Below are 202,654 nucleotides of genomic sequence, written 5' to 3'. Positions count from 1 at the left end.
CCGATGTCGGCGAACGAGGGCTTCAGCCGGGCGAGCGAGTCGGCGGTGGTACCGGGGCGCGGGTGCTCGTCGTGGTCGAGGACCGTCAGCCCGCTCCGGTCCCGCACGGGGACGAGCGAGCGGTCGAAGCGGCCCTCCTTGACGGCGGTGGCCGCCCGCTCCTGGGAGAGGGCGGCGTACTCGTCGACGTCCCTGCGGGAGAAGCCCTCCAGGGTGGCGATCAGGTCGGCGCCGATGCCCTGCGGCACAAAGTTGACGGCCAGGTTGGTCATCGGGTCGTTGAACCAGGCGCCGCCGTCGGAGGCCATCGGCACCCGCGACATCGACTCCACGCCGCCCGCCAGGACGAGGTCCTCCCAGCCCGAACGGACCTTCATGGCGGCCAGGTTGACGGCCTCGAGACCGGAGGCGCAGAAGCGGTTCTCCTGCACGCCCGCCACGGTGTCGGGCAGTCCGGCGGCGATGGCGGCGATCCGCGCGATGTCGGAGCCCTGGTCGCCGACCGGCCCGACGACGCCCAGCACGATGTCGTCGATCGCGGCCGGGTCGAGGTCCGGGAAGCGCCCGCGCAGCTCGTGGATGAGCCCGACGACGAGGTCGATGGGCTTCGTGCCGTGCAGGGCGCCGCCTGCCTTGCCGCGCCCGCGCGGGGTGCGGATCGCGTCGTACACGTACGCTTCGGTGCTCACGGGGAGGCCTTTCGCTGAGGGTCGGGGTGCTGGGTGTCCGGGGGTGCGGCGAGCCGGGGCACGCCCCAGTCGCGGGCCACCGCCGCGGTGTCGGCCCCGGGCGGCGCGGGTCCGCCGCGCACGGCCGTCGGGGTGACGGAGAAGCGCGGCGCGGGGACGGGCTGGGTGAGGCCGTCGTGGTCGGTGAAGGTGCCGCGGGCGGCCAGGTGCGGGTGGTGCGGGGCCTCGCGCAGCGACAGCACGGGCGCCACGCACGCGTCGGTGCCCTCGAAGCGGACCGTCCACTGCGCGCGGGTGCGGGAGGCGAAGCGGGCCGCGACGGCCTCGCGCAGCTCGCCCCAGCGGGTCCAGTCCGTGCGGGCGTCGGCGAAGCCCTCGAGGCCGAGGACGCGGACGAACTCGTCGTAGAACCGCGGCTCCAGCGCGCCGACGGCCATGTGGCCGCCGTCGGCGGTCTCGTAGGTGCCGTAGTAGGGGCAGCCGCCGTCGAGGAGGTTGGCGGCGCGGCGGTCCTGCCAGCTGCCGGCGGAGAGCATGCCGTGGATCATGGCGGAGAGGTGGGCGGTGCCGTCGACGATGGCGGCGTCGACGACCTGCCCGGTGCCGGTGGCGCGCGCGTGGTGCAGCGCGGCGAGGACGCCGACGACGAGGTAGAGGGCGCCGCCCGCGTAGTCGCCGAGGAGGTTGGCGGGGACGGGCGGGGGCGTGCCGGGGGTGCCGATCATGCCGAGGGTGCCGGTGAGGGCGATGTAGGCGATGTCGTGGCCCGCGCGCGGGGCGAGGGGACCGTCCTGGCCCCAGCCGGTCATCCGGCCGTAGACGAGCCGGGGGTTGCGGGCGTGGCAGGCCTCGGGACCGACGCCGAGACGCTCGGCGACGCCGGGGCGGTTGCCTTCGAGGAGGACGTCGGCGCGGGCGGCGAGGTCGAGCACGCGCGCGGGGCCGTCCGGTGCCTTGAGGTCCACGAGCACCGAGCGCTTGTTGCGGTTGGTGACGTCGTGGGCCGGGTCGATGCCGAGGGAGGGGCCGCCGGGGCGGTCCACGCGGACGACGTCGGCGCCGAGGTCGGCCAGCAGCATGGCCGCGAAGGGGCCGGGCCCGATGCCGGCCAGCTCGACCACGCGCACCCCGGTGAGCGGACCGTGCCCCGCTGTGTCTGGCGTCGTCGTCATCCGGCTCCCTAGATGTGACACAACCGATGTAACACCAGTGATGCTAAGAACGTGTTCCGGCGGACACAAGACGTGGCGAGCAAGCGCTTGGCCAGTTTGCGGGAGCCGGGGCGCGCCCCCGGCACCTCGGTCGGCGGGCTCCGCCGTCCTCACGCTAGCCTCAGCCGGCGACAGCGGCACGGGCTGCGGGACCAAGGAGTGTCATGAGCAGGCTGAAAACGGCGGACCGCCCCTACGACATCGTGCTCTTCGGGGCCACCGGCTTCGTCGGGACGCTCACCGCGGAGTACCTGGCCGCCCACGCGCCCCGGGACCTGCGGTGGGCGATCGCCGGCCGCGACGAGGAGAGGCTGCGACGGCTGCGCGACCGGCTGCCGGGCGGCGCGGAGCCCGGTGTGCTGCGGGCGGACGTGTCCGATCCGGCCTCGCTGCGCGCGCTCGCCGGGCACGCGCGCGTGGTCGCCACGACCGTCGGCCCCTACGTGACGTACGGCGAGGAGCTGGTGGCCGCCTGCGCGGACGCCGGCGCCGACTACCTCGACCTCACCGGCGAGCCGGAGTTCGTGGACCTGACGTACGTGCGGCACGACGCCCGCGCGCGGGAGACGGGCGCCCGGCTGGTGCACGCGTGCGGGTTCGACTCGGTCCCCCACGACCTGGGCGCGTACTTCACCGTCCGGCAGCTGCCGGAGGGCGTGCCCCTGACGGTGGACGGCTACGTCACCGTCGACGCCGCCTTCTCGGGCGGGACGTTCGCCTCCGCGCTCGGGCAGTTCGCCCGCGGCCGGCAGCTGGCGGCCGCGGCCCGCGAACGGCACCGGCACGAGCCGCGGCTGATGGGCCGCCGGGCCGCGGCACCGCTGGGGGCGCCCCGGTTCGCGCCGGAGGTCGGCGCCTGGGCGCTGCCCCTGCCGACGATCGACCCGCAGATCGTGCGCCGTTCGGCGCGGGCCCTGGAGCGCTACGGCCCCGACTTCCGCTACCGCCACTACGCGGCCGTACGGCGACTGCCCGTCGCGGTGGGCGGGACCGCGGCCGTCGGCGCGCTGCTGGCCGCCGCCCAGGTGCCGCCCGCCCGGCGGTGGCTGTCGGACCGGCTGAGGCCCGGGAGGGGGCCGAGCGCCGAGAAGCGGGCGCGCAGCTGGTTCTCCGTCCGGTTCGTGGGCGAGGGCGGCGGCCGGCGGGTGTACACGGAGGTCTCCGGCGGGGATCCCGGCTACGACGAGACGGCGAAGATGTTCGCCGAGGCCGCGCTGGCCCTGGCCCTGGACGACCTGCCGGAGACGGCCGGGCAGGTCACGACGGCGGTGGCGATGGGCGACGCGCTGACCGGACGGCTGCGCGCGGCGGGCATCGGCTTCCGGGTGGCGGCGAGCCGCTGACCGCGGGCCGGTGCCGGTGCTCCCTGTCGGTCAGCGCCTCGCGGCTTCCGGTCCGGGGCCGGGGCTTCCGGTCCGGGGCCGGGCCGGGCCGATCGTCGTCCGGCGGGTCCTCAGACCGGCCACTCCACCAGCGTGTAGATCATGCCGACGATCCAGCCGAGCCCGGCCAGGACGGCGAGGACCAGTGCGGCGTTCACGGCGCGCTCGACGGGCCGGTCGGGGGCGGCGAGGGGCTTGGGAGCTCGGTGCGTCGTCATATGGTCAGACTGCCCGGCATGCGCCGGACCTCACATCCGTACGGATACTCAGTTCGGCGCGCTCGGGCCCCGGCAGGCGTCGACGGCCCGCTCGCCGCCTCCCGGAGCCGGGCGGCGGGCCGCCGAAGTGCGTCGCGCGGCCGGTCGGTGACGGACGGTCGGTGACGGACGGTCAGTGGTGGACGGTCAGTGGTGGACGGCCGCCTCCGCGAGTGCCCTGCGGCACAGCGCGTCCGCCCGCCGGGTCGACTCCGGCAGGCGGAACCGCGGTGTCAGGGCCAGGGTGTGGGCGCAGGCGTTGTCCAGGCTCACCCGGTGGCCGACCGAGACGAAGACCGGTTTGACGCCCGCGCGCGTGCGCAGGGCCCGGCCCACCTCCTCGTCCCCGGCCAGCAGCGGCGCGGCGGATCCGCGCGCGGCGGCCGGGTCGGCGTACGCGAAGGCGAACGGGTTCTTGGCGACGCCGATCGTGGGCAGGCCGGTGAGGACGCCGAGATGACTGGCGAGGCCGAAACGGCGCGGGTGGGCCAGGCCGTAGCCGTCGCAGACGACCAGGCCGGGGTCGCGGGGCAGCGCGTCCAGGGCGGCGAGCACGGTGGGGATCTCGCGGAAGGCGAGCAGGCCGGGGACGTACGGGAAGGGGACCCGGCCCACGGCGGTGGCCTCGGCGACCACGTCGAGGCTCACCGCGTCCAGCACGACGGCCGCCGCGGCCACCAGGTCCCGTTCGTCGTCGTAGGCCACGTCGACTCCGGTCACCCGCCCGGTGCCGGGCGGCGGCCCCGCCTCGCCGAGCACCACGCGCACCCGCAGCTCGTCCTGGACGGCGCGGGCCTCCTCCTCGGTCGTGGGCCAGCCCACCGGAATGTCCACTGCCGGAATGTTCACTGTCGTCATGGTGGGGACGAGCCTACGGGCCGCCCCGGACGGCGTAGGCTCGCGATCATGTTCGTACTGGAACTGACCTATACGGCGCCCCTGGACGCGGTGGACGCCGTCCTGCCGGACCACGTGGCCTGGCTCGACGAACAGTACGCGCGCGAGGTGTTCCTGGCGTCCGGGCGCAAGAACCCCCGCGACGGCGGGGTGATCCTCGCCGTCGCGGAGGACCGCGCCACGATCGAGGCGGTCGCCGCCGGCGACCCCTTCGTCCTGGCCGGTGTGTGCGCGTACCGCGTCACGGAGTTCGAGGCCACGAAGACGGCGCCCGCGCTGGAGCGGTACCGGAGCGGACCCGGCTGACCGGGTCCGGCCGCGCCGGGCCGTCGTTCCCCGCCCGCCGTCAGTCCTTGCCCAGCGCGCGCTGCAACTGGCTCTTGTTCATGTCCGAACGGCCGTGGACGCCACGGCGCTTGGCCTCCTCGTAGAGCTGGTCGTAGGTGGGTCCCCCGGAGCCCCCGCCGGACCGCTGTCCGCCCCGCTCGCCGGACGACTTGTCCTGCGTGGAGGTGCGGCTCGCGGTCTTCGACTCTCCGGACCGGGCGCGTTCCTTGTTCACCGTGCGGGCGGCGATCTCCTTCGCCCGGCCGGGGCTCTCCCCCCGCTCCCGCGCGCTCTCCTCGATGTGCTCGTACTGGCGTTCCCGCTTGGGGCTGGAACCGCGTGGCATGTGCGCTCACTCCTCTCGTGTCCGCACCTCCCGGGTACCCCGCGACGGCTCATTTCTCCAGGCGTGCCACCCGTCCCTGTTCGCCGGCGGCCCAGCAGCCGTGGTCCGGGGCGCAGTCGACGGTGTCGTACGAGCCGGTGTCGAGGGTGCGCCAGGTGCGGCCGGCGTCGGTGGTCAGGTCGGTGCCGGTGGGGCCGACCGCGAGGGCGACGGTGCGGCTGTGCGGCAGCCAGGCGACGCCGGAGCGGTAGGCGGGCGGGGGCGTGCCGGCGGGCCGCCAGGTGCGGCCCGCGTCACCGGTGACGGCGGCGGCCGACGGGGAGGGCTCGCCGGCGCGATAGTCACCGCCGACCGCGAGGCCGTGCGCGCGGTCGCGGAAGGCGAGCGCGAACACCCCGCGCGCGGGATCGCCCGCCGGGACCGGGGCGTCGGTGGCCGTCCAGGTCCGCCCCCGGTCCGCGGAGTGCAGCACGCGCGCGCGTGCCGCGCCGCCGGTGGCCAGCCACACGTCCCGGGGGCCGGCGGGGACCAGGCACTGGCCGCTCGCCGCGAAGCCGGCCTCGCCCGGCAGGGCGGGCGGCATGCCCGCGTCCGGCAGCGCCGTCCAGGAGCGGCCGCCGTCACCGGTCGACAGGATGCGGAACCTGCCGTCCACCGGGTCGCTCATCGCGAGGCCGTGGCGGCGGTCGAAGAAGGCCAGGCAGTCGTAGAAGGCCCGTGCGTCGGTGTTGCGGAAGGACTCCGTCCAGGTCGCACCGCCGTCGGCGGTGCGGTAGATCCGGGAGGCCTCGCCCTCGCCGATGGCCAGCACCACGGCGTGCCGCGCGTCGAAGGCCTCCACGTCGCGGAACTGGAGGTCGGCGGCGCCGGGCGGGGAGACGTTCCGCCAGCTCGCGCCGCCGTCGGTGGTGCGCAGGACGGTGCCCCGCGTACCCGCGACCCAGGCGGTGTCCCGGTCGACCGCGGCCAGCCCGCGGAAGCGGACGGCGGGGGTCCCGGTGTCCTTGAGCGCCCACGCGGGCGCGTGGCCGGCCGGCCCGCCCCCGTGCGCCCTGGCCTGCGCCTGGGCGGGTGCGGGTACGGCCGTCAGCACGGCCAGCACCGCCGCGCAGGCCGCCCCCACCGCCGCCGTCCGCCCCGCGCGCCTCGCCGGAGCCGTCCGCCCCGCGCGCCCCGTGTGCCTCGTCGGAGCCGTGCGTGCCGCACTGATCGTGTGTCGCGTCTTCCCCAAGGGCCTCATGGCGGGCGAAGCTAGTCCACCGCCCCGGTGGCGTCCAGATGCCCTCGATCGCCCCACCGGTCCGCGCGGGCACGGCAGGAGAGGTGAGTCACTCGTATGCATGAAAGGCGGTGACCGAGGTCACCCGGACCGTGTGTGCACGCATCGGCCGGTTCCGGCGTCTCTTCCAGTGTCCGGCCCCACCCACCCGGTAGTCCGTCCCGCCGTCACAAGGGAGCAAGGCGTTGTCCATCGTCATCGAGCAGCCCGTCGAGGCGCGCCTGGTCGCCGCCGCGCCGCGGATGCAGAGCATCCCCGCCACGCTGCACTACGACCGGCGTGACCCCTTCGCCGTCCGTATGACCTTCCCGGCCCCGGCCACCCTGGAGGGCGTGGACGTCTGCTGGACCTTCGCCCGCGATCTGCTCACCGCGGGCCTGCACGACGCCGAGGGCCACGGGGACGTGCGCGTGCGGCCGTACGGGTACGACCGGACGGTGCTGGAGTTCCACGCGCCGGAGGGCACGGCGATCGTGCACGTGCACTCGGCGGAGATCCGGCGCTTCCTGGAGGCGACCGGCGAACTGGTGCCGGCCGGCCTGGAGCACCTGCAGCTCGACCTGGACCGCGACCTGGAGGAGCTGATGGGGGACGCTCTTTAATTCCGTTGACAGCCCCTCCCGGCCCCTCCTACGGTCTGTCACGCATCTGTTGCCGCCGACAGGAGAAGGACGTTGCTCGTCTGAGGTCCTGAGACACCACGCCGCACCCCCCATTTTTTTCCGGGGTGCGGGCGTCGCGTGCGACCTCGGCGTTCCGGCCGTCCTCACGGAGCGGGTTCCCGCTCCGCGTTCCCCTGGCCCCGCGCTCCCCGTTCCCGAGGTGGTCGCCGCTCCCGGTGTCTCGACACGTGTCGTCCTGACCGCACACGCGACCGCGAGGCCCCCTTGTCACATTCGATCACCTGCACGTCCCTCTCCTTCACCTGGCCCGACGGCACCCCCGTCCTCGACGGGCTCGACGTCGCCTTCGGCCCCGGCCGGACCGGACTCGTCGGCGTCAACGGCTCCGGCAAGTCGACCCTGCTGAAGCTGATCGCCGGCCGGCTCACCCCTTCCGACGGCACCGTCCGCACGGCCGGCGAGATCGGTCACCTCCCGCAGAACGTCACGCTCGACACCGCCCTCCGCGTCGACGAGGTCCTCGGCATCGCCGCCCGCCGCGCCGCGCTGCACGCCATCGAGGGCGGCGACGCGTCCGAGGCACACTTCGAGACCCTCGGCGACGACTGGGACGTCGAGGAACGCGCCCTGGCCACCCTCGGCGAACTCGGGCTCGGCCGCATCGGCCTGGACCGCACCGTCGGCGAGGTGTCCGGCGGCGAGTCCGTGCTGCTGCGGCTGGCCGCGCTGCTGCTGCGCCGGCCGGACGTCCTGCTCCTCGACGAACCGACCAACAACCTCGACCTGTACGCCCGGCGGCGCCTGTACGCGGCCGTCGCGGGCTGGCCGGGCGTGCTGGTCGTCGTCAGCCACGACCGGGAGCTGCTCGAGCTCGTCGACCAGATCGCCGACCTGCGCGACGGGGAGGTGACCTGGTACGGCGGCAACTTCTCGGCCTACGAGCAGGCGCTCGCCACCGAGCAGGAGGCCGCCGAACGCATGGTGCGCGTCGCCGAGTCCGACCTGCGCAAGCAGAAACGCGAACTGTCCGAGGCCCACATGAAACTGGCCCGGCGCAAGCGGTACGGCCAGAAGATGTGGGACCAGAAACGCGAGCCGAAGATCGTGATGGGGGCGCGCAAGCGGGCGGCGCAGGAGTCCGCCGGCAAGCACCGCATCCTGCACGAGGAGAAGCTCGCCGAGGCCAGGGAGCGGCTCGACGAGGCCGTCGAGGCGGTGCGCGACGACGCGGAGATCCGCGTCGAGCTGCCGTACACGGCCGTGCCGCCCGGCCGTGAGGTGCTCACCCTGCTGGACCTGCGGCTCGCGCACGGCGCGCGCGTGGAGGGCGGTCTCGACCTGCGCGGGCCCGAGCGGGTGGCGCTGGTGGGGCGCAACGGCGCGGGCAAGACCACGCTGCTGCGCACGATCGCCGGGGAGCTGGCCCCGGTGGCGGGCGAGGCGCGCGCGCACGTGCCGCTCCGTTTCCTGCCGCAGCGGCTGGACGTCCTCGACGACGGGCTGACGGTCGCCGAGAACGTGGCCCGCTTCGCACCGGACGCCACCGACAACCGGATCCGGGCCCGGCTGGCCCGCTTCCTGTTCCGGGGTGCCCGCGCCGACCGGAAGGCGGCGACGCTGTCGGGCGGCGAACGGTTCCGGGCGACGCTGGCGGCGCTGATGCTGGCCGAGCCCGCGCCGCAGCTGCTGATGCTGGACGAACCGACCAACAACCTCGACATGGCGAGCGTGCGGCAGCTCACGACCGCCCTGGAGTCCTACGAGGGCGCCCTGATCGTGGCCAGTCACGACCTGCCGTTCCTGGAGTCGATCGGGATCACCCGCTGGCTGCTGCTGGACGGGGAACTGCGGGAGAGCTCGGCGCGGGAACTGGCGGACCCCGCGTAGCGCGCCGGGTCCCGGGAGGGCCACGGCACGGCGGCGGGGGTTTCGCCGTGGCGGACCGGCCCGGCATGATGGCTGACCGGCGCCCCTCGCCCGGCGCCGGTCAGCCACCGCCGATTCGGAGATCCGGACGTGCCCAGCAAGAAGGCCCTCATCCGCCGCCCCGGCCCGCGCCTCGCCGAAGGCCTGGTGACGCACGTCGAGCGCGTGGCGGTCGACGTGGACCTCGCCCTGGAGCAGTGGGAGGCCTACGCCGAGGCCCTGCGGTCGACGGGCTGGGAGACCGTCGAGGTGGAGCCCGACGACGACTGCCCGGACGCCGTGTTCGTCGAGGACACGGTGGTGATGTACCGCAACGTCGCCCTGATCGCGCGGTCCGGCGCCGAGTCCCGGCGCGCGGAGACCGCCGGCGTCGAGGAGGCCGTGGCCCGGCTGGGCTGCTCGGTCAACTGGATCTGGGAGCCGGGCACGCTGGACGGCGGCGACGTGCTCAAGTGCGGTGACACGCTCTACGTGGGCCGCAGCGGCCGCACCGACGCGGCCGGCGTCCAGCAGGTGCGGGAGACCTTCGAGCCGCTCGGGGCGCGGGTCGTGGCCGTCCCCGTGAGCAAGGTGCTGCACCTGAAGTCGGCGGTCACCGCGCTGCCCGACGGGACGGTGATCGGCCACATCCCGAAGGTGGACCGGCCGGCGCTGTTCCCGCGGTTCCTGTCGGTGCCCGAGGAGTCGGGCGCCCACGTGGTGCTGCTCGGTGGCCCGAAACTGCTCATCGCCGCGAGCGCGCCGAGGACCGCGGACCTGCTCTCCGACCTCGGGTACGAGCCCGTCGTGGTCGACATCGGCGAGTTCGAGAAGCTCGAGGGATGTGTGACGTGTCTCTCGGTGCGACTGCGGGGCCTGTACGCCTGACCGGGTGATCGCACCACCCGCCCGGCCCCGCGACCTGCGCGTCCCGGGACCCTCCGGCATGTCCGGAAACCTCTCGGGGCGCCTGCCGGAAAGGGCGCTGATCAGCGATCTTTACAGTGAACTTAATCTACGGCTACGTAACCTACGGGTTCGTAGCCTACGATCCCGTAAGTTCTGGCGCCGCCCGCCGGACGCAGTCCGCTGTACCCCACGTCCCCTGGAGCACCCCCGTGACGATCACCTCCTCGAACCTCGGCAGCCCCTCCGCCGTCTGGACCGACGCCCGGCTGCTGTACGCCCTGGAGGAAGTGGTCGAGACCGAGCTGAACCGGCATCTGAAAGTCGCCAAGGACTGGATGCCGCACGAGTACGTGCCCTGGAGCGACGGCCGCAACTTCCCCGGTCTCTTCGAGGACGGCGAGGCCTGGGGCAAGGAGCAGTCGAAGGTCACCGAGATCGGCCGGATCGCGCTGGTCGTGAACCTGCTCACCGAGGACAACCTCCCCAGCTACCACCACGAGATCGCCTCGCTGTTCGGCCGCGACGGCGCCTGGGGCACCTGGGTGCACCGCTGGACGGCGGAGGAGGGCCGGCACGGCATCGTGATGCGCGACTACCTGCTCGCCTCGCGCGCGGTCGACCCGGACAAGCTGGAGGCGTTCCGGATGGCCCACATGAGCGAGGGCTTCGAGTCGGACAACCGCCACTCGATGCTGCACTCGGTGGCCTACGTCGCCTTCCAGGAGCTGGCGACCCGCATCTCGCACCGCAACACCGGCCACCAGTCCGGCGACCCGGTCTGCGACCGCATGCTGGCGCGCATCGCGACCGACGAGAACCTCCACATGGTCTTCTACCGCAACCTGCTGAAGGCCGCCTTCGAGCTGGCGCCCGACCTGACCATGCAGGCGGTGCGCGACGTGGTCGTGAACTTCCGCATGCCCGGCCACGGCATGCCCGGCTTCGAGCGGGCGGCGGCGCAGATGGCGATCGGCGAGGTCTACAACATGCGCATCCACCACGACGACGTGCTCCAGCCCGTCCTGCGCCACCTGAGGGTCCTGGAGCTGGACGGCCTCGGCCCGGAGGGCCTGAAGGCGCAGGAGGAGCTCGGCCTGTTCATGGGCGGTCTGGACGCCGAGGCCCTGAAGTTCGACGAGAAGCTGGCGGCGCGCAAGGCCCGCATGGCGGCCCGCGCCGTGGGCTGACCCCGCGGCACAGCGGCACAGCGACCCCGCCGCATCGCGGCACCGCGGCGCCTCACGAACGGCCCGCACCGGAGAGCGCGTCCCGGTGCGGGCCGTTCGCGTGTGCGGCGTCCGGGGCCGCCCCCGTGGCCCCGGCCCCCGTCCGCCCCGCCTCTCGGCTGCCCCGCCTGTCGGCCGCACCCCCGCGATGCGGCCGTAGGGGTGCGCCGGCTCCCCGCCGTGCCGCCCGCTCAGCGCGCGGCACGGCGCAGGTGCAGGCGTTCCTTCTCGGACAGGCCGCCCCACACGCCGAAGCGCTCGTCGTGGGCGAGGGCGTAGTCCAGGCACGCGGACCGCATCTCGCACATGCCGCAGATGCGCTTGGCCTCCCGCACCGAGCTGCCCGGTTCCGGGAAGAAGAAGTCCGCCCCGGTCTGTGCGCACAGTGCCTGCCGCTGCCAGGCGAGGTCGGGGGAGGGAATCGTGTCGGTGTACATGGGCAGCATCGTGACGCGCGGCGAAAAACGTTCCATCAACGCCGGATATACGCGCTCCGGCAGGGCCCCGGCCGCACTGATGGTGCCCCCCGGGAACACCGCGGCGCACGGCGGCGCGCCGGGCCCGCCGTGCGGGCTCCGGCAGCGGGCTCCGGTGGGCGGTGCGAGACTCGGCAGAGCAGGAGCAGGGGAACGGCGCACGGCGGCAGTGCCCCGGGGGCGGTGCGCGGCACAGGACTCTCGAGGAGGGCGACGATGCTCACCACCCGTTTCGTCGACGGCGCCCCGAACTGGCTCGACATCGGCACGTCCGACGTCGGGCGCGCGACCGCCTTCTACGGCGCCCTCTTCGGCTGGCGGTTCCGGTCGGCGGGGCCCGACGCCGGCGGCTACGGCTTCTTCCAGCTGGACGGCAGGACCGCGGCGGGCGGTATGCAGACCTCTCCGGAGCAGGGCCCGCCGGCGTGGACGGTCTACTTCCGGACGGCCGACGCGGCCGCCACCTGCGAGGCGGCCGAGCGGGCGCACGGCAGGGTGCTGTTCCCGCCGCTGGAGGTCATGGACCGGGGCACCATGGCGATCGTCGCCGACCCGGCGGGGGTGCCCTTCGGCATCTGGCAGCCGGACCGGTTCGAGGGCGTGGACGTGGCGGGCGAGCCGGGCTCGCTGTGCCGGGTCGAGCTGTACACCCCGGACATCGCCGCGGCGGCCGCCTTCTACCGGGCCGTCCTGGGTCTGGAGACCGCGGGCGTTCCCTCGCCCACCGGCACGTACACCAGCGTGAATCCGGCCGGGGCGGGCGAGGAGTCCGTGTTCGGCGGGTTCGTGCCGCTGGCCGACGACCCCGCGGAGGCGCCGTACCCGGCGTACTGGCTGCCGTACGTCGAGGTGGTGGACGTCGACGCGGTCGCGGCGCGGGCCGGGGAGCTGGGCGGCGGTGTCCGGGCGGCACCGGCGGACGTGGCAGGCACGGGCCGGATCGCCAAGCTGACCGATCCGGACGGGGCGCGCTTCGCGGTGATCCGGAGCGAACCCCGGCAGGGGTGAGGGCGAGGGCACGCCCTACGCGGAGGCGCGGCGCACCAGGGTGGTCGGCAGGACCAGGCCGTTCGGGGCGGCCGGTGCTCCGGCGTCCCGGGCTGACCCCCCGGCGCCGCGGCGGTCCGGGCCGCGCAGCAGGAGGCGGGTCATGATGCGGCCCATCTCCTCGATGTCCTGACGGACCGTGGTCAGGGGCGGGTCGGTCTGTTCGGCCAGGGGCACCATGTCGTCGAAGCCGACCACGGCGACGTCCTCGGGCACCCGCAGTCCGCGTTCGCGCAGCACGCGCAGGACGCCCGAGGCGGTGAGGTCGTTGGCGGCGAACACGGCGTCGACGTCCGGGCAGCGGTCGAGGAGTTCGCGCATGGCGCGTTCACCGCCGCCGGGGGTGAAGTCGCTCTCCACCACGAGCCGCGCGTCGGCGTCCCCCCGCACGTCCCGGAAGCCCTGGAGCCGGTCCGCCGCCGAGGTCTGGTCCAGCGGCCCGGTGATGTGCGCGACGCGGGTGCGGCCGAGTCCGACCAGGTGCCGCACGGCCTCCCGGGCGCCGCCCCGGTTGTCGCTGTCCACGTACCTGACGTCGCGCGTGCCGTCGCCCCAGCCGGGGCGGCCGCCGAACACCGTCGGCACCCCGGCGCCCTGGATCAGCCCGGGCAGCGGGTCGTCGATGTGGAGGGAGAAGACGAGGGCACCGTCGACATGGCCGCCGGCGAGGTAGCGGGCGACCCGGACGTGGTCGTCGCGGCCCTCGGTGAGCAGTAGCACGAGCTGGTTGTCGTGGGCGGTCAGCTCCTTGCTGATGCCTCGCAGTTGCAGGGCGAAGAAGGGGTCGGCGAAGACCCGGGTCTCGGGTTCGGCGATGACGACGGCGACGGCGTCGTGCCGCTTGGTCACCAGGCTGCGCGCGGCCTGGTTGGGGACGTAGCCGAGTTCGTCCACGGCGCGCCGGACCCGCTCGACGAGCGGCTCGCGCACCCCGTCGCCGCCGTTGACGACCCGTGAGACGGTCGCCCGCGACACCCCCGCCCGTGCGGCCACTGCCTCCAGCGTGGGACGGGGCGCTGTGTCGCTCACTTCGGGGCTCCTCCTCGGTGCGGTGCGGCTCAGGATAGCCGCGGCGGGGAGGAGGTGAGAGCGCTCTCGCCACCGGGGCGGCGAGGCCGCCGTCCGGGCCCGTCGGCGCTCGTGGGGTTCGTCGTCGGTGGTCGTGGGGTTCGTGGTCAGTGCTCGTGGGGTTCGTGGGGGCCGTGGGGCTCGTAGCCGGGGATCGTGCCGTCCGGTCTGCGCACCAGGAACAGACCCACCATCCCCATGTCGGAGTGACTCTGCACGTGGCAGTGGTACATCCACGCGCCGGCCCCCACGCCCTCCCCCGCGACCACCTGGAAGCCGAAGGAGTCGGCCGGACCGACGATCTTGTTGTCGACGACCCGGCTGGGGTCGTCGGGGCCGGTGAGCGTGCCGGTGCGGTTGTCGGCCCAGCGGTGTCCGTGCAGGTGGAAGGTGTGGTAGTACTCGCCGTGCGTGATCATCACGAACTCGACGCGGTCGCCCACCACGGCCTCGAAGTCCGGGCCGCCGTGGGCGGGCCGGTTGTTGATCGTCATGTCGTTGAAGACGATCGTGTGGGTGGCGTCGGGCAGGACGTCGCCCTTGCGCCGGACGATCACCGGTCCGTAGAGGCCCTTGCGGATGCCGCCCGTGCCGTGTTCCGTGCCGACGACGTGGTCGTGGTAGTGCCAGTAGCCCGCGCTGCCGGCCCGCCAGGTGCCGTCCGCGCGGCGGCCGGGGAGGTGCGTGCGCCAGGTGTAGGTGCGCGAGCCGCCCGGTTCCACGTCGCTGTGGTTCAGCGCCGTGCCGTCGCTGGAGGTCTCGTAGTCGAGGCCGTGCACGTGCAGGCTCGCCGGCACGTCCAGGGCGTTCTCGAACTCGATGTGGACGGTGTCGCCCTCGTTCACCTCGATCAGCGGGCCGGGGACCGTCGCCCCGCCCTTCTCGAAGCCGTAGCCGAGCTGCCCGTCGGGGAGCTTCTCCGCGTACAGCCTGAGGTGCCGCACCTGGCCGCCGGCCGGGGCCGCCGCGGCCCGGGAGACGGCGTCGGCGGCCCGGGAGACGGTCGGTGACAACGATGTCGCCGCCGCGGCGCCGCCGAGCAGCACCCGCCGGTTGAAACCGCGTCTGTCCATGCGGAACTCCCCCTCCTGATACGGCACTTGCGAAGGCGTACCTGTGACGAGCGCGAGGAACCCGTGCGACGGTACCGGTCGTTCCGCCGTTCATCCACACCCAGGACAAAGTTCGTGCCATTGCGGTCATTGCCCTTGGCGCGCCGGGCAAAGGGGTCTAGCTTCCTTGGCGCTGTCGCTGTGACCAGGGAGGTGCCCATGCACTTACGAGGGTTGAGCACGACGAGGGCGGTCGGTGCGCGCGGGGCCGGACGCCGCAGGAGACGGGCCAGGGCGGCCGCCGTGGCCGCCGGGGCCGTCACCGCCGGGCTGCTGTCGGGTCCCGCCGTGCAGGCGCGCCCGGCGCCGGAGCCATCGCTGACAACGATGTCGGTGAAGTCGCCGCCGGGCGGTCCGGGGGTGAACGTCCTCGTCTTCCACGGCTCCGCGGCCGCCGGCGAGGAGTCGCCGGTCGTCGACGCCGGCATCGAGGCGATCGAGGACATCGGCCTCACCGGCGCGGCGGACCAGCGCTTCGAGGTCGAGGCCACCGACGACGCCTCGGTCTTCACCGACGGGGCGCGGCTGGGCGGCTACAACGCCGTCGTGTTCCTGACCGGGGGCGGTGACGTGCTCGATCCCGAGCAGGAGGCGGGCCTGGAGGCCTACATGGAGGCGGGCGGCGGTTTCGTCGGCCTCCACGACGCGGCACGCGCGGAACCCTACTCGGACTGGTTCACCGGCCTGATCGGCGCCCGCCCGGCGGCGAACGGCCCGGCGGACGTGCAGCGGGCCACCGTCGAGGTGGGCGACCGCGGGCACCCGGCCGGAAAGGACCTCCCCGTCGAGTGGAAGCGCCCCGACCGGTGGCCCAACTGGACGCGCAACCCCTCCGGCACCGTGCACACCGTCGCCCGGGTGCGCGAGTCGACGTACCGGCCGGGCGCGGGCGCCAACGGTGCCGACCACCCGATCAGCTGGTGCCGGGACTACGACGGCGGCCGGTCCTTCTACACGGGCATGGGCGGTACGGCGTCGGCCTACGACGAGACGGACTTCCGCGCGCACCTGCGGGGCGCCCTGCTGTGGACGACCCGGCTGGTCCGGGCCGACTGCAAGGCGACGATCGCGGCGAACTACCGGGCCGAGCGGCTGACCCGGCCCAACCAGCCGGGCCGCAACGACCAGATCGGTGAGCCGCACGGCCTGGTCACGGCACCCGACGGGCGGGTGCTGTACATCGGCCGCGGCGGCGCCGACTCCTCCCGGCCCGTGGTCACCGACTGGAACGATCCGGACGTCGGCAAGGGACAGGGCGAGATCCACGTCTACGACCCGGCGACGAAGGAGGTGACCCTGGCGGGCGCGTTGACCGTGTTCGGCAACAAGGGCGGCGGCGACGAGCTGGTCAAGGTCGAGGAGGGGCTGCTCGGCATCGAGCTGGACCCGCGGTTCGGGCAGAACGGCTGGGTGTACCTGCACTACACGCCCCACTCGGGCCTCGACCGCGAGAAGCGGACGGCCGAGCGGCGCGTCTCCCGCTTCACGCTCGACCCCGCCACGAACAGGCTGGACCCCGGCAGCGAGAAGGTGCTGCTGAAGTGGCCGGTGCAGGTGCACAGTTGCTGCCACGCCGGCGGTGGCATGGCCTGGGACTCCCGGGACAACCTCTACATCGCGACCGGCGACAACAACTCCAGCGGTTTCAGCGACGGTTACTCCGGCAACAACCCGCAGCCGAACTACAAGGGCCTCTCCTTCGCCGACGCGCGCCGCACCGCCGGGAACACCAACAACCTCAACGGCAAGATCCTGCGCATCCACCCGGAGCCGGACGGCACGTACACGCTGCCGCGGGGCAACCTCTTCACCGGGCGGGAGACCGCCGAGGGCGGTGGCAGGACGCGCGGCGAGATCTACGTGATGGGGGTCCGCAACCCCGCCCGCATCTCCGTCGACCGGCGGACCGACGTCCTGTACGCGGGCTGGGTGGGACCGGACGCGAGCGTCCCGTCGACGACGTGGGGTCCCGCCAAGTACGACACGTTCGCCGTCATCACCGAGGCGTCCAACCGCGGTTGGCCGTACTGCATGGGCAACGGGCAGCCCTACCGCGACCGCAATCTGCCCGACCCGACGAAGCCGCTGGGCTGGTACGACTGCGACCACCCGAGGAACGAGTCGCCGAACAACGACGGCCTGGTGAACCTGCCGCCGGTCACCGGCAACAACATCTGGTACTCGCCCCAGGGTGGCGCCCCGGACTATCCGCGGGACGCGAGCGGCGTCCCGTCGTACCGGCAGGAGGAGGCCCGCTACCTGCTGCCCTGGCTCAAGGGCGGCGGTCAGGCCGCGATGAACGGGCCCGTCTACCGCTACGACGCGGCGAACGCGAACCCGGCCCGGTGGCCCGCCTACTGGGACGGCAAGTGGTTCGTCGGCGACTTCTACGACGGCGACCAGCCGCGCGACGCGGTGCTGATGAACCCGGCGACCCAGGGCGCCGGGGGCCTGCCGGTGCACTCCGAGTCGTTGAAGAAGATCGTGCCGGTCGGCAACGACGGCATCAGGAACCTCATGGACTGGAAGTTCGGTCCGGACGGCGCGCTCTACGTCCTCGACTACGGGCGCGGTTTCTTCACCTCCGACGCCAGGTCGGCACTGTGGCGGGTCACTTACACCGGCGGCGGGCCGACCCCGGCCGCGGGGCAACTCGTGAGGGGGACGCGGTGACGGGGCGACGGAGGGTGTGGGCGGTGCTGCTGGCCGCCGTGCTGACGGTGCTCGGTCCGCAGGCCGCGCCGAGTGCCGCGCGGCCCGGGCAGGACGCGCCCGCCGCCCCGCCCGCCGCGGCCGCGCAGGTGCTGACCTGGACGGCCGGTGACGACATCACCGCGTACACGGCGGCGCCGACGACGGCGGTGGCGGGACCGGCGACGGTCGTCTTCGAGAACAGCGCGGCGACCGGCAACACCACGGGGATGCCGCACACGCTGACGTTCGTGACGAGCGACCCCGAGTTCAACGACGACGTCCAGCTGAACATCCTGGCCAACCCGGACGACGACACGGGCGGCCGGCACACCGCCGAGGTCACGCTCTCCCCGGGCCGTTACCTCTACCACTGCACGATCCCCGGGCACGGCCGGATGCAGGGCATCCTCGTGGTGACGGAAGGCAGTGGCGAGGACACCACCGCGCCGGAGACCTCGGCGACGGTGGACGGCGTGCGCAACGCCGACGGCGCGTACGTCGGGTCGGCGAGCGTGACGGTCTCGGCGGCCGACGAGGCCGGCGGGTCGGGGGTCGACAGGGTCCAGTACGCCGTCGACGCGACGGGCGACTGGCTGCCGTACACCGCGCCCGTGGTCGTCGACCGGGTCGGCGGCCACACGGTCCGCCACCGCGCCTTCGACAAGGCGGGCAACGTCTCCGCCGAGAAGAGCGTGGCGTTCACCGTGGTGGCGCCGCCCTCCGACGACACCACCGCGCCGGAGACCTCGGCGACGGTGAGCGGGGAACGGAACCCCGACGGCACCTATGTCGACATGGCGACCGTGACGGTCACGGCGTCCGACACGGGGTCGGGCGTCGACCGCGTCCAGTACGCGGTCGGTACGGCGGGCGACTGGAGCACGTACACCGCCCCCGTCATGGTCCACCGGGTCGGCACCCACGCCGTCCGCTACCGCGCCGTCGACAAGGCGGGCAACGCGTCGGCAGAGAAGAGCGTCACGTTCACGGTGGTCGCCGCGCCCCCGCGGGACACCACTCCCCCGGTGACGGGCGTGACCGTCGAGGGCACGCGCAACTCCGCGGGCGCCTACGTCGGCAGGGCCCGGGTCACCGTCAGCGCGAGCGACGCGGGCGGCTCCGGGGTCGCGGCCGTCGAGTACGCGCTCGACGGCGGTCCCTACCTGGCCTACGGCGCGCCGGTGGTCGTCGACCGGCCCGGCGCCCACACGGTGACGTACCGGGCGAGCGACAGGGCGGGCAACACCGCCGCCGCGCGCGACGTGAGCTTCGCGGTGGTGGCCGGCGGCGGGGTGCCGGCGCCCCCCTGCCCCGAGTGGGACGAGCGGTCGACGGTGATCGTCGGCACGGTCGACACCGGGGTCCCCAACCGGGTGACCGACGACCGGTGCCGGATCAACGAGCTGATCGAGGACGAGCGGGAGTGGACCTCCCACGCCCTGTTCCTCAAGCACGTGCGGGCCGTCCTGGACGCTCTGCTGCGGGCCGGGGTCGTCGACGAGCGGGAGCACGGCGCCGTCCTCGACGCGGCCCGCGCGTCCGGGATCGGCAGGCCGGGGCAGACCGAGGGGTACCGCACGATCATGGACGGCAGCGCGGAGTCCGTCGCCCGGTGGGAGCACGTGGGCGGCGGCTCCTTCGCCCCGAACGGCGACGGCTCGATCACCTCGGGCACGACGAGGGACGGTCTGGGGATGCTGTGGTTCCCGCAGCGCAAGTACGGCGACTTCTCGCTGCGGCTGCAGTGGCGGGACGACGCGCCGGGCACCGGGAACGCCAACTCCGGTGTGCTCGTGCGCTTCCCGTGGGTCCACGGCCAGGCCGAGGAGCCGCGTCCGGAGTGGGCGGCCGTCAAGTTCGGGCACGAGGTGCAGGTGCTGGACCGGCCCGACGGCGACCCGTACAAGACCGGCTCGGTCTACGGCTTCGACCGGGTGGGCCTGGCCGGGGCCGGCGTGACCCAGAAGGGCACCTGGAACGACTACGAGATCCGGGTGGTCGGCCAGCACTACTCGGTGTTCCGCAACGGTGTGCTGATCAACGAGTTCGACAACACCGGCGGGCAGGAGTTCTCCCCGCCGCGCGCGGACGATCCGGGCACGGACGGGCGGCGGTTCGCCTCCGGCTATCTGGGCCTGCAGGTGCACGGCACGACGGACGTGGTGTCGTACCGGGACATCCGGGTCAAGGACCTGTAGACGTCCCGCGGATGCCGGGGGTGCCGCCGCGCGCGGCGGTGCCCCCGGCACCCGTCCCGGGTCGCCCGTCCCGGGACGTCATGCCGCCCGTCTCACGGCGTCATGAGGATCTTCACGGCCCCGTCCCGCTTCTGCTGGAACATCTCGTACGCCTTGGGGGCCTCCGCCAGCGGGATGCGGTGGGTGGCGAAGTCGTCGACGCCGAGCGGGTCCTCCTCGGTGAGGTAGGGGAGGATGTCGTCGACCCAGCGGCGCACGTTGGCCTGGCCCATCCGGATCTGGATCTGCTTGTCGAACATGGTGAGCATCGGCAGCGGGTCGGCCATGCCCCCGTAGACGCCGGTCAGCGAGAGCGTGCCGCCGCGGCGCACCAGCTCGATGGCCATGTGGAGGGCGGCGAGCCGGTCGACGCTGAAGCGTTCGGCGAGGGGGCCGCTCACCTTGTTCGGCAGCAGGGCGGAGGCGTTCTGGATCAGGCGGGCGACCGTGCTGCCGTGCGCCTCGGTCCCGACGGCGTCGATCACGGCGTCCGGGCCGCGTCCGTCGGTCTCGTCGCGGATCGCGGCGACCAGTTCCTTCTCGCTGTCGAAGCTCCGCAGGTCGTACGTCTCCACGCCCCGCGCGCGGGCCCGGCGCAGCCGGTCGCCGACGAGGTCCACGCCGAACACCCGCCCGGCGCCGCGCACCTGGGCGACGCGGCAGGCCATGTCCCCGATGGGCCCGAGGCCCAGCACGGCGACGCTGCCGCCTTCGGGGATACCGGCGTACTCGACCGCCTGCCAGGCGGTGGGCAGGACGTCGGACAGGTAGACGAAGCGGTCGTCGGGCGGGCCCTCGGGCACCTTGATCGGGCCGAACTGGGCCTGCGGGACGCGCAGGTACTCGGCCTGGCCGCCGGGCACCGCGCCGTACAGGCGGGTGTAGCCGAACAGGGCCGCTCCCATGCCCTCGGCGGTGACCTGGGTGGTCTCGCACTGGGTGGGCAGGGAGTTCAGGCACATCCAGCAGTCGCCGCAGGCGATCTGGAAGGGCACGACGACCCGGTCGCCGACGCTGAGGTCGACGACACCGGCGCCGACCTCCTCGACGATGCCCATGGGTTCGTGGCCGAGGATGTCGCCGGGGGTCATGAACGGGGTGAGCACCTCGTAGAGGTGCAGGTCGGAGCCGCACAGTCCGGTGGACGTGACGCGGATGACGGCGTCCGTGGGTTCCTGGATCACCGGGTCGGCCACGGTCTCCACCCGGACGTCCCGCTTTCCCTGCCAGGTCACTGCCTTCATCGTGCCGTGCTCCCTCCAGCGAGTTCGGGGACCCGCCGTGCCGGGCGGATCCCGGAGTGCGGGCCGGGTACCCGGCACCCCGGATCCGAACCGCGCCGGACGAACCGGCCGGACCACGGGACGCGTGCGACCGGGGCCGGGAGGGGCGGGAGGACGGCGCCCGCGATCGGGTCGGGGTCGGGAGGGGCGGAGGGGTGACGACGGCGTCTCGTCGTGACGACGGCGTCTAGGGTCTTTCGTTTAGATCAGGCCGGATCAGGGAGCGGGGTCCGGTGCCGTGCCTCGCGAGGCGGAGGAGGGAGTCGGGGCGGAGCCCTGGCGACCGACGACGACGCGGCGAGGTGCGGTGCCGGGGCCTGCGAGCCCGGCCTGGTCCAAACGAGAGGCCCTAGTCCCCCGCGCCCCGTCCCGCCAGGGGCTCCGCCGGGTTGCGCAGCCCCTCCGCCGCGTCGGCGACCCGGCGGATCAGGTCGAAGAACACCGTCTGCTCCTCGCCGGACAGCGGGGCGAGGAAGACCTGGCTCATCCGGGCCGCGCGCACGGCCAGCCGGGGGTGGACGCGCAGGCCCTCGTCGGTCAGGCGGAGCAGGAAGCGGCGGCCGTCCTGCGGGTCGCGGACCTTGTCGAGGAGTCCGCGCCGGATCAGCCGGCCGATCACCTCGGCGACGGTGGAGCGGTCCAGGCCCACCCGCTCCCCCACCGTGCGCTGGTCGAGGCCCGGCTCGGCGACGAGCGCGTTGAGGACGGCGAACTGCGGGGAGGTGGTCTCCTCGGACACCATCGCGTTCCACAGCAGGTAGTGCGCCTGCTGGAGTCGCCGGGCGAGGTGCCCGGGGTGGGTGTTGAGGTCCGCCGCGGCCATGCGCGCTCCCGAAGTCGAATCGTACGTGCACTGAACGATACCCGGAGAACAGGCCACTGTCCGCCCGCACGAAAAAGCCTTTGACCTCACCTTTCTCTGAAGTCTTGACGGCCCGGCCCACCGATGGCAGCGTGAGGACCGCCTCGCCCAAATAGTCAGTGCCCTGATTAATTGAAGGCTGAGGCATGAAGAGAGAGAGGGGGCTGCACGCATGGACAAGGTGGTCGCCACGGCCCTGGAGGCGGTGGCCGACGTGCCGGACGGCGCGTCGCTGGCGGTGGGCGGTTTCGGGCTGAGCGGCGTACCGGGCGTGCTCATCGAGGCCCTGTACGAGCGGGGCGTCACCGGGATCTCGGTCGTCTCCAACAACTGCGGGGCGATGGAGTCGGGCCTCGCCGTGCTGCTGGCCGCGGGGCGGATCGCCCGGGTGACCGCGTCGTACATCGGGGGGAACAAGGAGTTCGCGCGCCAGTACCTGGCCGGGGAGATCGAGGTCGAGATGATCCCGCAGGGCACGCTCGCCGAGCGCCTGCGGGCCGGCGGTGCCGGCATCCCCGCCTTCTACACCCCGGCCGGGGTGGGCACCCAGATCGCCGAGGGCGGGCTACCGTGGCGCTACGACGGCGAGGGCGGCGTCGCGCTCGCCTCGCCGCCGAAGGAGGTGCGGGAGTTCGACGGCACCGAGTACGTGCTGGAACACGGCATCCGCACCGACTACGCACTGGTCAGGGCGGCGAAGGGGGACCGGCACGGCAACCTCGTCTTCCACAGGTCCGCCCGCAACTTCAACCCGCTCGCGGCGATGGCGGGGCGGATCACGATCGCCGAGGTCGAGGAACTGGTCGAACCGGGCGGGCTGGACCCGGACGCCGTGCACGTGCCGGGCATCTTCGTGCAGCGGGTGGTGGCCCTGACGCCCGAGCAGGCCGCCGACAAGAAGATCGAGCAGCGGACCGTCTCGGCGCCCGCGACGAGGGAACGGGTGAACGGCTGATGGCCTGGACACGCGAGCAGATGGCGGCCCGCGCCGCGCGCGAGCTGGAGGACGGGCAGTACGTCAATCTCGGCATCGGCCTGCCGACCCTGATCCCCAACCACCTCCCCGCCGGCGTCGAGGTGGTGCTGGAGAGCGAGAACGGCATCCTGGGCACCGGTCCCTACCCCACCGAGGACCAGGTCGACCCGGACCTGATCAACGCCGGCAAGGAGACCGTCACGGTCCTGCCCGGCGCCTCCTTCTTCGACTCGGCTCTCTCCTTCGGCATGATCCGCGGCGGCCACATCGACGTCGCCGTGCTCGGCGCGATGCAGGTGTCCGAGCGGGGCGACCTCGCCAACTGGGCGGTCCCCGGCAAGCTGATCACCGGTATCGGCGGGGCGATGGACCTGGTCCACGGCGCCCGTACCGTCATCGTCGTCATGACGCACACCGCGAAGGACGGCGGCCCGAAGATCCTCGCCGAGTGCACGCTGCCCCTGACCGGCAGGGGCTGCGTCGACCGCATCGTGACCGACCTGGGCGTCCTCGACGTCACCGCGGACGGCCTGGTGCTCGTCGAGACCGCGCCCGGGGTGGACGCGGAGGAGATCGTCGCGAAGACGGCCGCCAAGGTCCGCGTCCCCGAGGAGATCCAGCGGTGAAGAGCGTCTACGTCGTCGACGCCGTCCGCACGCCGGTCGGTCGCTACGACGGCGCCCTGGCCTCGGTGCGCCCCGACGACCTCGCCGCCCACGCGATCCGTGAACTCCTGGCCCGTACGCCCGCGTTGGACCCGGCCCGGATCGAGGACGTGTACTTCGGCAACGCCAACGGCGCCGGCGAGGAGAACCGCAACGTGGGCCGGATGGCCGCCCTGCTGGCGGGGCTGCCGGCCTCCGTGCCGGGCGTGACCGTCAACCGGCTGTGCGCCTCCGGCCTGGAGGCGGTGATCCAGGCGGCCCGCGCGATCGCCGTCGGGGACGCCTCGATCGCCGTGGCCGGCGGTGTGGAGTCGATGACCCGCGCGCCCTACGTGCTGCCCAAGAGCGACCGGGCGTTCCCGGCGGGTCACGCGGAGCTGTACTCGACCACGCTGGGCTGGCGGATGGTCAACCCGCGGATGGACCCGCAGTGGACGATCCCGCTCGGCGAGAGCGCGGAGCTGATCGCCGACAAGCACGGGATCAGCCGTGCGCGGCAGGACGAGTTCGCGCTGCACAGCCACCGCAAGGCCGCGCGGGCCCAGGAGCAGGGCCTGTTCGACGACGAGCTGGTCCCCGTCACGGTCCCCCGCCGCAAGGGCGACCCGCTGGTGTTCGCGGCCGACGAGTCGGTGCGGCCGGACGCCTCCCCGGAGGCGATGGCGAAGCTGAGACCGTCGTTCCGCACCGAGGGCGGCACGGTCACCGCCGGGAACGCGTCGCCGCTCAGCGACGGCGCGGCGGCCCTGCTCCTCGTCGACGAGGAGGGCCTGCGGGCCGTCGGCCGCGAACCCCTCGCCCGGGTGAGCGCCACCGGGGTGTCGGCCCTGGACCCGCGCTACTTCGGGCTCGCCCCCGTCGAGGCGGTCGAGCGGGCCCTCGCCAAGGCGGGCCGGGGCTTCGACGACCTGTCCGTGCTGGAGTTGAACGAGGCCTTCGCCGCCCAGGTGCTGGGCTGCGTGGCCGAGTGGCCCGCGTTCGACCCGGCGATCCTCAACCCGCAGGGCGGTGCCATCGCCCTCGGCCATCCGCTCGGCGCCTCCGGCGCCCGCCTCGCCGGCACCGTCGCCCACCAGCTCGCCCGCCGCGGCTCCGGTGTCGGTGTCGCCACCCTCTGCATCGGCGTGGGCCAAGGCCTCGCCCTCGTCCTCGAACGCCAGTGACCCGGGAATCCCCATGACTCTCACGCAAGCCGACATCGACCAGGAGATCGCGGCCGAGCACGCCGCGTACGAGAAGCGGCTCGCGGGCGGCGCCCCCGTCGAGCACCATCCGCGCCGCGGCTACGCGCCCTACCGTTCCTCCCTCCTGCGCCACCCGCTGCGGCCGCCGGTCACCATCGACGTCGGCAGGGACCCGGAGCTGGTGGAGCTGGCCTCGCCGGCCTTCGGCGAGCGGGACGTCACCGAGATCGACAACGACCTGACCCGGCACCACCGCGGCGAGCCGGTCGGCGAGCGCATCACCGTCTCCGGCCGGCTCCTCGACCGCTCCGGGCGGCCGGTCCGCGGCCAGCTGGTGGAGATCTGGCAGGCCAACTCGGCCGGCCGGTACGCCCATCAGCGCGAGCAGCACGACGCCCCGCTGGACCCGAACTTCACCGGGGTGGGCCGCACGCTCACCGACGACGACGGCCACTACCGCTTCACCACGATCCAGCCGGGTCCGTACCCGTGGCGCAACCACGTCAACGCCTGGCGGCCCGCGCACATCCACTTCTCGCTGTTCGGTTCGGCGTTCACCCAGCGGCTGGTGACGCAGATGTACTTCCCGAACGACCCGCTGTTCCCCTACGACCCGATCCTTCAGTCGGTGACGGACGACGCGGCGCGACAGCGGCTGGTCGCCACCTACGACCACGGCCTGTCCGTGCCCGAGTTCTCGCTCGGCTACCACTGGGACATCGTGCTGGACGGCCCGAACGCCACCTGGATCGAAGAAGGACGCTGACCCGCCATGACGAAGATCGACACCAGCGGCACGGAGAGCGTGCCGCCCACCCCGTCGCACACGGTCGGCCCCTTCTACGGGTACGCGCTGCCCTTCCCCGGCGGCGGCGACATCGCGCCCGTCGGCCACCCCGACACGATCACCGTCCAGGGGTACGTGTACGACGGCGAGGGGCGGCCGCTGCCGGACGCCTTCGTCGAGCTGTGGGGCCCGGACCCGGACGGCCGGATGCCCGCCGTCGACGGCTCGATCCGGCGGGACCCCTCGACCGGCGGCTACCTGGGGCGCAACGGTGTGGAGTTCACCGGCTGGGGCCGCGTCCAGACGGATGCCAACGGGCACTGGTACGCGCGCACGCTGCGGCCCGGCGCGCGCGGGCTGAGCGCCCCGTACCTCAGCGCGTGCGTGTTCGCGCGCGGGCTGCTCGTCCATCTGTTCACCCGGATCTACCTGCCCGAGGACACGGCCGCGCACGCCGGCGACCCGTTGCTGACCGGGCTCGACCCGGCGCGCCGCGACACGCTGATCGCGGCCGGCGACGGCACCGGCGTCTACCGTTTCGACATCCGCCTTCAGGGCGAGGGCGAGACGGTCTTCCTGGAGTTCCGGTGACAGCTGATCAGTCGGACGCGGGTCTGCTCGCCCCCGGGTGGACCGGTTCCCCGGCGGCCCGCGCGACGAGCGACGCGGCCCACCTGCGGGCGCTGCTCGACGCGGAGGCCGCGCTGACCCGTGCGCAGGCCGCGCTGGGCCTGGCCCCGGCCGCGGCCGGCCGGGCCGTCACCGAGGCCGCCGCGGGCGCCTTCGACGCGGGGTCCCTCGCCGCGCGCGCAAGGAGCGGCGGCAACCCGGTCATCCCCCTGGTCGCGGACCTGACGGAGGCGGTCGGCACGGAGTACGGGCCGTACGTCCACCGGGGCGCCACCAGCCAGGACATCATGGACACGGCGGCCATGCTGGTCGCGGCGCGGACGCTGGAGGAGGTCCTCGCCGACCTGGACCGTACGCAGCGGGCGCTGGCGCGGCTGGCGGCCGAGCACCGGGACACGCCCGTGCCGGGCCGCACGCTCACCCAGCACGCCGTGCCGACGACGTTCGGGCTGAAGGCCGCCGGATGGCGGTCGCTGGTGCTGGACGCGCGTGACCGGATCACGGCCGTACGGGACGCCCTGCCCGTCCAGCTCGGCGGCGCGGCCGGGACGCTGGCGGCCTTCACGGCGTACGGCGCCGCGGACGCGACCGCGCTGCCCGCCGCGTACGCGCGGGAACTGGGCCTGCGCGCACCGCTGTTGCCGTGGCACACGCTGCGCACCCCGGTCGCCGACCTGGCCGGGTGCCTGGCCTTCGCGGCGGGGGCCCTGGGGAAGACGGCGGCCGACGTGCTCACCCTCTCGCGCACCGAGGTCGCGGAGGTCGCGGAGGGCACCGGCGGCGGTTCCTCGGCCATGCCGCACAAGGCGAACCCCGTGCGGTCCACGCTGATCGCCGCCGCCGCCCTGCGGGCCCCCCAGCTCGCGGCCACGCTGTACGGCGCCCTGGTGGCGGGCGACGAGCGGCCGGCCGGGTCCTGGCACGCGGAGTGGGAGCCGCTGCGGGACCTGCTGCGGCTGGTCGGCGGGGCCGCCCGGGACGCGGCGGAGCTGACCGAGGGGCTGCGGGTGCGCGCGGACGTCATGCGCGGGCACCTCGGGCTCACCCACGGGCTGATCGTCTCCGAGCGGCTCTCCGCCGAGCTGTCGGCGGTGCTCGGCCGGGCCCGCGCCAAGGAGCTGCTGACCCGGCTCGCACCGCGCACCTTCACCGAAGGCCGCTCCCTGGGCGAACTCCTCGCCGAGGAACCGGCGTTGAAGGACGTCGACCTCGACGACCTCACCGACCCCGCCCGCTACACCGGTTCCGCCGGTGTCCTCACCGACCGTGCGCTGGAGCGACGTTGACCGAGAAGCTGCTCAACCACCGTGCGGAGGGTCCGGCGTCCGCTCCCCCGCTGATCCTCGGGCCCTCCCTCGGCACCTCGTACGCGCTGTGGGACGAGGTCGCGCCCGAACTGTCCGCCGCGCACCGGGTGATCCGCTGGGACCTGCCGGGGCACGGCGGTTCGGCCGCCGGTCTGATCGGTCCCGGCGCCACCGTCGGCGACCTGGCCGGCCTCGTGCTGGCCCTCGCCGACTCCCTCGGCCTGGAGCGGTTCGCCTACGCCGGCGTGTCGCTGGGCGGGGCGGTCGGGCTGCATCTGGCGCTGCACCACCCCGAGCGGGTGTCGTCCCTCGCGGTGATCTGCTCGTCGGCCCACTTCGACGGCGCCCGGCCCTGGCGGGAACGGGCCGCGCTGGTGCGGCGCGAAGGGCTGGACCCGGTCGCGGACGGCGCGGACTCCCGCTGGTTCGCCGGTGGTTTCACGGTCCCCGCCCTGATCGCCGACCATCGCCGCGCCGACCCGGCGGCCTACGCCGCCTGCTGCGACGCGCTGGCCGCGTTCGACCTGCGCGAACGGCTCGCGGAGATCACCGTGCCCACGCTGCTGGTCGCCGGGCGCGAGGACGCCGCGACGCCGCCGGCGCATCTGCGGGAGATCGCGGACGCGGTGCCGGGCGCCGCGCTCGTGGAGATCCCGGGCGCCTCCCACCTGGCCCCCGCGCAGTGTCCGCGGGCCGTGCTGACCGCGCTGCGCGCCCACTTCGGCGAGGGCCCGGGGCAGGGCGTGCGGGTGCGGCGGGAGGTGCTCGGGGACGCGCACGTGGACCGGGCGCAGGCCCGCCAGACGCCGTTCACCGCCCGGTTCCAGGACTTCATCTCCCGCTACGCCTGGGGCGAGATCTGGACCGACCCGACGCTCGGCCGCCGTGAGCGCAGCATGATCACCCTGACCGCGCTGGTCGCCCACGGCCACTACGAGGAGCTGGCCATGCACGTCCGGGCGGCCCGGCGCAACGGGCTCACCCCGGAGGAGATCGGCGCGGTCCTCCTCCAGACGGCCGTCTACTGCGGGGTCCCCGCGGCGAACTCCGCCTTCGCCACGGCCCAGCGCGTGCTGGCGGAGGAGGACGACGAGGGGTGACCCCGCGGGCCCCCGCGCCCCGGCCGGACCGGTCCGGCACGGTGGGCCGGGCTCACCGCCCGGGAGCGGTCCGGGGCCGCCCCCGGCAGGCGCTCACCTGCGGGTCTGGCCCGGTATCCGGCCGGGCGGCGGGGCGCCGAGGGCGTCCAGGGCGGTCCGGGCCCGGGCGGCGAGGCCGTCCGCGTCGCAGGAACGGGCGAGGGCCAGGCCCCGCTGGAGTTCGGAGGCCGAGCGGGAGACGATGCCGTACTCGACCCGGGCGGCGGCGTGTTCGTACTGGCAGGGCGAGGCCTCCAGGTAGGCGACCGCCTGGGCGGCGAGGCGGACCGCGCGCTGGCCGGTCTCCAGGGCGGCGGCACAGCGCAGGGCCTCGCCTATGGCGGTGTCGGTGCCGAAGCGTTCGGCCTGGCGGCGGGCGGCGGAGGCCAGTCCTGCCGCGCGGGCGGGGTCCTCGGTGGCGAGGGCCCGGGCCAGGTCCGCGGCCCAGGGCACCATCACCGGGTTGAGGTGGCCGCGGGCGGCGGCCGCCTTCTCGGCCTCCTCCAGCTCGTTCACGCCGTCCTGGGTGCGGCCGACGGCCAGCAGCAGCCGGCCGCGCACCGACCGTGGGTCGGGCAGCACGATCGTGGACGGGTAGGGCGGGGCGAAGCCGTACTGCTCGGCGACGTCCCAGGCCTCCTGGACGTGTCCGCGGGCGAGGAGCGTGTCGACGAGGTTGCAGGTGGCCGACCAGTACAGGGGCAGGCCGCGCCCGACGCGTTCGGCGATGCGCAGCGACTCCCGCAGGGACTCCTCCGCCTCCCGCAGCCGGCCCCGGCGGCGCAGGCCGAGTCCGAGGTAGGCGTGGGCCAGGGCGAGGTGGCCGCCGCTCCAGCCGGCCGTGACGTAGGCGCGCAGGGCCTCGTTGAAGAGGGCTTCGGCGCGGTCGAGCCGGTCGGTGTAGGCGTACGAACTGGCCAGCATCATCAGCAGTTCGAGGCCCCACTCGGGGTCGGTCCAGCCGAGGCCGGGCGCGAGGCGGCCGTTGACCAGGGCGCGGTCGCACAGTTCGACGACCACTTCCGCGTTCTCGCCGTGGGTCATGGCGTCGAAGCCGCGCAGGATGAGCAGGGCGCGCTCGGCGTTGTCGCGGCCGGCGCAGGTGGCGGCGAGCTCGGCGAGTTTCGCGGAGCGGCCGGGTGAGGTCGTCTCGCCGGCGTGGATGCCCTCCCACATGAACTGCACCGCCCGCAGCCGCATCCGGGCCGGTCCGGTGGGCTGCCGGGCGGCCTCCGCCTCGACGGTGCGGACGGCCTCCTCCAACTGGTCGTTGTGCGTGAGGGCCTGGGAGAGGCGGTAGACGGCGTCGACCCGTCCGGCGTTGTCGAGGCCGGGCATCGCGAGCGCGGTCCGCAGGTGCTCGATGGTCCTGGCGGGCGAGGTGAGGAGGGTGGCGCAGCCCAGTTCGTAGAGGACGCAGGGGCGCACGTCGGGTGCGGGCGGTTCCTCCAGGGCGCGTTCCAGACAGCGGCGGGCCGCGTCCGGGGCACCGACGGCGAGGTGTTCGCGGGCGGCCTCGCGCAGTTGCTCCACGAGTTCCTCGTCGTCGTCCGCGTGGACCTGGAGCAGGTGCCGGGAGGCCGCCGCGAGGCCCTTGCCGGCGTCGATGACGACCTGGGCGGCGATGCCGTGCATCGCCTTGCGCAGGCCCTCGGGGATGGAGTCGTAGACGGCGGTGGCGATCAGGGGGTGGACGAACTCCAGGTCGCCGTCGTCGACCGGCACGGCCGTCGCGTCGGGTGCGGTCAGGATGCGGGCGGTGCGCAGCAGTTCGGCGCAGCGGACCGCCACCCCGTGGCGCATGCCGGCGAGCCGGGCCGCCTGGTCGACGGTGATCCCGGCGCCGAGGATGGCGGCCGCCATGGCGAACCGGGTGGCGTCGACGCCCAGTTGTTCCAGGCGGTCGACGAGGCCGCCGCCGCGCGCGGAGCGGTTCAGCGGGCGCAGTTCGGTGGCGGAGGACTCGCCGGGCACCAGAGCCCGGTCCCGCACCTTGGCGAGGAGTTCGACGGTGTCGTAGGGGTTGCCGCCGGTGACGGCCCAGACCTCGCGGCAGAACGGGTCGTCGGCGTGCGCGCCGAGGGTGGCGCGGGTGAGACCGGCGACCGCCTCCGGGGTCAGGGCGCTCAGGCTGGTGACGGAGGGTCCGGCGGCCGCGGCGACCGCGTCGAGGTACTGGGCGGCGTCGCCCTTGACCTCGCCGGTCCGGCAGGCCACGACGACCAGGACGGACAGGTCGTCGAGGCGTGCCACGAAGGCGGCGAGCCAGCGCAGGGTCTCCTGGTCGGCCCAGTGCGCGTCGTCCACCAGCAGGACGAGCGGCCACTCCCGCCGGGCCAGCCGGGTCACGGCGGCGACGAGGCCGTCGCACACGCCCTGCGGGTCGGCGTGGCCCTCGCCGGGTTCGGCGATGCCGAGGGCCGGGCCCGCGATGTCGTACCAGTCGCCGAGGTACTCGCGGGCCTCCTCCGGATGCAGGGACAGCAGGGCGGGCTGGAGCAGCTGCCGCACCACGTTGAAGGGGACGGACCTGAGGGTCTCGCCGCCGCGGGCCGACCAGACCGTGCAGCCGCGGGCCTCGGCGATGCGCCGGGTCTCGGCCAGCAGCGCCGTCTTGCCGAACCCCGCGTCGCCGCGCAGCAGGTGCACCCGGCCCGGCGAGGAGCGGTCGGCGCGGAGCCGGTCCACCACCCGTCCGACGGCGGCCACCGCCTCGTCGCGCTCCCACAGGGAGGCCGAGGGGGCCGCCGCCGGCCGTACCTCCGTCATCGCGCTGCCTCCCCAAGTCGCCCGAACGACGTACCGGACCTCGAGCGTAGCCGTCCGGCGGGCCGCGCGGAGGGTGGTCCGTCCCAGCCGTTGCCCCGGCGGGCGACGGGCGGCGCCCCGCCGGAGCCCCACGGGCCTGCGGGGGAGCCCCCGGACGTCAACGGGGCGGTGCGCACGGCGAATTGACGTCGATTTTACGCCACCGGGGCACGCAGTGCCGCGGTGGCGCCGGAAGAACGGTCGGAAGAAGAGACGGTCCCTCTCATACGACTTTCACCGATGCCTCATACGGTGGGGGCATGACGCAGGTGACTCCCCCCGGGTGGTACCCCGACCCCGGGCAGACGAATGACGCCCCGCCCACCGAGCGCTGGTGGGACGGCGGGGCATGGACGGACCGGACCCGTCCCGCGGGCTCGGCCGCCGCGTGGGGTGCGCCGGCGCAGGCCCCGACGGTCGGCGCCTTCCCGGCGTACCCGGCGTACCCGGCACATCCGTCGGCGCCGTCCACCGGTTCGCGGCGCGGGCTGCGCACCGCGGCGGCCGTCGTGGCGGCCGTGGCGGTCCTGGCCAGTATCGGGGTCGGCGTGTACGCGCTGACCAAGGACGACGGCGGCTCCGCCGGGCCGGGTACGGCGCAGGGCCCCGGCGGCCGCGGCGGTCCCGACGGGTCCGGCGGGCAGGACCCCTTCGGCGACTCGGGCGGCTCCGGCGGCTCGGGCGGCTCGGGGGGTGCCTCGCCGGCCCCCGAGGGGTCGGCGGCGCCGAAGATCGACAGCGGCGCGGTGACCGACGCGCTCAACGGCATCAGCATCCCCATCCCCGACGGCTGGAGCGGGCAGGAGATGAACGTGGGCGCGCAGATAACGTCCGACTCCTCCTACGCGTGCCCCGGCGACACCTCGAAGACCTGCACCAAGGGCGGCGCGTACTCGGCCCCGGCCCAGGTGGCCGGCTCCACCGCGGAGGCCGTGGCCAAGGCGGACATCGAGGTCAACGCCGAGGAGTCGTACGGCGGCACCACGTACGGCGAGATCACCTCGCACCAGGTCCTCGCCTCGCGGGCGGTGACCGTGGCCGGCCAGAAGGGCTACCTGGTGCGCTGGAAGGCGGTCACGAGCAAGGGGGCCGACGGCTATGTCCAGTCCCTGGCCTTCCCCGCGCCGGCGGACACGAAGCGGATCGTGGTCCTGCGCTTCGGCGTCGACGCCGACCAGGAGGTGTCCGTCATCGACCAGATCACCAAGGGCATCAAGGTGTCGACGGGCAGCGGCAGCGGACAGGGGGTCTGAACGCGGGACCGCCGGTCCGGCGCGCGCCGGGCGGGCACGGGTCCGGCCGTGACGGCGCGGGTCCGGCCGTGACGGCGCGGGTCCGGCCGTGACGGCGCGGGTCCGGCCGTGACGGCGCGGGTCCGGCCGTGACGGCGCGGGCCGGACCGGGCCGACGGGCCCGGTCCGGCCCGCTTTCGGCCGAGCGGCCCCGCCGGCCGCCCGGCCGCCCCGGACACACGGGCGGCCGGATGGGGCGCCCCTCCGCTCAAGGGGCACCCCACCCGGCCGGGGGTGCGCGCCGCCCCCGTCCCCACGGTGCGGCGCGAGCAGGTCACCGTCCGGTCATCCCGCGGACGGCGGCCTGGGTCTTTCCGCTCCGAGGCCGAGCGCCGGCAGCACGGCGGCCTCCACGAAGCGCAGCAGGTACTCCTCGTCGGCGTACTCCCCGTCCACCACGGGACGGGCGCGGACGACGCCGAACATCTGGGCCGGGATGTACTCCAGCGCCGGGTGGCCGGCCGCCACCTCGCCGCGTTCGACACCCCGCCGCAGGATCTCCCGCAGGGCGGCGATCTCGGGTTCGACGATGGCCTCGCGCAGCGCGCCCGCCAGCTCCGCGTCCTGGGTGACGGCGTGCCCGAGCGCCTGGAGGAGCTTGGTGTCGGTGATGGACCACCGGGCGGCTCCCCGCGCGGCCTCGCGCAGGTCGCCGGCGAGCGATCCGGTGTCGATCCCGGCGAGCCGCGACCGCCGGCGGGAGCGCAGGGCCGCCACCACGAACTGCGGTTTGGTCTTCCACTGCCGGTAGAGCGTGGACTTGCTGCACCGGGTGCTGGTGGCGACACCCTCCATGGTGACGGCCTCGTACCCGCACTCGCGGATCTGTTCCAGGACGGCGTCGAAGAACTCCTGCTCACGCTCGGGCGTGAGCTTGGAGCGGCGCGAGGCGGCGACCGATTCCGGCCCGTCCGCGGCCTGCGACGTCATCGGCCCTTCTCCTCACTGCCGTCCCACGGCCCCGTACGGGCCGCTTCCCGTGTGCCCCGTGTCGATCGATACGCCAGTGTACCGGTACTCACGCGTACCGATACCCACGCGTACCGGTACTCGCGCGTATCGGTACACTGGCGTATCGGTACGACGTCGTATCGATGCTGTCTGCGGGTCACGGACCCGCACACCGACGCACCCGCACAAGCCCGCGCGAGTCGCACGCACCGTCGCGCGCACCGGCACGGGCACGGCACGCGCACAGCGCACACGCACCACTCACACGCACCACGTCAGCGAAGGGGCCGGGGGATGAATGCCCGCACCGAGCCTGCAGAAACGGAGCCGGCCACACCGGCACGGCCGCCGATGATCCGGGAGCTCCTGCTCGTCGCCGGACTCTTCCTCGCCTACAAGGCCGGCCGGCGGCCGGCCGCGGGCCGCACCGCCGAGGCCTTCGGCAACGCGCACCGCGTGTGGGACGCGGAACGGTGGCTGCGGCTGCCGGACGAGGGCACGGTGCAGTCCCTGCTGCTGCACGGCGACGGCCTGGTCCGGGGCGCGAACACCTACTACGCGGCCGTCCACTTCCCCGCCACCGCGGCCTTCCTGGTCTGGCTCTTCCTGCGGCGCCCCGCGCACTACCTCTGGGCCCGCCGGGTGCTGGCCGGTGTCACGGCCGCCGCGCTGGTGGTCCATCTCACGTTCCCCCTGGCGCCGCCCCGGATGCTGACGGCGACGGGACTGGTCGACACCGCGCGGGTGTACGGGCCGTCGGTGTACGGGCCCCCGCGGACGGACACCCTGTCGAACCAGTTCGCGGCGATGCCCTCGCTGCACTTCGGGTGGGCCCTGATGGTCGCCGTCGGGCTGATCGTCGCCACCCGGTCGCGGCTGCGGTGGCTGTGGCTGCTGCACCCGCTGGTCACCCTGCTGGTGATCGTGGGCACGGCCAACCACTACTGGCTGGACGCGCTCGTCGCCTCGGCGCTGCTCGGGACGGCCCTCGCGGTGGTCCGTGCGCCGCGGCGCACGGCGACGGGAGCCGGGGCGGGGCGCGGCGCGCCCACCGGCCGGCCGGTGGGACCGGCCGTGGAGAAGGTGCTCGTGGGGGCGGGCCGATGAGCGCCGCCCTCGTCGCCGTCGTCCTGTCGCTGTTCTCGGCGATCGCCTACGCCGCCGCGGCGGTCGCCCAGGAACGGCTGGCCGCCCGCTCCCCCGGCACCGGATTCGTACGGCTGCTGGGCAGCGGCGCCTGGTGGGCCTCGGTGGGGCTCAACGCCGGGGCCGCCCTGCTGCACGTCGTGGCCCTCGCGTACGGTCCGCTGACCGTGGTGCAGCCGCTCGGGGCGCTCACCCTGGTCGCGGCGGTGCCGCTGGGCGCGCGCCTCGCCGGACGGCGGGTCGGCGCGGCCGAGTGGCGGGGCACCTCCCTGACCCTGCTCGGCCTGGCCGCGATCCTGGTCACGGCGTCCGGCCCGGCGCCCGACGACGTGCTGAGCGGGCCCGAGGCGGTCGCGGTGGCGGGGGTGACGGCCACGCTGATCGGACTGCTGGCCCGGCCCGGCGCCCGGCCCGGCCTGCGGCACGCGAGCGCGTCCGGCTTCGCCTCCGGGGTGGCCTCCGCGCTCACCCAGACCGTGACGGTGGCCGCGACCGACCGGTCCGGTCCGGTGCTCGGCGTGCAGGTGGTCGGGGTGGCGCTGCTGGTGGCCGCCTTCGCCACCGGTGGCCTGCTGCTGTCGCAGACCGCCTACCGGGGCGGACTGGGCGCCCCGCTGGCGGTGGTGACCCTGGCGAACCCGGTGGCCGCCGCGGTGATCGGCATCGCGCTGCTGGGCGAACGGCTCCAGGGCGGGGCGGCGGGCGCGTTCCTCGCGGTCGCCGGAGCGGGACTCTCCGCGTGGGGCGTGGTGCTGCTGTCCCGTGCGGCGCCGGAACCGGCGACGGGGCCGGCCGCGGCGCCCTCGACGGGCCGCGGCGGTTCCCCGGGGCACGTCCGCGGGTACGCGCCGGGGCGTACGTCCCGGCGCGGTCCGCGACACGGCGGCGGGCGTGCCGCGGTCCGCGGCGACGGACACCGCGGACCCGGGGACCGGCGCGACGGACCCGAGGGGCACCCGGTGGCCGCGGTGCTCGCGCTGGAACCGGGGACGGCCTCGGCCGAACCCGCGCTGCTGCCCCGGCCGGCCACGGGACCGGAGCGCCTCACCTCGCGGTGACCGGCGTCAGCCGAGGCCGCGCGAGTCCTGCTTCAGGGCCGTGTCCACCGTCAGGGCGGTGGCGACGACCAGGCTCAGCAGGGGTTCGGGCAGCTGGTAGTGGATCTGCAGGACGTAGTTGTCCGCGGTGGTGAAGAGGGTCTTCGCCAGACCTTCCCAGGTCTTGGTGATCCGGGCGACCTCGTTGCCCGCGTGGTCGACGATCGCGAAGTTCCAGGCCCGCCAGTTCTCCGCCTTGATCGCGCCGACCTGGCCGCCGCCGGCGTTGATGGCGAAGTTGATCTTCCCGAAGACGTTCTGCTGGACGATCTCGCCGACCGGCTGACCGTCGGGACGCGTCACGATCACCCGGGACTTGAGGAACTTGCGCGGGCGGGTCAGCAGCAGGACCGGCTGCCCGTGGGCGTCGCGGATCTCCAGGCGGTGGGTCATGAACTGGTCGATGCTGGCGACGAACCGCAGGACCTTGCGCAGCGCGCTCTGGCCGACCTGCACGACCGAACCGATCTGGTTGCCCTGCTGGTCCATGACCTTGTACTCGTTGGTCAGCTCGATCAGCTTGGCCTTCTGGTTGACCACCAGCACCGGCTCGCTGAACAGCGTGCCGCCACCGGGACCGCCCGCCGCGACCCCCGCCTGCTGCTGCACCTGGCGCTGCACCCGGGGGTCGGGGCCGGCGGCCGGCTGCGCGGGCACCTGCGGCGGGGCCGACTGCTGGGCCGGCACGGGGTGCTGGCCCTGCGCCTGCTGCTCGGCGTGGGTGTGCTCGGTCCACCGGGAGCCGTCCCAGTAGCGCAGGGTCCGGTCGGCCCCGTGCGGGTCCGGGTACCAACCTGAAGGTGTGTTCGAATGCGTGGTCACCGGGGCACACTACCCCGAGCCCGCCCGGACCCGACCAGCCCCCACGATGCGGTGTTCACCGTGCTCTTACCCGCGCGTCCGGCTCATTCCGTGACGATGGCCGGGTCGCTGACACCGGGGCGGCCGTTCTCGACGTGGCCGGCGAACCGGCGCAGGAACGACGGGTCGGCCGCGGAGGTGACGGTGAGGTCGTACCAGCGTCGGCCGGTCCTCAGGTCGACGGTGCGCTTGAGGACGGCGCCCACCCGGACCCGTACGGTCGTGGTGCGGTCGCGGTAGCCGTCGGTCACCCGCAGGTCCACGGCGGCGGAGCCCCGGTTGGTGAAGGTCAGCTCCACGTCGTCGCCCACGTGCCGGGCGACGACCTCGGGCCCCGCGGTCCCCCCGGGCCCCTTGAAGACGCGCAGGAAGCCGTTCGGTCCGTGCACGGTGAGGTCGTGGGAGCCGCCCGGGTGCGCCGGGTCCCAGGTGCCGGAGATCTTCTTGCCGGCCTCGGTGGTGTAGTTCCACGGGCCGTCGGCGCGGTTGCCGGAGGTGACCAGGAAGGCGGCGCCGGCCCGGGTGCCGGAGGCGAAGGTGAGCGTGAGCCTCCCGGTGGCCGGGTCGGCCGAACCGTCCACGGAGGGCGCGTACCTGAGGGGGCGGGTGGGCCGCAGGCCGCGTTCCTGCCGGGGCAGGGAGCCCTCGGCGGGCGGGGTGGGCCGGTAGTCGGGGTGGCGTTCGCGGTCCTGCGGCGCGTACCCGTCGGTGCCGGGGAGCACGACCGGCCCGGTGTCCCTGCGGGAGAAGTCGAAGGCGGCCGTCAGGTCACCGCAGACGGCCCGCCGCCAGGGCGAGATGTTCGGCTCGCGCACCCCGAAGCGGCGCTCCATGAAACGGATGACCGAGGTGTGGTCGAGGGTCTCGGAGCAGACGTAACCGCCCTTGCTCCAGGGCGAGACGACGAGCATCGGCACCCGGGGACCGAGGCCGTAGGGACCGGCGACGCGGGTGCCGCCGCCCGGGTAGAGGTCCAGGGAGACGTCGACGGTGGACCCGCCCCGCTCGTCCGACGCCGGCGGGAGCGGCGGCACCAGGTGGTCGAAGAAGCCGTCGTTCTCGTCGTAGGTGACGAACAGTGCCGTCCTCGCCCACACCGCCGGGTTGGAGGTGAGCGCGTCGAGGACCTGGGAGATGTACCAGGCGCCGTAGTTGGAGGGCCAGTTGGAGTGCTCGGAGAAGGCCTCCGGGGCGGCGATCCAGGAGATCTGCGGCAGCTTGCCGGCCTTCACGTCGGCCCGGAGCCGGTCGAAGTAGCCGTCGCCGTTCTTGACGTCGGTGCCGGTGCGGGCCTTGTCGTACAGCGGGTCACCGGGGACGGCGTCGCGGTACTTGTCGAAGTAGAGCAGCGAGTTGTCGCCGTAGTTGCCGCGGTAGGCATCCTGGATCCATCCCCAGGAGCCCCGCGCGTCGAGGCCGTCGCCGATGTCCTGGTAGATCTTCCAGGAGACGCCCGCCTCCTCCAGGCGCTCGGGGTACGTCGTCCAGTCGTAGCCCAGTTCCTCGTTGCCCAGGACGGGGCCGCCGCCGCGGCCGTCGTTGCCGGTGTGCCCCGTCCACAGGTAGTAGCGGTTGGGGTCGGTGGAGCCGATGAAGGAGCAGTGGTAGGCGTCGCAGACGGTGAACCGGTCGGCGAGCGCGTAGTGGAAGGGGATGTCCTCGCGGGTGAGGTACGCCATGGTGGTCGTGCCCTTGGCGGGCACCCACCGGTCGTACCTGCCGCCGTTGTAGGCCGCCTGCCCGTCGGGCCAGCTGTGCGGGAGGCCTTCGAGGAACTGCATGCCGAGGTCGTCGGCGGTCGGGTGGAAGGGCAGCAGGTCCCTGGTGCCGTCCGACTGGTGCCACACCGGCTTGCCGCCAGGGAGCGTCACGGGGTGCGGGTCGCCGAAGCCGCGCACGCCCCGCAGCGTGCCGAAGTAGTGGTCGAAGGACCGGTTCTCCTGCATCAGGACGACGATGTGCTCGACGTCCTCGATCGTCCCGGTGCGGTGGTGGGCCGGCAGGGCGGCGGCGCGCTCGATGCTGCCCGACAGCGCGCTGAACGCCGTGGTGGCACCCGCGATCCGGAGGAATCTGCGCCGGTTGACTTCGGACTCGGACATGGAGGAAGGGCCTCTCGTGCGGGGCGGGTTCGGCGGCCGGTCGTTCGCCGGGGGAGCGCGTGCGAGGAGTCTTCCAAGGCCACGCAACGCGGGGGAAGGGGCGGATGGCGCCCACGTGAAGGTCGACGGTACGGGGGGTGCGGAGCGGGCCACCGCCGACGCCGCACGGCCACCGCCGGCACCGCACGGGCGGGCGGACACGAGCGAAACGTTTGCGTTTCGCTCGATGGGCACCTAGGCTAGGTGTACGAAACGGTTTCGTTTTACCTGTTCGTAACCGACCACGACTGGAGTACGTCCCCATGGCTCAGACAGCCGCAGCACCGGACACGGTGTCGTCCGGCAGGACCGGCTCCCCCGCCGACGCCGCCGCACCCCGCCACCGGTGGTGGATCCTCGCCGTCATCGGGCTCGCCCAGCTGATGGTCGTGCTGGACGCGACCATCGTGAACATCGCCCTGCCGTCCGCCCAGGCCGACCTCGGCTTCTCCGACGGCAACCGGACCTGGATCGTCACCGCCTACTCCCTGGCCTTCGGCAGCCTGCTGCTGCTGGGGGGCCGGATCGCCGACCTCTTCGGCCGCAAGCCCGCCTTCCTCGTCGGCGTGAGCGGCTTCGCGGCCGCCTCCGCCGTGGCCGGCGCGGCCACCAGCTTCGAGATGCTCGTCGCGGGCCGCGCCCTGCAGGGCCTGTTCGGCGCGCTGCTCGCCCCGGCCGCGCTCTCCCTGCTGACCACGACCTTCACCGACCCGAAGGAACGCGCCAAGGCCTTCGGCATCTTCGGTGCGATCGCCGGCTCCGGCGCGGCCGTGGGCCTGCTGCTCGGCGGTGTCCTCACCGAGTACATGGACTGGCGCTGGACCCTCTACGTCAACCTCTTCATCGCGGCCTTCGCCATCACCGGCGGCTCGCTGCTGCTGCGGCGCACGGCCCGCGACCCCGGCTCCAAGCTCGACATCCCCGGCACGGTCCTCGTCACCACCGGCCTGTTCGGCATCGTCTACGGCTTCTCCAACGCCGAGTCCCACGACTGGAGCTCGCCGCTGTCCTGGGGCTTCCTCGCCGCCGGCGCCGTCCTGCTGACGCTCTTCACCTGGTGGCAGACCAGGGCGTCGCACCCGCTGCTGCCGCTGCGGGTGCTCCTGGACCGCGACCGCGGCGCGTCCTTCACCGCCATGCTGGTCTCCAGCGCCGGAATGTTCGGCGTGTTCCTCTTCCTGACCTACTACCTCCAGCTCAGCCTCGGCTTCTCCGCCGTCCGGACGGGCCTGGCCTTCCTGCCGATGGTCGCCGCCCTCATGGTGAGCGCCACCACGTCCACCAGCGTCCTGCTGCCGCGCGTCGGGCCGAAGACCGTGGTCCCGCTGGGCATGCTGCTCGGAGCGGCCGGCATGGTCTGGCTGACCGCCCTCGGCCTGGACAGCACCTACGCGGCCGACGTCCTGCCCGCGCTGCTGGTCACCGGCCTCGGCATCGGCCTGATCATGGCCCCCGCCATGAGCCTCGCCACCGGCGGCGTGGCCGCCGAGGACGCCGGGGTCGCCTCCGCCTCCGTCAACACGATGCAGCAGATCGGCGGCTCCATCGGCACGGCCCTGCTCAACACCCTCGCGGCCAGCGCCGCCACGTCGTACCTGGTCGGCAAGGACCCCTCCGACAAGCTGACCCAGGCCCGGGCGGCGCTGGAGTCCTACTCCGCCGCCTACTGGTGGTCGGCCGGCTTCTTCGTGGTCGGCGCGCTGGTCACGGCGCTGCTCTACCGGCGCGGCGTCCCGGTGGTCGACACCGACGCCGCCCCCACCGTCCACATGTGAGCGGCATGTGGTGATCCGCGCCGGCCCGTGGGGACGGGGACGGCGCGGACGACGGGCCCGGTGCTCCCGAGCACCGGGCCCGTCGGCGTGCCGCACACGACCGCCCCGGCGGGAACGTGCGGTGCGTCCCGCTGACCCGGGCGCCGTCGGCGACCTGAACGCCGACGGTGCCCGGTCAGACCTCGGGGGCGGGGACCACGCTGAGGTGTCCCGCGGTGCGGCGCGGACGCCGTCCCGCGCGGGGCGCCGGTGCGGGTGCCTCGCGCGGCACCATCGTCATCCGCGTGTACCCCATCCCACGCAGCGTCCGCGGCGTCTCGCCGACGATACGGCACTCGGTGGCGGGCCGGCGCGGGTCGGGGTGGAGCAGGGTGCGGACCGCCCCGTCGTGCTCGACGGCGTCCTCGCCCATGACGCGCACCCAGTGCGGCAGTCCCTGCCGGTAGGCGGCCTCCATCAGGGGGTCCTGGGCGATCTCGCGGCGGATCGCCTGCAGGACGGGGTCGTGGCCGTGCCGTTCGAGGGTCGCGGCGAACCGGGCGAGCGCGGGCAGGCACCAGCCGGCCTCGTGGTCGCCGAGGACCGACGCCGCGTCCGGGTGGAAGAGGACGAACCGCAGGAAGTTGTCGTCCGGCAGCGCGGTCGGGTGCGGGCTCACACCGCGGAAAAGTGACGCGAAAGCGTCGTTGGCGAGAACGACGTCCCAGCGGTGGTCGAGAACGACGGAAGGAAAGGGCACGGCCTCCAGGTACGCGGCGTAGTCCCGTAGGTAGGACTGGGCCTCGGGACTTTCGGGGACGGGCCGCGGTACCGACCGCTGCCCACCTGCCTGATACGCCATCGGGAGGTCACCCCTCTTGCCTCTGCGGCCTTCACGCGGCGTGCCGATCCTGCTGCCCGGCGCGCGGCGTGTCAACTATCGTGGCATTCGGCGCTCGTTGACGGCTGAAATTGGCCACAGTTGTGGCGAGACCTGGCTGCGGGTTCGGAAGACCGGTTACTCTCCCGGCAGTTCACGGCGATCGCGTGTGCCCGTGAGAGGCTCGTGAGAGACGTAGGAGACCTGTCGGTGACGGATGGCTTCGATGTTCCGGGCGCCACGGCGACGGTGCTGTTGTCCGCCGTCGTCGCCCGTGTCACCGCTCTCGCCGACCGGCTCGGCGTACCGCACGCGGAGGTCTTCGGCAGCGGACGGCTGTCCGTCGCCTCCGGCGTTCCCGAATCCGTGGTCAAGGCCCTGCTGAGCGGCCGCCCGGCGGGGGAACCGGACGTGCAGGCCAGGTTCCTGCAGCGGCTGGACCTGTTGCGCCGCACCCGGCTCAAGCCCAACGGCCGCAAGTACACCCAGCAGGAGATCGCCGACGGCGCCGGCATGTCGCGGCAGCAGGCGGGCGCCCTCATCAACGGCGACCGCCGCCCCACCATGGAGCACTGCGACGCCCTCCAGCGCTTCTTCCGCGTGCACGCCGGCTTCCTCACGGCCGAGGACCCGGAGGCCCTGGCGGGCGCCCTCCAGCACGTGGAGCAGGAGTTGCTCCAGAAGCTCGCCGCCCGGGAGGCGGCCGCGGCCGCCGAGGACCCGCTGGAGCGGTTGCTCCAGGACCACGGAGTGCGCGGGATCGCCTGGCGGGCCGCCCAGCTGCCCACCGATCAGCACCGCGACAAGGTCGCCGAGTGGCTGGACATGCTCCTGGAGAGCGTGAAGCGGCCGGAGTCGTGATCCGGGGGAGAACTGGGAGAACCGTGGGCATCGCCAAGGACATGCGCCGGCTGTGCGGCGCACTGGTCGCGGAACTGACCCTCCCGGCCCCCGCCGCCCCCGCCGACCTGTACGCGGCCCTGTGCGAGGGCATGAGCCGCCGCCGCGGCCGCCCGGTCGTCTTCCGTACGGCCGCGTTCCCGCCCGGCACCGCCAGCGGCCTGTGGCTCGACATGGCCGACCAGGACCTCGTGGTGGTCGAGGAACGCACCGCCCCCGACCACCAGTTGGTCATCCTGGGCCACGAGCTGTGGCACATGAAGGCGGGCCACTGCGGTCACCACGTGGCGGGCGCCGCGGTGGCGGCCCGGCTGCTCCACGACGGGGCGGACCTCCAGGCGACGGTCCGCAGCGTCGCCGCGCGCACCCGCTTCGACCAGGCGGAGGAACGGGACGCCGAGAGCTTCGGCCTGTTGCTCGCCAGCAAGTGCCGGACCTGGCTGCCCGGTTCGTCGCCGCGCGGCCGCGGGCGGCGCGACCACCTGGCGGGCCGGATCGAGGCGGCGCTCGGTTACCTCGGACCGCAGGACCGGGCCGGCGGCTGAACGCCCCGCCCCGGGCACGACGGCAGAACGGGCCGGTCCCGGACACGGCGGCCGAGCGGGCCGGTCCCGGGCACGACGGCCGAGCGGGCCGGTGGGGCCCGGCGGGACGGTCCGGTCGAGGTGAGGGCAGGGACGGCCTGGGCCGGGGCGGCCCTCTCGCGAGACTCACGGTGACCTTCCCGCCTCGGCCGAGCGAGGGGGTCCCGGGCACGGCGGCCGAGCGGGGCCGTGCGGCCCGGCCGGGGCGGGGACCGCCGCGGGGACGTCACCGGCCGTCGGGCCTCCCGCGAAGCTCACGGTGGCGTCCCGCCTCGGCCGAGCGGGCGAACCGCTGCCCGGGACGGGCGGATTGTCAGTGGTGGGCGGCAAGCTTGGGGGTGCGTCTCCGCACGGGGGCGCACGCGCCGTACGGGCGCGTGGGGGACGACGCCGACACGGGGAGAGCCGACCGATGCCCACTGCCGTACCGACCGCCCGCGAGCGCACCGCCGTGCAGGCCTATCTGCGGCTGCTCCACACCGTCCGGGCGGCCCTCGGAGACGATGCCGGCGGCCCGCCGTGCGACCGGCTGCCGCCGGTGGTGCCGCCGGCCGTCATCGCCGAGGCGGAGCAGGCCCTGGCGGCCGCCGGCCTCGCGGGCAACGAGGAGGAGTTCTTCCGGCTGCTGCACGACTGGCTCCCGGGCCGCTGACGGCGGGACGGACGGGTGCCGGGCCCGCGGCCCGCCGTCAGCGGCCGCGGGGCTCGGTCGTGCGGGGGGGGGTCAGCCGTGCGGGACGGTGATCGCCGTCGCCACCAGCCCGCGGCCGACGGTCCAGCCGCCCTCGAAGTGTCCGAGACGGTGGCCGCCGATCACCGGTCCGGGCACGAGCAGCCGGGCCCTGAGGGTGCCCTGCGAACTGCCCGCGGGACCGGCGTCGATCTCGATGTCGGCCTCGCCGAAGTCCAGCCACTTCCGGGTGAGGGGGAACCACGCCTTGTAGACGGACTCCTTGGCGCTGAACAGCAGCCGGTCCCAGTGCACCTCGGGCCGGTCCGCGGCCAGCCGGCGCAGTCGTTCCCGCTCCGCGGGGAGCGCGACGGCGGACAGCACGCCGTCGGGGAGCGGCTGGTGCGGTTCGGCGTCGATGCCGAGCGAGGCCAGGTCGGCGGCCCGGACCAGGGCGGCCGCCGCGTAGCCGTCGCAGTGGGTCATGCTGCCGGCCAGCCCGGCCGGCCACTGCGGGGCGCCGCGTTCACCGGGCAGCACGGCCTGCGGGGGCACGCCGAGCTTGTCCATCGCGCGGCGGGCGCAGGAGCGTACGAGGGTGAACTCCCGGCGGCGTTTGGCGACGGCCCGCGCCACGAGCGCCTCTTCTTCCGGGTAGAGGGGCCCGTCGCCGAACTCGCGGACGCCGTCCTCGCCGTGCGCCTCCACGGCGACCACCGTCTCCGGCAGCAGCTCCTCGATCACGCGTTCTCGTCCTTCCAGGGCAGGATGCGGCGCAGCCGGCCCGGCGGGTGCGGGCGTTTGCGCCACTCGCGGGGGTAGCCCACCGACACCTCCTCGAAGCGGACGCCCTCGTGCCAGGTGGTCCGCGGGATGTGCAGATGGCCGTAGACCATGGCGGCGACCCGGAAGCGGCGGTGCCAGTCGGCGGTCAGCCGGGTGCCGCACCACATGGCGAACTCCGGGTACCACAGGACGTCCGTGGGGTGCCGGTCCAGCGGGTAGTGGTTGACGAGGACCGTGGGGAGGTCCTCCGGGAGGGCGGCGAGCCGGCGCTCGGTCTCGGCGACGCGGGCCCGGCACCAGTCCTCGCGGGTCGGGTGGGGGTCGGGGTGCAGCAGGTACTCGTCGTTGCACACGACGCCCGTCCCGTGCGCGTACTCCAGGCCCTCCTCCTTGGTGGTGCAGCCGGCCGGGAGGAAGGAGTAGTCGTACAGCAGGAACAGCGGGGCGACGGCGACGGGGCCGCCGGGGCCCTCCCAGACCGGGTAGGGGTCCTCGGGGGTGGTCACGCCCAGCTCGCGGCACACCTCGACGAGGTGCTCGTAGCGGGCGACGCCCCGCAGGGTGACGGTGTCCTTGGGGTGGGTCCACAGCTCGTGGTTGCCGGGGGCCCAGAGGACCTTGCGGAAACGGCTCGCGAGGGTCTTCAGCGCCCAGCGGATGTCGGCCACGTTCTCCGAGACGTCACCGGCGACCAGCAGCCAGTCCTCGTCGGTCTCCGGGGCCATGCGCTCGACCAGGGCCCGGTTCTCGGGATAGCCGATGTGCAGGTCGCTGATGGCCAGCAGTTGCCCGGCTCCACCGGCCGTCGACGTCACACTGTGCTCCGTTCCCCCGGTCCTCCCCGTCACCGCGCGTACGAACGGCACCGCGGCCGTCCCATCCTTACCCGCGATCGCGCCCCGTACGAACATGATCGGAAAATCCGTAACACGTGCGTTGCACGCGGCGCCTCCGGGAAGCCGTATGATCGCCCCAACACCACCGCCCCGACCTGCCTTCGCGCAGGGCGGTTTGGTGTCCCTCCAATCCCCCTGCCCGGGCCGGGCCTGCTTCGCCCTGCCCGCGAACCGTGAAAGGCGGCCCGCATGGTCTCTCGCGTACGCGTCTGGCTCAACCGCACGTACGCGGAGAACGTGTTCTTCATGGATCAGCTGCGGCGAAATCCGAGCGACCGGGCCGTGGACATCCACGCCACGCACGGTGACGTCGACTCGCCCGTCCTGGCCGTCGCCGACACCGCCGACCTGGAGCCGGAGGGCCTGTCCCCCGCCGCGTACGTCGAGTACGCCCTCGACCAGTGCCGACGCCGCGGCATCGACGTGTTCGTGCCCCGGCTGCACCAGGCGGCGATCGTGGCGCACCGCGCGGACTTCGCCGCGGCCGGGACGGCGCTGCTCGCCCCGACGCCGGAGGCCGTCGCGGTCTTCCACGACAAGGTGATCGCCTACGAGGCGGTCCAGGCCATCGGCGTGCCCGTGCCGCCGTGGTGGCGGGTCCGGACGGCGTCCGAACTCGTGGCCGCGGTCGAGGCGTTGGAGGCCGACGGCCACAAGGCGTGCTTCAAGCCGGCGTCCGGTGCGGGCGGGGTGGGTTTCCGGGTCGTCACCCGCGCCCCCTTCTCGCTGGCGCAGCTCAGCGGTTTCCCGTCGCCGTACGTCCAGCTGGACCTGGTCGTCGAGGCGCTGGAGCAGGCCGAGGAGCAGGTGGACTGGCTGGTGATGCCGCGGCTGGAGCAGCCGGAGGTGTCGGTGGACTGCCTGACCGGCCCGGACAACCTGATCCGGCTGTCCGTCGGCCGCACCAAGAACGGCCGCCGCCGCGGCTTCACCCTGCAGGAGCAGTGGCTGGAGCCGGCCCGCCGGATCGCCGAGGGCTTCGGGCTGCACTACCTGTCCAACATCCAGTTCCGGATGTTCGGTGACGTCCCGGTGCTGATGGACGTCAACACCCGTCCGGCCGGCGGGCTGCACCAGCTGGCCCTGTGCGGGGTCAACGCCCCTTGGGCGGCGGTGCAGTTGGCGCTCGGCGAGGACCCCGGCGAGATCGTCCCGCCGTTCCTCGGGCAGGACTACGCGGTGGTGTCGGGGCCGCGCCAGCTGGGCGCGGTGCCGCTCGCCGCGCAGCGGACGGAGGAGACGGAGCCGCTGCTGCCGGCCGTGCCCGCGCCGGTCGGCTCCGTCGAGGTGGGCCAGGCGGCGCAGGCGCAGGCGCCGCTGCCGCTGTAGACCGCACCGTCCCGCCGGTGGGGGCAGGCCCCCACCGGCGGGGGCAGGCCGTCGCGGAGCCCCGAGAGTCCCCCGGACACGATGTCCGGGGATTTTTTCCTCCCGGGGTGTATCAGGGTCCGGGGTGCGCGCTCTTAACGGTGTGACACCGAAGGCCCACGGAGGAACGACGGGGATCACGGGGGAAATGACGGGGGTCACGGGGGACCTTCGTGGGAGTGACACAGCACGATGAGCACCACCGCACGGGGGAACCACGGGGGAACCGGGGATCGACGGGGGATCCCCGGAAACGGGGGATCGGGCCGGCCGGCCGCTGTCACGGGGAGCGACCGGCCGGCCCGAGCACGTCGGCGGCACCGTGGACGGGATCACGGACGACACCACGGACGGCATCGCGGACGAACGCCGGGGACCGGCACCTCGGCCGCACGGGGGACTTCGCGGTGAGGGGCGGGCCCGGAACCGGCCGGGCCCGCCCCTCGCCGGGTGGTCGGGGCCGGCGAGAGGCGGTGGCGCGGCGCAGCCGGAGCGTGCGGATCCGGAAGGGCCGCAGCCGCACGGGGACGCCGCTCCCGCCGTCGGTGACGGCCGGCTCCAGCGGTCGCTCCAGCAGGTCCGCGACCTGCGCGCCGGCCGGCGGAAAGCCGGTGCGCAGGAGGCCGGCGGCCCGGCCGCCGCACGACTCGCAGTGACGCGTGGGTGCGAGCGCACGGGGTGCGGGCGCCCCGCGGCGTCCCCCTGCCCCCCCGGTGCCCTACCTGAGGTACGCCAGGCCGGGGTGGACGGCGGTGTAGCCCTCGACCAGCCGGCGGGCGACGTTCACGGAGTCGACCAGCGGGTGCAGGGCGAAGGCCTTCACCGCGCCGGCGCGCGAACCGGACTCGGCGGCGGCCAGCACCTCGCGCTCGACCCCCTTGACCGCGCAGACCAGGCCGGTCGCGTGCGCCGGCAGCGGGGCCACCGTCACCGGACGGGCTCCGTCGGCGTCGACGAGGCAGGGCACCTCGACGACCGCGTCCCCGTCGAGCACCGAGAGCGTGCCCTGGTTGCGGACGTTGAGGATCAAGGTGGTGCGTTCGCCGCGGGCGATGGCCCGCATCAGGGCGAGGGCCACCTTCTCGTAGCCGCCGGAGAGGTCGTCGGCGTCGCGTTCGCCGGCGCCGGCCGTCTCGCGGTTCTCGGCCATGTAGGTGGCCTCGCGTTCGGCGCGGGTGCGGTCCCAGAGGCTCAGCGCCGACGCGTCGGACCGGCGCACCTCCTCGTAGAAACCGGCCTGCTGGTCGCGCAGGAAGGCGCCGCGGGTCTTGTCCGCCTGCCGGTAGGCGCGTACGGCCTCACGGTTGAAGTAGTAGTAGTGCAGGTACTCGTTGGGGATCGCGCCGAGCGACCGGAGCCAGTCGGCGCCGAACAGCTTGCCCTCCTCGAACGAGCCGAGCAGCCCGGGGTCGGCGAGCAGGCGCGGGAGTTCGTCGCGGCCGGCGATCCGCAGGCCGCGCACCCAGCCGAGGTGGTTGAGGCCGACGTAGTCGACGAAGGCCTCGTCCGGGTCCGCGCCGAGGACGCGCGCGACACGGCGGCCGAGGCCCACGGGTGAGTCGCAGATGCCGATGACGCGGTCGCCGAGGTGGCGGGACATCGCCTCGGTGACCAGGCCGGCCGGGTTGGTGAAGTTGATGACCCAGGCGTCGGGGGCGAGGCGGGCCACCCGCCGGGCGATGTCGGAGGCGACGGGCACCGTGCGCAGACCGTAGGCGATGCCGCCCGCGCCGACCGTCTCCTGGCCGAGGACGCCCTCCGCCAGGGCCACCCGTTCGTCGTTCGCCCGGCCCTCCAGGCCGCCGACGCGGATCGCGGAGAAGACGAAGTCGGCGCCGCGCAGTGCCTCGTCGAGATCGGTGGTCGTGGTCACGGTGGGGGCGTCGGCCACCGTCGACGCCTGTTCGGCCAGGACACGGGCGACCGCGTGCAGCCGGCCGCCGTCGAGGTCGTGCAGGACGACCTCCGTGACCCGCCCCTCGGCGCGGTCCGTCAGCAGTGCCCCGTACACCAGCGGCACCCGGAACCCGCCGCCGCCCAGAATCGTCAGTCTCACGCTCGCACCTCTCCTGCTCACGCCCGCGCCTCTCCGGCCGGGCCCGCCTCCGGGGAGGACGGTCCGCCGGGCCGGCCGGCGCGTCGGTCACCACCACGTCCAGCCCTCACGGGCCGCGGGCCACCGGCCGCCGGGCCGTCCGCCCACCGGGCCGTGCGGGCGGGCGCGCCCGGCCGTCGTCGGGCGGTCCCTGTTCGGTAACCGTAACGACTGCCGGGTCCGGGAGGAATCCGGAGCGGAAGCGCCGGTGGGGGCGCGCATCGGGCACTCCCCCGCCGGTCCGGACCGGTACGACCGGCCCGGACCGGACCGGCCATGCCCGGTCCCCGCCGGCACACGGCCGCCCACGACGCGCTCCGACGTAGCGGCGCGCACGGTGCTCCGGCACGTGCGGCCCCGTGGCGTGCGGCCCCGTGACGTGCGGCGTCGCGATGTGCGGCGTTCCGGTGTCGCGGCGCGCGGCCGCCGGACCGCCGAGGACTCCCCGGTCAGGCCAGGGACAGGAAGAGCTTCTCCAGCCGGGCCCGCATCTGCGCGGAGTCGCGCACCTCGGGGTCCTCGCTGGTCATGCACTGCTCCAGCCCGGTCGCGATGATCGAGAAGCCGGCCCGGTCCAGGGCCCGGGAGACCGCCGCGAGCTGGGTGACCACGTCCTCGCAGTCCCGGCCCTCCTCGATCATCCGGATCACGCCCGCGAGCTGGCCCTGCGCCCGCCGCAGACGGTTGAGCGCCGACTTCAGCTCCTCGGCCGACATGTCGAGTTGCACACTTCCTCCTCCTATATACCCCCATGGGTATCGTACCCGCTGGGGGAAACACTCCGGGAGGAGTTTCTGTTCCTTGCCCGCACCGGCGGCCACCGATCCCGCGCCCCGGCCCCCCGGCCCTCGGTCCCCATGACCTCGGCCCCGATCCTCGTACTCCGGCCCTCGGCCCTCGGCCCCCCGATCCTCGCACTCCGGTCCCCGCAGCCCTGCCCCCGATCCCCACACCCCGGCGCACCGGTCGCCGCCGGCCGGCACCGCCCACCCTTCGAACCACCCGGAGACGGTCGCCGCCCGCACGGCCGAACCCCGCAAGGGCGATCGCCCCCCCGACCGGACCCACCCAGGGGCAGTCGCCGGCCCCCGACCGGACCCACCCAGGGGCAGTCGCCGGCCCCCGACCGGACCCGCCCAGGGGCGGTCGCCGGCCGCGGAGCGGACCCGGCCGAAGGGGGCAAGCACTCTCCGCGGGTCCGGCCCGCCCAGGAACGGCTGCCGTTCACAGGGTGAACTCGCCCCGCAGGAAAGGACTTTCCTTGCTTTGAGTCTTGACGGCCGGGGTGCCGGGGGGCACATTGGCGACGCCGTGAGAGCGCTCTCAGGCATCGGCGCTGTCGACGGCACCCGCGCATGACCACTCCGTACCCGAGAGGCACTCCCCACCATGAGCGAACCCTCCGGCACACCTCCCCGCAGACGCCGCTCCCTGCGGCGGGCACTCGTCGCCGCCGTCGGCACCCTCGGTCTGGCGGCGGCCGCCGCGGTCGCCTCGCCGTCCGCCAACGCCTCCGCGCCCACTCCCCCGTCGGGGTGGTCGCAGGTCTTCCTCGACGACTTCAACGGCACCGCCGGCACCGGCGTGAACACCTCGAACTGGCAGTACGCCACCGGCACCTCGTACCCGGGCGGCCCCGCGAACTGGGGCACCGGCGAGGTCGAGACGATGACGAACAGCACGAGCAACGTCTCGCTCGACGGCAGCGGCAACCTGCGCATCACCCCGCTCCGGGACGCGGCGGGCCGCTGGACCTCGGGCCGCATCGAGACCAGGCGCACCGACTTCCAGCCCCCGTCCGGCGGCAAGCTGCGGGTCGAGGCCCGGCTGCAGATGCCGAACGTGACGGGGACCGCCGCCGAGGGCTACTGGCCGGCTTTCTGGACGCTGGGCGCCCCCTACCGGGGCAACTACCAGAACTGGCCCGCGGTCGGCGAGCTGGACATCATGGAGAACGTCCAGGGGCTGAACCGCGTCTGGTCGACGATGCACTGCGGGACCAGTCCGGGCGGTCCGTGCAACGAGACCACCGGCATCGGCAACTCCACCGCGTGTCCCAACACCACGTGCCAGTCCGGCTTCCACACCTACACGATGGAGTGGGACCGCTCGGTGACCCCCGAGGCGATCCGCTTCTTCGTCGACGGCGTCAACTACCACACGGTGACGGCCGCCCAGATGGACGCCACCACCTGGAACAACGCGACGAACCACGGGTTCTTCGTCATCCTCAACGTGGCGATGGGCGGCGGCTTCCCGGACGCGTTCGGCGGCGGCCTGGACGGTGACACGCGTCCGGGCGTGCCGATGGTCGTCGACTACGTGCAGGTCCTGCAGGCCGCGGGCGGCGGGGGCGGCACCACGCCTCCCCCGACCGGCAACCGCGACGCCTACGCCGCCGTCCAGGCCGAGTCGTACGACGCCCACTCCGGCACGATCACCGAGACCACCACCGACAGCGGCGGCGGCCAGAACATCGGCGCCCTGGCCAACGGCGACTGGGCGCTCTTCCGCGGGGTGAACTTCGGTTCCACGGCGGCCCGGCAGTTCAACGCCCGGGTGGCGAGCGGCGCGGCCGGCGGCGTCAGCGGTCTGGTCGAGGTGCGCCTGGACAGCCGTACCGCCACGCCGATCGGGAGTTTCGCGCTGGCCAACACGGGGGGCTGGCAGTCGTGGCGGACGGTCCCGGCGAACATCACCTCCGTCACCGGCACCCACGACGTCTACCTGACCTTCACCAGCGGCCAGCCCGCCGACTTCGTGAACGTGAACTGGTTCAGCTTCGGCCACTGAGGCCACTGAGAGCCCTGCGGCCACCGCGGGCCCCGAGATCCGCGGGGCCCGCGGGGCGCGCGGGGCGCGCGGGGCGGGACCGTCGACCCGGCGGCGTTTCAGCGCAGTTCCGCGCGGAACGCCGCCGGTGTCACGTCCGTGTGCTGCTGGAAGAACTTGGAGAAGTTCGCCGGGTCGGGGAAGCCCACCGCCGCGCCGACCCGGCCGATCGGCAGTTCCGTGTGGGCGAGGAGCCGCTTCGCCTCCAGGACGACCCGCCGGTCGATGAAGCCCTTGGGCGTCTGGCCGGTCGCGGCGCGCACCGCGCGCACGAGGGTGCGGCGGGAGTAACCGAGCGCGTCGGCGTACGCGCTGACGCTGTGGTTGGTGGCGAAGTCCCGTTCCACGGCGTCCCGGAAGAGGGTGAAGGTGGTGTCGGCCTGGCGGCCGGCCGCCTCCGCCGAGCTGGCGGCGAGATGCGCGAGGCGCAGCAGAAACGCCGTCAGGCTGTGCCGCAGCACCGAGGTGTGCAGGCTGAGCGGCAGGGTCGTGGTGTCCTCGTACTCCCGTTGCAGCTGCGTCAGGGACGCGCGCAGGCCGGCCGACCGGGCCTCGTCGGGGTGGAGCAGCGGCGGCAGGTCGTAGCGGTACAGGCCGGTGGCCTCGACGGTGGCGCGGGGCAGGAAACCGGGCTGCATGGTGAGGACGGTTCCGCGGTACTCGCTGGTCTTCGAGAAGCGGTGGACCTGGCCCGGGCGGATCCACAGGACGTCGCCGGCCGTGGCCTCGTACTCGGCGAAGTCGACCATGTGACGGACGGGACCGTCGGTGAACAGCAGGACGGTGTGGAAGTCGATCCGGTGGACGCGCTCCAGCGGCGCGTCGGCGTGCCAGACGCGGCCGGTCCCCATGGGGCCGACCTGCATGCCGACGCCGCCGACGCTGAGGCCCACCGGGAAGGGGAACGTCCTGATCGCGTCGCCGTCTCCGACGCCGGTGTCCGCCATGTCGCTCTCGTGCCGCCTCGTACCCGCCCGGTGCCGCCGGGGTGTCCCACTTTCACCACAGCGTGACACACGCCGACCTTCCCCAGGAAAAGTCAGACTTTTACTTTTGAACGCGTCAGACCATCCACTCCGCTCGGATCGAGGATTTCTTGAAGATGAGCACGCAGTCACCGGACAGTTTCGAATGGACCGAACTCGACCGGCGTGCCGTCGACACCGCCCGTCTGCTGGCGGCGGATGCCGTGCAGAAGGTGGGCAACGGGCACCCCGGCACCGCGATGAGTCTCGCGCCGGCCGCGTACACGATCTTTCAGAAGGTGATGCGGCACGATCCGGCGGACCCGGAGTGGACCGGGCGTGACCGCTTCGTGCTCTCCCCCGGCCACACCTCGCTGACCCTGTACACCCAGCTGTTCCTGGCCGGCTACGAGCTGGGGCTGGACGACCTCGAGGCGTTCCGCACGCACGGTTCGAAGACGCCGGGCCACCCCGAGTACGGGCACACCGCCGGGGTGGAGACCACCACCGGGCCGCTCGGCCAGGGCGCCGCCAACGCGGTCGGCATGGCGATGGCGGCCCGCTACGAGCGCGGCCTGTTCGATCCGGAGGCGCCCGAGGGCGAGTCGCCGTTCGACCACACCGTCTGGGCGATCGTCTCCGACGGCGACCTCCAGGAGGGCGTCTCCGCGGAGGCGTCCTCGCTGGCCGGCCACCAGAGGCTCGGCAACCTGGTCTTCCTCTACGACGACAACCACATCTCCATCGAGGGCGACACCGCGACCGCCTTCTCCGAGGACGTCCTGAAGCGGTACGAGGCCTACGGCTGGCACGTGCAGCGGATCGAGCCGCTGGAGGACGGCGACGTCGACGTGCACGCCCTGTACGCCGCCCTGACCGCGGCGCGGGCCGAGACGGCCCGCCCCTCGATCGTCGCGATGCGCACGGTCATCGCCTGGCCCGCCCCGAACGCGCGCGGCACCGAGGCCTCCCACGGCTCCGCCCTCGGCGCCGACGAGGTGGCCGCCACCAAGCGCGTCCTGGGCTTCGACCCGGAGCGGTCCTTCGAGGTCCCCGGCGACGTCCTCGCCCACACCCGCGCCGCCCTGGACCGGGGCGCCGAGGCGCACGCCGCCTGGGACAAGCGCCTCGACGCCTGGCGCGGCGCGCGGCCGGAGCGGGCGAAGCTGCTCGACCGGGTCCTCGCCGGCCGGCTCCCCGAGGGCTGGGAGGACCACCTGCCCGTCTTCGAGGAGGGCAAGGCGGTCGCCACCCGCGCGGCGTCCGGCAAGGTGCTCCAGTCGCTCGGCGCGGTCGTCCCCGAGCTGTGGGGCGGCTCCGCCGACCTCGCCGGCTCCAACAACACCACGATCGACAAGACGTCGTCGTTCCTGCCCGAGGGCAACCCGCTGCCGGAGGCGAGCCCGTACGGCCGCACGGTGCACTTCGGCATCCGCGAGTTCTCGATGGCCGCGGAGATGAACGGCATCGCCCTGCACGGCAACACCCGCGTCTACGGCGGCACGTTCCTGGTGTTCTCCGACTACATGCGCAACGCCGTGCGCATGTCGGCGCTGATGCAGCTGCCGGTGACGTACGTGTGGACGCACGACTCCGTCGGCCTGGGCGAGGACGGCCCCACCCACCAGCCGGTCGAGCACCTGGCCTCGCTGCGCGCGATCCCCGGCCTGAACGTGGTCCGCCCCGCCGACGCCAACGAGACCGCGATCGCCTGGGCGGAGATCCTCCGCCGGCACGGCACCCGGCCGGCGCCGCACGGGCTGGCCCTCACCCGGCAGGGCATGCCCGTGTACGCGCCGAACGAGGACGCGGCGAAGGGCGGGTACGTCCTGCGGGAGTCCTCGAAGGACACCCCGGACGTGCTCCTGATCGCCACCGGCTCCGAGGTGCACCTGGCCGTCGCCGCGCGGGAGACGCTGGAGGCCGAGGGGATCGGCGCCCGGGTGGTGTCGATGCCGTCCGTGGAGTGGTTCGAGGAGCAGCCGCGCGAGTACCGCGACGGCGTCCTGCCGCCGTCGGTGCGGGCCCGGGTCGCCGTCGAGGCGGGCATCGGCCTGACCTGGCACCGGTACGTCGGGGACGCCGGCCGCATCGTCTCCCTGGAGCACTTCGGTGCCTCCGCCGACGCCGCGACCCTGTTCGCCGCGTTCGGCTTCACCCCCGAGAACGTCGCCGCCGCGGCCCGGGCCTCGTTGAGTTCGATCACGGGCCCCGCCGCCACCCGCGGTTGATCCGATCGCCAGAAAGAAGATGATCACAGTGACCGAAGCAACCGCCACCGCGGGTGGTGCCCTGCGGCGCCTCTCCGAGGAAGGCGTCTCGATCTGGCTGGACGACCTGTCCCGCGAGCGGATCACGTCCGGCAACCTGGCCGAACTCGTCGCCACCCGGCACGTCGTCGGCGTCACCACCAACCCGTCGATCTTCCAGGCCGCCATCGGCTCCGGCGAGGGCTACCAGGAGCAGCTCGCCGACCTCGCCGTACGGGGGGTCACGGTCGACGAGGCGGTGCGGATGATGACCACCGCCGACGTGCGGGCCGCCGCCGACGTCCTGCGTCCGGTGTACGCGGCCACGGGCGGCCGTGACGGCCGGGTCTCCATCGAGGTCGATCCGCGTCTCGCCCACGAGAGCGCGGCCACGGTCGCCGAGGCCAAGCAGCTGGCCTGGCTCGTGGACCGCCCCAACGTCATGATCAAGATTCCGGCGACGAAGGCCGGTCTGCCCGCGATCACCGAGGTCATCGGCCTGGGCATCAGCGTCAACGTCACGCTGATCTTCTCGCTGGAGCGCTACCGCGAGGTCATGGACGCCTACCTGGCCGGCCTGGAGAAGGCCGCCGCCCGGGGCCTGGACCTCTCCACGATCCACTCCGTCGCCTCCTTCTTCGTCTCCCGCGTCGACGCCGAGATCGACAAGCGCCTCACCGTCCTGGGCACGGACGAGGCCCTCGCGCTCCGGGGGCGGGCGGCGCTGGCCAACGCGCGGCTGGCCTACCAGGCGTACGAGGAGGTCTTCTCGGGAGATCGCTGGACCGCCCTCGCCGGGACGAGGGCGAACAAGCAGCGTCCGCTGTGGGCATCCACCGGTGTGAAGGATCCTGCGTACAAGGACACGCTGTACGTCGACGAGCTCGTGGCGCCCGGCACCGTCAACACCATGCCGGAGGCCACCCTGAACGCCACCGCCGACCACGGCGCCGTCACCGGCGACACGGTCACCGGCGGCTACGCGCAGGCCCGTGCGGACCTCGCCGCCGTGGCGGCGCTGGGCGTCTCCTACGACGAGGTCGTCACCCGGTTGGAGGAAGAGGGCGTCGCCAAGTTCGCGGTGGCGTGGCAGGACCTGCTGGACGCGGTCACGAAGTCGCTGGACACCGAGGCGACCGACACCGAGGGAGTTGACGCGGAATGAGCACTGCCGGCACCGACGCCGCCTGGGAGAACCCGTTGCGGGATCCCCGCGACCGGCGCCTGCCCCGTATCGCCGGCCCGTCCGGGCTCGTCATCTTCGGCGTGACCGGCGACCTGTCCCGCAAGAAGCTGATGCCCGCCGTCTACGACCTCGCCAACCGCGGCCTGCTCCCGCCGGGCTTCTCGCTCGTCGGCTTCGCCCGCCGCGACTGGGAGGACCAGGACTTCGCGCAGGTCGTCCACGACGCGGTGCGCGAGCACGCGCGGACGCCGTTCCGCGAGGAGGTCTGGCAGCAGCTCGCCGAGGGCATGCGGTTCATCCCGGGCGACTTCGACGACGACACGGCGTTCGAGCAGCTGCGCGACGCCGTCGAGGAGCTGGACCGGTCCCGCGGCACCGGCGGCAACTTCGCCTTCTACCTGTCGGTCCCGCCGAAGTTCTTCCCCAAGGTCGTCGAGCAGCTCAAGAAGCACGGGCTGGCGAACGCGCCGGACGGGTCGTGGCGGCGGGCGGTCATCGAGAAGCCGTTCGGGCACGACCTGACGAGCGCGCGGGAGCTGAACGCGATCGTGCACGACGTGTTCGAGCCGGACCAGGTGTTCCGCATCGACCACTACCTGGGCAAGGAGACCGTCCAGAACATCCTGGCGCTGCGCTTCGCCAACCAGATGTTCGAGCCGATCTGGAACCGGTCGTACGTCGACCACGTGCAGATCACGATGGCCGAGGACATCGGCATCGGCGGCCGGGCCGGCTACTACGACGGCATCGGCTCGGCGCGCGACGTCATCCAGAACCACCTCCTGCAGCTGATGGCGCTGACCGCGATGGAGGAGCCCGCCTCCTTCGACGCGGACTCGCTGCTGACCGAGAAGCTGAAGGTCCTGCACGCCGTGAAGCTGCCCGAGGACCTCGGCCGGCACACGGTGCGGGCGCAGTACGCGGGCGCCTGGCAGGGCGGCGAGAAGGTGCGCGGCTACCTGGAGGAGGACGGCATCGACCCGGCGTCCACGACGGACACCTACGCCGCCGTCCGGCTGAACGTCGACAACCGCCGCTGGGCGGGCGTGCCGTTCTACCTGCGCACCGGCAAGCGCCTGGGCCGCCGCGTCACCGAGATCGCGGTGGTCTTCCAGCGCGCCCCGCACTCGCCCTTCGACTCCAGCGCCACCGAGGAGCTCGGCGCCAACGCGATCGTCATCCGGGTCCAGCCCGACGAGGGCGTCACCGTCCGTTTCGGCTCCAAGGTGCCGGGCACGTCGATGGAGATCCGGGACGTCACGATGGACTTCGCCTACGGCGAGTCCTTCACGGAGTCCAGCCCGGAGGCGTACGAGCGCCTCATCCTGGACGTGCTGCTCGGCGACGCCAACCTCTTCCCGCGCCACCAGGAAGTGGAGGAGTCCTGGCGGATCCTCGACCCGATCGAGGACCACTGGGCACGGCACGGCAGGCCCGCGCAGTACGCCTCGGGCAGCTGGGGACCCGGGGAAGCCGACGAGATGCTCGAACGAGACGGACGGAGCTGGCGCAGGCCATGAAGATCGACCTGACCGACACCACGGCAAGCAAGATCAACAAGGCGCTGGTGAAGGGCCGCCGCGCCATCGGCACACCGGCCGTGGGCATGGTCCTGACGATGGTGATCGTCACGGACGAGGAGAACGCCTACGACTCGATCAAGGCGGCCGAGGAGGCCTCGCACGAGCACCCCTCGCGCACCCTGGTCGTCATCAAGCGGCACGCCCGCACCCCCCGCGAGCGCACGCAGTCGCGGCTCGACGCCGAGGTCCGGGTGGGTTCCGAGGCCGGCACCGGGGAGACCGTGATCCTGCGGACCTACGGCGAGGTCTCCGAGCACGCCGACTCCGTCGTGCTGCCGCTGCTGCTGCCGGACGCCCCGGTCGTCGTGTGGTGGCCGGTGGACGCGCCGCAGAACCCGGTCAAGGACCCGCTGGGCGCGCTCGCCCAGCGCCGGATCACCGACATGTACGCCGTCGAGCGGCCCCTCCAGGCACTGGAGGCGCGCGTGAAGTCGTACGCGCCCGGCGACACCGACCTGGCGTGGACCCGGCTGACGCCGTGGCGTTCGATGCTGGCGGCGGCGCTGGACCAGGCGCGGGTGCCGATCGTCTCGGCGGCCGTGGAGAGCGAGGCGGACAACCCGAGCGCCGAACTGCTCGCGCGCTGGCTGGAGGCCCGGCTGAAGGTGTCCGTGGACCGGGTGGAGACCCCGGGCCCGGTCGTCACGGCCGTCCGGCTCGGCACCGGGAACGGCGAGATCGTCATCGACCGTCCCGAGGGCCCGCTGGCCACGCTGGTCCTGCCCGGCCAGCCGTCGCGGACCCTCGCGCTGAAGGTCCGCCCCACCTCCGAACTGATCGCCGAGGAGCTGCGGCGCCTCGACGCGGACGAGATGTACGCCGTCGCCCTGCGCGGCGAGGCCACCGAGGAGACCCCCGCCCATGTCTGACACCCCCGTGCTCACCCGGCGGCCCGAATGGGCCGCGCTGGAGGACCACAGCACCCGCCGGCCCGCCCACCTGCGCGAGTTGTTCGCGACGGACCCGGGGCGCGCGGAGCGCTACGTGGTGCACGTCGGCGATCTGCGGATCGACTACTCCAAGCACCTCGTCACCGACGAGACCCTCGCCCTCCTCCAGGAACTGGCCGCCGCCACCGACGTGTTCGGGCTGCGGGACGCGATGTTCCGCGGCGAGAAGATCAACACCACCGAGGACCGGGCGGTCCTGCACACCGCGCTGCGCGCCCCCCGGGACGCGGTGGTCGAGGTCGACGGCGAGAACGTGGTGCCCGGTGTGCACGCGGTCCTGGACCGGATGGCGGCCTTCGCCGACCGGATCCGCTCGGGCGGGTGGACCGGCCACACCGGCCGGCCCATCAGGAACGTCGTGAACATCGGGATCGGCGGCTCCGACCTCGGCCCGGCGATGGCGTACGAGGTGCTGCGCGCCTTCACCGACCGCGCGCTGACGGTCCGTTTCGTCTCCAACGTGGACGGCGCCGACCTGCACGAGGCCGTCCGCGACCTCGACCCGGCGGAGACGCTGTTCATCGTCGCGTCGAAGACGTTCACCACCATCGAGACCATCACCAACGCCACCTCGGCCCGCGACTGGCTGCTGAAGGGGCTGGGCGGCGAGGAAGAGGCGGTCGCCAAGCACTTCGTGGCGCTGTCGACGAACGCCGGGAAGGTGTCCGACTTCGGCATCGACACGGCCAACATGTTCGAGTTCTGGGACTGGGTCGGCGGCCGCTACTCCTTCGACTCGGCGATCGGCCTGTCGCTGATGATCGCCGTCGGACCGGACCGCTTCCGCGAGATGCTCGACGGCTTCCACCTCGTCGACGAGCACTTCCGCACCGCCCCCGCCGAGGCCAACGCCCCGCTGCTGATGGGTCTGCTGGGCATCTGGTACGGCAACTTCCACGACGCCCAGTCGCACGCGGTGCTGCCCTACTCGCACTACCTCTCCAAGTTCACCGCCTATCTCCAGCAGTTGGACATGGAGTCCAACGGCAAGTCGGTGGACCGCGACGGCAACCCGGTGGACTGGCAGACCGGGCCGGTCGTCTGGGGCACCCCGGGCACCAACGGACAGCACGCCTACTACCAGTTGATCCACCAGGGCACCAAGCTCATCCCGGCCGACTTCATCGGCTTCGCCCGTCCCGTCGGTGAGCTGAGCGACGAACTCAAGGCCCAGCACGACCTGTTGATGGCCAACTTCTTCGCCCAGACCCAGGCGCTGGCCTTCGGCAAGACGCCGGAGGAGGTCCGCGCGGAGGGCGTGCCCGAGGAACTGGTGGCGCACAGGACGTTCCGCGGCGACCGGCCCACCACCACGATCCTGGCGCCCGAGCTGACCCCCTCGGTCCTCGGCCAGCTCATCGCCCTCTACGAGCACAAGGTGTTCGTCCAGGGCGCGGTCTGGAACATCGACTCCTTCGACCAGTGGGGCGTGGAGCTCGGCAAGGTCCTCGCCAAGCGCGTCGAACCGGCCCTGACCGAGGGCGCCGAGGTGCCCGGCCTGGACCCCTCCACCACCGCCCTCGTCGCCGCCTACCGCACTCTCAGGAAGTGAACTGACATGCAGCTCGGTCTCATCGGTCTCGGCAAGATGGGCGGCAACATGCGCGAGCGGATCCGCCGCGCGGGCCACACCGTCGTCGGTTACGACCGCAACCCCGACGTCACCGACGTGAGCAGCTTGGCCGAACTGGTCGAGGGGCTCCAGGCACCGCGCGTCGTCTGGGTGATGGTCCCGGCCGGCGCCGCCACCCAGTCCGTCGTCGACGAGCTCGGCGGTCTGCTGGAGGCCGGCGACACGGTCGTCGACGGCGGCAACTCCCGCTGGACGGACGACGAGAAGCACGCCCGCGAACTCGGCGCCAAGGGCATCGGCTTCGTCGACGCCGGCGTCTCCGGCGGGGTGTGGGGCCTGGAGAACGGCTACGCCCTGATGGTCGGCGGTGACAAGGAGCACGTCGACCGGCTCCGGCCGGTCTTCGACGCGCTCAAGCCCGAGGGCCCGTACGGCTACGTCCACGCGGGCAAGGTCGGCGCCGGGCACTTCTCGAAGATGGTCCACAACGGCATCGAGTACGCCATGATGCAGGCCTACGCCGAGGGCTGGGAGCTGCTGGAGAAGGTCGACTCGGTCACCGACGTCCGCGAGGTCTTCCGCTCCTGGCAGGAGGGCACCGTCATCCGCTCCTGGCTGCTCGACCTGGCGGTCAACGCCCTCGACGAGGACGAGCACCTGGACAAGCTGCGCGGCTACGCCCAGGACTCCGGCGAGGGCCGCTGGACCGTGGAGGCCGCCATCGACAACGCGGTGCCGCTCCCGGCCATCACGGCCTCGCTGTTCGCGCGGTTCGCCTCCCGCCAGGAGGACTCGCCCCAGATGAAGATGATCGCCGCCCTGCGCAACCAGTTCGGCGGCCACGCCGTCGAGTCGGCGAAGGAGTAGGCACCGTCGCGGGGGCACGCCCGGTGAACCGCGGGTGTGCCCCCGCCCCCTGACGGGCCGTCGGATACCGGTTGACACCGCGCGGAGGGCCCGCCAGAGTCGCGGCTGATGGAGATCGACGATCTGACACCCGCCGAGCGGCGCGTCCGGCGGGCCTTCCCCACGGCACGGACCGTGGACTTCCGTACCGAGGACGCCGAGGACACCGACCGCTCCCACCACGGCCCCGAACGGACCCTGAGGGCGGCCGTGTTGCGGTCACTGCTCCTCGACGGTCCGCGGGAGCCGGGGGAAGTGGCGGCCCTCGTCGTGATCGGAGCCCGCGTCACCGGTGTGCTCGACCTGCGGTACGCGACCGTCGACAGCGTCGTCCGCCTCCACCACTGCCGCTTCGACGAGGCGCCCCGCCTCTCCGGCGCCCGGCTCGGCTACGTCACCCTGCGCGGCTCCGTGCTGCCGGGCCTGTCGGCGGAGCACTCCCGCATCGACGGCGGACTGCGCCTGACCGACTGCCGTGTCGACGGCGCGGTGAACCTCGGCAGGGCCCAGATATCGGGGGGCCTGTACCTCGACGGCGCGGAGGTCGGCGCGGGGGCCGGAGCCGGGGCGGCCGCCGGCGGACCGGGACGGACCGTGCTCCAGCTCAACCGGCTCTCCGTCGACGACGACCTCTGCGCCCGGGGCCTGCGCACCCGCGGCCGGATCCGGCTGGACGGCGCGAGCGTGGCCGGGTCGATCGACCTGGAGGAGGCCGAGCTCAGCAACCCGGGGGCGCACGTCCTGGACGGGGAGTCCCTCGACGTCGGCGCCCACATCGTCGGCCGCCGCCTGCGCGCCCACGGCCGGATCGACCTGCGCGGCGCGCGCGTACCCGGCCGGATCGACCTGCTGCACGCGACGCTCTCCTCCCCCGGCGACACCGCCCTGCGCGCCAGCAGCTGCGTGATCGGCGAACTGTGGCTGCGCGGGGGCCCGCCGATGGAGGGCAGGCTCAACCTGCGGCGCGCCGAGATCAACCAGCTCCACGTCGAACCGGAGATGCTGCCGGGCCAGGTGCGCCTGCTCGACCTCACCTACACCTTCCTCACCCCGCACGAGCCCGCCGAGCGCCGGCTGCCCATGCTGGAGCGCGACGACGGGGCGTTCGACCCGCACGCCTACGAGCAGCTCACCGCCGCCTACCGTCACGCCGGTGACGACCGGGCCGCCCGGCTGGTGCAGCTCGCCAAGCTGCGCCGGCACCGGGGCACGCTCCCCTGGTACGGCCGGCTGTGGGGGCGCCTGCAGGACGCGGCCGTCGGCTACGGCTTCCGTCCGCTGCGGGCCGCCGGATGGCTGCTGTCGCTGCTGGCGGCCGGGTCCGTGGCGTTCGCGCTGGAGCACCCGCGGGCACTCAAGGCGTCCGAGGCCCCCGACTTCGACCCGGTCTTCTACACGCTCGACCTGCTCCTGCCGGTCGTCTCGTTCGGCCAGGAGGCCGCGTTCGCCCCGTCCGGCGGGCACCGGATCCTCTCCTACGTCCTGATCCTGACCGGCTGGCTCCTGGCCTCGACCGTCGTCGCCGGTGTGTCGAGGACGGTCAGCCGGCAGTAGGGCCCGGGCGCCCCCGCGCGGTCACCCGTTGGACCAGCCGCGCCGGCACGGCACCAGCCGGTAGCCGTCCGGATCCTCGAGGGTCACGCCCCACTCGTTCCCGTACGGGTTCGACGACTCGACCCGCCTGCCGCCGTGGGCCTCCAGCCGGGTCACCAGGTCGTCGGGCACGGGGCCGTCGAGGTGGACCACCAGCAGGTCCTCCTCGGTGGGGCGGGGCTCGACGGGGCGGGCGGGATCGTTCACCGGCTCGAGATGCCGGCCCGCGTCGGGCATGCCGAGCATCAGCAGGTCGTGCTCGCCGGACGCGTCACCGCCCTCGGACCGCCGTACGACGGCCAGGACCGGCCCGTCCGCCCAGAAGCGCTCGGCCGCCGCGAGGTCACGAAAGAGGCGGGCGACACGGATGTGGCTGCGGCCGTCGCGGGGCATCGTGAGGGACCTCTTCCCGGGTCGGTGACGTGTTCCCCCGCAGACCAGGCAGCGGGGAACACCCGCGCATCGGGCGGAGGTCTTGCGCCCGGAGGACCAGGACCCGCTACCCCTGGCCGCCTCCCCGGGGGATGCCGTAGGCCCGCTCCACGCGTACGCGCACCACGAGGCGGCGGTCGCGGACCATGGCGGCGCGGTAGTCCTCCCAGTCGGGGTGTTCGCCCAGGACCTCGCGGTAGAGCCGGACGAGTTCCTCGACCGTGTCGTCGTAGGGGTGCGCGGCCACCGGCGAGAGCTCGGCGGTGCCCTCGACGACCGTGTAGGCGCGGCGGTCGGGCGCGGAGACGTGGTAGGAGGCGCGCGGGTCGCGGCGCAGGTTGCGGGTCTTCGCCCGGTCGTCGGTGACGGAGATCCGGATGACGCCCTCGTCCGGGTCGTAGTGGTGGCTGACGTTCGACAACTGCGGGCGCCCGTCCCGCTTGAGGGTGACCAGCACCCCGTCCCGGCCGTCGGAGACCAGCGAGAGCAGGGCGTGCCGCGTCGAGTCCTGGGTCATGTCCGTACAACCGGTGCGGAACGCGTCCGCATTCCCGGACGGACGCCCGCACCCCGCCGTAGACACTGTCTACGGCGAACTGGTAGACAGTGTCCATGAGCGATGAGGAGAAGACCGGTGAGGGGAAACCGGAGGCGGACCTGCGGGTCCGACTGGTCGACGTCGGTGTGGAGCTGCTGGCCCGGGAGGGCGTCGGGGCGCTGACCCTGCGGGAGATCGCCCGCCGGGCGGGCGTCTCGCACGGGGCTCCCCGCCGCCATTTCCCCACCCATCTGGAACTGCTGTCGGCCATCGCCCGCAGGGGCTTCACCGACCTGGCCGACCGGGTGGCGGTGGTTCGCGGCGACGGCGGCGCGCCCGCCCGCGAGCAGATCACCGAACTGGGGCGCGCCTACCTGGAGTTCGCCCTCGGCAACCCCGGCATGTACGAGCTGATGTTCCGTCACGACCTGCTGGAGAGCGGTCACCTGGGGCTCCGTGACACCAGCCTCCCGCTGTTCGGCGTGCTGGTGGACCTGGTCGGCCGGGCGCGGCCCGGCGCCGACGCCCGTGCGGTCACGGCGGCGCTGTGGGCGAACCTGCACGGGATCGCCCAGCTGTGGAGCTGGGGAAGCCTCCAACTCGCGACGGGCAGCGACGAGTTCGAGCCGCTGCTGCGGACCGCGCTCGACGCGCACCTGGGCTCGGAGGCCGGTCGGTGAAGCGGACCGCGACCCTGGTGAGCAGTGTGGCCGGTGCGGTGGTCGTGGCCCTGGACGGCACCGTCCTCACCGTCGCCCAGCCGGCCCTGCGGCACGACCTGGACACCTCCCTGGCCCTGGCGCAGTGGACCAGCACCGGGTATCTCGTCGCCGTGGCGGGTCTGTTGGTGTTCGCCGGACGGCTCGGCGACCGGTACGGCCACCGGCGTACGTTCGCGGTGGGCATGCTCGGCTTCGGGGCGGCCTCCGCCGGTGTCGCGGTGGCGCCGGGCGTGGGCTGGGTGATCGCCCTGCGGGTGGTGCAGGGGGTCTTCGGGGCGTTGCTGCAGCCGGCCACACTCGGCATGCTGCGCTCGGCGTACCCGGCGGAGCGGCTGCGGCGGCCGATCGCCGTGCGGACGGCCGCGATCGGGCTGGCGGCCGCCGCCGGTCCGGTGCTGGGCGGGGCGCTCACGACGGGCTTCGGATGGCGGGCCGTGTTCCTGCTGAACGTGGTGCCGGCCCTGCTCTTCGGCGCCCTCGCCCTCAGCGCCGACGGGCGGGAGCGTGCGGCCCGGACGGTGGCGGCCCCGGCGCCCTCCTCCTCTCCGGCCCGTCCTGTTCCTCCTCCGGCCCGCCCGGCTCGGGTGCCGGCGTCCGTGTCCGCTCTCGACGTGGCCGGTGCCCTCTGGCTGGCGGTGGCGCTGGCCTGTCTGGTGCACACCCTCGTCGCGCCCCGGGGGCAGGCCGGCGCGGCGGGCGCGGTGGCGGCCGTGGTCGCCGGTGCCGCCTTCGTCCGCCACGAGCGCCGCGCGCCGACGCCCCTGGTGCCCGCGGCCGTCATCGGTTCCCCACCGGTCCGGGCGGCCCTGATCCTGCTGGTCACCGTGTCGGCGGCCCTCAACGGCTCCCTGTTCGCCTGCGTGTACGTCCTCCAGGACGAGCTGGGGCTCACCCCGCTGGGCACGGCCCTCGCCGGTCTGCCGCTGGCCGTGTTCCTGGTGGCCGCGGCGCCGGCGTCGGCCGTCCTGCTGCGCCGGGCCGGCGCCGTGCGCACCGTCGCGGGTGCCGTCGCCCTCGTCGCCGCCGGCCTCCTCGTGCTCGCCGCCGCTCCGGGCACGACCGTCTTCTGTGCCGGGTTCGCCCTGGTGGGCGCCGGGTTCGGGACGGTGATGGTCGCGGCCACCCACGTCGTCGTACGGCAGGCGCCCCCGGAGTCGGCCGGGGTGGCGGGCGGCCTGCAGCAGACGGCCATGAACGTCGGGCCGGTGCTCGGGGTGGCGTCGGCGACCGTGCTCATGGACGCGGGCGGGACCAGGTCCCCCCTCGTCGTGCTCGCCGTGGCGGCCGCGGTGGCGCTGCCGCTCTGCGGCGCGCTTCCGGGGCGGCCGCGTCCGGCCGCCGCCGGCCCGAAGGGTCCGGAGCGTCCCGTTCGCGCTGCGGGAGGGGGTCCTTTCCCGCCGTCCCTGGGCGACGATGGGGTCTGAGACCGCTCCGGCGGGGTATGCCGGACCGCGCCTTGATCGAACGCACCGGAGGACAGCGATGGCACAGCTGCGGCAACAGGTCGACCCGCACGAGGTGGGGCTGGACGGGAAGGCGCTGGACCGCCTCGACCAGCACCTCGCCCACTACGTCGACGAGGGGCGCCTGCCCGGTTTCCTCGTGTCCGTCGCCCGCGGCGGCCGGGTCGCGCACCTCACCGCCCACGGCCGGCGCGACATCACCGCCGGACTCCCCGTCGAGTCCGACACGCTGTGGCGGATCTACTCGATGACCAAGCCGGTCACCTCGGTCGCGGCGCTGATGCTGGTGGAGGAGGGCCGGCTCTCGCTCGACGACCCGGTCGCCGCGCACCTGCCGGCCTTCGCCGACCAGCGCGTGTACGTCCGGGGCTCCGGCGCGGACCTGGAGACCCGCCCGGTCGGGCGGCCGATGCTCGTACGGCACCTGATGACCCACACCGCGGGCCTGACCTTCGCCTTCTACCGGTGCCATCCGGTCGACGCCCTCTACCGCGAGGCCGGGCTGGAGTCGGCGGTGCTGCCGGGCTCGGACCTGGCCGGGACCGTCGAGGCGTACGCGCGTCTGCCGCTCCAGTTCGAGCCCGGCACGCAGTGGAACTACTCGGTGGCCACCAACGTCCTGGGCCGGATCGTGGAGGTCGTCTCCGGCCGGCCCCTCGACGAGTTCCTCGCCGAGCGGATCTTCCGCCCCCTCGGCATGCCCGACGCCGGTTTCCAGGTCAGCGGCGAACAGAAGGGCCGGCTGGCGGAGTTGTACGGCGACACCGAGGACGGCGGGATCGAGCCGATTCCCGGACTGCCCCTGTCCGGGCGGCCCCGGTTCCTGTCCGGGAGCGGCGGGATGGTGGCGACCGCGTACGACGTCCACCGCTTCACGGAGTTGCTGCGCCGCGGCGGCGAACTCGACGGCACCCGCCTGCTGCGGCCCGCGACGGTGGACCTGATGACCCGCAACCAGCTGCCCGGCGGCGTCGACCTGCGCACGGCCGGCAGCCGCCCCGCCCACGACGAGCCCGGCAACGACGGCGTCGGCTTCGGCCTCGGCGTCTCCGTGGTGATCGACCCGGAGCGCACCCAGGCGCCCTCCGGGCCCGGCACCTACGGCTGGAGCGGGGTGGCCACCACGACGTTCTGGGTCGACCCGGCCCGCGACCTCAGCGTCCAGTTCTTCACGCAGGTACGGCCGAGGAGGTCGCTGAAGCTCTACCCCGACCTCAAGCGGCTGGTCCACGAAGCGGTCAGGGACTGACCTGCGGGCGCGCGTCGCGGGCCGCCGCGACCCCCGGGTGTCGCGGCGGCCCGCGGCGCGCGCCCGGACCACGGGCGTTCACGGCCGGTGCGGCCGAAACCGTTACGGTCGGGTCCGGTTCGCTCAGGGCCCCTTCACTCAGGGACGGTTCGCTCAGGGCTGGTTCGCTCAGGGACGGTTCGCTCGGGGACGGTTCGCTCAGGACCAGTGCGCGACCGCGTCCAGGTGCGGCAGCCGGTGGTCCAGCCGCTCGCGCTTGGTGCGCAGGTACGTGATGTTGTTCTCGCACGGCTCGATCAGCAGCGGCACCTCCTCGGCGACCTGGATGCCGTTGTCCACCAGCGCCTCCCGCTTGCGCGGGTTGTTCGACATCAGACGGACGGAACGCACGCCCAGGTCGCGCAGGATGTCGGCGGCCACCTTGTAGTCCCGCGCGTCCACCGGGAAGCCCAGCGCCACGTTGGCCTCGACGGTGTCCAGCCCCTCGGCCTGGAGCGCCATGGCCCGCAGCTTGCCCAGCAGCCCGATGCCCCGGCCCTCGTGCCCGCGCAGGTAGACCACGACGCCCCGGCCCTCGGCGACGACGGCCCGCAGCGCCGACTCGAGCTGGTCGCCGCACTCGCAGTGCTGGGAGCCGAACGCGTCACCGGTGAGGCATTCCGAGTGCAGCCGGGTCAGCACGTTCTCGGTGCCGGGATCGCCGTACACCAGGGCCACCTGCTCGTCGCCGCGGTCGTGGTCGAGGTAACCGATCGCCTGGAATTTGCCGTACACGGTGGGCAGCGGCGCATTCACCACGCGTTCCACACCGGTGCGCTGGGGGGACTTCTTGCCGAGCACGCCGAATTTGTCTGTCATGATCTGGTTCCTAAGCAGAGACGAAAGGCCGGGAAAAGATGAGTGGTTCGGGGACGCGGACGGCACGGACGTACGGAATCGTGCCGGCGGACACCACCGAGGACGTGCGGTCGCGCGGCGCGGACCTCCCGGTCCGGGTGGCGGTACTGCCCGTCGGGAGCTTCGAACAGCACGGGCCGTACCTGCCGTTGGCCACCGACACGCTCGTCGCGTGCGCGATCGCCCGGGAGGTGGCCGCCGCGTATCCGGTGCACCTCCTCCCCCCGGTGACCGTCGCCTGCTCGCACGAGCACGCGGACTGGCCGGGAACCGTCAGCATCTCCGCCGTCACCCTTCACGCGGTGGTACAGGACATCGCGGCCTCACTGCGCCGCTCGGGCGTCGAGGCCCTGGTGCTCGTCAACGGACACGGCGGGAACTACGTCCTGGGCAACGCGGTCCAGGAGTCCTCCGCCCGCGGTGAGCGGATGGCGCTCTTCCCGGCCCCGGAGGACTGGGAGGCGGCCCGGGCGGCGTCCGGGGTGTCGACCTCGCTGCTCACCGACATGCACGCCGGGGAGATCGAGACCTCGATCCTGCTGCACACCCATCCCGAACTCGTCCGGCCCGGTTACGAGTCGGCCGATTTCACCGCGGACGACCGTCGCCATCTGCTCACGCTGGGAATGTCCGCCTATACCGATTCGGGCGTCATCGGCCGTCCCTCCCTGGGGTCCGCGGAAAAGGGGAAGGAACTCCTGTCGAGCCTGACGGATTCCTTCGGAACGTATTTCTCGATACTGACGTCCGGGACCACGACGGAGGAGACGGAGGATTCCGAGCGGAATCCCGTGTGACGCGCGGCGCCGGGCCCCGTTCCCGGGGCGACGGCGCCGGACGCCGTCCGCCGGTCCTCCTCCCGCGGCTCGGTCCTCCCCGGCTCCGGACGCCGGCGGGCGACGAGGACGGCGAGGCCCGGCAGCGCGGCCGCGAAGCTGAGCACCCCGTACACGACGGCGACGGCGAGCCCGGTGCTCGCGCCGAGTCCGGCGGCTCCGAACGCCCAGGCGGTGACGCCCTCGCGGGGTCCCCAGCCGCCGACGTTCAGCGGTACGCCCATCGCGAGCAGCGCGAGGACCGCCAGCGGCAGCAGCGTGAGGACGGGCGCGGCGGAGCCGGCCGCGCGGGCGGCCACGACGAAGGTGGCCAGGTGTCCGGCCAGGACGACCGCCGACGCCAGGGCGACGCCCGGTCCGTTGCGCCGGGACAGCAGTCCCTCGCGCGCCTCGGCGAGCGCCTTCCGCGTCCGTCCGCCCCGGCGGGCCGCCGGGGAGTTCATCCGCACGGCGAGGACGACGGCGAGCGCGCCGACCGCGCCGAGGCCGACGGCGGGCGCGAAGTGCCGTACGTCCGCCATGACGGGGGACGGCAGGGTCAGCAGGATCGCCGCTCCGGCGAGGGCCAGCGCGAGCTGGCCCGCCGTGCGCTCCAGGACGACGGCCCGTACGCCGCGTCCGACGTCGCCCGCGCTCCGTCCGTGGCGCACGGCGCGGTGCACGTCGCCGAGGACGCCGCCGGGCAGGGCGGCGTTGAGGAACAGCGAGCGGTAGTAGTCGGCGACGGCGGGCCCGAGCGGGAGGTGGATCCGCAGTCCACGGGCCACCAGCGCCCAGCGCCACGCGCTGAACACGGTGGTGACGGCGCCGATGCCGAGCCCGAGGAGCAGGGTGACGGCGTCGATGCGCCGCAGTCCGTCCACGACGGGGCCGGTGCCCGTCCGCCACAGCAGGACGGCGAGGATCAGGGCCCCGGCGAGGGTGCCGCCGTGGGTGCGCAGCGCCGCGAAGCGGGAGGGCGCGGCCGGCCGCGGGTCCGGCCCGGTCACGACCGCACCACCGGTACGGCCCTTCGGCACGCCCCCGGTCACGCCGTCGGTACGGCCCTCGGTCACGGTCGCGTCGGTGCGGTCCTCGGAGACGGCGGGGCCGGCCGGTGCCGGGAACGTCACGGCCGCGGGCACGACCGCCGTACGGCGCGCGGGCGCGTCCGCCGGGGCCGTGCGGGACGCGAGCAGGTGCACGGCCGCCCGGGCGACGTCGTCGCGCGGGGGCCGTCGTACGGTCGTCCGCCCGCACCGCGCCGGCGGTGCCGGCGCCGGGACGCCCGCGCCCGCCGTCTCCGCGCTCATCAGGCGCCGCCCGTGGGCCGGGCCAGGGCGAGGAGGTCGCTGTGGTGGACGGTGACGTGGAGTTCACCGGCCGCGCAGGCCGCCAGCCGGGCCGCGAGGTAGGCCTCGGCGCGGGCCGCGAGGCCGGGGCGCTCCTCCACGGCGGCGCCGACCCAGCCGCGCAGCCACTGGGCGGTGAGCGCGGCCTCGTCGGGGCCGAGCCGCCAGGCACTGGGGTGCACCTTCACGGTCGCGCCGTGGTCGGCGAACGCCTCGCAGGCCGCGGTGACCGCGTCGGGGCCGAGGAGGCCGCCGCGCCGCTGGTGGTCGTTGAACGCGGCGGCGATCTCCTCGTCCATCGGGTCGGGGTCGGTCAGTTCGACGCGCCCGGCCACCGAGAGGGTCAGCAGGGCGGGGCAGCCGGCGCCCGCGCAGGCCGCGGCGAGGGCGTCGGTCTCCTCGCGGGTGAGGACGTCCAGCAGCGCCGACGCGGTCACCAGGGAGGCGCCGACCAGGGCGTCCGGGGTCAGCCGGGCGACGTCGCCGCGCCGGGTCTCGACGGTGACCCGGCTGCCGTCGGCGGCGGACCGCGGGGAGCCGACGGCCGCGAAGTGCAGCAGGTAGGGGTCGCGGTCGTGCAGGATCCAGTGCTGGGGGCCGTCCAGGCGGGGGGCGAGCCAGCGGCCCATCGAGCCGGTGCCGCAGCCCAGGTCGTGCACGACGAGTCCGCCGGTGCGCCCGGGCAGGTTGGCCAGCCGGATCCGCAGCGGGTCCAGCAGGTCGGCCGCCCGTGCGGCGGCGTCGGCGGGCTCGCGCAGCCGCAGCCACTCGGGTGCGTAGCGGGGCGGCTCCTGCTCCGTGCCGCCCCCCTCCCGCAGCCGTACGGTCGGCCGTTCGCCGGGGCGGGTCACCGGGCCGGCGCCCGCGATGACACCGGATGTCCGCGCTTCCATGTCCGAGGACACCTCCCGAGGTCCGGGCTGGGCGGGAATCCGCCCGGCCTGCCGTGCCAGGTCGGCCGGGGTCGCCGTGGTCTTCCTCATGCCGCCCTCCGGGGTTCGCCGGGCAGCCGGCCGAGGACGCCGGCGAGGCGCTGGGCGGTGCTCGCCCAGCCGCCCAGGGCCGCGCGCCGGCCCCGTGCGGCCGCCTTCAGCCGGCGCCGCACGTCCGCCTCGCCGAACCAGCCGCGCAGTTCGGCGGCGAGGGCGGCCGGGTCCTCCGGCGGCACGAGGATGCCGGGGACGCCGCCGTCGGGGGCGCGGCCGACCGCCTCGGGCACGCCGCCCACGTCGGTCGCGAGGACGGGGATGCCGCGGGCGAGGGCCTCGGTGACCGCCATGCCGTAGGTCTCGGCGTAGGAGGTGAGGACCATCAGGTCGGCGGTGGCGTAGGCGGCGTCGAGCTGGGCGCCCGCCTTGGGGCCCGCCAGCTCCAGGCGGTCCTGGAGGCCGTACTCGCGGATGAGGCCGCGCAGGTGGGCGACGTACTCCGGGTCCTGGCCGAGGCCGCCCACGCAGGAGCAGGTCCACGGCAGGTCGGTCACCGAGGCCAGTGCCTCGATCAGCCGGTGCTGGCCCTTGCGGGGCGTCACCGCGGCCACGCACAGCAGGCGGGAGACGCCGTCGGTGCCGGAGGCGAGGGGGGCGATGTCGGCGCCCGGCGCGGCCTCGTGCACCTTGTCCGGGGCGAGGCCGTGGTGCGAGACGAGGCGGCGGACCGCCCAGTCGCTGGTGGCGATCACCGCGGGGACGGCACGCAGCACCGCCCTTTCCCTGGCGTCGAGTTCGGCGGCGAGCACCGGGTCGAGGCCGGTCTCGTCGCCGAGCGGCAGGTGCACCAGGACGGCGAGCCGCAGCCGTTCCGCCTCCGGGACGACGATCTCCGGGACGCCGCAGGCCACCAGGCCGTCCAGCAGGACGACCGTCCCGTCGGGCAACTCCCTCAGCGTTCGGGCCAGTTCGGCGCGGGCGGCGGCTCCCGGGCGGGGCCACTCACCGGCGACCCGGTGCTGGTGGACCTGCCAGCCGAAGCCGGGGAGGTCCAGGCAGACGCGGCGGTCGTAGGCGTTGCCGCCGCTGGGGTTCGCCGGGTCGTCGACGCCGCCCGGCATGACGAAGTGCACGGAACGCAGGGACATGGGGATGATCCCCCCGGTCTTCGGGGCCGCCGGCGCGGTCTTGGGGGCCGCGGACGCGGTCTTCGGGGCCGCCGGCTGCGCGGGCAGGTAGGCGAGCGGGGCCTTTTCCATCGTCGCGTCGGTCACAGCGCACGCTCGTAACTCGCCCAGGCGACGTGCGACTCGTGCAGGGTGACGGAGAGGGCGGCGACGCCGCGGGCGCCCTCGCCGAGCGCGCCCTGGTGGATCCGGTCGGCGAGCCGGTCGGCGATCACCTTGGCGAGGAACTCGGTGGAGGTGTTGACTCCGGCGAAGTCGGGCTCGTTGTCGAGGTTCCGGTAGTTCAACTCGCTCACCACGGCACCGAGTTCCTGGGTCGCCAGGCCGATGTCGACGACGATGTTGTCGTCGTCGAGCTGCTCGCGGCGGAAGGTGGCGTCCACGAGGAACGTCGCTCCGTGCAGGCGCTGAGCGGGTCCGAAGACCTCACCGCGGAAGCTGTGGGCGATCATGATGTGATCGCGGACGGTGACACTGAACAACGGACGACCCTCCAGGTGCGGCGCGTCTGGTCCCCCGGCCGTCTGCCGCCCGGGGGTGCCGTGTAGTACGGCTCATCGCTTCCCCGCGTTCAGCCGGATCTCACTCTTTTCTCAGGTCAGGCGCCCGCGTCGTATCTCACACGGTGACACAGCGCCGGAATCCGGCCGTCGGCGAGGGCCGGCATCACCTCGGGCAGCTCCTCGAACGCGCTCTCGCCGGTGACGAGCGCGTCGAGCGCCGGATCGGCGAGCAGGTCGAGCGCGAGGGCGAGGCGGTCGGCGTAACTCCGGTTCGCGCGGCGCGGGGAGACGGTGCCGACCTGGCTGCTGCGGATCACCAGTCGCCGGGAGTGGAAGGCCTCTCCGAGCGGCAGGGAGACCTTGCGGTCGCCGTACCAGCTCAGTTCGAGGACGGTGCCTTCGGCGGCCAGCAGTTCCAGGGACCGGGCGAGCCCCTGCTCGGTGGCGCTGGCGTGCACGACCAGGTCGCAGCCGCCCAGCGCCTCCTCGGGGGAGGCGAAACCGACGCCGAGCGCCTCGGCGGTCTTCGCCCGCGCCGGGTCGGCGTCCACCAACTGCACCCGCACGCCCGGGAAACGGCGCAGCAGCGCGGCCACCGAGCAGCCGACCATGCCTCCGCCGACCACCGCGATCCGGTCGCCGACCAGCGGCGCCGCGTCCCACAGGGCGTTCACGGCCGTCTCGACGGTGCCGGCCAGGACGGCCCGTCCGGGGGGCACCGAGTCGGGGACGACGGTGACCGCGTCCGCCGGGACGACGAAGCGGGTCTGGTGCGGGAAGAGGGAGAAGACGGTGCGCCCGGCCAGCTCCCGCGGCCCTTCCTCCACCGTCCCCACGTTGAGGTAGCCGTACTTCACGGGCGCCGGGAAGTCGCCCTCCTGGAACGGCGCCCGCATCACCGCGTGCTGGCTCTCGGGGACCCCGCCGCGGAAGACGAGGGTCTCCGTGCCGCGGCTGACCCCGGAGTACAGCGAGCGGACGACGACCTCGTCCCGCGCCGGGTCCGGCAGGGCCACGTCACGGATCTCCCCCTGGCCCGGCGAACCGATCCAGAACGCACGTGCGGTGCGGTTCATCGGCGTCCTCCTGAACGTTCGGGAACTTGCTCACGTACCGAGGTGTGCACAGGTCGCGCACAGTACGCGGCCTTGATCGACTCTGTCACCTGGCCGGAGGATGTGCGGTGGCCCTGAACGACATTTACGACGCGAGGCCGGTCCAGCAGGAGACCGCTGCGGGAGCGGGCGTGCAGATCCTGGTGCTGGCCCTGCTCGGTACGGCGACGGGCCTGGGCCCGGCGGGCTGGGTGACCGGCCTCGTCTTCGCCGTGGCCACCTGGGCGGTGCTCTCCCGGGCACTGCACCGTTCGGGTCTGCGCACGTTCGGCCCGGCGAACCGGGTCACCCTCGGCCGGGCCACCCTGGTCGGCGGCGTGACGGCCCTGGTGGCGGACTCCTTCGTGAGTACGCCGCCGGTGTCCCTGCTGGTCGGCCTGACGGCCGTGGCCCTCCTGCTGGACGGCGTGGACGGCAAGGTGGCCCGGCGCACGGGCACCTCGACGGCCCTGGGCGCGCGCTTCGACATGGAGGTCGACGCGTTCCTGATCCTGGTGCTCAGCGTGTACGTCTCCAGGGAACTGGGCCCCTGGGTCCTCCTGATCGGCGGCATGCGCTACGCCTTCGTCGCCGCGGCCCGCGTGGCCCCGTGGCTGAACGCCCCGCTGCCCCCGTCCTTCGCCCGCAAGACGGTCGCCGCGCTGCAGGGCGTCTGCCTGCTGCTGGCGGGCTCCGCGCTGCTGCCGCACCTGGCGAACCTCGTGGTCGCACTGGCCGCGCTCGGCTCCCTGGTGTGGTCCTTCGGCCGCGATGTGCTGTGGCTGTGGCGCACCTCCCGTACGGCCGGGGGGAAGACGACGACGGGGCAGGTGCTGCCCGAGCCGCTGATGCTGGAACTGGCGGCGCGCTGAGGGAAGCCGAGGGGAGCCGAGGGGAGCCGAGGAAAAGCGGCACCGGAGCGCCCTCGGCGCCACCGCGCCCTTCACCGCTCCGCGGGCGTGGTGCCGGCGGGCGTGGTGTCGGCGGACACGGTGTCAGGGGAACACGGTCTCAGGGGGCATGTCTCCGGCGGACATGGTGCCGGTGGGCATGATGTCGACGGACAGGGCGTCAGTGGACGGGGTGTCAGTGGGCGGGGCACCGCCGGGCGGGGCAGGGTCCAGCGCCACGTCGATCACGTCGACCAGCCGGCGCAGCTTGTGCTGGGCGCGGACGGCGTCGGGCAGCGGCACGTGGACGACGGCTCTGGCCGTGTTCGCCGGTGCGGTGGTGTAGGCCAGGTCTCGTACGTGGTGGTGGTTGAGCGTCGTGGCGAGCCGGGCGAGGGTTCCGTGGCCGGGCCGCAGGGTGACGGTGAGCCGGATGTGTTCCATGGGTGGTGGTCCTGTCCGTGGGGTGGCGTCGTGGGCCGGGAAGTCCTTGGCCGGGGGTGGTGGCCGGGAAGCCCTGGTCGGGGTCGGGGTGGAGTGGGGGCGAGGTGGAGTGGGGTCGGTGTCGGTGTCGGCAAGACGTGAGCCGGAAAACAGAAAGACCCCTCGCGAGGCGCGAGAGGTCTGCGTGCGGGCGGTGAGGTGCGGGAGGGTCACTCCCGACGGCTCGGTGCCGGCACGCCGCCGCCGATGATCAGCCGCTGCTGCATGACGCGCATGCTGGCAGATCGGACCACTGTACGGAATGCCGTCTCGCATCGCGGACGGGAGGGACCGACGGCCCGTCCCGTCGACGGCGTGCGGGGGGGGGTGGTGGGGTACGACGCTCGCGTCCGCCGTGGCCCGGGCGATCCGGCCGGCAGTCGTCAGGCGGGCTCGGGCTCGGACGACCAGGACCGTGCGCGGCAGTGGCAGTGGCAGTGGCAGCGCGGAACGGGTGACGGTGGCCCGGCGGCGGGCGAGGCGGGGGCGGGTTCCGGGCCGGGAGGCGCGGCCGGTTCCCGAGGACCGCGCCGACCTCGACCATCCGCTCCCGGCCTTCTCCTTCGGCCTGACGGCCGCGGTCCGCAGGGGCGGACCCGCCGGCGACACGGCGCACCCGGACGAGAAGCGCGACGTCTTCGCGGCAGGCCGCACACCCGACGGCGGGGACGAGAGCACGTCACGTCCCCGGCACCTCCAGACGCCCCATACACGGACCGCTCCGGCACACGCCGTCCACCGAACGTGTCCGTACGCCGACCGAGCGCGAACACGAGCGGCGCATCCCCTCTGACCTGGTGTCACTTCCCTTTGCCGGGCCGGAGAGGAGGTTTCGCGCCCGGAAGGAAAGAAGTCTTGGCGCGAGTGATCATCGCGTGATATCCATACCTCTCGATCGTTGCACACAACATCCACAAGATGTTCACTTCTCGTTCGCAGGTGTCCTGCAGCCCTGCAAGCCCCTCTGTCGTACCTGCACCGCCGGCGACCGCCGGTGTTTCCGCTTGCCCGTAGCGGCCGTTCGGAGATGAGCCCCGCGCGGTGAGCGGATCCGAAGCGCTCCGCCGTTCGCCCCGCTGGTTCCACCGCCTCTGAGGAAACCCCTTGCCCACTTGCACGTCCTGTGCCTCCGACCTGTCCGAGGGTCAGAGATTCTGCGGAAGCTGCGGCTCCGCCGCAGGCACAGCCACCCCGCCGTCGTCGGCACCGCCGCTTGCTCCTGCTCCCCCGGCACCTCTGGTTCCTTCGGTTCCTACAGCGCCTCCGGTTCCTCCGGTTCCTTCGGTGACGGCCACGTCCGCTCCCCCGCCCACGGTCGCCTCGACCGCCGCGCCCGCTGTCACCGCCGTGGCCGGGCCTCCGCCCACCGCCCCCTTCGGGCCGCCGCCCTCGGTCCCGCCGGCCCAGGCACCGGCCTACGGCCCGGGGCCTGGGCCGGGCGCGGTCCCGGGGCCGGGTGCGGGACGGCTCGCGGCCTGGTGGCGGGCCGCCCTGCCCGACCTGCCGTCCGCGAAGGCCGTCGCCCTCGACACACTGGCCGCGCTCGGTTCCCAGTACGCCCTGGTCCTGGTGCTGGTGACCGTGGGCGTCTGTTTCCTCCCGGGCGGCCACCACGGCAACCTGGTCGACTGGCTCACCAGCGCCGCGATGTTCGCCGGACTCGCCCTGCGCGGAACCCTGAGCCTGTCGGTCGCGGCGTCCACCGGCTCCGACGCGTTCGGTTCCAGTGATCTCGGCTCCGACTACGACAGCGACTACGACTACGACGGCGGCTACGACTCCGGCTACGGCAGCGGCGTCGCCGGAGCGGGCGACCTCGGGCTGACCTTCCAGCCGCTCCTGCTGACCTGCACCGCGCTGTTGGCGGTGTGGTGGTTCGCACGCCGCCGCGAGGCCCTGTCGCCGGCGCCCACCCCGGCCCGGGCCGTGGGCCGTTCGGCGACGGCGGCGCTGGTCCACACAGCGGCGATGAGCCTGCTCGTGACCGTGGCGCACGCGGGCTCCGGTTACGGGCTGGACACGGACGACGACGGTCTGCCGGTCTCCCTCGACCTGGGGGTCGGCGTCTGGCCGATGCTGGTCCACGCGTTCGTGCTGGTCTTCCTGGCGGACTGGGCGGCGCGCAGCCGTCACCGGCTACGGCAGGCCGTACGGAGCACCTCCGCGCGCTGGGCGGACTGGTGGGCCGCCGCGACGACCGCGGTGTCCGCCACCGTCGCCCTGCTCGCCGCGGCGTTCCTCGCCTCGTTCGTCTACCTCGTCGTCGGCGACACCGGCAACCTGGGTTTCGGCCGGTCGCTGGCCATCGCCCTGTTCGCCGCGCCCAACGTGGCGATCCTGCTCGGCGGCGCGATGATGGGCGCGACGCTCGGCAGTTCGGCCGACGGCAGCGTGTCCACACAGCTGGGCTACGGGAGTTCCGGCGCGCCCGCCCTGCACAGCAGTGAGGAGGCCGGGCTGCTGCACGGCGGGACACCCGCCGCCTCGTACCTCCTCCTGCTGGTCACCGCGCTGGTGTTCGTCCTGTTCGCCGTGCGCCACGCGTTCGGCCGCGATCCGCGGGAGCGGACGTGGAAGGCGATGCGCGTCGCCGTCGTCATGGCGGCGCTGTGGGGGGTGCTGGCCTGGCTGTCGACCGTCAGCGCGAGTTCGTCGGGCAGCCTGCGCCTGGAGGTACTGCTCTCCGCGTCCGGTGACGCCCGCATCGACGCGTCCGCCGGCCTGCTGGAGCCCAGCTCGATCCTCGTCGCCCTCGGCTGGGGCGCGCTGATCGCCCTGGCCACGCGGTTCCTGGCCCGGCCGCTGGCCGGCACCTTCCCGCGGGCGGCGGCCCGGCTGACCCGCCTGCCGGGCCAGCCGGTCCACCCGCAGTGGGCGGCACTCCTCGGGGACGCCCTGGACCGCGCCGGACGCCCGACGCCCGCCCGTCTCCTGCCGTCCCTGACGGAGCCGTTGGCGAACCCGCCGCTCTCCGTCAGCCCTCGCCGCGCCCGCGTGATCACGGCGGCGCTCGGCATCGTCGTCCTGCTCGGCGTCGGAGGCTACGCGGCCGACAAGGTGATCGCCGACAAGGTGTACGGCCCGCAGAACGTCGCCGAGGACTACTTGAACGCCCTGTCCGAGGGGCACGCCGCCGACGCCCTGGCCCACCTGGCGGACGCGCCGAGCGCCGGCCCCCTGCTCGGCGACGCCGCTCTCGGCGCCCAGCTGAAGGCGGCACCGCTGACCGGCGTGAAGGTCGAGGACGTCGACGTCGACGACGACCGCGCCACCGTGTCCGTCAGCTACAGCGTGGGCGGCCGGCCGCAGACGGCGGACCTGAGCATGGTCGCCGACGACGAGGACGAGCACTTCGGCCTGTGGCCGCGGTGGAAGGTCTCGGACGGTCTGGCGCACATCGAGGTGACGGCGCCCTCCGCGCTGTCCGGCGTGCGGGTGAACGGGCAGCAGGTGCCCGCCCCCGACGGGGCGACCGGTGACCTCGCCGTCTTCCCGGGTGCCGTGACCGCCGGTGGCGCGGCCGGCTCCTCCCTCCTGGAGGTGGGCGGCGACTCGCTGCTCACGGTGGAGCCCGGGGCGGACGCGGGAGCTTCGGCGACGCTCACGCTCACGCTCACCAGCGCCGGCGAGGAGTCCGTGCGGCAGGCCGCGCGGGACGCCCTGACGTCGTGCCTGTCCGCGGCGACGGAGTTGGAGCCCATGGACTGCCCCGTGAGCTACTACACCTGGGACGAGGTGTCGGACGTGAAGTGGTCCCTCGCCTCGGAGCCGGAGACCTACGTCGAGGTGGACGACTACACCGGCGACATCACGGTGGAGGGCGCCTTCGACGCGGCGGTCACCTACCGCCTCACCGAGTCGACCGACTCGGCCGACTCGGCCGACGGCTCGGAATCCGGTGACTCCCCGCAGGAGGACCAGCCGGAGACGGACCCGGAGACGGACACCTACACCTTCACGGGCTCCGTCGACTTCACCGACGGAAAGCCGACCGTCAGCCTCGACGGCTGACTCCCGGCCCGCCTCTTCCCTCCGACCCGAGTACGGGAAGACTCGCACCGTCTGCCGCGCCCACCTCCACCGCCGGGGAGCGGCCCTGCCGGGCCACGAGTTCCAGCGCCTGCGCCACCTGCACACCGGCGGCGTCCCCACCGGCACCTGAACGCCGGCGAGCCCCGACCCCCGACAGGGGTCGGGGCTCGCCGCTTGCGCCCCACCCGCCCGGCCGGCCGACGGAGCCCCGTCCGCCGTCACGCCGGCCCGGCCACCCGCCGCGTGCGGCCGCCCCGCTGCGCCATGGGCGGCCCGCCCGCCAGACCGGCCCGTCTCGTCAGGGCGGCCCGTCGGGGCGAGGCGTCGTGGGGACGGCGCAGGTGCGGCCGGGCGGCGTCCGTGGGCGTGTGGGCCCCGTGAGGGAACCGCGCATCACGCGTGAACACCGCGCCGACACAGGTGGCATTCGCCACAGCACTGATGCAAAGCATCACCCTCCACCCATCGCCGCGCACCCCGTGATCACGGGCTTTCACCGCGATTCGGCACACCAGAAGGCCTTCAGACGCCCCGTCCGCGGCGACGGACCGCCCCGCATCACCTGTCTATGATCGTTGAAAAGTTGACCTCATCGCGCCTGCAACAGGTCTCCCGCGGCTCTTGGCGACCGCGGGCACCGGCACAGGAGTGGGTCGCGTGGGGGCGACATGGACGAGGAAAGGTGAACCGCATGGCCCTCGGACTGCTCCGGCGTCGGCGCTCCCGCAGCGGTGCCGACGCCGCACCGGACTTCACGCTCCCCCTGCCGGCCGGCGCCGGCGCGTACGGCTGCGAGGTCGTCGATCCCGTGGGGCAGCCCATGGCCGGCGCGGAGGTCACGGTGACGGCGCTGGACAGCCACCGCGTCGTCGCCCACGGCACCACCGACCCGTACGGCCTGTTCATGGCGGCGCTCCCGCCCGGCTCCTACAGCGTGATGGCCGCGGCGGAGGGACTCACCCCGGCCCGCCGCAACGTCGACGTGGCCGCCGGAGCCGTCCTCCCCCCGGCGCGCATCGGGCTGCTGCCCGCCCGTCAGCTGGAACTGCCGCCGCCCGGCACCTGGTTGTTCGACCCGCCGCACACCGCGATCCGCTTCATCGCCAAGCACGTGGGCATGGCCCACGTGCACGGCCGCTTCACCCGCTTCAGCGGCGGCATCCGCACGGCGCCGGACATGGGCGACTCCCAGGTGTCGGTGCGCATCGACGCCGCCAGCATCACCACGGGCAACCGGACCCGTGACAACCACCTGCGTTCGGCCGACTTCCTCGACGTCGAGCGTTACCCGTACATCGATTTCACCAGCACCCGGTTCGTCTACCGGGGCGGCCCCAGGTGGACGCTGAACGGCACCCTCACCATGCACGGCACCAGCCGCTCCGTGGGCCTGGACACGACGTACCTCGGTACGGTGAACGGCGGTTACGAACAGGAACTGCGCTGCGCGGCACTGGCGAAGGCGGAGCTGCACCGCGAGGACTTCACCCTCAACTGGCGCTCGATGCTGGCCCGCGGCATCGCGGTCGTCGGTCCGACCGTGCAACTGGAACTGGACGTCCAGGCGATGTACCGCACCGCCGAGACACCCACGCCCCCGGAGTAGGCGGAGCGAGCCGCTCCGGTGCGCGATGCCCCCACCACGGGGAGGGCGGCACGCTCCGGGTCGCCGCGGCTGTCGCGGCTGTCGCGGCTGTCGCGGCTGTCACGGCTGTCACGAGGGGACGACCGCGTGCACCCCCTACCCCTGCCGCGGCAGCAACAGCACCGCCCCCGCCGGCACCGCCGCCAGCACGGCCCAGGGCACGGCCCCGGCAGGCCCGCGTCGAGCAGGACGCCCGTGCCCGCGCCGCCGGCCAGCACGATCGCCCCGGAGACGGACGACAGCGCGCCCGTGTACAGGCCGACCCGCCCCTCCTCCGCGAGGTCGGGGACCCAGGCCCGCCCGAGGGGTAGCGCTCGGCGACATGGCGCGGTTTCGGCGGGTGCAGGGGCCCGCGGGCGTCGAGCGCGCCGGTGCCGACGCCGTGCCCCCGCCGTCCACGGCGACCAGCAGCGTGTGCCGGGCGGGCACCAGATAGGCGGCGGCCGGGTCGACGATGTCCCCGTGCCAGTGGGGCACGTAGCCGGTGCCGAAGTCGCGGTAGACGGTGTCGAGCATGACGGCTCGGGCACCGTCGAGGTCGTCGGGGCCCGCGGGCCTCACGCAATGGTCATGGCCTTGCACATCACATGCATTAAGCCGAGCACCTTGATCCACCAGGGCACCCTGGGCACTCGAGGCGCACCCCGACCTGTCCACCCGCCCGTCCGCCTCCCCGGCTACTCGACCCCCGTCGCGTCGAGGAGCCGGACCAGGTCTCTGCGTCCGTATCCGAGCAGCCGGGCGCGGTGAACGGCCGTCAGCACCAGGTGCGCGACGGTCGCGCCGGGGTGCCCGTCGCGGTCGTCACCGAGCCACTCCTGCGGTTTCTCGACGCCCAGGCTGTTCATCACCAGTCCGTGCGCGCGACGGATCTCCGCCACGGTGCCCGCGACCGCGTCCAGCAGCGTCCGACCGGGACGCTCGCACTCCAGGGCGAAGCAGCCCCGGTCGACCGGCACGCACCCCTGCGGTGGACGCGCCCGCAGGTCCGCGTACCGCTCGTCCGCGAAACCGGTGGCCTCGAACTCCTCGTGCACCAGGGAGAAACGGTGGAAGCCGGGCGGAACCGGGGGCGGCGGAGGCGTGTACTCCCATCCGGCGTCCTCGTACAACCGTCGCTCGACCTCTTCCGCGTCGGCGTGGGTCACGGTGAGACCCGACGCCTCGTTCCGGCCGGTGGTCGTGCCGTCCGGGTTGCGGTGGAAGACCAGACTCATGTGTGCCCCCGTTTGCCAGCGATGGACGCGTCGCACGCGATGGACGCGACCGGGATTTCCTCGTCCGAGATGCCCTCGTCGAGATGTCCTCGTCACCGGATCAAACGGACCGCCGGCCCACGGCGTGCCCACCTCCGCAGACCTCACCCGAACGTGTGACCAGCCCTCCGGAACGACCGAGGCGCGCTCCACAGGTCGGAGCCAGGTCGCGGCCGACGTACGGGCCCGGGCGGGATCGCCCCTGTTCCCGTGCCGATCCGAACGACGCGGGACGCCGCGGGACGTCACGACCGCCGGCAGGATCGTCCGAAGGAAACGTGTACGCGTGCACGTACAACGACGTCGGGCCCGCCGGGAGTTCACGGGTCGACGACCGCGCACCTCTCGGGCGCCCCGCCCTCGTGCACGGACGGATCTCCGACGCGCCCCGATGCGTTCCGACGACGCGCCCCGGCCGTGTCCCGCGGAGACCTCGGCCCACCTTCGTGACGTCGGACGACGCGTCATCGCCACGGCGAAACCCAGCGCCCCCGCACCCGCACAAACACCGGCACCGGCACCGGCACCGGCATCGGCACCGGCACCGGCACCGGCACCAACCCTCGCCCCCGGTGGTCAGGAAGTTCCACCTGCCCGCGAACTCGTGGCTGAAGCCCGTGGGAGGCGGACGGTGCGGAGCATCCCCCGACCGACCGGGTCGAAGGCTCCCGACCTGGTCGAAGGCGCCGCCTCCGCCCAGGAACTCCGCTTCAGCCCAGGAACTCGTCGACCGTCCTGACGAAGTGGGCCGGGTCGTCCACCCACGGGTGGTGGGACCCCCGCGCCTGGACGACCGTCTCCGCCTTCGGGAACAGCCCGGCGAGCTCGGCCATGGCGCGTGGCGGCGCCGCCACGTCCACCTCGCCGGTGAGCAGCAGCACGGGGACCGTCAGCGCGGCGAGCGCGGCGCGGGTGGCCTCCGGGGCGAAGGCGCCCTCCCCGAAGAAGACGGGAATCGCCTCCTGGTTCTTCTCCACCGCGTCGGCCGCCTGCAGCGCCCGGGCGGTCTCGTCCCAACGCCGGTACCAGAAGGGGGTGATGGCCTCCCACCGCTCGGGATTCCCCCGCCCCTGGGTGACCTCCTCCAGGGCGGCGTAGGCGGCGGCGAACCACGGCTCGCCCTCCCGCCCGCGAACGGCCGCGAGCCGGTCCTCCGACGTGATCTCGATCCCGACGGCCATCACGCTGGGCGTGACCAGCAACAGCCGTGCCACGCGCTCCGGATGACGGGCCGCGTACAGCACGGCGAGGTTCGTCCCGGCGGAGTGCCCCAGGAGGTCCAGCCGCTCCACCCCCAGGTGGACCCGCAGCGCCTCGACGTCGTCGACGAGCCGGTCGCAGCGGTACGACGCCGGATCCCGCGGAACGTCGGACTCACCCGTCCCCCGCAGATCGAGCCGGACCAGCCGCCGGCGGGCGGTCAGCCCGCCGAGGTCTCCCAGGTAGGACGAGGCCCGCATGGGGCCGCCCGGCAGGCAGACCAGCGGCGGGCCGTCCCCGTCCAGGTGGTAGGCGAGCCGGGTTCCGTCGGGCGCGGTGAAAGTGGGCATGCCCGGGAGCCTGTCAGGGGAGGTGGAGTGGGGCAAACACATTGACCGGACCCGCGGATCAAGCCGGACCGAGGGGTCCGCACCGCGACCCGTCACACCGCGGAACGAGGTCACCCCACCTCCCTTCGACCACCTCAAGTGCGACCGATCAGGGTTCGGGCGGCACGACCGGGCCGGAGCCCGGGCGGCGCCATCGCCCGGGAGACGCCGAACCGGGCAAAGTCCCCTGCTTGGCGCATGTGTTGTCCTACGGTGGCGTCATGACGGCGAAGCCCCTTCCCCACCTCACCCCGACCGGCACCTGCTGGTGCGGCTGCACCAAGAAGGTCGGAGCCGGTTCTTTCTTCGCACCGGGCCACGACAAGGTCGCGGAGGCGGCTCTGCTCGCGGTGGAATTCGGTTCGTCGGTGGCCCAGTTGCTCCATGCCCACGGGTACGGGGCCGGCCATTCGGTGAGCGGACGGGCCGTCTCCGAAGGCGTGTGGCAGAAGTGCGCCTCGTGCGACTACGTCGGCGCGCCGGCGAGTATCGCCAACCACGCGAGGAAGCAGCATTCCCCCGCCGCCACCGAGCAGGCTGAAGGGGCAGCGCGGTGACGGTACCGTCGTCCGGCCGACGCGCCGACCTCGAGAGGGCGACGCCTTCCCCGGCCTGGTCGCCGACGCGGTGCCGCGCAACCCGCCGTTCGGCGTCCGCGACTGGGGCCACGACGAGCTGACGCACGACCCGCGCTGGGCGTACGGCGTCCCACCGCGCCCCGAGTCGGAGCCGACGTGGGTGCAGCACGCGCCCGGGGTCGCCACCGGACTCGAACGGCCACCGGGCGATGAACTCACCCCCACCCGGCGCACTGTCAACCGGCCCCTGGCCGCGACGAGAGCGCCAGTCGATCGCAGGCGCCGCACGCCTCGCCAACACCCGCGCACGGACCGGCACACCGGCACAGGTCGGCCAGGGAACCTGTGACAGACCCTGTGGCAGACCCCTTCGAAGTGAACGAGGACATCCGGTGGAGACGCCGTGGCAGGATGTCGACGTTTCACCGGACGGCTGGATGTAGTCAACTCAAGGGGAATATAGGGAAGATGAAGATATTTCGGCGGCGCGGAGCCTCTCAGGACCGGGATCGTACCGAGCAGGCGATCCAGGAGTACCGGACGGCCTACGAACGGGGGCTCGCCGCCGAGCAGAGCCAGGGGCCGGCACAGGCGCTGGCCGAGTTCACGCGGGCGCAGCACGCCCTGGACCGTTTGGACGCCGTCTCCCCGGACCTGCCTGAGGTTCCCCAGGCCAGAGCGGGACTGCTCTACGCCATGGGACGGGCCAGGACTGATGCCGGAGACGTGACCGGTGCAGTCGCAGCCCTGGACCAGGCCGAGGAGCTGTACCAGCGGATGGAGTCGGAGCAGCTCGCCACCCGGAAGGAGGGTGAGCAGCGGGGTGACCGGCAGGAGACGGGCCCCGTTCCCGCGGCCTTGCTGACGGCCGATGTCCGGCTACGAAGGGCCCAGGCCTATGCCGAGTGGGACCGTCCCTTCAGCGCCCTCAGCGATCTGGACATGTCGATCGGTGGGTACATGCGGGCGGGAGCCTTCACCCCCCTCTCGGACCGGTCCGGGGACGCGGCCCGGATCCTCGCGGTCGGGGCGAGGGTCCAACTGCGGGTGGGGGACCATGAACTGGCTCTGGAATGCGGCCAGGAGTCCCTCGCCCGATACCAGGAGATGGGCCGGATCGGCCCTGAGGCGATCCCGTACGCGATCGGTTTCGCCGCCCCGGTCGTCTCCATGCTGGAGGCGGCGCGTGGGCGGTGGGACGCGGCGCTGGCCGTGGACGGCGTGATTCTGGAGGCCGCCGAACTCGGCCGGGTCGGGAGTTCCGGGGCTCATGCCCGGATCGGTGTCCACCTGAGAGAGGCCGGGCGGGACGCGGAGGCGGCCGGACATCTGGCCGTGGCCGCCCGCGGGTCGCATGATCGGATCACGGAGATGGAGCGGGAGTTCGGGTCGGTGCTTGCGCCGAGTCTGCGGGAGGTACTGCTGGAAGCGGAGCGGACGGAGTCCACGAGGCTCGCAGGCGGCGTGCGGGCCGGCGCCCCGGATCCGCTGGAGATCCGGACGCTGCGACTTTCCCTCTGCGGCGGGGACGGAGCCAGGTTCTCGGCCACCGGCCGGATGAACGTGGTCAACGCCGTGCCACGTCAGGTCACTTCGCTCGCCCGGATCGGCCACCAGCTGATCGCATCCGACCGCCTTCCCGCGGCACTGCGCGTCCTCTGGGAGGCACTGCTCCTCTGCGATGCCGCCCGCCGCTGGACCACCTTGAACACCGGCGACTCCACCGTGACCGTGCCGCTGCGCGAGGCCGGGAAGAGCGCCTTGGCCGGAGCGGCCGTTCTCGTCGACACACTGGAACGAGCCGGGGATCCGATGAGCGACGCGCTCACCGCCGACCTGAGGAACGCCAGGGAACGCCTGGGCCTGTCGGCACACTGAGGGTTTTCCGCGTTGACGCTCCAGGGTGGGGGCGGCTGCGGCGATCACTGTCACGGTGACCACCACGGCAACGGCGACCGAAACCGTCACCGCGTCACCTGCCGATCGGGCGAAGGCACAACCCGTTGAGCCGACAGCAGAGTCGAACCCGAGAGAGAACTGCCGCCCTCGTGAGCCGCCGTACGCCCCGGCTCGGCTCGACCACCCATGGGGTCCAGATGGTGCCGGCGGGATCTCCCTTGTCACGTCGTCGGGCCATCCGGTCGGCTTCCGCCGCGCTTCTCGAGATGCCCGACGAATCGATCGCCTCACCTCGCCGCCACCCCTCCGAAGGGGACATGGGCGACATCTAGCGCAAACTCTCTCCTAGTTCCTCCGCGCCACCCGACGCACCGAAATGCAACCGCCGGTTGATCCCCCACACCATGACGAGGGACACTGCCCGGCGGATGCGCGTTCCCGACCGAGCGGCACTCGCTTCGACACCCTCCCGAGCAGGCCGTCGGAAGCCATTTACCTAAGGATTACTGGGCAGTTGGCCTCAGGGTTTCATGGTAGCGTTCCTGCCCGGAGGGACAGTGCAACCTGAAAGGGAAATCGTGAACACGGAGAAGATCGCCGCTCGCCGCCTCTCGCTGGAAGAGGTGACGAAGCTCAGCGCGAAGGACAGGATCTTCGTTTCCGCCGACACGGCAGAACTAAAACTTCCCGACTGCTATGTCCCTGCTTTTCTGACCAAGTCCGGTGGGGATTTCGACGGCGGCTCGGTCACGGCGAGAACCGTATTCCAGGAAGAGGTCTCCTGCCTTCCCGACGACGAGAATGAAGCCGGAATCTACTTGGCCGACGAGAACGGCTCGGCGACCATCGAGGTCCTCCAGTCCGCCGGTGTCGTGCTGGACCTGGCGCTTTTCGTCCCCGGTGGGGACAAGGGTGCCCTCACGGCCCTCTACGCCGCGGTCCGGCAGGCGTTCGGCGCCGACGTCGTGCAGATCTGGCGCCAGGGCCTCAAGGAGGTTCCCGACGTGAAGGTCGACATCTTCGAGGAGCAGATTCCCCGGGGACGCAAGGGGGGCGACAGCCCCAAGCGCGACCGTCGCGCGATCGACACCTACCCCACCCGTGCGGACTTCATCGAGTTCTCCACCGGGTGGAAGCCGGTCGTCGAGGTTCACAGGCCGATCGTCGACGACACCCCGACCATCTGAGGCGGCGCCGCCTCTCGCCCCGGCCCGAGGGAACACCGAGAACGCATACACCGGACCTGGTCACTCCCTGAGCGGCCCGGGGAACCGTCGGAAAGCAACTCACGAACGTCGAAGCGCCGTTCCGCTCGGCGACCTCGCGAGACAGCCCGCCTGACCAAGATCAAATCCTGAAGTCGTTCCGCGACGGCCCTCAGGGCCTCGGCGTGGTCGAATGACGTCCACTTCACGCTGGGGCGAGGTCGGGGAGCGTGAGGGGTCGGCGGGCCTCACGCGCGTTGCGGCGACGGCCGGAGGCGACGTTCTTCGCGCCGTTCGGTCGCGGGGCGCCGACGGCGCACCCCGCGCCAGGTCGCCATGGCGCGGGGTGCGCCGTCGGTCCGCCACCGCGCACGCGGTCAGGCAGTCAGGCGATCAGGGAGACGGCCGGCGCGCGTCGCGCCCCTCGCAGCGGGATCATCCGCTCTCAGCCCGAACGTCCGGCCCGGCCGCTCATCCCCTGTACGAGCGTCGTCCGCACCCGCACCCGCTTCTTCAGCCACGCGGGGGACCATCCCTCGGCGCCGTCGGCCGGCTCCGTCCGACGGTGCGCGGAGACGCGGGCCACCGAGGTGCAACGGACACGGGACAGGAACCGTCCGCTCGCACTCCCTTCACCGCAGGTGGTCACGGAACGGACGCCCGCCGAGCACGTCGAAGCCCCGGGGCCACCACTGCCGTAACCTGCAACCGCCTCTTTTCCCTGGCTCGCGCGCTGACGGCCGCACCACCCCAGAAAATGACGGTCATCGTGAGAAGGTTCAGTCCGCCGACGACCGTACCCATGACGAGCAGCACGGCCGAGAAAACAGCGCCGCGCACACCAAAAAACGTGGGTGGCGATCAGCAATCGCCTGGCCGGCTCTTGTTGTCGCGGTGAAATTCCGATCCGATGTGCCTCGTGTCTCCTCTCAGCACCGTCCTGTTGCGCCGATGGCTGTCCATTCGATCGAAGAGTGACCGCACAACACCCGATGCACGGCCACTCGTTCAATCGCCCGGAAATTCCTCGAGGGAGCACTCTCCGCTCTGCGAGCACCACCCACCACGTCGTCACAAGATGGAATCTGACGATTCCGGTGGCTCATGACCGACACGGCGATGACACCGAGAACCCCTCCGACGCTCAACGCCGTGACAAGAGTCGTGACCATTCCTCCTCCTCTCTCGTCTCGACCGTCGTCCGAACGGGAAGTCAACTCCCCCAGACGTAGTCGACGGCCCCTGCCGCCAGTCCGCCGCAGCCGCCTATGGCTTCACCGGCCAGGGCAGCACCGGCCGATTTCGAGGAAAATCCTTTTTAGAGGTTGTCTCACGCGGGCAGGTTCCTGAGTTCCTTGCAGCAGGTCGGGGCGGTGAGCATGGCTGACCACGGCTCCGCCAGTCGTTGCGGACCACGTACGGGATCTTGAGACCATGAGCAGCCCATGGCAGGCTCGTGCCGCGTGATCGATGAGTTCGCGAAAGACAACCTGCACAAGAGACTGCGGCGGGACCGTGAGGCACTGCTCTGGAAGCTCGACGGCTTGTCCGAGCATGACGCGCGCCGGCCTCTGACGGCGACCGGGACCAACATCCTCGGTCTGGTCAAACACGTGGCCACGGTCGAGGCCAGGTACTTCGGTGAGGTCTTCGACCGCCCTTCCCCGGAACCGCTGTGCCGGTGGCAGGACTCCGACGGCAGCGATCAATGGGCGGCCGAGGACGAGACGTGCGATCAGATCATCGGGTTCTACCGGCGCACGTGGGAGCACTCGGACGCGACGATCAACGAGCTTGCCCTCGATGCCCCCGGCCACGTGCCGTGGTGGTCGGAGCCTTGTCCGAACACGAACCTGTTCGCCGTCATGGTTCATGTCCTCGGCGAGACCATCCGGCACGCCGGGCACGCCGACATCCTGCGCGAGGGTGTCGACGGTCGGACCGGGGTGCGCGCCGAAAACGAGCAGCCGATCGACGAGGAAGCCCGTGCAGCCTACTTCGCGAAGATCGAGCAGGCCGCCAGGACGGCCGCATCGACCAAGGTTTGGACGACGGGTACCAGCAACGGCCACTGATGCACTCCGTCCGCCGCCCGGGGCACGATCCCCGGTCCGGGCTGGTCGATCGTCCCCGGACGGAGCCCCGGTCCCGGCCCGGGTGTGGGAGTGGGCCGGGGCGCGGCCCGGGCCTGCCGCTGGGCCGCCGCGGGGCTGGAACCCGGCACACGCTTGAACTTCTTGTTGTCGGGTCTGCCGTGGACGACCGCGCCCGGTTCCGGACCGATCACCTTGTCGCCGTTCACCACGTGGTACGGGCCGCCGATGGTCCGTCCCAGCACCGTGTTCCTCCCGTCGGCGCGCATCCGGTCGGCGTACCGGCCGGGCTCCGCCCACGATCCGCCGGACTGCCGGACGCTGAGCGGCACGGTGGACAGGCCGAGGGAGAAAGCGGAGCGATGGCAGCGCCCCCGCCGGCCCGGCCTCTGTTCTTCGACAGCCGGGGCGCGAAGATCCTCTCCTTCCAGAAGCTCGCGAACCGGATGAAGGCGGCGAGAGCCGACGGCATCGTCGTGACGTCGTGATTCCGACCCGCGTCTCCCCGAGGTCCGGCCCCCGCGTCCCGTCGTGCCGCGACGGAGACGCGGCGCGCCCGCTCGCTGCTCCTCGTCGCGGCCACGCGCGCCCGACAGCCTGGGCGTCTTCCGGCACGGGGAGCCGAGCCCGTTCCTCGAAGAGCTGATCAGGGTCCGGCCGCCGGCGCGGCGCGACCGTGCCCACGGGTGGCGCCACGGTGCGCCGCGACTACCACGGCGGTCACCGCAGTTACCGCGGCTACCGCGGATACCGCGGCACGACAGGCCCCTGAGACACGAGGAACGGCCGCCGGGGGTCCTCCGGCGGCATCGGGCACCTTACCCGGAGGCGGTTCCGCGGGCGCTGGGGCCCCGAAGGCCAGTCTTACGTGAAAGCGTTGGTTAACAGCTTGACGCGAAGAAGGTGCGTACATAATGATCACATGTGTTCGAACGGCGCGGCTCCCGCGTCCGGTCGACCGGGCGGGAGGCGCGCTTGCCCCCCGACGTACGATCCAGGGCAACTCGCAGCGAGGACACTTCAGATGAACGACGCGTCACTCTCCTTCCAGCTCCTCCCCGGCGCCCCCGACTCCCCCGTGATCCTCCACGTCCCGCACTCCTCGCGGGCGATACCGGCGGCGGTGCGGCAGGACATCGTCCTCGGCGACGCCGCGCTGGAGCGGGAGCTGGACCACATCACCGACTCGCACACGGCGGAGATCGCGGCGGCCGCCGCGGCGCGCTGCGCCACCGCGCCCTGGCGGTTCGTCAACGGGCTGTCCCGGCTGGTCGTCGACCCCGAGCGGTTCCCGGACGAGCGGGAGGAGATGCTGTCGGTCGGCATGGGCGCGGTGTACACGCGGACCACGCACCGGGAGGAGCTGCGCCCCGCCGGGTACGACGGGCGGGCGCTCGTGGAGCGGTACTTCGAGCCGTACGCCGCCGCCATGACCGCCGCGGTGACGGAGCGGCTGGCGGCCGTGGGGCGGGCGGTGGTCGTCGACGTGCACTCGTACCCGACCGCGCCCCTGCCCTACGAACTGCACGGTGACGGCCCGCGCCCGCCCATCTGCCTGGGCAGCGACGGTTTCCACACCCCCGAGGAGCTGCGGCTCGCCGCCGAGCGGGCGTTCGCCGGCTTCGGCGGCACGGGGATCAACAGCCCCTTCGCCGGTACGTACGTCCCGCTGGCGCACTACGGGAAGGACCCGCGGGTCAGCGCCCTGATGATCGAGATCCGCCGGGACGTCTACATGACCGAACCGGGCGGCCCGGCCGGCCCCGGCCTGGACGCCCTCGCCGACGCACTCGCGGACCTGGTCGACGCGGTGAACACGGCGTGAGCACTGCGTGGGCACGGCGGAAGCACGGCGTGAGCACGGCGTGGGCACGGCGGGAAAGCGGTACGACGGCGTCCGCCGGGCACTGAACCGAGCACCGGGAGCCCGGCCCTCGGCCGACTCCCGGACGGCTCCCGGGACGGGCCGAGGCGTATGTCTGCTTCCTATCCCCTTTGCAGGTCCGCGCGGTTCACCCGGGACAGGAGCGGCGGTTCCGACTCCCCCTCGTGGCCGAGGTGGAGTTCCTGCCGTGCCCGGGTGGCCATGACGTAGTAGGACATCCGCAGTGCGGCGGAGGTCGGATCGGTCGCCGCGTCCTCGTGGGTGTCGGGGATGACGACCGTGTCGAACCCCAGTCCCTTGGCACTGCGGCGGTGCACGATCACGATGCCGGGCCGGCCGAGGTCGAGGTTGCGGTAGAGGCTGCCCTTCGAATCCGACGTGTACAGCTGGGGCTTGAGGCGCGGCGCCCGTCTCTGGATGCTGCCCAGCAAGGAGAACTGGGTGTGCTTGGAAGCGGCGATCACCCCGATGCTCTTCTTGGGCTGGGTCTCGGCCAGCAGGATCAGCAGGTCCGCGACGCCGCGCTCGTGGAAGCGGTGCAGGCGCGGCGGCGGTCCCTGGCGGCCGGGCAGGGCGGGTGTGCCGGGGCCGGTGTGGAAATGCGCGGCGAAGGCCGCGATCTGCTCGGTGTTGCGGTGGTTGCCGCCGAGGTCGTGCCGGGTGCACCGGCCGAGGTTGCGGGCGATCTCGCCGAGGGTGGAGTTGGTGTCGGTGAGCCGCTGGCACTCGTCCGCGAAGATGGTCGTACGGGCCCCCACCATGCGGCAGAGCAGGTAGAACTCCGGGGGGAGGTCCTGGCCCTCGTCGACGACCAGGGTCGGGCCGGTGGCCGCCGCGGGGTCCGCGGCGCGGTTGAAGAGGGCGTCCCAGTCGTACCAGCCGTCGCCGCCGCCGGGCGGTGCGGCGCCGTACCACTCGGCGAGCCAGCGGTGGGCGGTCATGACGCGGACCGAGCGGTCCGCGGGCCCCAGGGCGTGCGCCGTCCCGGCGAGCGACTGGCGCAGCAGGTTCGAGTAGGTCAGCAGGACCACCGGTGTTCCGGTGAGGGCGAGCATGACGGCCCGCTGTGCGGCCAGGACGCTCTTGCCGCTGCCCGGCGGACCGCTGACCAGGTGGTTGCCGTCGAAGGGCAGGGCGTCGAGACCGGCCCGCTGGTCGGGGTCGAGGTCGAGGTAGGTGACGGTCACGGCTGCTCCAGGGCGGTGGCCGCGGCGGCGCGGGCCGCGGTGACGAGGGACTGCAGGTAGCCGGGGACGTGTTCACCGCCGACGACGAGGGCGCGGTCCAGGAGGGAGTTGCCGGCCTCGCAGCTGGTCTCCGGGAGCAGGGCGCAGGCGTGGCAGGCGGCCCGGTTGAGGTTGCCGAAACCCTGCCCGGAGTGTTCCGCGCAGAGGGGGTCGGCGGAGCACCAGGCGGCCGCCTCGGTCATCCGCAGCAGCGTCTCGGCCAGCCGCGGGGGCTCGCCCTGGCGGACGAGTCCGCCCAGGGTGCCCTCGGCGTCCCCGGCGGCGGTGTAGACGAGGATGCCGTACTGGTCCTGCTCGGGGCGGGCGTAGATCCGTTCGCGCAGGCTCGCGGTCGTGTATCCGGACTCGAAGGACAGCTGGCGGATGAGGAGGTGGGCGAGGGTGTGCAGGAGGACGAAGCGGGGGGCGAGGCCGGGCCCGGTCACGCTCTCCAGACGGTCCTTCTGGAACGAGCGGTCGAGGTCCGCCCGCATTCCGGCGACGCGTCGGCGCACCTCCGTGTGCTCCTCCCACTCCCCGAGCGCGTCGTGGTCGAGGGTGAGGAGGACGCCCTCGCCGAAGACCTCGACGGCGGGCAGCCACTTCAGGCGCCGGGAGGTGTCGGCGGGGACGACGGTGGCGTCCGGGGAGACCCGGGTGAAGCCGGACAGGGCGCGGACCTCGCGGAGCCGGTCGGCGAGGACCACGCGGCCGAAGCGGCGGGCGAGCCCAGCCCACGGTTCGGCGGTCTCCCCCGCCAGGCCGAGCGTGGTCTCGCGCAGGGCGAAGTCACGGGTGGCGGGCGGGACGGGCGCCATGAAGGCGGCCCACTCCTCCCGGCTCAGGTCGGGCCGTGCGGAGCCCTCGTGAGCGGCGGTCGGGGCGGTCGGGCTCGTGCCGCCCGTCTCCTCGGCCAGGAGTGCGTCCAGCAGCGCGTCGTCGGCTCCCGTGTCCTCCTGGATCATCTGCCGGAACAGGACGGCGCGCGGTGAGGCCGCGTCCCGGCAGAGCGACACCCACAGGTGGTGTTCCCGCACCTGGTCCGCGAGTGCGTCGTCGGTGTGCGCGGGGACGTCGGTCTCGGGGATGTCGAGCGCGGAGTGCACGATCGGGTAGTAGAGGTTGCCGGCGGTGCGCTGCACGATCTGCACGGGCCTCGGGCACTGCACGGCCTCGCTCGCGCGCTGCCACGGGTTGCGCCCCGAGCAGCGCATGCCGTGGGTGCCGAGGATGTCGAGCAGGTCCCGGGCGGCGCCGCAGCCCTTGGCCGTGCAGGCGACGGAGAGTGCTTCGAGGCCGGAGGCCCTTTCGGAGACGAGGAACCGCAGTTTCTCGCGCTCCCCGCACTGCCGGCGCTCGCCTCCGTCGCGCCGCGAGTGCGCCCAGAACCACCAGTCGACGTCGCCGAGGTGCCCGGCCTGGCAGATCTGCACGAACCGCATCGGCGCCAGCGTCCGCACGGGGGAACAGGACGGGCAGCGCGGCGCCTGGCCGCGCTTCTCGTCGGCGATCCGCCACCGCTTCATCCGTCGGCAGGCACCGCAGAACAGCCAGGAGGGGAAGCGGATGTACGGCGCTCCGGGCGCGTCGGCGACGTCGAAGCGGTCGTTGGCGGTGGCGGGCGCGGCGTGGAAGCCGGAGACACCGAGGCGGTCCGCGAGCCGGGCCGCCTCGATCGGCTGCCTGCCGCGGGACGGCCAGTCGCCGATGCCGGTGGCGACGAACGACTCGCCCTGGACGTCGAAGACGGCCCCGGCCCCGAAGGGCACCACGGTCTGCGACTGGCGTACCCGGAGTGTGCGGCTCACAGGTCGGCTCCCTTCACCGTCACCTGGCATTCCCGGTCGACGTTGCGCATGGAATTGGGTGTCTCCCACAGGCCGTGGACCTGCTCGAAGCTCTTGATGAGGTGGGACCGGCCCTTGCCCTGACTGCGGTAGTACAGCTCGCGGCCGTCCTTGCGGGCCTGACGCGCGAGGTCCTCCCAGTCACCGAGCAGCCCGGCGAGCTCCTTTCGCACCGCGTCGCCGGATCCCGGTTCGGCGGTCTCGGCCCGGGCGGCCAGCTCGTCCACGAGTGCTTCCGTCTCGTGGGTCCGGTCGAGGATCAGGCCGGCCTGGTTCTCGGCCGCGAGTCCGATCCGGTGCCGTACGAGGACGACGAGCACGGCGTGCAGGGCGCGGCGGCGGGAGGGCACGGACCAGGGGGTGACGCTGGTCGGCTCGACGTGCCGGTAGAGGGCACGGTGGTACACGTCGAAGGTCTCGTAGTGCGAACGGTCCCTGGGCCGGGTGGCGTTGAAGAAGGTCACCACCAGGCCGGGGACGGCGTGGCGGCCCACGCGGCTGGTGGCCTGGATGTACTCGGCGGTCGTCTTGGGCTGGCCCTGCATCAGCATCAGCGCGAGCCGCTTCACGTCGACGCCGACGGACAGCATGTTGGTGCAGGGCAGGAAGGACACGGTCTTCGTGTCGTCCCAGCTCTTCTCCAGCCGGTCCAGCAGCACGGGCTGTTCGGAGCGCGGCAGGTTGCTGGTGAGCTCCTCGACCTGCTGGTCCGGCAGGGGGCGCACGCCCCTGCCGGAATCGAGTCCGGCGAGCTGGGCGGGGATGTCGTCGGCGGCGGCGGTGACCGTGCGGCCCAGTTCGCGCAGGCTGTGGTGGTAGGCGACGAGGGTCCAGTAGGCGTCCCGGTGCTCCTCGGGCAGTTCCCACGCGCCCTGGAGCAGGGCGGCGGCGGTGGCGACGGAGGCGCGGCCGGCGGTGTGCCCCTGGGCCATGACGCCGACGTAGCGGCGGCCCGGCCGGGAGGTGTCGGGCTCGGCGAAGTAGGAGTGGCGGGCATCGAGTCCGGCGGGCGGGAAGAGCTGGACGTCTCCCCCGTAGAGGGCACGGACCTGCTCGCCGGAGCGGCGGATGGTGGCGGTGGACGCCACGACCTTGGGTCCGGTGCCGTCCGGCGCGGTGCACAGCCCGAGGACGGCGGCCTCGTAGAGGCCGACGGTGGTGCCGAGCGGGCCGGTGAGCAGGTGCAGCTCGTCCTGGATGACGAGGGACGGCGGCCGGTTCCCGGTGCCGGCGCCGAAGAGCCGTCCCGCCCGCTGCTCCCAGGCGAGACGGGCGAACTTGTCGACGGTGCCGAGGACGAAGGTGGGCGGACGGTCGTACAGCTGCTCGTCCACGACGGCGACGGGCAGCTCGTCGTGGAAGAGGCAGGCGTCCCTCGGGCAGAAGAAGGCGAAGGAGTCGGCGGCGGCACGCACCCCGTAGTCGCCGATGTCGGGCGACTTGTGGGCGGGCAGGATGCGCGTGCCGCACCACGGGCAGCGGTCCAGGATGAACACGTCGTCGGGGATCGCGGCCTGCCGCGCGTCGGCGAAGTCGCGGCGCGCCTTCTCGTAGCTGTTCGCGGTCGTCGCCTCGCCGACCCACAGCCCGATGGAGAACGGCTCCTCGCCGTAGGCGCCCGGGTCGGCCCGGCGCATGGACTCCAGGGCGCACACGGTCGTCGCGGCACGCTGGAACTGCTGTGTGGTCAGCAGGCTGAGCGTGTACCGGCTGAGCACGGCGGTGCCCGCACCGTCGGGCTCGCCCCGGCGCAGCACCATCACGAACGCGGACAGCAGCAGGTACGCCTCGGTCTTGCCACCACCGGTCGGGAACCAGATGAGGTCCGTGACGGCACGGTCCGCGTGCCGGGGGTCGACGGCGCCGTCGACGGCCAGCAGGAAGAACGCGAGCTGGAAGGGGCGCCATCGGGCGTCCGCGTACGGTTGCGGATCCGGCGGTACACCGTCGTCACGGCGGGGACGCCGGGTGCCGGCGAGGTCGGCGGCGGAGTGCCGCATCTGCAGCGCCATGGCGTGGTTGGCGGCCCGGAAGGCGCGCAGCAGTTCGGGGCGCCGGGGGTCGCAGAGCGTGCGGACGCCGGACTCGATGCGGGAGACCGCGGCGCCGATCCGTCCGAGGACGCGCTCGGCGGCCTCGCGCCCCCACTCGGGCACCTCGGTGTTGAGCTGACCGACGTACCAGGCCCGGTAGGCGGAGGCGAACTCCGCCAGTTCTTCATGGAGTTGGCCGGCGGAGACGGCCGGGTCGGCGAGGTGGACGAGGCTGAGCACGGGGGTGTCGGTGAGTCCGGCGGCTCGTACGCCCGTGACCTCCGCCTCGGGCATGACGGCCGCCCGCAGGCCCGTCACCGCCTGCCCGTCGCCGTCCCGCAGTTCCTCGACGGCGCATCCGTGGCCGACGGCGTGGGTGCGCACGTGGCGGTACTGCAGGCGTAGTTCCTGTTCCTCCGGGTCCCTGCTGGCCAGACGGACGCTCGGGTACTGGAGCACTTGCCCGTCGACGGGCCGTGCCCGCAGCTCCACCTGGAACAGCATTCCGTCCCAGTGGGCGTTCCTGCCGACGGCGGGGTCGTGCCGAGCCGCGTTGACGAGGGCGACGGTGACGAGCTTCCCGCTGCCGAAGTTCCTTCGCCTGACGCGGAGTTCGGCCCGCGCGTCCAGCACGGAGATCTGGTCCCGGCCGGGGCCGAGGAGGTGCGTCTCCGCCGGCAGCACGACCCGCTGCCACGTCCGGCCGCGCTGACCGCTGCGCGACCGGGTCAGGTAGCGGGCGGCGGAGCACTCGACCTCGAGGGTCTCGGCGTCGGTGTAGAAGGTGAATCCCAGGGAGGACGGCAGCCAGGAGTTCGACTCCGGCACGGGGTCGCCCGCCGGTGCGGCGTCCTCGGCCCCCCGCTCGGTGCCCGCCCCGTCGAACTCCTCCTTGGCGAGGTCCAACTGCCCCTGCAGGTCTGCTTCCTGCGGGTAGAGGGTGCCCATGAGGTACTGCCGGTCGGGTGGCGCGTCGAGCGTCTCGTCGTCGCCGTGGACCGGACCGACGAGCTGCCGCCGCAGGTAGGAGACGAGTTCCTGTCTGGGGTCCATGGCATTCCTGGTGTTCTCGGGAGGGGAGGAGAAGGGGACGGGTGGGTGGCCGGCGGGCTCAGGACCGGCGCCGGCGGTCCCGGAAAAGGCCACGGCCGCGGTCCGCTTCCTGCGCCGCGGCCAGTTGTGCCCGGGCCTCGTCGAGCTGTGTCTGCAGATCGGTGATGCGGAGCCAGGAGTCCTGCTCGCTCCGGTCGATGCGTCGGACCGCCTCCTGCTCGGCCTCCTCGGCACGCCGCCGGGCCGCCTCGACGAACAGGTCCCGCTGCGCGACGGCCGCCTCGGCCTCGCGCAGCCGCGCCTCCGCTTCGGCGATCCGCACCCGGGCGCCCTGGCGGTACTCCTCCCGCGCCGACGCGGTGGCGCGTTCGCGTTCGTCGAGGGCCGCCTCGGCCTTCCGCACGCGGGTCTCCAGCTCGGCGACCCGCGCTTCGGCGGCGCGTTCGCGTTCGGTGACGGCCGCCCGGGCCCGCGCCAGCAGCGACTCGAGGTCCGCGATACGGGATTCGGCGCCCTCGCGGTACTGGCGCAGGTGAAGCTCCAGGGCCTGGGCCCGGTCCTGCTGGGCCTCCGCCGACCGAACGGACTCCTCGGCCGCTTCGGCCCGGCGCACCGCAGTCACGTACGACTCGTGGTACCGCGCCTTGAGCTGTGCGATGCGCTGCTCGGCCTCGGCGCGGAGACGCCGTTCGTGGCGGAGCATCATCGTGTCCATGCGCGTGAGCAGCACGTCCTCCCAAGCGCCGATCTCCTGCTCGGCCTCGGCGCGGGCTGCGGCGAGGCGCTGCTCGGCGGCCTGCTGCTCCTGCGCGAGGCGGCTCTCGGCCGCCTGCCGCGCCTCGCTGAGCCTCTGGTCGCGGACCCGGCACTCTTCCGCGAGGCGTAGTTCGGCGGACTCACGCTGCTCGGCGAGTCGTCGCTCGTGCTCCTCCTTGAGACGCGCCTCACGCAGCTCGTACTCCTCCCGGAGAGCGGTGTGCGGGCTCTGTGCCGCCGATACGCCGACGAGGGCGGCCCGGACCTCCGGCGCCTCGGCTTCCGGCGCCTCAGACTCCGTCGCCCCGGCCTCCGGCGCCTCAGACTCCGTCGCCCCGGCCTCCGGCGCCTCAGACTTCGTCGCCCCGGCCTCCGCCACCTCATCGGCGACCTGCTGATCACCGGGCGGTGCCGCGGACTCGCCCGCGCCGGTCCGGTTCCCCTGGAGCGCACTCGCTTCGCTGGTCACCGGCGCCTGCGCGTCCTGTTCTCCCGCCTGCGCCTCGACGAACTCCCGCAGGGCGTCACGGACGGCGATGCGCGACTCACCGCGCACCAGAGGTCGCTCGGCCAGATACTTCCGCGGAGTCACCCCACGGAGCACCTCGGCGGGCCGTTCGAAGAAGTGCTCGGGCCTGAGCCCCAGTTCCCTGACCGTGTCGAAAACACCCCTGAGCACGTCGAGCGCCTTGAGCACATCGCGGTCGAGCATCCCTCGCTGCCACGCGGCGCGGGCCACGGTGTCGGCGGCGGACGAGCCGAGCAGCATCCCCAGTTGCAGGTGTCCCACGGCCAGCAGCGCGTACTCGGCGAGCCAGGCGACCTCCCCGCCGAACGGCGGCCGGACCAGCGCCGTGGCCCGGGCCCAGTCGGCCGTGAACCGCGGTCTCCCGGCGGCCTCGGCCCCCTCGACACCGGTCCGCGCCAAGAGTTCGGAGCGAGGCGACTCGGTGACCACCGGGACCGGCCCGGCCTCCACCACGGTGACGTCCGCGCCGGGTGCTGCGGACGCGTCGGTCGTATCCGCCGCCGGCTCCGCGACCGCGTCGGGCGCCGAGGTCACCGCCCCGACGTCAACGGCCCGGCCGGCGTCCGCGCCCCCTTCCCCGCGCGGAACCGCCTCGCCCTCTGCGCGCACCTCGTCCCGCACGCCTTCTTCAGCCCTCGCCGCCGCCTCCTCGGGCTCCGGCATCCCGACCACGACCGGCATCTCGGCGGCCGGCGCGTCTTCGCTCACCCGGCCGGCCTCGGTCCGCGCCGGCACCGCGCTGATCCCCTGTGCCGTCCCCGCCGCCCGGGCGATCCGCTCCGCTCTCGCCCTTCGGAGGGCGAGTTTCGCGCGGGCGGTGCGCGCCGCGTGGGTGGCGCGGGCGAGCCGGGCCTGACGTACCGCCTCGGCCGCCCGCTCTGCCGCCCGTTCGGCCTTCTCGCACGCGGCGTCCAGGCCGACGAGTCCCGCCTCGCGCACCCGCTCCCGCAGCACGGGCCGGGCCTTCCCCTCGATCTGCCGGATGCGTTCCCGGGTGACGCCGAACTCGCGTCCGAGGTCGTCCAGCGTCGAGGGTTCGTCCCCGTCGAGGCCCAGCCGCCGTACGAGGATGCGGGCCTCCCGCTCGGTGAACGTGTCCACCACGGCCAAGACATCCTCCGCGAACAGGGCCCCCACCACCTGCCGCTCCACCGACGGCAGAACGTGCGTCTTCCCCACGAGGTCCGCCAGGGTCGCGCCGTCGCCGATGACACGGTCCAAGGAGTCGGTGCGGCGGGTGAGGCGCCGGATCTCCTGCACCTTCCGCAGGGTCATGTCGCACCGCACCGCGACGTCGGCGTCGCCCGCGTGCCGCCCCTCTGCGGCGAGGGCGCGTTCGGCCCTGGACACCTTCCGCATCTGCTCGTGCATGTGCACCGGGACGCGGATGACGGCGCCCTCGTCGGCGACGGCCCGGGTCATGGCCTGCCGGATCCACCAGGTGGCGTACGTGGAGAACTTGAAGCCCTTGGAGGGGTCGAACTTCCGGGCCGCCCTGAGCAGACCGAGGAAGCCGTGCTGGAGCAGGTCCTCGTAGTCGAGCCCTTGTTCCAGGTGGTGCCGCACCAGGGAGTGCACGAGTCGCTGGTTGTGCACCACGAGGCAGTCGCGAGCGCGGATCCTGAGGTCTTCGGGAGGGAGAGCCTTCAGCTCGTCCTCCTCCGGTTCCCGTGTGATGCGGTCCGGCCCGCCCCGCAGCAGCACGGCCAAGCCGACCTCGGCCTGTGCGCTCAGCAACCGGCTGCCGGGGCGCCGCACCCGTCGGTCGGTGTCCAGAACGGCGTGCGCCGCGGACACCGCCTCCGCGAGGTCCCCTTGCGGCGGGTCCCCCGCAGGCGGGTCCTCGTCCGGTCCTTCCTCCGGGTCCGGCGCATCGGTCTCGGCGTCCTCCGCATCGTCGGACGTGTCCGGCTCGTCGGCCTCCTCGCCGTCCCCGGCGCCCGGCTCCCCTTCCGTGTCCCGTACCGGCGTCTCCGCACGGAGCTGAGCGGCCTCGCGCGCGTCGAGTCCGGCCAGCCGGGCCACGCCGTCGACGGCCTCAGGGGTCACGTATCCGTCGGCGTCCGCGTAGCGGGCCAGCAGGTTCCGCACGAGCGACAAGCGGGGGAACACATTTTCCCCACGCATCTGCGCAACCTTTTCACCATTCGACCGGTCGTCTTCCGTGTGCATGTGCAGTTCCCCCACGGGCAGCCCCAGCCGGGCCAGTTCCTGGCGCAGCCGTTCCCGCTCGGCAGCCCCCAGCGCGAGCGCTCGCGCACCCTCGGCGAAGACGTGCTCCGGGACGACGCCGTCCACGACCCCGCGTCGCAGACGCGCCAGCACCTCACCGAGCGCCGCGCGCAGACCGGGAGATCCGGCGTCGACCGCAGACCACTGCACCATTCGTTCACCCCGCAACTTTCCTCGACCACACGCTAAGTTCAATGTGTTGATGATGTCAACAGATGTACTCCTATCGACTGAACCGCATCTCGTGTACGGTGCAGCCTGCCGCCACTCCCCCTCCGTCACGAGGGGTGAGCGCAGCCGCACGCGAGGGGGCTCCCGTCCGCCGGGCCGGGCAGGACGCGGGAAGACGCACGGAGGACGAAGGGGCAAGGGGCAGCGAGCCGAGAGCGGGTCGACGGCAGGTTCCGCATCAAACAGGTCATCGGCAGAAGCGGCATGGGGGAGGTTCACCGCGCCGAGGACCTGCACGCCCCGTAGGGCCCTCCCGAGCGCACCATGGCCGTCAAGACGATCCTGTGCGGTCACACGGGCGCGCAGATCACCGCGGGCCTCGCCGCCGCGCATGCCGCCGGTGTCATGCACCGCGCCCTCAAGCCGGCGAACGTGATGCTCACGCAGGGCGGCACGGTCAAGATGCTCGACTTCGGCATGGGCGGCATCGTCGACGACCCGGACCAGACCCGGCTGACCAGCACGGGCGTCAGCGTGGGCACACCGCCCGCCACATGGCTCCGGAGCGGTGTCGGGCCGAACAGGTGACCCAGGCCGTCGACCTTCACGCGCTGGGCTGCGTGCTGTACGAGATACCGGTCGGCGTTCCGCCGTTCACCGGCGAGTCCGCGTACGAACGCGCCGACCGGCACGTGAACCAGCAGTAGGCCCCGGTCCGGGCGGTCCGCGGCGAGGCCCCGGCCGAACCGGCACGGCTGGTGGAGCGTCTGCCGGCCGAGGATCCGGCGGACCGTCCCGCCGACTCCACCGCGTGGCGGGAGAACCTGACCGGCTCACCGGACTGCACCCGGCTCAGGCCCTCGTGCCCGCGCAGCGCCTGGACGACGGTCCCGAACGTCCGCAGGCTGTCCGACAGATCCGGTTCCCGCTCGCACTCCCCGCCGGCACCGCCGGTTCGACGTGGTCGGTCGTCATTCGAGGCCCGCCTCCAGGTGCTCACACGCCAGGTCTCTCCCCGAGAACGCCCAGAGTGGCCGGAAGACATTCGTACAGTCCACCGAACGTGTTCATGGACTGACCGACCGTACGGGCACTTCTGGAAACGACCCGCAATAACGATCAAGTGTCCGGTGAAATCAGAGCTGTGAATTGGCCACCGAGGCATGGGAGGATTCCGCCTTGGAAGCGCCTTGCTGAGCCAGCACGCTGGAACGCCTCATGACCTCTCGTCATCGCAGGCTGCAGGGCCCTTCCTGGGCCGCGTGGGGAGCGCGGTCGGACGTCACCCGGTGGATCCGGACTGAAAGGTGCGCGCAAGGCGCACGGCAAGGGGGCTCCACGGTGTTCTCGGTTTCGTCGCTGCGGCAATGGCTGCTGGAGATGCCCGACCTGGTGCTCTCCTTGTTCCGGCACATCGAGAAGGCGCACGGTCCGGCCGCACTGCAGTACCAGGGCGGACCGGCGACCGCGAAGCTGCGCAAGACGGCCGGTGTCCGCATGTGGGTCACCCGAGCACCGGAGCGACTGCTGGTCAACGTCTGCAGGTGCGGCATGGTGATCGCCGAATCGCGGCTGTGCGAGCTGGGGTACGGGGACCAGATCCAGGATCCCGACCTCGGCCGGCTCACGCGCATGCTGAAGGACCTGCCGCCGGACCTGGCCCAGCTCATGCTCCACGGCATCTCGCTCTTCTCCGACGCTCCTGCCCACCGGTTCGCGCACGGCCATGCGGAGGAGCTCCTGGAGGCCGCGCTGAGCGACGCCGCCCCTCTCGCGGAAGCCGACTACGAGCGGCTGTCCTGTGTGAACCGGGTCCAGGAGGACACCGGTGAAGCGCCCCAGTCCGAGACCGACGGCAGGACGGCGGTTTCTCGAGGAGAGCAAAGGAACGAGGCCGTGGTGGAACCGGACGCCGACGGGATCGAGCTGGAGACCGTACGGCTGGGCGAGGCCGGAGCGGTGCTGGCCGGAAGGCTGGACGCCTTCGCCGCGGCCGTCCGCGACGGGCGACTGGCCGACGGCCAAGAGCTCCTGCGCGACACGGTGTCGTGGATCCGGGAACGCCGGGCTCTGGACCGGGCCTTTGCGGCCGCCGGCGTGGAGGAGGGGTGGGGCGAGGACCAGGACTGGTCCGCGGCTCGAACGCTCGTCGAGCGGCTGCGGGAGGAGCAGCGCCGTCGGCAGGAGACCGACCGGGAGGTCAAGGCGACCGCGCAGGCGCTGGACGAGATCCGGGCCATGTTCGACATGGCCACGAACGATCTGGTGCGGGAAAACCTCCGCGGCCAGATCGCGCAGTTCGAGCAGCGTCTGCGGGAGCTCGGCGGAGACACGTCGACCACTGAGGCCGTACGGTCCGCCGGCACCGGAACCGGTGATCCCGGTGAGGGGACGAAAGCGGGGCCCCGGAGCGAACGGGAGCCCGACCCGGAACCACCGCCGGTCGACGGCTCTTTCGCGAGGACCCCTGAGACGCCCCGGCCCGAAGCCGCTCACGAGGACGGCGTCACGCGGACGGAGGCGGAGGAAACACCGGACGGGCCCCAGGAACAGGAACGGGAAGCGGCCCGGTCCGAGGAATCCGTGTCCGACGGCGGCACCGCCGCGACGGCCGGTACCGGCGAACCCGCGCCGGCCCGGGAGATGTCGCGGCCCGAGGCCGCGCGACCCGCCGAGCCGTCCACCGACGCTCTGGTGGAGACGACGACGCCGGCAGCCCACGTCCCGGCCGCCGCGCCGGTTCCGCGGCGCTCGACCGACCTCCAGGAGACGGCGGCGGACGAGCCCTCCGCTCTCACCGCCCCCTCCCCCACCTCGTCGGACGTCTGGGCGGGCGCTCCCGCCCCGGTGGAGATCCTCGTCGCCGAGGGCCGGCTGGCCGAGTCCTACTGGCTGACCCGCGCCGCGGGCGCCCCCGCTCACCGCACCCTCGCGCTCGCGTTCGCGGACGCCGCCTTCCACACGTCCCCGGCCGGGGCTTCCGACCTTCAGGTGAGGGCCGAGGAACTCCTCGAGGCGTTGGACGAAGGACACCCCTGGGACGACGACCGTGACGCCTACACCACCCTGCTGACCGCGGCCGTCCGCAGCGGCCTGTCGGCACGCTGGGCGAGCAGCGTCCTCACCGACTTCACGTCGCTGCCGGGCGTTCCCGAGCCGTGGGCATCGGTGCTGGACGAGTTGGTGCACGCGGTACGGCAGTCCACGGAAATACAGCCGGGCGACCTGGGCAAGCCGATGACGACGCCGGTCACAGACCGTCGGGAGGAGATCGGCGACCGGGCACGGCAGCTCGCGCTGGACCTGCCGCTGCGCACCATCAAGCTCCAGCGCGGCACGATCGTGCTGCAGACCCTCGCCGCGCCCGATGGCCGACTCGGACAGACCTTGAAGCTGATCCAGGGATGGGCCGAGGGGCGGGTCGAGGCGGAGGAACTCGCCAGGGAGATGGAGGAGCACTACAAGCGCTCCGACGCCGCCGACCGGATCATCGACACCACCGATCGGGCCAAACGAACACCCAAGCAGTCCAAGAACGACATCCACTCGGCGGCCCGTGAGCAGCTCCGCGCCCACATCAAGACCGTTCGGGACCTGCTGACGACGGCGTTGCGCATCGCCTCCTCCCCACGCCCGTCCGGCGGTCGTGACATCGGCCGGGATCTGATGCGGGCGATCGCGGACGCACGGCAGGCCGAACCGCTGCCCGGTGTGGGTGGAGCCCTTCTGGCGCTTCTGCTGCGCTGGCTCGACGGCTCCTACGCCCCCGAACCCCGCGACACGGGGTTCCGGCCGCCCGCCGAAGGCCTGCTGCACCTGCCCGAGCTGCGCTGGCACGTCCACGAGGAACGGGACGAACCCGACCTCGAACACTCGGACGCGCTCGGGGCGCTGCTGGGTCTGCTCGGCCCGGCCGACCCCGGCGTCGCGCTGCGGTGCCACCGGGACGCGGGTGACCTCCACCTCGCCGTCCGTCTGCTCGAGCGGCTCGGACACGGGGGCATCGTGGGCACCACCATGTCGACCGCGGAACTCGCCGAGTGGCGGCAGCGCATCGCCGACGCGGCCGTCACCTGGGGTCGTAAATGCACTGAGGAGCACCGACGCGCGCAGCTGATCCTCGCCCAGATCCGGGTGCAGAACCTGCTGAAGCCCGAGGAGGAGCACGACTTCACCGCCCGGCTCCTCGACCTGGAGAGCGACGGTCACAGCGACCGTTTCGGGGAGCGCTTCCGGGCCATCACCGCCATCGGCCGCGACCTGAACGACCTGGAGCGGCAGCAGACCGAGAAGCTCTACCGCCAGCTCGACGCGGCTCAGCTGCCCGCGGCCGAGTACCGGCGCATCCACCAGCTGCTGGAGGGCGGCAAGACGGTGGCCGCCGAAGAACTCCTGTCGTTCGCCCGCCGCGGCGAGGCCCTGCCCGCCCCCGCCGAACCGGCCGGGGAGGAACTGGCCCGTTTCCTGAAGGGCGTCGCCCATCCGAAGGCTCCTCAGCCCACCCGTCGCGGCATCGGTGCCCGCTGGTGGGCACAGCACTACGCGGAAGACGAACCACTGGTGCAGAACGCGGTCTCCGGGCTCGGCGCCTGGGAGGAGCTGATCGGCGAGCGGGACCAGCGGAAGATCCGCGGCCTGGTCAAGAGCGTCCTGCGCATGCTCGGTCTGACCGTGATCGAGGCCAACGTCGAGGAGGCCCGGTACGGCGTCACCCGGCTCAGCGTGCGCGGCGACATCACCGAGAGCACCCCCGGCTACGTCGCCGCGCTCGGCTCCCAGGCGCGCCACATGTACAAGGTGGTCGTCATCGCCGACGAGCTGCGCGGGGAAGGGCCGCTGCGCCACCTCCCCGATTCGGCCATCGGCGCCAACCTGATCCTCTACCTGCAGCCCCTCGGCGTGGAAGGACGTCGCCAGCTCGCGCTCGCCTCCCGCAGCCGCGGCCAGCAAGCCCTGGTCGTCGACCCCGCCGTCGTCGGCTGGGTCGCCGCCCGGGCCCCGCGCTCGTTCCGGGTGACGCAGCGCGTCACCCTGCCCTGGACCGGCTACACCCCCTACACCCCGCACGTCGCAGGGCTCGTTCCACCGGAGGTCTTCAAGGGCCGCGCCGAGGAGATGCAGGAGATCCTCAGCCCGGACGGGTCCGTCTTCCTCTTCGGCGGCCGCCAGCTCGGCAAGTCGTCCCTCCTGCGGCAAGCCGTCGAGGTGTTCCAGAAGGCCGACCCGGACCGCCACATCGCCGTCTACACGGACCTCCTCAAGGCCGACATCGGGCATGCCGAACCCCCTGAGGGCATCTGGCGGGTCCTGCTGGCCCAGCTGAAGCACCGCGACGTCATCAAAGCGAACGTCTCCGACCGTGCCACCGACGTGGACGTGATCGCCGACGCGGTCCAGCAGTGGATCGAGGCCGAGCCCGGCCGCCGTGTCCTCCTGCTCGCGGACGAGGCCGACGCCTTCCTCACCGCTGACGCCCAGGCCGTCTACACCGGTGGAGGCCAGTCGACCTTCCGTACCGTCAAGCGGCTCCAGCGCTTGATGGAGACCACCAACCGGTCGTTCAAGGTCGTCTTCGCCGGTCTGCACCAGGTCCAGCGTTTCAACCACCTCACCAACGTGGTCACCGCGCACGGTGGGCCGGGCATCCTCGTCGGCCCGCTCAAGCCGCAGGCCGCCGTCGGACTCGTCGAGGAACCCCTGGCCGCCGTCGGGCTCACCTTCGAGACGCCCGACCTGGTCTGGCACATACTCGGCGTCACCAACTACCAGGCCAACCTGGTGCAGATCTTCTGCGACCACCTCGTCGCCTACATGCAGCAGCGCGCCATGCCCGCCGGCGGCCGTCACGCCCCCATCACCTGGGACGACGTCCAGGCGGTCGCGAACCTGGAGCGGGTGCGCGAGCTCATCGCGGAACGCCTGCGCTACACCATCAACCTGGAGGACCGCTACCGCGTGCTCACCCTCCTGGTCGCCCTGCGCAGTCTCGAGCACGGCTACGCTCACGCGTCCAGGCCCAGCGAGTTGCTGGAGGCCGCCCACGAGATCTGGGAAGAGGGCTTCCCTCTCAACAGCGAACGCCAGCTGACCATCTTCCTCGACGAGATGGTCGGACTGGGCCTGCTCATCCGGGTCCCCGGCGAGGAACGCGCCTACGCGATGCGCAGCCCCAACGTCGTCAACATGCTGGGCACCCGGAACGAGCTCCAGAGTGAGCTGAACGACACCGAGTTCGACCTGCCCTACGACTACAACCCGCGTGCCGCCCGCCGGTCCATCGGTACCTCCGGCGGCGTTCAGCGGATGAGTCCGCTCACCGAGGGCCAGTTCGGGGACATGCTCGGTCATCCCACGCGCACCACGCTCGTGCCCTGCACCCGGGCGCTCGGCGACGACCACGTCGAACGCGGACTGCGCCTGTACGGCGGCGGGTACGGTCTCGACGTCATCGGCGTCGGCCCCGGCGACAACCTCACCGAGGCGATCACCGCCAACTCACGCCGCAAGGGCTCCCGGATCCTCTTCGTGGACCTGCGCGGCCGGAACGCCGACCAGGTCAGGGAGGCCGCCGAGCAACTCGTCAAGCACACCGGTGGTACGGCACACGACACCGACGCGGCTCCCGGCGCGCCCCGCCGGTACGCCGTGGTCCTCTGCGCGCCGGACGCCACGACGGAGGCGGAGAAGACGGGAGCCGGCCTCGTCCTGCCGCAGCGGTGGAGCGTCGACAGTGTGCGCGCCTGGCCGGAGTCGCCCTTCGGGTCCCCGCAGGAACGACGTGGCCTGATGGAATCCACCGGGGGGTGGCCCGGTCTGGTCGAGACCGCCATGCACAACGTCCGCTCCGGCATGCGGCAGAAAGAGGTCCTCCAAGGCCTGCGCGAGCTCCTGGGAACCCCCGACGCCGCGACGGCTCACCTGAAGGCGGCCGGTTTCACTCCCGCCGACGTCTCCCGCCTCACGGCTTGGGCCCAGTTCTACAGCGACGAGGAGTACGCGGACGGCAAGGCCGCCATGACTCCGGGCGACATCGCCGCCGCGTTCTTCGACGAGAGCGACGACGACCCCCTCGATGCTGCCGAGCGCCTTCTGAAACGCCTCGACGGCCTGGCGGTCCTCGACCCCAACAAACCCGGAGGCGTCCGCCTCGACCCGGTCACCTTCCGGGCGTTGAAGACGATCGAGCCCGCGCAGTGAACGCCGTGAACCCCGGTGCCGCGGAGTCCGCGGCACCGGGGTCCTCCGCATCCGAGCCGGTCACCGCCGGAACCGGCCGACACGTCATGGACGAGGACCTCGCCCGGCTCCCGGGCCCCCGTCGGCACCTCGACATGCTCGAGGCGGACCTGCGGGCCGGCCGTAGTTGCGTCTGGTACTTCCCCGACCCCGTCGTGGAATCCGGCCGCGCCGACTTCTTCGTACGCGAACTCGGCCACCGCCTCGAAGCGGTGATCCCCGTTCCCGGGGTCGTCCCCCTCGCCGACCGCTGTACCGGCGCGCCGGTCCCGCCGGCACAGCGCACCCCGGCAGCCGAGTCGCACGAGTCCTGGGCAGACACGAACCGGTGGGACACGGACCTGCCCGACGACCCCTACGGCAGCCTCCTGAGTCGGCTCGTCGCTCCCGGCGGCAGTGTCCGGCCCAGCCTGACCCCGGCTGCCGCCTCGCCGGCGACAACACTGGAGGAACGCCTCGCCAAGGAACTCGGCGTCCCGGGCGACCCCGTGGAAACCCTCGCCGGGCGAGCCGCAGCCGGCCAAGCGCCCCACGTGATCGTCGTGCGCTGCTGGGACGAGACCACCCCCGAAGAGGCAGCCCGGCTTCTCCGCGTCGCCCAAGCCACCTTCCACGAGGCCGGTCTGCCCGATCGTGCGCGGCCGCGTTTCCTCCTGACCGCACGCGCCGCCGACCTGCCCCGCGCCACCCTCGGCAGCCAGGGCCGCGCCGCTGTCCACTGGTGGTGGAGAGTCTGGACCCGTCTCGACACCGAGGTCCTCATGGCTTGGCGTTCTCGCTCAGGAACCGCTGACGCCGCCGACACGCTCCTGCGCCGCGTCACTGACGCCGTCGTCGCCGAAGTCTGCGGCCCCGACATCGACCGTGCCCTCGCCCTCCGTGACGCCTGGGACGGCGGCGGCCTCGGCACGCTCCGTCGCGCGCTCGATCAGGTCCTGCCCGAACGCGCGGTCGACTCGGCTGAGTCCGTGCTGCCCAGACGCCTGTCCACCGCCCACGCCTCGACCCCCGACGCCGAGATCCACGGCGCCTGGGCCCGCGGCGCCGTCGACAGCTGGGAAGGGCGCATCCACCCCACTTGCGGGCACTCCCTCCTGGACGCCGGCTCCCAGGAACTGCGCGTCCTCGTCTGCCACGCCCAGAACCGTGTCCTCCTTCCTCTCATCGAGGAAGCCCGCACCGCCCTGATCCACCTCGTGCCCAGGATGCTGCGCAAACAGCGCTTCACCCCCCGGGAATTCTGTGAGGAGGCCCGCTCCCGGCACTGGAAGAGCACGGAGGACACCGCCGTGCCCGATCTCGAAGAACTCGAACTCGGGGGCCTTTCCTACGCCGCCTACATGCTCGCCCTGACCACCACGCAACGTCACCGCCTGCGCACCTTGCACACGGCCCGCAACACCCTCTCGCACCGGACCCCGCTGGACCATGATGAGCTCGTGGCCCTGACGCAGGTGCTGACCACGGACTGGATCGCAGGCTGACTTCCCGGGGGAGACGGGGCGGCGGGTGACATGGGCGCCGGACGGGACGCGTGTCGCCGCCGCGTCGACGGACGGCGCGCCTCCCGAGGTACCAACCCGGTCCGCCGGAATCGCGCGTTGCCCTGACGGGGAGGAACTCACCCTGGCCGTGTTCGGCCCGCCACACGTGTCACTTCCCGTCGCCACTGTTCCGTACGCGGAGTGAGCGCCCGGCCCGTGCACCCTTCGCAAGTCTGATCGCACCTTGACCCGGTGTACGGACCGTAGTGCCGGCGCATGCTCCTCGCACGCCGTCACGCCGACCCCGTGTACGTGACCACGCCCCAGGTGCTGTCCCGGCCGGCATCGACGACGTGGGAGACCGCCCGGGCCGCCGCCCCCTCTGTCCCGTGCCCGAGATCCCGTCGAACCCGAAATAGACGACCAGCGGGACGCGGTAGAGGCCGGTGACCTCGCGGATCGCGCTGATGAGTCATGTACCCCCTGGTGTTCCGCACCCCCGTGGTCGGCGATCGCCCTGAAGCGCGTCCGGCACGGTCGTTTACTCCTCACGGTCCGCATCGGCGATCGCACACGGGCACACGAGAAGCGACGCGTTGACATCGCTAACACGTGTGCGTCATGCTCACGTTCACCACCGGGCAACCGGCCCGGCCGCATCCGTGCGCCTGGACCGTCGTGCGCCCGCCTCCGCTCACCGTCCCGGGGAGAGACCGTGAACCCGCAGAACCGCCCGCAGGGGCCGCTCGACATACGGCCGCTGCACAAGCGCAAGAGACTGTGGGCCGTCGGTGCCGCCCTGTTCGCCCTGGGGGCGATGGGCGGCACCCAGTCCGCGCAGGACGAGGTGGACGCCGCCCAGGCACTGGCCGCCAAGCCCGTACCGACCGTCACGGCCACGGCGACGACGACGGCCACGGCGACGGCCACCGTCACCGCCGAGCCGAAGCCCGCCCCCACGGTCACCAAGACCAAGAAGGTCACGACCCCCGGCCCGACCGTCACCGTCACCAGGACCGCCCGGGCGGCCGCCGGATCCGGCACCGGCAACGGCGGCGGCAGCAGCAGCAGCAGCAGCAGCGACAGCGGTTCCGAGGCCTGCTCCATCACCTCCAACGCGGGCAACTGCTACCAGGCGGGGCAGTACTGCAGGAACGGTGACCACGGAGCCTCGACGACGACCGCGGGCGGCACGCGGATCACGTGCACGTACAGGTCGAACGGCTGGCGGTGGTCCTACTCCTGACGGACGCCGCGGCAAGGCGGCGAGCCGGCTCCCGACGGCACCCGCCTACAGGGGCGGCTTGGTGCCCGGTACCCAGTCGAAGCCGAAGCCGTAGGCGCGGTCGATGAGTTCCTGGTTCGACAGGAGCGGCTCGGCGGTGAACCAGCGGACTTCGCGCCGCAGTTCGAGGGTGGCGGCACCCTGCCCCGGGCTGAGCAGCGCGATGGCACACGAGGTGGCTCCGGCCGGGGAATCGTCCAGGTGGATGCGCCAGGTGCCGTTCGGGGCGCTGACGGTGACGACGCCCCCGAGAGTGCGGAAGTCCGCCGCGCCCTCGTAGATGTACACGTAGGCGAGCAGCTTGGCGAACCGGTGCCGGTGTTCGAGGCTGACGCGAAGGGTCTCGCCGTCCGAGGTCTCGCCGGTCCGGTCGTCCTGGTCGAGACCGACGTAGGGCCAGGAGTCGAGGTCGCCGAACTGCGCGCCGAGCGGTTGCACCGCCGTGCCCGCCCCGTCGCGGGTGAGCACCAGACAGCCGAGGTCGAGGTCGGCCTCGGCCGTGACCGACCAGTTGAGGTTCAGCTGGATGACGCCCCGGCCCGTGATCTCGGCGCGCGGCGCTCGCTCGGTGAGTTCCACCGGACGTGCCGGCGCCTCCCACCGCGTCCGCGCTCCCGTGCCGGCGGCCACCCCTCCGGTGAGGTCGATGACCGTCCGCCGCCTGCCGTCCCCGCTCAATGAACGCCCCTCTACCTCGACGACCGGCGCAACCATGTCGCGCCACGCCGTCGACATCACGTGATCGTCATCTATTATTGCCCGAATGGTGAAGGCGATGTGAAGATCCCTTCACTTTCTTCGCACAACGGGGGCATGTGCGGCGCGCCGTCGCCCTGTTCCCGTCGTGCTCGGATCTGTACGAAGTCCCGGCATCACCGGGCAAGGGTGGGAAATGTTCACCGGGACACACATCGACAAAGGGGTGACCGCGCGTCACCTCGAGGACGCGGCGCAGGACCCCGCGCTCGCCCCGCGCGCCGAGGAGCTGCGCGGGCTGGCCCAGGCACTCGACTCCATCGACATGCACGCCCTCGACGCATGGGCCGATCTCGATCTGATGACCCATTTCGCCCGGCCCGAGAGCATCGCCGAGCCGGCGGACACCGGTCGGGGGGAACGGTTCGACTCCGTGCTGGACCGGGTCCTGGGAGCCCTGGTCTTCCTGCCCCTGCTCTTCACGTGGTTCGGCCTCTGGCAGGCGTCGAGCGCCTACGGGGCGCTCACCGGGGACGACCCCAAGGCAGCCGGCCGGCCGTTCCTGCAGTTGTGGCAGTCCGGGTTCGACGGACATCTGGGGGAGGCGTACCGCTTCAGCCGCGTCGCCGTGGGCGGGTGCCTGACCCTGGTGATGCTGTTCGCCCTCACGCTCGTGCACGGTTACCGGCGCACCCGCGCGGAACGTCGCGAGGAGCAGGCGCGGGAGCGTGCCCGTGCGGTTCTGGCCCGCCTGGTCCCGGTCCTCACGCGTGCGCAGCTCTCGCTCAACGAGCACCGGGTGGCCTCGCCGCAGCGTTTCGCGGCGGAGCTCAACTCGGCGGCCGGCCGGCTGCAGCGCATGCACTCCAAGGCCATCACCACGCAGGAGGCGCTCAGTCGGGCCGCCGAGCTGGTGAGCGAGGCCTCGGAGAAGGCGGAGCAGCGTCTCGTCCAGGCGGAGTCGTACGTACGGCCGATCGAGCAGGTGGTGTTGCGGATCGAGGAGACCGTCCGGGACAGCGGCACGGCCATCCAGGCCGCCGTCCAGGGCCTGGACGACCCGTTGGCGCAGGCGGGCCGCCGCCTGGCCGACGCCGTCAGCGGACAGACCGGCGTCCTGGACAAGGCACTGGAAGACCTGAGGACGGCCGGCGACGACATGCGCGACGTCCTGTCCCGCGCGACGGACCGGCTGGAAACGGCGGTCGGCGACAACGTGACACAGGCGGGCCGCCGCCTGGCCGACGCCGTCAGCGGGCAGACCGGCGTCCTGGACAAGGCACTGGAGGACCTGAGGACGGCCGGCGACGACATGCGCGACGTCCTGTCCCGCGCGACGGACCGGCTGGAGACCGCGGTCGGCGACAACGGTGACCGCGTGCGGGGCGCGCTGTCGGACGCGGCCCGGCAGGTCGAGGACTCCCTGACCGTGCTGGCCGCCTCCCAGCGCGGGTTCACCACCGGCGTCGAGGTCGTCGCGGACGTCAACGGCCGTCTGCTCGACGACCTCGGCGCGGTGGCCGACCGGACCGGTGAGGCCGCCGAGGCGTCGCGGGAGGCCCTGCTCGGCATCGAGGCACGCAGCCGCGCCGTCCAGGAGGCGACGGACCGCTTCCTCGCGGTCACCGACGTTCTGGAACGAGCGCTCCGTGAGACGGAGGCGGCCCGGATCGAGGCGGATGCGGCACGGGGCGAAGCGGAGAGGGCCCGGATCGAGGCACAGGCGGCTCGACTTGAGGCGGAGACCGCCCGGACCGAGGCCGAGACCGCGCGCAGCGAAGCGGAGACGGCCCGGATCGAGGCGGAGACGGCTCGCGAAGGCGCCGAGGCAGCCGAGCGGCGCGCGGAGAGCGAGCTGCGGCAGGCCGAGAAGCTGCGGGCCGGGATCGGACCGGACCGGTGAGCCCTTTGAGGAGACGTTTCCGGTTCACACCGCTCCACCTGGCCGGATGGCTCTTCGCCGACATGCTGCTCGTGCTCGCCCTGGTGTCCATGGGGGACCGCGGTGACCCGCTCGCCGCGCAGGCCGACGCCAAGCCCTCGAAGCCGGCCGCCGTCGAGCCGTCCCCCGAACCCAGTCGGACACCGACGGGACCGCGGTCGGTGGCGCGCAAGCCGGTGAAGATCCACCTGACCGCCGCGGTCGGCGACACCACGCGGATGGTCAAGCAGCTCCGTGCCGCCACCGCCCGCTACGAGGAACGCGAAGCCGCCTTCGTCCTGACCTTCGGCCAGGCACAGGAGCCCGGTGACGGCCAGGCGTACGCGCGGGAGGTGAACGAGGCCCTGCGGAAGGCGCGGCCGGACATGTTCACCGACGCGACGACACGGGACTTCTGGAACGGCGGCCCCTCGGGCTCGGCCGATCTGGAGATCTACTTCTACAACCGTTGACGGCCACGCCGTCTCACGAGCTCAGGAGAACCAGTCCATGCAGATCCTTCCCTTCTATCTGGTGTGCGACGAATCCGGCTCCATGGCCGGCGGCGGCGTGGACGCCATCAACTCGGCACTGCCCGACCTGCACCACGAGATCAGCACCAACCCGAGCGTGGCGGACAAGACCCGCTTCGCGCTCATCGGTTTCTCCACCCAGGCCTCCGTGCTGCAGCCGCTCGCCGACCTGAGCGAGCTGACACAGCTGCCGTCCCTGTCGGCGGGTGGCGTGACCTCCTTCGGCGCCGCCTTCCGGTTGCTGAAGGACACCATCGAGAAGGACGTCGCCGCACTGAAGGCGGAGGGCCACGACGTGTACCGGCCCGTGGTGTTCTTCCTCTCCGACGGCATCCCCACGGACGAGGGCTGGCGCACCGCGCTCAACGACCTGAACGGGTTCCGCTACGCGCCGAAGATCATCGCGTTCGGGATCAGCGACGCCGACGCCGCGACCATCACCGAGGTGGCCAACTTCAAGGCGTTCATCCAGCAGAACGACTCCATCTCGCCGGCCGTCGCACTGCGCGAGTTCGCCTCCAGCCTCACCCGGTCCATCGTCAGCTCGGCGACCAGCATGGCCGCCCAGGGCGGGGAGGGCTTCCAGCTCCAGGTGGACGAGCAGGTGCCCGGCTTCACCAGCCTTTCCCTCGACAAGCTGTGAGTGGCCCGATGCATCACGGAGAAGCCCCCAGGGCACATGAGGATGTGACGGGTCTCGGCAGGTCCGCCCACGGTGACGGCCTTGACGAACACTTCGCGAGCCTGCCCGCCGACATCGTCGTCCACGACACGCACCCGCTCGGGCTCGCCGCCTCCACGGAGCAGCCCGCGCCCCCGACGACGGACCGTCTCGTGCAGGCTGCATTCCCTGCGGAATCCGGGGAAGCCCCGCTGCGCGGAGTGCCTGCACACGTCGGCCAACGGCCTCCGAGTTATCCGCCCCGTCCTCTGCGGTGTCCCTCCGTGCGGGGCGGTGACGAATTCGCGGCCTTCACCCCGGCGGTGCTGCTGGACGGGGCCGAGGTCGGACGGCTGACGGTGCGGGCCGCGTCCCTGCGCGGTGACTCCCACAACTGGGAGGGCAGCTGCCGCCAGGACGCCATGACGGTGACGCGTGTCGGTCCACCGGAGGCCGAACTGCTGTTGCTGGCGGTCGCCGACGGAGTGGGCTCCGCGAAGTACTCGCACATCGGCTCGTACCGCGTCACTCGCCAGGCGGCTCTCCACCTGGACCGCGAGGCGGAGAACATCCATGCGGCGCTGATCGCCCAGGACGAGGGCGAACTCCGCGCGATCGCCAACAAGGCGATCGCCGGCGCGGTCAACGAGCTGCGTATCGGTCAGGAGCACGCCACCACCTTGCATGTCCTGCTGGTGCCGGCCGACGCCCGCATCCGCGAACGGGTCGTGTTCAGCGTGGGGGACGGCGGTCTGTTCGTGCTGCGGGAGGGCCGGTGGGCACCGGGCGATCCGGTGGACGACGGAAGTCTCCTGGACACCCGTACCGAGGCTCTTCCGCACGCCTATCGCAGCGTCAAGGCCAAACTGCTGCGCACCGAACCGGGCGAGGTCCTCCTCCTGGGCACCGACGGCATCACCAACCCGCTCACCCAGAAGGATCCCGAGTTCGCCCGGCGTCTCGCGCACGCGTGGGGCGGGCCCGAGGTGCCTTCGCTGTCCGACTTCCTGTGGCAGGCGCAGACGAGGGCCAAGTCCTACGACGACGACCGGACCGTCATCTGCGTGTGGGAGGAGCCGGAATGAGCGCGGAGGACGGAGCCGACGTCGCCCGGTCGTCGCTCGCCCTGGGTGAACGGGTCGGCAGCGGCGGCCAGGGAGACGTGTACGCGGTCACGGGCAGCCCGCTGCTGTTCAAGGAGTACAAGGACCCGTCCAAGGTCAACGGCACCGCCCTGGCCGACCTGGTCGGGCTGCGGCAAGGGCTCGGCCAGGCGGACCGGAGCCACCTGGACGCCCTTGCCGCCTGGCCCCTGTGCCGTGTGGTCGAGGGCGGCCGGACGCTCGGCTTCCTCATGCGGCGGGCCCACATGACATGGCGCACCGCGACGGGGGCGACGAAGCTCCTCGAGCTGCAGTACCTGATCCGGCCGCCCAAGGCGGCCTGGCAGGACGTCGCGCAGCCGACCCCGGAACAGCGCAGGGCTCTCGCGCTGGCCTGCGTCGAGGCCATCGGCTGGTTCCACGATGCCGGACTCGTGATCGGCGACATCTCGCAGGCCAATGTCCTGTGGTCCCTCTCCCCCGAACCCGCCGTCCACTTCCTGGACTGCGACGGCTTCCGCCGGGTGGGGCGCGCGGCGGTCCAGGCCCAGGCCGCCACTCCGGACTGGAACGACCCGCTCACGCCCTCCACCGACGCGACGGTGGACACGGACGCCTACAAGACGGCTCTGGTGACGGGGCGCATCGTGGCCCGGCAGCCGTACGTCAGACCGGGCCAGGACCTGGAACTCGTCCCCGGCTGTCTCGACGACCGGCAGGGCGACGGAGTGCGGAGGCTCTTCGCGCAGGCCGCCGGCGAGCGCGGCAGCCGGCCCCGGCCGAGCGAGTGGCAGACCGCTTTGAGCGACCGTGGCGTCATCAAGCTCACCGCGGCCGCGCCCCGGGCCCGGCCCGCAGTCGACCACACGGTGCTGGACGGTCCCCGCAACCGGACGCCGATCAGGCTGCGGGGACCAGGGCAGTAGAGGGTCACCGGCTCCCGGACCTCATGGGAGTCGCACCGCGCCTCCGCCGGGACGTCTGCACGGCCGGGCCGGGCGGTCCGGCCGGCCTCGGCCCTGACGCCCTCGCCGACCTGGCCGACGCGATGAGCGCTGCGTGAGCACGGGGCCGGGACACCGCGCCGAGCACCCGAGGGGGGCCGGTCCTCCTGCTCTCGGAACATGTCAAAATGCATGTCCACAGCGCCAGTTGACGGCCTCTCAGGAAAAGGGTCCGCCGTCGCGGTGAACGAGTTCAGGACGGAGCCAGGCCCCATGCCCTCCCCCGGCAGCGGTGACCAGGGCGGTACCCCCGCCCCCGTGATCGACACGAGCAAGCCCCATCCGGCCCGGATGTACGACTACTTCCTCGGCGGGAAGGACAACTACGAGGTCGACCAGGAGGCCGCGGAGGAGTTCATCAAGGTGGCGCCCGAGGTGCGGGAGGGCGTCCGTGCCAACCGGCGCTTCCTGCGGCGCGCGGTCGAGTACGTGGTCGCCGAGGGCGGGATCCGGCAGATCCTCGACGTGGGCACGGGCCTGCCCACCGAGCCCAACGTCCATCAGATCGCGCGGGCCGTCGCACCGGGGACCCGGGTCGCCTACGTCGACAACGACCCCATCGTCAGCACCCACTCGATGGCGCTCCTCGACGAGCCCGACACCTCGGTCGTCCTGGCCGACCTGCGTGACCCCCGGGCCATCCTCGACCATCCCGAGGTGCGCGGGCTCATCGACTTCGACCGACCGGTGGCGCTGCTGCTGGTGGCCGTCGTGCACTTCATCGCCGAGGCGGAGGATCCGGACGCCCTCCTCGCCACCCTCCGCGACGCGCTGCCCACCGGCTCCTACCTCGTCCTGTCGCACGCGACGGGCGACGTCCACGCGGACCGGCGGGAGGACGCCGCCGCCGTCTACGGCAAGGCCACCGCCTCCATGAACCTCCGCCCGCACGCCCGGGTCCTGGACTTCTTCGGCGATTTCACCCTGCTCGACCCCGGCCTGGTCCGGGTCACCGACTGGCGCCCCGAGGAGCCGCCGCGGCCCGACGCGCCGCCGATCGGCATGTACGGCGGGGTGGCCAGGAAGGACTCCTGACCTCAGGAAGGACTCCCTACGCCCCAGGGAGGACTCCCGCCTCGACCGGACCGCGTCGCCGACGCGGTCCGCGCCGTCTTTGCCGTCCGCCGTCTTCGCCGTCCTCGGCACGGGCCGGCGGCCGTCACCGAGGTCCGCCGAGGCGGTGGAGCTCCGTAGGTCCGGTGTTCTCCACCGTCTTCCCGCCGCTCCTCCGCCTCCGCCGCTCCTCCGCCGCAGCCGCAGCCGCAGCCGCAGCCGCAGCCGCAGCCGCAGCCGGGCAACATCCGTCCGGAGCCGCAGGCTTGTCCACTCCGTGGAACCGGCGTCTCGAACCCCACCCGCGGTGTGTATAGTCCCGCCCCATGGAATCAGGCGTCGAGCTCGTCAAGCGCGCGCACATCGACCTGCTCAGGGTAGCCACGGCGCTCTGTAGCTGATTCCGCACGCCCGGCGGGCGGTGCGACGCCCGTCGTCACGGGCCCGCGCCCGTCAGGGGCCGTCTCCCTCGTCTCACGTACTTCCGGCAGGTCCGGCGCTTCCCGCGTGATTCAACGTTGCATCCGCGTCCCGCCGTCCGCCCGGTGCCCCGCCCTCGGCACCACGTGACCGTCGACGGCCTCCCCTCGGCCCGCTCCCCTCGCTCGCCTTCCGCTTCGCCTCCGCGTTTCGCCTCCGCGTTTCGCTTCCGCGCTTCGCTCAGGCGTTCCGTTCCCGGCGTTCCCTTCCTCCCGTTCCCGCGGTTCCCGGCGTTCCCGTGTCCGACCGCCCTGCCCGCGGCATCCCTTGGAGATCCCATGACCGTGCGTCTGCACTGGTTCCTGCCCACCACGGGCGACGACCGCGACGTGGTGGGCGTGACCGCCCGCGACTCCCTGCAGTCCCGCTCCACCGCCCGTCCGCCCACCCTGGACTACCTCGCCCAGGTGGCCCGTGCCGCCGAGTCCGCGGGGTTCGAGGCGGTGCTGACCCCGACCGGCAGCGACTGCGAGGACTCCTGGCTGACGACGGCCGCGCTGATCCCGCACACCAGCCGGCTGAAGTTCCTGGTCGCCTTCCGGCCCGGCGTCATCGCTCCCCCGCTGGCCGCCCAGATGACCGCCACCTACCAGCGACTGTCCGGCGGGCGCCTGCTGCTCAACGTCGTCACCGGCTCCGACGCCGACGAGCAGCGCTCCTACGGCGACTTCCTCGCGCACGACGAGCGGTACGCCCGCACCGGCGAGTTCCTGCACCTGCTGCACACCGCCTGGCGCGGGGAGGCGTACGACTTCGAGGGCGACCACTACCGGGTCGCGGGCGGGCGGCTGCGCAGGCCGCCGCAGGCCCGGCCGCCGGTCTTCTTCGGCGGCTCCTCCGAGGCCGCCCTCCCGGTCGCCGCCCGCTACGCCGACACCTACCTCACCTGGGGCGAGCCCCCGGCGGCCGTCGCGCGCAAGATCGACCGGGTGCGCGAACTGGCCGCCGAGCAGGGCCGGGAGCTGTCCTACGGCATCCGGCTGCACGTCATCAGCCGGGACACCGCCGCCGAGGCGTGGGCGGAGGCCGACCGCATCCTCGACGCCCTCGACCCGGTCGCGATCCGGGCCGCCCACGAGCGCTTCAGCCGCTCGGAGTCGGAGGGGCAGCGGGCGATGGCCGCGCTGAGCGGCGGACGCACCGACCGGCTGGAGATCCACCCCAACCTGTGGGCCGGCTTCGGGCTGGTGCGCCCCGGCGCGGGCACCGCGCTCGTCGGCAGCCACGAGCAGGTCGCCGAGCGGATCGAGGAGTACGCGGCCCTCGGCATCGAGCACTTCGTCCTCTCCGGTCAGCCGCACCTGGAGGAGGCGATCCGGTTCGGCGAGTGCGTCCGGCCGCTGCTGACCCGTCAACTCACCTCCGTCTGAATAGTTCTGACGCTTTTTCCATTCAATTTCCCACTTCGTTCCCCACTTCATTTCTCACTTCATTTCTCACTTCATCCCTCGTCTGGACAAGGACTTCACCATGACCCGTTCCCTCGACAGAAGGTCCGCCCTGCGTCTGTTCGGCGCCGCGGGCCTCGGCCTGGGTCTCGCCGCCTGCGCCGGTCCCGGCGGCGGCTCCTCCGGCGCCGCGGCCGACGCCTCCCCCTCCGGCCTCGCCACCTCCGGCGCCGTGAAGGGCACCGTCTCCTTCGCGCACTGGCGGGCCGAGGACAAGGCGGTGCTCGCCGGCCTGGTGGAGGCGTTCGTCAAGAAGCACCCGGACGCGGGCGTCGAGCAGGACATCGCCCCGTCCGCCGACTACCAGTCCACCGCCCTGCGCCGCATCCAGGGGTCCAGGACGGGCGACGTGTTCACCGCCTTCCGGGGGGCCCAGTTCCAGCAGATCGTCAAGGCGGGGGTGTACGCGCCGCTGACCGGCACCGACGTCGTCGGCAGGTACCGGCAAAACCTCATAGGCCCCGGCGAGCAGGACGGCAAGCAGTACGGCCTGCCCTACCAGCTCGTCTTCAACATGCCGCTCGCCAACACCGACGCCCTCGACAAGGCCGGCCACACCGCCGCGCCCGAGGACTGGGACGGCTTCCTGCAGCTCCTGGACGACCTGAAGGCCAAGGGCTACACGCCGCTGGCCTGGCCGGGCGGCGACTCCGCCAACGCCGGTCAGCTGCTGAACGTGATGGTGATGAACAACGCGCCGAGCGACGACGCGCTCGCCCGCATCGAGTCCGGCGCCCTGAAGGTCACCGACGACTGGTTCCTCGGCACGCTGGAGCAGTACGCCGCCCTGCGGCCCTACCTCCAGGAGCGCGCCACCGGGTCCAGCACCGACGCCGTCACCCGGCTGTTCGCCGAGGGCAGGGCCGGTCTGCTGGCCACCGGTTCCTTCCAGATGGCGGGCGTGCGGGCGCTGGGGGCGAAGTTCCCCTTCGACCTCGTCGCCCCCATCACCACCACCGCCGGGAAGGCGAAGTACGAGGGCGTCTTCAACACCACCTTCATCCTCGGCGTCAACAGCGCCTCCACGGTGCAGCCCGCCGCCTACGCCTTCCTGGAGTTCCTCAGCGACCCCGCCAACGCCGGCACCTACGCCAACGGCACAGGTCAGCACGTCACCGTCGAGGGCGTCGAGTACACCAACGCCGACCTGAAGGCGGTCGCGCCCTGGCTGACCCGGAAGACGCTGCTCGCGCCGCGTTTCCAGTTCCTCGACCTCGACATCCGCACGGCCGTGGAGAACGCGACCGTGGCGGTCGTCGGCGGCAAGAAGCCGGCGCAGGCCGCCGAGGAGGCGCAGCGTGTCATCGACCAGAAGCGGTCGTAGGCGGCGGCGCACGGCGCGGGCACTGTGGCTCTTCCCGGTGCCCGCCCTCGCCCTCTACCTGTTCTTCTTCGCCTACCCGGTCGTCCAGGGCGTGCAGTACGCGCTGACCGACTGGGACGGCTACAGCGCCGGCTACCACGACGTCGGCCTGCGCAACTTCACCGAACTCGCCACCGGCGACGACATGTTCAAGAACGCGGCGGAGAACAACCTCAAGCTCACCCTCACCGTCGTCGTCGCACAGACCGCGCTGGCGCTGGCGCTGGCCCTGTGGCTGGTGCGCACCACCCGCGCCTCGACGCTGCTGCGGGCCGTCTTCTTCCTGCCGACGGTCCTGTCGTCGGTGTCGGTCGCGTTCGTGTGGCGGTTCGTCTACGACCCCGACGGCGGCCTTCTCAACTCGGCGCTGCGCGCGGTGGGTCTGGACTCCTTGCAGTCGGTGTACCTGGGCAACCCGGACACGGCCGTGTTCTGGCTGGCGTTGACCCAGGTGTGGTTCCACGCGGGCCAGATGATGGTCGTCTTCATCGCCGGGCTCCAGGCGATACCGAAGGAGCTGTACGAGGCGGCGGAGCTGGACGGCGCCGGCCGCCTCGCCCGGTTCCGGTACGTGACGTGGCCGCTCGTCGCCCCGGCGACCGCGATCGTCGTCGCGTACACCACCGTCCAGTCGTTCAAGGCGTTCGACCTCGTCCTCGGCCTGTCGGGCAATCCGCCGGGCCCCGCCCTCGACATCCTGTCCACCCGCATCTACACGACGTTCTCCAACAACCAGTTCGGCTACGCGGCCGCCCAGTCGGTGGTGTTCATGGCGCTCATCGCGCTGCTCACCTGGGTGCAGCGGCGGGCGACGGGAGGGACGACCCGATGACCAGGACCGTACGCCCCATCGCGTTGCTGGCGGGCGCCGCCGTCGTCGTACTGCCGCTGCTGGTGGTGGTGTTCGGCACGTTCAAGACGCTGCCGCAGCTGTTCGACGCGCCGCTGGCGCCGCCGTCGTCGCCGACCCTGGACAACTACCGGCGGGCGGTGGAGGAGGGCGGTCTCGGCGCCGCGTTCGCCAACAGCGCGATCGTCACGGCGGGCGCGGTGACGCTGACGCTGGTGGTGGCGAGCCTGGCCGCGTTCTTCTGCGCCCGGATTCCCGGCCGGGTGGGCTGGGCCGTCTTCGGCGTGCTGGTCGCCGGGCTCGCGGTGCCCGCGCAGGCGGCGATCGTCCCGCAGTACGTCCTCTTCGACCGGCTCGGGCTGACCGACAGCCTGCTCGGGCTGGTCCTCGTCGACGCGGTGACGACGCTGCCGACGGCCGTGTTCATCCTGGGCGGTTTCCTGCGCACCGTCCCGGAGGAGCTGTACGAGGCCGCCGAGCTGGACGGGGCCTCGCCGCTGCGGGCGTTCCGCTCGATCGCGCTGCCGCTGACCCGGCCCGCCCTCGCCACCACCGGCATCTTCCTGTTCGTGATGGACTGGAACGACCTGCTCTACCCACTGCTGTTCATCCGCTCCCAGGAACACCGCACCCTGCCGCTGGCGCTGCTCGACTTCCAGGGCGAGTTCCTCACGCAGTACCCCCTGCTGTTCGCGGGCGTCGTCATCGCCTCGGCCCCCGTGGTCGTCGTCTACGTCCTGCTGCAGCGCCACTTCGTGACGGGCCTGACGACGGGGGCGGTGCGGGGGTAGGCACGGCGGACCGCCTCGGGGACGAAGTCCGTGGAGGGTCCCCCGGGAGCCCTGGAAGTCCCGGAAGTCCGGGTATTCCAAGGCTCCCGGGGCTTCCCCCCTGCGGGCGGGGGTGTCCGACGTCAGCGAGCGAACTTCTCGGCGGCGGCCGGGGTGACCGGGGTGAAGAAGTTGACGAGATTGCCGTCGGGGTCGCGGAAGAGCAGCGACCGGTTGCCCCAGGGCATCGTGGTGGGCTCGTTGACGAAGTCGGCGACGAACCCGCTCAGGTTCCCGTGCACGCGGTCCACGTCGTCGACGAGGAACTCGATGATCACGCTGTGGTTGTCCGCCGGGCGGGCGGAACCCGGAGCGAACAGGGGGACGGTGCGGGTGCCGGCGATCGCGAGGGTGGCGTTGGGGGTGCGGAGTTCGGCGAAGTCCTCGGTGGCCCAGGCCGCCGGCACTCCCGTGGCCTTTTCGTAGAAGTCGACGAGGCGCGCGACATCGCCGGTGATGACGCGGATCGAGACGAGGTCCATGGTGTTCTCCCGGTTGGTTGGAGCCGCTGTGCTCCGCAGGCTAGGACGAATAGAGGACAGAACCGGTCCGGTATCGGCGTTAGGATCCGAACATGTCTCGACCTACCGGGCGCGTGCTGACCCTCCTGGAGCTGTTGCAGTCGGGCGGCGTCCGGACGGTGGCCGAACTCGCCGACCGACTCGGCGTCGACGGGCGGACCGTGCGGCGGTACGTCGGCCATCTGATCGACCTCGACGTGCCGGTGGAGTCGGTGCGGGGCCGCTACGGCGGTTACCGGCTGGCCCCCGGATACCGCTTGCCTCCGCTCATGTTCAGCGACGACGAGGCGCTCGCTGCCCTGCTCGGCCTGGTCGCCGGCCGCCGAGGAGGGCTGACGACGACGGACACGGCGAGCGGGACGGCGGCGGCCAAGATCCGCCGGGCGCTGCCCGAGCGCCTGGCCCGCCGGCTCGACACGCTCCTGGAGTCCCTCGCGTTCACGGCCCCGCCCGGCGAGTTCACGCTCCCGGACGGCGAGGTGCTGCTCACCGTCGCCGACGCGGTACGCCACCGGCGACCGGTCTCGATCAGGTACACCGACCGGGACGGCCGACGCAGCGAACGCCCGCTGCACGCGTACGGGATCGTCGCCCATTCGGGCCGCTGGTACGTCACCGGCACGGACCCCGCGATCGGCGAGGACCGGACCTTCCGGCTCGATCGGGTCGCGAGCGCGAGAGTCCTGCCCGGCTCGTTCGAACCGCCCGCCGGACTCGACCCCGTGCAGCGCGTGCTGTCAGGGTTCGCCACGGCCGAGTACCGGTATGCGGTGACCTTGCGGATCCACGGGACGGTCGATCAGATCCGCGCCCGCCTTCCGGCCGGCGTCGCGATCCTGGAGGAGACCGCTCCCGCGGCAGGCGCGGATCCGGCGGCCGAGCGTTGGCTGCGGGTCGAACTACGGGCGGAGTCCCTCGACTGGTTGCCGCCGGTGCTCGCCTCGCTCGACCGGCCGTTCGTCGTCGAGCGTCCCGATGAACTGCGCCACCTCGTGATCGCGCTCGCCGACCGCCTCGCATCCAGCGCCCGTCGAACCTGACGGCAGGAGTCCGGTGCCGTGAGACGGCGCCCCCGGCCGCAAGCGCGGTCGCGGGCCGCGCGGCTCGTGGGGGTGCGGGGTGTCGCGGCCTCTTCCCCTCGCGCCCTTTTGCGGCAGGCCCGCTCCCGTCACACTGGTGCCGCTCGACACCGTTCCGGCCCATGTCCCGGGCGGCGAAGGCGACTTGGGGGGAGCGGGGTCCGTGGTGGCACCAGACGATCCGTCCGACGACGAGGTGCGGGCGGCGCTCGCCGCGTCCCTGACGCGCGGCGGGAGCAGGCGTCCCGGACCGCCCGCCGCGGATTTCCTCCTCACCCGCCTGCATCTCCTCGAGGGCACCGTCACCCGGCGCGTCGAGCGCCGCACGGAGGAGACGCGACACCGGCCCGGCACCGTCGACCTCGCGGGACGGCCGGTCTACGACGTGCTGAGGGAGTACAAGCTCAGTCCGCACGAGACGCCCCTCGACCAGCCGCTCGACCTGGTCAAGCGCGGCACGCCGCATCTCAGGTCCTGCGACTGCGGCAACGGCCGGCGGCGGTGTGCCGACTGCGACGGCATGACGTACCGCTCGTGCGAGCCCGTCCAGGTGTGCGCCGTGTGCCAGGGCGTCACCGCGTGCACGCACCACCTCAAGCACGGCGGTCTGCCCGGCACCCCGCCCCGGCCACCGAAGCAGGGCCGGGCCCAGCGTCCCGACGAGCGGGTGACCTGCGAGGGCTGCCACACACCCGACAGCGCGTGCCCCGGGTGCCGGGGGTGGGGAAGGACCAGATGCCAGGAGTGCGAGAGCGGGCGCATCCCCTGCAAGCCGTGCGGGCGTACGGGGACCGTCGAGTGCACCACTTGCAGGGGACACGCGAGCCTGACGTCCTGGACGGCGGGCCGGATCGAGTGGACCTCGCGGACCGAGGACGTGCCGCCCCCCGTCCCGCGGCCCCGGCGGGTGGCATCGGAACTGGGCTCGGGCGGCTGGCACACGAACCGGCTCGACGCCGGTGATCCGCTTCCCGACGACCTCTCCCCCGACCACCGCGCGGCCCTCGCGCCCCATCTGCGTCGGGCGAGGGCGGAGAAGGACCGTCAGGTCGTTCTCCGGCGGCTCACGGTCGTCAGGGCGACACCGCCCGGCTCCGGCAACCTGGAGTTCTACGTGTTCCGGAGCACCGACGGACGGCTCAGTGTCCTGCGGCGGCTGTCGGAGGAGGGCCGGTGGAAGGCCTCCCTCGCCGTGGCGGCGGTCGTCGCCCTCGTCGTCCTGATCCTGATCCTGATCTCGTCCTGATCCTGGCCTCGTGATGAGCCCGGCCTCGAGGGTGCGGGGGGAGGACGGGCCGGGTACCGCGCCCCGGGAGGGCGTGCGAGCGGGCCCGGCGCCCGCACCGAACGGCACAGGAGCAGACCCGGCACCACCCACCGGAACGGTGCGGGACGAGCCCGGCACCACCCACCGGAACGGTGCGGGACGAGCCCGGCGCCGCTCACCGGAAGGGTGCGGGCGGCGTCAGCCGCTCTCCCGGACCACCAACCGGTGTCCCGCCGCCAGTACGCGCGGCCGGTCCGTGCGGACGCCGTCGACGGCCCGCAGCAGGGCCGCCACCGCGAGGCGGGCCAGCTCCCGCTTGTCGGGGGCCACGGTGGTCAGCGGCGGCGCCGTGTAGCGGGCCGCCTCGATGTCGTCGAAGCCGACGACCGCGAGGTCGCCGGGCACGGAGAGGCCGCGTTCGCGCGCCGCGTGCAGCACGCCCTCCGCCAGGGTGTCGGCGAAGCAGAACACCGCGTCGGGCGGCTCGGGCAGGTCGAGCAGCGCGTGCGCGGCGGCCACGCCGTCGGCCCGGTGGTAGGCGGCGACGGGCGGGGCGAGCGCCTCGTCGGGGGTGAGGCCCGCCGCCGCGAGGGCCTGGCGGTGGCCGGTCAGCCGGGTGGCCGAGGTGGCCGCGTGCGGTGCGGTCTGCCGGCCGACCACCGCGATCCGCCGCCGCCCGCGGGCCAGCAGGTGGGCGGTCGCCTCGCGGGCCGCGCCGGTGTTGTCGACGGTGACGTGCGGGCAGGGCAGGTCGTGGACGCGTTCGCCGAGCAGCACCAGCGGCGTGCGGGCCGGAACGCGGGCGGCGGCCCGGTCGTCCAGCGCGAGCGGACTGAGGATGACCCCGTCGACGAGCGGGTCCGTGCGGCCGAGCGCGATGTCCAGTTCCGCCTCGGGACGGCCGCCGGTCACCTCCACGAGCAGCGTGCACCCGTGGGCCGCCGCCTCCCGCAGCAGGTGCCCGGTCAGCTCCGCCCAGTACGGCATGGTCAGTTCGGGCACGGCCAGCAGCAGCACCCCGCTGCGGCCGGTGCGCAGCCGCCGCGCGGCCGTGTTGGGCCGGTAGCCCAGCTCCTCGACCGCGCGCTGCACCCGCTCCCGCGTCGCCTCCGAGAAACGCCCGGTGCCCCGGACCACGTTGGACACGGTCCGCATGGACACACCGGCCCGCTCCGCGACCTCCCTGAGCCCCGTCACCGCGCGCATCGCGCCAGGCTAGGGACGGGGCCGCCGGGTGGACACCCCCGGGCGGGGCGGGGCGGGAGACTGTCACGAGCTGTTCACGGCCGGGCGCGGCCCGCCGGCCCGGCACCGCCGGGTGGTGCCCCGCGCGGTGTCGGGGGCCAGGGGCCGTGGTGGCCGCGGGCTCCCGCGCCCGCGGCCACCACGGCGGGACCGGATACGGCGGGACCGGGTCAGGCGGGACCGGGTCAGGCGGCCTTGGCCACCCCCTCCCGGTGCCGGCGGATGATGTCCGCGTAGTGGCGGCCGGTGCCCTTGATGGTGCGGGCCTGGGTGCGGTAGTCGACGTGGACGAGCCCGAAGCGCTTGTCGTAGCCGTACGCCCACTCGAAGTTGTCCAGCAGCGACCAGGCGAAGTAGCCCGCCAGCGGGGCCCCCTTGCGGGCCGCGGACGCGCAGGCCGCGAGGTGGCCGGAGAGGTAGGCCTGGCGCTCGGGGTCGTCGACGGTGCCGTCGGGGCGGACGACGTCCGGGTAGGCGGAGCCGTTCTCCGTGACGTACAGGCGGCGGGCGCCGTACTCGTCGGTCAGGCGCAGCAGCAGTGCCTCGATGCCGCTCGGGTCGACCTCCCAGTCCATGCCGGTGCGCGGGACGCCGTCGCGGCGTACGGAACGGGCGTACGGGGCGGGGCCGTCGGGGTCGTCGGTGACGGTCGCCGGGAAGTAGTAGTTCAGGCCGAGCCAGTCCAGGGGCGCGGCGATCGTCTCCGGGTCGCCGGGCCGTTCGGGGAGTTCGACGCCGTAGACCTCGCGCATGTCGGCGGGGAAGCCGCGGCCGTGGACCGGGTCGAGCCACCAGCGGTTGGTGTGGCCGTCCGTCCGGCGGGCGGCGGCGAGGTCCTCGGGGCGGTCGGAGGCGGGGTGGACGGTGGAGAGGTTGTTGACGATGCCGACCTCGGCGCCGGGCGCCGCCGCCCGGACGGCCTGGACGGCCAGGCCGTGGCCGAGGAGCAGGTGGTAGGAGGCCCGGACGGCGGCCGTCAGGTCGGTCAGGCCGGGGGCCATGGTGCCTTCGAGGTGGCCGATCCACGCCGAGCACAGCGGCTCGTTGAGGGTGGTCCAGTGGGAGACCCGGTCGCCGAGCCGTCCGGCGACCGCCGACGCGTACGCGGCGAAGTGCTCGGCGGTGTCGCGTTCGGGCCAGCCGCCGCGGTCCTGGAGCGCCTGCGGCAGGTCCCAGTGGTAGAGGGTGACGGACGGGGTGATGCCGGCGGCCAGCAACGTGTCGACCAACCGGTCGTAGAACGCGAGGCCCTCGGGGTTGACCGGGCCGTCGCCGCCCGGCATCACCCGCGGCCAGGCGATCGACATCCGGTAGGCGTTGGTGCCGAGCCGGCGCATCAGGTCGACGTCCTCGCGCCAGCGGTGGTAGTGGTCGCAGGCGATGTCGCCGTGGTCGCCGCCGGCGGTCTTGCCGGGGGTGTGCGAGAAGGTGTCCCAGATCGAGGGCGAACGGCCGCCCTCCGCCACGGCCCCCTCGATCTGGTAGGCCGAGGTGGCCGTGCCCCACAGGAAGTCGTGCGGGAGTGCGGCGAGGTCGATGGTCACGGGGGTCCCTTCAGGATCACGGAGGTCGTTCACTTCACCGCTCCCGCCGTCAGGCCGGCCACGAGGTAGCGCTGCAGGAGGAGGAAGCCGGCCACCACGGGCACGCTGACGACCAGCGAGGCGGCCATGATCTGGTTCCAGTACACGTCGTTCAGGGTGGAGTAGCCCTGGAGCCCGACGGCGAGGGTGCGGGTGGTGTCGTCGGTCATGACGGAGGCGAACAGCACCTCGCCCCACGCGGTCATGAAGGCGTAGACGGCGACCGCGACGATGCCGGGGACCGCGGCCGGCACCACGACCCGGAACAGCGCCCCGAGCGGGCCGCAGCCGTCCACCAGCGCCGCCTCGTCGAGATCGCGCGGCACCGAGTCGAAGTAGCCGATCAGCATCCAGACGGAGAAGGGCAGGGAGAAGGTGAGGTACGTCAGGATCAGCCCGCCGCGCGAGCCGAACAGGGCGATGCCGGTGGCGTTGCCGATGTTGACGTAGAGCAGGAACAGCGGGAGGAGGAAGAGGATGCCGGGGAACATCTGCGTCGACAGGACGGTGACCGTGAAGGCCCGCTTGCCGCGGAAGTCGTAGCGGCTCACCGCGTAGGCGCCGAACACCGCGATCACCACCGAGCAGACGGTCGCCGCGCCCGCCACGACCAGCGAGTTCACGAAGTAGCGGGCGAGCGGCACGGTCGACCAGATGTCGACGTACGGGCGGATCGTCAGGTCGCTCGGCAGCCAGCGGAACTCGCCCGAGACGTCCGCGAGCGGCTTCAGGGAGCTGGAGGCCATCACGTACACCGGCACCAGCACGAAGCCGGCGAGCAGGGTGAGCAGGACGCGCCGCGCCCACAGGAACGAACGCGGCGGCGCCATGGGCGAGCGGGGCGCCGCCCGCCTGAAGGGGGTGTCAGGCATCGGCGGGCCTCCGTCCGCGTGAGGTGACGGCCAGGTACACGGCGGTCACGGCCAGCAGGAACAGCAGCAGCAGGACCGACATCGCGGAACCGGCGCCGAAGTTCCAGGTGACGAACGAGGCCTGGTAGATGTGGACCGAGACGAGGTCCGCCGCCTCCGGGGCGGCCTTGCCGAACAGCACGTACGGCGTGTTGAAGTCGTTGAACGTCCACAGGAACAGCACCAGGACCAGGACCTGGTTCACCGCGCCCAGCGACGGCAGGGTGATCCGGCGGATCTGCTGCCACACGCCGGCGCCGTCCAGGGCGGCCGCCTCGTACAGCTCGCGGGGGATGTTCTGCAGGCCGGCCATCACGATGAGGAAGGCGAACGGCCAGCCCTTCCACACCGACACGGTGAGCAGCGCGTAGAAGCTGTTGTCGCCGATCAGCCAGAAGGACGGCTCGTCGGTGAGGTGCAGCTGGTCGTGCAGGACGTGGTTCACCAGGCCGTTGTCGTGCTGGAACATGAACACCCAGGTGATGACGGCCGCGTAGACCGGCAGCGCGTAGGGCACCAGGAACAGCGCGCGCAGCAGTCCCCGGCCGCGGAAGGCGTCCTGCATGAGGACCGCCGCGGCCGTGCCGATCAGCCAGCACAGCCCCACCGACAGCAGGGTGAAGGCGACGGTGACCAGGAAGGAGTGCAACAGGGCTTCGCCGACGGGGGCGTTGAAGTCGACGGACATCGAGTAGTTGTCGAGTCCGGCCCACGGGGCGGTGCCCCAGTCGCGGATGTGGAACTGGGTGAGTTGCTTGAAGCTCATCACGATGCCGATGACCATCGGCACCAGGTGGACGAGGAGTTCGAGGATCAGGGCGGGCAGGAGGAGCAGGTAGGGCAGTCCGATCCGGCGGATCCGCCCGGGGCGGCGGCGGGGACCGTCCGCCGCGCCCGGGGAGTCCTTGCGCACGGCGGCCCGCTCGGTGGCCGTGGTCGTCATCGTGCTCACTTCGCCGGCATCTGCTGCTGGGCCTTCTCCAGGCGGGCCTTCACCGACTCGGTGGTCACCGCCCGGCCGGCGGCGGCGTCGGCGAACAGCTCCTTCACGGCCGTGCCGACCGCCGTCTCGAACTGCGACTCGTCGGCGACCTGCGGCAGCGCGGCGGCGCTCTGGGCGAGGGTGTCCTTCAGGACGGCGTTCGCGGGGGTGTTGAAGGCCGGGTCCGTCTGCGCCGAGGCGACCGGCGGGATCGAGCTGTAGGCCTTGTTGAGGATCTTCTGCTCCTCGTCGCCGGTCATGAACTTCACGAACTTCGTGGCGCCGTCGAGGTTGTCGGTGTTCTTGAAGACGGCCAGGTTGATGCCGGCGACCATCGAGTTGACCTGCGTGCCGGTGCCGGGCGTGCCCGAGCGCACGGGCACGGGCGCGATGCCGTACTCGTCCTCCCCCATGCCCTGGGACGTGAGGTTGGCGGAGGCCGACTGCCAGAGCAGGAACGCCGTCCTGCCCTTGGCGAAGTCGCTGACGGACTGGTTCTGCGCGTACTCGGCGTTGCCCTGCGGGATGGCCTTGTCCTTCGCCATCAGGTCGACGTACTGCTTGACCGCGGCCACCGCGCCGTCGGAGGTGAAGTCGGGCTTGCCGTCGGCGGTGAAGAAGTCCGCGCCGTGCTGCTGGGCGAAGGTGAAGACGTGGTGGACGTTCTCGGAGACGTTCGCCCCCTCGGCGCCCAGGACCTGCTTGCCCTTGGCCTGGATCTTCCTGCCGTCGGCGACCAACTGGTCCCAGGTGGCGGGGGGCCGGGAGATCCCCGCGTCGGCGAGGATCTGCTTGTTGTAGTAGAGCGCGTACGCCATCGAGTACAGCGGAACGGCGGCCGGGGCCTCGCCCCGCACGCCGGTGGAGGCCAGCGCCGACGCCACGAACCGGTCCTTGCCGCCGATCCTGGCGAAGTTCGCGTCGTCCCAGGGCAGCAGTCCGCCGGTCGCCTGCAGCGAGGCCGACCAGGTGTTGCCGATGTTCAGGACGTCGGGGCCCTGCCCGGAGGTGGTGGCGGTGAGGATCCGGTTGAGCAGGTCGGACCAGGGCACGACCTCCAGTTTCACCTTGATCCCGGTCTCCTTCTCGAACTTGTCGAGCTCCGGCCGGAGGACCTTCTTGTCGATCTCCGTGCTGGCGCCCTGGTTGGACGCCCAGTACGTCAGTTCCTTCGGCGAGTCGTCGGACCCGCTCCCGTCCGTCGACGAACCGCCGCCGCAGGCCGTCACGGCCAGGGCGAGTGACATCACGACGGCGCCTGCGGCCGCGGCTCGGAGGGTACGCATGGGGCGGCTCCCGGGTCTCTCATCAGGGCTTAATTTAGGACGTGAGTTAACCCTCGGGCGTGAGCCGCGTCAAGGGTTTCGACGAGGGTCGTGCCGCTCGGGTGCGGCTGGGGCCGCCGTCTTCGCACCCTTGCCGGGCTGACCGGGCCCGCCGGGCCTTCGCGGTCGGCTCCGGGCCCTTGCGGTCGTTCGGGGCCTTGCGGTCGCTCCGGTCACCGTTCGCGGCTCGCCGCTCGCGGCTCCGGTCGCCCGCCGCCCGGGGCGGGGACGGACGGCGGGGGGCGGGCGACGGGGGCGGGCAGCGGGACGGACGGCGAGGGCGGGCGGGCGGCGGGAACATCGTGCCGCCGCCCGCCCACGCGGCCTTCGTCCGTACGCCCGGAGGGATGGACCTCCGGGCGTACGGGTCCTACGCCGGCGCCGTCACCGTCGCCGCCTGCGCCCGTGCCGGCGCCGGGGCGTACCCCGTCGGCCGGGCCGTGAAGGTGCCGCGGCCCTGGGTGCGGCTGCGCAACCGGGTGGCGTAGCCGAACAGTTCCGCGAGCGGCACGGTGGCGGTCACCACCGCAGCGCCACCGCGCACCTGGGAGCCGGTCACCCGGCCGCGCCGGGCGGCGAGGTCGCCGAGGACCGCGCCCACGGCCTCCTCGGGCACGGTGACCGTGACCTCCACGACCGGTTCCAGCAGCACCATCGCGCAGGCCCGCAGGGCCTCGCGGAGGCCGAGCCGGCCCGCCGTGCGGAAGGCCGTCTCGGAGGAGTCCTTCACGTGGGTCGACCCGTCGGTCAGCGTGACCCGCAGGCCGGTCACCGCGTGCCCGCCCAGGGGGCCCTCGGCGAGGGCGTCCCGGCAGCCGGCCTCGACGGCACGGACGTACTCCTGCGGCACCCGCCCGCCGATCACGGCGGACCGGAAGTCGAATCCGTCCTCCAGCGGCTCCACATCGAGCACGACGTGCGCGAACTGACCGGCGCCGCCGTCCTGTTTGACGTGCCGGAAGACCAGTCGGGACACGCCCCGGCCGACCGTCTCCCGGTACGTGACGCGCGGCCGTCCCACGTTGACCTCCAGTCCGAGGGCGAGGCGGATCTTCTCCACCGCGACCTCCAGGTGCAGTTCGCCCATGCCCGAGAGCACCGTCTGTCCGGTCTCGGCGTCGGTGCGCACCGTGAGCGACGGGTCCTCCTCGGTCAGCCGGGCGAGCGCCGAGGCCAGCCGGTCGGCGTCGGCGGTGCGCCGCGGCTCGACCGCGACGGAGACGACGGGCTCGGCGACCCCGGGCGGTTCGAGGACCAGGGGTGCGTCCGGCGCGCACAGGGTCGAGCCCGCGCGGGCGGCCTTCAGCCCGATCACGGCCACGATGTCCCCGGCGACCGCCCGCTCCAGCCGGGCGTGCCGGTCGGCCTGGACCCGCAGGATGCGGCCGACGCGCTCGCTGCGGCCCGCGGTCGCGTCCCACACCGCGTCTCCCTTCTCGATCGTCCCGGAATACACCCGCAGGTAGGTGAGCCTCCCGGTGGGGGTGGCGTCGACCTTGAACGCGAGGGCCGCGAACGGTGCGGCGGGGTCGGCCGGCCGCCGCTCGTCGGCACCCTCGTGCACGCCGCACACCGCCGGCACGTCCAGCGGCGACGGCAGATAGGCGACCACGGCGTCGAGCAGCGGCTCGATCCCGCGGTTGCGGTAGGCCGAGCCGCACAGCACGACCACGCCGTCGCCGGTGCGGGTCAGGTCGCGCAGCGCCGCGGCGAGCGTCCCGGCCGACAGCGTCTCCCGGTCGCAGAACTCCTCCAGCGCGGCCGGATGCCGTTCCGCGACCGTCTCCTCCAGCAATCGGCGGCGCCGCCTCGCCTCCTCCAGCAGAGCGTCGGGCACGGGCCCCTCCACGGCCGCCCCGCCGTCGCCGTCCCAGGTCAGCGCCCGCATCCGGAGCAGGTCGACGACGCCGGCGAAGGCGCCCTCGGCACCGATCGGCAGCTGGACGACGAGCGGGACGGGGTGCAGCCGTTCCCGGATCGAGGCCACGGCCGCGTCGAGGTCGGCGCCCGTCCGGTCCAGCTTGTTGACGAACGCGATCCTGGGCACGCCGTGCCGGTCGGCCTGCCGCCACACGGACTCGCTCTGCGGCTCCACACCCGCGACGGCGTCGAACACCGCGACCGCCCCGTCCAGCACCCGCAGCGAGCGCTCCACCTCGTCGGCGAAGTCGACGTGCCCCGGGGTGTCGATCAGGTTGACGCGGTGACCGTCCCAGTCGCAGCTGACGGCCGCGGCGAAGATGGTGATCCCGCGGTCGCGTTCCTGGGGGTCGAAGTCGGTGACGGTGGTGCCGTCGTGGACCTCACCACGCTTGTGCGTGGTGCCGGTGGCGAAGAGGATCCGCTCCGTGACGGTGGTCTTGCCGGCGTCGACGTGGGCGAGGATGCCCAGGTTGCGTACGGCGGCGAGGTGACGGTCGAGGTTGTTGCGCACGGCCCGTGGCCTTTCGAGTGTGTCTCGTGAAAGGGGCAGCGCGATTTCTGACGGTACGCCGGCCGGCCTGAGGACGGAGCCGCCGCCCCGGGGCGCGCTGCGCCCAGGGGTGGCTCCGTGGCGATGGCCGACGTGGCGTCAGAGCATCCGGTACCGGCCGCGCCGCGGGCACCGGACGGGGAAGGACACGAGGATCACCTCGTAGCGGGAACGGGGTTCCACGGCGGCGGTGCGGTCACGCATGGCCGGGCTCCCCTCGTTCGTCACGGTGCGGCACTGCCCTGTCCGTGGGCGGCGCTCGACGAGGTGAGTGTAGGGAAGAAGGGGCGGACGGGGCACGCGCTTTTCCCGGGTACCGGAGACGCCTCTTTCCGGAGCCCGGGGCGCCTCCCCTCCGGACGCCGGGGCGCCTCCCCTCCGGACGCCGGGGTGCCTCCCCTCCCGGGGCGCCCCGGCAGGGCCGGTTCGTCAGGACGGGTAGAAGTGCCGCCGCACCTTCCGCAGCCACGCGTCGGCGGCTCTCTCGTCGGGCTGCTCGGGCAGCACGCCGCGGGCCTCGTCGAACGCCGCCTCGTACCGGCGCAGCAACGGGAGGGCGGCCTCGGGGTCGGCCGCCACCTGTTCGCCGAAGCGGTGGAAGCCCTCCGGGTCGTCGACGCGGATGCTCACGGCGCCCGTGGTGTACAGCTCGTAGCCCTGCTCGCACAGCCGCTTGAGATGCCGGGCGTGCTTGGCGGTCCGCTTGCGCGTGTCCGCGGAGAACGAGCCGTCGCCGCGGCCGAGCAGCCGGCGGAACTGCTGGGTGGCGTAACCGAGGTAGGCGTCCCGGACCCGCCGGGCGCTCAGGAACGTCGTACGGATGCCGATCAGTTCGTCGCCGAGCGGGGTGCGCACCTCGTACAACTCGTCGGGAAGCCACACGAGTTCCGTGACGGTGGGGTTGCCGCCGAGTGCCAGCCGGCACCACTTGGCGGCCTCGTGCAGGGTCCGGTCGGGCGCCGTGCTGACGTGGGACTCCTTCGGCGGGTGCAGGCCGTGCAGCTCCTCGGTGGGCGCCGCGAACAGGCCGAGCCGGTCCACGTCGGACCCGGCGTGCGCGAGCCCGTAGGCGGTCGAACCGACCACGCCGGACAGCAGGATGTTCTGGACGGTCACGGACTCCCCCGGTGGTGATCGGCCGATGCCGCGAGAAGGCGGCGGGAGTGGTCATGATGCCCTGGCGGCCGGCCCTGCCACCTCGCATTTTCCGGCCCGCTCGCCGTCCGGGACCCACCGGGGCCCCTTCCGGCCACCGGGTCGCCGAGGCGCCGGGCTGCCGGGCTGCCGGGCTGCCGGGCCGCTTGTGCCTGCGTGCGTACGGGGGAGGGCGGAACGCCGCGGGGCCGGAGCACCGCGAGGCCTCCGGGCGGCCTCCGGGCGGCCTCCGGGCGGCAGGACCTACGGGCGGCAGGTCGGCAGGCCTGCCGCGTGGCTCGGTCGCACCGTCGCGCCCTCGGCGTCCTCCCCTCCCTCCCGCTCCCGGCGCACGTGCGTCCTCGCCCGGCGTGCCCCGCCCCCTCACCCGTACGGCTCCCTGCGTTGGTCGAGCGGCCGGGGCGGTGGTGCGGTGGAGGTGGGGAACCGCCCGGGCACACGTGCGCCGGGAGCCCGTCCCGTCCTCACCCGACCCGTCCCCGACCCCTCCCCCTCCGTTCCGCCCCGTCCCGACCGCCCTCAGGAGGCAAACGTGACCACCCCTCGCCCGACCGGCCGCCCGTCCCTACCGGCGCGGACCGCCGCCGCGCCGGTCCCGGCCACTCCGCGTACGGCCACGTCCGTCACGGCGCCACCCCGCACGGCGGGCCGTCGGGCCCGCGCGGTCCGCCCGGTCCGTGTCCTGGCCGCCGCGATGGCCACCGGGACACTGCTGGCCACGGCGGCCTGTGCCGGCGGGGACGACGACACGTCGGCCGGGTCGGAGACCGCCGCCGCCATCGCCGCGCAGACCACCGCCCCGTCGAGCCCCAGCGGTTCGGCCAGTGCCGGCCCGTCGATGAGCGCCAGTACCAGCCCTTCGAAGAGCGCCGGCGGTTCCGGCAGCGCCAGCCCGTCGCCCAGCGCCACCCTCTCGGAGACCGGCGCCCGCAACGCGCTGATCACCGCGGCGGACATCGAGGACAACTGGGTCCAGGTGAAGAACCCGCAGAGCTGGAGCGACAAACTGCTCATCGGCCAGGTGGACGCGGCCCAGTTCGTCACCGGGAAGAGCGACGTGGCCGACTGCCAGCGCCTGGTCGACGCGCTCTACGACGAGACCCTGCTCGGCACTCCTTCCGGGGCGTCGGCGCTGAACGGCTTCGAGGAGGGCGACTCCCGGCTGCTGTACCAGGTCGCCGCCTACCAGCAGAGCACCCTCGACAAGTCGATGGACTGGCTGAAGCAACTCCCGCAGACCTGCGACCAGTTCACCCTGACCGGTGGCGACAGCGGCAACCGCACCGTCCAGGTCGTGGAGGCCTCGCTGCCCGACGAGGGCGATGCCCGGCAGGGTCTCACCGTGACGATGAAGGGCACCTCGAACGGCGACCCCGTGACGCTCACCCTGGACGTCGCCGTCGTCCGGGTCGGCAATGACGCCATCACGATCACCAACGGCGGACTCGACGGCGCCGACAAGGACACCACCAAGGCCGCCGTGGAACAGGGCACCAAGCGGCTCGAGGAGGTCCTCGCGGGTCGTACGCCGACCCCGACGCCGAGCAACCTCGACTGAGCCCCGGCCGGACCCCGGACCCCGCCCCAACCCGCGCCGCGCCGCAGCGGCCCCTCCCCCGCCGCCCGCGCCGCCCGCGCGCGGTGACCCGCTCGGGACGACCGCCCCGAGCGGGTCGCCGACGTGTGGCCGGTGGGGCCGGCGGGGCCGGCGTCATGGCGTACGGCGGACGTCTGTGATCTTTGTCGCTGGTTGGGCGGAGTGTCCGATGGGCAGGCACTGCGGGTGTCCGTAGAGGTGGTGTCTTTCCTGTGGGGGAAACCTTGAGAGTGTGTGTGATCGGTGCGGGCCTGTCGGGGCTGGCCGCGGCACGGGCCCTCAAGACGGCGGGTGTCGACTTCGTGTGTCTGGAGAGGTCGGCCGACGTGGGGGGCATCTGGCGCCGCCCCGGAGCCGGGGAGCGCGGCCCGGGTTACCTGTCCCTGCACCTCAACACGACCAAGAAGCTGACCGGTTACGCCGACTACCCGATGCCGGACTCCTATCCGGTCTATCCCCGGCACAGTCAGATGGCCGCCTACCTGCGCTCCTTCGCCGAGTGGGCCGGCCTCCTGGACCACGTCGAGCTGGAGACGGCCGTGGAGTCGGTGCGTCAGGAGGCCGACGGTTCCTGGACGGTCGCCGTCGTGGACGCCGGGGGCACGCGCGGCATGCGGAGCTTCACCCACGTCGTCGTCGCGTCGGGGCACAACACCGAGCCCTCGCTGCCCGCGCCGCCACCCGGTGCGGACACTTTCACCGGAACGGTTCTGCACGCCCAGGACTACCGCGACGGCAGCGACCACACCGGTCAGGAGGTGGTCGTCGTCGGTCTCGGCGCCTCGGCGGTGGACATAGCGGCGGACCTCTCCCGGTACGCGGCGACCACCGTGCTCTCGGTGCGCCGGGGCCTGCACATCCTGCCCAAGCAGTTGTACGGCACACCGCTCGACGAGGTGGCCGAGGCGCCGTGGTGGACGAGCATGTCGCTCCAGGAGCAGCGCAGTTTCATCGAGCAGGCCCTGCTCGTGGCCCGCGGCAGGCTCTCGGACTACGGCCTGCCCGAGCCGGACCACCCGGTGTTCGCCTCGGCCGTGACCATCTCGGACGAGATCCTCAGCCGCATCCGGCACGGCGGGGTCGTCCCCAGGCCCGCCATCGCCTCCCTGGACGGGGACCGGGTGCTCTTCACCGACGGGACCTCCGCGCGGGCCGACGCGATCGTGTACTGCACCGGTTACCGCATGGCGTTCCCGTTCCTGCCGTCCGGCTGCCCGGTCGGCCCGCAGGGCTCGGTCGAGCTGTACAAGCGGGTCGTCGCGCCCGATCACGCCGGCCTGTACTTCGCCGGTCTGGTACGCCCGCACGGCTCCATCACCCGGCTCGTGGAGGCGCAGTCGCGCTGGATCGCGCGGATCGTCACGGGTGAGGCCGTGCTGCCGGAGCCGGAGGTCATGCGCAAGGAGATCGCCGGCTACCTCAGCGGCATCGCGGGCCAGTACGGCCAGGCGGAGGGCGCCTCGATCCAGGTGAACGTGGCGCCGTACCTCCAGGAACTGCAGGCAAACTGACGTACCGTCAGTGAAGGGTCGGCAGGCGGGAGGCTCCCCGCGGGCCGGCCCCTTCGCCGTTCCGCGGCCCTCGGCCCGCGCGTTCCGCCACGGCGTCCGGGGCGCGTCGCCGTATCCAGGTCGCGTCACCGCGTTCGGGCCACATCGCCGCGTTCGGGCCACGTCGCCGCGTCCGGGGCATGGCGCCGCGTCCGGGGCGCGGCGGCGGGAGGGGAGCGGCGGCGCGGGAGGGGAGCGGCGGCGCGGGAGGGGAGCGGCCCGACGTCATCGGCGTACGGCTCCCCGGTACCGCTCACCACCGGCCTTCACCTGCTGTTGCCGGCCGTCACCGCACGGTCGCGGGCTGGGCGGGGAGCAGGCCGACGGGCGGGCGCACCGCGTACGCCTCCGAGGAGAGGTACGTCGTGACCCGGGGCGGCCGCCCCTGCTGGTGGGCGAGCGCCAGGTAGGCGACCAGCCCTACCCCTTCCTCCGGGTCGCGGTCGGTGACCGCGGACACGGCCGCCCGCAGCGGGGCGGGGTCCTGCCCGTAGCGGCCGAGCAGGGTGGTGGCGCGGGTGAGGGCCTCGCCGTCGTGCGGCACGTGGTCCCGGACCGGGACGTAGAGGGTGAAGCCGCTGGGCAGGCCGGACGCGCTCTCGGTGAAGGCGTGGCAGGACTGCACGGGCCGCCGTACCGCCGGGACCGGCTCCGCGCCGCCGCCGGTGCCGCCGCCCTGGCCCGCGGCGACACGGAAGAACTCCTCGTCCTCCGCGGACCGGGAAGGGCCGCCGGTGCGGGACAGGGTGCCGGCCTCCGCGGCCGACAGGTCCTGGTGGGCGAGGTAGACCTTCACCCGGGGTTCGGCCCAGTCGCCCAGGTCGAGGGCGAGGAAGAGGTGGCGGTCGTGCGGCGGCAGCGCCGCGAACGCGTCGTGGTGGCCGAGCCGCCGCAGCGCCTCGCGCACCGTCGCGGCGGCGCGTCCGTGCCCGTTGGCCGCGGGGTTGAGGTAGACCTTGACCCCGGGGACGCCGCCGGGGCGCAGTTCGAGCGCGCACCACAGGGCGAACGGCCCCTCGGGCGACGGCGGCAGGAACAGGTCCTCGAGCTCGTCGAGGCGGTCGGTGGCGAAGCCCCAGCGGGCCGCCGCGTCGCGGACGGCCCGCAGTCCGAGGCGGCCGTTGCGCGCCGGGTCGCCGGCCGCGCAGCCCGGCTCCAGCAGCACCCGGAGCGTGGGCGCCGCGCCGGGCACGAAGGAGAGCGAGAACTCCACCGGGGTGTGGTCGTCGGAGAGGAACGTCGGGTTCGGGGGCGGCAGGTCCAGCGGTCTTCCGGCGGCCGCGCCCAGCATGGCGGTGAGGGTACGCGCGTAGACCTCGGCGTCGTGGGCGGTCAGTCCCACGACGTCGCACAGACCGAGCAGTTGGCGGGTGGTGTGGCCGCCGAGCGTGTCCGTGCCGGCGGGTCCCGGCGCGCCGGGCCGGGCGGCGGTCACCGGCCCTCCTGCCACGGGCCGGAGCCGACATGAAGATACCCGCCGGTGGGGGCGGGTATCTCGAGGCTCAACACTGCGGGGTGTTGATGGGGAACGGTGTTGGTGGATATGTGGTCCACGGCAACTCCTCGGGCTGGTGGGACATGCGCATTACCGCATGGCTCACTACCCCTGAGGCCGAACCGTCATACAGGAGTGAAGAACTGGTCGGTGTTGTGTGAATCACCTCGTCAGCCAGTTGAGGAACTGGCTCCACACCCCGGTGCGTTCGTTCCTGGTGCCCGGCTGGGGCTGCTGCGGACGGGCGGGGGCCTCGGTGCGCGCCGGGGCGGCGGGCTTGCGTGCGACCACCGGGGTGAACCGTGCGGGCAGCGCGGTGAGTCCCCGGTTGAAGGGGCCCGGGCGCCAGGTCAGGCTCTCCTCGGGGACGGCGAGTTCGACGTCGGGGAGCTGGTTGAGGAGGTTCTCCAGCGCCGTGACGGTGATCTGCCGGGCGGGGTCCTTGGAGGGGCAGGCGTGCGGGCCGGCGCTCCAGGCCAGGTGGGCGCGGTTGCTGCCCGCCTGGCGGGCGGCCGTCAGCGCGGGGCCGGTGTTGGCGGCGGCGAAGCTGACCAGGACCAGGTCGCCCGCCTGGAACCTCTGGCCGGCGAACTCCATGTCGGCGGCCGGGTAGTGCGGGGCGAGGTTCTGCATGGGCGGGTTCTCCCACAGCGTGTCGTCGATCGCCTCGTCGATCAGACCGCCCTGGTTGGCGTACGCGTCGTGGGTCAGCAGCCGGTGCAGGGTGTTGCCGATGAGGTTGCGCAGCGGCTCGTTGCCCCCGACCAGCAGGAGGGCGAGCTGGTGGACCATCTCCTCGTCGGTGAGGGCGGCCTGGTGCTCCATGAGCCAGGAGGTGACGTCGTCGCCGGGCTTGACGCGCTTGAGCGCGACGAGTTCGCCCACGGCACCGAAGAGCACGCCCATCGCGCGCTCGGCGTTGACGCCGTCGAACATGCCGCTGATGCCGTAGACGACACGGTCGCCGATGTCCGGCGGGCAGCCGAAGAGTTCGTTGAACACGAACAGCGGGAGCTGCTTGGCGTAGTCGCCGAGCAGGTCCACCGAGCCGCGGGAACCGAACTGTGAGATCAGGTAGTTGGAGACCTGCTCGGTGGTGTGGCTCAGCTTGCGCGTGTCGATGCGGGCCATGCTGTCGGTCACGGCCTGGCGCAGCCTGAGGTGTTCGGCGCCGTCGCTGAACATGCAGTTGGGCCGGTAGGCCAGGACGGGCGCGACCGGGCTGTCGGGGGAGATCTTGCCCTCGTTGAAGTGCCGCCAGCGGCGCGCGTCCTTGCGGAACGAGCCCGAGTCCTGCAGGAGTTGCAGGGCGGTGGCGTAATCCGTGACGAGGGTGGCCTCGACGCCGGGGGCGAGTTCGACCGGGGCGGTCGGCCCGTAGTGGCGCAGGTAGCTGTAGTAGGCCTGCGGGTCAGCGGCGAACTCGGGTCCGTGGAGCGGCACTCGGGCGCCGCTGTGGTGCGCCGGGCACCCGGGTGGGGGCACGGGTGCGGTGGGTTGGTCCATTGATGCTCCTAGTGGGCGCGGTCCTGCAGGTGGCGGACGAGGGTGATGAGCGCTTCGGCCGACGACCGCTCGTCCCGCGCGTCGCAGGTGACGACGGGGGTGTCGTCGAGCAGGTCCAGCGCGTCACGCAGGGCGGTCTCGTCCCGCAGGGGGGAGCCGTCGAAGTGGTTGACGGCGATGGCGTAGTCCAGCCCGTACTGCTCGATCAGGTCGATCACGGCGAACGAGTCCGCGAGCCGTTCGGGGTCGACCAGGACGAGGGCGCCGAGCGCGCCGCGGGCCATGTCCTCCCACATCTGCACGAAACGCTGCTGGCCGGGCGTCCCGAACAGGTAGAGCACGACCCGGTCGCTGATGGTGAGGCGACCGAAGTCCATGGCGACCGTGGTGGTGACCTTGCCCTGGACTCCCTTGAGGTCGTCGACGGACTCGGCGGCCCGCGTCATCGTCTCCTCGGTGGACAGCGGGGTGATCTCGGAGATCGCCCCGATGAACGTGGTCTTGCCCACCGCGAAGTGGCCGACGACGAGGATCTTCACCGCCGTCTGCGACGCGCCCTCACGGACGTACGCCTGCTCATCCAAACTTGGCCCTGAGACCATTCAGCACCTCCTCCAGGATCTCCCGGTCGGCGAGGGGTGCCCGCTGCACGGGCGGGCGGGTGATGAGGTAGCCGCCCTCGGTGAGAGCGGCGAGGAGGATCTTCACCACGCCGAGGGGCAGTTGGGTGTGCCCGGCGATCTCGGCGACCGACAGGTAGCCCGCCGAGCACAGTTCGAGCAGGTTCTGCTCCTCCGGGGACAGCCGGGTCGGTCGCTGCTGGTGGTCGGCCGCCGCCGTCACCAGGGTGATGAGGGAGAGCTGCTCCTCGTCGGGCAGTCCACGTCCTTTGGTGATGACGTAAGGACGCACTAACTCCGGTGTCTGAGGCTCCAGTTCGTCGAAGCCGGTCATGAGCGCGCGCCGAGGTTCTCGCGCGGCGGTGTCGTCAGCGCCTTGCCGAGCTGGCCGACGAGCTGCTGCATCCGGAAGGTGATGTCCGCCATGTCGACCTCGGGCGAGGCGGAGACGCCGAGGTAGGCTCCCTCTCCGGCGGAGATCAGGAAGACCCAGCCGCCGTCGAACTCGACCAGTGTCTGCCGCCACCGCTGCTGGGCGTCCTCGCAGAAGAAGGCCAGGGAGCGGCTGAGCGACTGGACGCCGCTCATGGCGGCGGCCACCCGGTCCGCGTCGTCCTTCCCGAAGTCCTGCGTCCGGGCCATCAGCAGGCCGTCGGCGGATATCAGGACGGCGTGCAGGGCCCCGGGTATCTCCAGGGCGCTGTCAAGCATCCATGACAGATCGTCGTTCACGAGAACTCATGCCCTTCACTGCTTGCGCCACGTGTGCTGCTGGACTGTTCCGCGGGGTCCGCAGGGGTGGCCCGCCGGCCGGACTGGGTACCGCGCTGGAAGGCGCCCATGATCGCCGCCGTCTCCGCGCCCGAGCGGGAGGGGGCGGGGGCGGCCGGTGCGCTGCCGGGCACGATGGCCATCGGCCGCTTGCGGCGCCGCTTGGGCAGGCCGTCGACGGTGGTGCTCGGCGCCGGCGCGACCTCGGGGCCGCGGGTGGGTGCGGCCACGGCGACGGGGGGGACGACCGGCGCCGGTTCCTTCTGCTCGGGTGCGTTGGTGAGCAGGTCGTGCGGCAGGAGCAGGACCGCGCGGACGCCGCCGTAGGGCGAGCTGGAGTCCACCGAGACCTCGAAGCCGAAACGCTCGGCGAGGACGCCGATCACCGCGAACCCGAACTGCGGCGGGTTGCCGAGTCCGGAGACGCCCGAGACGCGGTCGCTGGAGAGGAGTTTCTCCGCGCGGGCCCGCTCCTCGTCGTTCATGCCGACACCGGCGTCGTCCACGACGATGCAAATGCCCTTGGGCACGGTGCGGATGTTGATTTCGACGACGGTGTCCGGGCTGGAATAGCTGGTCGCGTTGTCGAGCATTTCGGCGAGGGCCAGCGCGACCGGTTCCACGGCGCGGCTGGTGATGCCGAAATCGACCTGCGAGAGAATTTCCACCCGCCGGTAGTGGCGGATCCTGCCCTGGGCGCTGCGGACCACGTCGTAGACCGACGCGATGTCGCGCTGGCGTCCCAGCCAGCCGTCGCAGAGGACGGCGATGGACTGGGCACGGCGGCCGAACTGGGAGTTCGTGTGGTCGATCTCCAGGAGGTCCTGGAGGATGACCGACTCGCCGTACTTGCTCTGGAGCCGGGAGACGATCAACTGCTGTTCCGCGGCAAGGCCCTGAAGGGTCCGCATGGCGGACTTCAGGACTGTTTTCGTTGCCTCTTCGGCTCTTTCCTGCGCTGCCTCGACGGATTTCGCGTAGCCGTTCTCCAGCTCGCTGTGCCGATCCCTGAGATCCGCGAACTCCTGCCTTAACGTCCGCGCCGCCCTCCGCTGACGAACAATGAGGGCGACGGCGACGAGCACGGCGACGAGGAGAGCCCAGAGTACCGGGTTCTGTATGTAATCAGTCATAAGACTCTCTTCAGGCGACTGACGGCCAGTTGCTGCATTCCCGTCAATGCGGGTGGACCGGCGGGACCGCCCGCATCGGGACCACCGCCCGGACTGTCCCCGTAGTCGGGGATGTCGTCCTTCACCCATCCGCCCGCTCTACAAGCGCCGTGATCGTATCACCACGCGAAGCGGTCACAGACCGCCAACATGGGCGTCCCGGATGAACATTGACGGACCGTCAACGAACGGGAACGAGGCCGCTCTCGACACAACCGATAAACGGTCTTCCGCGGCATTCGGGAGGCAATCGAGGTCTTGGGAGGATTTTCCCGGGAGGGATGCGCCCGGAGACGAGAAAACCCGCCTCCGGTAATCCCGGAGGCGGGTGACTTCTGCGCGGACACTCTCCGCAGCCCCTCGCTCACCGAGCGGAACCGCTCGACATGGGGGGTGATACGTGTCCGAGGGGGGACTTGAACCCCCACGCCCGATAAAGGGCACTAGCACCTCAAGCTAGCGCGTCTGCCATTCCGCCACCCGGACCAGGTGTCTGTCACCGCTGGTGTTCCCCGCGGCGACATGGACAACAATACCAAGCTTTCGGAGTGCGTCTCACCCGAGTATTCGCTGGCCGGGGGCCTGCGGGGCGTCCGGGTGGCGCGCACCCCGCCGTGTCACGGAACGTGCCCGCGAGCTCACGGCCGCTCCACGGCCCGCCCCTCCTCCGGAACGGTTTCGCTCAGCGTCCGCAGGAGGGCGGCCGCGGTCCGCTCGGCCGGCGGCGCGAGGAGGAGGCGCTCCGCGGGCCGCCGTGCCCGTTCCGCCCGGCGCGGGCTTTCCCGGTCCCGCGGGGTCGGCGCGACGAGTTCCTCCCGTCGGTCGTGCAGGCTGCGCCGCCGCTCCAGCAGTCCGTGGCCCCCCGGTCCGGGGGCCACCAGCCTGTGGTTCTCCGGTCCGTTGCGCTCCGGTCCGGGGCGCTCCGGTCCGTCGATGAGCGACGTCATCGTGGTGTGATCGGCAACGGGCCGACCGGCGGTGTCGGCCTGCGACAGCGCCTCACCGGCGGCGGGCGCGGTGAGGGCCGCCGGCTCCCGCCCGTCCACCCCGTGCGCGGCGAGCGTCTCCGTGGTGATCTCCGTCAGCCGGCTGTGCGTCCGTCTGGACGGACGGCCGGACGGACGCTCGACGGGCGAGGGGGACGGCTCGTGGTCACGGACCATGCGGTGAGGGCAACGCCCGGTGTCCGAGGGAGACTCGGGGCAGTGGCCGTACGGTGCTCCCGCGCGCCGGCCACGGCCGTGCCCGCCCCGGGAACGGCCGTCCGTGAGGGGGCGCTTCCCGACCCGGGTCGGGAAGCGCCCCCTCATGCGCGCGGGGAGGTCAGCACTTCTCGCGCAGAGAGTGCAGATGCTCGCTCGAACGCCGCGCGAAGGTGAGGGAGTCGGCCGGGTTGTCGTGCTCCGCCTGCCAGTGGTGGGCGAGCCGCTCGCCCCGCAGCCGGGTCACGGCGGAGATGAACCGCTGGTAGTCGATGTCGCCGTCGCCCACGTCGGTCATGCGGTAGCCGTAGGTGTTCGCCGGGTCGCTCACCCCGTCCTTGACGTGGAAGAGCGGGTAGCGGTGCGGCTGCCTCAGGACGTAGTCGAGCGGTTCGAACGGCGCGGGCGTGCCGTCGGGCCGCTCGGAGAAACGGAACTGGCCCGAGTACGCCCAGAAGATGTCCATCTCCAGGAACACCAGGTCGGGGTCGGTCTCGGCGAGCAGGACGTCGTAGAGGCGGACCTCGGGGTCGTCGGTGGCGAAGGAGAACTCCTCGGAGTGGTTGTGCTGGTAGAACTTCATGCCGCGGGCCCTGGCCGCCGCGCCGTAGATGTTGAACTCCTCGGCCGCGCGCTTCCATGCGTCGACGGTGGAGCCGTAGCGGAACCGGCCGGAGGCGGTGCCGATGTGCTTGAGGCCGAGCGCCTGGGCGTCGTCGAGGACCTTGGTGAGGTTCTGGGCGAAGGTATAGGCGTTCGGGTCGTCGGAGTGGTAGCCGACATGGCTGCCGATGGGCTTCAGGCCGTGGTCGCGGGCCAGCCGCTTGAGCCGCGCCAGGGTGATGGGGCCGGCGGACCCCTGCGTGTACCCGGCGAACTCCACCTCGTCGTAGCCGTACCTCTCCAGTTCGGCGAAGACGGGCGCGAAGCCGAGCGTGGAGACCTTGTCCCGCAGACTGTAGAGCTGGATGCCGAGCCGGCCCGGAGGCAGGACCGGCCGGCCGCGGCCGCCGGACGCCGCGCCGGACGCCGTCGCGGCCGTCGAACCGGCCGTGGGGGCGGCGGTCGCGGGGGCGGCGGCGCCCAGCAGGGCGGCGGCGGTGGCACCCGCCGCCACGCCGAGCATGCCTCGCCTGGTGAGTCGGTGGGTGAGTTCGGGGTCGGGCTGGGAGATGCGGCTCATGCCTGGAACTCCTCGTGATCGGAGGGCGTTGTCAGTGGTGAGTGCTCCACTTGTGACCGGTCAGGAGAGACCGGCCAGGTGCAGCAGCAGGGACTTCACATCGGTGGCCGCGACCCGGTCACCGACGGCGCGGGGGGTGGAGCAGATGAGGAGCGGACCGTCGTCGTCGCTCACCGGAGGACGGCCGTGGCTGCCCCGAATAGGTGAGGGGTCCAGGGGCACGACCGCCATGCGGTAGCGCATGCCGAGCTTCTTGCGCGCCAGTGCGGTCGCCGCCTTGACCTTGACGTAGGGGTCGAGGGGGTCCATGAAGAGCTCGACCGGGTCGTAGCCGGGTTTGCGGTGGATCTCGACGAGCCGCGCGAAGTCGGGCGCGCGGTCGTCGTCGAGCCAGTAGTAGTACGTGAACCAGGCGTCGGGTTCGGCGACTGCGACCAGTTCGCCGGCGCGCGGGTGGTCGAGGTGGTGGGTCTTCTTGCCCTCGTCGTCGAGGAGTTGCTCGATGCCCGGCAGACCGTCGAGGGCGACCCGGGTGGCGTCCAGGTCCTCGGGACGGCGCACGTAGACGTGGGCGAGCTGGTGGTCCGCGACCGCGAAGGCGCGGGAGGCCATCGGGTCGAGGTACTCCATGCCGTCCTGGGTGTGGACCTCGAGGAGGCCGGCGCGGCGCAGGGCGCGGTTGATGTCCACGGGCCGGTTCACGCGGGTGATGCCGTACTCGGACAGGGCGACGACGGTACGGCCCTCGGCGCGGGCGTCGTCGAGGAGCGGGGCCAGAGCGGTGTCGAGGTCGGTGGCCGCCTTCAGGGAGCGCGGGTCGTCGGGGCCGAAGCGCTGCAGGTCGTAGTCGAGGTGAGGGAGGTAGCAGAGGGTCAGGTCGGGCCGGCGGGTGCGCACGATGTGGCGGGTGGCGTCGATGATCCACTGGCTGGAGACCAGGTCGGCGCCGGGGCCCCAGAAGTGGAACAGGGGGAAGGTGCCGAACTTCTCGGTGAGTTCGTCGTGCAGGGCGGGCGGCCGGGTGTAGCAGTCGGGTTCCTTGCGGCCGTCGGCGTAGTAGACGGGGCGGGGGGTGACGGTGATGTCGGTGTCGGCGCCCATGGCGTACCACCAGCAGATGTTGGCGACGGTGTAGCCGGGGTGGGCGCGGCGGGCGGCGTCCCACAGCTTGTCGCCGGCGACGAGGCCGTTGTGCTGCCGCCACAGCAGCACGTCGCCGAGTTCGCGGAAGTACCAGCCGTTGCCGACGATGCCGTGTTCCGAGGGGAGGGTGCCGGTGAGGAAGGTGGACTGGGCGGCACAGGTGACGGCGGGCAGGACGGTACCGAGCGGGGCCAGGGAGCCGGCCTGGGCCAGCCTTTTGAGATGGGGCATGTGGTCGAGGAGACGGGGGGTGAGACCGACGACGTCGAGGACGAGGAGTGGGGTGGGGCCGGTCATGGCAGCTCCTTCAGGCCGAGGTCGGTCAGCAGGTCGCGGGCCAGGGCGAGTTCGGCGGCGATGCCGTCGGCGAGCTGGGCCCGGCCGCGGGGGCGCAGCTCGGGCGGGAGGGCCTGCCAGGTGTAGGTCTCGACCTCCAAGTGGCGGGTGAGCGGGTGCGGTCCGCCGACGAGTGAGGTCAGGGCGTCCTTCAGGACGGGGAGGGTGGAGGTGAGGGGCGCGGCGGGGGCCGCGTGCAGCGGGACGTGGAAGTGGGCGCGCCAGGGGGCCGCGTCGGGCAGGGCGTCGCCGGCCAGGGCCTCGTCGAGGTCGTCGGTGCCGCGCAGGCCGGCGGGGGTGGAGGTGCGCGTCTGGTGCAGGAAGCGGGGTTCGTCGAAGGCGGCGAGGGCCTCGCGGACGGCGGGGAGGTGGGGGTGTTCGGCGTGCAGGGCGGCCGACAGCTGGGCTTTGACGACGGGGACGCGGGCGTCGGTGAGCGCCTCCAGGGCGGTGTGCGGGTCTTCGAAGGAGGTGGCGAGGTGGCAGGTGTCGACGCAGACGCCGACGCGGGGGTGACCGACGGCGGTGAGCGGGGCGAGGGCGTCACCGGTGGTCTCGACGATGCAGCCGGGCTCCGGTTCTAGGCCGACGCGGACGGAACGGCCGGTGAGGTCCGCGAGGGCGTCCAGGCGTTCCGCGAGGGTGCGCAGGGCGGCGTGCGCGGTGTCGGCGTGGGCGGCGGTCCAGGTGGTGCGCCAGCCGAGGGGCAGGGTGGAGATGCTGCCCTCGGTGAGGTCGTCGGGGAGGAGACCGGTGAGGACACGGGCCAGGGCCGTGGTGTGGTCGAGGCGCTCGGGGTCGGCCCAGTCGGGTCTGTACACCCGGTACTTGACCTGCTCGGCGCCGAAACCCTCGTAGGGAAAGCCGTTGAGGGTGACGACCTCCAGGCCCCGCCGGTCGAGTTCGGCGCGCAGGCCGCGCAGGGCGGCGGGGTCGGTGTCGAGGGCGTGCGCGGCGTCCTTGGCGAGCCACAGGCCGATGCCGAGCCTGTCCCGGCCGAGGCGGCGGCGGACCGGCTCGCAGTGGTCGCGGAGCTGGGCGAGGACGCCGTCCAGGGTTTCGGCGGGGTGCACGTTGGTGCAGTAGGCGAGGTGGACGGTGGTGCCGTCGGGGTGGCGGAAGCGCATCGCTCACGCCTCCGTGGCGGAGGCGCCGGCCGACCGGGGCTCGTCCTTCGGCGCGCCCCGCAGCACGGAGTTGCCCTCGTGGGTGGGGCCGGGAGCGGTCACCTCGAGGGTCAGCCGGCCGCTGAGTCCGTAGAAGGAGACGGGGTTGCGCCACAGGACGAGGTCGACGTCGTCCTCGGTGAAGCCCTCGGCCAGCATCAGGTCGGCGACCTTGCGGGTCTTGAGGGGGTCGCTCCTGCCCCAGTCGGCGGCGGAGTTCACCAGGACCCGCTCGGGGCCGTGGGCGCGCAGGATCGCGACCATCCGTTCCTCGTCCATCTTGGTGTCCGGGTAGACGGAGAAGCCGAGCCAGGCGCCGCTGTCCTTGGCCTCCTCGACGGTGGTCTCGTTGAGGTGGTCGACCAGGACCCGGTCGGTGGGCAGGGCGGACTCGCGGACCACGTCCAGGGTGCGGCGCAGTCCCGCGAGCTTGTCGCGGTGCGGGGTGTGGACCAGCGCGGGCAGGCCGTGGTCGGCGGCGAGCTGGAGCTGGGCGGCGAGGGCGGTGTCCTCGGCGGGGGTCATGGAGTCGTAGCCGATCTCGCCGACGGCCACCACGTTGTCCTTGACGAGATACCGGGGCAGCGCGTCGAGGACGGGCGCGCAGCGCGGGTCGTTGGCCTCTTTCGGGTTGAGGGCGAGGGTGCAGTGGTGGGCGATGCCGTACTGGGCGGCGCGGAAGGGTTCCCAGCCGAGGAGGGCGTCGAAGTGGTCGAGGAAGGAGGCCGGGGAGGTGCGGGGCTGGCCGAGCCAGAAGGAGGGCTCGACGACGGCGCGGACGCCCGCGGCGTACATGGCCTCGTAGTCGTCGGTGGTGCGCGATGTCATGTGGATGTGGGGGTCGAAGATGCGCATCAGGACTCCTTGCCGTGGGGGTCGTCCGTGCCGTGCGGCGGGGTGGCGGGGGCGGACCCGGTCAGGGCCAGGACGCGGTGCAGGTCCTCGGGGACGGGGCGGCCGGCGGCGGTGCGTTCCGCGGCGTGGTCGCCGAGCATGCGGGCGAGTTCGCCGTCGCCCCGGGCGCGCCGGTCCAGACCCGCCACGTGGTCGAGGCCGATGCCGGTGAACAGGCACTTCAGGACCGCGTGCCGCCAGGCGTGGGCGTCGAGGTGCCGGGCGGCGTAGGGACCGAGGGCGGCGGCGACGAGCCGGGTGTCGTTGGTGCGCAGGGCGTCCTCGACGAGCGGGAGGGCGGCGGGGTCGTCGGGCACGAGGTGCGGCAGGGAGTGCAGGACGGCCCGGCGTTCGTCGGCGGTGCCCTGGAAGTAGACCCGGCTCAGCGCGTCAACATCGGCGTCGGCCGTGTGCAGGATGAGGACGCGGGCGGCGTCGGCGTGGGCGGGGCCGCAGCGGCGGCCGGCCTCGGCCAGGCGCAGCTCCCACACGGGGAGGGGTCCGTGGGCGCCGGGGTGGGAGGCGGCCTCGTCCAGGGCCTGGTCGAGCCAGGCGCGGGCGGCTCCGCCCAGCCGGTCGTCGAGGCGGCGGCGCAGTTCGGCGGGCGGGGTGAGGGCGGGGAGGGTGCCGTCACCGGGGGTCGTCGGTCCGCCGGTGGTGTCCGTCTCCGGGGTGGCCGGTGCGGCGTGCGGGCGGGTCATGGGGTTCTGCTCCCTTCGGGGGTGGCGGAGGGATCGCCGTGCGGTGGGACGGGGACGGAAGGGGCGGCGTGGCGGAGGAACGGGAGGGAGTGGGCGGCGAAGTGGGGGCCCGCGTGGGAGTGGCGGGGCAGTTCGACGACCGTCAGGCCCTGGTAGCCGGTGGCGGCGAGGGCCGCGAGGACGGGCGGGAAGTCGATCTCGCCGTCGCCGAAGGGGAGGTGTTCGTGGACGCCTCGGCGCATGTCCTCGATCTGGACGTGGCGCAGCCAGGGGGCGGCTTCGCGTACGCAGTCGGCGGGCGGGAGGGGTTCGAGGCACTGGCAGTGGCCGAGGTCCAGGGTGAGGCCGAGGGGCTCGGGGTCGCCGAGCGTGCGGCGCAGGTGGTGGAAGTCGGCGAGGGTGGCGAGGAGGTGGCCGGGTTCGGGTTCGACGGCGAGGGGGACGCCGGCGGTGGCGGCGGCGTCCAGGACGGGGGTGAGGGTCTCGGCGAGGCGTTTCCAGGCGGTGTCCTCGTCGGTGCCGGCGGGGACGGTGCCGCTGAAGCAGTGCACGGCGTGCGCGCCCAGGTCGGCGGCGACGCGGACCGCCCGCAGGAGGAGGTCGACGCGGCGGGCGCGGTCGTCGGGGTCGGCGTCCAGCAGCGAGGGACCGTGCTTGCGGCGGGGGTCGAGAACGTAGCGGGCGCCGGTCTCCACGGTCACGCCGAGTCCGAGCTCGTCCAGCCGGTGCGCCACCCGGCGGGTGCGGGCGGCGAGGTCCGGGGCGAGCGGGTCGAGGTGCATGTGGTCGAGGGTCAGCCCCACACCGTCGTAGCCGAGGTCGGCGAGGAGGGCGAGGGCGTCGTCGAGGCGGAGGTCGGTGAGGCCGTTGGTGCCGTAGCCGAAGCGCAGGGGGGTGCCGGCGGGCCGGTTCACGTCCCGGGCCCCGTCCGCGCGTGCGGCTCGGCTCGGGTGCCGGGCCATGTCCCCGCCCGGGCCGTGACCGTCCGCGTTCCCCTCCCGGCTGACGTACCGGGTCGGGCCGCCGCCCGCGTCCCCGCTCGTCTCCGGGACCGGGACGAGGGCGTTCCCGGTGGCGTCCCGGCGCGCGCCCTGGTTCGGGTTGCGGCTCATGTGATGCTCACCTTCCTCATGCCGGCCCTCCTCGCGAACATCCGGCCGGCCGGGGCCAGGGCCGCGACCAGGAGGGACGTGGCGGTCGCGCCGGAACGGGCGGCGAGTGCGGCCTGGAGCGGGATCGTCGCGCGGATGCCGCCGCCGACGGCGCGCTGGGTGAGCGGGGGTGAGGGGTTGAGCACGGCGTGGACGTAGGGCCGGGCGGCCGTGGCGGCGTAGACGGCGCTCAGGGCGGTGGCGAGGACGCCGGCGGCCCGGGGTGTGCCCTCGGCCGGGCCGGAGCCCGGCAGGCCGGGGGCGGCTGCTGCCCGCCGGCCTGCCGGGGGTCGGGTGCGGCGGTGGGTGACCAGCCGGGTCAGGGCCCCCGTCGTCGCGAGGGCCGCCAGCGGGGCCAGCGCCGAGCCGCCGGTGGTCTCCCGGCGGGACACGGCCGTGACCGCGAGGGTGTGGCTGCCGAGCAGCGCGGCGGAGGGCAGTGCGGCGCGGGTGCCGCCGCCGGTGGCCGCGGCGCCCAGGAGCAGGTCGAGTCCGCGGGCGGCGGCCATGGCCGCGGGGCCGGCGGGCGTGTGTTTCAGGTCGAGGTCGTAGGCCCAGACGGTCGCCGCCAGGGGTGCGGCCACCGCGAGGGCGGGCCGTCCCGCGCCGGCGGCGAGCGCCAGTCCGGCGCCGGTGAGGGCACCGGCGGCGGTGAGGGCGGCGGCCGGGCGGATGCGGCCGGACGGCAGCGGGCGGTGCGGGCGCTCCACGGCGTCCTCGGCGCGGTCCGCCCAGTCGTTCAGGGCCATGCCGGCCTCGTACAGGCACACGGAGGAGCCGATCGCGAGCAGGGTCCGCGGCCCGGGGCGCGCACCGGCCGCCGCCGCGCCGGCCAGGGCGTCGCCGGGGACGGTGAAGAGGGCGGGCAGCCGCAGCAGTTCGGCCCAGGCACCCGCGCGGCCCGAACACGGGCGCGGGGTGCGAGACGCGACGTCGTCCCCAGGAACCGCCCCGCCCGTCGCCCCACCCACCGCCGCGCCCACCAGGGCGGACCCGGCGACGGCGAAGAGGGCGGGCAGCCGCAGCAGCTCGGCCCAGGCACCCGCGCGGCCCGAACACGGGCGCGGGGTGCGAGACGCGACGTCGTCCCCAGGAACCGCCCCGCCCGTCGCCCCACCCACCGCCGCGCCCACCAGGGCGGACCCGGCGACGGCGAACAGCGCGGGCAGCCGCAGCAGCTCGGCACCCCTGCCTGCCCGGGCCGGGCAGGCTGCCGCTGTCGGCGCAGGTGCCGCAGGTGCCGCGGCCGGCCCGGCTGCCGCCGTCGGCGCGGGTATGGCCTTCGCCGAGGCGGTCGCGGGGCTCATCGCCGAGCCTCGCGGTCGTCGGTGCCGTCCCGCAGTCGCTCGGCGAAGCGCCTCAGCTCCGCGTACTGCTCGGCCAGGGACGAGGGGCCGTCGCCGACCGGGTCCTTGAAGTAGAAGCCCAGTTCGCCCAGGGGGCCGGCCAGGCCCTTCTGCCGGGCGCGGGCGGTCAGCCGGGCCAGGTCCAGGACGAGCGGGGCCGCGAGGGCCGAGTCGCAGCCCTGCCAGGTGGTCTGCAGGACCATGCGGGTGCCGAGGAAACCGTCGAAAGCGATGTGATCCCAGGCGGTCTTCCAGTCGCCGAGGGCGGGCACGTCGTCGATGTGCACCTCGCCCTCGGGGGTGGTGCCGAGGGTGTCGGCGAGGACGCGTTCCTTGCCGGCGTTCTTGGCCGCGGCGGCCGCCGGGTCGGCCAGGGCGGCCCCGTCGCCACCGCCCAGGAGGTTGGTGCCGGACCAGGCCCGCACGGCGAGGGCGCGCTGGGCGAACATCGGCCCGAGGACGGACCGCAGCAGCGTCTGCCCGGTCTTGCCGTCGCGGCCCGCGTACGGCAGGCCCGAGGAGGCGGCGAGCTGAGCCAGCTCCGGATGGTGCAGGCCCGTGGACGGGGTGAAGTTGACGTAGGGGCAGCCGGCGCGCAGGGCGGCCGCCGCGTAGAGGGAGCTGGGCGGCAGGGTGCCGTCGGTGGGGGCCGGCTCGGTGGAGGCGACGTTGATCACGACGGCGCCCACGAGGTCCTGACGGCGCACGAAGTCGCGGATGTCGGCCGCGAACACGTCGATCCACCGGTCCCGGGTGCGGCCGGTGTCACCGGGCGGCGGGCCGCCGGGCCTGATCTCCCGGTCCGCGGCGACGAGTTCGGCGTGCACCGCGGACGGCAGGCCGTGCGGCAGGACACCGTCGTCGGCGAGGTGCTCGGCGCGCTTGGGCAGCGGGCAGTCGGCGGTGTCGTGGCCGCCGAAGACGAGGGACGGCAACGGCGGCAGACCGCAGGAGGTGAAGCCGGGGGTCTCGGTGACCATGCCGGTCGGCGGGTGGAGTCCGGCGGCGACGGCGGCGCAGCCCGCGATCGCGGTCGTGGCGACGGATCCGCGCGCGCCGATGAGCCAGACGCCGAAGCGGGGAGCCGGGGCGGGGGTGGGGGCCGGGGCAGGGAGGGGGGTGGGGAGGAGCGGTTCGGCGGACATGGGCAGCCTCCTTGTCGTACGCGAACCTGGTGCGAGCGCCGGAGGGGGGACGCGCGGGGCCCGGCGGGACGGCGGGCGGAGGTCCGGCGTCCTCCGCCCGCCGCCGTTCCGGTCGCCCTAGGAGGGCAGTTCCTTCAGCTGGATGTCGCGGAAGGAGACCTGGTCGCCGGCGCCGTGGTTCTGCAGGCCGATGTAGCCGTCGGTCAGGCTCCGCCCGGGGTCCTTGTTGGTGAAGTCGTTGATCTTGACTCCGTTGAGGAACACCTGGAGGCGTTCGCCCTGGACCTTGATCTCGTAGGAGTTCCACTGGCCGGGCGGACGCAGGACCTGGTCACGGGCCTTGATGTTCGCCGACTTGAACGAGTAGACGGATCCGGTGGTGCGGTCGGCCGCGTCCGTGGCGTCGATCTGGATCTCGTAGCCCTTGTCCACCGCGGACCAGGGGTCGTAGGACGCCGGGAAACCCACGAAGATCCCGGAGTTGTCGTCGCCCCGCATCTTCCAGTCGAGCTTGAGGGAGTACGACTTCAGCTCCTTGGCCTGGTACCAGAGCAGGCCCATGCCGCCCTCGGACTCCAGGGTGCCGTCCTTGACGTCGAACTTTCCGGGGCCGGCCTGCTTCCAGCCGTCCAGGGTCCGGCCGTTGAAGATCTGCCGGTAGCCCTTGTCCGGCTTGCAGTCCGCCTTCACCTGTCCGGTGGCGTACTGCATGCCGCCGAGCAGATGGGTCCGGAAGGCCTCGTCGGCGTACGACTCCTTGGTGTGGCCGCCGCCGGTGTAGAAGGAGCGGCCGCCGCCGTAGCTCTGGCACCAGGCGATCGGGTGGTCGCCCTTCATGGTGCCGCCGCTGTAGGTGGTCTCGTCGAGGGTGGCGAGGACCTTGGCCTGCCCGCGCGGGTTGGTGCGGTAGTTGTACCACTCGTCGGTGCGCTCCCAGGTGTCGCCCAGGTGCGCGGTGGACGGGTGGTCGTGGTCGTGGACGCGTACGGTGGCCTTCTGGACGGCCGGGTGCGAGTCGAAGTAGGCGCCGACGAGGCCGCCGTAGAACTCCCAGTCGTACTCGGTGTCGGCGGCGGCGTGGATGCCGAGGTAGCCGCCGCCGTTCTTGACGTAGTCCTCGAACGCCTTCTGCTGGTCGGCGTCGAGGACGTCACCGGTGATGGACAGGAAGGCGACCGCGTCGTACTTGGCGAGGTTGGCGGTGGTGAACTGCCGGGCCTCCTCGGTCGCCGTGACCGAGATGCCTGCCGGGGCGCCGAGTTCCTTCAGCGCGGCGACGCCCTCCGGGATGGAGTCGTGCCGGAAGCCGGCCGTCTTCGAGAAGACCAGGACCTTCTTGCCGGCCGTGAACGGCTCGGTGGAGAACTCGAAGTCGTCGATGTCGTACAGCGCGCCCTCGCCGCCCCGGAAGACCAGGTAGACCTCCGTGGTCTTCCTCGGCAGCGACCGCAGCGGCACGTCGATGTCCTGGAACGTCTCCCAGCCGCCGGTCGGCGGGATGTACGCCGAGCCGTGCAGCGTTCCGGTGGGCGAGCCGGTGCGCAGCTCGACGAAGCCGCCCGCGCCGCCGGAGGAGGCCCGTACGGTCATCTTCTTCTGGCCCTCGAACCGGTAGGGGCTGAAGGAGATCCAGTCGCCGTCGTCGATGTCGCCGACGGTCTTGCCGCCGTTGGCGCCGCTCTTGTCGATCACCGACACGCCCTGCTGGGCGCCGAAGTGCTCGGCCTGGCGGTGCAGCGGCTGGAGCACGGAGCGGGCGGTGCCGGTCAGTGCCTCCTGGCCGTTCGCCCCGCCGTCGGTGTAACTGGCGCCGACGACACCGTAGATGTTGGCGTTGGGGTCGTGACCGCCGTCCCCGGGGGGCGGCTCGAGGGTGCCCTCGCAGCCCGTCTCGCTGGTCAGCTCGTGGGCGTGGGAGTCGTGGCCGAGGCTGTAGGCGACCTTGACCCTGGAGCAGTCGACGGTCTCCTCGGGGTCGGTGACGGTCACCTTGAACGGGACGGGCTCGCCGAAGGCGGCCAGGCTGCCGTTGCCCGGCACGGTGATCTTCACCGTGGGCTGGGTGTTGCCGACCACGATCCGGACGCCGGCGTTGCCGGTGTTGCCCTCGGGGTCCTTCGCGGTGAAGGTGGCGTGGTAGGTGCCGACCTTCTTGTAGCGGTGGGTGGGGGTGAGTCCCTCGCCCTTGGTGCCGTCGCCGAAGTCCCAGCTGTAGGTGAGGTCCGGGGAGTCGGCGTCCTTGGCGCTGCCGGTGAATCCGACCTTCAGCCCGGCCGCGCCGGACGTCCTGTCCGCGCCGGCCTCCACGATCGGGGAGAAGCCGTCCTCGGCGTTCTCGATCCGGTACAGCGCGGAGTCCTTGTCGCCCTGGAACCAGGACAAACCGTAGTCGAGGACGTAGAGCGCGCCGTCGGGGCCGAACTCCATGTCCATGATCTGGGTGCCGGTCCACGGGAAGTTGTTGATCTTCGCGACCGTGCCGCCGGGTCCGTCCTCGGTCTGCTCGATCCGCTTGATCCAGCGGCGGCCGAACTCGCCGGCGAAGAAGTCGCCGTCGTAGGCCTCGGGGAACTTCACCGAGGAGTCGAGCTCGGGGTCGTAGCGGTAGACCGGGCCGCCCATCGGGGACTCGGAGCCGCTGCCGAACTCGGGGACGGAGCCGCCGTCGTAGGGGATCCAGGCTGCCTGCGCGGGCGGCAGGTCGACGAGTCCGGTGTTGTGGCGCGAGGTGTTCTTCGGGGCGGCGCAGTCGAACTTCCCGCCGGAGGCGCCGGTGGCGAAGTCGTAGTCGTTGTAGGCGTCGTTGTCGCCCGTGCAGAACGGCCAACCGAAGTTGGCGGGCCCGGTGACCTTGGCGAACTCGACCTGTCCCGCCGGGCCCCGGTTCGGGTCGGCGGCGCCGGCGTCGGGGCCGTAGTCACCCACGTAGATGATGCCGGTCTTCTTGTCGATGTTCATCCGGAACGGATTGCGGAAGCCCATCACGTAGATCTCGGGGCGGGTCTTCTCGGTGCCGGGGGCGAAGAGGTTGCCCTCCGGGACGGTGTACGAGCCGTCCTCGGCGACCTTGATGCGGAGGATCTTGCCGCGCAGGTCGTCGGTGTTGGCGGAGCTGCGGCGGGCGTCGAAGGCCGGGTTGCGGTTCGCCCGCTCGTCGATCGGCGTGTAGCCGTCGGAGGAGAAGGGGTTGGTGTCGTCGCCGGTGGACAGATAGAGGTTGCCCTCGGCGTCGAAGGCGATGTCGCCGCCGACGTGGCAGCAGGTGCCGCGGGAGGCCGCGACGTCCAGGACCTTCTTCTCGCTGGCCGGGTCCAGGGTGCCGTCGGGTTTGAGGACGAACCGGGAGAGGCGGTTGACGCCGTCGAACTTCTTGAAGTCCTCGGCGGTGCCGGTCTCCGGGGCGTCGCCCGCGGGGGTGTCGAGGGGCGGGGCGTAGTAGAGGTAGATCGCCCGGTTGTCCTCGAAGTCCGGGTCGATGCCGACGCCTTGCAGGCCCTCCTCGTCGTGGCTGTAGACGTCGAGCCTGCCGGCGACCTTGGTGACGCCGCCCTGGTCGGTGAGGCGCAGCGTGCCGTCGCGCGAGGTGTGCAGGACGCTGCGGTCCGGGAGCACGGCGAGCGACATCGGCTCGCCCGTCTCGGGTTCGCCCTTGGCGAGCGGTACCTGCTGGAACTGCCCTTCGGCGGCTGCCGGTTCGTCGTGCTCCGGGTGGCCGGGGTGGGCGCCGGCGACGGTCGCCGGGGTGCCCACGGCCAGCAGCAGGCCGGTGAGCAGGGCGAGACCGGTGTGAAGCCCTGGACGACGCCTCGTGGTGCGGGTGGATGTGAGTCTGCTTCTGTGCACGAAGTCCCTCCGGTGACGGGGTGGGGCCGTACGGAACAGGTGCGGGGAGATGTGGTGCGTGCGGGCGCCGGGGTGCGCCGTCACCCCGGAGGCGTGGGTGTCCTGGACTCTTCGGGAACGTCAGCCGCGTCCGCGCGGAGCGAACGCCCCCGGGAGCGGGACCGGTCGGTCCCTCCCCGGCTCAGGACGGAGCGGGACGGGGGCAGGTCGGATCCGGGGGCCGGCGGATGTGCCGGTCCCCGTCCCCGGCCTGCCGTCGGGCGCGGCTCAGCTGGTGAACGCGGCGTCGAAGGACGCGCCGGGCGGCTCGAAGTCGTAGGCCTTGAGGTGCTTCAGGGCCTCGGGGGCGCCCTGGAGCCGGTCCATGCCGGCGTCCTCCCACTCCACGGACACCGGGCCGCGGTAGTCGATCGAGCGCAGCATCCGGAAGACGTCCTCCCAGGGGACGTCGCCGTGGCCGGCGGAGACGAAGTCCCAGCCGCGGCGCGGGTCGCCCCAGGGCAGGTGGGAGCCGAGGCGGCCGTTGCGGCCGTCGAGGCGCCTGCGGGCCTCCTTGCAGTCGACGTGGTAGATCCGGTCGCGGAAGTCCCACAGGAAGCCGACCGGGTCGAGGTCCTGCCACACGAAGTGGCTGGGGTCGAAGTTGAGGCCGAAGGCCGGCCGGCGGCCGACCGCTTCCAGGGCGCGTACGGTCGTCCAGTAGTCGTAGGCGATCTCGCCCGGGTGGACCTCGTGCGCGAACCGCACGCCCTCGGCGTCGAAGACGTCGAGGACGGGGTTCCAGCGCTCGGCGAAGTCCTCGTAGCCGCGCTCGATCATGGCCTCGGGAGCGGGCGGGAACATGGCCACCAGGTGCCAGATGGCGGAGCCGGTGAAGCCGACGACGGTGTCGACGCCGAGGAGGGCCGCGGCGCGCGCGGTGTCGGCGATCTCGGCGGCGGCCCGCTGCCGCACGCCCTCGGGTTCGCCGTCGCCCCAGACGCGGGCGGGCAGGATGGCGCGGTGGCGTTCGTCGATGACGGCGTCGCACACCGCCTGGCCCACCAGGTGGTTGGAGACCGCCCGGCACTTCAGTCCGTACTTCTGGAGGAGCTGGTGGCGTCCGGTGACGTAGGAGGGGTCGGCGAGCGCCTTGTCCACCTCGAAGTGGTCCCCCCAGCAGGCGAGTTCGAGGCCGTCGTAACCGAAGTCACGGGCGAGTCGGCAGACCTCCTCCAGGGGCAGGTCCGCCCACTGGCCGGTGAACAGCGTGAAGTCGCGCGGCATCTGTGTCCGTCCTCCTCAGGCGGCTATCGGTGTGTAGAGGGAGTTCTTCTCGGCGCTCTCCTCCACCGCCGCCAGGACCCGCTGCACCTGGAGTCCGTCGGCGAAGGAGGGTTCGGGGCTGCGGCCCTCGGCGACCGCGTGGACCAGGTCGCGCGCCTGGTGCACGAAGGTGTGCTCGTAGCCGAGGCCGTGGCCCGGCGGCCACCAGCCCTCCAGGTAGGGGTGGTCGGGCTCGGTGACGAGGATGCGGCGGAAGCCGGCGTGGCTGCCGGGTTCGGTGGCGTCGTGGAACCACAGCTCGTTGAGCCGCTCCAGGTCGAAGGCCAACGAGCCGAGTTCGCCGTTGAGTTCGAGGCGCAGGGCGTTCTTGCGGCCGGTGGCGTAACGGGTCGCCTCGAAGGAGGCGAGGGCGCCGGAGGTGAAGCGGCCGGTGAACAGGGCGGCGTCGTCGACGGTGACCTGCCCGGTGCCGGCGGCGGAGCCGGCGGTCGGGCCGGCACCGGGGGCGGTGGGCAGCGGCCGCTCCCGCACGAACGTCTCGGTGAGCGCGGAGACGCCCGCCAGCCGCTCGCCGGCCAGGTACTGCGCCAGGTCGACGATGTGCGCGCCGAGGTCGCCGAGCGAACCGGAGCCGGCGTGCTCGCGGCGCAGCCGCCAGGTCAGCGGGAACTGCGGGTCCACCAGCCAGTCCTGCAGGTACGCGACCCGCACGTGCCGCAGTTTCCCGATCCGGCCCCCGGCGACCGTCCGCCGGGCCAGCGCGGTCGCGGGGACCCGGCGGTAGTTGAAGCCGACCATCGCCGACTGTCCCCGTGCCGCGGCCTCCTCGGCGGCGCGGGTCATCGCCTCGGCCTCCGCGACGGTGTTGGCGAGGGGCTTCTCGCACAGCACGTGCTTGCCCGCGGCGAGCGCGGCGAGCGCGATCTCGGCGTGGCTGTCGCCGGGGGTGCAGATGTCGACGAGGTCGACGTCGTCCCGTTCGACGAGGGCGCGCCAGTCCGTCTCGGTCCGCGTCCAGCCGTGCCGGTCGGCCGCCGCGCGCACGGCGTCGGCGTTCCGGCCGCAGATCACGGCCAGTTCGGGACGCAGCGGCAGGTCGAAGACGCGGCCCGCGGTGCGCCAGCCCTGGGAGTGGGCGGCGCCCATGAAGGCGTAACCGACCATGCCGATGCGCAGCGGCGGCTTCCCCGTGCGGGCCCCGTCGGACGCTTGGGGCTGTGCCATTCGGATGTCCTCCTCGTCGTCGTGGCGGGCGGGGGTGGGCCCCGCCCGGGGGGCTGGTCAGGCCCGTGGGGCGGGGCCCCTCACCGGAAGCCGGTGGACATGTACCGGTCCACGTTCTCCTTGTCGACGACGGCCGAGTAGCAGGTCACCGACGAGGGGATCTCGAACTCGGCGAGGCCGCCGACGCCCTTGCCCTGGCCGAGGGCACGGGCCAGGTCGATCGCGGAGGCCGCCATCGTCGGCGGGTACAGGACGGTGGCCTTGAGGACTTTGTCGTCGGCCTTGATGGCCTGGAAGGCGGAGAGCGCGCCCGCGCCGCCCACCATGAGGAACTCGTCGCGCCCGGCCTGCTCGATGGCGCGCAGCGCGCCCACGCCCTGGTCGTCGTCGTGGTTCCACAGCGCGTCGATCCGCGACTGGGCCTGGAGCAGCTGGGCGGTCTTGGCCTGGCCGGACTCGACGGTGAACTCGGCGGCCTGGCGGGCCACCTTCTTGATGTTGGGGTAGTTCTTCAGCGCGTCGTCGAAGCCCTGGGTGCGCTGCCTGGTCAGCTCCAGGTTGTCCAGGCCGGCCAGCTCGACGACCTTGGCGTCCGGCTTGTCCTTGAGCTTCTCGCCGATGTAGTGACCGGCGTTCAGACCCATGCCGTAGTTGTCGCCGCCGACCCAGCAGCGGTACGCCTGCGGGGTGTTGAAGATCCGGTCGAGGTTGACGACGGGGATGCCCGCGCGCATCGCCTTCAGCCCGATCTGGGTGAGGGCCTTGCCGTCGGCGGGCAGGATCACCAGGACGTCGACCTTCTTGTTGATGAGGGTCTCGATCTGGCCGATCTGCTGGGCGGTGTCGTTGGAGCCCTCGGTGATCTCCAGGGTGACGTCGGAGTACTTCTCCGCCCGCTTCTGGGCGTTGTCGTTGATGGCGTTGAGCCAGCCGTGGTCGGCCTGCGGTCCGGCGAAGCCGATGGTGACCTGCTTGCCGGGCTTGTCGTCGGCGGCGGGCCGGTCGTTCGCGGCGGGCTCGTCGTCGCCGGACTCGTTGCTGGTGCAGCCGGTGACGAGGACGCCGGCGGACACGGCGGCCGCCCCGAGGAGGAGTCCTCTGCGGCTGGTGAACTCTGGCATGGCGGTGAACCCCTTCTTCAGGTCGTGCTCGCGGTACGGCGCTGGACCAGCACGGCGGCGACGATGATCGCGCCCTTGGCGATCTGCTGGACGTCGCTCTGCAGGTTGTTCAGGGCGAAGATGTTGGTGATCGTGGTGAAGATCAGGACGCCGAGGACGGAGCCGACGATGGTGCCGCGGCCCCCGGTGAGCAGGGTGCCGCCGATGATCGCGGCCGCGATGGCGTCGAGTTCGTAGAGGTTGCCGTTGGTGTTCTGGCCCGAGCCGGCCAGCACGATCAGCAGGAAGGCGGCGATGCCGCAGCACAGTCCGGACAGCAGGTAGAGGTAGAGCCGCTGGCGGCGTACGTCGATGCCGGCCAGCCGGGCGGCCTCCGCGTTGCCGCCGACGGCGACGGAGCGGCGGCCGAAGGTGGTCCGGTTGAGGAGCAGCCAGCCGATGACGGTGACCGCGGCGAACACCAGGACCAGCGGCGGGACGCCGAGCACGTAGGAGTCGCGCTCGCCGAGGTCGAGGACGCCGTCGACGGTGACGATCTGCGTCCGTCCGTCGGTGATCTGCAGGGCGAGGCCGCGGGCCGAGGCGAGCATGGCGAGGGTGGCGATGAACGGGACCATCCCGCCGTACGCGATGAGCACCCCGTTGACCAGGCCGCATCCCAGTCCGACGAGGACGGCGGTGAGGAGGATGCCGCCGAAGCCGTACTCCTGGGTGGCGACGGTGGTGGCCCACACCGAGGCGAGGGCGACGACCGCGCCGACCGACAGGTCGATGCCGCCGGAGATGATGACGAAGGTCATGCCGACGGTGACGACACCGATGACGGAGGCCTGGGTGAGGACGAGCTGGAGGTTGCGGGTGTCCAGGAACTCGTCCGGTCTGGTGACGCCGCCGATGAGGATCAGTACGGCGAGCACGCCGAGCAGCGACAGCGTGCGGACGTCGGCACGGAACAACACGGCGCGCCAGGCGGGTGCTTCGGTGGCCGACGGCACCTTCTCGGTGCTGTCCCGCGGCGGGGAGACGGGCTGCGTCATGACGCCGGACTTCCTTCCATGACGAGGTCGAGTACGCGGTGTTCGTCCAGTTCGCGGGCGGGCGCGGTGTGGACCACGCGTCCCTCCCGGAGCACCAGGACCCGGTCGGCGAGGCCGAGGACCTCCGGCACCTCGCTGGAGACGAGCAGTACGGCGAGGCCTTCGTCGGCCAGTCGGCGCACGACCGCGTACAGCTCGGCGCGGGCTCCGACGTCGACCCCGCGGGTGGGTTCGTCGAGCAGCAGGACGCGGCAGCCGCGCAGCAGCCAGCGGGCCAGGACGGCCTTCTGCTGGTTGCCGCCGGACAGGGTCCGTACCGGTGCGGACGGGTTGTCGGGGCGCAGCGACAGTTCACGGATCGCCGCGCGGGCCGCGCCCCTTTCGGCGCCGTGGTCGATCCAGCCGCCGCGCGAGAAGCGGGAGAGGGAGGAGACGGAGACGTTGCGGGTGACCGACTCCAGCATCAGCAGGGCCTGGGCCTTGCGTTCCTCGGGAGCGAGCCCCAGGCCGGCGCGTACGGCGGACCGCACGCTGCCCGGCCTCAACGGACGCCCGTCCAGCAGGACCTGACCGGCCGTCGGGCGCCGGGCACCGTAGATCGTCTCCAGGATCTCGGAGCGGCCGGAGCCGACCAGCCCGGCGAGCCCGACGATCTCCCCCGGCCGCAGGTCGAGGTCGAGCGGCTCGAACTCGCCGTCCCTGGCGAGCCCGCGCACCTCCAGCAGGGGCCTTCCGCCCGCCGCCGGCACGTCGGCCGCGGACCGCTCGGGGAAGACGTACTCGACGTCGCGGCCCGTCATCAGCGCGACGACCTCGCGGGTGGGTGTCGACTTCGCGGGCAGTCCGCCGGCCACCGCCCGGCCGTCCTTGAGCACCGTGACGCGGTCGCCGATGCGGCGGATCTCCTCCAGGCGGTGGGAGATGTGGACGACGGCCACGCCGTCCGCGGTCAGGTCGCCGACGATGCGGAAGAGGTTGTCGACCTCGTCGGGGTCGAGGGCGGCGGACGGTTCGTCCATCACGATCAGCCGGACGTCGTGGGAGAGGGCCCGCGCCATGGAGACGACCTGCTGCTGGGCCGCGGACAACTCCCCCACCGGAGCGGCCGGATCGATCTCCGCGTGCCCGAGCCGCCGCAGCAGGGCCTGCGTCGCCCGGCGGGCCGTCCCTGCGCGGACGACGAATCCCGCGACGGTCGGTTCGTGGCCGAGGTGGACGTTCTCCGCCACCGACAGGTGCTCCACCAGGTCGAGTTCCTGGTAGATGGTGGCGATGCCGAGGCGCATGGCGGCGATCGGCGAGCGCAGGACGACCGGTTCGCCGCGCCAGCGGATGGTGCCGCCGTCGGGCTGGTGGGCACCGGCCAGCACCTTGATGAGGGTGGACTTACCGGCGCCGTTCTGGCCGAGCAGGCAGTGCACTTCACCGGCCTGGACGTCGAGGTCGACGCCGTCCAGGGCCCGGACGCCGGGGAACGACTTGGTGATGCCGGACATGCTGAGCAGCGGTGGTTCTGGTGCCATGTGGATTCCCCTCGGCGGGCGTGCGGGCCGGAGTCAGGGCAGAACGCCAGGAATCGGGCGCTCTTGGGGTGGCGCGGGGCAGCGGAGGGCGAGGCGGGGCCGGACGGGGCGAAGCGGGGCGCGGTGCCGGTGGTGCCGTACGGAGCGGGCCTGCGGGTTCGTCGGAGGACTGGAGGGAACGGCCGGTACGAACGGAGTGGCTGCGCGGGCGAAGTGGCTGCGCGGGTGGGAACGGGGCGCCGGTACGAACGGAGTGGCTAGGCGGGGGAGAACAGGTGGTCGCTGATGAGGCGGGCCGCGCCGATCACACCGGCGGTGGGGCCCAGCTCGCCCAGGACGATGGGCAGGTTGCCGGTCGCCAGGGGCAGCGACTGGCGGTAGACCTGGGTGCGGACGGCGGCGAGCAGGGTGTGGCCGAGGCCGGTCACCCCGCCGCCGATCACGACCAGGCCGGGGTTGAAGAACGAGACGAGTCCGGCGATGACCTGACCGACCCGGTTGCCGCCCTCGCGGATCAGGTCGAGGGCGGTGGCGTCGCCCGCGGCCGCCGCGGCGGCGACGTCGACGGCGGTGAGACCGCCGTTCGCCTCCAGCCGTGCCGCGAGTTCGGGCGACAGGCCCTGCTGGGCCGCCTCCACGGCGTCGCGGGCCAGGGCCGCGCCGCTGAAGTGGGCCTCCAGGCAGCCGCGGTTGCCGCAGGCGCAGGGCCGGCCGTCGGGCACCGCCTGGATGTGCCCGATGTCGCCCGCGCTGCCGGTGGTGCCGCGGTAGACCTGGCCGCCGACGACGATGCCGCAGCCGATGCCGGTGCCGATCTTGACGCACAGGAAGTCGGCGACGGTGCGGGCGACGCCCGCGTGCTGCTCCCCCATCGCCATGAGGTTCACGTCGTTGTCGACCATGACCGGGCAGCCGAGTTCCTGGCTGAGCGCCTCCCGCACGGGGAAGCCGTCCCAGCCCGGCATGATCGGTGGCGCGACCGGTACGCCCTCGGGGAAGCGGACCGGGCCGGGGACGCCGATGCCGGCGCCGTCGAAGCCCTCGGCGAGTCCCGTCGCCCTCAGCTTCGCCGCCATCGCCAGCACCTGCTCGAAGACCGCGACCGGTCCCTCACGCACGTCGAGGGGCTGGTTGAGGTGTCCGAGCGTCTCCAGTTCGGCGTTGGTGACGGCGACGTCGACCGAGGTCGCGCCGATGTCCACACCCAGGAAGCGGAGTCGGGGATTGAGCCGGACGTTGTGCGAACGGCGGCCGCCGCGCGAGGCGGCGAGCCCGTCGGCCACGACCAGCTCCGTCTCCAGCAACCGGTCCACCTCCACGGCCAGCTTGGACCGTGAGAGGTCGACCTGATCGCCCAGCTGCGCGCGGGAGTTGGGACCTCCGTCGCGCAACAGTCGCAGCAGCCGGGCCTGATGTGCGTTCGCGGGTCGTGCCGTCATGCGTCTCACGAGCCCCTCCCCGCCTCCGTCGGCCGCCTGCTGTCGTGCTTTCGAGGGGAACGTAGCAGTGGTCGCCGGGACTGGGAAGAAGTCGTGCACGGATTGTCGCTGACTTTCTCCACTCCCAGGACAAAGAAGCGCCCCGCGCCGCGTCGAGGACGCGTGAGGCACGGGCGCGCGGGGCACGGCCCCGTGGAGGCGGGGACGACGGCAACGGGGCCGGTCCGGGTGCCGCCCGGACGCGGGGTCCGGGTGCTGCCCGAAGGCGGGGTCCGGGTGCTGCCCGAACGCGGGTGTGCCGCCCGGACCCGGGGGCGGCACCCGAGCCGCGAGGGCTGCGCCAGGTCGAGGGTGCGGCGGCCGGACGCGAGGGCGGCGGCCGGACGCGCCTGAGGCGCTCGGCTACGCCCGCCGGCGGGCGTGGTACGCGCGGCGCGTGTGTTCCGTGTGCTCACGCATCAGCCGGCCGGCGCGCCGCCCGTCGCCCGCCGCGATCGCGGCGATCAGGTCCCGGTGCTCTGTCCAGGACCGGTGACCGCGCTGCCGGGCGACGGGCGCGCAGTACCACCGCGCGCGCCGGTCGACCTGCCCCGCCAGCTCGGCGAGGACGGCGTTGCCGGCCAGCTCCACGATCTTCGCGTGGAACACGACGTCGAGCAGGACGGCCCGGTCCACGTCGCCGGAGGCGACCGCCAGCACGCCCTGTGCCCGCAGCTCGTCGAGGGCGTCGACACCGGCCCCGTCGGCGTGCGCGGCGGCGAGCCGGGCCGCCTCGGACTCCAGCAGCGTACGGACCGTGAGGAACTGGTCGGCCTCCGCCTCGGTCGGCTCGTGCACGAACGCGCCCTGGGCGGGCCGCAGGTCGACCCAGCCCTCGGCGTTCAGCCGCTGCAGCGCCTCACGCACCGGCTGCCGTGAGACCCCGAGGTGAGCGGCGAGCTCACTCTCGACGAGGTGCCGGCCGGGCCGCAGGGCACGGGTGGTGATGAGCTCCAGCAACGCCTCGTGGACGCGCTCCCGCAGCGGGCCGGGGCGTTCGAGCCTGGGCACCGCACCCCGCGGCAGTCCTGTCGGCAGCATCGCTCGGTCCCCCTCCTGGGCCGCGCCGGGCGTCGGCAGCCGGAAAGCCGGTGGTCGGTCGTCCTTCGCCCCCGGTCCGCACGCCACCGCGGACGGGGCCGGACGGGGCCGACCGCGTCGCACCGCCGCCCGGATCCGCGGCACCGTCCGTCACGGGCAGCGTACGACCTGTCCCGCGTACGACAGGTTGCCGCCGAACCCGAACAGCAGGACCGGGTCCCCGCTGGTGATCTCGCCCCGCTCCACCAGTTTGGAGAAGGCGAGCGGGATGCTCGCCGCCGAGGTGTTGCCCGATTCGGTGACGTCGCGCGCGACCACGGCGTTGACGGCGCCGATCTTCGCCGCGAGGGGCTCGATGATGCGCAGGTTCGCCTGGTGCAGCACGACGGCGGCCAGGTCCTCCGGGGCGAGGCCGGCCCGCTCGCAGGCCTGCCGGGCGAGCGGCGGCAGCCGGGTGGTGGCCCACCGGTAGACGCTCTGCCCCTCCTGCGCGAACCGGGCCGGCTGCCCCTCGATGCGCACGGCGTTCCCCATCTCGGGCACCGACCCCCACAGCACGGGCCCGATCCCGGGCTCGGTCCCGGCGGGGCAGGCCTCGACCACGGCGGCGCCCGCTCCGTCGCCGACGAGGACACAGGTGGTGCGGTCGGTCCAGTCGGTCACCTCGGACATCTTGTCGGCGCCGATGACCAGTGCGCGGGTCGCGGCGCCCGCGCGGATCGTGTGGTCGGCGGTGGCGAGCGTGTGGGTGAACCCGGCACACACCACGTTGACGTCCAGCGCGGCAGGTCCGGGGATGCCGAGCCGGGCGGCGACCCGAGCGGCCATGTTGGGCGAGCGGTTCACGGCGGTGGAGGTGGCGACCAGGACCAGGTCGATGTCCGCGGGGGTGAGCCCGGCCGCCGCGAGCGCCTTGGCGGCGGCGTGTCCCGCCAGCTCGTCCACCGGCTCGTCGGGGCCGGCGATGTGGCGCGTGCGGATGCCCACCCGGCTCCTGATCCACTCGTCATTGGTGTCGACCAGTTCCGCCAGGTCCTCGTTGGTGAGTACCTGGGCGGGCTGGTAGTGACCGACGGCGGTGATGCGCGAGCCGTTCATGGGGGTCCCCTCGTTGCCTTGGGTAGCGGGATCCACCAGTCTGATCAGTGACTCACGGGTAGGCGGGCACGTGAAGCGACAGGAAACCCGCACCGGGCTTGTCGGCTTCCCGCTATCCCCCGCCGGGCTTCCCGCCGTCCCCCGCCGCTCCCTTTCCCGACGCCTTCCCGGCCCCACCCTCCGGACGGACGCCCTCCCGGCCCTCCGCGCCTCCGGACGAACGCCCTTCTCCCCTATCCGCTATCCGCCGAACGGCTGCGTCGCCTTCCGCACGAGTCCTCGACCCGGCGCCGCGGGTGCGGGACACCCCGTGCGGGACAATGGGACCGCGCAGGTCACCTCGTCGCACGATAACCCGGCGGCCTGCGGGCAATCTCTGCATCAAGGGCCGTTTCGGCCACCAGCACGCACGGAACCGGGGCTGACGACATGGGACGAGTCACCGAACGGCGCAAGGTGCTCCGCATCCGGGACGGAGCGGTCTCCAGTCGCCCGGACACCCTGGTCGCCGAGGAGCCGCTGGAGATCCGGCTCAACGGCAGATCCCTCGCGATCACCATGCGCACGCCCGGCGACGACTTCGCCCTGGCCGCCGGTTTCCTGGTCAGCGAGGGCGTGCTGGCGCAGGGGTCCGACCTGCAGAACATCGTCTACTGCGCCGGGGCCACCGCGGACGGGTCGAACACGTACAACGTCGTCGACGTGCGGACCGCGCCCGGCGTCACCGTCCCTGACATCACCCTGGAGCGGAACGTCTACACGACCTCGTCCTGCGGCCTGTGCGGCAAGGCCAGCCTGGACGCGGTGCGTACGACGACCCGCTGGCCGGTCGCCGACACGCCCCCGCTCCGCATCGCACCGGAACTCCTCGCCGTCCTCCCCGACCGGCTGCGCGCCTCCCAGCGCGTCTTCGACAGCACCGGCGGTCTGCACGCGGCGGCCCTGTTCTCCGAGGACGGCGAGCTGCTGGACGTCCGCGAGGACGTCGGCCGGCACAACGCGGTCGACAAGCTGGTCGGCCGCGCCCTCCAGAACGGCGGCCTGCCGCTGTCCCGGGCGGTCCTGCTCGTGTCGGGCCGGGCCTCGTTCGAGCTGGCCCAGAAGGCCGTGATGGCGGGCATCCCGGTGCTCGCGGCGGTGTCGGCGCCGTCCTCCCTCGCGGTGGACCTGGCGGCGGAGACGGGACTGACGCTGGTGGGCTTCCTGCGAGGCAGTTCCATGAACGTGTACGCGGGCGAGGACCGCATCGCCCTGCGGACCGCGGCCGCGCGGGGCTAGGGAGTCCCTGACCCTGCGCGTCGGATCGGCGCGCGGCGTCCGGTGCCGGGGGCACCTCCCCCGCCGTTCGGGCAGTGGGGGAGCGTCGCACGGCGGAGGACCGCCCGTGCACCGGATGCATCGGGGTGGTCCGACGACGCGGCGGTGGGGGTCCCTCCCGCGCGAGCGGAGCCGAGCGTGAGGGAACCGAGCCGGGCGTCGCGCGCCCGGCGGGAAGGGGCGGACACGCCCTGGGGGCGTTCGTCCGGATCGGGCCCGCGGGTCCGGCACGGACGGTACGGCGCGGTGATGGGAGCGCTCCCGAACCGTGGCGGCCCGCTCCGCCTCCGGGGTGCGGGGCCCGCCTCAGTCCCGCGACGTCCCCGGGCCGGCCGCCGAGGGCCGTGACGCCGGAGCCGGGGCCGCCTCCCCCGCCCCCGTCTCCGTCTCGGCCGTCGCCTCCGGGCCGTGCGAGCGGCGCTTGGCGATGACCGCGCAGACCATGAGCTGCATCTGGTGGAACAGCATCAGCGGCAGCACGGCGAGGGAGGCGTGCGCGCCGAACAGGACGCTCGCCATGGGCAGGCCGGAGGCCAGGGACTTCTTGGACCCGGCGAACTGGATCGCGATCCGGTCCTCGCGGCCGAACCGCAGCGCCTTCGCGCCGTACCAGGTCAGCGCGAGCATTACGGCGAGCAGGACGGCCTCGACGGCCAGCAGCGCGGCCAGCCGGGCCGGGCCGACCTGGTGCCAGATGCCCTGGACCATGCCCTCGCTGAACGCGGTGTAGACGACGAGGAGGATCGAACCGCGGTCGACGTGGCCGAGGACCTTGCGGTGCCGGGCGACGAACCCGCCGATCCAGCGGCGCAGCACCTGCCCCGCCGCGAAGGGCACCAGCAGCTGCAGCACGATCTCGACGAGCGAGTCCGCGGAGAAGCCGCCGCTGCCGCCGAGCAGGGCGGCCGCGAGCAGCGGTGTCACGACGATGCCGGCCAGCGACGAGAAGGAGCCGGCGCAGATCGCGGCGGGCACGTTGCCGCGGGCGATCGAGGTGAAGGCGATCGAGGACTGGATGGTGGACGGGACCAGGGTCAGGAAGAGCAGCCCCTGTTGGAGGGGTTCGGTGAGGACCACCGGGACGAGGCCCCGGGTGGCCGTGCCGAGCAGCGGGAAGACCACGAAGGTGCAGGCGAGGACGGTGACGTGCAGGCGCCAGTGCTTGAGCCCGTCGAGCGCCTCCCGGGTGGACAGGCGGACGCCGTACAGGAAGAACAGGAAGGCGATGGCGGCCGTGGAGGCGCCGGAGGCCACGTCGGCGGCGGCGCCGCGGGCCGGCAGGAGCGCCGCGAGGCCGACCGTCCCGAGCAGCAGCAGGACGTACGGGTCGATCGGCATCCGGCTGGGCCGGCGCAGGCGTTTCACGGTGCTCCACTTGCTCGTCGGTACGGGTGCCGCGGGGCCGGGGCCCCCGACCATGGTCCCCCTCGGCCCCGTGATCGGGAATCCGGTACACCGCTCTCACTGTGATCACGCGACGCGATGGCCGGCCCGTTGACCAGTACGGCTGCCGGTACGGCGACCGGTACGGTGACCGGTGTGTACGAGCCGTCCCAGCTGCGCACCTTCCTGGCGGTCGCCCAGACCCTGAGTTTCACGCAGGCCGCCCGGCGGCTGGGGCTGCGCCAGTCGACCGTCAGCCAGCACGTGCGCCGTCTGGAGGACGCCACGGGGCGGACGCTGTTCACCCGGGACACGCACTCGGTGGAACTGACCGAGGACGGCGAGGCGATGCTGGGTTTCGCGCGCCGGATCCTGGAGGTGCACGAGCAGGCGACGGCGTTCTTCACGGGCACGCGGCTGCGCGGCCGGCTGCGCTTCGGCGCGTCCGAGGACTTCGTGCTGACGCGGTTGCCGGAGATCCTGGAAAGCTTCCGGCACGACCACCCGGAGGTCGACCTGGAGCTGACGGTGGAGCTGTCCGGCACGCTGCACGAACGGCTCGCGGCCGGGAAACTGGACCTGGTGCTGGCCAAGCGGCGCCCCGAGGATCCGCACGGCGAGCTGGTCCGGCACGACGAACTGGTGTGGATCGGCGCGGACCGGCTGCGGCTGCACCCGGACCGGCCGGTGCCGCTGATCGTCTTCCCGCCCCCGGGGATCACCCGCGCCCTGGCCCTGGAGGCGCTGGAGCGGCAGGGGCGGGCGTGGCGGATCGTGTGCACGAGCGGCAGCCTGAACGGGCTCATCGCGGCGGCCCGCGCGGGCCTGGGCGTCATGGCGCACTCGCGGGGCCTGGTCCCGCCGGGCCTGGTGAGGGTCCCGGAACGGGCGGGGCTGCCCGAACTGGGCCGGGTCGAGTTCGTCCTGGTGCACGGGCGGCGGCGGACGGCGGCGCAGGGGGCGGCGGACGCGCTGGCGGCGGCGATCCTGGCGGGCGGCGACCGCCTGCACCGGCGCGGCCCCCGTCCGGCGGCCACGGACCGGCCGGACGGGAGCCACTGAGGCACGGACCCACGAGCCCCCGGGTCCACGGCCCCACGAGGCCACGAGCCCACCGGCCCGGAGTCCCGGAGTCCCGGGATGTGCCGGTCTAGCGGACCGGGCGCTGGTAGGTGAGCTGCTTGACCCGGCGCAGGAACGGTGTCGCCTCCACGTGCTGGACGCCCTCCAACCGGCCGAGGGGCCCGCTGAGGTAGGCGTACAGGCCCGCCGTGTCACGGGCGACGGCGGTGACGACGATGTGGGAGGGGCCCGCCGTGGCGGCGGCGTGCGCGACCTCGTCGTGGCCGGCGAGCGCCTCGCCGACGGAGTGCAGGGCGGCGGGGGTCGTGGTGATCCACAGGGCGGCGGCGAGGGGGAGGCCGAGGATCTCGGGGTGGTACTCGACGTCGACGTAGACGGCCCCCGAGGCGAACAGGGCGACGAGGCGGCGCTTGACGGCGGACTCGGAGCGGCCGGTGGCCCGCTGGAGTTCGGCGTGTCCGGCGCGGCCGTCCCGTTCGAGGACGGCGAGGAGGGGTTCGTCCTCGGGATCGATGCGGGCGGGCCCGGCGGGCGGTTCGGGGCGGGCCAGCAGGGCCACCGTCGCCTCGTCGAGCACGCCGGACTTGCGCAGCCAGCCGGTGGGGCCGCCGTAGAAGCGGTGCAGGATCTGCTGGGCGCGGATCTCCACGACGCTGGGGGTGCGCGGGAGCCTGCCGAGGAGCAGGTCGTCGTGGTCGCCGGGGCGGCGGGGACGGGTCATGCAGACGATCTCGGTGCCGCCCGAGCCGACGCCGATCCAGTTGGTGTCGTGGCGTTTGGCGAGGGCGTCGGCGATGACGGCGGCACCGGCCGGGTCGCAGCGCAGCCGGAGCATCCACTGGTCCTGGCCGAGCCGTTCGGCGTCGCGCACCACGACGACGCGCAGGCCGCCCTCGGCGCACAGCCGGCGGTAGCGGCGGGCGACGGTCTGGTCGGAGACGCCGAGGGCGGCGCCGAGTCTGCTGAAGGAGGCGCGTCCGTCGACCTCCAGGGCGCAGAGCAGTTTCAGGTCCAGGTCGTCGAAGGTGTCGGATTCCCCGCGCATCGGCCGCTCCCCCGTCGGATTCCGTCGGTCCTCCGCCGTTCTCCACGGTGATCGGCCGCCGTCGGCCCATCGTACGGAGCGTCCGCGTTTCGCGGAGCGGAAAAGAGGACGGAGAGGAAGTGGGGAGCATGCGCGCATGGGGGCCGCTGACGGCGGTGTGCCTGGGCACGTTCATGTTGCTGCTGGACGTCACGATCGTGCTGGTGGCGCTGCCGGACATGGCGGAGGGGCTGGACGCGTCACTGAGCGACCTGCAGTGGGTGGTGGACGGGTACGCGCTGGCGCTCGCCGCGCTGCTGCTGGGGGCGGGGGCCGCCGCCGACGTCCTGGGACGGCGGCGGGTGCACGTCGCCGGGACGGCGCTGTTCGCAATGGCGTCGCTGCTGTGCGGCCTCGCCTCGGGTCCGGCGACGCTGGTCGCGGCGCGGGCGGTGCAGGGCGTCGGCGCGGCGGCGATGCTCGCGACCACGCTGCCGCTGCTGGGCTCGGTCTACCAGGGGCGGCAGCGGTCGGCGGCGCTCGGAGTGTGGGGCGCGGTCAGCGGGGGCGCGGCGGCGATCGGGCCGGTGTTGGGCGGACTGCTGACCGCGGGGCCGGGCTGGCGGTGGATCTTCTTCGTGAACCTGCCGGTGAGCGCGGTGGCGGTGTGGCTGACGCTGAGGATGGTGCCGGAGTCGAAGGGTCCGCGCGGGATGCGGGTGGACTGGGCCGGGACGGCGGCGTTCGCCGCGTTCGCGGGCGGTACGACGTATGCGGTGGTGCGGGCCGGTGAGGACGGCTGGGGCGCGTCGGCCACGCTGGTGCCGGCGGGGGCGGCGGCGCTGGCGCTGGTGTGTTTCGTGCTGGTGGAGCGCCGGACGGCGCACCCGCTGCTGGATCTGTCGCTGCTGCGGCGGCCCGCGTTCGTCGGGGCGATGCTGGGCGCGTTCGTCTTCAACGGGGTGGCGTTCGGGGTCACGCCGTACCTGTCGATCTGGATGCAGACGATGCTGGGCATGAGTCCGGTGCGCGGCGGGCTGGCGCTGCTGCCGCTGACGGTGGCGGCCATGGTCGTCGCGGTGCTGACCGGCCGGCTGCTGCACGGGGTGCCGGCCCGGGCGACCATCGGCGGCGGGCTGCTGCTGATCGGCGCGGGCTGCTGTGCGCAGGCGGTCCTGGACGCGGGGTCGTCCTGGACATCGCTGGTGCCGGGGTTCGTGCTGGTGGGCATGGGCACCGGACTGGTGTCGCCGACGGTGGCGGGCGCGGCGCTGGCCGCGGTGCCGGCACCGCGGGCGGGGATGGCGGGGGGCGCGGTGAGCACCGTGCGGCAGCTCGGTTACGCGCTCGGGGTCGCCGTCTTCGGCACCGTCCTGACCTCGCGGACGGCCGACCGGCTGCCGCACGAGGCGGCCCACACGCTGGCGGGCGGGGGCGCCGGGGCGCTGCGCGGGTCGTACGACGAGCACACCCTGCGGGCGGCGTTCGCCTCGGGGCTGGACGCGGCGCTGCTCGCGGCGGGCGCCGCCGGGCTGGTGACCGGTGTTCTCGTGCTGGTGCTGGTCAGGCCGGAGCGGGGCCGGGACGGCGTGACGGAATCGGCCGCTCCGGCGCGGTCCGGGGAGAAGGCGCCCACCCGTCGCTGACCCCCCGGCGCCGGAGCGCGGCGGCACGGCCGGGTCGGAACGCGGCGCGGCGCCACGGCCGGGGCGGAACGCGGCGCGGCGCGGCGGCACGGCCGGGTCGGGCAGATTCGGTGGAGATCACGGCACAGATACTTACTCTTCCGTCAGTTTCCTGTCCGACCCTTCCGCATGTGGGCCCATTTTCCCGCACCGGCCAGCGCGGACGAGGGCACCGTCCGCTTTCCGGCCCCCTCCCGCCCCGTGCGGGCGTGGGGTAGCTTTCACGGCGCTGTGCGGCCATGGGAAGCGGGGTGCGGGGTTTGCGCGAGTTCACCAACCCTCCGTTGGTGTCGGCACCGCCGGTGGGCGGTCTGGCCGACGTCGTCTTCGAGCACGCCCAGGACGACCCGCGGCACGTCGCTCTGGGCCGCAAGGACGAGCGGGGCGGGTGGCGGGACGTGACCTCCGCCGAGTTCCGCGACGAGGTCCTCGCCCTCGCCAAGGGGCTCCTCGCCGAGGGCGTCCGGTTCGGCGACCGCGTCGCGATCATGTCCCGCACCCGCTACGAGTGGACCCTCTTCGACTACGCCCTGTGGACCATCGGCGCGCAGGTCGTCCCGGTCTACTCGACCTCCTCGGCCGAGCAGTGCTTCTGGATGCTGTACGACTCCGAGGTCACCGCCGCGGTCGTCGAGCACGAGGACCACGCGATGACCATCGCCACCGTCATCGACCGCCTCCCCCGGCTGCGCCGGCTGTGGCAGCTCGACGCCGGGTGCGTGCAGGAGCTGTACGACGCCGGCGCCGCCGTCGAGGACGAGGTGGTGCACCGGCACCGGGCGGCGGTGACCCCCGAGTCGACCGCGACGGTCATCTACACGTCGGGGACGACCGGCCGCCCCAAGGGCTGTGTCGTCTCGCACGGCAACTTCATGTTCGAGGCGGACACCGTCATCGAGCGCTGGGAGCCGGTGTTCCACTCCCGCAAGGGCGACGAGGCGGCGACCCTGCTGTTCCTGCCGCTCGCGCACGTCTTCGGCCGGATGGTGCAGATCGCCGCGGTCCGCGGCCGGGTCCGCTTCGGCCACCAGCCCCAGCTGCAGGCCTCCGCCCTGCTGCCCGACCTGGCCGCGTTCCGGCCGACGTTCTTCCTCGCCGTGCCGTACATCTTCGAGAAGGTCTTCGAGGCGGCGCGCCGCAGGGCCGAGCGGGAGGGCAGGGGCGGGGTGTTCGAGAAGGCCGTCGAGGTGGCGGTGGACCACGCGGAGGCCGTCGAGGCGAAGGCGTGGGGCATCGGGCCGGGCCCCTCGGCGGGCCTGCGCGTGCAGCACCAGCTGTTCGACAGGCTCGTCTACTCCAAGATGCGCGCGGCCATGGGCGGCCGGGTCCGGCACGCCATGTCCGGCGGCTCGGCGATGGACCGCAGGCTCGGCCTGTTCTTCGCCGGCGCGGGCGTGCAGATCTACGAGGGCTACGGCCTGACCGAGACCACCGCGGCCGCCACCGCCAACCCGCCCGGACGCACCCGCTACGGCACCGTCGGCCAGGCCATCCCCGGCATGACCGTGCACATCGCGGACGACAACGAGATCTGGCTGCGCGGGGACAACGTCTTCCAGGGCTACCTCAACAACCCCAAGGCCACCGACGAGGCCCTGCACGACGGCTGGCTCGCCACCGGCGACCTGGGGTCCCTCGACGAGGACGGCTACCTCACCATCACCGGCCGTAAGAAGGAGATCCTCGTCACCTCCGGCGGCAAGAGCGTTTCACCGGGGCTGCTGGAGGAACGCGTACGGGACCATCCGCTGGTGAACCAGTGCATCGTCGTCGGCAACGACCGGCCGTTCGTCGCCGCCCTGGTCACCCTCGACCAGGAGGCCGTCGACCACTGGCTCCAGATGCGCGGCGAACCGCGTTCGACACCCGCCGAACTGGTGAACGACCCGGACCTGGAGGCGGAGGTGCGCCGGGCCGTGGTGACGGCGAACACGCTGGTCTCGCAGGCCGAGTCGATCCGCACCTTCCGCATCCTCGCCCAGCCGTTCACCGAGGAGCACGGCCTGCTGACCCCGTCCCTGAAGCTCAAGCGCAGGGCGATCGAGAACACGTACGCCGACGAGGTCGACGCGCTGTACCGGACGTGAGCCCCGGCCGACGGATTCCGGGGTCAGGAATGCACGACGCCCCGTGATCGTTGACCATGGGAGTACCACTTGACGGACAACCGAAGGATCAAGAGCTCGTGAGCAGCAAGGTCCCCCCGATCATCCTGAACAACGGCGTCGAGATGCCCCAGCTGGGCTTCGGTGTCTGGCAGGTGCCGGACGACGAGGCCGAGCGGGCGGTGTCCACCGCGCTGGAGGCCGGGTACCGCAGCATCGACACAGCGGCGATCTACGGCAACGAGGAGGGCACCGGCAAGGCGATCGCCGCCTCGGGCGTGGCCCGCGAGGACCTCTTCGTCACCACCAAGCTCTGGAACAGCGACCAGGGGTACGACGCGACGCTCCGCGCGTTCGACGTCTCGCTGGAGAAGCTGGGCCTGGACCACGTCGACCTGTACCTGATCCACTGGCCGCTGCCGGCCCGCGACACCTACGTCGACACCTACAAGGCGTTCGAGAAGCTCCTCGCGGACGGCCGTACGCGGGCCATCGGCGTCTCGAACTTCCTCCCCGAGCACCTGGAGCGGCTGATCGCCGAGACCTCGGTCATCCCCGCGGTCAACCAGATCGAGCTGCACCCGCACCTGCAGCAGCACGCCTCGCGGGAGTTCCACGCGGAGCGGGGCATCGCCACCGAGGCCTGGTCCCCGCTGGGCCAGGGCAAGGGGCTCCTGGAGGTGCCGGCGATCGTCGCCATCGCCCGCAAGCACGAGCGCACCCCGGCCCAGGTCGTGCTGCGCTGGCACCTGCAGACCGGCAACATCGTGATCCCGAAGTCCGTGACACCGTCGCGGATCGAGGAGAACATCCAGGTGTTCGACTTCAGCCTGGACACCGAGGACCTGGCCGCGATCAGCGCGCTGAACGAGGACCGGCGCATCGGCCCCGACCCGGCCGCGTTCGACATCGGCTGAGCCCGCACCGGCCGGGCCCGTGACCCGTGCGAGCAAGAAGGGCGCCCCCTGCCGGGGGCGCCCTTCGCGCGTCAGTTGGGCTGTCCGATCGGGCGTACGACGACGGTGTTGACGTCGACCCCCTCGGGCCGGCGGATCGCCCACACCACGGAGTCGGCGATCTGGTCGGCGGTCAGCAGGTGCCCGGGCGGCAGGCTGCCGTAGCCGTCCCAGAACGGGGTCTCCACCCGGCCGGGCGCGACCAGGGTGACGCCGACGCCCCACTCGGTGACCTGCCGGCGGGTGTTCTCGGCGAGGCCGGTGACCGCCCACTTCGTCGCCCCGTAGAGGTTGCCCGGGGTGGGGACGAAGCCGGCGACGCTGCCGATCAGCACGATCCGGCCGCGGGTCAGCCGGAGCGCGTCGATCGAGGCGCGCACGAGGAGGGCGGGCCCCAGCACGTTGGTCAGGACCATGTCGGCCCAGCCGGAGGGATCGCCCTCGGCGACGGAGTCGTGGGTGGCCGTGCCGGCGTTGGCCACGACCGTGTCCAGACGGCCGAACTCCTCGATCGTACGGTCGACCGCCGCCTGTACGTGGTCGTGGTCGGAGGCGCTGCCGACGATCGTCAGCAGCCCCTCGGGCTCGCCCAGTTCCGCGGCGAAGGCGCGCAGCCGCTCCTCACCTCGGCCCGTGACGGTGACCCGGTGTCCCGCGTCCAGCAGGCGCCGTGCGACGGCCGCGCCGATGCCGCTGCCGCCGCCGGTGACGAGGGCGACGGGCGCGGCCGTCGTGTCCGGAGAGCTGTTCATGTGATGTGACCCCCTGTGCTTCGTGCGAACGACGGGGAGTCCATCACTTGAAGTGCTCTCCAAGTCAAGTCCCTTACGGCTGGACCGGTTTGACGGCGGTGTGCACCGAGTGGGCGGCCAGCACGAACACGTCCGGCCGCTGGTGCACGCCCGCCGGGTCCCGCGGGTCGAGCAGCCGGTCGAGCACCGCCCGGTCGCCCGCGTCGAGCGTGTCGCCGAAGACGTCCCGGAGCCGGCCCAGGGAGGCGGCGACGTAGGCGCGGGCCCGGTCGGAGGCCGGCGCCGGCAGGTCGAGCAGGAAGCTGCGGGTGCGGGTGTGCTTCAGGCCCGCGGAGCTGAGCAGCGCGGCCCAGTCCTCGGTCTCCTCGACGGCTCCGGGCAGGTCGGCACGCATCCGGGCGAACCACTCCGACTCCAGCGCGTCGAGCCGCGCCTCCAGGCCGGGGCGGCCGAACCCGAGGTCGCGCGGCAGGAACCGGCTGGGCAGACCGCCCTCCATGATCGCCAACGTGCCGCCGGGCGCCAGCCGCTCGGCGAACGCGGCGAGGGCGGCCCGCTGGTCGCCCAGGTGGTGCAGACTGCGGCCGGCCCAGATCAGGTCGGCCGGGTATTCCAACTCATCCAGAACGCCGGGGAGTTCACCGGTCAGCGTGCCGAAGCGGTCGGCGTGCCCGAGCCGGCCGGCCCGGTCCCGTGCCCGCTCGAGGAGGGGCCCGGAGCCGTCGACGGCCATGATCCGCGCGCCGGGGAACGTCTCGGCGAAGAGGCAGGACACCACCCCGGGACCGCTGCCCGCGTCGACGATCAGCCCCGGTTCGGTCACCTCCTTCCCGAGCCAGTTCAGGGCCTTCTCGTACAGGGGCGTGAACAGCTCGGCCTGGGCCTCCAGGTGCGGGGCCATCTCGGCCCAGTCGATCTCGGTGCCGTCCCCGTGGCCGTGCCCGTGGCCGTGCCCCGGGCCGTCGTGCCCGTGCTGCCGGTGCTCTTCGTGCTGCTCGTGCTGCTCGTGCGCCATGGTGGTCAGCCTCTCGTCCGTGGTGCCGACAGCGTGCGCCGACGCACCGGACGGAGGCCATTTCCGTTGCCGGGACGGCAAAAAACGGCAACCGGTTTCCCGGGAAACGTCACTTCCCGGAGAACGCCGACCGGCCGCCCCCGGTGGACGGGAGCGGCCGGTACCGCGCCGGGGGCCGGTGGTGCACCCCCGGCGGGTCACGCGGTTACGGCAGCGGCGGGTAGGCGTTCTGCATCAGCTGCTGGAACTGGGCGGAGAACCAGTGCCCGGAGACCGGCGCGTTCGCCAGGGCGCCCGACATGTTGTTGTTGTTGCGCGGGTTGCCCGTGTACGTCGGGTCGCACATCCGGTCGAAGCCCTTGCCCTCGTCGTTCGGGATGGCGCTGCTGGAACCGTCGGACTCGCCCGGCGGCTTCATCCAGACGTAGGCGTCGATCCCGGCCGCCGGGGCGGCCTGCGGGCGTTCGCCAAGGCCGGCACCGGCCTGGTTGCACCAGTTGCCGGTGTTGAGGCGGCGGTCGTAGCGGCCGCCGTCGACGTAGGTGTCGACGGTGGTCGTGGCCCCCGGTCCGGCGGGCCGGGCGGCGCCGCCCCAGCCGTTGCGGGAGGTGTCGATCAGCATGCCGATGGTGGAGTTGAAGCCGGCGGTGACCAGCTGGTTGCGGAAGCCCTGGGCGAAGGACAGCTCGTCGACGTAGCGGTTCCAGTCGACCCACTTCGACTCGCGGACCGACTTCCCGGCCACGTTGTCGTTGATGGTGAAGTTGTTCTCCTTCAGGGCGCTGTAGTTGGCCGTGTTGGTGATGAAGCCGTGGACGTCGTTGACGGTGGCGCCCTCGGTGGTCGCGGCCTCCTTGAAGAGGGCGGCGCTGGGGGCGAAGTTGTCGTCCCAGCCGATCCAGCCGTGGTGCCCGGCGTCGATGTAGTTGTAGACGTTGGGCACGTCACCGAGCTTGTTCAGGGCGTAGCCGACGCCCTTCTGGTAGTTGCCGTTGGCCTTCATCACGTCGCACTGCGGGGTGGCCGTGACCCGGCCGCCGGTGTTGGTGACGAGGTTGGGCAGCGAGTCGATCTCGATGGTGTTGACGATGCGCAGCCCGGCGTACTTGGAGTCGGCCATGATGGCCTTGATCGGGTCGATGTACTGCGTCTTGTACTTGTCGATCTCCGTCGGGCCCAGCTCGCCGTTGGAGGCGAGGGCCGCGCAGTCCCGTCCGGGCAGGTTGTAGATGACGAACTGGACGACGAGCTCACCGGAGCCCTTCTGCTTCAGCGCCTCGTCGAGGTGGGCGCGCAGGCCCATCTTGCCGTTGGCGCCGTTGATCGCGGCGATGCGGTCGAGCCAGACGCCGGTGGGCTGGTTGGAGACGCGGCTGCCGCCCGGTTCGGCCGCGGCCTTCGCCGACCACTCGGGGTTCACGTAGACCTTGGCGCCGGCGTAGGGGTTGTCGACCCTGGTGCCGGGGGTGCCGGGATCGGTCGGGCCCGGGTCCGTCGGACCGGGGTCGGTGGGACCGCCGCCGTCGACGTTGCAGGTGACGCCGTCGAGGGTGAACGTCGTCGGGAGCGCGTTACTGCCGCTGTAGGTGCCCTGGAACCCGAAGCTGGTGGAAGCGCCCGTCGCCAGCGTGCCGTTGTAGCTCTCGTTGGCGGCGGTGACGGCCGTACCGGACTGGCTGAGCTTCGCGTTCCAGGCGTTGGTGACCTTCTGGCTGCCGGCGTACGACCACTTCACGGCCCAACTCGACTTGGCGGCCGAGTTGTTGGTGACGGTCACGTTGGCGGTGAAGCCACTGCCCCAGTCGTTCTGCACCTTGTAGTCCACGGTGCACGGCACGGCGGCGATGCCGGCGTCACCGGGAACGACGGCGAGCGCCGTCCCGGAGGCACCGGCGACCAGCGCCAGCGCGGCGAGTATCGCAGTTCTGCTACGGCTCATGAGTGCGGTGTTCCTTCTCGGTTGCTGTTGTGGGGTGGCGCGCTTTTCCCTAGGGGTCACGGTCGTGGGGTGGTACCGGAGAGGGTCAGTCGTCCAGGGCGCGCGGACGATCACGCGGCCCGGTGCCGTACCCGGCGGGTGTCCCGTCGTGGTGCGGGATCGGGGACGGACCGGTGGAACGGTCCCGGGTGTTCCAGGTCCGGTCCGGGTGCGGCAGTCCTCGGTCGCCGGACCGCTTCATGACGCGGTCGACGAGTTCGTGCGGGCAGGCGTGCCCGTCGGCACGGGAGGTGGCGTCGTCCACGTGCCGAGCGGCGAGGCCGGCCGGTTCGCGGGTCGGCCACCGGCCGGGGTCGCCGGAGCGGGCGATCCCGTCGGCGGGGATCACGTTCCCGGCACGGGCCGGCCGTACGGCGTCGGCCCGCTCATGGCGGCCGCGGGGTCGGTGACCCTCACGGCTCCCCGAAAGCCGGCGTCCCTCCGCCCGGTGGCGGAGTGCGCCACCGGACGAACGGGCGCGGCTTCCTGTTCCGTCACGACCGGCGGCGTGGCGCCCCAGGGCAAGGGCGGCCGTGCCGGCGACGGCTAAAAGTACTGAACGCGGGGGGTGTCGCATGAGCGAGTCCTCACAGCTCGGGCACGTCGGTACGGACGCGTCGACTGATGGAACCGCTCCCACTGGTGCCAACGAAGCTAGCGCCAAGTGACGGCAAAGAACAGAGGGTTGCTGACTTTCTCTCAACCTTGCATGTCGAACATTTTCGACTCTTCAAGCACCTTGACCGCCCCCGGCCACGTCCTCACTATGGGAGCGCTCCCACTGGTTCAAGGCTTGTTGCTCCTCCCCCCTTCTCCGAGCCGCAAGGAGGAACCAGCACCATGAAACCCTCACGCAGACGCCGCACGGCGCGGCGACTGTGGACCGCCGTCGTGGCGGCCCTCGCGCTCCCCCTGGCCATGCTGGGCACCAACTCGACTCCGGCCCAGGCCGCGGCACTCCAGTGCAGCGTCGACTACAAGACGAACGACTGGGGGTCCGGCTTCACCGCGGACCTCACCCTCACCAACCGCGGCACGGACCCGATCAACGGCTGGACCCTGACGTACGCGTACGCCGGCAACCAGAAGCTGTCCAACGGCTGGAACGGCAACTGGTCGCAGTCGGGCAAGCAGATCACGGTGACCAACGCCTCCTACAACGGGACGGTCGCCGCCGGCGCGGCGGTCGGCGCCGGGGCGCAGTTCACCTACAGCGGCAGCAACACCGCTCCCACGAGCTTCTCGGTGAACGGCACTCCCTGCACCGGCGCCCACCAGCCGCCGATCACCGTGCTGACCAGCCCGGCCGCGGGCGCGGTCTACACCCAGGGGAACGCGGTGCCGCTCGCGGCCACCGCGGCGGCCGCGGACGGCGCGGCCGTCTCCAAGGTGGAGTTCTACGACGACACGACCCTGCTCGGCACGGACACCAGCGCACCGTACTCGCTCTCGGCCTCTGGCTTGACCGTGGGCAGTCATTCGCTGGTGGCGAAGGCCTACGACAGCCTGGGTGCCTCGGCGTCGTCCACGCCGGTCGGCATCACGGTCGCCTCCGGGCCGGCCGTGGTGGCCTCCACGACCCAGCTCGCCGTCCAGCAGGGCAAGACGGGGACGTACGAACTGCGGCTGTCGACCCAGCCGTCGGCCGACGTGACCGTGACGACCGCCCGGACGAGCGGCAACACGGGACTGACGGTGACCGGCGGGGCGAGCCTGACGTTCACCCCGTCGAACTGGAACACCGCGCAGAAGGTGACCGTCACGGGCAGCAGCTCCGGCACCGGCGCGGCGACCTTCGAGTCGACGGCGAACGGGCACGCCAAGGCCTCGGTCACGGTCACCCAGATCGCCGCCACCAAGGCCTACGACGCGCGCTTCCTGGAGCTGTACGGGAAGATCACCAACCCGGCGAGCGGCTACTTCTCCCCCGAGGGCATCCCCTACCACTCGGTGGAGACGCTGATCGTCGAGGCCCCGGACCACGGGCACGAGACCACGTCGGAGGCGTACAGCTACCTGCTCTGGCTGCAGGCGATGTACGGCAAGGTCACGGGCGACTGGACCAAGTTCAACGGCGCCTGGGAGATCATGGAGAAGTACATGATCCCCACCCACGCCGACCAGCCGACGAACTCCTTCTACAACGCCTCCAAGCCGGCGACGTACGCGCCGGAACTGGACACGCCCGACGAGTACCCGGCGAAGCTGGACGGCGCGGTGTCGGTGGGACCGGACCCGATCGCCGGTGAGCTGAAGAGCGCGTACGGCACGGACGACGTCTACGGCATGCACTGGCTCCAGGACGTCGACAACGTCTACGGCTACGGCAACTCCCCCGGCAAGTGCGAGGCCGGTCCGTCCGACACCGGACCGTCGTACATCAACACCTTCCAGCGCGGCGCGCAGGAGTCGGTGTGGGAGACGGTGCCGCAGCCGACCTGCGACGCCTTCAAGTACGGCGGGAAGAACGGCTATCTGGACCTGTTCACCGGTGACTCCTCCTACGCCAAGCAGTGGAAGTTCACCAACGCCCCGGACGCCGACGCGCGCGCCGTGCAGGCCGCCTACTGGGCGGACATCTGGGCGGAGCAGCAGGGCAAGGGCAGCCAGGTCTCGGCCACCGTCGCCAAGGCGGCGAAGATGGGCGACTACCTGCGGTACGCGATGTACGACAAGTACTTCAAGAAGGTCGGCAACTGCGCGGGTCCGTCCGCCTGCCCGGCGGGCACCGGCAAGGACGCCTCGCACTACCTGCTGTCCTGGTACTACGCGTGGGGCGGCGCCACCGACACCAGTGCCGGCTGGGCCTGGCGCATCGGCTCCAGCCACGCGCACGGCGGCTACCAGAACCCCCTGGCCGCCTACGCGCTCAGCAGCTACGCCGACCTCAAGCCCAAGTCGGCGACGGGGCAGGCGGACTGGGCCAAGTCGCTGACCCGGCAGCTGGAGTTCTACCGGTGGCTCCAGTCCAGCGAGGGCGCCATCGCGGGCGGCGCGACCAACAGCTGGGCGGGCCGCTACGCGACTCCCCCGGCCGGGAAGTCGACCTTCTACGGCATGTACTACGACGAGAAGCCCGTCTACCACGACCCGCCGTCCAACCAGTGGTTCGGCTTCCAGGCGTGGTCGATGGAGCGGGTCGCCGAGTACTACCAGCAGACCGGGAACGCCGCCGCGAAGGCCGTCCTGGACAAGTGGGTCGACTGGGCCCTGTCCAAGACCACGGTCAACCCGGACGGCACGTTCCTGATCCCCTCCACCCTCCAGTGGTCGGGCCAGCCCGACACCTGGAACGCCACGAGCCCCGGTGCCAACACGGGACTCCACGTCACCGTCGCCGACTACACCAACGACGTCGGTGTGGCCGCCGCGTACGCCAGGACCCTGACGTACTACGCCGCCAAGTCCGGTGACACGGAGGCGAAGGCGACCGCCAAGGCGCTGCTGGACGGCATGTGGAACAACAACCAGGACGCCCTCGGCATCGCGGTCCCCGAGACCCGCACCGACTACAACCGCTTCGACGACGGCGTGTACGTCCCGAGCGGCTGGACCGGCACCATGCCGAACGGCGACGCGATCAGCGCCTCCTCGACCTTCGAATCGATCAGGTCCTTCTACAAGAACGACCCGTCCTGGTCGAAGATCGAGAGCTACCTCGCGGGCGGGGCCGCGCCCGTGTTCACGTACCACCGGTTCTGGGCCCAGGCGGACATCGCCATGGCCATGGGCTCGTACGCGGAGCTTCTCGAATAAGCCCCCGCTAAGGCTCCGCGTACCGCGCCGGGCGGTCCCCACCCGTACAGGGGACCGCCCGGTCGTCGCATCCGGCCCCTCCCCACCCACGGATCTCCCCCACGCGGATCCGCGCACATTCCTTGACACGGCTTCTCGAGGAAGGACCCCACTGTGCGAAGAACCCGTCTCCTCACGGCCGCGCTGGCACTCGCGGCCGGCCTGCTCGCCGGCACCCCGCCCGCACTCGCCGCAGACGGCGCCGCCCCGGCACCCCTGGCGGCGGAGTCGTACACCTGGAAGAACGCCCGCATCGACGGCGGCGGTTTCGTCCCGGGCATCGTCTTCAACCGCAAGGAGAAGAACCTCGCCTACGCCCGCACCGACATCGGCGGGGCCTACCGCTGGCAGCAGAGCAGCAAGACCTGGACGCCGCTGCTGGACTCGGTCGGCTGGGCGAACTGGGGGCACACGGGCGTGGTGAGCCTGGCCTCCGACTCCGTCGACCCGAACCGGGTGTACGCCGCCGTCGGCACGTACACCAACAGCTGGGACCCGGGCAACGGGGCGGTCATGCGCTCCGCGGACCGGGGCGCGAGCTGGCAGCGGACGGACCTGCCGTTCAAGCTCGGCGGCAACATGCCCGGCCGCGGCATGGGCGAGCGCCTCGCCGTCGACCCGAACCGCAACAGCGTGCTGTACCTGGGCGCGCCCAGCGGCAAGGGACTGTGGCGGTCGACGGACTCGGGCGTCACCTGGTCGCAGGTGGCGAACTTCCCCAACGTCGGTAACTACGTGCAGGATCCGAGCGACACCAGCGGCTACGCCTCCGACAACCAGGGCATCGTCTGGGTCACGTTCGACGAGTCGACCGGCACGTCGGGCAGCGCCACGAAGACGGTCTACGTCGGTGTCGCGGACCAGGACAACGCGGTGTACCGCTCGACGGACGCGGGCGCCACCTGGTCGCGGCTGGCCGGGCAGCCGACGGGACACCTGGCGCACAAGGGTGTCCTGGACGCCGTCAACGGTCAGCTGTACCTCGCCTACAGCGACAAGGGCGGCCCGTACGACGGCGGCAAGGGCCGGCTGTACCGGTACACGACGGCGACCGGGACCTGGACCGACATCAGCCCGGTCGCCGAGGCCGACACCTACTACGGTTTCAGCGGGCTGACGGTCGACCGGCAGCGCCCCGGCACGGTGATGGCGACCGCCTACAGCTCCTGGTGGCCGGACACCCAGATCTTCCGCTCCACCGACAGCGGCGCCACCTGGACGAAGGCGTGGGACTACACGTCGTACCCCGACCGCCAGAACCGGTACACCATGGACGTCTCGTCCTCCCCCTGGCTGACCTGGGGGGCGAACCCGTCACCACCCGAGCAGTCCCCGAAGCTGGGCTGGATGACGGAGTCGCTGGAGATCGACCCCTTCGACTCGAACCGGATGATGTACGGCACGGGCGCGACGGTCTACGGCACGGAGAACCTCACCGCGTGGGACTCCGGCGGCACGTTCACCGTGAAACCGATGGTGCAGGGGCTGGAGGAGACCGCGGTCAACGACCTCGCCTCGCCCCCGGCCGGCGCCCCGCTGCTCAGCGCGCTCGGCGACGTCGGCGGCTTCCGCCACACCGACCTGACCAAGGTCCCGTCGATGATGTTCACCTCGCCGAACTTCACCACCACGACGAGCCTGGACTTCGCCGGGACGAACCCGAACACGGTCGTGCGGACCGGTAACCTCGACTCGGGCCCGCACGTGGCGTTCTCGACGGACAACGGCGCCAACTGGTTCGCGGGCACCGACCCTTCGGGGGTGAGCGGCGGCGGGACGGTGGCCGCGGCGGCGGACGGCGGCCGCTTCGTGTGGAGCCCGGCGGGCACCGGGGTGCACCACACGACGGGCTTCGGCACCTCGTGGTCGGCGTCGAGCGGCATCCCGGCCGGCGCCGTCGTGGAGTCCGACCGTGTCGACGCCAAGACGTTCTACGGTTTCAAGTCGGGCAAGTTCTACGTCAGTTCGGACGGCGGCGCGACCTTCGCCGCGTCTCCGGCGACCGGTCTGCCCAGCGGGGACAGCGTGCGGTTCCAGGCGCTTCCCGGCACGAAGGGCGACATCTGGCTGGCCGGCGGGGCGAGCGACGGGGCGTACGGGCTGTGGCACTCGACGGACGGCGGCACGAGCTTCACCAAGCTGTCCGGCGTCCAGGAGGCCGACACGATCGGCTTCGGCAAGGCCGCCGCGGGCGCTTCCTACCAGACGCTGTACACCAGCGCGAAGATCGCCGGTGTGCGCGGCATCTTCCGGTCCACGGACAAGGGCGCGAGCTGGACCCGGATCAACGACGACGCCCACCAGTGGGGCTGGACGGGTGCCGCGATCACGGGTGACCCGCGGGTCTACGGCCGCGTCTACGTCGCGACGAACGGCCGGGGCGTGATCTACGGCGACACCTCGGACGCCGGGGGCGGGGGCGACGGGGGCGGCGGCACGGACCCGACGCCGACGGGCGCCTGCGCGGTGACGTACACCGTCACCAACCAGTGGTCCGGGGGCTTCCAGGCCGACGTGAAGCTCGCCAACACGGGGACGAGCGCCTGGTCGGGATGGTCGCTGAACTGGGCCTTCCCCGGCGGCCAGAAGGTCTCCCAGCTGTGGAACGCCGAGTACACCCAGTCGGGTTCCTCGGTGACCGCGAAGAACACCGGCTGGAACGGCACCGTGGCGGCGGGCTCCTCGGTGGGCTTCGGCTTCACGGGCACCTGGTCGGGCACGAACGCGAAACCGGCCGCCTTCAAGCTGGGCGAGCAGACCTGCGCGGTGAACTGAGCCGCGCGGTGGGCCGGGGGCGCGCCGAGGTGCGCTGAAGTGAACCGAGCGGTCACCGGACCGGTGGGGCGCGTGCCGCGAGCGGCACGCGCCCTTCGCGCGGGACCGGTCAGGGCGTGTAGACCGTCGGCCGCGGGGCCGTGGCCATGCCGTTGCCGATGAAGAAGCTCGGGTGCGGCGGCTGGTTGTAGGCGGTGTTCTGCCAGGCCAGGGCCGTGCGGTACTGGGTGTCGTGGAGCAGGGTCGTGATCCTGGTGCCGGTCTCGACGGGCGTCGAGTAGATCCGCAGGGCCTTGTTGTCCGTCGTCGGCCAGACGACCTCCTCGCGCCAGTCGCCCAGGATGTCCCCGGACAGGGACGGGGTGGACTTGGTGCCGTTGTTGGAGTGGACGCCGGAGGCGGTCAGCAGACGGGTGTCGCCGGAGGTGCCGTACTTGTCGATGCGGGTGCCGTCGAGGAGTTCGCGGACCGGGTCGCCGTCCCACCAGGTGACGAAGTTGATGCTGGAGGGCTCGCGGCCGAGGGAGGCGCCGGTCGCCGAGCGCAGGGTGGTGTCGGAGGCGGACCAGGCCTCGGCGCCCGCGCTGCCGGCGTAGACGTCGGCGGCGACACCGCGGCCGTTGTCCGCGCCGGAGGCCGTCTGCCAGAGGATCTGGCCGGTGCGGGCGTCCGCCATCCAGGAGCCCGGCTTGCTCGTGTCCTCGGAGACCTTGAAGTACTCCAGTCCGGGCCGGGACGGCACGAGGTCGCCGAGGTGGGCCGCGTCGCCGTGACCGAGCTTGGTCGTCCACAGGCCGCTGCCGTTGTCGTCGACGGTCATCGCGCCGTAGACGATCTCGTCCTTGCCGTCGGCGTCGACGTCGGCGACCGACAGGGCGTGGTTGCCCTGACCGTCGTAGCCCTTGCCGGAGTTGGTGGAGGAGTTGGTGTCGAAGGTCCAGCGGCGGGTGAAGGCGCCGCCCCGCCAGTCCCAGGCCGCGATCACCGCGCGGGTGTAGTAGCCGCGCGCCATGATCAGGGAGGGGCGGGTGCCGTCCAGGTAGGCCGTGCCGGCGAGGAAGCGGTCGACGCGGTTGCCGTAGGAGTCGCCCCAGGACGAGACGGTGCCGCGGGCGGGCACGTAGTCGACCGTGCCCATGGCCTTGCCGGTCTGCCCGTTGAACATGGTGAGGAACTCGGGGCCGGACAGCACGTAGCCGCTGGAGTTTCGGTGGTCGGCACTGGAGCTGCCGATGACCGCGCCGGTGCCGTCCTTGGTGCCGTCGGCGGTCTTCATGGCGACCTCGGCCTTGCCGTCGCCGTCGTAGTCGTACACCTGGAACTGCGTGTAGTGGGCGCCGGAGCGGATGTTGCGGCCCAGGTCGACGCGCCACAGGCGGGTGCCGTCGAGCTCGACGGCGTCGATGACCGTGTTGCCGGTGTAGCCGGACTGCGAGTTGTCCTTGGCGTTGGTCGGGTACCACTTGAGGACGAACTCCAGGGCTCCGTCACCGTCGAGGTCGCCGACGGAGGCGTCGTTGGCCTCGTAGGTGTAGGCCACCCCGTCGGGGGTGGTGCCGCCGGCGGGCGGGGTGATCGGGACGTCCTTGTAGCCGGTGCGGAGCTGGACGGCGTGGACGGAGTCGGCCTGTTCGACGCCGCCGACGACCGCGCGGACCGTGTAGTCGGCCTGGGCCGGGGCGCCGGCGTGGAAGAAGTTCGTGGAGCCGGTGACCGGGGTCGCGTTGACCTTCGTGCCGGCCCGGTAGACGTTGAAGGAGACGTCGTTCGGGTCGGTGCCGAGCCAGCGCCAGCTGACCAGGTTGCCGCTGTCGGTGTGGACGCTGACGACTCCCCGGTCGAGCTTCTCGACCTGGCGGGCGGTGGCCGCCTCGGCGGAGTCGGTGGAGAGCGCGGTGAGTCCGGCTCCGGCCAGCGCGGTCACGGCGGTCACCGCGGCGAGGACGGCGGTCCTGCGGCGCCTGCGGTGCGTGGGGGGACGCAGCGGGGGCCGCGGCTCGGGCGCGTGCGGGTGGGGGTGCTGCACGAGAGGTACCTCCCGGGAGGACGGACGGGTTCCGTTCTCCCAGTCGCCGCCGACGGTACGGAGGTTGCCGGGTTCGCCGGGCGTTTCTCCGGACGTTTCCGGGGGCGTTCCTCGGGGCGGTTCGCCGAACGCGTCGCCGGGGAGGGGCACCGCGGTGCTCGGACGGTGTGCGGTCGCGGTCCGGGCGGGCGCGTCCGGGGCTCGGGGACGCGGGCGGCCCGGGTGGCCGTCGGGGACACCCGGGCCGGCCGACGGGACCGACGGGTCCGGCCGGCTGGACCACCCGGCCGGACCACGGGCCGGGACACGGCCGGACCACGGGCTTCACGCGTCCGGCGGCGTCACCGGCTTCTGGTAGGCCTTGAGCGTGAACCAGGGGTCGGGACGGGGCCGGTCCTGGTCGGGCAGCGTGGTCAGGCGCGCGGCGAAGGTCTCGGTGATCGGCTCGCCCGGCGGCAGGGTGACGAACCAGCCGCGCTGCAGGTCGGCGACGGTGCGGCGCGGGCTGCGGCCCTGGCCCCGGCCGGGGAAGCGGCCCCGGCCCGCGGGGACGAGGCCGCGGGCGGCGGCGTACGCGTCCACGAGCGACGCCCCGTCGCGGGCCGCGCTGGGCGGACGGGCGGCGAGGACGGCGTCGATGTCGCTGCCCACGTTGTGCGAGGCGGCCTTGTCGACGGTGGTGACGTACACGCCGCCGGGCCGCAGCACCCGCGCGCACTCGGCGACGATCGCCCGCGCGTCCACGTCGGTCGGCGCGAGGTGGAGCAGCCACACACTGCTGACGGCGTCGAACTCCCCGCTTCGGAAAGGCAGTCGGCGGCTGTCGGCGCGCACGACGGCACCCGGCAGACGTACCGCGGCCCGGCGGACCATCGCCGCGGCGAGGTCGACGCCGGTCACCCGCAGGCCGTCGTGTCCGGCGAGCCGGCGCGTGACGATGCCGGTGCCGCAGGCGACGTCGAGCAGGCCGCGCGTCCCGCCCGGCAGGAGGGCCAGGACGGCCTCCGCGGCGGCCGCCGCCCGGGGCTCGCCGCCGCGCGAGGCGTCGTAGCGTCCGGCTTCCTCGTCGTAGTCCAGCACGTGGGCCCCGTCCCGTCCGCCGCGCGTCTCAGCGCGCGCCGTGCGCCGGGGCCAGGTCCCGCACCCGGCGGGCCAGCTCGAAGTCGAGCTCGGTGACGGCGCCGCCCGCGCTGTGGGTGTTCACCGCGAGGGACACCGTGCGGTAGCCGAGGGTCAGCTCGGAGTGGTGGTTCAGCTCCTCCTGGACCCGGGCCACATGGACGACCAGTGCGGTCGCGGCGAAGTGGGAGGCCAGCTCGTAGGAGCGGGTGAGCCGGCCCGCGTCGTGGGACCAGCCGGGCAGCTCCGCGAGCCGGTCGTCGATCTCCTTCTGCGACAGCGGTACGACGGCCATGACCTGGCTCCCTTCCTCGGGGACGGGGTGTCGGGCACCCGTCCAGCCTGCCACAGAAGCGCCCCGACGGCCCTGGCCGCAAGGGTGCCCGCCGGCCGGGGCCGACAACCCTCGGGCACGGCCCGCGGGTCCGCGGGGCCGCGGGGCCGCGGGGCCGCGGGGCCCGTGGCCGGCCACCACCGCCACCCCGGCCGGTCCCGCCGGCCGCCACGGCTCGCACGGTGCCGCCGGCCGGCTCTCCGCTACGGTCGTCCGCATGACCCTTCTCGCGACCGGCACCCCGAACTCCGCCGCCCCGGCCGACCGGGGCGTCGGCCCCCTGCTGCGGGCCTGGCGGGAGCGGCGCAAGGTCAGCCAGCTGGAGCTGGCGCTGCGCGCGGACTCCTCGGCCCGGCACATCAGCTTCGTGGAGACGGGCCGTTCCCGGCCGAGCGAGGAGATGGTGCTGCGCCTGGCCGAGCACCTGGACGTGCCCGTGCGCGAGCGCAACGCCCTTCTCGTGGCGGCGGGTTACGCCCCCCGCTACCGCGAGACCCCGCTGGACGACCCGGCGCTGGACGCGGTGCGGGCCGGCATGGAGCGCCTGATCCAGGGCTACGAGCCGTACCCGGCGCTGGTGGTGGACGCGACGTACAACGTGCTGGCCGCCAACCGCGGCATCACCATGCTGCTGGCGGACCTCCCGGAGTCGATGCTCGCGCCGCCGCTCAACGCCATGCGGCTGACGCTGCACCCGGAGGGCCTCGCGCCGCGCATCCGCAACCTGCCCGAGTGGCGCGGTCATCTGCTGGCACAGATGGAACGGCAGATCGCCCTGCACCGCTCCGCGCCGCTGCGCGCGCTGTACGAGGAGGTGGCGGCGTACCCGGTCCCGCAGGCCACGCCGGGGACCGGACCCGTCGAGGCGGTGCCGTACTTCGCGCTGCCGATGCTGATCGAGCACGAGGGCCGGACGCTGTCGTTCGTCTCGTCGATCTCCACGTTCAACACGCCGATGGACGTGACGGTCGCCGAGCTGGCCATCGAGACACTGCTCCCGGCCGACCCGGCGACCGTCAAGTACCTTCATTCGCTGGTGAACTGATGGAGCGTCGGGCAGAGGATGATCCTTTCGTCCCTGTCGGAGCGCAGCCGGGACGTGACACACTGACCGGCGTGCCTCGACACGCAGGGGAGACGTGGCGTGAGTGAAAGGCGGCCGGCGCCCACCGTGGGCCAGGTGGTGCTCGGCAGACGGCTGCAGGAGTTGCGCGAGGCGGCGGGCATCAGCCGTGAGGAGGCGGCTCGCGCCCTGCGGGTGGCGCCCGCGACCGTGCGGCGCATGGAGACGGCCGAGGTCTCCCTCAAGATTCCCTACGTGCAGGTGCTGTTGGAGACCTACGGGGTGGACGAGGCGGAGACCGACACCTTCGTCACACTCGCCGAGGAGGCCAACCGGCCCGGTTGGTGGCAGCGTTACCACGACGTCCTGCCGGAGTGGTTCAGCCTGTACGTCAGCCTGGAGGGCGCGGCCCGCCTCATCCGGTCCTACGAACCCCACTTCGTGCCGGGCCTGTTGCAGACGGAGCGGTACGCGCGAGCCGTGCTGGAGGCCGGGACCGTCGGCCGCGTCGGCCCGCAGGCCGTCGAGCGGCACGTGTCGCTGCGCCTGGCCCGGCAGCGACTGCTCGAGGGAACCGACCCGCCCCATCTGTGGGTCGTGATGGACGAGACGGTACTGCGCAGGCCGGTCAGCGTCGACGCCGACGTCATGTACGAGCAGGTCGACAAGCTGCTGGAACTGTCGGAACGCGACCGGATCACGCTGCAGGTCGCCGAGTTCGCGAGTGGTCCGCACCCGGGGACGTCCGCGCCGTTCTCGCTGTTCCGGTTCGCCGAACCCGAACTGCCCGACATGGTCGTCACCGAGTACCTGTCCGGCGCGCTGTACCTGGACTCGCGCAGGGAGGTCTCCGCGCACCTGGAGGTCCTCGACCACATGACGACGCACGCCGCGTCGGCACAGCGCACGGCGAAACTGCTGCGCGATGTCCGCGGCGCGTTCTGACCCCGGCCGGCCGGGCGCCACCGCCGACACCGGCCCTCCGACCGTTCCCTCACCCGTCGCCCGTCGCCCCTCACCCGTCACCAGTTGTCAGGAGAAGACCGCGCATGACCGGATCCGAGCCCGAGTCCACCGTCCGCATCGACACCAGCAGGCCGCATCCGGCACGGGTGTACGACTGGTGGCTGGGCGGCAAGGACAACTATCCCGTGGACGAGGAACTGGCCCGCAGGATCCTCGCCGTGGACGGCACGGTGTTACGCGGGGCGCGCGCCAACCGCCGGTTCATGCAGCGGGCCGTGCGCGCGGTCGCCGAGACCGGCGTCCGCCAGTTCCTGGACATCGGCACGGGCATCCCCACCGAGCCCAATCTGCACCAGGTGGCCCAGGGCGTCGCCCCCGAGTCGCGAGTCGTCTACGCCGACAACGATCCGATCGTGCTGCGGCACGCCCAGGCGCTGCTGCACGGCTCGGCCGAGGGCGCCACCGAGTACGTGCACGCCGACGTCCGTGACGTCGACGCCCTGCTGCACCGGGCGGCCGGTTTCCTGGACCTCGACCGGCCGGTGTCGCTGTCCCTGGTCGCGCTGACCCACTACCTGGGCGAGGACCCGGCGGGCGACGACGTGTACGGGCTGCTGAAGCGGTACGTCGACGCGCTCGCACCCGGCAGTCACCTGATCCTCTCCCAGGTCACCCCCGACCTGAACCCGGAGGCGATCGAGAACGCCGCGAACCATTTCCGGCGCAGCGGAACCCCCTTCCACCCCCGTTCGCTGGCGGAGTTCTCCCGCTTCTTCGAGGGCCTGGAGCTGCTGGGCCCGGGCGTGATCCCGGTCTCCGGCTGGCGGCCGGACCCCGAGGACGTCGCCCTGCAGTCGGACGGCATCGTGCCGGTGTACGCGGGGGTGGCCCGCAAGCCCTGAGGCCGGAGACCGCCGGGACGCCGGACGTGGGGACGCCGGGTGCCAGGGCTCCGGACGCCGGGGGGCCGGACGCCGGGCGCCTGCCGCCGAGCACCGGGGCCTCGGGACGCCGAGGCCCCGGGGCTCGGAACGCCGGGCCCCTGGAGCCCCGGCGCGGGCGCCCCGTACCGGCGCCGTGCCCCGTACGGAGGCCGTGAACGGGTGCGCTCCCGCGCCGGCCCCTACCGTTCGGGACAGGGGCGGGCGCGGGAGCGCCCCGTGAAGCCCGGGAAGGAGGCGTGATGCCCTCGGACGCCGTGCTGTACCAGGCGGCCGCGCTCTGCCTGACGTACCCCGACCACGATCTGTACGCGCGGCTGCCCCTGCTGCGCGAAGCGGCCCCGCCCTTGCGGGAGTTCACCGACCACGCGGCCGTCACCCCGCGGACGGAGCTGGCCGAGCACTACGTGCGGGTCTTCGACTCCGAGGACCCGCACGGTCTGCGCCTGAGCCGGTGGCACGACGAGGGCGACCGGCGCGACGGCGCCCGCCCGGCCCGCTTCGAGGACTCCTACCGGCGGCACGGACTGAGGTTCACCGGTGAGGAGCCGCCCGACTTCCTGCCGGCCGTCCTGGAGTTCACGGCCCGTACCGGCGACACCGGCCTGCTCACCGGGCGCCGCGCCGGTCTGGAGCGGCTGCGCTCCCGGCTCACCGGCCTCGGCACACCGTACGCGTCGGTCCTGAGCGCCGTGTGCGCCGCACTGCCGGCACCGGACGGACGGCGGCCGTAGACGGGGACCCCCACCAGCACCGCCCGTTACCGCCCGGCACCGCCCGGTCGGGCGCGGGCGGCCGTCGCGGGGCCTACCCGGGCGCGTCGGCCGCCGGAAGGCCGCGGCGCGGTTCGCCGCGCAGCCGCACCGCGTGCCGCGGCCGGTCGGTGACCAGCACGTCCACCCGGGGGTCTGCGAGGAAGGAGCGCAGTCCGGCGTCGTCGTTGACCGTCCACACCAGGGTGAACAGGCCCCGTCGGGCCGCCCCGCGCAGGACGGTGGTGCGGGCCAGCCGGTGGTGGACGGCGACGCCGTGGGCTCCGCAGGCCCGCAGGCGCCGGGCCGGGAACAGTTCGCTCGCGCGGGTCCCGGCCAGCCGGGCCGTCGCGACCTCCCGGCGGTCCCGCCCCAGCGACAGGGCGGTGCGCACGCCGGGGAAACCGCGGGTGATCGCGGCGACGGAACGGTCCTCCAGCGTCGTGGCGACGAACCCGTCCCGGCCGAGCAGCGCCACGGCGAGGTCGACCGCCTGCCGCTCGTGGCCCGTTCCCTTCAGGTCCAGGTGGCCGATCAGCCTGCCCGCGACCAGCGCCATGACCTCCTCGGCGAGGGGGACGGCGTGTCCGGCGCGCGCACACAGGTCGGCGTAGGTCAGACGGGACAGCGGGGGCCCGGTGCGTCCGGCACGGGCGTCGTGGTGGACCACGAGGACGCCGTCGGCGGTGCGCCGGACGTCGAACTCCGCGTACTCGGCGCCCGAGGAGAGCGCGTCCTCGTAGGCCTCGAGGGTGGCGGCCGTACGGTGCTCGCTGCCGCCGCGGTGGGCGGAGACGGCGGGTCGTGTCATGCCTTCTCCTCACGGACGGGGTGGACGCGGTCGAGGCGGTCCGGGCGCCGGCCCGCGGAGGACCGGCCGGTCGTGCGGTCGGCGCGACCGGCCGGGACCCGGTGGCTCAGGCGAGCTTCGCGGACAGGGTGATCGGTACGGCCTTCAGCGCCTGCGAGACCGGGCAGCCGACCTTGGCCTGCTCGGCGGCGGCGACGAACGCGTCCTCGTCGAGGCCCGGCACGGTGCCCTCCACGGTGAGGTGGATGCCCGTGATTCCCTCACCCGGCTGGAAGGTGACGTCGGCGGAGGTGACCAGCTTGGTGGGCGGGGTGCCGGCACCGGTCAGGGCGTGCGAGAAGGCCATCGAGAAGCAGCTGGAGTGGGCGGCGGCGATCAGCTCCTCCGGGCTGGTCTTCCCGTTCGCCTCCTGGGTGCGGGCGGCCCACGTCACGGGCTGCTCGCCGATGGCACCGGAGGAGTCGAAGGCGACGACCCCGTTCCCCTCGGTCAGGCTGCCTTCCCAGACGGTGTGTGCGGAGCGCGTGGTGGCCACGGTTGTTCCTTTCGCGTGTTTCCCGTACGACGGTACGACGGGTTTCCGTGCCCATCCGATCACACTCCCGGTCACCGCACCGGGAAGTCCGGCCCCCGCGGGGTGAACGGCAGCGGGCGATCCCGCGGCTCGGGGTGGCCGGCGCGGCACGCCGTTCCGCGGCCCGCGTGGGCCGGTCCTCAGGCGGCGCGTTCCCCGGGGGCGGTCTCCAGGGGGACCTGGGGCCCGTCCGACTCGCGCAGCCAGCGGCGCAGGACGTGGTGGACCTGTTCGGCGCCGGTCAGGTCGGCGCCGTCCTCGACCGGCGCGGACAGGGCGAGCGGGGACAGCAGGAACGGTTTCGACTGGGCGCCGCCGAGGCCGCCGTGGGAGCCGATCTGCTCCTCGAAGGCGAGGACCTCGCCGTCGGCGGGGTCGTGGAAGGAGTTGACCATGATGTCGGCGGTGTGCGGGAAGGAGTGGGTGCGGCGCACCGCCTCGACGGCTCCCGGCCCGAACCCGGCCAGCGGGCCGGGTTCCTCGTCGAGCCGGTCGAGGGGGATCTCCGCGCCGTACGCGCCCAGCACCACTCCGCCGTGCCGCTCGCTGCGGACGAGGAGGAAGCCGATGCCGGGGTGGTTGGCGAGCGTGGTGAGCAGGGCGGGATGACGGGCGTCGATCTCCTCCTTGCTCATCCGGTGCGGCACGTCGGGGAAGGAGACCAGGCCGAGGTTGCCGGAGGCGAGCACGATCGGCTCCGAACGGGGGGCCGGACGGTACTGCTCGCCGCCCTCCTCGACGGGCCGGTGCAGGGCGGCCCGGACGGCCGCGCGGGCCTCGGCGCCGCTGTGGGTGCGCCGCGCCCGGCGCGGCACGGGCAGCCCGCAGCCGGCCCGGACCAGGTCGGCGAGGGTGAGGCCGTAGCGGGTGCGGAAGGTCTCGCCGGGGCTCTGCCCGTGGTCGGACAGGACGACGATGCGGTACGGCCGCGGGGCGTGCTCGGCGACGTTCTCGATGAGGGCCAGCGAGCGGTCGAGGCGGGCGAGGACCTGCTCGGTGTCGCGGCCGAGCGGTCCGGAGTGGTGGGCCACCTCGTCGTAGGCGACCAGGTCGGCGTAGACGGCGCTGCGGCCGGCCAGCAGGTCGCCCGTCACGGCGGCGACGACGACGTCCCGCTCGACGACGGTCGCGAAGGCGCGGATGAACGGGTACAGGCCGCCGCGGGCCACCCGCGGCCGCTGCCCGCGCAGCCGGGCGCGGGTGGACTGGCCGATCTCCCGGCAGGTCTCCGCCACGAAGGACAGGGCGGTGCGGACGGCGTTGGCGGGGTCGGAGAAGTAGGCGAAGTACCCCGACCGGGAGCGGGTGGCGCGGCTGCGGCGGCGGGTGGCGATGGACAGGACGAGGGCCTGTTCGTCGGCGCCGCCGCCGAAGAGGTTGCCGCGGCTGGCGCCGTCGGCGGAGAGCAGCCCGCCGTCGCCGGTGCGCTCCACGGCGCGGCGCTGGAGTTCGGCGGCGCTGGTCGGACGGTTGCAGACCATCACCTCGCGGCTGTCCTTCTCGTACCAGCGGAACGCGGGCACGTCGAAGTTGCTGCCGTGCAGGATGCCGAGCTGGCTGGCCCCGGTCTGGCTGGACCAGTCGGTGCGCCACGGGGTGAGGCGGTGGGTGGGGCGGACCGTCGTGCCCGGTCCGGCGCCCAGCCATCGGGCGACGGTCGGCATCAGGCCGTTGCGCACGGCCGCGTCCAGCACGTCGTGGCCGACGCCGTCGAGCTGGAGGAAGACGGTGCCGTGGGTGGTGGGGCAGGCGGGGCCGCGGCCGCGGCGGCGGTCGGCGAGACGGTACAGCCGGCGCCGGTAGGCCTCGTCGTCGCGGACGGCGAGGGCGCCGCCGGTGGCGGAGGCGACGGCGGACATCACGGCGGCGACGATGACGGCGGTCTCGGGGGCGGCCTCGCTCTGGCCCGACGGGTTGAGCCGCAGGGCCAGCAGCAGCAGCGAACCGTTGAGGAAGAACACCAGCAGGCCGAGGACGAGCGCCGGCACCAGCAGCAGCAGCCGGACCAGCAGCGGCCAGACGAGCGCCGACAGCACGCCGAAGACACCGGCGCCGGCGGCCGCGGTGAGGGCGATGGTGGTGGCGCTGTCGCCGTCGGGCGACTGGAGCCGGAAGTCCGGCAGGGCGCCCGCGAGCGCCAGCATCGTGACGGTGGAGACGCCCCACACCGCGACGCTCCGCCCGGCCTGACTGACGGCCCGCCGCCAACGCCCCTGACCCACGCTCCGTACACCTCACGTCCCGGGCCGTCGCCGGTGCGGCCCTCTGCCCCACCACCCTGTCACACGGACGGTCGACGGGGACGTGCCGAAGGGGGGCGCGGGGCGGCACCGGCGCGCGGGTCCGCCACGGGGCGGGGACGGACCGTGCGGGCGGTCAGCGTCCGTCGTACCCGGCGGTCGGCATCGACAGCCTCCGGTGCACCCGTGCCTTCATCTGCGCGTCGTAGGCGGGTTCGGCGACGCCCACCGTCTCCACCCGCACCCCCCGTCGCGCGCATTCCTCGGCGAACTCGTCGACGGACGACAGGGCGCTCTCCAGCACCCGCCGGCTCGGCGCGACGAAGAGGTCGACACCGGGCCTGACCCCGTCCCACAGGACGCAGTGGTCCGGCCGCAGCCCGCGCACCAGCAGCTCGCGGCTGACGACGTAGCCCCGTTCCGCGGCCCAGCGGGCGCACATCGCGTGCTGGCCGCGGGAGTCCACCAGGAAGGGATCGGCGTCCAATTCCTCCAGCGGCGTCAGACTCGCGATCGCCGTGACCCGCACCGGTCCCATGGCGTCCCCCTCACCTCCGGGTTTCGCCGCCGACCCTACCGCTGCCCGTAGGCTTCGGGGGAGTCGCGCGAAGGGGGCAAAGAAGTGCCGGTGGAGATCACGTGGTGGGGTCACGCCACCTGCACGATCGCGGACGCGGACGTCCGTGTGCTCACCGATCCCCTGTTCGCCCGCCGGCTCGCGCACCTGCGCCGGCGCCGGGGGGCGCCGCCCCCGCCCGACGCCTGGCGCGCGGACGCGGCGCTCGTGTCGCACCTGCACTCCGACCACCTGCACATCCCCTCGCTGGCGCGCCTCGCGCCGGGCACGCGCCTGCTGGTGCCCCGGGGTGCGCCGCGCGCCGTCCCGGGCCTGCGGCGCCTGCGCCACCTGCGGCTGACCGAGGTGGCGCCGGGGGACGAGACGACCCTCGGTGACCTGCGCGTACGGGTCGTGCCCGCGCGGCACGACGGGCGGCGGCTGCCGGTGGGCCGGCACCGCTCCCCCGCGCTCGGGTACGTCGTGGAGGGCGAGGCGCGGACGTACTTCGCCGGGGACACCGGCCTGTTCGAGTCGATGGCCGAGGAGGTCGGGCCGGTCGACGTGGCGCTGCTGCCGGTGGGCGGCTGGGGGCCGTACCTCGGGGAGGGGCACCTGGACGCGGGGCGGGCCGCGGAGGCGCTGGCCCGGCTGGCGCCGCGGAGCGCGGTGCCGGTGCACTACGGCACGTACTGGCCGATCGGCATGGACGCCGTGCGCCCCCATGAATTCCACGCGCCGGGTGAGGAGTTCGTGCGCCTGGCGGCCGAGCGTGCGCCGGACGTGGTGGTGCACCGGCTCGGGCACGGGGAGAGCGTGCGCCCCGAGGTCGCGCGATGACGCCGCTGGCCGCCGTCCCGGCGGTGATACCGACGGAGTCCACGCAGCAGGCGCTCGGCTACCCGTCGCTGTTCCTGCTGGTGCTGATCGGCGCGCTGGTGCCGGTGGTGCCGACGGGGGCACTGGTGAGTTCGGCGGCCGTGGTCGCCTTCCACCAGACGGCGCCGTTCGCGCTGGCCCTGGTGTTCGTGACGGCGTCGCTGGCGGCGTTCTGCGGGGACGTCGGGCTGTACTGGCTGGGCCGGCGCGGGATGCGGTCGAGGAACGGCTCGCGCTGGCTGGAGGCGATCCGGTCGCGGGCGCCGGAGGAGCGGCTCGCGCAGGCCCAGGAGAAGCTCGCCGACCACAGCACGGCCGTGCTGGTGCTGTCCCGGCTGGTGCCCGCGGGCCGCATCCCGGTGATGCTGGCCTGCCTCATGGCCGACTGGCCGCTGCGCCGGTTCGCGCGGGGCGACCTGCCGGCCTGCCTGGCGTGGGCGGTGACCTACCAGCTGATCGGGATCCTCGGCGGCTCCCTGTTCCCCGAGCCGTGGGAGGGCGTGGTGGCGGCCGTCGTGCTGACCCTGGTCGTCAGCGCGGTACCGGGCCTGTGGCGCAGACTGCGGGAGCGGTCGACGGGATGAGCGCCGCGGGGACGGGGACGGGGGCGCGCGCGGTCCCCGCGCACACCGTCGTCCCCGCCCCCCCCTTCCCCGTACGTCCGTCCCCGCGCCCCGTTCCCCCGGTCCCCTCGTGCCGTCCGGGCCGGGCGCGGCGCTACAGCACCCGTGAGCCCCCCACCGCCAGGTCCCACAGGTCCTCGCGGGGCAGGCCGGCCTTCTCCCAGGCGGCGCGGACGCGGATGAGGGGTTCGAGGACGGGTTCGGCGGAGAGGACGAAGGTGCCCCAGTGCATGGGCGCCATCCGGCGCGCCCCCAGGTCGCGCACCGCCCGTACCGCCTCCTCCGGGTCGCAGTGGACGTCACTGAGCCACCAGCGGGGGTCGTAGGCGCCGATCGGCAGCAGCGCGAGGTCGATCCCGGGGTGGCGTCGCCCGATGCGGGAGAACCAGTGGCCGTAGCCCGTGTCGCCGGCGAAGTAGAGGCGGTGTCCGCCGGGGCCGGTGAGCACCCAGCCGCCCCACAGGGTGCGGCAGGTGTCGTTGAGGCCGCGTTTGGACCAGTGGTGGGCCGGGACGAAGTCGAAGCGGACGCCGGAGAGTTCGGCCGCCTCCCACCAGTCCAGCTCGGTGACGCGGACGAACCGGCGGCGCCGGAACCAGCGGCCGAGCCCGGCGGGCACGAACACCGGCGTGTCGCGCGGGAGTCGGCGCAGGGTGGGGGCGTCGAGGTGGTCGTAGTGGTTGTGGCTGATGACGACGGCGTCGACGGGCGGCAGGTCCTCCCAGGGGACGCCGACGGGGGTGAGGCGGGCCGGGGTGCCGATGATGCGGCGGGACCAGACGGGGTCGGTCAGGACGGTCAGCCCGCCGATCCGCACCACCCAACTGGCGTGTCCCACCCAGGTGACGGCGACGGTGCGGGTGTCGACGCGGGGCGGCGGGCCGGGCGCGAAGGGCAGGAGCGGGACGTCGGCGAGGCCCTCCTTCCCGGGCCGCACGGCGCCTTCGCGGGCGAAGCGGGCGAGGGCCTTGAGGCCGGGCAGCGGGGCGGTCAGCCGGTCGTGGAAACCGCGCGGCCACACCCGGGGCTCGCCCAGCGGGCGCGGCTCGGCGAGCGGCGGGACGGGAGGGGTCACGGGGGAGGTCACGAGGGACTCGGCCGGCGGGGTGCCGGTGTCCCGCACGGGCGTGGAGGTGGTCGACTCGGACTGCTGCGTCATCGAGGAGGCTCCCGTCGCTGAGCGTCGTCACGGAGATCGTCGAGTACCGACTTCAGGTGGATCAACGCGCGTCGCACGTGTGGCAGTTCCCACGGAGTGGGCGACCCGAGGCATTCCGTGCGCTGCGCGTGCGTCGTGCCGAGCAGCGGGCCCGTGGAGAGCCGTACGCGCAGCGCCCCCAGGTCGTCGCCGAAGCGGTGGCCGCCCGGCGCGGGCATGCCGAGCCGGGCGGTGAGGAGGTCCTCCAGGTCCTGCGCGTCGCCGACGCCCCGCGCGGCCAACCCCTCGCGCAGCGGCCCGAGATCGACGTACAGGTGACGGCCCGCGCGCGGCGGCGGCGCGAGGGCCCCCGCGGCCACGACGGCACCGTGCGCGGCGGCGGCCACGCGCGTGTGCAGGCGTACGGCGGCGTCGACGCGCGCCGTGACCGGCTCGGGTTCGGTCAGCGCGAAGGCGGCGGCCGCGGCGACGGGGGCGGC

Annotated in this window: 162 protein-coding genes, 1 tRNA gene and 4 pseudogenes (1 of these 167 running past the window's edge); 79 read left to right on the top strand and 88 right to left on the bottom strand. The window is 73.2% G+C overall.

Annotation, left to right across the window (positions count from 1 at the left end; translation table 11 throughout):
- Both ACZ5FU_RS08675 and ACZ5FU_RS08670 read right to left on the bottom strand, forming a co-directional pair.
- Nucleotides 1-689, bottom strand: a 689-nt coding sequence (locus ACZ5FU_RS08675; RefSeq protein ID WP_469045100.1) for a thiolase family protein, incomplete at its 3' end; no start/stop codon positions are given.
- Nucleotides 686-1,861: a CaiB/BaiF CoA transferase family protein gene (locus ACZ5FU_RS08670; RefSeq protein ID WP_468836582.1), complete on the bottom strand. Its 1,176-nt coding sequence runs from the start codon at nucleotides 1,859-1,861 to the stop codon at nucleotides 686-688. The genes ACZ5FU_RS08670 and ACZ5FU_RS08675, both read right to left, overlap by 4 nt.
- A gap of 203 nt (nucleotides 1,862-2,064) precedes the next feature.
- On the opposite strand from ACZ5FU_RS08670, the gene ACZ5FU_RS08665 reads away from it, so the two are divergent.
- Nucleotides 2,065-3,243 carry a saccharopine dehydrogenase family protein gene (locus ACZ5FU_RS08665; RefSeq protein ID WP_468646425.1) on the top strand — a complete coding sequence of 393 codons (1,179 nt, stop codon included), beginning with the start codon at nucleotides 2,065-2,067 and terminating at the stop codon, nucleotides 3,241-3,243.
- A gap of 110 nt (nucleotides 3,244-3,353) precedes the next feature.
- On the opposite strand, the gene mmpA is transcribed toward ACZ5FU_RS08665, so the two are convergent.
- Together mmpA and ACZ5FU_RS08655 are read right to left on the bottom strand one after the other, a co-directional pair.
- On the bottom strand, nucleotides 3,354-3,500 hold the full coding sequence (mmpA, locus tag ACZ5FU_RS08660; protein WP_451530591.1) for a morphogenic membrane protein MmpA: 147 nt from the start codon (nucleotides 3,498-3,500) through the stop codon (nucleotides 3,354-3,356).
- 186 nt (nucleotides 3,501-3,686) lie between these two features.
- The gene (locus ACZ5FU_RS08655; RefSeq protein ID WP_451781524.1) at nucleotides 3,687-4,397 is read right to left on the bottom strand and encodes an endonuclease V; all 711 of its coding nucleotides are present in this window, start codon (nucleotides 4,395-4,397) and stop codon (nucleotides 3,687-3,689) included.
- Nucleotides 4,398-4,445: 48 nt separating this feature from the next.
- Here ACZ5FU_RS08655 and ACZ5FU_RS08650 point away from each other — a divergent pair, with 48 nt between their 5' ends.
- Nucleotides 4,446-4,742 carry a YciI family protein gene (locus ACZ5FU_RS08650; RefSeq protein ID WP_451530589.1) on the top strand — a complete coding sequence of 99 codons (297 nt, stop codon included), beginning with the start codon at nucleotides 4,446-4,448 and terminating at the stop codon, nucleotides 4,740-4,742.
- Nucleotides 4,743-4,782: 40 nt separating this feature from the next.
- Here the strand turns inward: ACZ5FU_RS08650 and ACZ5FU_RS08645 are convergent, their stop codons facing one another.
- Together ACZ5FU_RS08645 and ACZ5FU_RS08640 are read right to left on the bottom strand one after the other, a co-directional pair.
- The gene (locus tag ACZ5FU_RS08645) at nucleotides 4,783-5,109 is read right to left on the bottom strand and encodes a plasmid stabilization protein (protein WP_451530588.1); all 327 of its coding nucleotides are present in this window, start codon (nucleotides 5,107-5,109) and stop codon (nucleotides 4,783-4,785) included.
- 49 nt (nucleotides 5,110-5,158) lie between these two features.
- The gene (locus ACZ5FU_RS08640; RefSeq protein ID WP_451781522.1) at nucleotides 5,159-6,349 is read right to left on the bottom strand and encodes a WD40/YVTN/BNR-like repeat-containing protein; all 1,191 of its coding nucleotides are present in this window, start codon (nucleotides 6,347-6,349) and stop codon (nucleotides 5,159-5,161) included.
- Between the two features lie 224 nt (nucleotides 6,350-6,573).
- On the opposite strand from ACZ5FU_RS08640, the gene ssgD reads away from it, so the two are divergent.
- The 4 genes from ssgD (at nucleotide 6,574) to ACZ5FU_RS08620 (ending at nucleotide 11,012) form a co-directional block, all read left to right on the top strand.
- Nucleotides 6,574-6,990 (top strand): spore wall synthesis regulator SsgD, encoded by a 417-nt coding sequence (gene ssgD / locus ACZ5FU_RS08635; protein ID WP_451530586.1) that lies wholly within the window; start codon nucleotides 6,574-6,576, stop codon nucleotides 6,988-6,990.
- 285 nt (nucleotides 6,991-7,275) lie between these two features.
- The gene (locus ACZ5FU_RS08630) at nucleotides 7,276-8,898 is read left to right on the top strand and encodes an ABC-F family ATP-binding cassette domain-containing protein (RefSeq protein WP_451530585.1); all 1,623 of its coding nucleotides are present in this window, start codon (nucleotides 7,276-7,278) and stop codon (nucleotides 8,896-8,898) included.
- A 129-nt stretch (nucleotides 8,899-9,027) separates the two neighbouring features.
- Nucleotides 9,028-9,804, top strand: coding sequence for a dimethylargininase (ddaH, locus tag ACZ5FU_RS08625; RefSeq protein ID WP_451530584.1), 777 nt, complete (start codon nucleotides 9,028-9,030; stop codon nucleotides 9,802-9,804).
- A gap of 230 nt (nucleotides 9,805-10,034) precedes the next feature.
- Nucleotides 10,035-11,012, top strand: a complete 978-nt coding sequence (locus ACZ5FU_RS08620) for an acyl-ACP desaturase (RefSeq protein ID WP_468646427.1) — start codon at nucleotides 10,035-10,037, stop codon at nucleotides 11,010-11,012.
- Between the two features lie 230 nt (nucleotides 11,013-11,242).
- On the opposite strand, the gene ACZ5FU_RS08615 is transcribed toward ACZ5FU_RS08620, so the two are convergent.
- A complete protein-coding gene (locus ACZ5FU_RS08615; protein ID WP_451530596.1) occupies nucleotides 11,243-11,488 on the bottom strand; it encodes a WhiB family transcriptional regulator in 246 nt (81 codons plus the stop codon).
- A 255-nt stretch (nucleotides 11,489-11,743) separates the two neighbouring features.
- Here ACZ5FU_RS08615 and ACZ5FU_RS08610 point away from each other — a divergent pair, with 255 nt between their 5' ends.
- The gene (locus ACZ5FU_RS08610; RefSeq protein ID WP_451530582.1) at nucleotides 11,744-12,535 is read left to right on the top strand and encodes a VOC family protein; all 792 of its coding nucleotides are present in this window, start codon (nucleotides 11,744-11,746) and stop codon (nucleotides 12,533-12,535) included.
- 15 nt (nucleotides 12,536-12,550) lie between these two features.
- Here the strand turns inward: ACZ5FU_RS08610 and ACZ5FU_RS08605 are convergent, their stop codons facing one another.
- Both ACZ5FU_RS08605 and ACZ5FU_RS08600 read right to left on the bottom strand, forming a co-directional pair.
- Entirely contained in the window at nucleotides 12,551-13,603 is a 1,053-nt protein-coding gene (locus tag ACZ5FU_RS08605) for a LacI family DNA-binding transcriptional regulator (protein ID WP_469045099.1), read from the bottom strand.
- A 146-nt stretch (nucleotides 13,604-13,749) separates the two neighbouring features.
- Complete coding sequence (locus ACZ5FU_RS08600) at nucleotides 13,750-14,715, bottom strand: multicopper oxidase domain-containing protein (RefSeq protein ID WP_451530580.1); 966 nt, start codon at nucleotides 14,713-14,715, stop codon at nucleotides 13,750-13,752.
- 198 nt (nucleotides 14,716-14,913) lie between these two features.
- Here ACZ5FU_RS08600 and ACZ5FU_RS08595 point away from each other — a divergent pair, with 198 nt between their 5' ends.
- Both ACZ5FU_RS08595 and ACZ5FU_RS08590 read left to right on the top strand, forming a co-directional pair.
- Nucleotides 14,914-17,427, top strand: a complete 2,514-nt coding sequence (locus tag ACZ5FU_RS08595; RefSeq protein WP_451530579.1) for a ThuA domain-containing protein — start codon at nucleotides 14,914-14,916, stop codon at nucleotides 17,425-17,427.
- A 14-nt stretch (nucleotides 17,428-17,441) separates the two neighbouring features.
- Entirely contained in the window at nucleotides 17,442-19,646 is a 2,205-nt protein-coding gene (locus ACZ5FU_RS08590) for an OmpL47-type beta-barrel domain-containing protein (protein ID WP_469045107.1), read from the top strand.
- A gap of 92 nt (nucleotides 19,647-19,738) precedes the next feature.
- Here the strand turns inward: ACZ5FU_RS08590 and ACZ5FU_RS08585 are convergent, their stop codons facing one another.
- Nucleotides 19,739-20,929, bottom strand: a complete 1,191-nt coding sequence (locus ACZ5FU_RS08585; RefSeq protein ID WP_451530578.1) for a zinc-dependent alcohol dehydrogenase — start codon at nucleotides 20,927-20,929, stop codon at nucleotides 19,739-19,741.
- A 388-nt stretch (nucleotides 20,930-21,317) separates the two neighbouring features.
- Nucleotides 21,318-21,791: a MarR family winged helix-turn-helix transcriptional regulator gene (locus ACZ5FU_RS08580; RefSeq protein ID WP_451530577.1), complete on the bottom strand. Its 474-nt coding sequence runs from the start codon at nucleotides 21,789-21,791 to the stop codon at nucleotides 21,318-21,320.
- Nucleotides 21,792-22,002: 211 nt separating this feature from the next.
- Here ACZ5FU_RS08580 and ACZ5FU_RS08575 point away from each other — a divergent pair, with 211 nt between their 5' ends.
- Genes ACZ5FU_RS08575 through pcaDC form a run of 7 tightly spaced genes read left to right on the top strand, consistent with a single transcriptional unit; the run spans nucleotide 22,003 to nucleotide 28,479 of the window.
- Nucleotides 22,003-22,785, top strand: coding sequence for a CoA transferase subunit A (locus ACZ5FU_RS08575; RefSeq protein WP_469045098.1), 783 nt, complete (start codon nucleotides 22,003-22,005; stop codon nucleotides 22,783-22,785).
- The gene (locus ACZ5FU_RS08570) at nucleotides 22,785-23,432 is read left to right on the top strand and encodes a CoA transferase subunit B (protein WP_469045097.1); all 648 of its coding nucleotides are present in this window, start codon (nucleotides 22,785-22,787) and stop codon (nucleotides 23,430-23,432) included. The genes ACZ5FU_RS08575 and ACZ5FU_RS08570 overlap by 1 nt, the downstream gene beginning before the upstream one ends.
- Nucleotides 23,429-24,634 carry a thiolase family protein gene (locus ACZ5FU_RS08565; protein WP_469045096.1) on the top strand — a complete coding sequence of 402 codons (1,206 nt, stop codon included), beginning with the start codon at nucleotides 23,429-23,431 and terminating at the stop codon, nucleotides 24,632-24,634. The genes ACZ5FU_RS08570 and ACZ5FU_RS08565 overlap by 4 nt, the downstream gene beginning before the upstream one ends.
- 13 nt (nucleotides 24,635-24,647) lie before the next feature.
- Nucleotides 24,648-25,421 (top strand): protocatechuate 3,4-dioxygenase subunit beta, encoded by a 774-nt coding sequence (gene pcaH / locus ACZ5FU_RS08560; protein WP_451530573.1) that lies wholly within the window; start codon nucleotides 24,648-24,650, stop codon nucleotides 25,419-25,421.
- Between the two features lie 6 nt (nucleotides 25,422-25,427).
- The gene (pcaG, locus tag ACZ5FU_RS08555; protein ID WP_469045095.1) at nucleotides 25,428-26,033 is read left to right on the top strand and encodes a protocatechuate 3,4-dioxygenase subunit alpha; all 606 of its coding nucleotides are present in this window, start codon (nucleotides 25,428-25,430) and stop codon (nucleotides 26,031-26,033) included.
- A complete protein-coding gene (gene pcaB / locus ACZ5FU_RS08550) occupies nucleotides 26,030-27,358 on the top strand; it encodes a 3-carboxy-cis,cis-muconate cycloisomerase (RefSeq protein WP_469045094.1) in 1,329 nt (442 codons plus the stop codon). The genes pcaG and pcaB overlap by 4 nt, the downstream gene beginning before the upstream one ends.
- The gene (pcaDC, locus tag ACZ5FU_RS08545; RefSeq protein WP_469045093.1) at nucleotides 27,355-28,479 is read left to right on the top strand and encodes a bifunctional 3-oxoadipate enol-lactonase/4-carboxymuconolactone decarboxylase PcaDC; all 1,125 of its coding nucleotides are present in this window, start codon (nucleotides 27,355-27,357) and stop codon (nucleotides 28,477-28,479) included. The genes pcaB and pcaDC overlap by 4 nt, the downstream gene beginning before the upstream one ends.
- Nucleotides 28,480-28,572: 93 nt before the next feature.
- Here pcaDC and ACZ5FU_RS08540 read toward each other — a convergent pair whose 3' ends face one another.
- The gene (locus ACZ5FU_RS08540) at nucleotides 28,573-31,287 is read right to left on the bottom strand and encodes an ATP-binding protein (protein ID WP_451781508.1); all 2,715 of its coding nucleotides are present in this window, start codon (nucleotides 31,285-31,287) and stop codon (nucleotides 28,573-28,575) included.
- A gap of 299 nt (nucleotides 31,288-31,586) precedes the next feature.
- On the opposite strand from ACZ5FU_RS08540, the gene ACZ5FU_RS08535 reads away from it, so the two are divergent.
- Nucleotides 31,587-32,579 (top strand): DUF2510 domain-containing protein, encoded by a 993-nt coding sequence (locus ACZ5FU_RS08535; protein ID WP_469045092.1) that lies wholly within the window; start codon nucleotides 31,587-31,589, stop codon nucleotides 32,577-32,579.
- A gap of 324 nt (nucleotides 32,580-32,903) precedes the next feature.
- On the opposite strand, the gene ACZ5FU_RS08530 is transcribed toward ACZ5FU_RS08535, so the two are convergent.
- Entirely contained in the window at nucleotides 32,904-33,548 is a 645-nt protein-coding gene (locus tag ACZ5FU_RS08530; protein ID WP_451530567.1) for a TetR/AcrR family transcriptional regulator, read from the bottom strand.
- Nucleotides 33,549-33,863: 315 nt separating this feature from the next.
- Between ACZ5FU_RS08530 and ACZ5FU_RS08525 the strand changes: the two genes are divergently transcribed.
- Both ACZ5FU_RS08525 and ACZ5FU_RS08520 read left to right on the top strand, forming a co-directional pair.
- The gene (locus ACZ5FU_RS08525; RefSeq protein ID WP_468834291.1) at nucleotides 33,864-34,676 is read left to right on the top strand and encodes a phosphatase PAP2 family protein; all 813 of its coding nucleotides are present in this window, start codon (nucleotides 33,864-33,866) and stop codon (nucleotides 34,674-34,676) included.
- Nucleotides 34,673-35,773, top strand: a complete 1,101-nt coding sequence (locus tag ACZ5FU_RS08520; RefSeq protein WP_469045091.1) for a DMT family protein — start codon at nucleotides 34,673-34,675, stop codon at nucleotides 35,771-35,773. The genes ACZ5FU_RS08525 and ACZ5FU_RS08520 overlap by 4 nt, the downstream gene beginning before the upstream one ends.
- Nucleotides 35,774-35,779: 6 nt before the next feature.
- Here ACZ5FU_RS08520 and ACZ5FU_RS08515 read toward each other — a convergent pair whose 3' ends face one another.
- Together ACZ5FU_RS08515 and ACZ5FU_RS08510 are read right to left on the bottom strand one after the other, a co-directional pair.
- Nucleotides 35,780-36,634, bottom strand: a complete 855-nt coding sequence (locus tag ACZ5FU_RS08515; RefSeq protein WP_468834296.1) for an LURP-one-related family protein — start codon at nucleotides 36,632-36,634, stop codon at nucleotides 35,780-35,782.
- 83 nt (nucleotides 36,635-36,717) lie between these two features.
- Nucleotides 36,718-38,775, bottom strand: a complete 2,058-nt coding sequence (locus ACZ5FU_RS08510) for a phosphocholine-specific phospholipase C (protein WP_468834298.1) — start codon at nucleotides 38,773-38,775, stop codon at nucleotides 36,718-36,720.
- A 302-nt stretch (nucleotides 38,776-39,077) separates the two neighbouring features.
- Here ACZ5FU_RS08510 and ACZ5FU_RS08505 point away from each other — a divergent pair, with 302 nt between their 5' ends.
- Nucleotides 39,078-40,589 (top strand): MFS transporter, encoded by a 1,512-nt coding sequence (locus ACZ5FU_RS08505; RefSeq protein ID WP_451530562.1) that lies wholly within the window; start codon nucleotides 39,078-39,080, stop codon nucleotides 40,587-40,589.
- A gap of 175 nt (nucleotides 40,590-40,764) precedes the next feature.
- Here ACZ5FU_RS08505 and ACZ5FU_RS08500 read toward each other — a convergent pair whose 3' ends face one another.
- Nucleotides 40,765-41,430, bottom strand: coding sequence for an MmyB family transcriptional regulator (locus ACZ5FU_RS08500; RefSeq protein ID WP_451531211.1), 666 nt, complete (start codon nucleotides 41,428-41,430; stop codon nucleotides 40,765-40,767).
- Between the two features lie 228 nt (nucleotides 41,431-41,658).
- Between ACZ5FU_RS08500 and ACZ5FU_RS08495 the strand changes: the two genes are divergently transcribed.
- The 3 genes from ACZ5FU_RS08495 (at nucleotide 41,659) to ACZ5FU_RS08485 (ending at nucleotide 43,584) form a co-directional block, all read left to right on the top strand.
- Nucleotides 41,659-42,309 carry a helix-turn-helix domain-containing protein gene (locus ACZ5FU_RS08495; RefSeq protein WP_451531212.1) on the top strand — a complete coding sequence of 217 codons (651 nt, stop codon included), beginning with the start codon at nucleotides 41,659-41,661 and terminating at the stop codon, nucleotides 42,307-42,309.
- A 41-nt stretch (nucleotides 42,310-42,350) separates the two neighbouring features.
- Nucleotides 42,351-42,893, top strand: coding sequence for a toxin-antitoxin system, toxin component (locus ACZ5FU_RS08490; protein ID WP_451531226.1), 543 nt, complete (start codon nucleotides 42,351-42,353; stop codon nucleotides 42,891-42,893).
- A gap of 451 nt (nucleotides 42,894-43,344) precedes the next feature.
- Nucleotides 43,345-43,584 carry a hypothetical protein gene (locus tag ACZ5FU_RS08485; RefSeq protein WP_451781500.1) on the top strand — a complete coding sequence of 80 codons (240 nt, stop codon included), beginning with the start codon at nucleotides 43,345-43,347 and terminating at the stop codon, nucleotides 43,582-43,584.
- Nucleotides 43,585-43,656: 72 nt separating this feature from the next.
- Here the strand turns inward: ACZ5FU_RS08485 and ACZ5FU_RS08480 are convergent, their stop codons facing one another.
- Together ACZ5FU_RS08480 and ACZ5FU_RS08475 are read right to left on the bottom strand one after the other, a co-directional pair.
- Complete coding sequence (locus tag ACZ5FU_RS08480; RefSeq protein ID WP_468646435.1) at nucleotides 43,657-44,346, bottom strand: 4'-phosphopantetheinyl transferase family protein; 690 nt, start codon at nucleotides 44,344-44,346, stop codon at nucleotides 43,657-43,659.
- Nucleotides 44,343-45,203 (bottom strand): metallophosphoesterase family protein, encoded by an 861-nt coding sequence (locus ACZ5FU_RS08475; protein ID WP_451531215.1) that lies wholly within the window; start codon nucleotides 45,201-45,203, stop codon nucleotides 44,343-44,345. Before ACZ5FU_RS08475 ends, ACZ5FU_RS08480 begins: the two co-directional genes overlap by 4 nt.
- Nucleotides 45,204-45,473: 270 nt before the next feature.
- Here ACZ5FU_RS08475 and ACZ5FU_RS08470 point away from each other — a divergent pair, with 270 nt between their 5' ends.
- Nucleotides 45,474-46,613, top strand: a complete 1,140-nt coding sequence (locus ACZ5FU_RS08470) for an ATP-grasp domain-containing protein (protein WP_469045090.1) — start codon at nucleotides 45,474-45,476, stop codon at nucleotides 46,611-46,613.
- Between the two features lie 514 nt (nucleotides 46,614-47,127).
- On the opposite strand, the pseudogene ACZ5FU_RS08465 reads toward ACZ5FU_RS08470, so the two are convergent.
- The 3 genes and pseudogenes from ACZ5FU_RS08465 to ACZ5FU_RS08455 form a co-directional block, all read right to left on the bottom strand.
- A pseudogene (locus tag ACZ5FU_RS08465) lies at nucleotides 47,128-47,301 on the bottom strand (glycosyl hydrolase-related protein); the annotation flags it as partial.
- 69 nt (nucleotides 47,302-47,370) lie between these two features.
- Nucleotides 47,371-48,708 carry a 6-phospho-beta-glucosidase gene (locus ACZ5FU_RS08460; RefSeq protein WP_468646436.1) on the bottom strand — a complete coding sequence of 446 codons (1,338 nt, stop codon included), beginning with the start codon at nucleotides 48,706-48,708 and terminating at the stop codon, nucleotides 47,371-47,373.
- Nucleotides 48,709-49,196: 488 nt separating this feature from the next.
- Nucleotides 49,197-49,475, bottom strand: a complete 279-nt coding sequence (locus ACZ5FU_RS08455; RefSeq protein WP_030789151.1) for a metal-sensitive transcriptional regulator — start codon at nucleotides 49,473-49,475, stop codon at nucleotides 49,197-49,199.
- 661 nt (nucleotides 49,476-50,136) lie between these two features.
- Here ACZ5FU_RS08455 and ACZ5FU_RS08450 point away from each other — a divergent pair.
- Entirely contained in the window at nucleotides 50,137-51,540 is a 1,404-nt protein-coding gene (locus ACZ5FU_RS08450; protein ID WP_468646437.1) for a glycoside hydrolase family 16 protein, read from the top strand.
- Nucleotides 51,541-51,638: 98 nt separating this feature from the next.
- Here the strand turns inward: ACZ5FU_RS08450 and ACZ5FU_RS08445 are convergent, their stop codons facing one another.
- Nucleotides 51,639-52,526, bottom strand: coding sequence for a helix-turn-helix domain-containing protein (locus ACZ5FU_RS08445; protein WP_468646438.1), 888 nt, complete (start codon nucleotides 52,524-52,526; stop codon nucleotides 51,639-51,641).
- Between the two features lie 155 nt (nucleotides 52,527-52,681).
- On the opposite strand from ACZ5FU_RS08445, the gene tkt reads away from it, so the two are divergent.
- The 7 genes from tkt (at nucleotide 52,682) to ACZ5FU_RS08410 (ending at nucleotide 62,545) form a co-directional block, all read left to right on the top strand.
- A complete protein-coding gene (gene tkt, locus ACZ5FU_RS08440) occupies nucleotides 52,682-54,775 on the top strand; it encodes a transketolase (RefSeq protein WP_469045089.1) in 2,094 nt (697 codons plus the stop codon).
- 19 nt (nucleotides 54,776-54,794) lie between these two features.
- Nucleotides 54,795-55,958 (top strand): transaldolase, encoded by a 1,164-nt coding sequence (gene tal / locus ACZ5FU_RS08435; RefSeq protein WP_451531221.1) that lies wholly within the window; start codon nucleotides 54,795-54,797, stop codon nucleotides 55,956-55,958.
- Nucleotides 55,955-57,499 (top strand): glucose-6-phosphate dehydrogenase, encoded by a 1,545-nt coding sequence (zwf, locus tag ACZ5FU_RS08430; RefSeq protein ID WP_468646440.1) that lies wholly within the window; start codon nucleotides 55,955-55,957, stop codon nucleotides 57,497-57,499. The genes tal and zwf overlap by 4 nt, the downstream gene beginning before the upstream one ends.
- On the top strand, nucleotides 57,496-58,431 hold the full coding sequence (gene opcA, locus ACZ5FU_RS08425; protein WP_451531223.1) for a glucose-6-phosphate dehydrogenase assembly protein OpcA: 936 nt from the start codon (nucleotides 57,496-57,498) through the stop codon (nucleotides 58,429-58,431). The genes zwf and opcA overlap by 4 nt, the downstream gene beginning before the upstream one ends.
- Nucleotides 58,424-60,064, top strand: coding sequence for a glucose-6-phosphate isomerase (gene pgi / locus ACZ5FU_RS08420; protein ID WP_451531224.1), 1,641 nt, complete (start codon nucleotides 58,424-58,426; stop codon nucleotides 60,062-60,064). Before opcA ends, pgi begins: the two co-directional genes overlap by 8 nt.
- A gap of 6 nt (nucleotides 60,065-60,070) precedes the next feature.
- A complete protein-coding gene (gene gnd, locus ACZ5FU_RS08415; RefSeq protein ID WP_468834306.1) occupies nucleotides 60,071-60,952 on the top strand; it encodes a phosphogluconate dehydrogenase (NAD(+)-dependent, decarboxylating) in 882 nt (293 codons plus the stop codon).
- Nucleotides 60,953-61,060: 108 nt separating this feature from the next.
- Nucleotides 61,061-62,545, top strand: coding sequence for a membrane-associated oxidoreductase (locus ACZ5FU_RS08410; protein WP_451530870.1), 1,485 nt, complete (start codon nucleotides 61,061-61,063; stop codon nucleotides 62,543-62,545).
- Between the two features lie 21 nt (nucleotides 62,546-62,566).
- Here ACZ5FU_RS08410 and ACZ5FU_RS08405 read toward each other — a convergent pair whose 3' ends face one another.
- The gene (locus ACZ5FU_RS08405) at nucleotides 62,567-62,977 is read right to left on the bottom strand and encodes a VOC family protein (protein ID WP_469045088.1); all 411 of its coding nucleotides are present in this window, start codon (nucleotides 62,975-62,977) and stop codon (nucleotides 62,567-62,569) included.
- 106 nt (nucleotides 62,978-63,083) lie between these two features.
- Nucleotides 63,084-63,533, bottom strand: coding sequence for a PPOX class F420-dependent oxidoreductase (locus ACZ5FU_RS08400; RefSeq protein WP_451530868.1), 450 nt, complete (start codon nucleotides 63,531-63,533; stop codon nucleotides 63,084-63,086).
- 95 nt (nucleotides 63,534-63,628) lie between these two features.
- Here ACZ5FU_RS08400 and ACZ5FU_RS08395 point away from each other — a divergent pair, with 95 nt between their 5' ends.
- From ACZ5FU_RS08395 to ACZ5FU_RS08385, 3 genes are read left to right on the top strand one after another with little or no spacing between them, the layout of a single operon-like run.
- The gene (locus ACZ5FU_RS08395) at nucleotides 63,629-64,234 is read left to right on the top strand and encodes a TetR/AcrR family transcriptional regulator (protein ID WP_468647059.1); all 606 of its coding nucleotides are present in this window, start codon (nucleotides 63,629-63,631) and stop codon (nucleotides 64,232-64,234) included.
- On the top strand, nucleotides 64,231-65,700 hold the full coding sequence (locus tag ACZ5FU_RS08390; protein ID WP_469045087.1) for an MFS transporter: 1,470 nt from the start codon (nucleotides 64,231-64,233) through the stop codon (nucleotides 65,698-65,700). Before ACZ5FU_RS08395 ends, ACZ5FU_RS08390 begins: the two co-directional genes overlap by 4 nt.
- 58 nt (nucleotides 65,701-65,758) lie before the next feature.
- Nucleotides 65,759-66,988 (top strand): serine hydrolase domain-containing protein, encoded by a 1,230-nt coding sequence (locus ACZ5FU_RS08385; protein WP_468647055.1) that lies wholly within the window; start codon nucleotides 65,759-65,761, stop codon nucleotides 66,986-66,988.
- 198 nt (nucleotides 66,989-67,186) lie between these two features.
- Here ACZ5FU_RS08385 and ribA read toward each other — a convergent pair whose 3' ends face one another.
- Nucleotides 67,187-67,846: a GTP cyclohydrolase II gene (gene ribA / locus ACZ5FU_RS08380; protein ID WP_451530864.1), complete on the bottom strand. Its 660-nt coding sequence runs from the start codon at nucleotides 67,844-67,846 to the stop codon at nucleotides 67,187-67,189.
- A 38-nt stretch (nucleotides 67,847-67,884) separates the two neighbouring features.
- On the opposite strand from ribA, the gene ACZ5FU_RS08375 reads away from it, so the two are divergent.
- Nucleotides 67,885-68,682 (top strand): creatininase family protein, encoded by a 798-nt coding sequence (locus tag ACZ5FU_RS08375; RefSeq protein WP_451530863.1) that lies wholly within the window; start codon nucleotides 67,885-67,887, stop codon nucleotides 68,680-68,682.
- A gap of 188 nt (nucleotides 68,683-68,870) precedes the next feature.
- On the opposite strand, the pseudogene ACZ5FU_RS08370 reads toward ACZ5FU_RS08375, so the two are convergent.
- From ACZ5FU_RS08370 to ACZ5FU_RS08350, 5 genes and pseudogenes are all read right to left on the bottom strand, one after another.
- Nucleotides 68,871-70,013 (bottom strand): annotated as a pseudogene (locus tag ACZ5FU_RS08370) (lysylphosphatidylglycerol synthase transmembrane domain-containing protein); the annotation flags it as partial.
- Nucleotides 70,013-71,035: a class I SAM-dependent methyltransferase gene (locus ACZ5FU_RS08365; protein WP_451530862.1), complete on the bottom strand. Its 1,023-nt coding sequence runs from the start codon at nucleotides 71,033-71,035 to the stop codon at nucleotides 70,013-70,015. The pseudogene ACZ5FU_RS08370 and the gene ACZ5FU_RS08365, both read right to left, overlap by 1 nt.
- A complete protein-coding gene (locus tag ACZ5FU_RS08360) occupies nucleotides 71,032-72,240 on the bottom strand; it encodes a glycosyltransferase family 4 protein (protein ID WP_451530871.1) in 1,209 nt (402 codons plus the stop codon). The genes ACZ5FU_RS08365 and ACZ5FU_RS08360 overlap by 4 nt, the downstream gene beginning before the upstream one ends.
- Nucleotides 72,241-72,251: 11 nt before the next feature.
- Complete coding sequence (locus tag ACZ5FU_RS08355) at nucleotides 72,252-72,650, bottom strand: 6-pyruvoyl trahydropterin synthase family protein (RefSeq protein WP_451530861.1); 399 nt, start codon at nucleotides 72,648-72,650, stop codon at nucleotides 72,252-72,254.
- A 116-nt stretch (nucleotides 72,651-72,766) separates the two neighbouring features.
- Nucleotides 72,767-73,747 carry a zinc-dependent alcohol dehydrogenase gene (locus ACZ5FU_RS08350; protein WP_451530860.1) on the bottom strand — a complete coding sequence of 327 codons (981 nt, stop codon included), beginning with the start codon at nucleotides 73,745-73,747 and terminating at the stop codon, nucleotides 72,767-72,769.
- Nucleotides 73,748-73,854: 107 nt separating this feature from the next.
- Between ACZ5FU_RS08350 and ACZ5FU_RS08345 the strand changes: the two genes are divergently transcribed.
- Complete coding sequence (locus tag ACZ5FU_RS08345) at nucleotides 73,855-74,637, top strand: CDP-alcohol phosphatidyltransferase family protein (protein WP_451530859.1); 783 nt, start codon at nucleotides 73,855-73,857, stop codon at nucleotides 74,635-74,637.
- 123 nt (nucleotides 74,638-74,760) lie between these two features.
- Here ACZ5FU_RS08345 and ACZ5FU_RS08340 read toward each other — a convergent pair whose 3' ends face one another.
- Nucleotides 74,761-75,099, bottom strand: a complete 339-nt coding sequence (locus ACZ5FU_RS08340; protein ID WP_468834324.1) for a hypothetical protein — start codon at nucleotides 75,097-75,099, stop codon at nucleotides 74,761-74,763.
- Between the two features lie 1,323 nt (nucleotides 75,100-76,422).
- Here ACZ5FU_RS08340 and ACZ5FU_RS08335 point away from each other — a divergent pair.
- Nucleotides 76,423-79,149 carry a hypothetical protein gene (locus tag ACZ5FU_RS08335; RefSeq protein WP_468834327.1) on the top strand — a complete coding sequence of 909 codons (2,727 nt, stop codon included), beginning with the start codon at nucleotides 76,423-76,425 and terminating at the stop codon, nucleotides 79,147-79,149.
- A gap of 712 nt (nucleotides 79,150-79,861) precedes the next feature.
- A complete protein-coding gene (locus ACZ5FU_RS08330; protein ID WP_451530856.1) occupies nucleotides 79,862-80,776 on the top strand; it encodes a YceI family protein in 915 nt (304 codons plus the stop codon).
- Between the two features lie 135 nt (nucleotides 80,777-80,911).
- On the opposite strand, the pseudogene ACZ5FU_RS08325 reads toward ACZ5FU_RS08330, so the two are convergent.
- From ACZ5FU_RS08325 to ACZ5FU_RS08310, 4 genes and pseudogenes are all read right to left on the bottom strand, one after another.
- Nucleotides 80,912-81,123 (bottom strand): annotated as a pseudogene (locus tag ACZ5FU_RS08325) (MFS transporter); the annotation flags it as partial.
- Nucleotides 81,081-81,331, bottom strand: a pseudogene (locus tag ACZ5FU_RS08320) (GNAT family N-acetyltransferase); the annotation flags it as partial. The pseudogenes ACZ5FU_RS08320 and ACZ5FU_RS08325, both read right to left, overlap by 43 nt.
- A gap of 161 nt (nucleotides 81,332-81,492) precedes the next feature.
- Entirely contained in the window at nucleotides 81,493-82,032 is a 540-nt protein-coding gene (locus ACZ5FU_RS08315; protein WP_451530855.1) for a hypothetical protein, read from the bottom strand.
- Between the two features lie 749 nt (nucleotides 82,033-82,781).
- Nucleotides 82,782-83,621, bottom strand: coding sequence for an alpha/beta fold hydrolase (locus ACZ5FU_RS08310; protein ID WP_451530854.1), 840 nt, complete (start codon nucleotides 83,619-83,621; stop codon nucleotides 82,782-82,784).
- 260 nt (nucleotides 83,622-83,881) lie between these two features.
- Between ACZ5FU_RS08310 and ACZ5FU_RS08305 the strand changes: the two genes are divergently transcribed.
- The 7 genes from ACZ5FU_RS08305 (at nucleotide 83,882) to ACZ5FU_RS08275 (ending at nucleotide 91,260) form a co-directional block, all read left to right on the top strand.
- On the top strand, nucleotides 83,882-84,217 hold the full coding sequence (locus ACZ5FU_RS08305; protein WP_451530853.1) for a hypothetical protein: 336 nt from the start codon (nucleotides 83,882-83,884) through the stop codon (nucleotides 84,215-84,217).
- Between the two features lie 70 nt (nucleotides 84,218-84,287).
- Nucleotides 84,288-84,587 carry an N-6 DNA methylase gene (locus ACZ5FU_RS08300; RefSeq protein ID WP_469045086.1) on the top strand — a complete coding sequence of 100 codons (300 nt, stop codon included), beginning with the start codon at nucleotides 84,288-84,290 and terminating at the stop codon, nucleotides 84,585-84,587.
- Nucleotides 84,588-84,706: 119 nt separating this feature from the next.
- Nucleotides 84,707-86,116 (top strand): hypothetical protein, encoded by a 1,410-nt coding sequence (locus tag ACZ5FU_RS08295; protein WP_469045085.1) that lies wholly within the window; start codon nucleotides 84,707-84,709, stop codon nucleotides 86,114-86,116.
- A gap of 599 nt (nucleotides 86,117-86,715) precedes the next feature.
- The gene (locus ACZ5FU_RS08290) at nucleotides 86,716-87,324 is read left to right on the top strand and encodes a hypothetical protein (RefSeq protein ID WP_469045084.1); all 609 of its coding nucleotides are present in this window, start codon (nucleotides 86,716-86,718) and stop codon (nucleotides 87,322-87,324) included.
- A gap of 1,481 nt (nucleotides 87,325-88,805) precedes the next feature.
- A complete protein-coding gene (locus tag ACZ5FU_RS08285) occupies nucleotides 88,806-89,417 on the top strand; it encodes a DinB family protein (protein ID WP_451530850.1) in 612 nt (203 codons plus the stop codon).
- Nucleotides 89,418-89,797: 380 nt separating this feature from the next.
- On the top strand, nucleotides 89,798-89,923 hold the full coding sequence (locus tag ACZ5FU_RS08280) for a hypothetical protein (protein WP_469045083.1): 126 nt from the start codon (nucleotides 89,798-89,800) through the stop codon (nucleotides 89,921-89,923).
- Between the two features lie 536 nt (nucleotides 89,924-90,459).
- Complete coding sequence (locus tag ACZ5FU_RS08275; RefSeq protein ID WP_469045082.1) at nucleotides 90,460-91,260, top strand: N-formylglutamate amidohydrolase; 801 nt, start codon at nucleotides 90,460-90,462, stop codon at nucleotides 91,258-91,260.
- Between the two features lie 161 nt (nucleotides 91,261-91,421).
- On the opposite strand, the gene ACZ5FU_RS08270 is transcribed toward ACZ5FU_RS08275, so the two are convergent.
- From ACZ5FU_RS08270 to ACZ5FU_RS08255, 4 genes are read right to left on the bottom strand one after another with little or no spacing between them, the layout of a single operon-like run.
- A complete protein-coding gene (locus tag ACZ5FU_RS08270; RefSeq protein WP_469045081.1) occupies nucleotides 91,422-92,507 on the bottom strand; it encodes a DEAD/DEAH box helicase in 1,086 nt (361 codons plus the stop codon).
- The gene (drmB, locus tag ACZ5FU_RS08265; protein ID WP_469045080.1) at nucleotides 92,504-94,354 is read right to left on the bottom strand and encodes a DrmB family protein; all 1,851 of its coding nucleotides are present in this window, start codon (nucleotides 94,352-94,354) and stop codon (nucleotides 92,504-92,506) included. The genes ACZ5FU_RS08270 and drmB overlap by 4 nt, the downstream gene beginning before the upstream one ends.
- Entirely contained in the window at nucleotides 94,351-97,479 is a 3,129-nt protein-coding gene (locus tag ACZ5FU_RS08260; RefSeq protein ID WP_469045079.1) for a helicase-related protein, read from the bottom strand. Before ACZ5FU_RS08260 ends, drmB begins: the two co-directional genes overlap by 4 nt.
- Nucleotides 97,480-97,537: 58 nt before the next feature.
- On the bottom strand, nucleotides 97,538-101,149 hold the full coding sequence (locus ACZ5FU_RS08255) for a sigma-70 family RNA polymerase sigma factor (RefSeq protein ID WP_469045078.1): 3,612 nt from the start codon (nucleotides 101,147-101,149) through the stop codon (nucleotides 97,538-97,540).
- Nucleotides 101,150-101,491: 342 nt separating this feature from the next.
- On the opposite strand from ACZ5FU_RS08255, the gene ACZ5FU_RS08250 reads away from it, so the two are divergent.
- The 5 genes from ACZ5FU_RS08250 to ACZ5FU_RS08230 all read left to right on the top strand — a co-directional run bounded on the left by ACZ5FU_RS08250 (nucleotide 101,492) and on the right by ACZ5FU_RS08230 (nucleotide 111,133).
- Nucleotides 101,492-101,755: a protein kinase domain-containing protein gene (locus ACZ5FU_RS08250; RefSeq protein WP_468834339.1), complete on the top strand. Its 264-nt coding sequence runs from the start codon at nucleotides 101,492-101,494 to the stop codon at nucleotides 101,753-101,755.
- Nucleotides 101,752-101,874, top strand: a complete 123-nt coding sequence (locus ACZ5FU_RS08245; RefSeq protein ID WP_468834342.1) for a hypothetical protein — start codon at nucleotides 101,752-101,754, stop codon at nucleotides 101,872-101,874. The genes ACZ5FU_RS08250 and ACZ5FU_RS08245 overlap by 4 nt, the downstream gene beginning before the upstream one ends.
- Before the next feature lie 634 nt (nucleotides 101,875-102,508).
- Nucleotides 102,509-108,364, top strand: coding sequence for a hypothetical protein (locus tag ACZ5FU_RS08240; protein WP_468834344.1), 5,856 nt, complete (start codon nucleotides 102,509-102,511; stop codon nucleotides 108,362-108,364).
- 86 nt (nucleotides 108,365-108,450) lie between these two features.
- The gene (locus ACZ5FU_RS08235; protein ID WP_451776625.1) at nucleotides 108,451-109,887 is read left to right on the top strand and encodes a hypothetical protein; all 1,437 of its coding nucleotides are present in this window, start codon (nucleotides 108,451-108,453) and stop codon (nucleotides 109,885-109,887) included.
- 715 nt (nucleotides 109,888-110,602) lie between these two features.
- Nucleotides 110,603-111,133, top strand: a complete 531-nt coding sequence (locus ACZ5FU_RS08230) for a hypothetical protein (protein WP_468834346.1) — start codon at nucleotides 110,603-110,605, stop codon at nucleotides 111,131-111,133.
- Nucleotides 111,134-111,178: 45 nt separating this feature from the next.
- On the opposite strand, the gene ACZ5FU_RS08225 is transcribed toward ACZ5FU_RS08230, so the two are convergent.
- Nucleotides 111,179-111,907 (bottom strand): tellurium resistance protein, encoded by a 729-nt coding sequence (locus tag ACZ5FU_RS08225; RefSeq protein WP_451776629.1) that lies wholly within the window; start codon nucleotides 111,905-111,907, stop codon nucleotides 111,179-111,181.
- A gap of 157 nt (nucleotides 111,908-112,064) precedes the next feature.
- Here ACZ5FU_RS08225 and ACZ5FU_RS08220 point away from each other — a divergent pair, with 157 nt between their 5' ends.
- From ACZ5FU_RS08220 to ACZ5FU_RS08170, 11 genes are all read left to right on the top strand, one after another.
- A complete protein-coding gene (locus tag ACZ5FU_RS08220) occupies nucleotides 112,065-113,771 on the top strand; it encodes a hypothetical protein (protein ID WP_451776630.1) in 1,707 nt (568 codons plus the stop codon).
- Nucleotides 113,768-114,262 carry a hypothetical protein gene (locus ACZ5FU_RS08215; RefSeq protein WP_451530986.1) on the top strand — a complete coding sequence of 165 codons (495 nt, stop codon included), beginning with the start codon at nucleotides 113,768-113,770 and terminating at the stop codon, nucleotides 114,260-114,262. Before ACZ5FU_RS08220 ends, ACZ5FU_RS08215 begins: the two co-directional genes overlap by 4 nt.
- Nucleotides 114,263-114,299: 37 nt before the next feature.
- Nucleotides 114,300-114,965 carry a vWA domain-containing protein gene (locus tag ACZ5FU_RS08210; protein ID WP_451776632.1) on the top strand — a complete coding sequence of 222 codons (666 nt, stop codon included), beginning with the start codon at nucleotides 114,300-114,302 and terminating at the stop codon, nucleotides 114,963-114,965.
- A gap of 302 nt (nucleotides 114,966-115,267) precedes the next feature.
- Nucleotides 115,268-116,068 carry a protein phosphatase 2C domain-containing protein gene (locus ACZ5FU_RS08205; RefSeq protein ID WP_451530984.1) on the top strand — a complete coding sequence of 267 codons (801 nt, stop codon included), beginning with the start codon at nucleotides 115,268-115,270 and terminating at the stop codon, nucleotides 116,066-116,068.
- A complete protein-coding gene (locus ACZ5FU_RS08200) occupies nucleotides 116,065-117,012 on the top strand; it encodes a hypothetical protein (RefSeq protein ID WP_451776635.1) in 948 nt (315 codons plus the stop codon). Before ACZ5FU_RS08205 ends, ACZ5FU_RS08200 begins: the two co-directional genes overlap by 4 nt.
- Before the next feature lie 291 nt (nucleotides 117,013-117,303).
- The gene (locus tag ACZ5FU_RS08195) at nucleotides 117,304-118,125 is read left to right on the top strand and encodes an SAM-dependent methyltransferase (protein WP_468834352.1); all 822 of its coding nucleotides are present in this window, start codon (nucleotides 117,304-117,306) and stop codon (nucleotides 118,123-118,125) included.
- 344 nt (nucleotides 118,126-118,469) lie between these two features.
- The gene (locus tag ACZ5FU_RS08190; protein WP_350328511.1) at nucleotides 118,470-118,544 is read left to right on the top strand and encodes a putative leader peptide; all 75 of its coding nucleotides are present in this window, start codon (nucleotides 118,470-118,472) and stop codon (nucleotides 118,542-118,544) included.
- A 357-nt stretch (nucleotides 118,545-118,901) separates the two neighbouring features.
- Entirely contained in the window at nucleotides 118,902-119,993 is a 1,092-nt protein-coding gene (locus ACZ5FU_RS08185; protein ID WP_451776638.1) for an LLM class flavin-dependent oxidoreductase, read from the top strand.
- A 100-nt stretch (nucleotides 119,994-120,093) separates the two neighbouring features.
- Nucleotides 120,094-121,395, top strand: a complete 1,302-nt coding sequence (locus tag ACZ5FU_RS08180) for an ABC transporter substrate-binding protein (protein ID WP_451530980.1) — start codon at nucleotides 120,094-120,096, stop codon at nucleotides 121,393-121,395.
- A complete protein-coding gene (locus ACZ5FU_RS08175) occupies nucleotides 121,370-122,266 on the top strand; it encodes a carbohydrate ABC transporter permease (RefSeq protein ID WP_451530979.1) in 897 nt (298 codons plus the stop codon). The genes ACZ5FU_RS08180 and ACZ5FU_RS08175 overlap by 26 nt, the downstream gene beginning before the upstream one ends.
- Entirely contained in the window at nucleotides 122,263-123,075 is an 813-nt protein-coding gene (locus ACZ5FU_RS08170) for a carbohydrate ABC transporter permease (protein WP_451530978.1), read from the top strand. The genes ACZ5FU_RS08175 and ACZ5FU_RS08170 overlap by 4 nt, the downstream gene beginning before the upstream one ends.
- A gap of 122 nt (nucleotides 123,076-123,197) precedes the next feature.
- Here the strand turns inward: ACZ5FU_RS08170 and ACZ5FU_RS08165 are convergent, their stop codons facing one another.
- Complete coding sequence (locus ACZ5FU_RS08165) at nucleotides 123,198-123,596, bottom strand: VOC family protein (protein WP_451530977.1); 399 nt, start codon at nucleotides 123,594-123,596, stop codon at nucleotides 123,198-123,200.
- Nucleotides 123,597-123,688: 92 nt separating this feature from the next.
- On the opposite strand from ACZ5FU_RS08165, the gene ACZ5FU_RS08160 reads away from it, so the two are divergent.
- Together ACZ5FU_RS08160 and ACZ5FU_RS08155 are read left to right on the top strand one after the other, a co-directional pair.
- Entirely contained in the window at nucleotides 123,689-124,675 is a 987-nt protein-coding gene (locus ACZ5FU_RS08160; protein WP_468834354.1) for a helix-turn-helix transcriptional regulator, read from the top strand.
- Between the two features lie 202 nt (nucleotides 124,676-124,877).
- On the top strand, nucleotides 124,878-125,960 hold the full coding sequence (locus ACZ5FU_RS08155) for a hypothetical protein (RefSeq protein ID WP_468834356.1): 1,083 nt from the start codon (nucleotides 124,878-124,880) through the stop codon (nucleotides 125,958-125,960).
- Between the two features lie 219 nt (nucleotides 125,961-126,179).
- Here ACZ5FU_RS08155 and ACZ5FU_RS08150 read toward each other — a convergent pair whose 3' ends face one another.
- The 7 genes from ACZ5FU_RS08150 to ACZ5FU_RS08120 form a co-directional block, all read right to left on the bottom strand.
- Nucleotides 126,180-127,187: a LacI family DNA-binding transcriptional regulator gene (locus tag ACZ5FU_RS08150; RefSeq protein ID WP_451776649.1), complete on the bottom strand. Its 1,008-nt coding sequence runs from the start codon at nucleotides 127,185-127,187 to the stop codon at nucleotides 126,180-126,182.
- 224 nt (nucleotides 127,188-127,411) lie between these two features.
- A complete protein-coding gene (locus ACZ5FU_RS08145) occupies nucleotides 127,412-128,770 on the bottom strand; it encodes a GH1 family beta-glucosidase (RefSeq protein WP_468644428.1) in 1,359 nt (452 codons plus the stop codon).
- Nucleotides 128,771-128,799: 29 nt separating this feature from the next.
- A complete protein-coding gene (locus ACZ5FU_RS08140; RefSeq protein WP_451531286.1) occupies nucleotides 128,800-129,639 on the bottom strand; it encodes a carbohydrate ABC transporter permease in 840 nt (279 codons plus the stop codon).
- Nucleotides 129,640-129,673: 34 nt separating this feature from the next.
- Complete coding sequence (locus ACZ5FU_RS08135; protein WP_468834360.1) at nucleotides 129,674-130,663, bottom strand: carbohydrate ABC transporter permease; 990 nt, start codon at nucleotides 130,661-130,663, stop codon at nucleotides 129,674-129,676.
- A 5-nt stretch (nucleotides 130,664-130,668) separates the two neighbouring features.
- Nucleotides 130,669-131,988 carry an ABC transporter substrate-binding protein gene (locus tag ACZ5FU_RS08130; protein WP_451531283.1) on the bottom strand — a complete coding sequence of 440 codons (1,320 nt, stop codon included), beginning with the start codon at nucleotides 131,986-131,988 and terminating at the stop codon, nucleotides 130,669-130,671.
- A gap of 409 nt (nucleotides 131,989-132,397) precedes the next feature.
- Nucleotides 132,398-134,461, bottom strand: a complete 2,064-nt coding sequence (gene fusA / locus ACZ5FU_RS08125; RefSeq protein ID WP_451776652.1) for an elongation factor G — start codon at nucleotides 134,459-134,461, stop codon at nucleotides 132,398-132,400.
- Between the two features lie 468 nt (nucleotides 134,462-134,929).
- Nucleotides 134,930-135,616 carry a nucleotidyltransferase domain-containing protein gene (locus ACZ5FU_RS08120; protein WP_451531281.1) on the bottom strand — a complete coding sequence of 229 codons (687 nt, stop codon included), beginning with the start codon at nucleotides 135,614-135,616 and terminating at the stop codon, nucleotides 134,930-134,932.
- A gap of 733 nt (nucleotides 135,617-136,349) precedes the next feature.
- Between ACZ5FU_RS08120 and ACZ5FU_RS08115 the strand changes: the two genes are divergently transcribed.
- Entirely contained in the window at nucleotides 136,350-137,213 is an 864-nt protein-coding gene (locus ACZ5FU_RS08115; RefSeq protein WP_451776655.1) for a hypothetical protein, read from the top strand.
- Nucleotides 137,214-137,476: 263 nt separating this feature from the next.
- Nucleotides 137,477-138,763 (top strand): flavin-containing monooxygenase, encoded by a 1,287-nt coding sequence (locus tag ACZ5FU_RS08110; protein WP_468834362.1) that lies wholly within the window; start codon nucleotides 137,477-137,479, stop codon nucleotides 138,761-138,763.
- Between the two features lie 325 nt (nucleotides 138,764-139,088).
- Here ACZ5FU_RS08110 and ACZ5FU_RS08105 read toward each other — a convergent pair whose 3' ends face one another.
- From ACZ5FU_RS08105 to ACZ5FU_RS07985, 25 genes are all read right to left on the bottom strand, one after another.
- Entirely contained in the window at nucleotides 139,089-140,237 is a 1,149-nt protein-coding gene (locus ACZ5FU_RS08105) for a tryptophan dimethylallyltransferase family protein (RefSeq protein WP_469045077.1), read from the bottom strand.
- Nucleotides 140,238-140,459: 222 nt separating this feature from the next.
- A complete protein-coding gene (locus ACZ5FU_RS08100; protein WP_451531277.1) occupies nucleotides 140,460-141,803 on the bottom strand; it encodes a cytochrome P450 in 1,344 nt (447 codons plus the stop codon).
- Between the two features lie 8 nt (nucleotides 141,804-141,811).
- Entirely contained in the window at nucleotides 141,812-142,405 is a 594-nt protein-coding gene (locus tag ACZ5FU_RS08095; protein ID WP_392248820.1) for a GTP-binding protein, read from the bottom strand.
- Nucleotides 142,380-142,757 carry a DUF742 domain-containing protein gene (locus tag ACZ5FU_RS08090; RefSeq protein WP_451531276.1) on the bottom strand — a complete coding sequence of 126 codons (378 nt, stop codon included), beginning with the start codon at nucleotides 142,755-142,757 and terminating at the stop codon, nucleotides 142,380-142,382. Before ACZ5FU_RS08090 ends, ACZ5FU_RS08095 begins: the two co-directional genes overlap by 26 nt.
- Complete coding sequence (locus tag ACZ5FU_RS08085; protein ID WP_392248818.1) at nucleotides 142,754-143,155, bottom strand: roadblock/LC7 domain-containing protein; 402 nt, start codon at nucleotides 143,153-143,155, stop codon at nucleotides 142,754-142,756. Before ACZ5FU_RS08085 ends, ACZ5FU_RS08090 begins: the two co-directional genes overlap by 4 nt.
- Nucleotides 143,152-144,327 carry an ATP-binding protein gene (locus ACZ5FU_RS08080; protein ID WP_469045076.1) on the bottom strand — a complete coding sequence of 392 codons (1,176 nt, stop codon included), beginning with the start codon at nucleotides 144,325-144,327 and terminating at the stop codon, nucleotides 143,152-143,154. Before ACZ5FU_RS08080 ends, ACZ5FU_RS08085 begins: the two co-directional genes overlap by 4 nt.
- A gap of 440 nt (nucleotides 144,328-144,767) precedes the next feature.
- Nucleotides 144,768-144,852, bottom strand: a tRNA-Leu gene (locus tag ACZ5FU_RS08075).
- A gap of 152 nt (nucleotides 144,853-145,004) precedes the next feature.
- A complete protein-coding gene (locus ACZ5FU_RS08070; RefSeq protein ID WP_469045075.1) occupies nucleotides 145,005-145,529 on the bottom strand; it encodes a MarR family winged helix-turn-helix transcriptional regulator in 525 nt (174 codons plus the stop codon).
- A 160-nt stretch (nucleotides 145,530-145,689) separates the two neighbouring features.
- Complete coding sequence (locus ACZ5FU_RS08065; RefSeq protein WP_469045074.1) at nucleotides 145,690-146,751, bottom strand: sugar phosphate isomerase/epimerase family protein; 1,062 nt, start codon at nucleotides 146,749-146,751, stop codon at nucleotides 145,690-145,692.
- A gap of 60 nt (nucleotides 146,752-146,811) precedes the next feature.
- Nucleotides 146,812-148,191 (bottom strand): nucleotide pyrophosphatase/phosphodiesterase family protein, encoded by a 1,380-nt coding sequence (locus ACZ5FU_RS08060; RefSeq protein ID WP_469045073.1) that lies wholly within the window; start codon nucleotides 148,189-148,191, stop codon nucleotides 146,812-146,814.
- On the bottom strand, nucleotides 148,188-149,357 hold the full coding sequence (gene eboE, locus ACZ5FU_RS08055; RefSeq protein WP_451527342.1) for a metabolite traffic protein EboE: 1,170 nt from the start codon (nucleotides 149,355-149,357) through the stop codon (nucleotides 148,188-148,190). Before eboE ends, ACZ5FU_RS08060 begins: the two co-directional genes overlap by 4 nt.
- 3 nt (nucleotides 149,358-149,360) lie before the next feature.
- Nucleotides 149,361-150,251: a TatD family hydrolase gene (locus ACZ5FU_RS08050; protein ID WP_469045072.1), complete on the bottom strand. Its 891-nt coding sequence runs from the start codon at nucleotides 150,249-150,251 to the stop codon at nucleotides 149,361-149,363.
- Complete coding sequence (locus ACZ5FU_RS08045) at nucleotides 150,251-150,991, bottom strand: EboA domain-containing protein (RefSeq protein ID WP_451776672.1); 741 nt, start codon at nucleotides 150,989-150,991, stop codon at nucleotides 150,251-150,253. The genes ACZ5FU_RS08050 and ACZ5FU_RS08045 overlap by 1 nt, the downstream gene beginning before the upstream one ends.
- A complete protein-coding gene (locus ACZ5FU_RS08040) occupies nucleotides 150,988-151,953 on the bottom strand; it encodes a sugar phosphate isomerase/epimerase family protein (protein WP_469045106.1) in 966 nt (321 codons plus the stop codon). Before ACZ5FU_RS08040 ends, ACZ5FU_RS08045 begins: the two co-directional genes overlap by 4 nt.
- A 146-nt stretch (nucleotides 151,954-152,099) precedes the next feature.
- Nucleotides 152,100-153,128, bottom strand: a complete 1,029-nt coding sequence (locus tag ACZ5FU_RS08035; protein WP_469045105.1) for an SCO3242 family prenyltransferase — start codon at nucleotides 153,126-153,128, stop codon at nucleotides 152,100-152,102.
- A 317-nt stretch (nucleotides 153,129-153,445) separates the two neighbouring features.
- Nucleotides 153,446-154,633, bottom strand: coding sequence for an inositol-3-phosphate synthase (locus tag ACZ5FU_RS08030; RefSeq protein WP_451527337.1), 1,188 nt, complete (start codon nucleotides 154,631-154,633; stop codon nucleotides 153,446-153,448).
- Between the two features lie 117 nt (nucleotides 154,634-154,750).
- Entirely contained in the window at nucleotides 154,751-158,476 is a 3,726-nt protein-coding gene (locus ACZ5FU_RS08025) for a ThuA domain-containing protein (RefSeq protein WP_469045071.1), read from the bottom strand.
- 267 nt (nucleotides 158,477-158,743) lie between these two features.
- On the bottom strand, nucleotides 158,744-159,742 hold the full coding sequence (locus ACZ5FU_RS08020; protein ID WP_451776684.1) for a sugar phosphate isomerase/epimerase family protein: 999 nt from the start codon (nucleotides 159,740-159,742) through the stop codon (nucleotides 158,744-158,746).
- A gap of 15 nt (nucleotides 159,743-159,757) precedes the next feature.
- Complete coding sequence (locus tag ACZ5FU_RS08015) at nucleotides 159,758-160,966, bottom strand: Gfo/Idh/MocA family protein (protein WP_468834375.1); 1,209 nt, start codon at nucleotides 160,964-160,966, stop codon at nucleotides 159,758-159,760.
- Nucleotides 160,967-161,046: 80 nt separating this feature from the next.
- Nucleotides 161,047-162,087: a substrate-binding domain-containing protein gene (locus ACZ5FU_RS08010; RefSeq protein ID WP_469045070.1), complete on the bottom strand. Its 1,041-nt coding sequence runs from the start codon at nucleotides 162,085-162,087 to the stop codon at nucleotides 161,047-161,049.
- Nucleotides 162,088-162,104: 17 nt separating this feature from the next.
- On the bottom strand, nucleotides 162,105-163,124 hold the full coding sequence (locus ACZ5FU_RS08005) for an ABC transporter permease (protein ID WP_469045069.1): 1,020 nt from the start codon (nucleotides 163,122-163,124) through the stop codon (nucleotides 162,105-162,107).
- Nucleotides 163,121-164,647, bottom strand: coding sequence for a sugar ABC transporter ATP-binding protein (locus ACZ5FU_RS08000; protein ID WP_451527331.1), 1,527 nt, complete (start codon nucleotides 164,645-164,647; stop codon nucleotides 163,121-163,123). Before ACZ5FU_RS08000 ends, ACZ5FU_RS08005 begins: the two co-directional genes overlap by 4 nt.
- Before the next feature lie 257 nt (nucleotides 164,648-164,904).
- On the bottom strand, nucleotides 164,905-166,086 hold the full coding sequence (locus ACZ5FU_RS07995; protein ID WP_451527330.1) for an ROK family protein: 1,182 nt from the start codon (nucleotides 166,084-166,086) through the stop codon (nucleotides 164,905-164,907).
- Between the two features lie 402 nt (nucleotides 166,087-166,488).
- A complete protein-coding gene (locus ACZ5FU_RS07990) occupies nucleotides 166,489-167,166 on the bottom strand; it encodes a GntR family transcriptional regulator (protein ID WP_451527329.1) in 678 nt (225 codons plus the stop codon).
- A gap of 150 nt (nucleotides 167,167-167,316) precedes the next feature.
- Complete coding sequence (locus tag ACZ5FU_RS07985; protein WP_451776697.1) at nucleotides 167,317-168,264, bottom strand: beta-ketoacyl-ACP synthase III; 948 nt, start codon at nucleotides 168,262-168,264, stop codon at nucleotides 167,317-167,319.
- A 429-nt stretch (nucleotides 168,265-168,693) separates the two neighbouring features.
- Here ACZ5FU_RS07985 and fdhD point away from each other — a divergent pair, with 429 nt between their 5' ends.
- Nucleotides 168,694-169,542 carry a formate dehydrogenase accessory sulfurtransferase FdhD gene (gene fdhD, locus ACZ5FU_RS07980; protein ID WP_451527327.1) on the top strand — a complete coding sequence of 283 codons (849 nt, stop codon included), beginning with the start codon at nucleotides 168,694-168,696 and terminating at the stop codon, nucleotides 169,540-169,542.
- A 345-nt stretch (nucleotides 169,543-169,887) separates the two neighbouring features.
- On the opposite strand, the gene ACZ5FU_RS07975 is transcribed toward fdhD, so the two are convergent.
- Complete coding sequence (locus ACZ5FU_RS07975) at nucleotides 169,888-170,919, bottom strand: bile acid:sodium symporter family protein (RefSeq protein ID WP_451527353.1); 1,032 nt, start codon at nucleotides 170,917-170,919, stop codon at nucleotides 169,888-169,890.
- 201 nt (nucleotides 170,920-171,120) lie between these two features.
- On the opposite strand from ACZ5FU_RS07975, the gene ACZ5FU_RS07970 reads away from it, so the two are divergent.
- Nucleotides 171,121-172,026: a LysR substrate-binding domain-containing protein gene (locus ACZ5FU_RS07970; protein WP_451527352.1), complete on the top strand. Its 906-nt coding sequence runs from the start codon at nucleotides 171,121-171,123 to the stop codon at nucleotides 172,024-172,026.
- Between the two features lie 88 nt (nucleotides 172,027-172,114).
- Here the strand turns inward: ACZ5FU_RS07970 and ACZ5FU_RS07965 are convergent, their stop codons facing one another.
- Entirely contained in the window at nucleotides 172,115-173,092 is a 978-nt protein-coding gene (locus ACZ5FU_RS07965) for an Lrp/AsnC family transcriptional regulator (RefSeq protein ID WP_468644337.1), read from the bottom strand.
- Nucleotides 173,093-173,220: 128 nt separating this feature from the next.
- Between ACZ5FU_RS07965 and ACZ5FU_RS07960 the strand changes: the two genes are divergently transcribed.
- The 3 genes from ACZ5FU_RS07960 to ACZ5FU_RS07950 all read left to right on the top strand — a co-directional run bounded on the left by ACZ5FU_RS07960 (nucleotide 173,221) and on the right by ACZ5FU_RS07950 (nucleotide 177,778).
- A complete protein-coding gene (locus ACZ5FU_RS07960; RefSeq protein WP_468834390.1) occupies nucleotides 173,221-174,717 on the top strand; it encodes an MFS transporter in 1,497 nt (498 codons plus the stop codon).
- Between the two features lie 299 nt (nucleotides 174,718-175,016).
- Complete coding sequence (locus ACZ5FU_RS07955; protein WP_468834392.1) at nucleotides 175,017-176,843, top strand: AMP-dependent synthetase/ligase; 1,827 nt, start codon at nucleotides 175,017-175,019, stop codon at nucleotides 176,841-176,843.
- A 98-nt stretch (nucleotides 176,844-176,941) separates the two neighbouring features.
- A complete protein-coding gene (locus tag ACZ5FU_RS07950) occupies nucleotides 176,942-177,778 on the top strand; it encodes an aldo/keto reductase (protein WP_451527323.1) in 837 nt (278 codons plus the stop codon).
- Between the two features lie 71 nt (nucleotides 177,779-177,849).
- Here the strand turns inward: ACZ5FU_RS07950 and ACZ5FU_RS07945 are convergent, their stop codons facing one another.
- The 4 genes from ACZ5FU_RS07945 to ACZ5FU_RS07930 form a co-directional block, all read right to left on the bottom strand.
- Complete coding sequence (locus tag ACZ5FU_RS07945) at nucleotides 177,850-178,569, bottom strand: SDR family oxidoreductase (protein WP_468834394.1); 720 nt, start codon at nucleotides 178,567-178,569, stop codon at nucleotides 177,850-177,852.
- Between the two features lie 73 nt (nucleotides 178,570-178,642).
- Complete coding sequence (locus ACZ5FU_RS07940) at nucleotides 178,643-179,584, bottom strand: class I SAM-dependent methyltransferase (RefSeq protein ID WP_468834397.1); 942 nt, start codon at nucleotides 179,582-179,584, stop codon at nucleotides 178,643-178,645.
- A gap of 205 nt (nucleotides 179,585-179,789) precedes the next feature.
- Nucleotides 179,790-181,523: a glycoside hydrolase family 6 protein gene (locus ACZ5FU_RS07935; RefSeq protein ID WP_451527320.1), complete on the bottom strand. Its 1,734-nt coding sequence runs from the start codon at nucleotides 181,521-181,523 to the stop codon at nucleotides 179,790-179,792.
- Nucleotides 181,524-181,608: 85 nt separating this feature from the next.
- The gene (locus ACZ5FU_RS07930; protein ID WP_451527319.1) at nucleotides 181,609-181,911 is read right to left on the bottom strand and encodes a hypothetical protein; all 303 of its coding nucleotides are present in this window, start codon (nucleotides 181,909-181,911) and stop codon (nucleotides 181,609-181,611) included.
- Between the two features lie 491 nt (nucleotides 181,912-182,402).
- Between ACZ5FU_RS07930 and ACZ5FU_RS07925 the strand changes: the two genes are divergently transcribed.
- Together ACZ5FU_RS07925 and ACZ5FU_RS07920 are read left to right on the top strand one after the other, a co-directional pair.
- A complete protein-coding gene (locus ACZ5FU_RS07925; RefSeq protein WP_451527318.1) occupies nucleotides 182,403-185,318 on the top strand; it encodes a glycoside hydrolase family 48 protein in 2,916 nt (971 codons plus the stop codon).
- A gap of 153 nt (nucleotides 185,319-185,471) precedes the next feature.
- Nucleotides 185,472-188,132 (top strand): cellulose binding domain-containing protein, encoded by a 2,661-nt coding sequence (locus ACZ5FU_RS07920; RefSeq protein WP_451527317.1) that lies wholly within the window; start codon nucleotides 185,472-185,474, stop codon nucleotides 188,130-188,132.
- Between the two features lie 109 nt (nucleotides 188,133-188,241).
- On the opposite strand, the gene ACZ5FU_RS07915 is transcribed toward ACZ5FU_RS07920, so the two are convergent.
- From ACZ5FU_RS07915 to ACZ5FU_RS07905, 3 genes are all read right to left on the bottom strand, one after another.
- Nucleotides 188,242-190,158 carry a rhamnogalacturonan lyase gene (locus ACZ5FU_RS07915; protein WP_468834400.1) on the bottom strand — a complete coding sequence of 639 codons (1,917 nt, stop codon included), beginning with the start codon at nucleotides 190,156-190,158 and terminating at the stop codon, nucleotides 188,242-188,244.
- A 324-nt stretch (nucleotides 190,159-190,482) separates the two neighbouring features.
- A complete protein-coding gene (locus ACZ5FU_RS07910; RefSeq protein WP_468834402.1) occupies nucleotides 190,483-191,238 on the bottom strand; it encodes a class I SAM-dependent methyltransferase in 756 nt (251 codons plus the stop codon).
- A 28-nt stretch (nucleotides 191,239-191,266) separates the two neighbouring features.
- The gene (locus tag ACZ5FU_RS07905; RefSeq protein ID WP_451776721.1) at nucleotides 191,267-191,572 is read right to left on the bottom strand and encodes a 4a-hydroxytetrahydrobiopterin dehydratase; all 306 of its coding nucleotides are present in this window, start codon (nucleotides 191,570-191,572) and stop codon (nucleotides 191,267-191,269) included.
- 256 nt (nucleotides 191,573-191,828) lie between these two features.
- On the opposite strand from ACZ5FU_RS07905, the gene ACZ5FU_RS07900 reads away from it, so the two are divergent.
- The 4 genes from ACZ5FU_RS07900 (at nucleotide 191,829) to ACZ5FU_RS07885 (ending at nucleotide 195,315) form a co-directional block, all read left to right on the top strand.
- Complete coding sequence (locus tag ACZ5FU_RS07900) at nucleotides 191,829-192,656, top strand: helix-turn-helix domain-containing protein (protein WP_468834405.1); 828 nt, start codon at nucleotides 191,829-191,831, stop codon at nucleotides 192,654-192,656.
- Nucleotides 192,657-192,755: 99 nt separating this feature from the next.
- Nucleotides 192,756-193,619 carry a helix-turn-helix domain-containing protein gene (locus ACZ5FU_RS07895; RefSeq protein WP_451527312.1) on the top strand — a complete coding sequence of 288 codons (864 nt, stop codon included), beginning with the start codon at nucleotides 192,756-192,758 and terminating at the stop codon, nucleotides 193,617-193,619.
- 104 nt (nucleotides 193,620-193,723) lie between these two features.
- On the top strand, nucleotides 193,724-194,542 hold the full coding sequence (locus ACZ5FU_RS07890) for an SAM-dependent methyltransferase (protein ID WP_468834408.1): 819 nt from the start codon (nucleotides 193,724-193,726) through the stop codon (nucleotides 194,540-194,542).
- Nucleotides 194,543-194,823: 281 nt separating this feature from the next.
- The gene (locus ACZ5FU_RS07885; RefSeq protein ID WP_451527310.1) at nucleotides 194,824-195,315 is read left to right on the top strand and encodes a nitrate reductase molybdenum cofactor assembly chaperone; all 492 of its coding nucleotides are present in this window, start codon (nucleotides 194,824-194,826) and stop codon (nucleotides 195,313-195,315) included.
- Nucleotides 195,316-195,388: 73 nt separating this feature from the next.
- Here the strand turns inward: ACZ5FU_RS07885 and ACZ5FU_RS07880 are convergent, their stop codons facing one another.
- The 4 genes from ACZ5FU_RS07880 to ACZ5FU_RS07865 all read right to left on the bottom strand — a co-directional run bounded on the left by ACZ5FU_RS07880 (nucleotide 195,389) and on the right by ACZ5FU_RS07865 (nucleotide 199,496).
- The gene (locus ACZ5FU_RS07880) at nucleotides 195,389-196,144 is read right to left on the bottom strand and encodes a glycerophosphodiester phosphodiesterase family protein (RefSeq protein WP_468834411.1); all 756 of its coding nucleotides are present in this window, start codon (nucleotides 196,142-196,144) and stop codon (nucleotides 195,389-195,391) included.
- Between the two features lie 106 nt (nucleotides 196,145-196,250).
- On the bottom strand, nucleotides 196,251-196,679 hold the full coding sequence (locus tag ACZ5FU_RS07875; RefSeq protein ID WP_451527308.1) for an OsmC family protein: 429 nt from the start codon (nucleotides 196,677-196,679) through the stop codon (nucleotides 196,251-196,253).
- 179 nt (nucleotides 196,680-196,858) lie between these two features.
- Complete coding sequence (locus ACZ5FU_RS07870; RefSeq protein WP_451527307.1) at nucleotides 196,859-198,940, bottom strand: phage holin family protein; 2,082 nt, start codon at nucleotides 198,938-198,940, stop codon at nucleotides 196,859-196,861.
- A 154-nt stretch (nucleotides 198,941-199,094) separates the two neighbouring features.
- On the bottom strand, nucleotides 199,095-199,496 hold the full coding sequence (locus tag ACZ5FU_RS07865) for a hypothetical protein (RefSeq protein ID WP_366061483.1): 402 nt from the start codon (nucleotides 199,494-199,496) through the stop codon (nucleotides 199,095-199,097).
- An 84-nt stretch (nucleotides 199,497-199,580) separates the two neighbouring features.
- Here ACZ5FU_RS07865 and ACZ5FU_RS07860 point away from each other — a divergent pair, with 84 nt between their 5' ends.
- Together ACZ5FU_RS07860 and ACZ5FU_RS07855 are read left to right on the top strand one after the other, a co-directional pair.
- Nucleotides 199,581-200,354 carry an MBL fold metallo-hydrolase gene (locus tag ACZ5FU_RS07860; protein WP_451527306.1) on the top strand — a complete coding sequence of 258 codons (774 nt, stop codon included), beginning with the start codon at nucleotides 199,581-199,583 and terminating at the stop codon, nucleotides 200,352-200,354.
- Nucleotides 200,351-200,977, top strand: a complete 627-nt coding sequence (locus ACZ5FU_RS07855; RefSeq protein ID WP_451527305.1) for a DedA family protein — start codon at nucleotides 200,351-200,353, stop codon at nucleotides 200,975-200,977. Before ACZ5FU_RS07860 ends, ACZ5FU_RS07855 begins: the two co-directional genes overlap by 4 nt.
- A gap of 133 nt (nucleotides 200,978-201,110) precedes the next feature.
- Here the strand turns inward: ACZ5FU_RS07855 and ACZ5FU_RS07850 are convergent, their stop codons facing one another.
- A complete protein-coding gene (locus ACZ5FU_RS07850; protein WP_451527304.1) occupies nucleotides 201,111-202,175 on the bottom strand; it encodes an MBL fold metallo-hydrolase in 1,065 nt (354 codons plus the stop codon).
- On the bottom strand, nucleotides 202,172-202,654 hold the end of the coding sequence (locus tag ACZ5FU_RS07845) for an aminotransferase class I/II-fold pyridoxal phosphate-dependent enzyme (protein WP_451527303.1). The gene runs 765 nt beyond the window's last position; only the last 483 of its 1,248 coding nucleotides appear in the window; its start codon lies beyond the right edge, outside the window; its stop codon occupies nucleotides 202,172-202,174. Before ACZ5FU_RS07845 ends, ACZ5FU_RS07850 begins: the two co-directional genes overlap by 4 nt.

This window comes from Streptomyces sp. NPDC031554 (assembly GCF_055580685.1).
This window is presented reverse-complemented; position numbering and strand designations above follow the sequence as displayed.

Excerpts from the sequence above, each read along its gene's own strand:
- ACZ5FU_RS08670 (WP_468836582.1), bottom strand. The coding sequence starts at position 1,861 with ATGACGACGACGCCAGACACAGCGGGGCACGGTCCGCTCACCGGGGTG.
- ACZ5FU_RS08665 (WP_468646425.1), top strand. The coding sequence starts at position 2,065 with ATGAGCAGGCTGAAAACGGCGGACCGCCCCTACGACATCGTGCTCTTC.
- mmpA (WP_451530591.1), bottom strand. The coding sequence starts at position 3,500 with ATGACGACGCACCGAGCTCCCAAGCCCCTCGCCGCCCCCGACCGGCCC.
- ACZ5FU_RS08655 (WP_451781524.1), bottom strand. The coding sequence starts at position 4,397 with ATGACGACAGTGAACATTCCGGCAGTGGACATTCCGGTGGGCTGGCCC.
- ACZ5FU_RS08650 (WP_451530589.1), top strand. The coding sequence starts at position 4,446 with ATGTTCGTACTGGAACTGACCTATACGGCGCCCCTGGACGCGGTGGAC.
- ACZ5FU_RS08645 (WP_451530588.1), bottom strand. The coding sequence starts at position 5,109 with ATGCCACGCGGTTCCAGCCCCAAGCGGGAACGCCAGTACGAGCACATC.
- ACZ5FU_RS08640 (WP_451781522.1), bottom strand. The coding sequence starts at position 6,349 with ATGAGGCCCTTGGGGAAGACGCGACACACGATCAGTGCGGCACGCACG.
- ACZ5FU_RS08615 (WP_451530596.1), bottom strand. The coding sequence starts at position 11,488 with ATGTACACCGACACGATTCCCTCCCCCGACCTCGCCTGGCAGCGGCAG.
- ACZ5FU_RS08610 (WP_451530582.1), top strand. The coding sequence starts at position 11,744 with ATGCTCACCACCCGTTTCGTCGACGGCGCCCCGAACTGGCTCGACATC.
- ACZ5FU_RS08600 (WP_451530580.1), bottom strand. The coding sequence starts at position 14,715 with ATGGACAGACGCGGTTTCAACCGGCGGGTGCTGCTCGGCGGCGCCGCG.
- ACZ5FU_RS08595 (WP_451530579.1), top strand. The coding sequence starts at position 14,914 with ATGCACTTACGAGGGTTGAGCACGACGAGGGCGGTCGGTGCGCGCGGG.
- ACZ5FU_RS08585 (WP_451530578.1), bottom strand. The coding sequence starts at position 20,929 with ATGAAGGCAGTGACCTGGCAGGGAAAGCGGGACGTCCGGGTGGAGACC.
- ACZ5FU_RS08580 (WP_451530577.1), bottom strand. The coding sequence starts at position 21,791 with ATGGCCGCGGCGGACCTCAACACCCACCCCGGGCACCTCGCCCGGCGA.
- ACZ5FU_RS08575 (WP_469045098.1), top strand. The coding sequence starts at position 22,003 with ATGGACAAGGTGGTCGCCACGGCCCTGGAGGCGGTGGCCGACGTGCCG.
- ACZ5FU_RS08570 (WP_469045097.1), top strand. The coding sequence starts at position 22,785 with ATGGCCTGGACACGCGAGCAGATGGCGGCCCGCGCCGCGCGCGAGCTG.
- pcaH (WP_451530573.1), top strand. The coding sequence starts at position 24,648 with ATGACTCTCACGCAAGCCGACATCGACCAGGAGATCGCGGCCGAGCAC.
- pcaG (WP_469045095.1), top strand. The coding sequence starts at position 25,428 with ATGACGAAGATCGACACCAGCGGCACGGAGAGCGTGCCGCCCACCCCG.
- ACZ5FU_RS08540 (WP_451781508.1), bottom strand. The coding sequence starts at position 31,287 with ATGACGGAGGTACGGCCGGCGGCGGCCCCCTCGGCCTCCCTGTGGGAG.
- ACZ5FU_RS08535 (WP_469045092.1), top strand. The coding sequence starts at position 31,587 with ATGACGCAGGTGACTCCCCCCGGGTGGTACCCCGACCCCGGGCAGACG.
- ACZ5FU_RS08530 (WP_451530567.1), bottom strand. The coding sequence starts at position 33,548 with ATGACGTCGCAGGCCGCGGACGGGCCGGAATCGGTCGCCGCCTCGCGC.
- ACZ5FU_RS08525 (WP_468834291.1), top strand. The coding sequence starts at position 33,864 with ATGAATGCCCGCACCGAGCCTGCAGAAACGGAGCCGGCCACACCGGCA.
- ACZ5FU_RS08520 (WP_469045091.1), top strand. The coding sequence starts at position 34,673 with ATGAGCGCCGCCCTCGTCGCCGTCGTCCTGTCGCTGTTCTCGGCGATC.
- ACZ5FU_RS08510 (WP_468834298.1), bottom strand. The coding sequence starts at position 38,775 with ATGTCCGAGTCCGAAGTCAACCGGCGCAGATTCCTCCGGATCGCGGGT.
- ACZ5FU_RS08505 (WP_451530562.1), top strand. The coding sequence starts at position 39,078 with ATGGCTCAGACAGCCGCAGCACCGGACACGGTGTCGTCCGGCAGGACC.
- ACZ5FU_RS08500 (WP_451531211.1), bottom strand. The coding sequence starts at position 41,430 with ATGGCGTATCAGGCAGGTGGGCAGCGGTCGGTACCGCGGCCCGTCCCC.
- ACZ5FU_RS08490 (WP_451531226.1), top strand. The coding sequence starts at position 42,351 with ATGCGCCGGCTGTGCGGCGCACTGGTCGCGGAACTGACCCTCCCGGCC.
- ACZ5FU_RS08485 (WP_451781500.1), top strand. The coding sequence starts at position 43,345 with ATGCCCACTGCCGTACCGACCGCCCGCGAGCGCACCGCCGTGCAGGCC.
- ACZ5FU_RS08470 (WP_469045090.1), top strand. The coding sequence starts at position 45,474 with ATGGTCTCTCGCGTACGCGTCTGGCTCAACCGCACGTACGCGGAGAAC.
- ACZ5FU_RS08450 (WP_468646437.1), top strand. The coding sequence starts at position 50,137 with ATGAGCGAACCCTCCGGCACACCTCCCCGCAGACGCCGCTCCCTGCGG.
- ACZ5FU_RS08445 (WP_468646438.1), bottom strand. The coding sequence starts at position 52,526 with ATGGCGGACACCGGCGTCGGAGACGGCGACGCGATCAGGACGTTCCCC.
- tkt (WP_469045089.1), top strand. The coding sequence starts at position 52,682 with ATGAGCACGCAGTCACCGGACAGTTTCGAATGGACCGAACTCGACCGG.
- tal (WP_451531221.1), top strand. The coding sequence starts at position 54,795 with ATGATCACAGTGACCGAAGCAACCGCCACCGCGGGTGGTGCCCTGCGG.
- zwf (WP_468646440.1), top strand. The coding sequence starts at position 55,955 with ATGAGCACTGCCGGCACCGACGCCGCCTGGGAGAACCCGTTGCGGGAT.
- opcA (WP_451531223.1), top strand. The coding sequence starts at position 57,496 with ATGAAGATCGACCTGACCGACACCACGGCAAGCAAGATCAACAAGGCG.
- pgi (WP_451531224.1), top strand. The coding sequence starts at position 58,424 with ATGTCTGACACCCCCGTGCTCACCCGGCGGCCCGAATGGGCCGCGCTG.
- gnd (WP_468834306.1), top strand. The coding sequence starts at position 60,071 with ATGCAGCTCGGTCTCATCGGTCTCGGCAAGATGGGCGGCAACATGCGC.
- ACZ5FU_RS08410 (WP_451530870.1), top strand. The coding sequence starts at position 61,061 with ATGGAGATCGACGATCTGACACCCGCCGAGCGGCGCGTCCGGCGGGCC.
- ACZ5FU_RS08405 (WP_469045088.1), bottom strand. The coding sequence starts at position 62,977 with ATGCCCCGCGACGGCCGCAGCCACATCCGTGTCGCCCGCCTCTTTCGT.
- ACZ5FU_RS08400 (WP_451530868.1), bottom strand. The coding sequence starts at position 63,533 with ATGACCCAGGACTCGACGCGGCACGCCCTGCTCTCGCTGGTCTCCGAC.
- ACZ5FU_RS08395 (WP_468647059.1), top strand. The coding sequence starts at position 63,629 with ATGAGCGATGAGGAGAAGACCGGTGAGGGGAAACCGGAGGCGGACCTG.
- ACZ5FU_RS08385 (WP_468647055.1), top strand. The coding sequence starts at position 65,759 with ATGGCACAGCTGCGGCAACAGGTCGACCCGCACGAGGTGGGGCTGGAC.
- ribA (WP_451530864.1), bottom strand. The coding sequence starts at position 67,846 with ATGACAGACAAATTCGGCGTGCTCGGCAAGAAGTCCCCCCAGCGCACC.
- ACZ5FU_RS08375 (WP_451530863.1), top strand. The coding sequence starts at position 67,885 with ATGAGTGGTTCGGGGACGCGGACGGCACGGACGTACGGAATCGTGCCG.
- ACZ5FU_RS08365 (WP_451530862.1), bottom strand. The coding sequence starts at position 71,035 with ATGAGGAAGACCACGGCGACCCCGGCCGACCTGGCACGGCAGGCCGGG.
- ACZ5FU_RS08360 (WP_451530871.1), bottom strand. The coding sequence starts at position 72,240 with ATGGAAAAGGCCCCGCTCGCCTACCTGCCCGCGCAGCCGGCGGCCCCG.
- ACZ5FU_RS08350 (WP_451530860.1), bottom strand. The coding sequence starts at position 73,747 with ATGAACCGCACCGCACGTGCGTTCTGGATCGGTTCGCCGGGCCAGGGG.
- ACZ5FU_RS08340 (WP_468834324.1), bottom strand. The coding sequence starts at position 75,099 with ATGGAACACATCCGGCTCACCGTCACCCTGCGGCCCGGCCACGGAACC.
- ACZ5FU_RS08330 (WP_451530856.1), top strand. The coding sequence starts at position 79,862 with ATGGCCCTCGGACTGCTCCGGCGTCGGCGCTCCCGCAGCGGTGCCGAC.
- ACZ5FU_RS08315 (WP_451530855.1), bottom strand. The coding sequence starts at position 82,032 with ATGAGTCTGGTCTTCCACCGCAACCCGGACGGCACGACCACCGGCCGG.
- ACZ5FU_RS08310 (WP_451530854.1), bottom strand. The coding sequence starts at position 83,621 with ATGCCCACTTTCACCGCGCCCGACGGAACCCGGCTCGCCTACCACCTG.
- ACZ5FU_RS08305 (WP_451530853.1), top strand. The coding sequence starts at position 83,882 with ATGACGGCGAAGCCCCTTCCCCACCTCACCCCGACCGGCACCTGCTGG.
- ACZ5FU_RS08295 (WP_469045085.1), top strand. The coding sequence starts at position 84,707 with ATGAAGATATTTCGGCGGCGCGGAGCCTCTCAGGACCGGGATCGTACC.
- ACZ5FU_RS08280 (WP_469045083.1), top strand. The coding sequence starts at position 89,798 with ATGGCAGCGCCCCCGCCGGCCCGGCCTCTGTTCTTCGACAGCCGGGGC.
- ACZ5FU_RS08275 (WP_469045082.1), top strand. The coding sequence starts at position 90,460 with ATGAACGACGCGTCACTCTCCTTCCAGCTCCTCCCCGGCGCCCCCGAC.
- ACZ5FU_RS08260 (WP_469045079.1), bottom strand. The coding sequence starts at position 97,479 with ATGGACCCCAGACAGGAACTCGTCTCCTACCTGCGGCGGCAGCTCGTC.
- ACZ5FU_RS08255 (WP_469045078.1), bottom strand. The coding sequence starts at position 101,149 with ATGGTGCAGTGGTCTGCGGTCGACGCCGGATCTCCCGGTCTGCGCGCG.
- ACZ5FU_RS08250 (WP_468834339.1), top strand. The coding sequence starts at position 101,492 with ATGGCCGTCAAGACGATCCTGTGCGGTCACACGGGCGCGCAGATCACC.
- ACZ5FU_RS08235 (WP_451776625.1), top strand. The coding sequence starts at position 108,451 with ATGGACGAGGACCTCGCCCGGCTCCCGGGCCCCCGTCGGCACCTCGAC.
- ACZ5FU_RS08225 (WP_451776629.1), bottom strand. The coding sequence starts at position 111,907 with ATGTCGACGGCGTGGCGCGACATGGTTGCGCCGGTCGTCGAGGTAGAG.
- ACZ5FU_RS08220 (WP_451776630.1), top strand. The coding sequence starts at position 112,065 with ATGTTCACCGGGACACACATCGACAAAGGGGTGACCGCGCGTCACCTC.
- ACZ5FU_RS08210 (WP_451776632.1), top strand. The coding sequence starts at position 114,300 with ATGCAGATCCTTCCCTTCTATCTGGTGTGCGACGAATCCGGCTCCATG.
- ACZ5FU_RS08200 (WP_451776635.1), top strand. The coding sequence starts at position 116,065 with ATGAGCGCGGAGGACGGAGCCGACGTCGCCCGGTCGTCGCTCGCCCTG.
- ACZ5FU_RS08195 (WP_468834352.1), top strand. The coding sequence starts at position 117,304 with ATGCCCTCCCCCGGCAGCGGTGACCAGGGCGGTACCCCCGCCCCCGTG.
- ACZ5FU_RS08185 (WP_451776638.1), top strand. The coding sequence starts at position 118,902 with ATGACCGTGCGTCTGCACTGGTTCCTGCCCACCACGGGCGACGACCGC.
- ACZ5FU_RS08180 (WP_451530980.1), top strand. The coding sequence starts at position 120,094 with ATGACCCGTTCCCTCGACAGAAGGTCCGCCCTGCGTCTGTTCGGCGCC.
- ACZ5FU_RS08170 (WP_451530978.1), top strand. The coding sequence starts at position 122,263 with ATGACCAGGACCGTACGCCCCATCGCGTTGCTGGCGGGCGCCGCCGTC.
- ACZ5FU_RS08165 (WP_451530977.1), bottom strand. The coding sequence starts at position 123,596 with ATGGACCTCGTCTCGATCCGCGTCATCACCGGCGATGTCGCGCGCCTC.
- ACZ5FU_RS08160 (WP_468834354.1), top strand. The coding sequence starts at position 123,689 with ATGTCTCGACCTACCGGGCGCGTGCTGACCCTCCTGGAGCTGTTGCAG.
- ACZ5FU_RS08150 (WP_451776649.1), bottom strand. The coding sequence starts at position 127,187 with ATGCGCGCGGTGACGGGGCTCAGGGAGGTCGCGGAGCGGGCCGGTGTG.
- ACZ5FU_RS08140 (WP_451531286.1), bottom strand. The coding sequence starts at position 129,639 with ATGGCGCCGCCGCGTTCGTTCCTGTGGGCGCGGCGCGTCCTGCTCACC.
- ACZ5FU_RS08135 (WP_468834360.1), bottom strand. The coding sequence starts at position 130,663 with ATGACGACCACGGCCACCGAGCGGGCCGCCGTGCGCAAGGACTCCCCG.
- ACZ5FU_RS08130 (WP_451531283.1), bottom strand. The coding sequence starts at position 131,988 with ATGCGTACCCTCCGAGCCGCGGCCGCAGGCGCCGTCGTGATGTCACTC.
- ACZ5FU_RS08115 (WP_451776655.1), top strand. The coding sequence starts at position 136,350 with ATGGCCACCGGGACACTGCTGGCCACGGCGGCCTGTGCCGGCGGGGAC.
- ACZ5FU_RS08100 (WP_451531277.1), bottom strand. The coding sequence starts at position 141,803 with ATGGACCAACCCACCGCACCCGTGCCCCCACCCGGGTGCCCGGCGCAC.
- ACZ5FU_RS08095 (WP_392248820.1), bottom strand. The coding sequence starts at position 142,405 with ATGGTCTCAGGGCCAAGTTTGGATGAGCAGGCGTACGTCCGTGAGGGC.
- ACZ5FU_RS08090 (WP_451531276.1), bottom strand. The coding sequence starts at position 142,757 with ATGACCGGCTTCGACGAACTGGAGCCTCAGACACCGGAGTTAGTGCGT.
- ACZ5FU_RS08080 (WP_469045076.1), bottom strand. The coding sequence starts at position 144,327 with ATGACTGATTACATACAGAACCCGGTACTCTGGGCTCTCCTCGTCGCC.
- ACZ5FU_RS08070 (WP_469045075.1), bottom strand. The coding sequence starts at position 145,529 with ATGGTCCGTGACCACGAGCCGTCCCCCTCGCCCGTCGAGCGTCCGTCC.
- ACZ5FU_RS08065 (WP_469045074.1), bottom strand. The coding sequence starts at position 146,751 with ATGAGCCGCATCTCCCAGCCCGACCCCGAACTCACCCACCGACTCACC.
- ACZ5FU_RS08060 (WP_469045073.1), bottom strand. The coding sequence starts at position 148,191 with ATGACCGGCCCCACCCCACTCCTCGTCCTCGACGTCGTCGGTCTCACC.
- eboE (WP_451527342.1), bottom strand. The coding sequence starts at position 149,357 with ATGCGCTTCCGCCACCCCGACGGCACCACCGTCCACCTCGCCTACTGC.
- ACZ5FU_RS08050 (WP_469045072.1), bottom strand. The coding sequence starts at position 150,251 with ATGCGCATCTTCGACCCCCACATCCACATGACATCGCGCACCACCGAC.
- ACZ5FU_RS08045 (WP_451776672.1), bottom strand. The coding sequence starts at position 150,991 with ATGACCCGCCCGCACGCCGCACCGGCCACCCCGGAGACGGACACCACC.
- ACZ5FU_RS08040 (WP_469045106.1), bottom strand. The coding sequence starts at position 151,953 with ATGGCCCGGCACCCGAGCCGAGCCGCACGCGCGGACGGGGCCCGGGAC.
- ACZ5FU_RS08030 (WP_451527337.1), bottom strand. The coding sequence starts at position 154,633 with ATGTCCGCCGAACCGCTCCTCCCCACCCCCCTCCCTGCCCCGGCCCCC.
- ACZ5FU_RS08020 (WP_451776684.1), bottom strand. The coding sequence starts at position 159,742 with ATGCCGCGCGACTTCACGCTGTTCACCGGCCAGTGGGCGGACCTGCCC.
- ACZ5FU_RS08015 (WP_468834375.1), bottom strand. The coding sequence starts at position 160,966 with ATGGCACAGCCCCAAGCGTCCGACGGGGCCCGCACGGGGAAGCCGCCG.
- ACZ5FU_RS08010 (WP_469045070.1), bottom strand. The coding sequence starts at position 162,087 with ATGCCAGAGTTCACCAGCCGCAGAGGACTCCTCCTCGGGGCGGCCGCC.
- ACZ5FU_RS08005 (WP_469045069.1), bottom strand. The coding sequence starts at position 163,124 with ATGACGCAGCCCGTCTCCCCGCCGCGGGACAGCACCGAGAAGGTGCCG.
- ACZ5FU_RS08000 (WP_451527331.1), bottom strand. The coding sequence starts at position 164,647 with ATGGCACCAGAACCACCGCTGCTCAGCATGTCCGGCATCACCAAGTCG.
- ACZ5FU_RS07995 (WP_451527330.1), bottom strand. The coding sequence starts at position 166,086 with ATGACGGCACGACCCGCGAACGCACATCAGGCCCGGCTGCTGCGACTG.
- ACZ5FU_RS07990 (WP_451527329.1), bottom strand. The coding sequence starts at position 167,166 with ATGCTGCCGACAGGACTGCCGCGGGGTGCGGTGCCCAGGCTCGAACGC.
- ACZ5FU_RS07985 (WP_451776697.1), bottom strand. The coding sequence starts at position 168,264 with ATGAACGGCTCGCGCATCACCGCCGTCGGTCACTACCAGCCCGCCCAG.
- fdhD (WP_451527327.1), top strand. The coding sequence starts at position 168,694 with ATGGGACGAGTCACCGAACGGCGCAAGGTGCTCCGCATCCGGGACGGA.
- ACZ5FU_RS07975 (WP_451527353.1), bottom strand. The coding sequence starts at position 170,919 with ATGCCGATCGACCCGTACGTCCTGCTGCTGCTCGGGACGGTCGGCCTC.
- ACZ5FU_RS07965 (WP_468644337.1), bottom strand. The coding sequence starts at position 173,092 with ATGCGCGGGGAATCCGACACCTTCGACGACCTGGACCTGAAACTGCTC.
- ACZ5FU_RS07960 (WP_468834390.1), top strand. The coding sequence starts at position 173,221 with ATGCGCGCATGGGGGCCGCTGACGGCGGTGTGCCTGGGCACGTTCATG.
- ACZ5FU_RS07945 (WP_468834394.1), bottom strand. The coding sequence starts at position 178,569 with ATGAACAGCTCTCCGGACACGACGGCCGCGCCCGTCGCCCTCGTCACC.
- ACZ5FU_RS07940 (WP_468834397.1), bottom strand. The coding sequence starts at position 179,584 with ATGGCGCACGAGCAGCACGAGCAGCACGAAGAGCACCGGCAGCACGGG.
- ACZ5FU_RS07935 (WP_451527320.1), bottom strand. The coding sequence starts at position 181,523 with ATGAGCCGTAGCAGAACTGCGATACTCGCCGCGCTGGCGCTGGTCGCC.
- ACZ5FU_RS07925 (WP_451527318.1), top strand. The coding sequence starts at position 182,403 with ATGAAACCCTCACGCAGACGCCGCACGGCGCGGCGACTGTGGACCGCC.
- ACZ5FU_RS07905 (WP_451776721.1), bottom strand. The coding sequence starts at position 191,572 with ATGGCCGTCGTACCGCTGTCGCAGAAGGAGATCGACGACCGGCTCGCG.
- ACZ5FU_RS07900 (WP_468834405.1), top strand. The coding sequence starts at position 191,829 with ATGACCCTTCTCGCGACCGGCACCCCGAACTCCGCCGCCCCGGCCGAC.
- ACZ5FU_RS07890 (WP_468834408.1), top strand. The coding sequence starts at position 193,724 with ATGACCGGATCCGAGCCCGAGTCCACCGTCCGCATCGACACCAGCAGG.
- ACZ5FU_RS07885 (WP_451527310.1), top strand. The coding sequence starts at position 194,824 with ATGCCCTCGGACGCCGTGCTGTACCAGGCGGCCGCGCTCTGCCTGACG.
- ACZ5FU_RS07880 (WP_468834411.1), bottom strand. The coding sequence starts at position 196,144 with ATGACACGACCCGCCGTCTCCGCCCACCGCGGCGGCAGCGAGCACCGT.
- ACZ5FU_RS07865 (WP_366061483.1), bottom strand. The coding sequence starts at position 199,496 with ATGGGACCGGTGCGGGTCACGGCGATCGCGAGTCTGACGCCGCTGGAG.
- ACZ5FU_RS07855 (WP_451527305.1), top strand. The coding sequence starts at position 200,351 with ATGACGCCGCTGGCCGCCGTCCCGGCGGTGATACCGACGGAGTCCACG.
- ACZ5FU_RS07850 (WP_451527304.1), bottom strand. The coding sequence starts at position 202,175 with ATGACGCAGCAGTCCGAGTCGACCACCTCCACGCCCGTGCGGGACACC.